Source organism: Nocardia cyriacigeorgica, from assembly GCF_010858045.1.
Lineage (GTDB): Bacteria > Actinomycetota > Actinomycetes > Mycobacteriales > Mycobacteriaceae > Nocardia > Nocardia cyriacigeorgica_E.
In genome coordinates this window covers 179,056-344,727 of record NZ_JAAGVC010000002.1, presented here as the reverse complement: position 1 = coordinate 344,727, position 165,672 = coordinate 179,056, and the positions used below count along the sequence as shown (strand labels likewise).

The 165,672-nt window shown below is 68.1% G+C and carries 164 protein-coding genes and 1 pseudogene (1 of these 165 only partly in view); 85 read left to right on the top strand and 80 right to left on the bottom strand.

All coding sequences use genetic code 11. The features are described from left to right. Positions 1-78: 78 nt before the first annotated feature. Complete coding sequence (locus GV790_RS31840) at positions 79-258, top strand: bifunctional hydroxymethylpyrimidine kinase/phosphomethylpyrimidine kinase (protein WP_375139365.1); 180 nt, start codon at positions 79-81, stop codon at positions 256-258. Here GV790_RS31840 and GV790_RS03915 read toward each other — a convergent pair. The 3 genes and pseudogenes from GV790_RS03915 to GV790_RS03905 form a co-directional block, all read right to left on the bottom strand. After that, positions 182-473, bottom strand: a pseudogene (locus GV790_RS03915) (bifunctional hydroxymethylpyrimidine kinase/phosphomethylpyrimidine kinase); the annotation flags it as partial. The gene GV790_RS31840 and the pseudogene GV790_RS03915 overlap by 77 nt on opposite strands. A 120-nt stretch (positions 474-593) precedes the next feature. After that, positions 594-1,112 carry a nitroreductase/quinone reductase family protein gene (locus tag GV790_RS03910; protein ID WP_163810502.1) on the bottom strand — a complete coding sequence of 173 codons (519 nt, stop codon included), beginning with the start codon at positions 1,110-1,112 and terminating at the stop codon, positions 594-596. A 45-nt stretch (positions 1,113-1,157) separates the two neighbouring features. Further along, positions 1,158-1,715, bottom strand: a complete 558-nt coding sequence (locus GV790_RS03905; RefSeq protein WP_163810500.1) for a TetR/AcrR family transcriptional regulator — start codon at positions 1,713-1,715, stop codon at positions 1,158-1,160. A gap of 31 nt (positions 1,716-1,746) precedes the next feature. Here GV790_RS03905 and GV790_RS03900 point away from each other — a divergent pair, with 31 nt between their 5' ends. Together GV790_RS03900 and GV790_RS03895 are read left to right on the top strand one after the other, a co-directional pair. After that, entirely contained in the window at positions 1,747-2,997 is a 1,251-nt protein-coding gene (locus tag GV790_RS03900) for a KasA/KasB family beta-ketoacyl-ACP synthase (RefSeq protein WP_163810498.1), read from the top strand. A gap of 142 nt (positions 2,998-3,139) precedes the next feature. Continuing rightward, complete coding sequence (locus GV790_RS03895) at positions 3,140-3,763, top strand: NAD(P)-dependent oxidoreductase (RefSeq protein WP_163810495.1); 624 nt, start codon at positions 3,140-3,142, stop codon at positions 3,761-3,763. A gap of 3 nt (positions 3,764-3,766) precedes the next feature. On the opposite strand, the gene GV790_RS03890 is transcribed toward GV790_RS03895, so the two are convergent. Beyond that, positions 3,767-4,420: a TetR/AcrR family transcriptional regulator gene (locus GV790_RS03890; protein ID WP_163810493.1), complete on the bottom strand. Its 654-nt coding sequence runs from the start codon at positions 4,418-4,420 to the stop codon at positions 3,767-3,769. 90 nt (positions 4,421-4,510) lie between these two features. Here GV790_RS03890 and GV790_RS03885 point away from each other — a divergent pair, with 90 nt between their 5' ends. Then, positions 4,511-5,644, top strand: a complete 1,134-nt coding sequence (locus tag GV790_RS03885) for an epoxide hydrolase family protein (protein WP_163810491.1) — start codon at positions 4,511-4,513, stop codon at positions 5,642-5,644. A 63-nt stretch (positions 5,645-5,707) separates the two neighbouring features. Here the strand turns inward: GV790_RS03885 and GV790_RS03880 are convergent, their stop codons facing one another. Further along, a complete protein-coding gene (locus GV790_RS03880; RefSeq protein ID WP_163810488.1) occupies positions 5,708-6,844 on the bottom strand; it encodes a GTP-binding protein in 1,137 nt (378 codons plus the stop codon). Between the two features lie 359 nt (positions 6,845-7,203). Between GV790_RS03880 and GV790_RS03875 the strand changes: the two genes are divergently transcribed. Genes GV790_RS03875 through GV790_RS03865 form a run of 3 tightly spaced genes read left to right on the top strand, consistent with a single transcriptional unit; the run spans position 7,204 to position 9,771 of the window. Then, positions 7,204-8,022 carry an ABC transporter permease gene (locus GV790_RS03875; protein WP_228815173.1) on the top strand — a complete coding sequence of 273 codons (819 nt, stop codon included), beginning with the start codon at positions 7,204-7,206 and terminating at the stop codon, positions 8,020-8,022. After that, complete coding sequence (locus tag GV790_RS03870) at positions 8,019-8,750, top strand: ABC transporter ATP-binding protein (protein WP_163810486.1); 732 nt, start codon at positions 8,019-8,021, stop codon at positions 8,748-8,750. The genes GV790_RS03875 and GV790_RS03870 overlap by 4 nt, the downstream gene beginning before the upstream one ends. A 34-nt stretch (positions 8,751-8,784) precedes the next feature. Beyond that, complete coding sequence (locus GV790_RS03865) at positions 8,785-9,771, top strand: ABC transporter substrate-binding protein (protein ID WP_163810484.1); 987 nt, start codon at positions 8,785-8,787, stop codon at positions 9,769-9,771. A gap of 49 nt (positions 9,772-9,820) precedes the next feature. Here GV790_RS03865 and GV790_RS03860 read toward each other — a convergent pair whose 3' ends face one another. The 9 genes from GV790_RS03860 to GV790_RS03820 all read right to left on the bottom strand — a co-directional run bounded on the left by GV790_RS03860 (position 9,821) and on the right by GV790_RS03820 (position 18,865). Further along, entirely contained in the window at positions 9,821-10,546 is a 726-nt protein-coding gene (locus GV790_RS03860; RefSeq protein ID WP_163810482.1) for an HD domain-containing protein, read from the bottom strand. 244 nt (positions 10,547-10,790) lie between these two features. Continuing rightward, entirely contained in the window at positions 10,791-12,452 is a 1,662-nt protein-coding gene (thiC, locus tag GV790_RS03855) for a phosphomethylpyrimidine synthase ThiC (RefSeq protein ID WP_178127494.1), read from the bottom strand. Positions 12,453-12,668: 216 nt separating this feature from the next. Continuing rightward, on the bottom strand, positions 12,669-13,142 hold the full coding sequence (locus GV790_RS03850; protein WP_163810480.1) for a VOC family protein: 474 nt from the start codon (positions 13,140-13,142) through the stop codon (positions 12,669-12,671). A 148-nt stretch (positions 13,143-13,290) separates the two neighbouring features. Continuing rightward, positions 13,291-14,466: a fumarylacetoacetase gene (gene fahA, locus GV790_RS03845; RefSeq protein ID WP_163810477.1), complete on the bottom strand. Its 1,176-nt coding sequence runs from the start codon at positions 14,464-14,466 to the stop codon at positions 13,291-13,293. Beyond that, entirely contained in the window at positions 14,463-15,659 is a 1,197-nt protein-coding gene (locus GV790_RS03840; protein ID WP_163810475.1) for a homogentisate 1,2-dioxygenase, read from the bottom strand. The genes fahA and GV790_RS03840 overlap by 4 nt, the downstream gene beginning before the upstream one ends. Before the next feature lie 100 nt (positions 15,660-15,759). Next, complete coding sequence (locus GV790_RS03835) at positions 15,760-16,380, bottom strand: TetR/AcrR family transcriptional regulator (protein WP_163810473.1); 621 nt, start codon at positions 16,378-16,380, stop codon at positions 15,760-15,762. Between the two features lie 63 nt (positions 16,381-16,443). Further along, positions 16,444-17,259: an exodeoxyribonuclease III gene (locus tag GV790_RS03830; RefSeq protein WP_163810471.1), complete on the bottom strand. Its 816-nt coding sequence runs from the start codon at positions 17,257-17,259 to the stop codon at positions 16,444-16,446. A 45-nt stretch (positions 17,260-17,304) separates the two neighbouring features. Continuing rightward, entirely contained in the window at positions 17,305-18,285 is a 981-nt protein-coding gene (locus tag GV790_RS03825) for an N-acetylglutamate synthase, CG3035 family (protein ID WP_163810469.1), read from the bottom strand. Next, the gene (locus tag GV790_RS03820) at positions 18,278-18,865 is read right to left on the bottom strand and encodes a peptide deformylase (RefSeq protein WP_138449983.1); all 588 of its coding nucleotides are present in this window, start codon (positions 18,863-18,865) and stop codon (positions 18,278-18,280) included. The genes GV790_RS03825 and GV790_RS03820 overlap by 8 nt, the downstream gene beginning before the upstream one ends. 217 nt (positions 18,866-19,082) lie before the next feature. Here GV790_RS03820 and GV790_RS03815 point away from each other — a divergent pair, with 217 nt between their 5' ends. The 5 genes from GV790_RS03815 to GV790_RS03795 all read left to right on the top strand — a co-directional run bounded on the left by GV790_RS03815 (position 19,083) and on the right by GV790_RS03795 (position 23,427). After that, positions 19,083-19,424, top strand: coding sequence for a DUF3263 domain-containing protein (locus GV790_RS03815; protein WP_163810467.1), 342 nt, complete (start codon positions 19,083-19,085; stop codon positions 19,422-19,424). A gap of 18 nt (positions 19,425-19,442) precedes the next feature. Further along, on the top strand, positions 19,443-19,991 hold the full coding sequence (locus GV790_RS03810; RefSeq protein ID WP_175585792.1) for a LytR C-terminal domain-containing protein: 549 nt from the start codon (positions 19,443-19,445) through the stop codon (positions 19,989-19,991). 122 nt (positions 19,992-20,113) lie between these two features. Then, positions 20,114-20,827: a superoxide dismutase[Cu-Zn] gene (sodC, locus tag GV790_RS03805; RefSeq protein WP_163810465.1), complete on the top strand. Its 714-nt coding sequence runs from the start codon at positions 20,114-20,116 to the stop codon at positions 20,825-20,827. 12 nt (positions 20,828-20,839) lie between these two features. Continuing rightward, the gene (locus GV790_RS03800) at positions 20,840-21,985 is read left to right on the top strand and encodes a glutamate--cysteine ligase (protein ID WP_104360719.1); all 1,146 of its coding nucleotides are present in this window, start codon (positions 20,840-20,842) and stop codon (positions 21,983-21,985) included. A gap of 125 nt (positions 21,986-22,110) precedes the next feature. Then, positions 22,111-23,427, top strand: a complete 1,317-nt coding sequence (locus tag GV790_RS03795; protein ID WP_163810576.1) for a phosphatase PAP2 family protein — start codon at positions 22,111-22,113, stop codon at positions 23,425-23,427. An 81-nt stretch (positions 23,428-23,508) separates the two neighbouring features. On the opposite strand, the gene mnhG is transcribed toward GV790_RS03795, so the two are convergent. From mnhG to GV790_RS03740, 11 genes are all read right to left on the bottom strand, one after another. Next, positions 23,509-23,859 carry a monovalent cation/H(+) antiporter subunit G gene (gene mnhG, locus GV790_RS03790; RefSeq protein ID WP_163810463.1) on the bottom strand — a complete coding sequence of 117 codons (351 nt, stop codon included), beginning with the start codon at positions 23,857-23,859 and terminating at the stop codon, positions 23,509-23,511. Beyond that, a complete protein-coding gene (locus tag GV790_RS03785; protein WP_036540808.1) occupies positions 23,856-24,116 on the bottom strand; it encodes a monovalent cation/H+ antiporter complex subunit F in 261 nt (86 codons plus the stop codon). Before GV790_RS03785 ends, mnhG begins: the two co-directional genes overlap by 4 nt. Beyond that, positions 24,113-24,643, bottom strand: a complete 531-nt coding sequence (locus GV790_RS03780) for a Na+/H+ antiporter subunit E (RefSeq protein WP_163810461.1) — start codon at positions 24,641-24,643, stop codon at positions 24,113-24,115. Before GV790_RS03780 ends, GV790_RS03785 begins: the two co-directional genes overlap by 4 nt. Beyond that, a complete protein-coding gene (locus GV790_RS03775; RefSeq protein ID WP_163810459.1) occupies positions 24,640-26,235 on the bottom strand; it encodes a Na+/H+ antiporter subunit D in 1,596 nt (531 codons plus the stop codon). Before GV790_RS03775 ends, GV790_RS03780 begins: the two co-directional genes overlap by 4 nt. Continuing rightward, positions 26,232-26,615, bottom strand: a complete 384-nt coding sequence (locus tag GV790_RS03770) for a Na(+)/H(+) antiporter subunit C (protein WP_163810457.1) — start codon at positions 26,613-26,615, stop codon at positions 26,232-26,234. The genes GV790_RS03775 and GV790_RS03770 overlap by 4 nt, the downstream gene beginning before the upstream one ends. Before the next feature lie 150 nt (positions 26,616-26,765). Continuing rightward, on the bottom strand, positions 26,766-29,591 hold the full coding sequence (locus GV790_RS03765; protein ID WP_163810455.1) for a Na+/H+ antiporter subunit A: 2,826 nt from the start codon (positions 29,589-29,591) through the stop codon (positions 26,766-26,768). A 186-nt stretch (positions 29,592-29,777) separates the two neighbouring features. Then, positions 29,778-32,012 carry an AAA family ATPase gene (locus GV790_RS03760; RefSeq protein WP_163810453.1) on the bottom strand — a complete coding sequence of 745 codons (2,235 nt, stop codon included), beginning with the start codon at positions 32,010-32,012 and terminating at the stop codon, positions 29,778-29,780. A gap of 55 nt (positions 32,013-32,067) precedes the next feature. Further along, positions 32,068-32,496, bottom strand: a complete 429-nt coding sequence (locus GV790_RS03755) for a hypothetical protein (RefSeq protein ID WP_228806443.1) — start codon at positions 32,494-32,496, stop codon at positions 32,068-32,070. Between the two features lie 198 nt (positions 32,497-32,694). Then, a complete protein-coding gene (locus tag GV790_RS03750; RefSeq protein WP_163810451.1) occupies positions 32,695-33,051 on the bottom strand; it encodes a UBP-type zinc finger domain-containing protein in 357 nt (118 codons plus the stop codon). Next, the gene (locus GV790_RS03745) at positions 33,048-34,517 is read right to left on the bottom strand and encodes an ATP-binding protein (protein ID WP_163810449.1); all 1,470 of its coding nucleotides are present in this window, start codon (positions 34,515-34,517) and stop codon (positions 33,048-33,050) included. The genes GV790_RS03750 and GV790_RS03745 overlap by 4 nt, the downstream gene beginning before the upstream one ends. A gap of 9 nt (positions 34,518-34,526) precedes the next feature. Continuing rightward, entirely contained in the window at positions 34,527-36,194 is a 1,668-nt protein-coding gene (locus GV790_RS03740) for an FAD-dependent oxidoreductase (RefSeq protein WP_163810447.1), read from the bottom strand. Positions 36,195-36,582: 388 nt separating this feature from the next. Between GV790_RS03740 and GV790_RS03735 the strand changes: the two genes are divergently transcribed. Further along, complete coding sequence (locus GV790_RS03735; RefSeq protein WP_163810445.1) at positions 36,583-37,038, top strand: SRPBCC family protein; 456 nt, start codon at positions 36,583-36,585, stop codon at positions 37,036-37,038. Positions 37,039-37,062: 24 nt separating this feature from the next. On the opposite strand, the gene GV790_RS03730 is transcribed toward GV790_RS03735, so the two are convergent. Further along, complete coding sequence (locus GV790_RS03730; protein WP_163810442.1) at positions 37,063-38,094, bottom strand: beta-ketoacyl-ACP synthase III; 1,032 nt, start codon at positions 38,092-38,094, stop codon at positions 37,063-37,065. 240 nt (positions 38,095-38,334) lie between these two features. Here GV790_RS03730 and GV790_RS03725 point away from each other — a divergent pair, with 240 nt between their 5' ends. From GV790_RS03725 to GV790_RS03680, 10 genes are all read left to right on the top strand, one after another. Next, positions 38,335-38,607: a GlsB/YeaQ/YmgE family stress response membrane protein gene (locus GV790_RS03725; RefSeq protein WP_163810572.1), complete on the top strand. Its 273-nt coding sequence runs from the start codon at positions 38,335-38,337 to the stop codon at positions 38,605-38,607. 154 nt (positions 38,608-38,761) lie between these two features. Next, positions 38,762-39,487 (top strand): phosphatidylserine decarboxylase, encoded by a 726-nt coding sequence (locus tag GV790_RS03720; protein WP_163810440.1) that lies wholly within the window; start codon positions 38,762-38,764, stop codon positions 39,485-39,487. Continuing rightward, positions 39,484-40,395 (top strand): CDP-alcohol phosphatidyltransferase family protein, encoded by a 912-nt coding sequence (locus GV790_RS03715; protein ID WP_163810438.1) that lies wholly within the window; start codon positions 39,484-39,486, stop codon positions 40,393-40,395. The genes GV790_RS03720 and GV790_RS03715 overlap by 4 nt, the downstream gene beginning before the upstream one ends. A gap of 44 nt (positions 40,396-40,439) precedes the next feature. Next, positions 40,440-41,321, top strand: coding sequence for an RNA polymerase sigma-70 factor (locus GV790_RS03710; RefSeq protein WP_163810436.1), 882 nt, complete (start codon positions 40,440-40,442; stop codon positions 41,319-41,321). Positions 41,322-41,493: 172 nt separating this feature from the next. Beyond that, positions 41,494-42,582 carry an NAD(P)/FAD-dependent oxidoreductase gene (locus GV790_RS03705; RefSeq protein WP_163810434.1) on the top strand — a complete coding sequence of 363 codons (1,089 nt, stop codon included), beginning with the start codon at positions 41,494-41,496 and terminating at the stop codon, positions 42,580-42,582. Between the two features lie 52 nt (positions 42,583-42,634). Continuing rightward, positions 42,635-43,357 (top strand): Clp protease N-terminal domain-containing protein, encoded by a 723-nt coding sequence (locus GV790_RS03700; protein ID WP_163810432.1) that lies wholly within the window; start codon positions 42,635-42,637, stop codon positions 43,355-43,357. Positions 43,358-43,489: 132 nt separating this feature from the next. Further along, on the top strand, positions 43,490-43,789 hold the full coding sequence (locus GV790_RS03695) for a DUF222 domain-containing protein (RefSeq protein WP_104360706.1): 300 nt from the start codon (positions 43,490-43,492) through the stop codon (positions 43,787-43,789). A 211-nt stretch (positions 43,790-44,000) separates the two neighbouring features. Further along, positions 44,001-45,626, top strand: a complete 1,626-nt coding sequence (groL, locus tag GV790_RS03690) for a chaperonin GroEL (protein ID WP_163810430.1) — start codon at positions 44,001-44,003, stop codon at positions 45,624-45,626. Between the two features lie 153 nt (positions 45,627-45,779). After that, complete coding sequence (locus tag GV790_RS03685; RefSeq protein WP_163810429.1) at positions 45,780-46,376, top strand: Uma2 family endonuclease; 597 nt, start codon at positions 45,780-45,782, stop codon at positions 46,374-46,376. A gap of 256 nt (positions 46,377-46,632) precedes the next feature. Continuing rightward, the gene (locus GV790_RS03680; protein ID WP_163810426.1) at positions 46,633-46,980 is read left to right on the top strand and encodes a hypothetical protein; all 348 of its coding nucleotides are present in this window, start codon (positions 46,633-46,635) and stop codon (positions 46,978-46,980) included. 7 nt (positions 46,981-46,987) lie between these two features. On the opposite strand, the gene GV790_RS03675 is transcribed toward GV790_RS03680, so the two are convergent. Further along, a complete protein-coding gene (locus GV790_RS03675; protein WP_163810424.1) occupies positions 46,988-47,152 on the bottom strand; it encodes a hypothetical protein in 165 nt (54 codons plus the stop codon). Positions 47,153-47,424: 272 nt separating this feature from the next. Here GV790_RS03675 and GV790_RS03670 point away from each other — a divergent pair, with 272 nt between their 5' ends. Genes GV790_RS03670 through GV790_RS03660 form a run of 3 tightly spaced genes read left to right on the top strand, consistent with a single transcriptional unit; the run spans position 47,425 to position 49,182 of the window. Beyond that, positions 47,425-47,820, top strand: coding sequence for a hypothetical protein (locus tag GV790_RS03670; protein ID WP_280213594.1), 396 nt, complete (start codon positions 47,425-47,427; stop codon positions 47,818-47,820). Then, on the top strand, positions 47,801-48,334 hold the full coding sequence (locus tag GV790_RS03665; protein ID WP_163810422.1) for a DUF6879 family protein: 534 nt from the start codon (positions 47,801-47,803) through the stop codon (positions 48,332-48,334). Before GV790_RS03670 ends, GV790_RS03665 begins: the two co-directional genes overlap by 20 nt. Next, positions 48,277-49,182 (top strand): helix-turn-helix domain-containing protein, encoded by a 906-nt coding sequence (locus GV790_RS03660; RefSeq protein WP_280213592.1) that lies wholly within the window; start codon positions 48,277-48,279, stop codon positions 49,180-49,182. Before GV790_RS03665 ends, GV790_RS03660 begins: the two co-directional genes overlap by 58 nt. Before the next feature lie 255 nt (positions 49,183-49,437). Here the strand turns inward: GV790_RS03660 and GV790_RS03655 are convergent, their stop codons facing one another. Together GV790_RS03655 and GV790_RS03650 are read right to left on the bottom strand one after the other, a co-directional pair. Continuing rightward, on the bottom strand, positions 49,438-49,794 hold the full coding sequence (locus GV790_RS03655) for a DUF4288 domain-containing protein (protein WP_163810420.1): 357 nt from the start codon (positions 49,792-49,794) through the stop codon (positions 49,438-49,440). After that, positions 49,791-50,204 (bottom strand): hypothetical protein, encoded by a 414-nt coding sequence (locus tag GV790_RS03650; protein WP_163810418.1) that lies wholly within the window; start codon positions 50,202-50,204, stop codon positions 49,791-49,793. Before GV790_RS03650 ends, GV790_RS03655 begins: the two co-directional genes overlap by 4 nt. A 1,287-nt stretch (positions 50,205-51,491) precedes the next feature. Here GV790_RS03650 and GV790_RS30950 point away from each other — a divergent pair. Beyond that, a complete protein-coding gene (locus GV790_RS30950; protein ID WP_256672986.1) occupies positions 51,492-51,635 on the top strand; it encodes a hypothetical protein in 144 nt (47 codons plus the stop codon). A 56-nt stretch (positions 51,636-51,691) separates the two neighbouring features. On the opposite strand, the gene GV790_RS03640 is transcribed toward GV790_RS30950, so the two are convergent. Further along, positions 51,692-52,552, bottom strand: coding sequence for an alpha/beta fold hydrolase (locus tag GV790_RS03640; protein ID WP_163810415.1), 861 nt, complete (start codon positions 52,550-52,552; stop codon positions 51,692-51,694). Positions 52,553-52,584: 32 nt separating this feature from the next. After that, complete coding sequence (locus GV790_RS03635; protein ID WP_228783132.1) at positions 52,585-53,217, bottom strand: TetR/AcrR family transcriptional regulator; 633 nt, start codon at positions 53,215-53,217, stop codon at positions 52,585-52,587. A gap of 391 nt (positions 53,218-53,608) precedes the next feature. Between GV790_RS03635 and GV790_RS03630 the strand changes: the two genes are divergently transcribed. Then, positions 53,609-54,295, top strand: coding sequence for a ZIP family metal transporter (locus GV790_RS03630; protein ID WP_163810413.1), 687 nt, complete (start codon positions 53,609-53,611; stop codon positions 54,293-54,295). A 143-nt stretch (positions 54,296-54,438) separates the two neighbouring features. Here the strand turns inward: GV790_RS03630 and GV790_RS03625 are convergent, their stop codons facing one another. Together GV790_RS03625 and GV790_RS03620 are read right to left on the bottom strand one after the other, a co-directional pair. Then, the gene (locus GV790_RS03625; protein WP_163810411.1) at positions 54,439-55,227 is read right to left on the bottom strand and encodes an HAD-IIA family hydrolase; all 789 of its coding nucleotides are present in this window, start codon (positions 55,225-55,227) and stop codon (positions 54,439-54,441) included. Between the two features lie 217 nt (positions 55,228-55,444). Continuing rightward, positions 55,445-55,912 (bottom strand): MarR family winged helix-turn-helix transcriptional regulator, encoded by a 468-nt coding sequence (locus GV790_RS03620; RefSeq protein WP_256672983.1) that lies wholly within the window; start codon positions 55,910-55,912, stop codon positions 55,445-55,447. Positions 55,913-56,033: 121 nt separating this feature from the next. Between GV790_RS03620 and GV790_RS03615 the strand changes: the two genes are divergently transcribed. Both GV790_RS03615 and GV790_RS03610 read left to right on the top strand, forming a co-directional pair. Then, on the top strand, positions 56,034-57,044 hold the full coding sequence (locus GV790_RS03615) for an SMP-30/gluconolactonase/LRE family protein (RefSeq protein ID WP_178127493.1): 1,011 nt from the start codon (positions 56,034-56,036) through the stop codon (positions 57,042-57,044). Positions 57,045-57,226: 182 nt separating this feature from the next. Beyond that, positions 57,227-58,579 (top strand): aminotransferase class I/II-fold pyridoxal phosphate-dependent enzyme, encoded by a 1,353-nt coding sequence (locus GV790_RS03610; RefSeq protein WP_163810409.1) that lies wholly within the window; start codon positions 57,227-57,229, stop codon positions 58,577-58,579. A gap of 259 nt (positions 58,580-58,838) precedes the next feature. Here the strand turns inward: GV790_RS03610 and GV790_RS03605 are convergent, their stop codons facing one another. Genes GV790_RS03605 through GV790_RS03595 form a run of 3 tightly spaced genes read right to left on the bottom strand, consistent with a single transcriptional unit; the run spans position 58,839 to position 61,983 of the window. Further along, positions 58,839-59,807: an LLM class flavin-dependent oxidoreductase gene (locus GV790_RS03605; protein ID WP_163810407.1), complete on the bottom strand. Its 969-nt coding sequence runs from the start codon at positions 59,805-59,807 to the stop codon at positions 58,839-58,841. Then, the gene (locus tag GV790_RS03600) at positions 59,804-61,108 is read right to left on the bottom strand and encodes an NtaA/DmoA family FMN-dependent monooxygenase (protein WP_163810405.1); all 1,305 of its coding nucleotides are present in this window, start codon (positions 61,106-61,108) and stop codon (positions 59,804-59,806) included. The genes GV790_RS03605 and GV790_RS03600 overlap by 4 nt, the downstream gene beginning before the upstream one ends. A 23-nt stretch (positions 61,109-61,131) precedes the next feature. Then, the gene (locus tag GV790_RS03595) at positions 61,132-61,983 is read right to left on the bottom strand and encodes a sulfurtransferase (protein ID WP_163810403.1); all 852 of its coding nucleotides are present in this window, start codon (positions 61,981-61,983) and stop codon (positions 61,132-61,134) included. A 184-nt stretch (positions 61,984-62,167) separates the two neighbouring features. On the opposite strand from GV790_RS03595, the gene GV790_RS31605 reads away from it, so the two are divergent. From GV790_RS31605 to GV790_RS03560, 7 genes are read left to right on the top strand one after another with little or no spacing between them, the layout of a single operon-like run. Next, complete coding sequence (locus tag GV790_RS31605; RefSeq protein ID WP_163810401.1) at positions 62,168-63,103, top strand: sulfurtransferase; 936 nt, start codon at positions 62,168-62,170, stop codon at positions 63,101-63,103. 3 nt (positions 63,104-63,106) lie between these two features. Continuing rightward, entirely contained in the window at positions 63,107-64,054 is a 948-nt protein-coding gene (locus GV790_RS03585; RefSeq protein WP_163810399.1) for an ABC transporter permease, read from the top strand. Continuing rightward, positions 64,051-64,902, top strand: coding sequence for an ABC transporter permease (locus GV790_RS03580; protein WP_163810397.1), 852 nt, complete (start codon positions 64,051-64,053; stop codon positions 64,900-64,902). The genes GV790_RS03585 and GV790_RS03580 overlap by 4 nt, the downstream gene beginning before the upstream one ends. After that, the gene (locus tag GV790_RS03575) at positions 64,899-66,512 is read left to right on the top strand and encodes an ATP-binding cassette domain-containing protein (protein ID WP_163810395.1); all 1,614 of its coding nucleotides are present in this window, start codon (positions 64,899-64,901) and stop codon (positions 66,510-66,512) included. The genes GV790_RS03580 and GV790_RS03575 overlap by 4 nt, the downstream gene beginning before the upstream one ends. Further along, positions 66,505-68,208 (top strand): ABC transporter substrate-binding protein, encoded by a 1,704-nt coding sequence (locus tag GV790_RS03570; protein WP_163810393.1) that lies wholly within the window; start codon positions 66,505-66,507, stop codon positions 68,206-68,208. Before GV790_RS03575 ends, GV790_RS03570 begins: the two co-directional genes overlap by 8 nt. Positions 68,209-68,244: 36 nt before the next feature. Then, positions 68,245-69,246 (top strand): AfsA-related hotdog domain-containing protein, encoded by a 1,002-nt coding sequence (locus GV790_RS03565; RefSeq protein WP_163810391.1) that lies wholly within the window; start codon positions 68,245-68,247, stop codon positions 69,244-69,246. Beyond that, complete coding sequence (locus GV790_RS03560) at positions 69,243-69,908, top strand: HAD family hydrolase (protein WP_280210741.1); 666 nt, start codon at positions 69,243-69,245, stop codon at positions 69,906-69,908. The genes GV790_RS03565 and GV790_RS03560 overlap by 4 nt, the downstream gene beginning before the upstream one ends. 8 nt (positions 69,909-69,916) lie before the next feature. Here GV790_RS03560 and GV790_RS03555 read toward each other — a convergent pair whose 3' ends face one another. After that, positions 69,917-71,338 carry an FAD-dependent monooxygenase gene (locus tag GV790_RS03555; protein WP_163810389.1) on the bottom strand — a complete coding sequence of 474 codons (1,422 nt, stop codon included), beginning with the start codon at positions 71,336-71,338 and terminating at the stop codon, positions 69,917-69,919. 144 nt (positions 71,339-71,482) lie between these two features. Between GV790_RS03555 and GV790_RS03550 the strand changes: the two genes are divergently transcribed. Further along, on the top strand, positions 71,483-72,811 hold the full coding sequence (locus GV790_RS03550) for an MFS transporter (RefSeq protein WP_163810387.1): 1,329 nt from the start codon (positions 71,483-71,485) through the stop codon (positions 72,809-72,811). Beyond that, a complete protein-coding gene (locus GV790_RS03545) occupies positions 72,808-74,019 on the top strand; it encodes a cytochrome P450 (RefSeq protein ID WP_256672982.1) in 1,212 nt (403 codons plus the stop codon). Before GV790_RS03550 ends, GV790_RS03545 begins: the two co-directional genes overlap by 4 nt. Here GV790_RS03545 and GV790_RS03540 read toward each other — a convergent pair. After that, positions 74,009-74,353 (bottom strand): ArsR/SmtB family transcription factor, encoded by a 345-nt coding sequence (locus GV790_RS03540; RefSeq protein ID WP_163810385.1) that lies wholly within the window; start codon positions 74,351-74,353, stop codon positions 74,009-74,011. The genes GV790_RS03545 and GV790_RS03540 overlap by 11 nt on opposite strands. Positions 74,354-74,385: 32 nt before the next feature. Next, positions 74,386-75,090 carry a sigma factor-like helix-turn-helix DNA-binding protein gene (locus tag GV790_RS03535; RefSeq protein ID WP_256672981.1) on the bottom strand — a complete coding sequence of 235 codons (705 nt, stop codon included), beginning with the start codon at positions 75,088-75,090 and terminating at the stop codon, positions 74,386-74,388. A gap of 12 nt (positions 75,091-75,102) precedes the next feature. Between GV790_RS03535 and GV790_RS03530 the strand changes: the two genes are divergently transcribed. Continuing rightward, a complete protein-coding gene (locus GV790_RS03530) occupies positions 75,103-75,360 on the top strand; it encodes an SRPBCC family protein (RefSeq protein ID WP_163810381.1) in 258 nt (85 codons plus the stop codon). Positions 75,361-75,377: 17 nt separating this feature from the next. Here GV790_RS03530 and GV790_RS03525 read toward each other — a convergent pair whose 3' ends face one another. Continuing rightward, entirely contained in the window at positions 75,378-77,435 is a 2,058-nt protein-coding gene (locus GV790_RS03525; RefSeq protein WP_163810379.1) for a prolyl oligopeptidase family serine peptidase, read from the bottom strand. A gap of 107 nt (positions 77,436-77,542) precedes the next feature. Here GV790_RS03525 and GV790_RS03520 point away from each other — a divergent pair, with 107 nt between their 5' ends. Further along, on the top strand, positions 77,543-78,517 hold the full coding sequence (locus GV790_RS03520; RefSeq protein WP_163810377.1) for a dipeptidase: 975 nt from the start codon (positions 77,543-77,545) through the stop codon (positions 78,515-78,517). 95 nt (positions 78,518-78,612) lie between these two features. Here the strand turns inward: GV790_RS03520 and GV790_RS03515 are convergent, their stop codons facing one another. Both GV790_RS03515 and GV790_RS03510 read right to left on the bottom strand, forming a co-directional pair. Next, positions 78,613-79,671, bottom strand: a complete 1,059-nt coding sequence (locus tag GV790_RS03515) for an NADP-dependent oxidoreductase (RefSeq protein WP_163810375.1) — start codon at positions 79,669-79,671, stop codon at positions 78,613-78,615. Positions 79,672-79,990: 319 nt separating this feature from the next. Beyond that, positions 79,991-81,241 carry an AraC family transcriptional regulator gene (locus tag GV790_RS03510; RefSeq protein ID WP_280210348.1) on the bottom strand — a complete coding sequence of 417 codons (1,251 nt, stop codon included), beginning with the start codon at positions 81,239-81,241 and terminating at the stop codon, positions 79,991-79,993. 117 nt (positions 81,242-81,358) lie between these two features. Between GV790_RS03510 and lpdA the strand changes: the two genes are divergently transcribed. The 4 genes from lpdA (at position 81,359) to GV790_RS03490 (ending at position 85,408) form a co-directional block, all read left to right on the top strand. Then, on the top strand, positions 81,359-82,762 hold the full coding sequence (gene lpdA / locus GV790_RS03505; RefSeq protein WP_163810373.1) for a dihydrolipoyl dehydrogenase: 1,404 nt from the start codon (positions 81,359-81,361) through the stop codon (positions 82,760-82,762). Between the two features lie 205 nt (positions 82,763-82,967). Beyond that, positions 82,968-83,807, top strand: a complete 840-nt coding sequence (locus tag GV790_RS03500; RefSeq protein ID WP_163810371.1) for a patatin-like phospholipase family protein — start codon at positions 82,968-82,970, stop codon at positions 83,805-83,807. A 10-nt stretch (positions 83,808-83,817) separates the two neighbouring features. Further along, a complete protein-coding gene (locus GV790_RS03495) occupies positions 83,818-84,522 on the top strand; it encodes a polysaccharide deacetylase family protein (protein WP_163810369.1) in 705 nt (234 codons plus the stop codon). A 334-nt stretch (positions 84,523-84,856) separates the two neighbouring features. Continuing rightward, positions 84,857-85,408 carry a carboxymuconolactone decarboxylase family protein gene (locus tag GV790_RS03490; RefSeq protein WP_163810367.1) on the top strand — a complete coding sequence of 184 codons (552 nt, stop codon included), beginning with the start codon at positions 84,857-84,859 and terminating at the stop codon, positions 85,406-85,408. 74 nt (positions 85,409-85,482) lie between these two features. Here the strand turns inward: GV790_RS03490 and GV790_RS03485 are convergent, their stop codons facing one another. Further along, positions 85,483-85,707 (bottom strand): hypothetical protein, encoded by a 225-nt coding sequence (locus GV790_RS03485; RefSeq protein WP_163810365.1) that lies wholly within the window; start codon positions 85,705-85,707, stop codon positions 85,483-85,485. A gap of 218 nt (positions 85,708-85,925) precedes the next feature. Next, positions 85,926-86,696, bottom strand: a complete 771-nt coding sequence (locus GV790_RS03480) for a TetR/AcrR family transcriptional regulator C-terminal domain-containing protein (RefSeq protein WP_163810362.1) — start codon at positions 86,694-86,696, stop codon at positions 85,926-85,928. A 104-nt stretch (positions 86,697-86,800) separates the two neighbouring features. Here GV790_RS03480 and GV790_RS03475 point away from each other — a divergent pair, with 104 nt between their 5' ends. Both GV790_RS03475 and GV790_RS03470 read left to right on the top strand, forming a co-directional pair. Beyond that, entirely contained in the window at positions 86,801-87,178 is a 378-nt protein-coding gene (locus GV790_RS03475) for a VOC family protein (protein WP_163810360.1), read from the top strand. Positions 87,179-87,380: 202 nt separating this feature from the next. Beyond that, a complete protein-coding gene (locus GV790_RS03470) occupies positions 87,381-88,319 on the top strand; it encodes a nuclease-related domain-containing protein (RefSeq protein WP_163810358.1) in 939 nt (312 codons plus the stop codon). Positions 88,320-88,368: 49 nt separating this feature from the next. On the opposite strand, the gene GV790_RS03465 is transcribed toward GV790_RS03470, so the two are convergent. The 6 genes from GV790_RS03465 to urtA form a co-directional block, all read right to left on the bottom strand. Next, the gene (locus GV790_RS03465; RefSeq protein ID WP_163810356.1) at positions 88,369-89,058 is read right to left on the bottom strand and encodes a GntR family transcriptional regulator; all 690 of its coding nucleotides are present in this window, start codon (positions 89,056-89,058) and stop codon (positions 88,369-88,371) included. Between the two features lie 6 nt (positions 89,059-89,064). Further along, positions 89,065-89,757: an urea ABC transporter ATP-binding subunit UrtE gene (gene urtE / locus GV790_RS03460; RefSeq protein ID WP_163810354.1), complete on the bottom strand. Its 693-nt coding sequence runs from the start codon at positions 89,755-89,757 to the stop codon at positions 89,065-89,067. Next, a complete protein-coding gene (gene urtD / locus GV790_RS03455; RefSeq protein ID WP_163810352.1) occupies positions 89,741-90,553 on the bottom strand; it encodes an urea ABC transporter ATP-binding protein UrtD in 813 nt (270 codons plus the stop codon). The genes urtE and urtD overlap by 17 nt, the downstream gene beginning before the upstream one ends. Beyond that, a complete protein-coding gene (gene urtC / locus GV790_RS03450; protein ID WP_163810350.1) occupies positions 90,550-91,698 on the bottom strand; it encodes an urea ABC transporter permease subunit UrtC in 1,149 nt (382 codons plus the stop codon). Before urtC ends, urtD begins: the two co-directional genes overlap by 4 nt. Further along, complete coding sequence (gene urtB, locus GV790_RS03445; protein ID WP_163810347.1) at positions 91,695-92,579, bottom strand: urea ABC transporter permease subunit UrtB; 885 nt, start codon at positions 92,577-92,579, stop codon at positions 91,695-91,697. Before urtB ends, urtC begins: the two co-directional genes overlap by 4 nt. Positions 92,580-92,856: 277 nt before the next feature. Beyond that, positions 92,857-94,149, bottom strand: coding sequence for an urea ABC transporter substrate-binding protein (gene urtA, locus GV790_RS03440; protein WP_163810345.1), 1,293 nt, complete (start codon positions 94,147-94,149; stop codon positions 92,857-92,859). A gap of 358 nt (positions 94,150-94,507) precedes the next feature. On the opposite strand from urtA, the gene GV790_RS03435 reads away from it, so the two are divergent. Then, a complete protein-coding gene (locus tag GV790_RS03435) occupies positions 94,508-96,334 on the top strand; it encodes an acyl-CoA dehydrogenase (RefSeq protein WP_163810343.1) in 1,827 nt (608 codons plus the stop codon). 103 nt (positions 96,335-96,437) lie between these two features. Here GV790_RS03435 and GV790_RS03430 read toward each other — a convergent pair whose 3' ends face one another. After that, positions 96,438-97,400 (bottom strand): TetR/AcrR family transcriptional regulator, encoded by a 963-nt coding sequence (locus tag GV790_RS03430; RefSeq protein ID WP_256672980.1) that lies wholly within the window; start codon positions 97,398-97,400, stop codon positions 96,438-96,440. A gap of 75 nt (positions 97,401-97,475) precedes the next feature. Between GV790_RS03430 and GV790_RS03425 the strand changes: the two genes are divergently transcribed. The 5 genes from GV790_RS03425 to GV790_RS30935 all read left to right on the top strand — a co-directional run bounded on the left by GV790_RS03425 (position 97,476) and on the right by GV790_RS30935 (position 101,068). Next, complete coding sequence (locus GV790_RS03425) at positions 97,476-98,684, top strand: MFS transporter (protein ID WP_163810339.1); 1,209 nt, start codon at positions 97,476-97,478, stop codon at positions 98,682-98,684. Between the two features lie 208 nt (positions 98,685-98,892). Beyond that, on the top strand, positions 98,893-100,137 hold the full coding sequence (locus GV790_RS03420; RefSeq protein WP_280212090.1) for an inorganic phosphate transporter: 1,245 nt from the start codon (positions 98,893-98,895) through the stop codon (positions 100,135-100,137). A gap of 9 nt (positions 100,138-100,146) precedes the next feature. Further along, complete coding sequence (locus tag GV790_RS03415) at positions 100,147-100,428, top strand: hypothetical protein (RefSeq protein ID WP_163810337.1); 282 nt, start codon at positions 100,147-100,149, stop codon at positions 100,426-100,428. Between the two features lie 10 nt (positions 100,429-100,438). Continuing rightward, positions 100,439-100,783, top strand: coding sequence for a DUF3349 domain-containing protein (locus GV790_RS30940; protein WP_280212087.1), 345 nt, complete (start codon positions 100,439-100,441; stop codon positions 100,781-100,783). Between the two features lie 6 nt (positions 100,784-100,789). Continuing rightward, complete coding sequence (locus GV790_RS30935) at positions 100,790-101,068, top strand: DUF3349 domain-containing protein (protein ID WP_036540677.1); 279 nt, start codon at positions 100,790-100,792, stop codon at positions 101,066-101,068. A 136-nt stretch (positions 101,069-101,204) separates the two neighbouring features. Here GV790_RS30935 and GV790_RS30930 read toward each other — a convergent pair whose 3' ends face one another. Then, positions 101,205-102,977 carry an ATP-dependent DNA ligase gene (locus tag GV790_RS30930; protein WP_309138975.1) on the bottom strand — a complete coding sequence of 591 codons (1,773 nt, stop codon included), beginning with the start codon at positions 102,975-102,977 and terminating at the stop codon, positions 101,205-101,207. Between the two features lie 94 nt (positions 102,978-103,071). Between GV790_RS30930 and ramB the strand changes: the two genes are divergently transcribed. Next, positions 103,072-104,478: an acetate metabolism transcriptional regulator RamB gene (gene ramB / locus GV790_RS03395; protein WP_163810335.1), complete on the top strand. Its 1,407-nt coding sequence runs from the start codon at positions 103,072-103,074 to the stop codon at positions 104,476-104,478. Positions 104,479-104,482: 4 nt separating this feature from the next. Here ramB and GV790_RS03390 read toward each other — a convergent pair whose 3' ends face one another. The 5 genes from GV790_RS03390 to GV790_RS03370 all read right to left on the bottom strand — a co-directional run bounded on the left by GV790_RS03390 (position 104,483) and on the right by GV790_RS03370 (position 111,440). Continuing rightward, entirely contained in the window at positions 104,483-105,457 is a 975-nt protein-coding gene (locus GV790_RS03390; protein WP_163810333.1) for a hexose kinase, read from the bottom strand. 185 nt (positions 105,458-105,642) lie between these two features. After that, positions 105,643-106,338 (bottom strand): nicotinamide mononucleotide transporter family protein, encoded by a 696-nt coding sequence (locus tag GV790_RS03385; protein ID WP_163810331.1) that lies wholly within the window; start codon positions 106,336-106,338, stop codon positions 105,643-105,645. 79 nt (positions 106,339-106,417) lie between these two features. Continuing rightward, the gene (locus GV790_RS03380; RefSeq protein WP_163810329.1) at positions 106,418-107,440 is read right to left on the bottom strand and encodes an XdhC family protein; all 1,023 of its coding nucleotides are present in this window, start codon (positions 107,438-107,440) and stop codon (positions 106,418-106,420) included. A gap of 410 nt (positions 107,441-107,850) precedes the next feature. Further along, positions 107,851-110,145 carry an esterase-like activity of phytase family protein gene (locus GV790_RS03375; RefSeq protein WP_256672979.1) on the bottom strand — a complete coding sequence of 765 codons (2,295 nt, stop codon included), beginning with the start codon at positions 110,143-110,145 and terminating at the stop codon, positions 107,851-107,853. A 155-nt stretch (positions 110,146-110,300) separates the two neighbouring features. After that, a complete protein-coding gene (locus tag GV790_RS03370; protein WP_163810325.1) occupies positions 110,301-111,440 on the bottom strand; it encodes an alpha/beta hydrolase family protein in 1,140 nt (379 codons plus the stop codon). A 718-nt stretch (positions 111,441-112,158) separates the two neighbouring features. On the opposite strand from GV790_RS03370, the gene aceA reads away from it, so the two are divergent. The 3 genes from aceA to metE all read left to right on the top strand — a co-directional run bounded on the left by aceA (position 112,159) and on the right by metE (position 117,309). After that, complete coding sequence (gene aceA / locus GV790_RS03365) at positions 112,159-113,448, top strand: isocitrate lyase (protein ID WP_163810323.1); 1,290 nt, start codon at positions 112,159-112,161, stop codon at positions 113,446-113,448. Between the two features lie 200 nt (positions 113,449-113,648). Then, complete coding sequence (locus tag GV790_RS03360; protein WP_163810321.1) at positions 113,649-114,521, top strand: 3-hydroxybutyryl-CoA dehydrogenase; 873 nt, start codon at positions 113,649-113,651, stop codon at positions 114,519-114,521. A 448-nt stretch (positions 114,522-114,969) separates the two neighbouring features. Further along, positions 114,970-117,309 carry a 5-methyltetrahydropteroyltriglutamate--homocysteine S-methyltransferase gene (metE, locus tag GV790_RS03355; protein WP_163810319.1) on the top strand — a complete coding sequence of 780 codons (2,340 nt, stop codon included), beginning with the start codon at positions 114,970-114,972 and terminating at the stop codon, positions 117,307-117,309. Positions 117,310-117,368: 59 nt separating this feature from the next. Here the strand turns inward: metE and GV790_RS03350 are convergent, their stop codons facing one another. Beyond that, on the bottom strand, positions 117,369-117,935 hold the full coding sequence (locus GV790_RS03350; RefSeq protein ID WP_175585791.1) for a TetR/AcrR family transcriptional regulator: 567 nt from the start codon (positions 117,933-117,935) through the stop codon (positions 117,369-117,371). Between the two features lie 130 nt (positions 117,936-118,065). On the opposite strand from GV790_RS03350, the gene GV790_RS03345 reads away from it, so the two are divergent. From GV790_RS03345 to GV790_RS03325, 5 genes are all read left to right on the top strand, one after another. Continuing rightward, complete coding sequence (locus GV790_RS03345; RefSeq protein WP_163810315.1) at positions 118,066-119,376, top strand: phthiocerol/phthiodiolone dimycocerosyl transferase family protein; 1,311 nt, start codon at positions 118,066-118,068, stop codon at positions 119,374-119,376. 426 nt (positions 119,377-119,802) lie between these two features. After that, positions 119,803-121,437: a DEAD/DEAH box helicase gene (locus GV790_RS03340; RefSeq protein ID WP_163810313.1), complete on the top strand. Its 1,635-nt coding sequence runs from the start codon at positions 119,803-119,805 to the stop codon at positions 121,435-121,437. A 133-nt stretch (positions 121,438-121,570) separates the two neighbouring features. Further along, positions 121,571-122,623 (top strand): NAD(P)-dependent alcohol dehydrogenase, encoded by a 1,053-nt coding sequence (locus GV790_RS03335; RefSeq protein ID WP_163810311.1) that lies wholly within the window; start codon positions 121,571-121,573, stop codon positions 122,621-122,623. A 44-nt stretch (positions 122,624-122,667) separates the two neighbouring features. Further along, entirely contained in the window at positions 122,668-123,846 is a 1,179-nt protein-coding gene (locus GV790_RS03330; protein WP_163810309.1) for an AI-2E family transporter, read from the top strand. A gap of 107 nt (positions 123,847-123,953) precedes the next feature. Beyond that, the gene (locus tag GV790_RS03325; protein ID WP_163810307.1) at positions 123,954-125,102 is read left to right on the top strand and encodes a S1C family serine protease; all 1,149 of its coding nucleotides are present in this window, start codon (positions 123,954-123,956) and stop codon (positions 125,100-125,102) included. 7 nt (positions 125,103-125,109) lie between these two features. On the opposite strand, the gene GV790_RS03320 is transcribed toward GV790_RS03325, so the two are convergent. From GV790_RS03320 to GV790_RS03310, 3 genes are all read right to left on the bottom strand, one after another. Next, positions 125,110-125,676: a vitamin K epoxide reductase family protein gene (locus tag GV790_RS03320; RefSeq protein ID WP_163810304.1), complete on the bottom strand. Its 567-nt coding sequence runs from the start codon at positions 125,674-125,676 to the stop codon at positions 125,110-125,112. After that, on the bottom strand, positions 125,673-126,464 hold the full coding sequence (locus GV790_RS03315; protein WP_163810302.1) for a DsbA family protein: 792 nt from the start codon (positions 126,462-126,464) through the stop codon (positions 125,673-125,675). Before GV790_RS03315 ends, GV790_RS03320 begins: the two co-directional genes overlap by 4 nt. 166 nt (positions 126,465-126,630) lie before the next feature. Then, positions 126,631-127,215 (bottom strand): TetR/AcrR family transcriptional regulator, encoded by a 585-nt coding sequence (locus tag GV790_RS03310; protein ID WP_163810300.1) that lies wholly within the window; start codon positions 127,213-127,215, stop codon positions 126,631-126,633. Between the two features lie 95 nt (positions 127,216-127,310). Here GV790_RS03310 and GV790_RS03305 point away from each other — a divergent pair, with 95 nt between their 5' ends. From GV790_RS03305 to GV790_RS03285, 5 genes are all read left to right on the top strand, one after another. Then, positions 127,311-128,594 carry a carboxylesterase family protein gene (locus tag GV790_RS03305; RefSeq protein WP_163810298.1) on the top strand — a complete coding sequence of 428 codons (1,284 nt, stop codon included), beginning with the start codon at positions 127,311-127,313 and terminating at the stop codon, positions 128,592-128,594. 222 nt (positions 128,595-128,816) lie between these two features. Next, positions 128,817-129,962, top strand: coding sequence for an FAD-dependent oxidoreductase (locus GV790_RS03300; RefSeq protein ID WP_163810296.1), 1,146 nt, complete (start codon positions 128,817-128,819; stop codon positions 129,960-129,962). Positions 129,963-130,018: 56 nt separating this feature from the next. Next, positions 130,019-130,831 carry an alpha/beta fold hydrolase gene (locus GV790_RS03295; protein ID WP_280211771.1) on the top strand — a complete coding sequence of 271 codons (813 nt, stop codon included), beginning with the start codon at positions 130,019-130,021 and terminating at the stop codon, positions 130,829-130,831. Positions 130,832-131,065: 234 nt separating this feature from the next. After that, positions 131,066-132,127 (top strand): DUF6745 domain-containing protein, encoded by a 1,062-nt coding sequence (locus GV790_RS03290; RefSeq protein WP_163810292.1) that lies wholly within the window; start codon positions 131,066-131,068, stop codon positions 132,125-132,127. 10 nt (positions 132,128-132,137) lie between these two features. Further along, on the top strand, positions 132,138-132,542 hold the full coding sequence (locus GV790_RS03285) for a hypothetical protein (RefSeq protein ID WP_163810290.1): 405 nt from the start codon (positions 132,138-132,140) through the stop codon (positions 132,540-132,542). Between the two features lie 82 nt (positions 132,543-132,624). On the opposite strand, the gene GV790_RS03280 is transcribed toward GV790_RS03285, so the two are convergent. Both GV790_RS03280 and GV790_RS03275 read right to left on the bottom strand, forming a co-directional pair. Further along, positions 132,625-133,614 (bottom strand): AurF N-oxygenase family protein, encoded by a 990-nt coding sequence (locus tag GV790_RS03280; RefSeq protein WP_163810288.1) that lies wholly within the window; start codon positions 133,612-133,614, stop codon positions 132,625-132,627. A gap of 166 nt (positions 133,615-133,780) precedes the next feature. Then, positions 133,781-134,689: a LysR family transcriptional regulator gene (locus GV790_RS03275; protein ID WP_163810286.1), complete on the bottom strand. Its 909-nt coding sequence runs from the start codon at positions 134,687-134,689 to the stop codon at positions 133,781-133,783. Between the two features lie 87 nt (positions 134,690-134,776). On the opposite strand from GV790_RS03275, the gene GV790_RS03270 reads away from it, so the two are divergent. Together GV790_RS03270 and GV790_RS03265 are read left to right on the top strand one after the other, a co-directional pair. Further along, positions 134,777-135,208: a DoxX family protein gene (locus GV790_RS03270; RefSeq protein ID WP_163810284.1), complete on the top strand. Its 432-nt coding sequence runs from the start codon at positions 134,777-134,779 to the stop codon at positions 135,206-135,208. A 41-nt stretch (positions 135,209-135,249) separates the two neighbouring features. Next, positions 135,250-135,540, top strand: a complete 291-nt coding sequence (locus GV790_RS03265) for a hypothetical protein (protein ID WP_163810282.1) — start codon at positions 135,250-135,252, stop codon at positions 135,538-135,540. Positions 135,541-135,601: 61 nt separating this feature from the next. On the opposite strand, the gene GV790_RS03260 is transcribed toward GV790_RS03265, so the two are convergent. The 8 genes from GV790_RS03260 to GV790_RS03225 all read right to left on the bottom strand — a co-directional run bounded on the left by GV790_RS03260 (position 135,602) and on the right by GV790_RS03225 (position 142,754). Beyond that, entirely contained in the window at positions 135,602-136,447 is an 846-nt protein-coding gene (locus GV790_RS03260) for a polyphosphate kinase 2 family protein (protein WP_163810279.1), read from the bottom strand. Between the two features lie 30 nt (positions 136,448-136,477). Beyond that, positions 136,478-137,209, bottom strand: a complete 732-nt coding sequence (locus GV790_RS03255) for an ESX secretion-associated protein EspG (RefSeq protein WP_163810278.1) — start codon at positions 137,207-137,209, stop codon at positions 136,478-136,480. Beyond that, the gene (locus GV790_RS03250; protein WP_163810276.1) at positions 137,206-137,796 is read right to left on the bottom strand and encodes a hypothetical protein; all 591 of its coding nucleotides are present in this window, start codon (positions 137,794-137,796) and stop codon (positions 137,206-137,208) included. Before GV790_RS03250 ends, GV790_RS03255 begins: the two co-directional genes overlap by 4 nt. A 27-nt stretch (positions 137,797-137,823) precedes the next feature. Beyond that, positions 137,824-138,213, bottom strand: coding sequence for a hypothetical protein (locus tag GV790_RS03245; protein WP_163810274.1), 390 nt, complete (start codon positions 138,211-138,213; stop codon positions 137,824-137,826). Positions 138,214-138,574: 361 nt separating this feature from the next. Then, positions 138,575-139,207, bottom strand: a complete 633-nt coding sequence (locus GV790_RS03240) for a class I SAM-dependent methyltransferase (RefSeq protein WP_163810272.1) — start codon at positions 139,205-139,207, stop codon at positions 138,575-138,577. A 45-nt stretch (positions 139,208-139,252) separates the two neighbouring features. Continuing rightward, positions 139,253-140,503: a saccharopine dehydrogenase family protein gene (locus GV790_RS03235; RefSeq protein WP_163810270.1), complete on the bottom strand. Its 1,251-nt coding sequence runs from the start codon at positions 140,501-140,503 to the stop codon at positions 139,253-139,255. An 8-nt stretch (positions 140,504-140,511) separates the two neighbouring features. Continuing rightward, positions 140,512-141,927, bottom strand: coding sequence for an ABC1 kinase family protein (locus tag GV790_RS03230; protein ID WP_163810268.1), 1,416 nt, complete (start codon positions 141,925-141,927; stop codon positions 140,512-140,514). 128 nt (positions 141,928-142,055) lie between these two features. Beyond that, a complete protein-coding gene (locus GV790_RS03225) occupies positions 142,056-142,754 on the bottom strand; it encodes a TetR/AcrR family transcriptional regulator (protein ID WP_163810554.1) in 699 nt (232 codons plus the stop codon). A gap of 252 nt (positions 142,755-143,006) precedes the next feature. On the opposite strand from GV790_RS03225, the gene GV790_RS03220 reads away from it, so the two are divergent. The 5 genes from GV790_RS03220 to GV790_RS03200 all read left to right on the top strand — a co-directional run bounded on the left by GV790_RS03220 (position 143,007) and on the right by GV790_RS03200 (position 147,337). Then, positions 143,007-144,356, top strand: a complete 1,350-nt coding sequence (locus GV790_RS03220; protein ID WP_375139364.1) for a DUF445 domain-containing protein — start codon at positions 143,007-143,009, stop codon at positions 144,354-144,356. A gap of 104 nt (positions 144,357-144,460) precedes the next feature. Beyond that, complete coding sequence (locus tag GV790_RS03215; protein WP_163810266.1) at positions 144,461-144,961, top strand: helix-turn-helix domain-containing protein; 501 nt, start codon at positions 144,461-144,463, stop codon at positions 144,959-144,961. Further along, positions 144,958-145,638 carry a heparin-binding hemagglutinin gene (locus tag GV790_RS03210; protein ID WP_163810264.1) on the top strand — a complete coding sequence of 227 codons (681 nt, stop codon included), beginning with the start codon at positions 144,958-144,960 and terminating at the stop codon, positions 145,636-145,638. Before GV790_RS03215 ends, GV790_RS03210 begins: the two co-directional genes overlap by 4 nt. A 144-nt stretch (positions 145,639-145,782) precedes the next feature. Continuing rightward, positions 145,783-146,079, top strand: a complete 297-nt coding sequence (locus GV790_RS03205) for a DUF2516 family protein (protein ID WP_104360649.1) — start codon at positions 145,783-145,785, stop codon at positions 146,077-146,079. A gap of 217 nt (positions 146,080-146,296) precedes the next feature. Beyond that, on the top strand, positions 146,297-147,337 hold the full coding sequence (locus tag GV790_RS03200; RefSeq protein ID WP_163810262.1) for an alpha/beta fold hydrolase: 1,041 nt from the start codon (positions 146,297-146,299) through the stop codon (positions 147,335-147,337). 51 nt (positions 147,338-147,388) lie between these two features. On the opposite strand, the gene GV790_RS03195 is transcribed toward GV790_RS03200, so the two are convergent. Continuing rightward, complete coding sequence (locus GV790_RS03195) at positions 147,389-148,030, bottom strand: hypothetical protein (RefSeq protein WP_178127492.1); 642 nt, start codon at positions 148,028-148,030, stop codon at positions 147,389-147,391. Positions 148,031-148,148: 118 nt separating this feature from the next. Between GV790_RS03195 and GV790_RS03190 the strand changes: the two genes are divergently transcribed. Then, positions 148,149-148,874: an LmeA family phospholipid-binding protein gene (locus tag GV790_RS03190; RefSeq protein ID WP_163810260.1), complete on the top strand. Its 726-nt coding sequence runs from the start codon at positions 148,149-148,151 to the stop codon at positions 148,872-148,874. A gap of 38 nt (positions 148,875-148,912) precedes the next feature. On the opposite strand, the gene deoC is transcribed toward GV790_RS03190, so the two are convergent. Next, positions 148,913-149,581 (bottom strand): deoxyribose-phosphate aldolase, encoded by a 669-nt coding sequence (gene deoC, locus GV790_RS03185; protein ID WP_163810258.1) that lies wholly within the window; start codon positions 149,579-149,581, stop codon positions 148,913-148,915. A 110-nt stretch (positions 149,582-149,691) separates the two neighbouring features. Here deoC and GV790_RS03180 point away from each other — a divergent pair, with 110 nt between their 5' ends. Next, entirely contained in the window at positions 149,692-150,213 is a 522-nt protein-coding gene (locus GV790_RS03180; protein WP_163810256.1) for a GNAT family N-acetyltransferase, read from the top strand. Positions 150,214-150,274: 61 nt separating this feature from the next. After that, the gene (gene purU, locus GV790_RS03175; RefSeq protein ID WP_163810253.1) at positions 150,275-151,165 is read left to right on the top strand and encodes a formyltetrahydrofolate deformylase; all 891 of its coding nucleotides are present in this window, start codon (positions 150,275-150,277) and stop codon (positions 151,163-151,165) included. A 63-nt stretch (positions 151,166-151,228) separates the two neighbouring features. On the opposite strand, the gene GV790_RS03170 is transcribed toward purU, so the two are convergent. The 3 genes from GV790_RS03170 to GV790_RS03160 all read right to left on the bottom strand — a co-directional run bounded on the left by GV790_RS03170 (position 151,229) and on the right by GV790_RS03160 (position 153,161). Continuing rightward, the gene (locus GV790_RS03170; protein ID WP_280212586.1) at positions 151,229-152,086 is read right to left on the bottom strand and encodes a class I SAM-dependent methyltransferase; all 858 of its coding nucleotides are present in this window, start codon (positions 152,084-152,086) and stop codon (positions 151,229-151,231) included. After that, positions 152,056-152,571, bottom strand: a complete 516-nt coding sequence (locus GV790_RS03165) for a DUF2505 domain-containing protein (protein WP_163810251.1) — start codon at positions 152,569-152,571, stop codon at positions 152,056-152,058. The genes GV790_RS03170 and GV790_RS03165 overlap by 31 nt, the downstream gene beginning before the upstream one ends. A gap of 104 nt (positions 152,572-152,675) precedes the next feature. After that, positions 152,676-153,161, bottom strand: coding sequence for a DUF2505 domain-containing protein (locus GV790_RS03160; protein WP_163810249.1), 486 nt, complete (start codon positions 153,159-153,161; stop codon positions 152,676-152,678). Positions 153,162-153,200: 39 nt separating this feature from the next. Here GV790_RS03160 and GV790_RS03155 point away from each other — a divergent pair, with 39 nt between their 5' ends. Together GV790_RS03155 and GV790_RS03150 are read left to right on the top strand one after the other, a co-directional pair. Continuing rightward, on the top strand, positions 153,201-154,292 hold the full coding sequence (locus GV790_RS03155) for a UDP-N-acetylmuramate dehydrogenase (RefSeq protein WP_163810549.1): 1,092 nt from the start codon (positions 153,201-153,203) through the stop codon (positions 154,290-154,292). 155 nt (positions 154,293-154,447) lie between these two features. Beyond that, positions 154,448-155,689: a L,D-transpeptidase gene (locus GV790_RS03150; protein WP_280212584.1), complete on the top strand. Its 1,242-nt coding sequence runs from the start codon at positions 154,448-154,450 to the stop codon at positions 155,687-155,689. Positions 155,690-155,756: 67 nt separating this feature from the next. On the opposite strand, the gene GV790_RS03145 is transcribed toward GV790_RS03150, so the two are convergent. The 3 genes from GV790_RS03145 to GV790_RS03135 form a co-directional block, all read right to left on the bottom strand. Further along, on the bottom strand, positions 155,757-156,272 hold the full coding sequence (locus GV790_RS03145) for a type III secretion system chaperone family protein (RefSeq protein ID WP_014353195.1): 516 nt from the start codon (positions 156,270-156,272) through the stop codon (positions 155,757-155,759). Beyond that, a complete protein-coding gene (gene mshA / locus GV790_RS03140) occupies positions 156,269-157,639 on the bottom strand; it encodes a D-inositol-3-phosphate glycosyltransferase (RefSeq protein WP_163810247.1) in 1,371 nt (456 codons plus the stop codon). The genes GV790_RS03145 and mshA overlap by 4 nt, the downstream gene beginning before the upstream one ends. Before the next feature lie 137 nt (positions 157,640-157,776). After that, positions 157,777-158,598 (bottom strand): alpha/beta fold hydrolase, encoded by an 822-nt coding sequence (locus tag GV790_RS03135; RefSeq protein WP_163810245.1) that lies wholly within the window; start codon positions 158,596-158,598, stop codon positions 157,777-157,779. A 120-nt stretch (positions 158,599-158,718) separates the two neighbouring features. On the opposite strand from GV790_RS03135, the gene GV790_RS03130 reads away from it, so the two are divergent. The 3 genes from GV790_RS03130 to GV790_RS03120 all read left to right on the top strand — a co-directional run bounded on the left by GV790_RS03130 (position 158,719) and on the right by GV790_RS03120 (position 161,146). Continuing rightward, positions 158,719-159,492, top strand: coding sequence for an SDR family NAD(P)-dependent oxidoreductase (locus tag GV790_RS03130; protein ID WP_163810243.1), 774 nt, complete (start codon positions 158,719-158,721; stop codon positions 159,490-159,492). Between the two features lie 106 nt (positions 159,493-159,598). Beyond that, a complete protein-coding gene (locus tag GV790_RS03125; RefSeq protein WP_228805876.1) occupies positions 159,599-160,357 on the top strand; it encodes an SDR family oxidoreductase in 759 nt (252 codons plus the stop codon). A gap of 168 nt (positions 160,358-160,525) precedes the next feature. After that, positions 160,526-161,146: an antibiotic biosynthesis monooxygenase gene (locus GV790_RS03120; RefSeq protein ID WP_194989268.1), complete on the top strand. Its 621-nt coding sequence runs from the start codon at positions 160,526-160,528 to the stop codon at positions 161,144-161,146. Between the two features lie 107 nt (positions 161,147-161,253). Here the strand turns inward: GV790_RS03120 and GV790_RS03115 are convergent, their stop codons facing one another. Further along, positions 161,254-161,589 carry an antibiotic biosynthesis monooxygenase family protein gene (locus tag GV790_RS03115; protein ID WP_280213300.1) on the bottom strand — a complete coding sequence of 112 codons (336 nt, stop codon included), beginning with the start codon at positions 161,587-161,589 and terminating at the stop codon, positions 161,254-161,256. 169 nt (positions 161,590-161,758) lie between these two features. On the opposite strand from GV790_RS03115, the gene GV790_RS03110 reads away from it, so the two are divergent. From GV790_RS03110 to GV790_RS03100, 3 genes are all read left to right on the top strand, one after another. Then, positions 161,759-162,655, top strand: a complete 897-nt coding sequence (locus GV790_RS03110; RefSeq protein ID WP_163810242.1) for an ROK family protein — start codon at positions 161,759-161,761, stop codon at positions 162,653-162,655. Positions 162,656-162,736: 81 nt separating this feature from the next. After that, positions 162,737-163,474 carry a phosphoglyceromutase gene (locus tag GV790_RS03105; RefSeq protein ID WP_163810240.1) on the top strand — a complete coding sequence of 246 codons (738 nt, stop codon included), beginning with the start codon at positions 162,737-162,739 and terminating at the stop codon, positions 163,472-163,474. Positions 163,475-163,714: 240 nt separating this feature from the next. Beyond that, positions 163,715-165,672: the 5' portion of a CocE/NonD family hydrolase gene (locus GV790_RS03100; protein ID WP_163810238.1), read on the top strand. 94 nt of this gene lie beyond the right edge of the window; the window shows 1,958 of its 2,052 coding nt (coding positions 1-1,958); the start codon lies at positions 163,715-163,717; its stop codon lies beyond the right edge, outside the window.

Below are 165,672 nucleotides of genomic sequence, written 5' to 3'. Positions count from 1 at the left end.
GTGGCGGGGGTCTGCCGGGAGGTCGGTATCGGGCGGGACGGGGAGATTCCGCTGGTGGTTGACCCGGTGGCGGCCTCGATGCACGGTGATCCGCTGCTGCACGAAGAGGCGCTGGACGCGGTGCGCAACACGCTGTTCCCGATTGCCACCATCGTCACGCCGAACCTCGACGAAGTGCGCCTGATCAGCGGCGTCGACGCCAGCATTCCGGTCTTCGCCGCGCCCACTCCGATATCCCCGACCACCGACCGCACCTGATCGGCGACGATCTGCGGCGGAATCTCGTGGAACCCGCTCACCCCCACCGAGTTCTGCACCGTCACCGCTGCCACCGCCACACATGCGTGCACCCCGCACATCGCCATGGTCCGCGAATCCGCCTGAATCCCGGCCCCACCACCCGAGTCCGTTCCGGCGATAGTGAGCGCCCGAACCGGCGTCCGACCACTGGGTACCAAGGGCAGCAATTCCACCCGCCCACCTTATCGGGGTGCCGGTCGGCGGTTTCGCACGTCACCCCGAGCCGGACGGGCGGTGCAGTCGGCGTCGTCGTCGAGCCATCAGGGAGGACTGCGACCAGACCTCGAGCCCGGCTATTCGGACTTGCCCGCCTCGATCGGCTCAACCAGCGTCAGCACCACCAGCGGTAGCGGCTTCGACACCTTCGATTGGTAGTCGGCCAACAGTGGGTTCTCGCGGAGCGCCCAGGCTGCGAATTCGTCGTAGCGTTCGCCGGTGAGCGCTTCGGCGGTGGCTCGGTAGGTGGTGGGGCCGAGTTCGACTGTTACCTCGGGGTTCGCCCGGACATTGTGATACCAGGCGGGGTAGCGGTCTTCGATGAAGGAGCTGACATAGAGGGTGTCGTCGCGGTAGAGGGCGCCGAGGACGACGGTGTGGGGGCGGCCGGATTTGGCGCCGGTGGTGGTGAGGATGAGCAGGGTGGAGCCGGCGTAATCGCCGCCGACCGCGCCGCCGTTCTCCCGGAACTCGCGGATGATGTCGTCGTTCCAGGTGGCGACCTCCTCGGGCGAATACTCCCGATTCCAGGGGGCGTCGGGATCGTCGTAGGAAATGGTCTTGCTGGTATCTGGGGTGCTACCGGATTCAGCCATGCCGGCAGTATGGCAGTGGGTACCGACAGAAACGGCGGACCGGAATCAGCGCACGGTGTGCTCGATCAGGCGGCGGGCCGCGCGGTCGGTGCGGTCGGCATCGCCGGTGATGAGCCGGTCCTGCAGGATGCCGCGCAGCCCGGAAATCAGCAGGGTGGCAACGACTTCCGGGTCGTCGATGGTGTCGACGCGGCGCAGGCCCGCGGACAGGCTCTGCACGAAGACGCCGATGGCCTCCTCGGCGTAACCGGCGTACGGACCGTGGGGTGCGCACGCCGCGCCGAGCACCTGCATCATCACCTTGACGCTGGTGACGCCCTCGCCCGCGCTGTTCGCGACCCAGAAATCCCACAGCCGCTCCCGCAGTGCGGCCGCATCGGTGATGCCGGCGAACAGGGCGGCGATATCGGGTCGTTGTGTCGCCAGCGCCTGGACCAGCAGATTCTCCTTGGTCTCGAAGTAGTAGATGAGCATCCGTGAACTGGTGCCCAGCTCGGCGGCGAGCGGGCGAAGTGACAGGTCGGCGAGGCCGTGCTCGGCGATATACCGCACCACGGCGGCCAGGAGCTCGGTGCGTTTGGCGTGGTCGAGAGGGCGGGCCATGGGTTGACTGTAGCGATTGGTACAGGTATCCATGTCAATCGTGAATGTAACAGTCGCTTCAGAAACTCCGGTGACGACGGACGGCGTGGTCATGACGGCGTACGCGGCCACCACCTCGCTGGCCGCCGATATGGACGCGACCTGGTCGAAGCTGCTGCGCGGCCGCACCGGCATCGGCCCGCTGGACGACGACTTCGCCGAAGGCCTTCCGGTCCGGATCGGCGGCAAACTGGCCGAGAATCCGGCGGGCGAGCTGACCAGGGTCGAGCAGCGCAGGCATTCGTATGTGGAACAGCTGGCGCTGGTACTCGGCCGCCGGGTGTGGCGGGCGGCCGGCGCGCCGGAGGTGGACGGCGAGCGGCTCGCGGTCGTCATCGGTACCGGCCTCGGTGGTGGTGACGCCCTGATCGACGCGGTCGACGCGATGCGCGCGGGCGGTTATCGGAAGGTGGCGCCGATGACCGTCCCGATGGTCATGCCGAACGGTCCGGCCGCCGCGGTGAGTCTCGAAATCGGCGCCAGGGCAGGGGTTTACGCTCCGGTCTCAGCATGTTCGTCGGGGTCGGAGGCGATCGCGCATGCCTGGCGGCTGATCCGTACCGGCGAGGCCGACGTGGTCGTCGCGGGCGGCGTCGAAGGCCATATCCATGCGGTGCCGATCGCGAGTTTCGCCATGATGCGGGCCATGAGCACCCGCAACGACGAGCCCGAACGCGCGTCGCGGCCGTTCGACCGGGATCGTGACGGTTTCGTCTTCGGTGAGGCGGGAGCGCTGGTCGTGCTCGAATCCGAGCGCCACGCCCGGGCCAGAGGTGCGCGCCCGCACGCCAGGGTGCTCGGTGCGGGCATCACCTCCGACGCCTACCACATCGTCGCCTCCGAACCGGAGGGCAACGGTGCCGCACGCGCGATGCGGAAGGCGATCAGCACCGCGGGACTGACGGATTCGGATATCCAGCATGTCAACGCGCACGCCACGTCGACGTCGATCGGCGACGCCTCCGAGGCCAATGCCATCACCGCGGTCACGCCGACGGCGTCGATCTACGCTCCGAAATCGGCCCTCGGGCACTCCATCGGCGCGGTCGGTGCGTTGGAAACCATCATCACCGCCCTGACGCTGCGCGAACAGGTCGTGCCGCCGACGCTCAATCTGGAGAATCCGGACGTCGACCTCGATATCGTCGCCGGCGCGGCGCGTCCGCAGCGGATCGACTACGCGCTGACCAATTCGTTCGGTTTCGGCGGGCACAATGTCGCGCTCGCGCTCGGCCGGGCCTGAGGTTCTGAAGCCCAGCGATCATGAGCGGGAGTGAGACGCCCGCTTATGTTTGCGAGATCGCAGACCATGGAACGTCTCGATCGCTGCGGGTGTACTGGATTCACCAACGAAACAACAGCTTTCGAGAATTCAGGAGAACACCATGCGAATCGCGATCTTCGGAGCCACCGGTACCCTCGGCCGCCACGTCCTCGAACGGGCCTTGCGGCAGGGCCACGAGGTCACCGTCCTCACGCGCGACGCGAGCCGGGTGAGCACCACCCACGACAACCTGCGGGTGCTCGAGGGCGACGTGCTGGACCCGGCCGCCGTCGAGGGCGCCGTCGCGGGTCAGGACGCGGTGCTGATCTCCCTCGGCAACGGCCGCAAGGGGGTGGTGCGGGCCGAGGGGACGCGCACCGTCATCGAGGCGATGCGCCGCAACGGCGTCAAGCGGTTGATCTGCCAGTCCACCCTCGGTGTCGGCGACAGCAGGCCCAACCTGAACTTCCTGTGGAAGTACATCCTGTTCGGCCTGGTGCTGCGGCCGGCCTACAACGACCACGTCCGCCAGGAGGAGTATGTGCGCGCCAGCGATCTCGACTGGACGATCGTGCGCCCGAGTGCGTTCACCGATGGGCCCGCGACCGGCACCTATCGGCAGGGCTTCGCTGGCGACGAAGCCGGGCTGTCGCTGAAGATCTCACGCGCCGACATTGCCGATTTCATGCTGGATCAGCTCACCGACCGCACCTATCTGCATCGGGCGGTCGGCATCTCGAACTGATGCTCACCGGCCGGTGCGCGGTTGCCAGCGCCAGGCGAACTCTCCCGGCTGCGGTGCGGGACCGGGTAGTTCGCCTGCGGCGGCCATGCCCTCGACCAGCAGGGCGAGTACTCGTCGACGCAATTGTCTGGTGCGTTCGGGTTCGGGGGTGCCGACGGCAGCGCAGGCGTCGAGCACCAATCCCAGGTCGAGGTCGGTCACCTCGGGGCGAAGCCGGCCGGTGGCGTGGGCCCGCCGGACCAGTTCCGACGTCAGCTCACCGGAGCGCTGCACGTCGGGCACGATCGAATCGTCCGGCGTGAACGTTCCCGCCAGACGCACGGTGAGGGAGTGGACATCGGCGTCCACCACTCGCTCCAGGAAACCGACGAGACCGCGCCAGCCATCCGAATCCTCCAGTGCCGCTTCGGCTTCGGTGTTGTAACGGCGCAGGCCGTCGTAACAGAGGGTGCGCAGCAGCACGTCCTTGCTCGGATAGCGGCGATAGAGCGCGCTGATGCCGACGCCGGCGCGTTCGGCGACGGCCGAGATCGGCGCGGCGGCATCGGCGAGGAACACCGCCCGGGCCGCGTCGAGGATGATGCTGTCATTGCGGGCGGCCTGGGCCTTGCGGCCGGGCAATCCCTTCTGAGCTGGTGCGTCGGATGTTTTCGGCATGGCTTCAGGCTAGCACTTGAAACGGAATGATCCGTTCTGTTACGGTGTGAACAGAACGAAACATTCCGTTCCAATACCGAGGAGCTCGCCATGACCGTCCGTCCCTTCACCGTCGACATCCCGCAGGCCCGCCTCGACGACCTGACCGAGCGGTTGCAGCGCGCCCTGTGGCCGGACGAGCTGCCCGGCGTCGGCGATTCCTATGGCGTGCCGGGCGATCGGGTGCGCGGGCTCGCCGAATACTGGCTCGACGAGTTCGACTGGCGGGCGGTGGAGGCGCGGCTCAATGCCTACCCTCAGTTCATCGCCGACATCGACGGTGAGAGCATCCACTTCCTGCACGTCCGGTCCGAGCGCGAGGACGCGCTGCCGGTGATCCTCACCCATGGCTGGCCGGGTTCGGTGCTGGAATACCTCGACGTCATCGAGCTGCTGACCGCGCCGGAATCGCCCGACGCACCCGCCTTCCACGTGGTGATCCCATCGCTGCCCGGGTTCGGTTTCTCCGGCCCGACCCGCAGCACCGGATGGAACGTGCAGCGCACGGCCAAGGCGTGGGTGGAGCTGATGACCCAGCTGGGCTATGAGCGGTTCGGGGCGATCGGCAACGATGGCGGCTCGATGATCTCGCCGGAGATCGGCCGGATCGCGCCAGATCGGGTGGTCGGCGTGCACGTCACCCAGCTGTTCTCGTTCCCGTCGGGCGATCCGGCCGAGTTCGAGGGCATTTCCGCTGACGACCTGGCGGCGCTCGAACATCTGAAGTGGTTCCAGGACAACAAGATGGGATTCAACGTCTTCTGCAGCCAGCAGCCGCAGACCCTGGCGTACGCGCTGGCGGATTCCCTGCTCGGGCTGCTCGGATGGAATGCGCAGCTGTTCGGCGAGAGCCTGGACAAGGAGTTCGTGATCGCGAACATCGCGCTGTACTGGCTGACCGGCACCGGCCCCACCTCGATTCGCTTCTACTACGAGCAGGCCCACGCGAGCGAGCAGCCCGCGGAGCCGACCACGACGCCGACCGCGCTGGCCATGTTCACGGGCGATTTCCAGTCGATGCGGCGATTCGCCGAACGCGACCACAGCAATATCGTCAGCTGGAATTCCTACGATGTCGTTTCGGTCGTCGGCGGACCCAATGACGCCGCAGGGCATTTCGCCGCACACGAGGCGCCGGCGGTCTTGACCGGCGATATCCGGCAGTTCTTCGAGAAGCTGAGCTGACATCCTCGCGCACCGGCCCAGGTCCCGCCGCCGGACCTGGGCCGTCGCCGTGCGGGAGGCGGCTCAGGCGTGTTCGTGGAGTTCGCCCCAGGCGGGGAACGGGTCGGGGTAGCTCGCCCAGGCCTGCGGGCCCGCATCCATTTCGGCGTCGGTGAGCAGCGCGCGGTCGAGTAGGGCTCGAATATGGTCGCGATTGAGCTTTATGCCGATGAAGACGATCTCCTGCCCGGCCGGGATCTCGAGCGAGGACCACCACGCGGCCGGTTCGAATACCAGATTCGGCCCGGCTTGCGACCAGATGGCGGCAAGGTCGGATCGACTCGCGATCCAGCAGAAACCCTTGCTGCGCAGCAGGCCGCGCAGTTGTTCCAGCGCCTCGGACAACCGCTGCGGATGGAATGGGCGTTCGGCGGTGTAGGTGAGGCTGCTGATGCCGTATTCCTCGGTCTCCGGGACGTGACCGCCGGCCAGCTCCTCCGCCCAGCCTTCGGTGGAGGCTGCTGCGACGGGGTCGTAGCGGCCGGTGTTCAATACTTCGCTCAGCTCGACCACGCCGTGGCGGGTTCGTAAGACCTTGGCGCGCGGGTTCATTCGCCGCACCGCCGCCTCCACGGCTCCGGCCGCGCTCTCGCTCACCAGGTCGGTCTTGTTAATCAGCAGCACATCCGCGAACTCCACCTGATCGGCCAGCAGATCGGCGATTCCGCGTTCATCGCCCTCACCCGCTTGCATATTCCGTTCGGCCAGCGCCTGCCCGCGGGCGATCTCGGCGAGGAAGGTCGAGGCGTCGACCACCGTGACCATGGTGTCGAGCCGGGCGACGGATCCGAGACTGAACCCGTCCTCGAACTCCCAGTCGAAGGTGGCAGCGACCGGCATCGGTTCGGAAATGCCCGTCGACTCGATGACGAGTTGATCGAACCGCCCCTCCCCGGCCAGCCGGGCCACCGCCTCGATGAGATCTTCGCGCAGGGTGCAGCAGATGCAGCCATTGGTCAGCTCGACCAGCTTCTCCTCGGTGCGATCGAGATGCCCCTGCCCGGCGACCAGCGCGGCGTCGATATTCACCTCGCTCATGTCATTGACGATCACCGCGACCCGGCGACCCTCCCGGTTGGCCAGGATGTGGTTGAGCAGGGTGGTCTTGCCCGCGCCGAGGAATCCGGACAGGACGGTGACGGGTAGTTGCGCTGTGGTCATCCGCTAATGATAACCATTGTCATTAACGAGCGGTCACGCGCTATCCGCGCAGGGTGTCGAAGACGTGCTGGATCTGGGGGCCGACGACCGCGTCGACGTCGGCTCGGGCGGCAGCTGCGGCGGACCGTACGGTTGCGGCGGGTACTGATACTGCGCCGGCGCGGGACCGAACCCGGGGTGCGGTGAGTTCGCGGGCGGTGGATTTCCAGCGGGCCCCTCGGACGGCGGATTCTTCTGCGGCGGATAGTAAGTCATCGGAGCGTGACTCTACGGGGACGAAACGGCCGACCGGCCGCGCGATCGATTCACCCTGAGTACAACCCTGTCGGCGGGCCCGCGCCGGCCCGCATCATGCACGAATGCTTATGGAGAGGCGCACCGAGCGGGCCGAGCAGCGGGTTCCGCTGTATCGACGTCCGGGGTTCCTGCGTGCACTGGCTCCGATCGCGCTGCTGGTGATCTGGCAGATCGCCAGTAGCAGTGGGTGGGTGTCGGCGAAGAAACTGCCCGCGCCTTCGGTGGTGCTCGACGCCGGGCTGGAGCTGTATCGGTCCGGGCAACTGGGCGAGGCGCTGCTGGTGTCGGGCGAGCGGGCGCTGTACGGATTCCTGCTCGGCGCGGTGCTCGCGCTGGTGCTCGGCATCCTCGCGGGAATCAGCACGACCGGTGAATACGTGCTGGATCCGCCATTGCAGATGGTGCGAACCATCCCGCTGTTCGGGCTGATCCCGCTGTTCATCATCTGGTTCGGGATCGGCGAGGAACCGAAGATCTACCTGATCGCCCTCGGTGTGTTCTGCCCGCTGTACCTGAATACCTTCGCCGGTATTCGTCAGCTGGATCCGAAGCTGCTGGAGCTGAGCCGCACCCTGCAGCTGTCGCTGTCCGAACGCCTGCGGTTGCTCATCGTGCCCGGTGCGTTGCCGCAGATCCTGGTCGGTGCGCGGCAGAGCCTCGGCATCGCCTGGCTGTCGCTGATCGTGGCCGAGCAGATCAACGCGAGCGCCGGCCTCGGCTTCGTGATCAACAATGCCCGCGAATTCCTGCGCACCGACATCGTGATCTTCGGGCTGCTCATCTACAGCCTGCTCGGGCTCGCCACCGATGCGATCGTGCGCGCGCTCGAACAACGTGCGCTGCGCTGGCGTCCGTCCGTCGACCGAGGGGTTCAACCATGACCGTCACCCAGCAAGTGGCCGCGCGTGCGGCGGCTCGAATCAGTGGCCTGGACAAGAGCTTCGGCGGGCGCAGCGTGCTCGATGGCGTCGACGTCGAGATCGCCGCCGGTGAGATCGTCGCGTTGGTCGGGCGCAGCGGCTCCGGGAAGTCGACGCTGCTGCGGATCATCGGCGGCCTCGAACAGGCCGATCGCGGAACAGTGACGGTGCAGGCGCAGCCGACGATCGTCTTCCAAGAGGCGCGGCTCATTCCGTGGCTTCCGGTCGTGCGCAATGTCGCGCTCGGGCGGCCGAGCCCGCGTAATCGCCGGGCCGACGAGAAGATCGCCCGGCAGCTGCTCGAGCAGGTGAATCTGCGCGAGCGCGCCGAGGCCTGGCCGCTCACCCTCTCCGGCGGTGAGGCCCAGCGCGTCGCCCTGGCCAGGGCATTGGTCGCGCACCCGACATTGCTGCTGCTCGACGAACCGTTCGGCGCCCTTGACGCGCTGACCCGCCTGGCCATGCACGATCTACTGCTGCGGTTGCAGGCCGAACGCGGATTCGGGGTGCTGCTGGTCACCCACGATGTCGCGGAGGCGGTCGCACTGGCCGATCGTGTGCTGGTGCTAGAGCACGGCCGCATCGCCGATGAGGTCCGCATCGATCTCGCCCGTCCGCGCCCGCATTCGTCGCCGGAGGCCGCCGAGCACGTCGCCCGGTTGCTGCGGCTACTCGGCGTCGACGCCTGATCCACCCGCTCCACTACGCAGGAAAGCAGTTCTCGTGAAACGACTCTCGATATTCCGGCTCGCAGGTGCGGCCATGGTGGCCGCCGCTGTCTTCGCCACCTCCGCATGCGGTGAGGAGGCCGCGCCCGCGCCGAGCGGCCCGGTGGACCTCAGTGCGGTGACCTTGAAAGTCGGGGATCAGAAGGCCATTTCGATCGAGGTGCTCTTGCGGGCCTCCGGCCAGCTGGAGAATTTGCCGTACAAGATCGAGTTCTCCACCTTCACCGCCGGCCCGCCGCTGATCGAGGCGGCCGGAGCCGGGGGCATCGATCTGGCGCAGACCGGCAATACCCCGGTGATCTTCGGTGCCGCCGCGAATGCCGATATCAAGATCGTCGGCGCGCTGGCGGCCACCGGTAAGGGCGATGCGATTCTCGTCGGCAAGGACTCGAAGGTCGCCTCGGTGGCCGATCTGAAGGGCAAGAAGGTCGCCGTCACCAAGGGCAGCTCGGCGAACGCGAACCTGCTGCTGCAACTCCAGAAAGCGGGCCTGAGCCTGGACGATGTGGAACCGGTCTACCTGGCGCCCGCCGATGGCTACGCCTCGCTGACCCGCGGCGACGTCGACGCCTGGGCGGTCTGGGATCCCTACACCGCCATCGCGGAAAAGGAGGTCGGCGCCAAGTCCATCGCCTCCGCCGATCAGGCCGCCAACGGCTACAACTTCTGGGTCGCCTCGAACAAGGCCGTCGACGACCCAGGAAAGTCGGCTGCCATCCGCGACTTCTTCACCCGCTACGCCGCGGCCACCAAGTGGTCGTCGGACAACCTCGAGCTGTGGTCCACCAAGTACGCCGAACTGACCGCCATCCCCGTCGACGCCTCCCGCACCACCTGGACCCGCTCGATCAAAGAGCCGATCCCGCTGACCGACGAGGTGGTCGCCTCCGAACAGGAAATCGCCGACGCCTTCACCGAGGCAGGCGCCATCCCCGGCAAGGTCGCATTCGCCGACTTCGTGGATCAGCGCTTCGAACAGTAGAAGCCGCCGTCGCGTGCCGCCATACGGAGCTCATGCCGCTCGGTGTATGTCAACTGGACAGGGACTTGTTCAGTGGATTCAACTGCACCGGAATTCGCATGCCCAGCTTCCACATCACCGCCGCTCGAGAATCCGGTCGCTCGTGCGCCTCCCGTCGCATGGCGACGAGGAAGGAGTCGGTGAACCGGTCGCGGGGGTGGATCCGCACGATGTCGGCCAGAAGTGCACGTGGCAGATCGCCGATCCGGCTGCCGGCGACATCGAGGTGCGCGGCGGCGTGCAACAGGTGCGCCTCCACCCCCTGCGCGGGATCCACTCTGACGTCCATGTGCAGGTCGATGGCCTCCTCGACGAGGTCGGCGAATTCAGCCGCGGCTCCCCACGTCAGCAGTTGCGCTCGCGCCACCGTCCCGCCGTGTGCGGCGAAACATGGTGACTGCTCCGGCGTGGGCCGATACGGATCGGTCAGCGCGATGTCGTGCAGCAGCGTTGCGACGAAGAGCAACTCTGGGTCGAAGCGGTGTCCGGCCATCTGTGCGAACGCTGTGCCGAAGTACCAGCAGCGCAGGCAGTGCTGCTGTAGTTCACCGCAGTAGACGGATTCGGCCAGCTCGAAGGCACGCCGGGTGAGTCTGCTGTCCGGTGGCGCCTCGGGCAGCTCCACCGCTGTCGAGCGGCCGCCGACGCCCAGCGTCGTCTTGATGACACCGGGCAGCCCGGCTAGTTGCGCGGTAGCGGCGCGTCGTGCGAAACCGATCTTCTGCTTGCGGTCCATCGCACCGCGCGGTCGAGACGGTCGTTCAGGCGCCTCCGATGCCGAACCACGCCGCGGTGCAGCGGGTTCTGTTCGGGGGAGATTCGCCTGGCGTATTTCCTGGCCGTCCATACCCACACCTATCCGCGTCTGATCGAGTCATTGCCGATTGTCGGTATGGTAATGGACCGCGGGTCCGGCCAGCTGACAAACAAACGCACACCCTCGGCCGAATCCGGCCGGGGGCGTGCGTTTCTCGGTGCTGCTAGGAAACGACCGGCAGGTAGACCTTCTTGCCTGCGTCGGCGAACTCCGCGGACTTCTCCGCCATGCCCGCCTCGATGGCCTCCACATCGGTGAGGCCCTGCTTCTCGGCGTATTCGCGCACGTCGGCGGAGATGCGCATGGAGCAGAACTTCGGGCCGCACATGGAGCAGAAGTGCGCGGTCTTGGCCGGCTCGGCGGGCATGGTCTCGTCGTGGTATTCGCGGGCGGTGTCCGGATCCAGCGACAGGTTGAACTGGTCGACCCAGCGGAATTCGAAACGGGCCTTGGACAATTCGTCGTCACGCTGCTGGGCGCGGGGATGACCCTTGGCGAGGTCGGCGGCGTGCGCGGCGATCTTGTAGGTGATCACGCCGACCTTGACGTCATCGCGGTTGGGCAGGCCCAGATGCTCCTTGGGCGTGACGTAGCACAGCATCGCGGTGCCGGCCTGGGCGATGATCGCGGCGCCGATGGCCGAGGTGATGTGGTCGTAGGCCGGGGCGATATCGGTGGCCAGCGGGCCGAGAGTGTAGAACGGCGCCTCCTCGCACAGCTCCTCCTCCAGCCGCACGTTCTCCACGATCTTGTGCATCGGCACGTGGCCGGGGCCTTCGATCATCACCTGCACACCATGCGATTTCGCGATCTTGGTGAGCTCGCCGAGAGTGCGCAGCTCGGCGAACTGGGCCTCGTCGTTGGCGTCGGCGATGGAACCGGGGCGCAGGCCGTCACCGAGGGAGAAGGTGACGTCGTAGCGGGCCAGGATCTCGCACAGTTCCTCGAAGTGGGTGTAGAGGAACGACTCCTTGTGGTGGGCCAGACACCAGGCCGCCATGATCGAGCCGCCGCGCGAGACGATGCCGGTGACGCGCTTGGCCGTCAGCGGCACATACCGCAGCAGCACGCCCGCGTGCACCGTCATGTAGTCGACGCCCTGCTCGCACTGCTCGATGACGGTATCGCGGTAGATTTCCCAGGTCAGCTTGGTGGGATCGCCGTTGACCTTCTCCAGCGCCTGGTAGATCGGCACCGTACCCACCGGGACCGGCGAGTTGCGCATGATCCACTCGCGGGTCTCGTGGATGTTCTTGCCGGTGGACAGGTCCATGATGGTGTCGGCGCCCCAGCGGGTGGCCCACACCATCTTCTCCACCTCCTCGGCGATGGAGGAGGAGACGGCGGAGTTGCCGATATTGGCGTTGATCTTCACCGCGAACTTCTTGCCGATGATCATCGGCTCGCATTCGGGATGGCGGTGGTTGGCGGGGATCACCGCGCGGCCCGCGGCGACCTCGTCGCGCACCAGTTCCGGTGAAACCCCTTCGCGCGCGGCGATATAGCGCATTTCTGCGGTGATGATGCCCGCCCGCGCCCAGGCCAGCTGGGTGCGCGGGCCGTCGATCTGCGGCTTGGGCCATTCGTCGCGCAGCTTGGGCAGGCCGGCTTCGAGGTCGATGGTCGCGGTGTCGTCGGTGTACGGGCCCGAGGTGTCGTAGACGTCGAAGTGCGCGCCGGTGGTCAGATTGATCCGGCGCACCGGGATGCGCAAGGTCAGCCCGTCGGCCTCGACCTCTTCGTAGTGCTTGACGCTGCCCTCGATCGGGCCGGTGGTCACCGTGTCGACCCCTGCGGTGGTCGCGGAACGGCCGGTGGAACCCATATTTTTCCTCCCTACGCCGGCATTACCCGGTCAGGTTCATACGGTCGACGGCCCTGATCCGCCCGGCATCGGGCTAGCCGTCCTCTCAGCCCGCTGGTGCGAGCCCCCGTTGGCGTGATTCGTACCCGCCCGACCATACCCGCCCCGCTGCGCGCCCGGAGCAGACCTGGGCGCGGCATCCGAACTCACCGCCGGATACCGCACCGGGTGAGCAGATCAGGCGTTCTCGTAGGCGGCGCGCATCGCCCGCAGGTCGATCTTCTTCATCTTCAGCATCGCCGCGGTCGCGCGGTCGACCGCGGCCGGATCGCCGGTGAGCAATTCATCGGCTTCGGTGGGCCACACCTGCCACGGGACTCCGTACTTGTCGTAGAGCCAGCCGCATTCGATCTCCTTGCCGCCGCCGGCGAGCAGGGCGTCCCAGAGCCGATCGACCTCGTCCTGGCTGTCGCAATTGATCAGCAGCGACATCGCGTGGGTGTACTGGAACTCGCCGCCGCCGTTGATGGCGGTGAAGCGCTGACCGGCGAGTTCGAAGTCGACGGTCATGACCGCTCCCGGTTCACCCATCCCGCTGTCGCTGAACCGCAGCACCCGGATGATCGTGGAGTCCGGGAACAGCGAACAGTAGAATTCGGCGGCTTCCTCGGCGTTGCCGTCGTACCAGAGGTTGGTGACGATCTTCTGCATGATCGGTGTCCTCCCGCTCGATGAACTGGCCTTATCGATTCAGACTGCGCGCTCGCGCGGAATTCATCGCGGTTTCCGCTGAACGGCGCAGCGGCGGCCGGCTGATCGGGCAGATCGAGACAGGAGGCCCGCCACCGTGCCGGCGGAGTCATTCGTGCGCGGGCAGGATCCGTCCGGTGACTTCGCCGAGTCCGAGACGGGTACCGTCGGCCGCCGGTGCGGTGGCGGTGATGGTGACCTCGTCACCGTCGAGCAGGAAGGTGCGTTCGGCGCCGTCCAGGCTGATCGGCTCGGTGCCGCCCCAGGACAGTTCCATGAACGAACCACGTTCCCCGACGGCGGGGCCGGAGATGGTGCCGGACGCGTAGAGATCGCCGGGGCGGGTGGCGGCGCCGTTGACGGTGAGATGCGCCAGCATTTGGGCCGGTGACCAGTACATCCGGGCATACGGCGGATGCGACACCGGAACGCCGTTCCAATGCACGGCCAGCTCGATATCGAGGCCCCATGGTTCGGTTTCGCGCAGGTAGGGCAGGGGCGCCGGATCCTGCGGCGGTGGCGATATCCGGGCCGATTCCAGGGCCGCGAGCGGGGTGATCCACGCGCTCATCGACGTCGCGAAGGATTTCCCGAGGAAGGGCCCGAGTGGCTGATATTCCCAGGCCTGGATATCGCGGGCGGACCAGTCGTTGATCAGCGCGACGCCGAAGACATGCTCGGCGAAGGCGGCGGTACTGATCGAGCTGCCGAGTGGGGAACCGACGCCGACCACGAACCCGAGCTCGGCCTCGATATCCAGCCGCCGCGAAGGCCCGAAATCCGGTGTGCCCGAATCCGTTCGCCGTTGCCCGCGCGGACGCGCGATATCGGTGCCGGATACCACGACCGTTCCGGCCCTGCCGTGATACCCGACCGGCAGGTGCCGCCAATTCGGTAGTAGCGGTTCGGATCCCGGGCGCAGCAGCTTTCCCAGATTCGTGGCGTGGTCGATGCTGGCGTAGAAATCGACGTAGTCGCCGATCCGCACCGGAAGCGCCAGCCGCGCCGCGGCCAGCGGGCAGACCGCATCGGCGGAGAGTTCGCCCTCGACCAGTCCGCGCACCCGCTCCCGCACCTGCGCCCACCGCTGCGGGCCCTGCGCCAGAAAGGCATTGAGATCGGGCCGGGCGAAGACGGGATCGTCCAGGGCGAGGGCCAGATCGATGACGTGATCGCCCACCCGCACCCCCACGCGGTATTCGTCGCCCCCCGGCGCGAACACCCCGTACGGCAGATGCTCGGGTCCGAACGGTGCATCCGGCGCGACCTCGATGCGCGTCTTCACCGCGGGCCCCGCCCGGACCAGGTCCACGCGTAACCGGGATCTTCGCAGGCCAGCGCGCCCTCACCGAGTTCGAGCGGGCGGAAGGTGTCGACCATCACGGCCAGCTCGTCGAAGAATTCCACTCCGATGCTCGCCTCGTACGCACCGGGCTGCGGACCGTGCGCGTAGCCGCCCGGATGCACCGAGATCGAGCCCTGCCCGATGCCCGAGCCGCGCCTGGCCTCGTAGTTCCCGCCGCAGTAGAACATGATCTCGTCGGAATCGACATTGGAATGGTAGTAGGGCACCGGGATCGACAGCGGGTGATAGTCGACCTTGCGCGGCACGAAATTGCAGACCACGAAGTTGGTGCCCTCGAAGGCTTGATGCACCGGCGGCGGCTGATGCACCCGTCCGGTGATCGGTTCGAAATCGCTGATATTGAAGGTGAACGGATACAGGCAGCCATCCCAGCCCACCACATCGAACGGGTGAGTCGCGTACACCATCCTGGTGCCGGCGATCTGTGCACCCGGCCGGTGCTTGACCAGCACTTCGATGTCGGTGCCGACGGCGAGCAGCGGTTCGGCCGGGCCGTGTAGATCGCGTTCGCAGTACGGCGAATTCTCCAGCAGCTGACCGTATTTCGACAGATAGCGCTTCGGAGGCGCGATGTGACTCGACGCCTCGATCACATAGGTGCGCAACGGGTCGGGCCCGATCGGCAGCCACCGGTGGGTGGTGGCCCGCGGGATCAGCACCTGATCGCCCTGCCGGGCGGGCAGCGCGCCGAACACCGTCTCCACCACGGCGGCGCCGGATTCCACATAGACCAGCTCGTCGCCGATGGCATTGCGGTACAGCGGAGAGGCGGTGCCCGCGACGACGTAGGACAGGCGGACGTCGGCATTGGCGAGCAGCAATCGGCGCCCGGTGACCACGTCGACCTCGGCCCAGCTGTCGCTGGGGAACAGCTCGTGCAGCCGCAGATGCCGGTGGTGCAGCGGATGATTGGGGGTCGTCGACTGATCGGGCAGCTCCCATACCGCCGTCTCGACGATCGCCGGCGGCAGCCCGCGGTGATACAGCAGCGAGGAGTCGCCGGAGAAGCCCTCCTCACCCATGAGCTCCTCATAGAACAGGCGCCCCTGATCGTCGCGATGCTGGGTATGCCGCTTCGGCGGCACCGACCCCACCTGCCGATAGAAAGCCATGACCACACCTCCCGCCGAACGGACGGACAGCCGGTTCCATCGTATGCCGCGACCACTGGTGTCAGGGGCGGCTCGCGATGGGAGGTGCTCGCGACCCGGCTCAGGCGTTGCGCAGCGCCCGGTAGACCGCGGCGCCGACGAACGCGCCCAGTTCCTCGGGCGTCCACTGCCCGTCATCGGCGAGCAGGCTGCGCACCGCGCCCTCACCGGCCGAGATCCACTGCTCGACCAGGACCGGAAGCTTACGGTCGGCGTCCTCGATGCCCCAGGCCCGCAGCGTCGGGCGCAGCAGCCGGGTGCAGCGCTGCACGACGAGCGCGCGGCCACGGCCGAACGAACCAGCGACGGCCGGGTCCGGGTTGCCGTAGAGCAGCAGCCACGATTCCGGCCGGGCCGCGACCACCTCGAGCAGGGCGCGGAAGCCCTCGACGAAGACGGGTTCGCCGGCGTCGACGTCCCGTTCGCGCAATGCGCCGAACACCCCGTCGGCGACGTAGCCCTCCTCGCGCCGGATCAACTCCTCGATCAGCGCCACCCGATCGGGAAAGCACGCGTACACCACCGGACGGGTGACGTTCATCCGCTCGGCGACCGCGGCGATGGTGACGGCCGCGATGCCCTGTTCGATGGCGATGGCCAAGGCGGCGTCGAGCACCTGCGGCCTGCGCCGTTGTGGCCCGAGATGCTGCGCACGCGGCCGCACCGCGGATTCGGTACTCATGCGCCAACGGTATCAGTGCCGCGACCGGTCGCCGCAGCCTCGGACTGCGCGCTACCGGCGTGCTCAGCCGGTGAACTCGGCGATCACCGGCGCGTGGTCGCTGGCGCCCTTGCCCTTGCGCTCCTCACGATCGACCACCGCGTCGGTGGCGGTGGCCGCGAGCGCGGGGGAGGCGAGGACGAAATCGATGCGCATGCCCTCTTTGCGTGGGAAACGCAGCTGGGTGTAGTCCCAGTAGGTGTAGACGCCTGGGCCGGGCGCGAAGGGGCGCATGACGTCGGCGAAGCCGGTGTCGAGGACGGCGGCGAACGCGTCGCGTTCGGGCTGGGAGGTGTGGGTCTTGCCCGCGAAGAACTCCGGAGACCAGACGTCGTCGTCGGTGGGGGCGATATTCCAGTCGCCGACCAGCGCGATCTTGGCCTGCGGGTCCTCGGCGAGCCAGCGGGCGGCGTTATCGCGCAGGGTGGCCAGCCATTCCAGCTTGTAGGCGTAGTGCGGGTCGTCGAGTGCGCGGCCGTTGGGCACGTACAAGCTCCACACCCGCACTCCGCCGCAGGTGGCGCCGATGGCGCGCGATTCCACCACCGGGGTGGCGATCAGCGATTCGCCCGCGTTCTTGTCGAAGCCGGGCTGGTCGGGAAACGCCAACTCCACATCGGCCAGCCCGACTCTGGACGCGATGGCCACCCCGTTCCACTGATTGATGCCCAGATGCGCCACCTCGTAGCCGAGCTCGTCGAAGCGGTCGTAGGGGAACTGGTCATCGCGGCATTTGGTTTCCTGGATGGCCAGCACGTCGATGTCCTGGCGGTCGAGGAAGGCCGCGACTCGGTCGATCCGGGAGCGGATCGAGTTGACGTTCCAGGTCGCGAGGCGCACGGGGTTCCTTGTCGAAGAGAGGTGAATGAACGGCCTGATCCCGTTCTACCGGACCACCGGGATGCGGGGGCCGGGGGCGGCGTAGCGGTAGTGATGGTGGTCGAGGAAGCCGAGCTCCCGGTACAGCGCGAGCGCGCCCGCGTTGTCGGCCTCCACCTGCACGTAGGCGTGGGTGGCGCCGCGGTCGCGACCCCAGCGGATCAGCTCGGCGCACACCAGCGAGGCCAAGCCGTGCCTGCGATGCTGAGCCGCCGTCGCCACGCAGGTCAGCCCGATCCAATGCCTGCCGTCCGGGGCGATGGTGAGCGCGCCACGGCCGATCGCGATGGGCTGGGGCAGTCCGAGCGAGGCGAAGCCGACCTCACCCGCCCGAACCGAGGTGAGTACATCGAGATCGGGCAGCGGTGCGGCAGGATCGCCGGGTTCCTCCCCGCGGCGGCGATGCAGGTCAAGCCACGCCGCATCGGGGGCGGGGGCGATGCGCACCATCGACGGACCACGCGGCAGCACGAAGTTGTCCAGATCGATCCCGAGCACCGCCGTCTCGCCCCAGGTGTGCCAGCCCGACGGCGGCGGCGCCAGCCGGTCGGGCAGCTGCAGCCGCAACGGCAGGCCACGCTCGGCCATCCAGGCACCGATCCGCTGCAGCGCGTCGGCCGAAACCAGCGGTGGTCCATCGGAATTGCCCAGGGGGACAGCGGAGTTCGCGCGGTCGGTGTAGCCGTTACCGGCGCGCACCAGCCAGCCGTCGATCCAGGCGTGCTCGGCGCCGGGCCAGCCGTCGGCCGCCGCGGCCTCCAGCGCGCGGATCTCGCCGGTACGGATCGGCCTGGGGCCCAGCGCTTTCAACGCGACGACGCGATCGGTCGACACCGACACCACCTGGCCGTCGGCGCCGCGCACCGTCGGCGGGTCGAGTGAGACCAACTCGCCGATCACATCCGTCATCGGCTGCGGGTAGCCCTCCGGCAGCAGATACCGCATGACCACCCGGCGACCGAGCGGAATACCTGCGGAATCAGTCATGCCCGAACGGATCCGGCACGGTGCCGGGTAGCCAGCTCAAACCCGGTGTGCCCCAGCCATTGCGCTTGATCGCCTTCTTGGCGGCGCGAGCATTGCGGCCGATCAGCACGTCGACGTAGAGGAAGCCGTCGAGATGGCCGACCTCGTGCTGCAACATCCGGGCGAAGAAACCCTTGCCCTCGATCTCCACCGGCTGGCCGTGCTCGTCGATGCCGGTGACCTTGGCCCACTCGGCCCGGCCGGTCGGGAACTGCTCGCCGGGCACCGACAGGCAGCCCTCTTCGTCGTCATCGGGATCGGGCATGGTCTCGGGGATCTCGGAGGTCTCCAGCACCGGGTTGATCACCGCGCCGCGACGCCGGGTGACGGTGCCGTCGGCGGCCTGATCCGGGCAGTCGTAGACGAACAGCCGCAGCGGCTTCCCCACCTGGTTGGCGGCCAGACCTACGCCATTGGCCGCGTCGAGCGTCTCGTACATGTCCGCGATCAGCCCGGCCAGCTCCTCCGGCGACTGAGTCACCCGCTCGGTCGGGTTGTGCAGAACGGGATCGCCGACGATGACGATAGGGAGGATTGCCATGCGCCCAATTTTGCCGCCTCGCCCTCGCGCGGTGCGCGCCGCCCCTCGGCGGGTCCGTTCGGAAGCCGGGAAACGCGCGCGGCCCGCCGTCGCGACGCGTAACCGCTGGTACCGGACACGCCGTCGGACAGACCGCACGATCGGCTATCCCCATGGTTGAATGATCGGCGACGTACAAGCATCATTTCGTCCGACGGTGACTCGGCGAGGGAGCAAGATGGACGGCGCAGCAGCGCGGGACCTTTCCGCAATCCAGGACAGCCCTTCTACGAGCGACGAGGTCACGGCCACTCAGCAGGCCGATGACGACGGCCTGAGCCGTCGCGAACACGACATCCTGGCCTTCGAACGCCAATGGTGGAAATACGCGGGTGCCAAGGAAGAAGCCATCCGCGAGCTGTTCTCGATGTCGCCCACCCGGTACTACCAGGTGCTCAACGCGCTCGTGGACCGCCCGGAGGCGCTGGCCGCCGACCCGATGCTGGTCAAACGGCTGCGCAGGCTTCGGGCCAGCAGGCGCAAAGCTCGTGACGCGCGCAAGCTCGGATTCCAGGTGTGACGGACTAGGCTCGAACAGGTGAGTTACCCGAAACCCACTTCCGGCGGGATCCCGCTGCGAGCGCTGGCGATGGTGCTGATCGCACTGGCCATCGTCTTCGCCGGTCTGGGCGCGATGTCGTTGTCGAGCGCGGACTCCGAGACCGAGACGGCCGCCGAGACCAGCGCGCCGGCAACGACCACCTCGGTCGCGGTGGCTCCGCAGGCCACCTCCGCGCGCACCACCACCGCGAAACCGACCACGACGACGGCGGCCCCGACCACCACCACCTCCACCACCCCGGTGCTGGATCAGTCGACGCCGATCCGGGTGCTCAACAACAGTCTGGTCGCCGGATTGGCCTCCCGGACGGTGAACCAGCTGAAGGCCAACGGCTGGACCAACGCGTCCGCCGGCAACTACGCGGGCTCCACGATCCCCGCGACCACCGTCTATTACGGCAACGCCGCCGGCGACAAGGCGGCAGCCGACGCCGTCGCGGCGATTCTGGGCGCCGGTGTGGCACCGATGATTCCTGGATTGGGCGGCGGTTCCGCCGGCGTGGTCGTCGTGGTGACGGGTAACTGATCAAGAGTCCGACACGGCCCGAGGATCGAGCGACACGGCGGGCGTGGCATCATCTTGACCGATAAAACAACGTGTCCACCCAGCTTTACTCGTAAACTCGGTACTCGTAAAGGAGTTCCCCGATGGCACCGTCCACAACTCGTCGCCCGTCCTGGCGGACCGTGACCCCGGTGCTGGCGATCGCCGTCTTCGGCCTCACCGCCTGCACGAACAGCCAGGAATCGAGTGACGTCCAGGGAACCACCCCGCCGGTGTGGACGAGTTCACCCGCTCCGGCCGGTGCCGAGAGCGGTCACGGCGGTGGCCACGGCAGCACCGGCGCCGGCGGGCACGGTGAAACCCCGGCCGCCGGCGGTACCAAGGTCGAGCTGAAGGACGCCGCGGGCACCACCGTCGGCACCGCCGACATCGCCGAGGCGGGCAGCTTCCTGAAGATCAGCATCGAGGCGCACGGCCTGCGCCCCGGTTTCCACGGCCTGCACATCCACCAGGTCGGCAAGTGTGAGCCCAATTCGGTGGCACCCACCGGTGGTTCGGCGGGCGACTTCCTCTCCGCCGGTGGCCACCTGCAGGTCGGCGCCGCCAACGCGCATCCGGCCAGCGGCGACCTGACCTCGCTGCAGGTGCGTGAGGACGGCAACGCCACCCTGGTCACCACCACCGACAAGGTGAGCATGTCCGATATCCGCGGTAAGGCGCTGATCATCCACGCCGATTCGGACAACTTCGCCAATATCCCCAGCCGCTACAGCCATCCCGGCGGGACCGGCCCGGATCAGGCGACCCTCGCGACCGGCGACGCGGGCGGCCGGGTCGCCTGCGGCGTGATCCAGTAGGAGCGTGCCGGCATGGGTGGGGCTGGGATCGAGAGGGTTGTCTTCCACGGTTCGCCCCGCCCGACCATCGGCGTCGAATGGGAGATCGCGCTCGTCGACAAGGTGACGCGCGATCTGTCCAATACCGCTGCGGCGGTCTTCGATTCGGTCGGTGATCTGCGCGCCCACGACGGCACCCCGCAGGTCACCAAGGAGCTGCTGCGCAACACCGTCGAACTCGTCACCGGCGTGCACAACAGCGTCGGCGAGGCGATGGACGACCTGAGCGCGACCATGAACACGGTGCGCCGTGCCGCGGATCCGCTCGGCGTCGACCTGTTCTGCGCCGGCACCCATCCGTTCGCGCAGTGGTCGGCCCAGCAGCTCACCCGCTCACCGCACTACGACGAGCTGATCGAGCGCACCCAATGGTGGGGCAGGCAGATGCTCATCTGGGGCGTGCATGTGCACGTCGGAGTGTCGCACCAGGACAAGGTCTTTCCGATCCTGAACTCGCTGCTGCTGTCGTATCCGCATCTGCTCGCGCTGTCGGCGTCCTCGCCGATGTGGTCGGGATCCGACACCGGCTATGCCAGCAATCGCGCCCTCATGTTCCAGCAGCTGCCCACCGCGGGGCTGCCGTTCCAGTTCGAGAACTGGACCCAGTTCGAGTATTTCGTGCACGACCAGTTCAAAACCGGTGTGTTCGAACAGCTCGGCGGCATGCACTGGGATATCCGGCCTGCACCCAAATGGGGCACCATCGAGGTGCGCGTCTGCGATGGCATCTCCACCCGTGCAGAGCTGGCCGCGATGGCGGCGTTCATCCACTGCCTCATCGTCGACCTGGACCGGCGGGTGGACAACGGCGAACAACTGCCGACCCTGCCGCCGTGGCATGTGCAGGAGAACAAATGGCGGGCCGCGCGCTACGGGCTCGACGCCATCGTCATCGTGGATGCCGACAGTAATGAGCGACTCGTCACAGATGACCTCGATGAGCTATTGAACCGTTTGGAGCCGACGGCCAAACTGCTCGGCTGTGCCGACGAGCTCGCCTCGGTGGCCGAAATCCCCGTCCGTGGCGCCTCCTACCAGCGTCAGCGCAAGGTGGCGGCGGCCGCGCAGGGCGATCTTGTCGCGGTGGTCGACGCGCTGGTCAAGGAACTCGACCAGTAACGGCGCGGGCCGTGGTCGCCTGACGTTCCCTCGGCCAGGGGGATGACGTTCACCTGCCGTTTAACATGGTCGATGTGCTAGTCGAAGATCCGAACTCCAGAGTTGGCGCCGCGGCCCGATTGTCCATGCCGCGTACTCGGATTCGGGTCCTCGCACTCGGCACCGCGATCGCCGCCGTGCCCGTCTTGTTGATCGCCCTCCAGGTGGTGGCGTCCACGCAGGGGTTCGAAGGTCCGCTGGAGAGTCTGTGGCGTGATTACGCGGGCACGCCGAAGTCGATGACGGTGCCGTGGGCCGGCCTGGTGCTGGCGCTGGTCGGGTTGCCGGCGCGGCGGCGGATCATCGCGCTGGGCGCGGCGGTCGGCATCGACGTCGTCTGTGCGGGTGCGCGCATGCTGGCCGGTGAGCCGTTCACGGTGGGCAATGGCCCGGTGATCGTGCTGACCGCGATCGCGGTGCTGGCCCTGGTGCGCTGGGACGGCGTCGAACGGCGCAATGCCCTGCACGCGGCGGCCCTCGGCGCGCTGCTGATCCTGGCCACCAAGGTCGGTGACGTCTGGCTGCACGTCACGATCCTCACCCAGCCGCAGGTGCTCGACGAATACGTGATGCTCGCCGATCACGCGCTCGGCGACCCGTCCTGGGTGATGGGGCGGGTGCTGGAGACCCTCGGCCCCTCGGTCGAGGCGGTGCTGCACTGGGTGTACATCGAACTGCCCGCCGCGGCGATCGTGGTGGCGGTGTGGCAGCTGCGCGGGGTGGTGTCGACCGGACGCTGGCCCGGCCACTACCTGGTGCGGACGTTCTTGGTGCTCGGCCTGGTCGGCCCGCTGATCTATGTGCTGTTCCCGGTGGTGGGCCCGATGTTCGCCTTCGGCGCCGACGGCGCCGGATTCCAGCTCGGCAACTATTGGCCGCAGGTGGTGCCGCCGATCGACCGCAATCCCTCGGCGCTGGATTTCGACTCGGTGACCCCGCGCAACTGCATGCCGTCGATGCACACCGCATGGGCGCTCGCGGTGTTCCTGCACACCCGTCGGGCTGCCGACGGCAGCCTGGCCCCGCGCTGGCTGCGCTGGGGCGGCATGTTCTGGCTGCTGTGCACGCTGGCCGCGACGCTCGGCTTCGGCTACCACTACGGCGTCGACCTGGTGGCGGGCGCGGTGCTGTGCCTGACCGTGGAGTCGGCGCTGCGCGAGCCCGAGCGGGGGTGGGGTTGGTTCCGCATCCGGCTGGTCGCAGGCGGTGCGCTCGTGCTGGCCGCGCTGCTGATCTCCTACCGCTACCTGGCCGTGCCGATGGCGGAGTATCCGGTGCTCGCGGGCACCATCGTGCTGGCGCTGCTGGCGGCGGTGGCGGCGGCGTTCCACGGGACGTGGTTCGCCCGTCGGCAGAAGGCGCGGGCCGAGGACCTGGAATCGGTCGGAGCCTCGGCCGAGTAGGCGCGGCACGGGTTCGTTCCCACCCGGTCGAGCGCTGTTCGACGGCGCGGAGCGCGATGAGCCGAGTAGCCGGCCCGCCGCTCAGTTCCCCGGCCGCTGGTCCAACTCGTTGCCCAGTTCGTTGACGGCGAGCAACCCGTCGCGGTGCCGTTGCTCGCGGTAGGCCGTGCGGCCGATCAGATGCGCGATCACCGGTGCGGTGAGCAGGGTGAACAGTCCGACGAGCACGAGCATCCAGGCGTCCGGGCTGTCGTAGACCCGGATGATGGTGCCGGCCAGCACCAGGTTCAGGCCGATGACCTGCGGTTTGGTGGCCGCGTGCATGCGCATCAGGGTGTCGGGGAACCGGACGATGCCGATGGCCGCGGTGAAGGCCAGGCCCGCGCCGAGCACGATCAGGATGCCGGAGATCCAGTCCAGGATGGCGATCATCGGTCGTCCCGCACGCGGAATCGGGAGACGGCGGCCGAGCCGAGGAACCCGACCAGCGCCAGCGCCACGATGGCGGGCACCACGGTGGTGTCGCGGCTGTAGGCGGCCCACACCGCGAGCCCGCAGATGGCCATCGCCACCAGCGAGTCGATGCCGACCACCCGGTCAAGGGTGCTCGGCCCGGCCAGGGTGCGGTAGGCGGTGATCACCGCGGCCGCCACCAACAGGATCGCGGCCGTCACGGCGACGACGATCATGCGCTCACCTCCGGTACCGAACGGGCCGCCGGACGCTGGAAGCTGGCGATCAGCAGCCGCTCCAACCGGCGGGTGGTGCTGTAGAACTTGTCCACCGCCTTATCGCTGCCCACATCCATAACGTGCACGTACACCACGCAGCGTTCGCGATCGAGTTCCAGCACCATGGTGCCGGGAATGAGATTGAGCAGATTGGTACACAGCACGAGCACCAGATCCGATTTGAAGCTGAAGTACACCCGCAGCACGCCCGAGATCGGCGGCGGCGCCGGCCGCACCGCGAACCAGGCCACTTGCACACTCGATTCGAGTGCGTAATAGATGCTCACCGCGATCAGCTGGATCAGCGGTACCGGGCGCACCCAGCCGGTGACGGGTACCCGCGGCAGCGGCAGCGTCACCATGATCAGCGCGCCGACCGCCAGCCCGGCCAGCACATTGGCCACGCTGAGCCGGCCCCACAGCGCCACCCACACGGCGGCCAGCCAGCACAGGACGGCGATCCGGATCACGGTTTCCCGGCTCATCGCGGCTCCGATCCGAGCACGGCGGTGATGTAGACGCCGCGGTCGCGTAGGTCGTCGGCGGCCCGGTCGGCGATGTTCAGGATCGGCCCGGCCCAGACCGTGAGCGCGATCCCCACCCCGACCAGGGCGGCGGTCGAGGTCACCATCAGGGCGGGCATCCGGCCGGGATCGGCGCGCTCGTCGTAGAGCATGTCGGTGGAATCCTCCACCAGGGTCGGCAGCGTGGCGGCGGCCAGATGGCCTTCGGTGGCCTCGGCGCGCGGCCGCCAGAACGCCTTGCTCCACACCCGCGCCACCACATACAGGGTGAGCAGGCTGGTGACCACCGAACCGGCGACCAGCGTCCAGGCCAGCACGCTGCCGTTCTGCGCGCCCGCCTGGAGCAGGGCGACCTTGCCGACGAAGCCGGAGAACGGCGGAATCCCACCGAGATTCAGCGCGGGGACCAGGAACAAGATCGCCAGCAGCGGACTCGCCGCGGCCAGCCCGCCGAGCCTGCGCAGCGACGCCGAGCCTGCCTGCCGTTCGATCAGGCCGACCACCAGGAACAACGCCGTCTGCACCAGAATGTGGTGGGCGATGTAGTACACCGCGCCCGACAGGCCCATCCGGCTGGCCAAGCCGACCCCGAAGACCATGTAGCCGATGTGGCTGACCAGCGTGAACGACAGCAGTCGTCGGATATCGCTCTGCGCGATCGCACCGAGAATGCCGACGAGCATGGTCAGCAGGCCCGCGATGAGCAGCACATTGTCGAAGCCGCCGTCGGGGAAGATCAGCGTGTAGGTGCGGATGATCGAGTACACGCCGACCTTGGTGAGCAGGCCGGCGAAGACCGCGGTCACCGGCGCGGGCGCGGTCGGATAGGAGTCGGGCAACCAGCTCGACAGCGGGAACACCGCCGCCTTGATGCCGAAGGCCACCAGCAGCACCGCGTACACCGCATTGCGGATGCCGACCGGCACCTCGTCCATCCGCAGCGCCAGCTGGGCCATGTTCAACGTGCCGGTGGCGCCGTAGGTCAAGGCGATGCCGGTCAGGAAGATCAGCGACGACAGCATCGAGACCATCACATAGGACACGCCCGCACGGATGCGTTCCTCGGTGGCGCCGAGGGTGAGCAGCACGAACGAGGCGACCAGCAGGATCTCGAAACCGACGAACAGGTTGAACAGATCGCCTGCCAGGAACGTCATCGACACGCCGGCGCTCAGCACCAGATACGTGGGCCAGAAGATCGAGGTGGGTTGCTCGGAATCGGCATCGCGAATGTTCTGGCCCGCGCCGTAGATGGCGACCGCGAGCAACACGATCGACGACACCAGCTCCATGGCGGCCGCGAGCCGGTCCACCACCAGGGTGATGCCGATCGGCGTCTCCCAGGCGCCGACCTGCAAGGCGGTGGTGCCGTCCCGGTCGGCCAGGAACAGCAGCAGGCCGCAGACCACCACCGCCGCCGACAGCGCGATCAGCGCGACCAGGCGCTGGGTGCGCGGACGCCGGCCGAACACCAGCGTCGTCGCGGCTGCGAGCATCGGGATCAGCACCGGCAGCGGCGTCAGCACCGGCAGCAGGTCGGACGACAGCATCATTCCTCGGGATCCTCCTGCTCGCGCGTGGCCGCGATCCCGACATCCTCCGGGTCGTTCTCGACATCATCGGTGGTGGTCAGGGTGTAGGAGCGGTAGGCGAGGGCGAGCACGAAGGCGGCAAGGCCCATGGTGATCACGATCGCCGTCAGCACCATGGCCTGGGCCAGCGGGTCGGCCATCTCCTCATGGGCGTCATCGGTGGCGCCGCTGATCGGCGGTTTCCCGTCCCCGCCCGCCATGGTGAGCACCAGCAGGTTCACCGCATTGCCGAACAGGATCATGCCGAGCAGCATCTTCGACACCGCCCGCTCGAGGATCAGATACACCCCGCAGGCCACCAGCACGCCGACGACGATCAGCAGCGTCAGGTTCACACTCACGCTGTGCCCTCCTGCGCATGCCCGGGGCGCCCTCCGTGGTTACGCAAGCTGCCTCCTCCGGGCGCTGACCCGGTCATGCGGTGCCCTCCTGCGCATGCCCGGGGCGCCCTCCGTGGTTACCCAAGCTGCCTCCTCCGGGCGCTGACCCGGTCATGCGGTCGCCTCCCGCACCTCGGCCGGTTCCGGCGATTCGGACAGCTCGCGGTCCAGCCGCGCGCCGAGGCTGCGCAGCACGTCGAGCACCAGTCCGACCACGATGAGATACACGCCGAGATCGAAGAACAGCGAGGTCACCAGCTTGACGTGGCCGAGCAGCGGCAGTGTGACCTCCAGAATCGCCGACGACAACGGTGGTGCGCCGAAGATCAGCGAGGTGGTCGCGGTGCCCGCCGCCAGCGCCAGCCCGGCACCGAGCAGATGCCCCGCTTCCACCGGCAGCGCCTCACCGAGTTCGTAGGGTCCACCGGCCAGGTACCGCAGCACCAGTGCGAGTCCGGCGGTGAGACCGCCGGCGAACCCGCCGCCGGGGGCATTGTGGCCGGAGAAGATGAAGTAGACCGACAGCACCATCATGGTCGGGAAGACCAGGCGGGTGGTGATCTGCATGACCATCGAGCGCTCGCGGCGGTCGACCAGCCGGCCCGCGGGCAGCCAGCTCACCAGCCCCGGCCGGTAGTTGGGCGCGTCCACCGCGCGCGGCGCACTGCCGAAACGCCTGCTGCGGAAGACCAGCGAGGCCACACCGGTGGCCGCCACGACCAGCACCGAGATCTCGCCGAGGGTGTCCCAGGCGCGGATGTCGACCAGCAGCACGTTCACCGCGTTCTTGCCGCCGCCGAATTCGTAGGCCGCGCCGGGAATGCGATGCCAGATCGGTTCGGCGCTGCGGGCCGCGACGGCGAACGCGCCGAGCACGGTGACGGTGGCGCCGACGCAGGCCGCGAGCACCGCCCGCCGGACGTTGAATCCGGCGGTGCGCGAGCCGGAGATCTCGGCCGGGAAGGCGCGCAGCACCAGCACGAACACCACCAGGGTCAGCGTTTCCACCAGGAACTGGGTGAGCGCGAGATCGGGCGCGCCGTGCAGCGCGAAGATCACCCCGCACCCGTAGCCGGTGACGCCGACGACCAGCACGCTGGCCAGCCTGTTGCGCAGCACCGTCGCGCCGAGCGCCATCGCCACCATGATCGCGCCGATGGCCAGCTGCAACGGTGAATCCCACAGCCGCAGCTGCACCCCGGTGCGGGTGCCCATGGCCAGCACTACCGACGGCAGGATGATCAGCGTGCCGAGGATGATCGCCTGGCTGACCGGCAGCGAACCGCGCTGCACCGAGCCCGTCATCCGCAGCGAGAGCTTGTCCATACCGCGCAGGGTGGCGTCGTAGGCGCGGTCGGCGTTGCCGAGCAGCGGTCGTGGAGATTCCCCGATCCGGCCGCGGAAAGTGAAGATCACCAGGCCCGCCGCGACGATCACGATGGTCAGCGCGAGGACGTCGGTGAAGCCGTGCCACAGCAGCAGATGCGTGCCGAGCACCCCGGGGATCGAGTGCGCGTACGGGCTGATCAGCTTGTCCAGGCCGGGTGCGGCCAGGCCCGCGGCCAGGCTGCCCGCGGCCAGTACGGCCGGCGCGCCGAGCAGCAGGACGCCGGGGCGATGCCAGTCCGGTTCGGTGACGCCGGGCTTGTCGCCGAACGCGCCCCAGAGGAAGCGGGCGCTGTAGGCGACCGTCAGCATCGAGCCGAGCGTCACCACCACGGTCAACAGGATGCGGGCCGGATCAGTGAGGATGTCGGCGTGCAAGGTGGCATCGAGGGCGCTCTCCTTGGCCACGAACCCGACCATCAGCGGGATGCCCGCCATGCTCAGCGCGGCCGCCACCGCCACCGCGTACAGCACCGGTGCACGTCGCCCGAGGCCGGTGAGCGCACGCAGATCACGGGTGCCCGCCCCGTGATCGACGATGCCGACCACCATGAACAGGCAGGCCTTGAACAGCGCGTGCGCCACGATCAGCGCGAGCCCGGCCAGCGCGGCATCGGGCGTGCCGATGCCGACCATCAGGATGAGGAACCCGAGCTGGCTGACGGTGCCGAACGCCAGCACCAATTTCAGGTCGCTGACCTGCAACGCGCGCACCCCGGCGAGCAGCATCGAGGCGCCGCCGAGCACCAGCACGATCGGATGCCAGACCGGGTTGGTCGCGAACACCGGCGCCAGCCGCGCCACCAGATACACACCGGCCTTCACCATGGCGGCGGCATGGAGATAGGCGCTGACCGGGGTGGGCGCGGCCATGGCGCCGGGCAACCAGAAATGCAGCGGAACGATGGCCGACTTGCTGAGCGCCCCGACCAGGATCAGCATCACCGCGACGTTCACCGCGAGACCACTTGGCGGCTGTTCGGCGGCGAGCAGATCCGACAGCAGATAACTGCCGGTGCGCTGCCCGAGGATGATGATGCCGACCAGCATCGCCAGCCCGCCCGCCGCCGTCACCAGCAGCGCCTGGATCGCCGCGCGCCGGCTCTGCGCCTGTTCGGAGTTGTGGCCGACCAACAGGAACGACAGGACGGTCGTGGTCTCCCAGAAGACGAACAGCAACACCATATTGTCGCTGGTGACCAGACCGAACATGGCGCCGGCGAAGCCGACCATCTGCGCGGCGAAAATGCCGAGCTTCGGTTCGGAGTCGTCGAAGTAGCGTCCGCAATAGAAAAGGATCAGCGACCCGATCCCGAGCACCAGCGCACACATGACCGCCGCCAGCGAATCGAAGCGCAGATCGATGTTCATCTCGATGCTCGGCGCCCAGCTGACCCGCGACCGCACCGTCTCGTTCCAGTTCGCGGCGACCCAGCCGAGGCTGCCGAGCGGAACGAGGGCGAGCAGATAGAACGCATTGCGACCGATCGCCCGAACGCACAGCGGCGCCACCAGAGCGGCCAGGGCATGGGCGAGCAGAATTCCGAGCAAACTTCACTCCGTCGGGTCGGTGCGGCGGGGTGCTGCGCTCCCATCCTACGTGGGTGGATAGTAGGACTTGTGTCCAGGTGGCTATGTGCTCCGCCATATTCGGCCGAACCGGCTATACCTCCGCAAATCTTTCGGCCGTGGTGAGGAGAGCCGGAAAACCGGTCGGACCCGGGTGCGGCACCGCCCTCAGCGGTCGCCCGCCCTGGCGTCGGCGTAGCGGCGCAACGATTCGACCTGGTCGGGGTCGAGCGAGGGCCGCACCACCGAACGCGCCGCGGCCAGATCGGCGGCGGTGACGTCGGCCGCGGCCACATCGCGGCGCATCGCGGCCAGCGCCGCTTCACGCAGCAGCGCGGCGCAGTCGGCGGCCGAATACCCGTCAAGGTCCTCGGCCAGCGCCGCCAGATCGACGTCGGCGGCCAGCGGCACCGACCGTCCCGCCGTCGTCAGGATCGCCAGCCGCGCCTGCGCGTCCGGCGGCGGAACGAACACCAGCCGCTCCAAGCGGCCGGGCCGCAGCAGCGCGGGATCGATCAGCTCGGGCCGGTTCGTCGCCCCGAGCACCACCACCTCACGCAGCGGTTCGACGCCGTCGAGCTCGGTGAGCAGCGCCGCGACCACCCGGTCGCCGACGCCGGAGTCCGAGCTCTGCCCGCGGCGCGGCGCCAGCGCGTCGACCTCGTCGAGGAAGATCAGCGACGGCGCCGAATCCCGCGCCCGCTGGAACAGCTCACGCACCGCGCGTTCGGACGAGCCGACCCACTTGTCCATCAGCTCCGCACCCTTGACCGCGTGCACGCTGAGCTGGCCCGTCCCGGCGAGCGCACGGACCAGGTAGGTCTTGCCGCAGCCGGGCGGACCGTAGAGCAGCACCCCGCGCGGCGGTTCGATACCGAGGCGGGCGAAGGAATCCGGATGCCGCAGCGGCCACAGCACGGTCTCGGTGAGGGCCTGTTTGGTCTCGGCCATATCGCCGACGTCGTCGAGGCCGAGGCTGCCGATGGCCAGTTCCTCCATCCCGGAACGCGACAGCGGCCGGATCACCTCGAGCGCCCCGACCAGGTCTTGCTGGCACAGCTGCGGTTCGGCCTGATCGCGATTGGCCCGCGAGGCCGCGCGCAGCGCCGCCTCCCGGCACAGCGCGGCCAGATCCGACACCACGAAACCGGGTGTTTTCGCGGCGATCTCGTCGAGTTTCAGATCACCCGTCGGGACCTTGCGCAGTAGTTGTTCCAGCAGCGACCGGCGCACCGCGGCGGTCGGCAGCGTCAGCGCGATCTCGCGATCGCACAGGTCGGGGGCGCGCAGCCGGGGATCGAGCGCGGACGGATGCGCGGTGGTGGCCAGGAAAGCGACGCACGGTTCGGCGATGGCCGCGCGCAGTTGATCCAGGATCAGCGTGGCCACCGGGTCGGCGGTCGCGGGCAGCAGCGCATCGATATCGGTGATGAGCAGGATGCCGCCCTGCCCGGAACTCACCTCGGCCACCGCCTGCGCCACCTCACGCAGCCGTGCCCCGCTCTCGGCGGCGCCGACGGCGGGGCCGTCCAGTTCGATGATGCGCCGCGGTGCGGTGACCGCTCTGGCCAGCGTCGCCTTGCCGACGCCCGCCGGACCGGTGATCAGCACACCCAGATGTGGGGATGCGCCAAGGGTTTTCAGCAGTTCGGGCTCATCGAGGGCCAGCGTCAGCCATTCGGTGAGCTTGGCCGCCTGGGTGTGTGCGCCCACCAGATCCTCGACCGGGATCGGGGCGGAGCGGGCGGCGGCGACGGTGCCGGTCGGATCGGCGGTCATGCTCGCGGAGGAGTCCTCCCGGGCAGAGCCGGTGGCGGGCCTGCCGTTACCGCCCACCGGTGCGATGGCTCCAGGCCCCCAGTCCACGGCGGTATTGGGTTGCACGCTCACCGGGCCCGGCGAGGGATCGGTGGCGGTGACGGTGAGCAGTTCGGTGGTCCAGGCGATGCCGAAGGTGCGCGAGAGCGCCTGACTCGCGGCCGAGGCGGGCAGATCCGGGCCGAGATCACGCGGCAGCAACGAGACCGTATCGCCGACGGTGACGATCTTGCCGAGCAGCGCCTGCCGCAGCGTCGCCGCCGGAATCGACCCGGTGGCGTGCGCCGAGCCGCTCACCGAGATCCGCCGACCGCCGTGCACGGTCGCGGGTGAGACCACCACGGTCGCGCTGTCCCGCAGGCCGGCATTGGACAACGTGACGTCGTCGAGCAGGGCCACCCCGGCGGGCGTGCCCGCGGGCGCGAGACCGGCCACCGCGGCCGTGCGCCGGGAACCGACCAGCGTGATCCCATCCCATTCCCGCAGCCCGAGGGCGGTGAGCACCTCGGCATGCAACCGCACGACGCCGCGGCGGGCATCGGCGGCAGAGGGATTCAGACGCGCGGTAAGAGCCAAATCAGCCATCGCTGACCATTCTGCATCTGATTCGCGCCGCCTGCGGCGTCGCGGACGGCGCTACTCAGGGTTCGACGATGCCCGCGGCTTCGGCGACCGGAGTGTTCGCCATCTCGTCGGACAGGCAGACCAGCTTGGCGGTGCCGAGGGCGACGTTGGGGCTGCCTGCGAACGGGCTTTCCGGGTGTTCGGCCAGGATCGCCTCGATCAGCGCCTTCTCCGCGGCGATGTCGAGCTGGCGGAATTCGGCGCAGGTGGTCTGCGAAGCGGTTCCGGACGTGCTGCCCCCGGTGCGCGTCGTGGTGGGCGCCGAGGAGGTCTCGCTGGACTCCGAGGTGGTGGTCGCGCGGGCCGAGGTGGTGGTCGATGCGCTCGAGGTATCGGTTGTGCCCTTGCGCAGCCCGCTCGCCTCGGTGGACTCGTCCGGACCGCAGCCGGCCAGGACCAACGCCAAGGCGCCGATGGACAGAATCGTCGCAGGAATTCGCTTCATATCGTGGGTTCCCCGGTGATCAGCGGCGCCGGAGCCTCCGGCGCGTCCGATGCAGCGTACCGGGTAGGGACGGTTCTTCGACATGGGTGCCTCACAGGATCGAGCGCCCGCCGGGCGCGCGGACAGGTGCGTGGCCCACTGTCGGCGATGGGCCTTGCCGCCGCCTTATCGATCGCTGAACGCTCCCGTCGCCGCAGCTCAGCGGTGGATCAGCGATTGCCAGTCGGCGGGCACTCGCGCCCGCGGGCCCGGCGCACCCTGATCCTCTGGATGATGATGCGGCGGCGCCAGCTCCGGCCCGCCGCTGAACATCTCCTCGGTGCGGAAATCCCAGTACCAGTCCTCGCCCGGCTCATAGCTCTGGATGAACGGGTGGCCGGTCGCCGCGGCATGCTTGCTCGCGTGTTGTTGCGGTGAACTGTCGCAGCAGCCGATATGTCCGCACTGCGCGCAGCGGCGCAGATGCACCCACCAGCCCGCGGCGGCCTCGCATTCCACGCAGCCGGGCCCGCTCGGCGGAACGGTCGGATCAATGCCCTCGGGTAGCTCGGTCATGCCGGATCTCCTGTCGATTCCAGATTCGCCGGTTCGTCCTCTTTCCGGTGCAGCGGCAGCCAGACGGTGAATGTGGTGTCACCCGGGCGGGATTCGAGCCGGATGTCGCCGTGATGTTTGTTGACCACGATCCGGAACGAGATGTCGAGGCCGAGCCCGGTGCCCTCACCGACCGGCTTGGTGGTGAAGAACGGCTCGAAGATGCGGTCGCGGACCTCGGTGGGCACCCCGGGTCCGGTGTCGTTGATCTGGACGACGGCGCAGTCGTTGTCGTGGCGGGTGCGGATGGTCAGCGTGCCTGCCCCGTCCATCGCGTACACGGCATTGTCGATCAGATTGGTCCAGACCTGATTCAGCTCGGCGGCGTAGCAGGGCACCGGCGGTAGCGCACGGTCGTAATCCTTGACCACCTGGATCGAATCGCCGATCTTGCGGTTGAGCATCACCAGCGTGCTGTCGAGCAGTTCGTGCAGATCGACCACCTGGAACGGGGCCCGATCCATCTGCGAATACTGCTTGGCCGCGCCGACCAGGGTGGAGATGCGCGCGGTGGAGTCGGCGATCTCGTTCATCAGCAGTTCGGTCTCGATGGTGTAGTTCAGCCAGCGGATGGCGCCTTCGAGCACCTGCGGGGTGCAGTCCTCGAGCGTCGCGGCCACCCGGTCCAGCCAGTCGGCGTCGAAACCGGCCTGCACGAAGTTCGGCGCGAGATCCCAGCCGTCGGCGATGCCGTGCTCGTCGAGCCATTCGCCGAGCACGTCCTCGCGGTCGGCGGCCTCGAGCGGCGTCAGCTCGGGCGCCTTGGCGACCTGGGCCGCGGCCTCCTCCTGCAAGCGCACCAGTGATTCCAGCGAGGCGGTGTCGAACTTGCCCTGTGCCATCATGGCGAGCTTGTGCCGCATGCCGGCGATGCGCTCGCGCAGGCCGGAGGTGGCGCGCACCGCGGCGGCGGCCGGATTGTTCAGTTCGTGGGTCAGCCCGGCCGACAGCGAGCCGAGCGCAAGCAGGCGTTCCCGCTGGGCGATGCGGGCGTTGTTGTTGCGCTGGCCGAAGAACGCGCCCTCCAGCAGATGCACCGCCATCGGGAACCATTCGTGCATCATCCGCGCGAAGGTGGTGGCATCGAGCACGAAGAACCGCGACGGCCGGGTGACGTACATCGACCCGCCGTAGTGCTGATCGGCGCGCTCGCCCAGATAGGCCGCCCACGCCCCGGCGTAGGAGCCGCGATGGTCGGTGCGCACCATCTCGATCTCCTGGCCGCCCGACAGCTTGGTCAACCGCACCTCGCCGTCCATCAGCACGTAGAAACAGGTCGCCGGTTCACCTTCGCGATAGACCGGTCCCGGCTCGATGCGTTCGATCCGGCCGTCGGCGCACAACCACGCCAGCTGCTCGTCGTTCAGTTTCTCGAACAGGAACAGCGTCCGCAGTTCCGTGGGGTCGCAGATCATTTCGGAGCCCATGGCCGCCTCCTACGCCAGGTACCGGTGGACGAGCATGACCGCCATCGCGCCCTCACCGACGGCGGAGGCGACCCGCTTGGCCGATTCGGCGTGGACGTCGCCGGCCACGAACACCCCTGGCACGCTGGTCTCGAGGTGATGCGGCGGCCTCGGCAGTTCCCAGCCGGCCGGGCGCGAGCCTTCGACCAGCAGATCGGGGCCCGCGAGTACGTAGCCGTCGTCGTCGCGCGCCACCACGCCGTCGAGCCAGTCGGTCTGCGGTGCCGCGCCGATGAACAGGAAAAGCCGCTCGGTGGCGGCCTTCTCCTCGGCCCCGGTCTCGTTGTCGCGCAAGACGATCGTGTGCAGGTGATCGTCGCCGTCCACGCCGACCACCTCGGTGCGGGTGTGCACGCGGATATTGGGCGTCTGCGCGATCTGCTGGATCAGGTAGTAGGACATGGACTTCTCCAGCGAATCCGCCCGCACCACCAGATGCACCGTGCGCGCGTTGCGGGACAGGAACATCGCGGCCTGACCCGCCGAGTTCGCACCGCCGACGATGTAGACGTCGTGTTCGGCGCATTCGGCCGCTTCGGTCATCGCCGAGCCGTAATACACACCGCGCCCGGTGAATTCGTCCACCCCGGGCGCCGGATGGCGCCGATAGTCCACTCCGGTCGCGATGATGACGGTGTGCCCGCACAGCCGTCCGCCGTCGGCGAAGCGCACGGTGCGCGCCGACCCGTTGACCTCGAGTCCGACCACTTCGCGGGTGGTGATCACCTCGGCGCCGAACTTGGCGGCCTGCCGTCGCGCGCGGTCGGCCAGTTGCGCACCGGACAGGCCGTCCGGGAAGCCGAGGTAGTTCTCGATCCGGGAACTCTGCCCGGCCTGCCCGCCGGTGGCGGTGCGTTCCACCAGCACCGTGCGCAAACCCTCGGACGCGCCGTAGACGGCCGCGCCGAGTCCGGCCGGTCCGCCGCCGACGACGATCAGATCGTAGAAATCGCCGACCGGTTCGGTGCTGAGCCCGACGCTGCCCGCCAGTTCACTGTCGCTGGGTTGCAGCAGCGCCCGCCCGTCGGCGGTGATCACCACCGGACATCGCTGCGGATCGGCGCCGGCGGCCTCGAGCAGCCGCGCTCCCTCGGGTTCGTCGGCCAGGTACCAGCGGTAGGGCAGCTGGTTGCGGGCCAGGAATTCGCGCACCTGTGAGGAGCGCGGCGACCATCGATTGCCGATCACCTTGGTCCCGGTCACCGGTTTCTGGTCGCTGCCGCGCCATGCCTCCAGCAAGGCGTCCAGCACCGGGTAGAGCTTCTCTTCCGGCGGATCCCACGGCTTGAGCAGATAGTGATCGAGATCGATGACGTTGATCGCGTCGATCGCGGCATTGGTGTCGGCGTAGGCGGTGAGCAGCACCCGCCGCGCGTACGGGTGCAGGTCCATGGCCTGTTCGAGGAATTCGATGCCGTCCATGCCCGGCATGCGGTAGTCGGCGATCAGCACCGCAACCGGCTGGTCGCGCAGTTTCAATTCACGCAGCGCCTCTAGGGCCGCCGGGCCCGATTCCGCGCGCAGAATGCGGTAGTCGGCGCCGTAGCGGCGGCGCAGATCGCGCACGACGGCCCGGGAGACTCCCGGGTCGTCGTCGACGCTGAGAATGGCCGGCTTGGGTGCAGCGGGGGAACTCACCTCATGAGTATGCGCTGCTGTCGTAGCGGCGGAGCGTGCGCTCACACGCGGTGACGCAGTACCAGTTCGAGTTCGCTTGGGGTGAGCAGTCTTTCGAGACGTTCCTCGACGCGCGGGGTGGATTCACCGTCGGGTTCGATCAGCGGCAATTGCGGAAGGTTCGATGCCGCCGACCTCGATTGCGGCGGATGACGATGTAGGAGGGAGCGCAGTTTCACGGCCGATCACCTCACTGTTGCGGGCGGTTCGCTGGTGGCTGTGTTCTCTCGTCTATCCCCATTGTGCGCCGCTCGTTACATTCGGGCCCGCAGACATGCGAAAATGTGACCTGGCCATCATTACGATTAGGATGCGCGTCACTCGTAGTCGCACATAACCGGAGGCAGTGTTGCCGAACAATCTCGAAGCCGCCATCGACATCGCCGCGCCGCCGGAGAAGGTCTGGAAGGTCGTCTCCGACCTGAAGCGGATGCCGGAGTTCAGTCCGCAGTGCGTCAAAATGGTCCCGCTGGGCACGCCGAAGGCCGGCACCTGGACGATCAATCTGAACAAAGACGGGTTCAAGCGCTGGCCGACCACCTCGCGCATCGTGCGGTACGAGCCCAACCAGGCCTTCGCCTTCCGGATGAACGAGAACCGCACTGTCTGGAGCTACACCCTCGAGCCCAGCGCCACCGGTACCCGCCTGATCGAGCGCCGGGACGTGCCCAACGGCGTCACCTGGCTCGTGCGCAAGGCCATCGACGGGGTGCTCGGCGGTGAACAGGCCTTCGAGGACGCGCTGACCAAGGGCATGAACGAAACCCTGGCCAAGATCAAGGTAGCGGTCGAGGCGGGCGCGTAGTCCGCACCCGCCTCGCCTGCGCCGTCAGGACTGCCAGTTCGGCAGCGATACCACCTGCGCGGCCCAGGACAGGCCCGCGCCGAAGGCGATGAGCAGGGCGGTATCGCCCGGCTTGGACTGCCCGGTGCGCAGCAGCTGCTCCATCGCCAGCGGAATCGAGGCGGCCGAGGTGTTACCGGTCTCCTCGATATCGTTCGCGAGCGCGCAATGCTCGGGCAGCTCCAGCACCCGCGCCATGATCTCGATGATCCGGCCGTTCGCCTGATGCGGAATCATCGCGTCGAGATCGCCGGTGGACAGGCCTGCCCTGTCGATGGCCTCCCGGCACACCTTCTCCAGCGAGTGCGCCGCCCAGCGGAACACCGCCGTGCCCTCCATCGCCAGATACGGCCGGACGGCGTCGAGGCCCTTCTCGTCGATCTCGGCGAAGAACTCCATCCAGTCCTTGTCCTGGCGGATGGCGTGATGCTGGGTGCCGTCCGAACCCCACACCGTGGGGGCGATGCCCTGCTCCTCGGACGGGCCGACCACGACCGCGCCCGCGCCGTCGGCGAACAGGAACGCGGTGGAGCGGTCGGTCGGATTGATCGTGTTCGTGAGCTTTTCCACCCCGACAACCAGCACGTTCTTCGATGTGCCCGCGCGGACCAGATCCGAGGCGAGGGCCAGCCCATGGCAGAAGCCGGCGCATCCGGCGGAGATGTCGAAGGCGGCCGCACCGTTCATGCCGAGCTCGGTGGCGATCTGCGGCGCCGCGGCCGGGGTGAGCAGCAGATGGGTCGAGGTGGCGACGATGACGCAATCGACCTGGTCGGCGGCGACTCCCGCCGATTCCAGCGCCCCGCGCGCGGCCGCGACGCTCATGCTCTGGATGGTTTCGGAATCGTCGGCGAAGCGCCGGGTGCGAATGCCGGACCTGGTCCGGATCCATTCGTCGCTCGAGTCGATCGGGCCCGCTACCTCGTCGTTCGTGACCACACGGGCGGGGCGATAGACGCCGAGCCCGAGGATCGCCGTGTGCTCTGCGCCAGTGGTCTGGGCGAAACGAGCAGCCATGGTGCGTCTCCTATGTACCTGCGGCGTCGGCGCCGCCGGGGTGTTCCCGAATATCGATGTGGATCCTCACTGGTCGATAGCTACGAATCAGCTGGTACTACGCGAACTCGTAGACATGAGGCTCCCTCATATTAGCGCTACCCGGGGTACACGCGAGTGCGTATTCTCACAATGACCCGGGTATATCCCAGGCACACGCCGCAAACCGGCGGCGTGCCCAACCACAGATTCGAGGACACCATGCTCGGAATCGGGATCATCGCGTGGATCATCATCGGGGGGCTCGCGGGCTGGATCGCCAGCAAAATCATGAAAACCGATGCTCAACAGGGCATTCTGCTCAATATCGTGGTGGGCGTGATCGGCGGCCTGCTCGGCGGATTCGTCCTGGCACTGTTCGGGGTCGATGTGGAGAGCGCCGGCTGGTTCTTCAGCTTCTTCACCTGCCTCGCCGGTGCGGTCATCCTGCTCTACCTGGTGAAACTGTTCACCGGGCGCCGCTCAGCGCACTGACACCGGGTGCCACGGGCGCGGTTCCCGTAAGGTGTGAACGCTTGCGCCGAACCTGTTCGACGACCGCTTTCATCCGTCGACGGGCATCGAGACCGTCGCCGTGACGGGCCTCGAACGGCGCGTTCGTCTTGCACCGAGCACGAAAGAGGAGCCTGTGGCACGCCGTCCCACCCCGCCCGGCACGCCCGAACGCACCGGCCTCGGCCACGTCGCCGACCTGGTGCGCCATGCGATCCCGCCGTTGCACCCGGCCGGTCTGCCGTTCGTCGCGGCGCCACTGGCCGTCGCGGTGCTCGGCGGCAAACGTCGCTGGGTGCGCCGCGGCGGGCTGGCGGCGGCCGCGGCCTGCGCCACGTTCTTCCGGCATCCGCACCGGGTGCCGCCCAACCGGGCCGGCGCCGTCGTCGCACCGGCCGACGGCGAGATCGCGCTGGTCGACACCGCGGTGCCGCCCGCCGAGCTCGGCCTCGGTGATCAGCCGCTGCCCCGCGTCAGCATCTTCCTGTCCGTTCTCGATGTCCACGTGCAGCGGGTGCCCGTCTCCGGGACCGTGCGCACCGTGCTGCATCAGGCCGGCCAGTTCCGCTCGGCCGACCTGCCCGAGGCCAGCTCGGTGAACGAGCGCAACAGCATGGTCATCGACACCCCGTCCGGCGCCCAGATCGTGGTCGTGCAGATCGCGGGCCTGCTGGCTCGCCGCATCGTCTGCGATGCCAAGCCCGGTGACGTGCTCACCATCGGCGACACCTACGGCCTGATCCGTTTCGGTTCCCGGGTCGACACCTACTTCCCGGCGGGCACCGAACTGCTCGTCGACGTCGGTCAGCGCACCATCGGTGCCGAGACCGTGCTGGCCGTATTGCCGACCGCAGGGTCATGATGGAGCCGGGCACTGCCGGACGGCGGCGCCGGTCGATCCGGCTGCTGCCGAGCATGGTCACCATCATGGCGCTGTGTTCCGGACTGTCCGCGGTGAAGTTCGCGCTCGACGGTGAATTCGGGGTCTCGCTCGCCATGATCGGCGCGGCGGCCGTCCTGGACACCCTCGACGGGCGGCTCGCGCGGATGCTGGCCGCCACCACCAAGATCGGCGCCGAGCTGGATTCGCTCTCCGACGCCATCTCCTTCGGTGTCGCACCCGCTCTCGTGCTCTACATCGGGCTGCTCAGCGACAACAGCACCGGCTGGATCATCGCCCTGCTGTTCGCGGTGAGCATCGTGCTGCGGCTGGCCCGGTTCAACACGCTGATGGACGACGACACCCGCCCGGACTGGGCGCGCGAGTATTTCGTCGGCGTCCCGGCCCCCGCCGCCGCGCTCATCGCCCTGGCCCCGGTCGCGCTGTATGTGCAGTTCGGCGACGGCTGGTGGGTCGGCTTCGGCATGGTCTCGGCGTGGGTCGTGTTCGCCGCCCTGCTTGCGGTGAGCACCATCCCGACCCTGGCGATGAAGTCGGTGTCGGTGGCGCCGCAGGCCGCCGCCGGGCTGCTGGTGCTGGTGGCGGCGGCCGCGGCCGCGCTGGTCACCTATCCGATCGTGCTGCTGCTGGTGCTGATCGTGCTGTACCTGGGGCATATCCCGTTCGCCTGGTATTCGCAGCGCTGGGTCGCGGCCCGGCCGGAGACCTGGGAGCACAAGCCGGCCGAACGGCGGGCGCAGCGGCGGGCACAGCGGCGGCGTCCGGCGATCCGGCGGCCCGCCATCCGTCGTCCGGCGATGCGCGGTTCGTCGCGGCTGCGGCTGCGCCGTCCGGGTGGTAAGCGCGAACACAACGGCGTCGAGAGCTGAGCGGCCGCGGGTATCGTCACCGCTGACGGCGCGGGAGGTGGCGGATGGACGCACAGGGGCTGGCTGATTTCGAAGCCGAGCGTCCGCGCTTGTTCTCGCTGGCCTACCGGATGCTCGGCTCGGCGGCCGAAGCCGAGGACGCCGTGCAGGAGACCTACCTGCGCTGGGAAGCCGCCGATCGTGGCGAGATCCGTTCGGCGCAGGCCTGGTTGACCACGGTCGTGGTGAATCTGTGTCGCAGCTGGCTGGATTCGGCGCGGGCACGGCGGGAGAGGTATGTCGGGCCGTGGCTGCCCGAGCCGGTGCCGACCGGTGCGGGGGAGCTCGGCCCGCTGGAATCGGCGCAGGAACGCGAGCTGGTGTCGTTGGCGCTGCTCACCGCGCTGGAACGGCTCACTCCGGTCGAACGCGCGGTGTTCGTGCTGCGCGAGGCCTTCGGATATTCGCATCGTGAGATCGCCGGAATGCTCGAGCTCACCGAAACCAATGCGCAGCAGATCTTCCATCGCGCGGGCCGACGAGTGCGGGATGGCAAGGCGCGCTTCGATATTCCGGCCGAGCAGGCGCGTGCGCTGATGGAGCGGTTCTTCGCCGCCGCCCGCAACGGCGAAATCGCCGCACTGGAGCAGATGCTCGCCGCCGACGTGGTCTCGGTGGCCGACGGTAACGGCATGGTGGGTGTGGCCCGGCGGCCGGTGGTCGGTGCGTCGAAGGTCGCGGTGTACCTCACCAAGCTCTTCGGCTGGGTGGTGCCGGGTGTGACGATCGAGATCGTCGAGGTGAACGGGCTGCCCGCGGTCTGCGCCTGGGCCGACGGCGCGCCCCTCGCGGTCTGTACCGCCGATTCCGACGGCGAGGTGGTGACGGCGCTGCGACTGGTGGTCGCACCGGGCAAGCTCGCCTACTTCGGCCGCACCGCCGCCTGAACCGGTCGAGGGCCGGAGGCGGTAGCGGAGCGTCACCACGTAGGCCCTCCGGGTCAGGCTGATTCGGCACCGCCTGAGCGGTGTGACCGGCCTCACCTCGTGGAGTTGTCAGGGATCGGCGGGCCATCCGGTCTGAGTGGTGTCACCGTCCCCATTCCCTGAGGAGCCCACCATGAGCGCACAGCATCGGATCGTTGTCCTCGGCGCCGGATACGCGGGCTTGGCGGCTGCGCGCCGGTTCGCGAAGAAGACGCCCGGCGCCGACGTCACCGTGGTCGATGCCCGAACACATTTCGTCGAGCGCGTGCGGCTGCACCAGCGCTTCGCCGGCCAGCAGACCCGGGCGTGGGAACTGCGAGAACTCTTGGAACCCAAGGGTATCGGCTTCGTGCACGCCCGGGTGACCGAGCTCGACGCCGAGCGCGCGCTGCTGCGATGCGCCGATCGCGAACCGCTCGGCTACGACACCCTGGTCTACGCGCTCGGCAGCGTCGCCGACGACGCCGGGGTGCCGGGCGTGGCCGAATACGCCTATTCGGTGGCGACGCCGGAAGCGGCGGCCCGCATCCCCGCGGACGGCCCGATCGTCGTGGTCGGCGCCGGCGCGACCGGCATCGAAGTGGCCGCCGAACTCGCCGAATCCCGCAGTGACGTCCGCGTGGAGCTGGTCAGCGCAACGGAACCGGGTGCGTGGTTGTCACCGCGGGCGCAGACGCATATCCGCCGGGTGCTGGAAGGGCTCGGTGTCCGGATTCACGCGGCGGCGAAGGTCATCGAGGTGTGCGCGGACGCGGTGCGGCTGGCCGATGGGACCTCGCTGCAATCCCGTGCCACCGTGTGGACTACCGGTTTCGGTGTGCCGCAGCTGGCCGCGCGGGCAGGTCTCGCGGTGGACGCGCACGGCCGGATCCGCACCGACGCCACCTTGCGTTCGGTCTCGCATCCGAACATCTACGCCGCCGGCGACAGCGCTGTGGTCGCCGGTCCCGGTGATCGTGAGCTGCGGATGGCCTGCGCGACCGCGCTGCCGACCGGCTCCTACGCCGCCGCGGCGATCACCGCTCGCCTGCGCGGCCGGGAACCGGGCGAGCTGAAGTTCCGCTACTACCTCCAGTGCCTGAGCCTCGGGCGTCATGACGGCGTCATCCAGTTCGTGCGCGCCGACGACGCACCCGGACGAATGGTGCTGACCGGGCGCACCGCGGCGCGGGTCAAGGAGACGATCGTGCGCTTCGCGGCCGCCGGGGCAGGCGCGAAGTAGCAATCGTCAACCAATGGTTGACGACGCTGGGTCGTCAACCTATGGTTGACGCATGACTTCTTCGCTCAAGCTCGACGACCTCATCGAAGGCATCAAAAGGGCCCGCCCCGACAACGTCCTCGATCAATTGGCCGATGCCATGGTCGCCGCCGGACACCTCGGCGAACTGGCCGATCACCTGATCGGCCACTTCGTCGACCAGGCCCGCCGCTCCGGCGCCTCGTGGACCGATATCGGCGCGAGCATGGGCGTCACCAAACAGGCGGCGCAGAAGCGGTTCGTGCCCAAAGCGCCCGGTGACGCGGGTGCCATGGACCCCGAAGCCGGCTTCGCTCGCTTCACGCCACGTGCCAGGAATGTGGTCATGGCGGCTCAGGAGGCGGCCCGCACGGCCGGTAACACGCAGATCGCGCCACCGCATCTGGTGCTCGCGCTGCTGTCCGAACCCGACGGCCTCGCGGCCAAGGAATTGCTCACCCAGGGCGCCACGGTCGAGTCGGTGCGTGAGGCTGCCACGGCTGCCCTGCCGCCAGGTGGCGGTGAGGTGCCACCGCTGGTGCCGTTCGATCCCGAGGCGAAAAAGGTGCTCGAACTGACCTTCCGCGAGGCGCTGCGGCTCGGCCACAACTACATCGGCACCGAACATCTCCTGCTCGCCCTGCTCGAGCAGGAGAACGGTACCGGCGTGCTGTCCGGCATCGGCATCGACAAATCGACTGCGGAGGCGCATCTGGTCGAACTGCTCGCCGGTCTCATCGAGAACAACAAATCCTGAATCCCGGCCGCGCTCGCCTCGCCGCGGCCGATCGGCGAGCCGGCATCACCGGATGATTGCCGGAAGGTCGCGGCGGGGTGGCAGCTGGACGTGCGGCCGCCCCGCCGCCGGCACTGCCGGTAACCTATAGCAATGGCGGATGATGAGAACTCCGACCTGATCGCGGGGGAACGGCGCGACGATCTGTTGCGCGCGCTGTCGTATGTCTCGACCGAATCCCTCGATGACGGCAGTTACATCGTCAACGGCGACCTGCCGCCCGAGGTGGCGCCACCGTTCATCCGGGCCATCATGCGGGTGGAGGCCGAACTGCTGATCAACGACGCCGAACTCGTCACCGTGGACGAGGGTGAGCCGCGCTCGCCGGAGGAGCGGCGCGCCGATGCGTTCCTCGCGCTGGCGTTGCGAGTGACCGATCGTTTGCAGGGCTAGCCCGGGCCCGACCTTGCACTCGTCACGGGCGAGTGCTAAAAAGGGCTTGGCACTCTCTACCCGTGAGTGCCAGGTCGGGACGGTGAGATCGGGTATCCAAGACACCCCTGGTCGTCCGTCGCGGGCACCGAGCCTGGCCAGCGTAAATAGGGTGGCCCGACAATGCGGTCATCCTGTGTGTCAGCCTCATTACTTGGAGGATCTCACCGCAATGGCCAAGACAATTGCGTACGACGAAGAGGCCCGTCGCGGCCTCGAGCGGGGCCTGAACAGCCTCGCCGACGCGGTCAAGGTGACGCTGGGCCCGAAGGGTCGCAACGTCGTGCTGGAGAAGAAGTGGGGCGCCCCCACGATCACCAACGATGGTGTGTCCATCGCCAAGGAGATCGAGCTGGAGGACCCGTACGAGAAGATCGGCGCCGAGCTGGTCAAGGAAGTCGCCAAGAAGACCGACGACGTCGCGGGCGACGGCACCACCACCGCCACCGTGCTGGCCCAGGCGCTGGTGCGCGAGGGCCTGCGCAACGTCGCGGCCGGCGCGAACCCGCTGGGTCTCAAGCGCGGCATCGAGAAGGCCGTCGAGGCCGTCACCGCCAAGCTGCTCGACACCGCCAAGGAGGTCGAGACCAAGGAGCAGATCGCCGCTACCGCCGGTATCTCGGCCGGCGACCCGTCCATCGGTGAGCTGATCGCCGAGGCCATGGACAAGGTCGGCAAGGAAGGCGTCATCACCGTCGAGGAGAGCAACACCTTCGGCCTCCAGCTGGAGCTCACCGAGGGTATGCGCTTCGACAAGGGCTACATCTCGGGTTACTTCGTCACCGACCCGGAGCGTCAGGAAGCGGTCCTCGAGGATCCGTACATCCTGCTGGTCGGCTCGAAGGTTTCCACCGTCAAGGACCTGCTGCCGCTGCTGGAGAAGGTCATCCAGGCCGGCAAGCCGCTGCTGATCATCGCCGAGGACGTCGAGGGCGAGGCCCTGTCGACCCTGGTCGTGAACAAGATCCGCGGCACCTTCAAGTCCGTTGCCGTCAAGGCTCCGGGCTTCGGTGACCGCCGCAAGGCCCAGCTCGCCGACATCGCCATCCTCACCGGTGGCGAGGTCATCAGCGAAGAGGTCGGCCTCTCGCTGGAGACCGCCGGCATCGAGCTGCTCGGCCAGGCGCGCAAGGTCGTCGTCACCAAGGACGAGACCACCATCGTCGAGGGCGCGGGCGACGCCGAGGCCATCAAGGGCCGCGTCGCGCAGATCCGCACCGAGATCGAGAACTCGGATTCGGACTACGACCGCGAGAAGCTGCAGGAGCGCCTGGCCAAGCTGGCCGGCGGTGTTGCGGTCATCAAGGCCGGTGCCGCGACCGAGGTCGAGCTCAAGGAGCGCAAGCACCGCATCGAGGACGCCGTCCGCAACGCGAAGGCTGCCGTCGAAGAGGGCATCGTCGCCGGTGGTGGCGTGGCCCTGCTGCAGTCGGCTCCGGCTCTGGACGATCTGAAGCTCGAGGGTGACGAGGCGACCGGCGCGAACATCGTGCGTGTCGCGCTGTCGGCTCCGCTGAAGCAGATCGCCTTCAACGCCGGCCTCGAGCCCGGCGTGGTCGCCGAGAAGGTTTCCAACCTGCCCGCCGGTCAGGGCCTCAACGCCCAGACCAACGAGTACGAGGACCTGCTGGCCGCCGGCGTCGCCGATCCGGTCAAGGTCACCCGCTCGGCCCTGCAGAACGCGGCCTCCATCGCGGCCCTGTTCCTGACCACCGAGGCCGTCGTCGCCGACAAGCCGGAGAAGGCCTCGGCCGCTCCCGCCGATCCCACCGGCGGCATGGGCGGCATGGACTTCTGAGTCCTGCCAATCGGCACCATATTTCGAACCGAAGGCCGGTCCACCAGCAGGTGGGCCGGCCTTCGGCGTTCCGTACGTCGGAGTCCGTCATCCCTTACGTAGCGGACCGACAACATAGGATGGGCTCATCGCAACCCTGGAGAATGAGGTTTCATGAGCACGCTGCCCGCCTGGGTGACCGACCCGCAGATGCTCCTCATCACCGAGGAAGGTTACGAGGCGCTTCCCGACGAAGTGCAGCGGCAGATCGAAGTGGTCGACGGCCACGTGATCTTCTGCCGGAGCGGGAGCGCGGAACACAACATCGTCGCGCGACGGCTGGCCAATGGGTTCGATGCCGCGCGTCCGGATGAGCCGTGCATCCGGGTAGTCACGGATTTCGAGATGCACTACCAGAGAACGCGGCCGAAGACGCCCGGCTTCTCATTCCGCAGGCCCGATGTCGTGGTGCACCGCTGCATTCCGCGGGGCGAGAAGCTCTCATCTGAGAATGTGCTGCTGGTGGTCGAGGTGGTATCGCCCGGCTCCGAGTACGTCGATACCGTTGACAAGCGCGCGGAGTACGCGGCCGAAGGCATCCCGGTCTACTTGGTGGTGCACCTCGACGACGACCTTCGGATCAAGATTATTCAGGAGTACCGGCTGGACTGGGCGAGCGGCGCATACCGCCGTGCCGAACCGCACCAGGAGGTGCTGGTGCTGAGCGAGCCGTACCCGGTGAAGATTCCCTTCAGCGAACTCGACGCTTGAGCGCCTCTCCCTCGGGTAACCCGCCGATGGACCCCGTTTGTTCCGGGGCCGAGTGAAGGTATCGGCGGTCCGGCGTCCGCATAACGAATAATCAGCTGAGCCGGCTGTATTCGATCCATCGGTGTGTTCCACGATGCTCCGGCATCGTCGGCGGCTGAATGCGACTCGGGCCAGGCGGTCATGGCGAGATCGGCGACCCGGCTCAGGAAGTGCCGTGGGCGTCGTCATGCCGAGTGCAGGTCGGTACATTGCTGGAATGGCCGGACGCATGTGGAAAACGTTGCGGGAGAACGCGTGGGGTTATCTGACGTGGTTCCTGCTGACCGGCGCGCTGATCGCGTGGGGAGTGTCGGGGTGGCTCGATCCGGAAGTGGTGTGCCGGAGGTGGAGCTTCACCGAGATCAGCGGCTACGTGATAGCGCCCGACCAACTGTGTAATCCGGATGAGACAGGCCGGTGGGGGACCAGTTACGCCCGAACGAAACAAGCCAACGATGCCCTCGACGGTGCCAAGGTCGTCATCGGTGCGGCGCTCTTGGGGCTGGTGATCTATGGCCTCGTCCTGAAGGCGCGTGAACGGACCGACGATCCGGTGCCCGAGTAGCGAAAACCTACCCGCCGCTGGTCATATCGTCCTGTCGCAGGGCATCCATCTCATCCGCGCTGCCGAGCGCCCTGCCCACGGTCAGGTCCAGGTGGATCTGTTCCGGCGCGAAACCGGTCATCCGCGCCAACAGCATCCGCGCCGTCGGCTCGATCTCCTTCTTGTTGGACACATAGCTCTGCGTGCCGATACACGGAATGCACACCATCCACCCGGCACCGCAGCAATGCGATCGAACCACGTAGTGCGGCACGATGTTCCATCCTTTCGCGGAGTGAGCTCGAACCGGCTCGAGAGTTCGCAGGCACCCGACGCCGGGGAACAGCGGGGCGGAGCTCGGACCTCACCCGGCGTCGCGTGCCGAGTGGAACGCTACGAACGGTCCGGCGCAGGGTCCACGTGCTTGCTAGAACTTGCGAAAGTTTCGGGATCTCTGGGTATATCGTGGGTTTCGAGCGCATCATGGTCTTGCCCATGCAAGTTGAAACAATTGACGAAGGGGGTAGGGTGATGCGCTTGCGGTTTCTCGGAAAGGGTGGATCCGACAAGACGGGGTGTCCGTCGCTGTACGCCACCGACTCCGGCAGCTATCTCGTTCAGGGCTGGCAAACCGGCCGACCCGACACGATCGAGATCCCCCATTTGCTGACCGGATTCGCCGAGGCTGGAACCTACATAGGGGCGATGATGACCGACACCGGTCGCGGTACGTTCAGGTTGGTGGGTGAGCCGGTGACGGACGGCGAGACGCTGGGGCAACTGACCTTGGAAGGCAATGAAGCGGCCATCCTGGTGCCGAAGGCCGAAAGGACTTACTACGGTGGAGTACCGATCGAATGACTGTTGGCTGGACCTATTCGAGCGGGCCCGGACATCACTGTTCCATCTCGAGGTCCGCGACTCGTACGCTGAACCCGAAGAGTCCGAGCCACTACGGCGCTTCATCGAAGGCGAGCCGGACCCGAACGACGGCTACGACAAGTCGGATTGGCTCGATCTCATCACCCGGCTGGCGGCTCGCGGTGTGACGATGAGCCGCGTGCGGGTTGTTTCGGTACCGCACTCCGACTATCAACGCTGGTTGTTCTCGGTCACCGGAAGCAGCGTCGATGCCGGTGAAGACATTCGATACATACCACGGCATACCGTCGACGACGTCCCAGCCGACGATTGGTGGCTCATTGATGATGAGTTGGTGGCGTTCAATCTGATCGATTCCGCAGGCCGACCGGCCGGCGCGGCATTGACCGGCGATTCCGGCGTCGTCGATTACTGCCGGCTAGTGAAGCAACGACTGTGGAGCGCGGCAATTCCGTACGCCGAGTACCTCGCGGAGGTCCACGGCCAGCGGTGACGAGCTCAGTTCAAGAAGCACGGGAGGCTCTCGGCAAGCGGCTCCGCGAGATCAGACGTGATGCGGGTGTGACGGGCCGAGAGCTTGCCGCGCGTGCGGGCTGGCACGAATCCAAGGTTTCGCGGATCGAACACGGCAAGTGCAAGCCGTCGAGCCAGGATATCCGCGCGTACTGCCGTCACTGTGCTGCCGACGACCAGTTGGCTGATCTGCTTGCCAGCCTGCACAACGTCGATGCCGCGTACCTCGAATACCGCCGGATGCTGGGCGCGGGTGTCAAGCGCGGCCAGCAGCTGTACGCCAAACTGGAATCCGGCGCCACGGTGATCCGCAACTACGATCCACAGATCGTTCCCGGGCTGTTGCAGACCGCCGACTATGCGGAAGCCAAGCTCCGTAGTGTGATCGAGTTCTACCGGCTACCCGATGACCTCGACGCCGGAGTCGCCAAGCGGATGGAACGCCAACAGGTGCTGTACCGTCGCGGCCGCCGGTTCCATTTCTTGATCAGCGAGCGATCGCTCTACACCACGATCGGCAGCGATGCGGTGATGCTCGGGCAACTGGATCGCTTGCATTCGATCATCGGAATGCCGAGGGTGACTCTCGGCATCGTGCCCATGACGGCCGAGGGCAAGGTGATCGTCGAGAACTTCATGATGTTCGACAACCGTATGGTCCGGGTCGAGGGGCATACCGCCGAGTTGACCATCACCCAGCCGCGCGAGGTCGCACTCTACGGCCGTGCTTTCGATGTGCTCGCGGCGCAGTCGGTGACGGGCGATGGCGCCCGGACACTCATCCGGAGGGCGATCGACGGGCGTGCCACGGGCATCTCCGAACCCTGAATCACCGATCCCGCAACCACTTCTCGATGTTCGCGTTCTGCTATAGACCTAGAGTAGGTGGCCCCGCTGGCGTCGGTTCACGTCGGATACTGATCGAACCAGAGCTAAGAGCCCCGGCGGCAGACAACTTTAGGTCGTCCGCCGGGGCGTCGTGCCCCCAGGGCCGGGCCGTCTTTGAATGAACTTCTATATCATTCCAGGGAACGTTGGTTCGTCATCCCGAGCTCCCCGGTTCGAGCGACGTAGGCCGATCATTTACGCTAGTGGATCCTTTCCGCCAAGGAACATCTCGAATGATTTGTAGTCGTCGATGCTTGCAAAATGCCGCGAATATAGATCGACCGTGCGGGCCGAATCCAGTGAATCCACAACTTCGTTAACATCGATTACGGAATAGAGTCTGACGTAGCTGCCGTCTGCGGACTCGGTCACCTCGTTGCTGACATGGCGGTCGACTAGTGCCAGCGCCTCTTCCCGGTCTTCGGCCCACACCAGCACGAAATCTTCGCGATAATACACGCCCTGCCCACCTACTTTGCCCATTTCATATACGATCAGGCCAACGTAGGGATTGTGCTCTCGTGAGGGCTTGTTCATCGCTGAATCTGTCATTTTCTGAACCGTCCGTCCGTGAGTAGTTTCTTCGCTTTCTTGGCATCGTCGTCGCTCGATGCTTTGCTCTTGATCTCCGCGAGCGTGCTGTTCAGGTACTGGCTTGGAAACTCGGCCTTCGCTGAACCTTTGACGCAACGGCTCATGAACGATTGCGCTGTTTCACCAAGGTTGGAGTTGTAGTCACAGTTCTTCTGTTTCTTGGGAGGCTTCTGCTGGAAGATGCCGTGCGACAAGTGGAGCTCTCCCGGCATTGACGCTCGGCCCTCTGTCAGGCCAGAGGCACGGTACTCCATGAGTACTCTGGTCGAGTGCGCCGATGTGCTGGTTGCTGTGGCAACTGTCGCACTACCGACGGTTGCGGCCGTGGCTGCAAGAGCAATGAATGTCATTCGTACTGCAAGGTTCATGGTTCCCCCACTGAAGAGATTACGCTGGAATCAAGGTCTCGCGGCTGAACTCAACCCTCGCAATACTAATGCGCCGGCCGTTGGAGTTCGCCAAGCTTTCCCGCTATTCGGTCTTTACTGCCGCCTCTGTGTCGGGATCGCCGGTATACGGTTTACTTGCCACCTTAATCTATTTCCGTTCTCGCGCTGCTGTCGGATCCAATTTGATCATGGTCCGATTCGGGATGCAACACTGCTCCAGCAGGGCGTTAAGTTTGTCGCAAGCATCTCGTTAGGGGAAGGGTCGATCGCCACCTTCGGATACATTGCATGGCGAGGTAGGCCGCTGCCCTCGCGTCGACCTCCATCGCTCTTGCGATCCGCTGACCCAGGTGGCGAGCCACGATTGCGCGAAGATTGCGAGCAACACTTGGCGTGCGTTCTGATTGCACACCGACAATCGCCTCGAGTGTTGAGCTCTATGTGACACAAGCCTGTTCGAGGCCGCCGTTCTGAGCTTGTACGGCGCCCAGCCGGTCGAGGGTTACTGCAAATGCATGTATGAACGCCTTCGCTGTTCGCTTCCGAACGCTGAGTTCGAACTGGTCGGTAGCGCCGCCCGATCGCCCGCATAATGCAGACCGCAAGCTGTTGCGTGCGCGAGGCAGGCCGCCGCTAGTGACATACCGGCGGCCTCTAGTGTCGCTCGAAGTTGCGCACCGATGATTGCGGCATCACGGTCCATGCCCACAACATAGCCGCTGTGTTGACATTCTATGAACGCAAATGCCTATGCCGCAACAGCTTCCAGCGGTCGTCTGGGGCGACCCGAACACCGAGCGATCGGACGGGAGACTGAAGGTAGTTGGGGTTCAACTGGTGGCAGGAAGCCGGTCGCGACGCCATGTCCGTGCACGACACCATCGACTGAGTACAGGGGAATGGCGCGCCCAACACAGACGAGACGCGAAGAGAGAGGATCGCTGCGAGGACGATCTCTGGCCTGCGGGTTGGCCGCATGAGGCGCGCCCGATCATCTGCTCAGAATCACCGAAGCTCATCAAACGATGCAACGGTACCGAACGTGCACTACCGACGAGTGCCCCGTAAGGCGGCAGCCCTGCGAACGCATGTCGAGACCAGGCCGCATCAGGCCAGATTCTTCTCGAGAACGTTGGTGAGCAGACGCGCATGATCAGCCACGAGCTATGGGGTGGATCGATCTGCACGTGAGTAACGAGTATCCGGCGGAGGTTGCGCAGATCAGGAAGCTGGCACGGCGTCTCGGCTACCAACTGGTCTGGCCGGATGCTGGTTCGAGCCAGCCACCACTGGGATCAAGTGCGCGCGGCAGACGTCGATGCAGTCATCAACCCGGCGCCCACCCGCTTGGACTCGCTGACCCTGCACGCCCTGATGGAACTCGGTGACGTGGAAACGGTGTGGCCGTGATTGTCGTTCGCCAGTGATCCGCCATCGGGGACCGCGGATGATGCGGCGCGCTGGAATCACCGATCCCGCAACCACTTCTCGATCCGATCAATGGTGCTGTCCGGATCGGTGATCCACCCGTTGTGCCCGAGCGGTCGGGTCTCGTGCCAGGTGGTGATGTCGGCGTTGGGCAACTTCTCCAGCAGGTGGCGGGCGGAGGGTTCGGGGGTGAGGTCGTCGCCGGTCATGGTGATGGACAGGACCGGGAGTTTGAGGCGGGCGATGCGTTCCTCGTAGTCGATGTCGGCGCCGACGGGGACGAAGCGGCCGGTGCGGGCCAGGCGCGCCCAGTCGGAGATCAGGACTTTGGATTGGCGGCCGAAGCCGTTGGGGCCGAAGCGGTCACCGGGCCAGAAGCCGGCCAGGTTGGCCGTCAGCGAGACGGCGGCGGTGCCGACCAGCATGCCGGGCCCGGTGAGCCCACGGTAGCCGCGGTAGTAGGGGGTGCCGGAGGCGATCAGGATGAGGCCGCCGAGGCGGCCGCGGATGCGGGCCGCGTACATGACGCCGAGCTGGCCGCCCATGCTGTGGCCGAGCAGGTAGGGCGTGCTGTCCGGGAAGCGGTCGCGCACCACCTCGAACATGGCGGGGAAATCCACCGAGACCAGTTCGTGGTAGCCGTAAGTGCTCGACGAGTCGGGTTTGGGGGTGCTGGCGCCGTTGCCGCGTAGCTCGGTGATCGCCACGTCGAAGCCGCGCTCGGACAGCAGCCGGGCGAAGTAGCCGTAGTACTCGCCGGGGACGCCGAGGCCCGGCACCAGCACCACGACCGGGCGCGGCACGTCCGGCGTCACCGGATGACGATGGGAACCCGAGGCCGACAGCAGCCGCACCGGGACGGTGCTGCCGTCGGGCATCTGGATCGGTACGGTCTCCACGCGCCAAGGCTACGCGGAGTACCCGGCCTCGATCACGCTCCGACGGCACCCATGATGACCCGGCTGAGCACGCGGATCACGTCGTCGAGGGGGCGGCGCGGTTCCGAGCCGCTCCATTCGTCGACCACATAGTTGACCGCGCCGATGATGGCCAGCATCCGCATCTCGTAGTCGCCGGGCGGGATCTCGCCGTGCATGGCCGCGTCCTCGGCCGCGCCCGCGAGCAGCGAACCCCACATGCGGCGCAGCTCGAGCCGCAGCTTCTCCACCTTCGGCCCGGCGCCGACCACCTCGACCAGTGCCACTCTGGCCTTGCGCGGATCGGTGCCGATGGATTCCACGTACGCGCGGACCGCGGCGTCGATGCTCTCCACCGCGCTCGCTTCGGACCGCTCCGCCAGCGCCGCCTCGACCGCGGCGCGCGATTCCCGATGGATCTGCTCGTACAGCTCGATCAGCAAGGATTCGCGGCCGGTGAACTCCTCGTAGAACTGCCGCGACGACAGCCCCGCATCCTTGCAAATGGCGCCGACCGAACTGTTGGCGTATCCGTCGCGCGCGAAAACGGTCAGACCGGATTCCAGAAAACGCGCACGCCGTTGGCGCTGCCGGTCCTCTACGGGTTGCCCGGCATACATTCGTCCCGTATTCGCATCCTGTGACATTGGGGCAGACAATACCGAAGGGCCCGATCCCCTCGTCATGGATCGGGCCCTTCGCCGCAACTGGCGGCCGACCGCGCGTCGGCCGAGTTGGCAAGTCTGCGTCGGCTCGTTATTCGCTCGTGGCGCCGGGGCAGGCGAGATGTTCGACACTCACCGGCCTTCCCCATCGCCGACGGCATGCGAGCGACTATCCGAGCACGTCGGATGGAACACCTGTCAAACACGAACTCCGATCTGGGATTACCTGGCCAGTGTCACTGGCTGTTTGCCGAATCGGACGATACCGAGAGCTACGGCGGCACGGGCGATTTTGAAGGGAATTTCTAGAATTATTTAGAAGGCTTCGGCGCGGAAACAGAGGCGGTACCGCCCATTGACCTACCGTGGCCGAATGGGGACCGCACTGCTCTACGGATTGGGCACGGCAGTGCCGTTGGTACTCGGCGCCGTTATCGGTCTGCGGTGGTCGTTGCCGAAGCCGTTGCTCGCCTCGCTGATGGCCTTCGGCGCGGGCACCATGATCGCCGCGGTGACCAATGAACTGTTCGAGCCCGCGTTCGTCGAAGCGGGTGCGTGGATCGCCGGTATCGCACTGTTCGCGGGCGCGACGGTCTACGTGGTCGCGAACCGTTTCATCGAACAGCGGCTCGGCCCCACCGCGATCGGCTGGGCGTTGATGCTCGGCACGGTGCTCGACGGCGTTCCGGAGAACACCGCGCTCGGCGTCTCGCTGTCCGGCGGCGGGGGCGTGGTGCTGCTGGTCGCGGTGGCGGTGGGGAATGTGCCCGAGGCGATCGGCGGTTCGGCGCTGATGCGCGACCGGCACGGCTTCGCGCCCGGGCGCGCACTGGCATTGTGGACCATCACCGGCGTGGTGCTGGTCGTGGTCACTGTGCTGGGAAACGTGCTCTCCGACAACCTTTCCGGGACGCAGATCAGCACTGTGCAAGCGTTCGCGGGCGGTGCGACGATCGCCGTCCTCGCGGATTCGCTCATGCCAGAGGCGTACCGCGAAGGTGGATGGTGGGTCGGGATCGCCACGGCCGCAGGTTTCCTCGTAGCTTTCGTCCTCGGCTAGCGCCCGCCGAAGGCGGCGGCCTTACGCAAAGTTCCGACTACCTCACGCAGCTTTCACCCGTACCGAAGTGCCACAGCCTACGCTGCGAGCCCGATGACGACCTCGCGCTCAGCGGATGACAGCTCGAATCGAGAGCCGGCGGGTCAGTTCGGGGTCGCGAGGAGGGCGGGTAGGTCTGCTATCGAATCGATGACGTGATCCGGTTGGCGTGGCGACGCTTCCAGTACGGCGGTGCGGAACTTGCCGGTGCGCACCAGGACTCCGGTCATGCCGACATCTTGGGCGGCCAGCACGTCCGAGTGCAGGTCGTCGCCGATCATCACGACCTGCTCAGGTGTCAGGTCCATGGTCGCGGCGCAGGTGCGGAATCCGGTGGCCGACGGCTTCCCGATGACGGTGACGGTGGCGTTGCCCGCGGCTTCGAGGCCGGGCAGGTAGGTGCCGGTGTCGATGCGCAGGCCGTCGTCGGTGGCCCAGGTCATGCCGCCCTGCATGGCGACGACCGGTACCCCGTCGAGCATCAATTCGACGACGCGACTGAGCGCGCGGTGGCTGAATTCGGGGCCTGCGCCACCGAGGACGACGACCTCGGGGTCAGTGTCGTCGAGTCGCAGGCCGGCCAGGTCGGCGTCGATATCGCCGTGATTGAGCACCCAGGTGCGGGCGCCGGGGTGGTTGCGGCGCAGGTACTCGACGGTCATGCGGGCCGCGGTGACGATCTCGTCGGCGGAGACCTCGATGCCCGCCGCGCACAGCCGTTCGGCGATCTCGGCCTGGGTGCGCGAGGTGGTGTTGGTCAGGAACGCGCGGCGCAGACCCTGCTCGGCCAGGCGCCGCACGGCATCGGGTGCACCGGGCAGGGCGCGCCAGGAAGTCACCAGCACGCCGTCGATGTCGTAGAGCACGCCGGCTGTCCGATTCGGCTCGGCCATAGCGTCACTGTAGACCGGCCGCCGGGGCGCGCGGGGGCGTGTCGGCAGCATCATCGGGTCGAAAGATGCGGGAGCGGACGGGGTTCGAGCGCGCCCGCCCGGCTGTCGCCCGATCGACCGTCGCCCGCCCGGCTCGGCGATCCGCACGGCCTGCACGGCAAGATCGTCGCGCCGGTCCAGAGCAGCTCGACGACGGCATCGGCCGCACCTGTTAGGGCTAGTGCCGCTCTTGTGCGGCGGGCGCCTCGCCCCGGGTGGCGTCGAAGAGGCCCGCGCAACGGGTGAGCAGATCGATCAGGGTCTGGCGTTCCCCGGCGGTGAATCCGGCCGCGACGGCCCGCTCCACGGCGACGGCGCGGACGTCCGCGTCGCGCATGACCGCCTCACCCGCCTCGGTGAGCCGGGTTTCGAGGACGTTCTTGTGCCAGGCGTGCGGGGTGCGTTCGATCAGGCCGCGGTCGACGAGGTTGGTGAGCACCGTGTTCATCGTCGGCGGCGTCACACCGCACAGCCGGGCCAGTGCGGCGGCGGAGATGCCGGGGTTCTCGGCCAGGTAGAGCAGGGCCGCGTACTGCGCAACGGTGACGCCCGCCGGCTTCAGCGCGGCGTTCTTGGCCGCGTTCAACGCCTGCTCGGCGCGTTTGACATACGAACCGATGCGTTCGTCGGCGGGCATGGACGTCATACCGGCATCGTAACCAGCCTTCCCATCATTAGAGTCTTGACGAGCATTAGAACCCTAATCTACATTCGTGCACGCCGATCGGTTTGGCTACGAATAAGCTGTCTGCAAAGGGGTCCACACCATGTCTCACGCATCGCCTCGCCGCTGGTCGGCGGCGGTATTCGCGGCAACCGCCACCCTCACCCTCGCCGGATGCGGCGGTACCGCGGAATCGGCGGAACCCGCACCGCGTATCGAGACCGCCTTCGAACTGCCCGGCGATCGCGTCTACCCGGAGGGCATCGCGGTCGACGAGCGCAACGGCGACATCTACGTCGGCTCCTTCGCCGACGGCACGATCTACCGCGCCGCGGCCGGGGCCGAACGGGCCGACGTCTTCCTGCCCAGCGGCACCGACGGCCGCGTCACCGCGAACGGGCTGCGCGTGGACTCGGCCGGGCGGCTCTGGGTGACCGACTCGACGGCCGGGGTGAGCGTGTACGACATCGCCTCGCGCGCCCTGCTCGCCCGGCTCGACGTGCCCGGCAGCGGCGAGCGCTTCGTCAACGACATCGCGATCACCGCCGACGGCACCGCCTACCTGACCGACAGCAAACGCGCCGTCCTCTACCGCGTCAGCCCGGCGGACCTGAACCGCGTCATCGCTGGTGGCGGCCGGGGTGAACTGACCGTTGGCTTCGACCTGAACCCGGTGATCGAACCGCACGGTCCCGAGGCCTACACCCTCAACGGCATCACCGCCGATGCCGCGGGCAGCTTGCTGCTCGTCGTCGATTCGGCCGGTGGCGATCTCTACCGGGTGGACCTCGGCGGCGACGCCGGAGGTGCTATCGGCAAAGTCGATCTGAACGGCGGTGAGGTGTCGATGGGCGACGGCCTCGAGTTGGATGGCACGACGCTGCGGGTAGCCCAGAACATGAAGAACACCGTCGTCCGCTGGACCATCACCGCGGACGGCACCGGCGCGAAACGCGAGGCCGAACTGTCCGATCCGACCCTCGCGGTCCCGACGACGCTGGTGCATATCGACGACCGAACCCTCGTCGTCGCATCGCAATTCGACAAGGGCGGCCCGCTCGGTCCCGGTACTCCTGCTACCCCGTTCCGCATTCTGTCGGTAACCGGGATCTGAGCTCGCACCGCCGGACGCGTCGCGTCCGTTCGGGCGGATCCGCGGCTCGGCGTCACCAGTCCCATCCGACGGTGGCCGCGCGATCCGTGCACCGTGCACATATATCCATCAGCCGGGAACAAAAATCGCCAACTGAACACATATATTCGTCATACTGTTGTCATGCGACGAGTGGAGTACCGGTGACGGATTCGGGGTCGGCGCTGCTGGTGCGGGCGTTGGAGGCCAATGCGTCGCATACCTCGGAGTCGGTGCGGGCGGTCACCGCCCGGTTGATCCGGGACGGCTCGCTCGAGGCGGGGATGCGGTTGCCCACCATCCGGGAGCTCGCGCAGCATTGCGGATTGAGCACGCGCACGGTCGTGGCCGCGTGGGGTGAGCTGCGCAAGGAAGGTCTCATCGCCACCAATCGGCGCGGCGGGACGGTGGTGGCCGCGGTGGATCGGGCGCCGGCCGGGCGCACGCTCGCCGATCGTGACCTGCTCACCGGCAGCCCCGATTACGACCTGCAACCGGATCTGGCGCCCGCGATGCTGGCCGGGCTGCACACCGAGCGGCTCAACCGGCCGGGGCGCGAGTACATCACCGATCGGCTGCGTGACGCGGTGATCGACGGCTGGCCCTTCCCCGCCGAAGCATTCGTCGCCGCGGGCGGGGGTTCGGAGGGGCTTTTCCTCGCTGTTCATGCCGCCGCGCCCACGGGTTCGCTGGTCGCGGTGGAGGAGCCGGTGATGCCGGGCTTCCTCGACACCCTGGCCGACGTCGGCTACGAAGTGGCCGGCATCGAATCCGATGAATTCGGCGCCCTGCCGGACGCATTGGCTGCGGTGCTGCGCCGGTCGCCGTCGGTGGTGGTGCTGCAACCGGAGGGCGCCTATGCCGCGCGCGGAGCGCTGTCGGAGGCCCGCGCCGCCGAACTGGCCGAGGTGTTGCGCGCCGCCGAAACGGTGCCGTGGATCGTGGAGGACGATGCGGTCGGGCCGCTGGCCTACGCGCAGGCTCCGTCGCTCGGCGGCTTCTTCCCCGAGCGCAGTGTCCGGGTGCGCAGCTACTGCAAGGCGTACGGGATGGATATCCGCACCTGCGTCATCGGTGGTAGTGCGGAACTTGTCGAACGAGCCATCCGCGGCCGGGTGCACGGTATCGCGGCCAACAGCCGGATCTTGCAGGATGCCTTGGCGCATCTGATCGCCGACCGGTCCACCGCCGCACTGATCGAGACCGCCCGCGATCGGTATGCGGCGCGGCGCTCCGGGCTGCTCGCGGCCCTGCGGGAGCGTGGCGTCACCGCACGATCCGGAGTGAACAGCCTGGTCGTGTGGGTCGAGGTGGCCGATGAACAGAGCGCACTGCTGGGCCTGGCCAGGCACGGGGTGATCGTGGGTTCGGGCGCGAAATCCCATGTGGCGCCTCAGCGGCCGGGGACGGTCCGGGTCGCGGTGCCCCAGCTTCCCGATGATCCAGCCGCCCTTGCCGAACTCGCCGGTCTGCTGGCCGATGCGGCGGGCGCAACCCTGCGCGAGTTCTTGGACTGAACGGAATCGCTCTCTCGGGTGGAGGGTGCGCCGTCCGCCGCCCACCACGCGCAACGCCCTCCGCGCCGCCCGTTGCCGCTGGCCGCACCGCACGCCGCGCCGCTGGCGCGCAATGGACCGTGCGGCACAAGCCCGGTGCTGGGCCACTGTGAACGCTTCATGGGGCCGAATTCGCTGGGGCAAAACGTGTGTGCGGCCAATGATGCCGGGCGAGCGGGCGCGACCGGATGTCGCAGCGCGTCGCCGAGGGGTTTTCGTACTATCGGATCGGCAACGTGGTCAGTCGCGGCGCGATCTCGGTGCTGATCCGGTGCAGGCATTCCCCGTACCGAGGGTGGCCCACCGCGAGCGGAACATAGAACAGCACCTCGGTCGCGGCTGCCCGGTCCGGATCGGCGCGCAACTCGTCCACGATCTGCGCGGCGGATCCGATGTGGATCCGGTTGTCCGCCAGGTACCGGCGCCGTTCGGATTCGCCGGACAATTCGGGATAGAAGGCGGGACTCAGCGCGATATCGGTGTCGAGCAGGTCCAGCGAATCGTGTTCGCTCGCGCCCGGCAGTACCGCGACGCTCGAACCGATACGCGGGGTGCCGCGGCACTGCTCCAGGTAGGCGTCGACCAGTTCGGTGACGCTGCCGCCCGCCCGCGCCTGGGAATTGCCGTGCGGCAGCAGGCCGTCACCGGCGGCACCGGCGCGGCGCGCGGTGTCGATATTCCCGGTGGACTGCCACATGCGCGATCGCAGTGTTCCCGGCGGCGGATACAGCGCGACCTCGTCGGTGACCAGGCCGTCGTCCAGGATGCGGTGCACAGCGGTGAGCCGCTCGGCGTAGATCGACTCCCGTTCGCTGTCGGGGACGCCGAATCCGGCCCAGCTGCTGGCCGAAAGCCCGAACCCGAGCCCCTTGCCGACGCCGAGCTCGAGCCGTCCGCCGCTGAGCGCATCGGTGACCACGGCATCCTCCGCCAGCCGGACCGGATGCTCGAACGGGATGCTGACGACGCCGGCACCGAGCCGGATCGTCGCGGTGTGCTGGGCCACGGCGGTGAGAAACGGGAACACCGAGGGCAGCGCCGCGTGATGGGCCCGGAAATGGCGGGTGGCGAACCAGATGGTGCGATATCCGAGCTGCTCGGCGCGCACCGCGATATCGATGGTGTGCCGATACACCTCGGCGGCGGGCGGGCCACTGCGCAGCTGGACGAACAATGACGGCGCGCTCACAGCCCGTAATGCCCTCTCAGGGTGGTGGTCGCGTACTCGGTGCGGAAGATGCCTCGCCGTTGCAGTAGCGGGACCACATGGTCGACGAAATCGGCCAGCCCACCGGGCAATTCATCGATCATCACATTGAAACCGTCGCAGGCGCCGCCGCGGAACCAGTCGGTGATGAAGTCGGCCACCTGCTCCGGCCCGCCGACCACCTTCGCGTGCACGCTGCCCGACGCCAGCAGCCGAGCGGCGCCGCGGGTGTCGGCTCCGCTGGCGCGGACGTATTCGAGCAGCACAGCGCGCTGGCCACGGGAACCGGCGTCGGTGTGCTCAGCGGGGATCTTGTCCCACGGGAACGGCGCGTCCAGATCGAGGTCGGTGGGTGCGATGCCGAGCCGGTCGGCCAGGTTGACCAGCTGGACCTCGTCGGGGATGAGGTCGATCAGTTCGCGTTCCCGCTGCCGGGCGGCGGCCTCCGAATCGGCGAGCACCACGATCAGACCGGGCAGCAGCTTCACGCTGTCGGGATCGCGTCCGGCATGCGCGGCCAGCCGCCGCAGTTCGGTGCGGCGGGCAGCGGCCGAGGCCGGATCGACGTGCGCGGAGTACACCGCGTCGGCGGTCGTCGCCCCCAGCTCCACGCCATGTGTGGAGGCGCCGGCCTGGATCAGCACCGGACGGCCGTGGGTCAGCGGCGGCGCCTTCAACGGGCCGGCCACCTGGAAGAACTTGCCATCGTGGCCGATCGGGCGCACCACCGCAGGATCGAGATAGCGCCCGGTCGCCTTGTCGCCCGCGATGGCATCGGCGGGCACCGAATCCCAGAGTGCGAGCACCACATCGAGGAACTCGGCGGCGCGCGCGTACCGCTCGGATTTCGGCAGCGCCTGATCCAGCGAGTAGTTGCGGGCCGCCGCATCGCCGCCGGTGACGACGAAATTCCAGCCCACCCGGCCGCCGGAGACCGCCGACAGCGCGGCGAAGGCGCGGGCCAGGTTGTAGGGGTCGTTGTAGGAGGTGGTCGCGGTGATGATCTGGCCGATGCGCTCGGTGCGCGCGGCGATCACCGATTGCGCGATGAACGGGTCGAGCAGCCGGCTCGGCGCGGTCCAGTCCTTGGCCTGGATATCGGGGGAGTCGGCGAGGAAGACGGCGTCGAGCAGGCCGCGTTCGGCGGTGCGCGCGACGTCCAGGTAATGCTCGATGCCGACGAAATGCGCCGCGGGTTCCTCGGCCCGCCGCCATGGGCTGCCGATGGTGCCACCCGGAATCAGATTGGCGTTCAGGATGACGTGACGGGGCTGGTCTGCCATGGAATCTCCTGGCTGGTAGCGGATCAGAGGGCGGGAACCGGGTCCGGCGTGACGACCGCGCTGCCGACGACCAGACGGGCGGGATCAGCGGTCCACTGCGATAGCGATCCCGGGTACAGGGCGATCTCGTGGCCGAGGGTGGCGAGCACGAAAACCTGGAGCGCGGCGGCCATCGCGCTACCGCAATAGGACGCGGCCGCGGTCGCATCGGTGAGTCCGAGCGAGCGATAGCGGGCCCGCAGCGTCTGCTCGTCGCGGAGCAGTCCGTGCTGATCGAAATCGTCGAACACCGGCGCGCTGACGGCTCCGGGGATATGGCCGCCGAATTCGCCGGAGCCGCGATAGTGCGACTGCGGGCGGGCATCGAGCAGCACTCCGCGTTCCGGCAGCGTGGCGACAGCGGCGGTTTCGATGACGGGCAGCCCACCGGGCTGCGCTGTGGCCGTGCCCTTTTCGCGTGGCTCCGAGCCCTCGCCCGACACGACGGGACCGCCCGCGGCGAGCCAGGCCGGTAACCCACCGTCGAGCACGCGCACATCCGGCAGCCCCGCCCACCGCAGCACCCACCAGGCCCGGGCAGCTGGTATCGAACCGGCATCGTCGTAGACCACCACCGTGCTGTCGGCGTGAATGCCCCAGCGCTGCAACGCCGCGGTGAGATCCGCCGGTTCCGGGAGCGGACGGGCACCGGAGTACGGGGTCGCGCTGCCCGCGAGATCGGCGTCGACGTCGACGAATCGCGCGCCAGGCAGATGGCGTCGCGCGCAGCCGGGGCCGCCCGCACCCGCCCGGACGTCGAGCAGCACCAGCCGCTTCGGCGGATCGGTACGCAGCCGACCTGCGGAAATGAGGTGGGCAGCACGGTGGCCGGACATCGGGCCCCTTTCGGCGATCGGGAGGCAACGCGCTGCCGAGGATATGTATCCCGAATCAGGGAACACATAATTGGAGTCTGCCTGACTTTTTGTGTTCCCGGCAGCGTGGCGGGCCTCTTATGTTTTCGCCACCGAGCTCAACGGAGCCGGTGGTACGAGCGGGAGGTCTGCGGTGGGAAGTGTCGTGACGAGCCGTGTCGTCGACGCGGAATGGTTGCGCTCCCGGCTGACCGATCCGGGCGTCGTCGTCATCGAGGTGACCAATACACCCGGTGCGGCACCGGGCGGCACCCTCGGCGAAGCACGTGGTGCGCCGAGCGTTCCCGGTGCGCGCACGGTGTATTGGAAAGACCTGCTGTGGCACCGCACGCGCCGCGAGTTCGCCGCACCGCACGAACTGGCCGCCCGGCTGCACGCCCTCGGCGCGGATGCGGAATCCACGGTGATCTTCGCCGGCGAACCCACCCAATTCGCCGCCTACGCCCTCTGGGTGGCGGCGGCCGTCGGCGTCGGCGGAGACCTGCGCTACCTCGACGGAGGACTGCCGGCCTGGCGCGGAGACGGTCGTGCGCCGGTACCTTCGCGACCGTCTGCGGCTGAACCGCCTGAGGCCATACCGCCTGCGGCTGAACCGTCCGCGCCCGTGTCACCTGCGGACCCATCGCGCGCCCCCTCGGCACCGCCACTTCCCTTGGTGGTTCCGCGTACTGACGAACTCGTCGCCGGCCGTGAGGACGTCCTCGCCGCGATCGCTTCGCCGACCGCGATCGTGGATCTGCGCTCGCCGGAAGAATATTCGGGCGCGCGGGTGGCGCCCGTGACCGAGCCGATCGATCACGGGGCCGAGCGTGGTGGGCATATTCCGGGTGCGTCGAGTCTTCCGGTGCAGGATCTGCTCGATGAGCAGGGGTTGTTGCGGCCGGTGGCCGAGATCCGGGCGCGGGTCGCCGCACTGGGCATCGACGCGGCCACCGAGATCATCGCCTACTGCAGGCTCTCGCATCGGGCCGCGCTCGGGTGGTTGATCTTCGAGGAGCTGCTCGGTGATCGGCGGGTGCGCGTGTACGACGGGTCCTGGACCGAATGGGGCAGCCTGGTCGGCGCGCCCATCGAGGTCTGAGCGATGACTGCGCATCGTCACGTCGTGCTCGGCCGCATCGTCGGCGTCGTGCTGTCCGCGGTCGCGATGATGTGGGCCGCGGTCACCCTGGCCTTCCTCGCCGTGCACATCGCACCGGGTGATCCGGTCACCGCGATCATGGGTGAGTCGAGCGATCCCACCCAGCGGGCGCGGATCGAACAGGACTGGGGTCTGGATCAACCGATCGGCGTGCAGTACGTGCGGCATCTGGACCGGCTGCTGCACGGTGACCTCGGCTACTCCTATGTGCGCGGCGAACCGGTGACCGACATCCTGTTCGGCGAACAGCTCGGCACCAGCGCGCAGCTCGCCGGATTCGCCCTGCTCATCGCGGTGGTGCTGGCGCCGCTGCTGGCCGTGCTGACCGCCGGACGGCGCGATGTGTTCAGCCGCGCACTCGGCACAGCGGAGGTCGTGCTCGCCTCGGCGCCGCCGTTCTGGATGGGGCTCATCCTGATCTGGATTTTCGCCTTCACCCTGAAGGTGCTGCCGGTGACGGCGGGAAACGAGTTCCAGCGGCTGATCCTGCCCGCTGTCACGCTGGCGCTGCCGATCGCCGCGGTGCTCGCACAGGTGATGCGCGAGGGGATCGAGCGCGCGCTGGAGCAGCCGTTCGCGCTCACCGCACGCTCGCGCGGGATCAGCACCACCCGGCTGCGATTGCGGCACGGGCTACGGCATTCGCTGATTCCCGCGGCGACGCTGGCCGGCTGGGCGGTCAGTGGGCTGCTCACCGGGACGGTCGTGATCGAGGAAGTCTTCGGCCGCGCGGGCATCGGCCGCGCGACCGTGGAGGCGGTCACCTACTCCGATGTCCCGGTGGTGCTCGGTGTCGCGCTGCTGACCGCGGCGATCTACCTGACCGTGACGGTGCTTGTCGACATCGCCTACCTCTGGATCGATCCGCGACTGCGGGAGGCCACGCCATGACCACGAAAGTCGCAGCACGCCTGCGCTTTCCCGCGCTGCCCGCGCATCCGGCAGCCGTATGGGCAGCGGCAGCGGTGCTGGCGCTCGCGGCGCTGGCCGCGCTCGCGCCCGGCGTGCTCGGGCCGGGAGACCCCCTGCAGACCGATCTGCTCGCCGCGCACCAACCGCCATCGGCCGCCCATCTGTTCGGCACCGATCAGCTCGGCCGCGACGTGTTCACCCGGGTGGTGCACGGGGCCAGGCTGTCGCTGACGATCGGCGTATCGGCGACCGCGCTCGCGGTACTGATCGGGGTGACGCTCGGCCTGATCGCCGGGATCGGCAACCGCATCGTCGACGCGATCGCCTCGCGCACCTTCGATCTGCTCGGCGCCTTCCCGGAGATCCTGCTCGCCCTGGTGCTCATCACCTTCACCGGTACCGGCACGCCGAATCTCATTCTCGCCATCGGTATCGCGGCCGCACCGCGCTTCGCGCGGGTGATGCGGGCGGAGACGCGGGCCGTGCGCGGCAGCGAATACGTCGCACAGGCGGGCCTGTTCACCCGGTCGCGCACCCGGATTGTGGTGCGCCACATCCTGCCCAACGCCCTGCGTTCGCTTCCGGTGGTGGTCACGCTCGGGCTCGGCACCAGCATTCTCGGCGCGGCGGCCCTGAGCTTCCTCGGCTTCGGGCCGCAACCACCGGAACCGGAATGGGGCTCGATGCTCGCCGAGGGCCACGGCGATCTGCGGATCGCCTGGTGGTCGGTGGCCTTCCCCGGCGCCGCCGTCACGGTGGTCGTGCTGGCGACCACCGTGCTCGGCCGCTACGCCGGTCACCGCTTCGAACGGAGGGCACACCCATGACGCTCACGGCCACCGCCGAACCATCCGCGGACACCGAGGCCGAGACCGTGCTGCGGGTGCGGAATCTGCGCATCGGATTCGCGGGCCGCGCCGGCGATGTCGTCGACGGAATCGACTTCGAGCTGCGGCGCGGGGAGATCCTGGCCATCGTCGGCGAATCGGGCTCCGGCAAATCGGTGACCACCCGCAGCCTGGTCGGCCTGGCGGGCGACGGCGCGCGGGTGCGGGCCGACCGGTTCGACCTGTTCGGCACCTCCGCGCAGGAGCTGACCGAGCGGCAGTGGCGCCGGATCCGCGGCACCCGGATCGGCCTGATCCTCCAGGACGCCCTCGTCGCCCTCGACCCGCTCCGCACGATCGCCGCCGAGATCGGTGAATCCCTACCGGCACTACCGCGTGCCGAACGCGACCGTCGCATCGAGGAACTGCTGACCTCGGTCGGCATCGCCGATCCCGCGATTCGCAAGCGGCAGCATTCCTTTCAGCTGTCGGGTGGGCAGCGTCAGCGCGCACTGATCGCCGCGGCGCTGGCCGGCGATCCGGATATCCTCATCGCCGACGAACCGACCACCGCGCTCGATGTGACGGTGCAGGCGCAGGTGCTCGACCTGCTGGTCCGCCAGGTCGCGGGCGGCCGGTCGATGATCCTGGTCAGCCATGATCTGGCGGTCGTCGCCGCGGTGGCGGACCGGATCCTGGTGATGAAAGCGGGCCGGATCGTGGAGTCCGGCCCGGCCCGGCAGGTGATCGAAGCGCCCGCGCACGCGTACACCAGGCAGCTGCTGGCCGCGGTGCCGCAGGGCAGCGCGGGCGCGCCGCCGCCGGCCGGGCCGTCGATCTTCCAAGCGCACGGGCTCGGCAAGTCGTATCGGGTGCGTGGGCGTTCGGTCCCGGCCGCCACCGGCATCTCATTCGAGGTGCAGGCAGGCGAGGTGCTCGGGGTGGTCGGCGAATCCGGTTCCGGGAAATCCACGGTGGCGAAGATGATCACCGGTCTCGTCGAGCCCGACAGCGGTGCGATGCGTTTCGGTGACGCGCCGTTGACCAGGGCCACCCGCCGTCCCGGCGATATCGGGCTGGTGGCCCAGGATTCGGTGGGCTCGTTCGACCCGCGCTACCGGGTCGGCGACATCATCGCCGAAAGCGTCGCCGTGCGGTTCGGTCGTGGCGAACGCGCCGCGGCCGAGGTGCGGCGGCTGCTGGACGCGGTGCGTCTGCCCGCCGAGGTGATCGATCGCCATCCCCGCGAGCTGTCCGGTGGACAACGGCAGCGGGTCAATATCGCCAGGGCGCTCGGCGCGCAGCCGCGGCTGGTGGTGTGCGACGAACCGGTGTCGGCGCTCGATATCTCGGTCCAGGCCCAGATCCTCGCGCTGATCGCCGAGCTCGCGCGCGAAAACCACGTCGCCGTCGTCTTCATCTCCCACGATCTGGCCGTCGTCCGGCAGATCTGTCATCGCGTGCTGGTCCTGCACGACGGGGAGATCGTCGAATCCGGCTCGGCCGACGACGTTTTCACCGCACCGTCGGCGCCCTACACCCGTGCCCTGCTCGAATCCGTTCCGCGCCTGCCCGCGCGGGCCACCACAGAAAGCTATTCGCGTGCGTAACCGCATTACTCGACCCTTCCTGCTACTGCTCGCCACCCTGGCCTTGGCGGTGGCCGGCTGCGCCTCCGACCCGGAACCGGGCAGCGGCGGTGGCGGCCCGACCTCCCCGCCGCAGGCAGGCGGCACCTTCACCATCGCCCTGCCGAACTATCCCGAACGCGGCCTCAACCCGCACTTCGGTGCGGCGTTCGACGCCTCGCAGGTGCTGCGCAACAGCTACGACAGCCTGATCGCCGAGGACCGCGAAGAACAGTTCCATCCCTGGCTGGCCACCGAATGGACCATCTCACCCGACGGCACCGTCTACGAGTTCACCCTGCGCCAGGACGTGACCTTCCACAACGGCGAGAAGTTCGACGCGAATGCGGTCAAGGCGAATATCGATCTGCTGCGCGATCCGCAGTCGCCGTCGTGGACGGTGCTCGGGCTGTTGCAGTATTCGAGCGTCAGCGCCGTCGATGTGCTCGACCCCTACAAGGTGCGGATCACGCTGAGCACGCCGCGAGCGGATTTCCTGTCCACCCTGGCCGGACTCAGCGGCGCCATTGTCGCGCCGAGCACGCTCACCGGCGATAAGCAGGCCCTCACCAGCGGCGCCGGTCTCGTCGGATCCGGGCCGTTCATCTTGGACAAGGCGGTGCAGGGCCAGGAGATCAGGTTCCGGAAGAACCCCGACTACCGCTGGGGCCCGGCCACCGCCACGCATCAGGGCGCCGCCTACCTGGACGAGCTGGTGGTCAAGTACATCCCGGAGGCGTCCACCAGGGCCGGTCTGCTGCGCAGCGGTGAGGTCGACGCGATCGGCACCGTCAAGGCCACCGATATCGGGCTCTTCGACGGCATCGACGGGTTCCAGTACGAGCAGATCGGCTCGGCGGCCTCGCCCACGGTCATCATGCTCAATCTCACCAATGGGCCGACCACCGATGTGCGGGTTCGCCGGGCCATCGCCAAGGGCGTCGATATCGCCGCGGTGGTCGACAGTCTCACCAAGGGCTCCCAGCGCCGGGCCTGGAGCCTGATCTCGCCGGACAGCGCCTACTACGACGCCAAGTACGAAAACCGCGGCACCGCAGATCTTCCCGCCGCGCGCGCCCTGCTCGACGAAGCCGGCTGGACCGGCAGCGACGCCGACGGCTATCGCACCGACAGCACCGGCCGACAGCTGGTCATCCGGCTGCTCGCGACCGTGCCGACCTATCCCGAAGACGATTTCCTGAAGGCCTGGCAGGCCGAACTGCGCCAGAACCTCGGCATCCGGGTCGACTTGCAGTTCGTGGAGAACGCGCAGGTCTACGACCTGCTCGCGCGCAACCAGTACGAGGCCTTCCCACGCCAGGTGGGCGGGCTGGATCTGTCGCTGCAATTCAACCGCGCCTACGGATCCACCTCGCCGGACCTGAAATACGGCCAGATCGACGGCATCACCATCGGCTCCATCGTCGCCGGCTCCAAACTCGCTGATCCGCAGGTGGACCGCTGGCTCATCGACGCAACCAAGGCCACCGACCGGCAGCAGCGCAAGCAGCTGTTCGATCAGATCACCGCCCACCTGCTCGACAACGCCGTCGCGATCCCGCTCTACACCGACCGCAACAGCGTCGCCGCCACCTCCGCCGTGCACAACGTGACCTCGCTGTTCGACCCGCCTCGTAACAGCGTCAACGCCTGGGCATACGACATCGCCGTCCGCTGACCAGACCGCCGCCACTCCCTCCTGGAAGGCTCGATCATGACCGCAGCAACGCAGACCCCGACCCTGACCTTCGACCGCAATATCCCGCGCGGCATCGTGCACCGGGAATCCATCGCCGAGGTGTTCCTCACCGACGCCCAGCCGGTGCCGGGCGGAGCCGTCTTCGCCGCCCAATTACCCCGCAACCACTCGTATTTCAGCGATCACCGCGGCACCTCCACCACCTACGATCCGCTGCTGCTGATCGAGGTGTTCCGGCAGGTCGCCATCTACTACGCGCACACCTTTCTCGGGGTGGATCGTTCGGAGAAGTTCATCTTCGGCTCCGCCGATTTCGCCATCGCCGATCCGGACACCCTGCGCATCGGCAACTGCCCCGGACATTGCGTCATCGAGGCGCGGGTGGTCGGCGAGAAGCGCCGGGACGATCAGATCATCGGCCTGTCGCTGGAGATGGTCGCCGAGATCGAGGGCCACGAAGCCGCCAGGGAGGTGATGGTCTATCAGTGGATGCCCGCGCCGGTGTGGAATCGGATCCGGGTGCGCGGGCGCGAATCGCTCGGCCTGCCGCCGCAGCACACGATTCCGGAGCAGCTGCCGGTCGCGCGGATGCGGCCGGGCTCGGTGGGCAGGCACAATCCGCGCAATGCCATCCTCGCCAACCCGGTGCTGGCCGGGCTGGAGCTGTCGGCGCTGACGATCATCGACACCAACCACCCCTCGCTGTTCGATCACGCCCTCGATCATGTGCCCGGCATGTTGCAGTTCGAGGCCGCCCGCCAGATCGCGATGGCCGCCGCGAACGCCGTGCTCGGATTGGACACCAGCCGCATGGTGATGCATCGGCTGGATATCGAGTTCACCAAATTCGGTGAGTTCGAACGCGATACGGTCGCCAAGGCCACCGTAGCCGCGGTGCCCGGTGACGCCGGCGGTGCGCGGGCTCAGGTGAGTCTGGTCCAGGGCGATGACGTGATCGCCGCCGGTGCGGTGGAACTGCGCTTCCGCCCGGCCGACGTCTGGACCATGGTCCAGTGAGCGGGCCGATCGCGTCGGGGCCGTTCGTCTGGTTCGATTTCGGTGGCGTGCTCTCCCCACCGCTGGATGAGCTGTTCCTACGGTACGAGCAGGTGACGGGCATTCCGGTGGACCTGTTCAAGTACGCGATCGCCGAAGTCGGCGCCCAATACGGGCTGCCGCCGCTGGCGCCGATCGAATTGGCCCTGCTCGACGAGCGGGCCTGGGTGCGCAAGCTGCATGCCGCGATCCGGGCCAAGGAACCCGATCTCGACCTCTCGCGCAGCGAAGCGGATTTCGGCCGGCAGTGGTTCGCCGGGCACCAGGTGAACCCGGCGGTGCGCGATTTCGTCATCGAACTGGCCGAAGGCGGAACTCCGGTGGGAGTGCTGAGCAACAACGTTGTCGAATGGGAACCGCACTGGCGCAGCATGATCGATCTCGATGACGTGCTCAGTGCGCTCGTCGATTCCTGCAGGGTGGGGTTCCGCAAACCCGATGCGCAGATCTTCGCCATCGCGGCGGAGGCCGCGGGCGTCGCACCAGAGCAATGCGTCCTGATCGACGATCTGGCCGAGAATTGTGCCGCCGCACGGGCGTCGGGCTGGACGGCGGTGCGGTTCCGTGATGCCGGGCAGGCCATCGCCGAGGTGCGTGAGGTCCTCGACCGATGGCCCGGCTGACCATTGCCTCACAAGGTGGCGGCGAGGTAGCCGTCGGGCCGGATCAGGGCCGAGGTCCACGTCTGGTCCGGGGTTACCTTGCCGGTCACCACCAGGGCATCGGCCGGTGCGTCCGGCACCGGTGTGTGCTCGTCGGGCCGGATCGCCACGAATCGGCCCGCGCGCAGCAACTCCACCAGGGTGCGCTCGCGGCCATCGGCCTCGGTCAGCACCAGATCGTGCTGGAAACCGGACTGGAACTGCCCGCTGATGAGCTGGGCGACGGCATCATGGATCACCGGAACCGCGAGCATGGCCAGCACGGCATCGCGCAGTTGCGGGGAGTGCGGGTTCATCATCCGCGATTGCAGCACGGTATTGCCCACCACCGCCGAGGCGACGGCCACGCGTTCGCGCGAGTAGTCGTCCAGGATCGTGGGCGGGTCGCCTCCGGTGATGACCCTGGCCAGCCGCCAGCCCAGCGCGAACGCGTCCTGCATGCCGGTATTGAGGCCCTGGCCGCCCAGCGGATAGTGACTGTGCGCGGCATCGCCTGCCAGCAGCAGGCGTCCGTCGCGCAGGCGGGTGCGGAAGCGGCCGTGGTCGCTGAACCGGGTCAGGTGGCTGATCTCGGCCAGTTCCGGTGGAGTGCCGAGCACGTGACCGAGACGGTCGCGGTACTCCTCGATGGTCGGTTCCGGGCGGTGCTCGAGTGGACCGCTGAAATCCATCGCGATGATTCGGGCCTGGCCGTACGGGTTCGGGTTGTGCATGGTCCAGCCGGTGGACGTCGGATTCCAGCCGGGCGGAATCTGTTCCGGCGCTGCGGCGACGGCAAGCCCGGCAATGGCATTCATGCTCGCCGGGTACGTCGTGGCGGGAAAATTGCCGGTACGCGCGACGAGGCTGCGGGCACCGTCGGCGCCGACGGCATAGGCCGCGCGAATCCGCAGGGTGCGGTCGCCGGCGAGGTCGAGAACATCGGCGCGCACCGCTTCGGCGGTTTCCGTCAGCCCGGTGACGGTGTGGCCGCGCAGAATTCGCGCACCGAGTTCCCTGGCGCGTTCCTCGAACGCGGCCTCCAGCCGAGCCTGCGGGATCCCCGCGATCGGCGCCGGTTCCACACTCGGCGCGCTGAGGGCGAGCACCGGCTGGGCGGCGAATTGGAATCGCGTCCGGCGCACGCCGTGCGGATCGCGGCGGATGTCCTCGGGCCGGACACCGGGGAGATAACCGCGACGGGCCAGCAGCGACAGCGACCGCGCGTGCACCGTACCCGCGCGCGGGCGCACATCGAGTTCGGTGCGGGTTTCCACGACGACGGTCCGGATCTGCTGCAAGGCCAGTTCTGCGGCGACCAGCATGCCCACCGGGCCGCCGCCGACCACCAGGACATCGGTGTCGATGAGGGCATCGGTGCTGCTGTGGTCGGGCCGGGGCGCCGTGGTCATCACATTCTCCTGGGGCGGGGTGGTCGCGGGCCGGTGCGCGGTTGCGGTTGTACTAGAAGGATCGTAGCTACTAGGATCATAGTACCTATCGGCCGGGTAGTCGCCGACTCCGCGTCCAGTCCATCCACCGCCCCAGGGGTATTCATGTCGACAGTCACCACCGAATCCGAAGTACCGAGCGCGACACCGAGCCGGGCGACGCTGCCCGTGGTGCTCGCCGCTCAGTTCGTCACACCGATGGCGATCGCGGGCACCGCGATCGCACTGCCACTCATCTCCGAAGATCTGGGCTCGAATCCCACTGCGCTGCAATGGGTTGTCAACGGATTCAATATCGCGTTCGCGCTCACCACGCTGCTGTGGGGAGCGGTCAGCGACCGCATCGGGCATCGCCGCACCTTCGGCCTCGGTGCCGCGCTGGTGGTCGCGGGCAGCGTCGGCAGCGTCGCCGCGCCGAATCTGCTGGTGCTCGACCTGGCCCGGGTGCTCGCCGGTGTCGGAGCCGCGGCCATCCTCACCGGTTCCACCGCCCTGCTGTCCGCCGCATACGAGGGCCCGGCCCGGACCAAGGCCTTCGCCGTCTTCGGCACGGTGAACGGCCTCGGCCTCGCCCTCGGCCCGACCATCTCCGGCCTGCTGATCTCACTGGTGGACTGGCGCGGTGTGTTCGTGGTGCACGCGCTGATCCTGGCCGCCGCCGGAATCGGCACGCGGCTGCTGCCCGCGGCGAAACCCGCTGCCGCCGAACACGGTCCGATCCTCGATCTCGGCCTGCTGCGCAATCGGGAGTTCCTGGCGATGTGCCTGGTGCCGGTGGCCGGTTCGATCGGTTTCGTCACCCTGCTCACCTATCTGCCCTCGGCCCTGAGCGGTATCACCGACCTGTCGGCCGGCACCTCCGGGCTGCTCATGCTGGCGATGACCATCCCGGTTTTCGTCGCCCCGGTGGCCGTCGGGCAGCTGATCACCCGCTTCCCGGCGCTGACCATCGGCAAGGTCGTCTACCTCAGCCTCGGCGCGCTGATCCTCGGCAACGCCGGTGTGCTCGCGCTGTCCCAGGACCGCTCGGTCGCGTGGATCATCGTCCCGATGGTGCTGCTCGGCCTCGGCTTCGGTCTGCCGATCGGCCTGGTCGACGGACACGCGTTGTCGGTGGTTCCCGCCGAACGCGGTGGTACCGCGGCCGGGCTGCTGAACTTCTTCCGCATCGGCAGCGAGGCGGTCTTCGTGGCCGGCTACGCCATCGTGCTGGCCGCGGTCGTCGGCACGCAGCTCAGCGGAGCGGCCGCCCATGACACCGCGGCGGGCCAGTTCGGCCACCCCGACGTCTACCGGACGGCCTTCACCACCACAGTCGGCGTTCTCATCGCCCTGCTCGTCGTGCTCACCCTCCTCATCGTCGCGGTGCGCGGTCGTGCACGAACCACCGAGAACCGGGAATTCGGTTCCAGCCCAGAAGGAGTCACCTCATGACCCACGCACTCGACGCGGTCCGGGTCGATCTCGACGGTCTCGCCGGTATCGCCCCGCCCACCATGATCGAACCGCTGCCCGAGCGTTCGCGCGGTGGACTACCGCAGGTCACGCTGCCCAGCGGGCATACCGCCGCGCACCTCACCTCCTATCGCGACGTGCACGCGGTGCTGACCGATGTCAGCTTCGCGCGGGCGGAAACCAATGTGGACGACGGTCCCACCTTCCTGCCGACGATCATGCCCACTGAGATGTTGCTCAATCTGGACCATCCCGGCCACGGGCGGCTCAAGGGCTTCGTGGCCTCGGCCTACAGTGCGGCCACCATGGCCCGGCGGGTGCCCGCCGTGCACCGGGTGCTCGACGATGCGCTCGCCGAGCTGCGGGCCCAGCGTGAACGCGGTTCGGCCGACCTCGTGGGTGCGCTGCTCGATCCGGTGACCATCGGCGTCAATGTGGACTACCTCGGCATCCCCGCCGCCGATATCGCCCACTTCCGGCATCTGTCGCGGGAGATGCAGCTGGCCCACGACACCGATGTGGACAAGCTGCTCGCCGATTTCTGGACGCTCTACCACTACATCGAGGACCTGGTGGCGCGGCGCCGCGACCTGCGGCCCGGCCTGATCCTCGACCTGCTCGCCGCACGCGATTCGGTATCGCCGCCGGTTACCGATGCCGAATACGCGGCGATTCTGCTCGGCTCGGTGGTCGGCGGGGATCAGAACATCCTGTCGGTGATCACCAAGATCGCCTATGTGGCCCTGGCGCGACCGGAGTTGTGGCGGTACCTGGTGGATCATCCCAACGACATCCCCACCGCCGTGGAGGAGTTCCTGCGACTGCTACCGCTCGGTCGGATCTCGACGTTTCCCCGGGTGAGCACGCGCGAGATCCAGCTCGGCGCGGGCGTGCTGTACCCCGGTGACATCGTCTACGCCGACGCGCATGCCGCCAACCGTGACCCGGATGTGTATCCCGATCCGGCAGTGATCGATCCCGCACGTAATGGCAAGCGCCACCTACAGTTCGGCTACGGTATGCATCACTGCATGGGTGCGGCGATGGCGCGGATGGAGATCACCGAAGTGCTGCGCCGCCTGGTCGCCGAACTGCCCACCCTGGAACTCGCGGTGCCGGAGAACACCATTCAGTGGGAAACCGGGGTGCTCGTGCACCGGCCGGTCTCCCTGCCCGTCACCTGGTAGCCGGCGCGGCCGGATGACGACGCCGGTCGGCGGCGAGAATCGCCTCGAGCAGCCCGGGGAACACTCGCTCCATATCGTCACGCCGCAACTTCGTCATCCGGCCGTTGCCCACATCCCGCTGCCAGATCAACCCGGCCTTGCGCAGCACCCGGAAATGGTGGGTCCGCGTCGACGGCGCCCACGGCATCCCGAACACACTGCAGAACTGCTCGGTCCCCTCCGGCTCGGCATACAACTGCGCGATCACGCTGCGCCGATTGTCATCCGCCAGCGCGGCAAGCACCGCGGACAGATCGAACTCCTCGAGATCAGGATGCCCATCCGCATCGGCCACGATCCACTCCTTCGATGGGTGCCATAGCTATGTCAGCCATAGTACCTTTGGTCGTGGGTGCCGGATGCCCGCTCGTCGCCGAAAAATGCCGGGTCCAGGCGGCTCAGGCGTTCACGGTCGGCGAAAATGTCCAGCTCGGCGATCGTGCCTCCGGCGACGGTGAAGGCCAGTACGGCGAGCGGCTGACCGTGACTCGCCGCGACCAGACCGGCAGCACCGTTGACGAGTGCCGGGCGGGCGTTCTCCGCGCGCGACGCGAACGCGATTGCCTGCTCGGCGATTTCCGATGCGCCACGGAGGTCCCTGACCACACCGCCGCCGATTTCGGCACGCACGACGACATCGGGGTCCAGAGTCGCGACAAGGGCGTCCAGGTCACCGGCTCTCGCCGCGGCGAGGAAGGCGTCGACCACCCGGCGCTGTCGACCGAGGGCGGGATCGGGCATCGGTGCGGCCCGGACTCGTCGACGGGCACGACTGGCAAGCTGTCTCGCCGCCACCTCGGTTCGGCCGACGATCGGGGCGATCTCGTCGAACGGCATCTGGAACATGTCGTGTAGCACGAACGCGACCCGCTCGGCCGGCGCGAGCGTATCGAGGACGATGAGCATCGCGAGCCCCACCGCATCCGCGAGCACCGCCTCCTGCTCCGGGTCTACGCCCGCCCGGGTGATGACCGGTTCGGGTAGGCGCTGGTCGAATGGCTCCTCTCGGCGCGAGGTCCGGGTGCGCAGCATGTCCAAGCAGATATGGCCGACCACAGTGGTCAGCCATCCACTTTCTGGGCCGCGCATGGGGTCGACGGTGCGATCCGCCCGGCCGCGACGATTACCGTCGAGCCGCGCGGTGACCACGGCTGCCGGGTGACCTTCACCCTCGACTTCGACGGCCGCGGGGCGGCCACCGCCCTGGTGCCAATGGTTCGGCGCGTGGCGGCCAAGGGCGCACCGGCCAGCCATCAGCGGTTGAAAGAACTGCTCGAGCGTGGTGAAGGCCCCTCGGCGTAGGCCGAGGGATCGAACTCCTACCCCCGCTTCTCCACCAGCATCTGGGTGAAGAATTCGTAGATCAGCGCCGCTTGGAACGCGGATTGTTTGTTGTCGGCGGCTCCGCCGTGTCCGCCTTCGATGTTTTCGTGGTACCAGACCTTGTGGCCCAGTTGTTCGAGCAGCGCCGCCATTTTGCGGGCGTGGCCGGGGTGGACGCGGTCGTCGCGGGTGGAGGTGGTGAGCAGGATGGGTGGGTACTGCTTGTCGGCGCGGACGTTCTGGTAGGGGGAGTACTTGCTGATGTACTCCCATTCCTCGGGGTTGTCGGGGTCGCCGTATTCGGCCATCCAGGAGGCGCCGGCCAGCAGGCGGTGGTAGCGCTTCATGTCCAGCAGCGGGACCTGGCAGACGATGCCGCCGAACAGTTCCGGGTAGCGGGTGAGCATGACGCCCATGAGCAGGCCGCCGTTCGAGCCGCCGACGGCGCCGAGCTGTTCATGGGTGGTGATGCCGCGGGCCACCAGGTCGCGGGCGATGGACGAGAAGTCCTCGTACACCTTGTGCCGGTTGGCTTTCTGCACCGAGGTGTGCCATTCGGGGCCGTATTCGCCGCCGCCGCGGATATTGGTCATCACCCAGGTGCCGCCGCGTTCGAGCCAGCCCATGCCGGAGGCGCCGCTGTAGGCGGGGGTGCGGGATACCTCGAAGCCGCCGTACCCGGACATCACCGTCGGCTGTGGCGAGTCCTTGTGGTCACGGTGGCGGATGACGAAGTACGGCACCATGGTTCCGTCATCGGAGCGGGCGAAGAATTGTTCGGTCTCGATGCCGTCGGTGTCGAAGAAGCCGGGTTCCTGTTTGAGGCGGGTGGTCTCGCCGCCGACGGAACCGGCGAGCAGCGTGGCGGGGGTGGTGAATCCGCTTGTGGTGAGCATGAATTCGTCACCACCCTCGAGCGGGTCGAGGTTCAGCACGCCGGTGGTCGACATCGGCGGAGTGTCGGCGAGCGGTTCGCGGCGCCAGCCGTCCGCGCCGGGAGTGAGGACGTACAGCTTGGTCTGCACATCCTCGAGTGTGACCAGCAGTAGATGGTTCTCGGTCCAGCCGTAGCCGTGCAAGGCGGTGTGGGCGTCGGGTTCGAAGAGGACCTCGAAATCGCGTCCACCGGAAAGGAAATCGTCGAAGTTCGTGACGAGCAGCGCGCCGGCGGGGTAGGTGGTCGACCCGACCTCCCATGGCGATTTCAACCGCACCAGCAACCAATCCTTGTACCAGGATTCACTGGCATCCAGCGGTGTCTCCAGTTGACGCCAGGTGCCGTCGGCCTCGAGCAGGTACACCTCTTCGTTGAAGAAGTCGATGGCGCGCCCGATGTAGTGACGCTCGTAGCCGGGCGTCCGGTCGTAGCCTGCGGACACCGCCACATCGGCGGCCTCGCCCTCGAACACCGTCTCCGCCGCCGCGAGCGGGGTGCCGCGACGCCAGCGCTTGGCGATGCGCGGATACCCGGAATCGGTGAGCGAACCGGGCTCGAAATCGGTGCCGACGTACACCGCATCGATGTCGATCCAGCTGATCTGCGATTTCGCCTCGGGCAGGAAGAACCCGCCATCCTCCGGAGCGATGAACTTCCTGGTCTCCAGATCGAATTCGCGTACCACCTTCGCATCGGCGCCGCCGCGGGAGAGCGAGATGAGCGCGCGGCTCTGCGAAGGTCGCAGCACGCCCGCACCGCCCCACACCCAGTTCTCGTCCTCCTCGGCGGCGACGGCGTCGAGGTCGATCAGCACATCCCAGTCCGGGTTGTCGGTGGCGTACTCGTCGAAGGTGGTGCGCCGCCACAGTCCGCGCGGATGTTCGGCGTCGCGCCAGTAGTTGTACAGCCACTGCCCGCGACGGCCCGGGTAGGCGATCTTGGTGTCGGTGTCGAGCATGTCCAGGATGCGGCGCTGCAACTCGGTGAACCGGTCGGCGGAGGCGAAGCGCTCGACCACGACGTCGTTATGCGAGCGGGCGAAGTCGAGGGCGGCCTCGCCGGTCACCTCTTCGAGCCAGAGATACGGATCAGTCACTTCCTCGTCAACGCCGCTCATCCTCACATTGTTGCCCAGCGGTGACGACCGCCACGCGGCTACCCTCGGCCGCCGGCGGCGAGACATAGGATGAGCTGCTCGGATACTGAACTATCCAGGAGGTTGCCGTGCCGCCGTTTCTGTGGGAGCAGCACAGCTGCCTGCCGCTGCTACCGACCGCCGACGTCAGCGAGCTGGCGCGCTACCCGCTGGGGTCGTACCTGTCGGTGAACGTCGGCTATTCGCCGCAGTCGAGCGCCGACACCCTCGCCCTACTGCAGAAATTTCGCGCCGACGCCCACGCCGACGGGCGGTTCCGGCTGGTCACGAAGGTTTCCGAGATCGGCGACCCGAACACCATCGCGCTCGCCTTCGACCTCGAGGACGCGGCCCCGCTCGACGGCGACCTGGACAACGTCGCCCGCTTCCGCGATCTGGGCGTCCGCTCGCTGCTGCCCACCTACAACCACGCGAACGCCGCAGGCTGCGGCTGCCTCGATGCCGAGGACACCGGGCTCACCGGCTACGGCCGCGACCTGGTGCGCGCGTTGAACGAGGCGGGCGTGTTCGTCGACGGTGCGCACTGCTCCCGCCGCACCGGCTTGGACCTGGCCGAACTCACCGAGGCCCCGATGATCTACAGCCACGCCAACTTCGACGCGGTCTGGGAGCATCCGCGCAATATCACCGACGATCAGGCCAGGGCCTGCGCGGCCACCGGCGGCGTGATCGGGATCAACGGCGTCGGCATCTTCCTCGGCCGCAATGGCGAGCACGAACGTGCCGAACGGGTGCTGGCGATGGCCGACCACATCGAATACGGCGCGGAACTGGTCGGCATCGACCACATCGGCATCGGTTCCGACTACTCGTTCGACGCCGAGGACTTCAACCACGAGATCCGCACCAATCCCGGCGCCTTCTCCGATGCGTACACCAAGTGGGGCCCCCTGCAATGGACCCCACCCGAAGACCTGCTCGGCCTCGCCGAGGTGCCAGGACTGGACAACGTGCTCGCCGAGCGCGGATTCAGCGAAGCCGACCGAGCCGCGGTGTTCGGCGGGAACTTCCGCCGGGTCGCCGAGCAGGTCTGGGTCGACTGACGGTCGACGCATCGACCACGCTCGCCGGCGGCGCTGCGGGCGGCCAGGGGCGGGGCGATGACGAGCCCCGTCCCTGACGGCGAGCAGTCCGCGTCTCATCCGAGGCGGACCAGCATCTTGCCCGAGTTCGCGCCGGTGAGGACACCGAGGAAGGCGGCGGGGGCCTGGTCGAGACCTTCGTACACGGTGTGCCGGGTGCGCAGGGTGCCGTCGGCGAGCCATCCGGCGGCCTTGGCGATGTATTCGCCGAAGATCGGGAAGTAGCTGTTCACCAGCATGCCGCGCAGGGTGATTTCCCTGGTGGCGGCCAGGAACAGGTCCGGTCCCCGCTGGGTGGAGTCGCCGTTGTAGCCGCTGATGGCGCCGACCAGGGCGATCCGGCCGTGTGGACGCATCGCTTCGACGGCGACGCGGAGGTGTTCGCCGCCGACGCTGTCGAGGTAGACGTCGATGCCCTCGGGCGCGGCCTGCGCCAATTGGCCGGCGAGGTCGCCGGCGCGGTGGTCGATGGCGGCGTCGAAGCCGAATTCCGTTGTCAGCAATTCGGTTTTGGCCGGGCCACCCGCCGAACCGATCACCCGGCTCGCGCCGAGCTCGCGCGCGATCTGCCCGGCCACGCTGCCGACCGCTCCCGCCGCCGCCGAGATGAACACCGTGTCGCCCGGGCGGACCGGGGCCACATCGGTCAGCGCCGCGTAGGCGGTGAGGCCGGTGGTGCCGAGGGCGCCGAGATAGTGGTGTGGTTCGGCGAGGGACGGGTCGATGACGGTGGCGGTGTCGCCGTCGATCACCGCGTGCTCGCGCCAGCCCGCGAAGTGGGTGACGGTGGCGCCGACCGGAATTCCGGCGAACCGGGACGCGATCACCTCACCCAGCGCCGAACCCTCCAGCGCCGCACCCACCTGGAACGGCGGAATGTAGGAAGGCTTGTCGTCCATGCGGCCGCGCATGTACGGGTCGACCGACATCCAGGTGTTGCGGACCAGGACCTGGCCGTCGGCCAGGGCGGGGATCGGCGTGGTGACGAGATCGAAGTCGGCGGCGGTCGGCGCACCGGAAGGGCGTGCGGCCAAACGGATTTCGCGGGTGGTGGTGGGGGCGGGCGAGTGAGCTTGCTCGTTGGCCGCAATCTGCTGTCCGGTGGTGATCTGCATCGTTGTGCCTCTCTCGCTTCGCGGACTGTCCGTCCGGATACGACGAAGGTATGGCGGTTCCGGGACGCATCCCAGGTCCGCGCATGCCACGAACCGGTCCGGACGCGCCGCCCGCCGACGAAGCCAGTCGCAGCCCAGCCGCAGTGGGACTCGTCGCCGCCGGACGCGGCGCTACCGGCGGGCAGAGTGCGGCACGGCAGTACCGAACACGCCGGTCCGGTCGTCGCGGTGAGTGCCTGCCCGGGCGCCCCGATGCCCGCCGCCGGCCCCGTCGGCAGCCGACTGGTCGGGCTCCGGTGCCGGCTGCGCGGGCTGAATCTCAGCGGCGCCGAACAGTTCCTGGCGCGGCTCCGCTCCAGCGCCGAAACGCTTTGCGCAGTGCGCGATCGTCGGTGAAGCCGAGGCGGGCAGCCACGGTGGCGGTCGTCGATCCGGCGCTCAGGAGCTCCTCGGCGCGGCGATATCGCACCCGATCGAGCTCATGACGCCAGGTGGTGCCGTGGTCGGCCAGCCGTCGTTGCAGGCTGCGCGGGCTCATCGTCAATCGGGCCGCGACCTCCGCGAGGGTGGGAGCGCCCGCGTCGATGGCAGCGGCGAGGGCGTTACGGAATTCGTCCAGCGGTCCCGCGACCGGACGCGCGGCGGCGAGCACCAGATCCGCGTGACTGCGCAGCAGCTCCGCGAGAGCGGGGTCGGCGCGGACCAGCGGGGCGAGGGCGTCGGCTTCGGCGAAGGTGATGGTGTCGGCGGGCGCGTCGAACTCGATGCGGCTGGTGCCGAACGCTTCGGTGAGCATCCGGTGCTCGCGCGGAGCCGGATGGCTGAAGGTGATCCGGGCCGGGACGACGTTCCTGCCGAGACCTTCGCGGGCCCGCCGCAGGTAGTAGCCGAGCACGTACTCGTTGACGACCGAGGCCACCGCCGGATCGCCCGCCCCGGTGCGGTAGCCGATGGTCAGCTCACCAGCATGGTGCAGATCGAAACCTTCGGTCGCGGCGGTGACGAGCTGGTGGTACGGCTGGGCCGCGGTGAGCGAATCGGCGAGAGTCGCGCCAGTGGTGATCAGATAGTCCCAGGTGCTGAGCCGGCCCAGCGGTGCGTCCTCGACGACGGCGAGCCCGGCACCCGGCCCGGCGCTAGCGAGCAGCTCCCACAGCTGGATCAGCGAGCGCATCGGTACCCGGTCGAGTTCGCCGCGCAGTGCGTCGTCCGAGGTGCCATGAATCGCCGCGAGGCGTTCGGGGGCGATGCCTGCCCGCAGCGCGGTGTCGCGGACCAGGCGGATCAGCTGGGTGGAAGCGGTTCCGCCCAGCGTGTCGGCGGCCGCCGCGCCCCCGTGCACTCGCGCGTCGACGTGGTCCGCCTCGGCGCTCCGGGCGACATACGAGCCCACTCGCTCGTCTGACCGGCCGAGGCGCCCGGTATCCGGCGAGGTGCTGAACCGATCCGATCGGCCCGGTTCGGCGCGGGCGGTGCTCGCGGCCCGCGGTCTCGTTCGCGCCCGCGATTCGGCCCCGCCGGACATCGTCGCGGCACTGAGACCGGCACTGCCGTATCGCCCGGTAACCACGGGACCACCGTAACCACCCGCGACAGCTGGAATAACTACTCACGAGTAGCCGTCGACTCCTCACCATTGCGGGGGATAGGCGAGTGAACTTCCAGCAACAGCGTTAGGCTCGAAGCCGTGACTTCCCACTACGATGTCGTCGTTCTCGGTGCTGGTCCCGGCGGTTACGTCGCCGCGATTCGTGCCGCTCAACTCGGCCTGCGAACAGCGATTGTCGAGCAGAAATACTGGGGTGGCGTGTGCCTGAACGTGGGCTGCATCCCATCCAAGGCGCTGCTGCGCAACGCGGAGCTGGCTCATATCTTCACCAAGGAAGCGAAGACCTTCGGTATCTCCGGTGAGGCGTCCTTCGATTTCGGTGCGGCGTTCGACCGCAGCCGCAAGGTCGCCGACGGCCGGGTCAAGGGCGTCCACTTCCTGATGAAGAAGAACAAGATCACCGAATACGACGGTCTCGGTACCTTCACCGACCCGAACACCCTCTCGGTGGCGTTGAGCAACGGCGGCACCGACACCGTCACCTTCGACAACGTGATCATCGCGACGGGCACCGTCACCAAGCTGCTGCCCGGCACCTCGCTGAGCGCCAACGTCGTCACCTACGAGGAGCAGATCCTCACCCGCGACCTGCCCGGATCCATCCTGATCGTCGGCGCGGGCGCGATCGGCATGGAGTTCGGCTACGTGCTGAAGAACTACGGGGTCGACGTGCGCATCGTCGAGTTCCTCGATCGCGCGCTGCCCAATGAGGACGCCGACGTCTCCAAGGAGATCACCAAGGCGTACAAGAAGCTCGGCATCACCATCACCACCGGTGCGGCCGTGCAGTCCATCGAGGACGACGGCTCCAAGGTCACCGTCAGCATCAAGGACAACAAGTCCGGCTCGGTGGAGACCGTCACCGTCGACAAGGTGTTGCAGGCCGTCGGCTTCGCGCCGCGGGTGGAGGGCTACGGCCTGGAGAACACCGGCGTGGCGCTCACCGATCGCGGCGCCATCGCGATCGACGACTACATGCGCACCAATGTGCCGCACATCTACGCCATCGGCGACGTCACCGCCAAGCTGCAGCTTGCGCATGTCGCGGAGGCGCAGGGTGTGGTCGCGGCCGAGACCATCGGCGGTGCGGAGACCATGCCCCTCGGCGATTACCGGATGATGCCGCGCGCCACCTTCTGTCAGCCGCAGGTCGCCAGCTTCGGTCTCACCGAACAGCAGGCCCGCGACGAGGGCTACGACGTGAAGGTCGCGACCTTCCCGTTCACCGCCAACGGCAAGGCGCACGGCCTCGGCGATCCCACCGGTTTCGTCAAGCTCATCTCCGACACCACGCACGGTGAACTGCTCGGCGGCCACCTCATCGGCCCCGACGTCTCCGAGTTGCTGCCGGAGCTGACCCTGGCCCAGAAGTGGGACCTCACGGTCAACGAGCTCGCCCGCAACGTGCACACCCACCCGACGTTGAGCGAGGCCCTGCAAGAAGCCATCCACGGCCTCGCGGGACACATGATCAACTTCTGATCGCGAACCGATCGGTCCCTGCCGACCCGGCGCCGGTGCCACCCGCACCGCGCCGGGTCGCTTGCGTTCATGGGCCTGATCAATGCGCTGCGGCTCACCGCGCGGTCGTCGGTCGATGCGTCGATGCTGCCGACCTCATTCGGTGATCGGCCGCCTCGGTGGAAGTTCCACAGCGGATCACGCGCGTGTTCGTTAGCCTGCCTACATGTCTGATGTGGCGGCGGAACAGGACCGGATCGCGCTGGTGCTCGGCGGGGGCGGGCCGGTAGGGATCTGCTGGCTGGTCGGTCTCGGGGTCGGGTTGCGGGAGGCGGGAATCGATCTGACGCGAGCGGATCGGTTTGTCGGGACCTCCGCGGGCGCTGTGGTCGGCTCGGTGCTGGCGGGCGACGGCGAGCTGTCGCGGCTGATGGCCGCCGAACGGTCGGATTCGGCTCCCGTGCAATACGATTCGACGGTCATGATGGAGATCACCGGCCTCATCGGCCGGCAGGGGCAGGATCCGCGGCAGATGCGCAGGCGGATCGGCGAGCTGGCTCTGGCCGCCAGGACCGGTGAGCCGGCCGAGCATATCGAGCGGATCGGCGCGCTGGTCGGCTTCGCGGACTGGCCGGATGCGGACCTGGTGATCACCGCCATCGACGCGGGCACCGGTGAACTGCGGCCGTGGACCCGCGACGACGTCGCCACTCTCCCGCAAGCGCTGGCCGCCAGCACGGCCGTGCCCGGTGTCTTCCCGCCCATCCCGATCGACGGCAGCCACTACTACGACGGTGGCTACCGCTCCAGCATCAACGCCGATCTGGCCGCCGGGGCCGACGTCGTGGTGATCATGGAGCCATTGGCACACGTGTATCCGCGCAGCCGCGCCGACCGTGAGCACGGCTGCGGACGGGAGATCTCGATCGTGCCCGACGCAGGCGCCATCGAAGCGTTCGGAGTGGACCTGTTCAGCACCGCCGCGCTGCAACCCGCGTACGAGGCCGGGGTACGCCAGGCCGCCGAGGCGGCCGCGCGACTGAAAGAAGTGTGGCCGAACCGATGACGGGCCGACGATGAAGCGCCGGGTCTTGATCGGCGCGGCGGTGACGTTGGTGGTGGTCGTTGTGCTGGCCGTCGGCGGCTACTCCTTGATGAACTCGCGGACCTTCCAGTTGGCCGGCCGGATCGTCGATCGAGTCGACACCGACGAGAAGGTGGTCGCACTGACGCTGGACGACGGACCGACCACCAAAACTCCCGAGGTACTGAAGGTGCTGGCCGAGGCCGAGGTGCCCGCCACGTTCTACCTCAACGGGCGTGATCTGGCCGCGCACCCGGAGTTCGGCGCGGCGATCGCGGCGGCCGGTCACGAGATCGGCAACCACACCTACAACCACCGGCGCATGGTGTTCGTGACGCCAGGCACCGTCGCCGACGAGGTGGGCCGTACCGACACCGAGATCCGCAGGACCGGATACCAGGGCCCGATCACCTTCCGCCCGCCCTACGGCAAAAAGTTGTGGACGCTGCCGAAGTATCTCTCCGACCACGACACGACCACGGTGATGTGGGATGTGGAGCCCGACTCCGGGAGCGCGCCGAGCGCCGAGCGGATCGTCGAGCAGACCGTGGCAGAGGTGCGGCCCGGCTCGATCATCCTGCTGCACGTCATGTTCGGGAACCGGGCGAATTCCCTGGCCGCGATCCCGGGCATCGCTGCCGCGTTGAAGGCGGACGGGTATCGGTTCGTCGTCGTTTCGGACCTGCTCGGGCGATAGCAGGCCCTTGTCCGCAGGGCAGGTCCGGCTCTGCATGTCGGGGCCGGACCCGGAGCCGAGGAGGGGCCCGATCGTCTCGGCAGCTCGGCAGCTCGGCAGCTCGGCAGCTCGGCAGCTCGGCAGCTCGGCAGCTCGGCAGCTCGGCAGCTCGGCAGCTCGGAAACTCGGGAACTCGGGAACTTGGTGGGCGCGGGCTGTCGCGCACCGCGGACGCTGGTGGGTGGTCTCCGGGGGCCCCACCCGCAGCCGAGGCGCGGGTAGGCTCGGGCAGGGCCTGCGCGTCCGGTCGTCGCACGGCCGGGTGCACCGAGTTTCGTGAAAGAGGCGAGCGCAGATGGTTTCGACGTCGCAACCACGTGTGTCCCCGGGGCGATTGCGTCAGCTGGGACCGATCAATTGGGTGGTCTGGCAGGTGCTCTCGCGGGCCGCGGGTACCGCGGACGCGCATCTGTTCAGCACCCTCGGCCGTACCGGCGGATTGTTCCGCGGCTGGCTGCACTACTCCGGCAAGCTCATGCCCGGCGGCAAGCTGACCAGGCACGAATCCGAACTCGTCATCCTGCGGGTCGCGCATCTGCGCTCCTGCGACTACGAGATGGACCATCACATCAAGCTCGGCAAGCGCGCCGGCGTCACCCCCGAGATCCTGGACCGGGTGCGCACCGGCCCGGACGCCACCGGCTGGTCCGAAAAGCATCGGGCCCTGCTCACCGCCGTCGACCAATTGGTCACCACCCGTGACATCGACGACGCCGCCTGGGAGCAGCTGGCGACTTACTACGACGACCGCCATCTCATCGAAATCGTCCTGCTGACAAACCAGTACGAGGGTCTGGCCTCGACGATCACCGCGCTGCGCATTCAACGCGACGAGATGAAGCACTAGCACCGACCGGGACGCGGCGTCTGCTGTGCGAACGTCACGGGCATCGAACCGTGGCTGGTCGCCGAGCGGTGACGTCAGCACGCGGGCTGGAACGGATAGCACGGGGGCGGCGGCGGTTTCGCAGCCGTCGGCGGCGCGGGAACGGGCACCGGCGGCGGCTGCCGTTCGGCATCGACTCCGCTCGACCCGACAGTGCTCACCACCAGCGCGACCAGCCCAGCGATCAGGCCGAAGAACACACACATGATGCCGATGCCCAAGATGCTGTCGATATCGGTGTCGCGTTCGGTGGCGGCCACGGGCCGGGTGCCGTACGGGGAGCCGAAGCTCCGCGATGATCGCCTGACGCGGTAGTGGTGGTAACGCGGTGATCGGTATCTGCGTCCTGACGGGCGACGGTAATGGGCGCGGACCGGACGCCCGTTCCTGATATGAGCACGTACGTCGGGCATATTCACATTGTCGCAGCCGGTGCGCGCAATGTGCACCGATCTTGCTGTGGCACAAGGCTTGTCGATCAGTTGCCGGCGCGGCCGATCAATCTTTCCAGTCCGTCGAGCACCCGGGCGAGCCCGAACTCGTAGGCGTGATCGGCGCTGTAGGCGGCATCGTGGGCCGCGCCTGCGGCGGCGCCTACGCGGGTGGCGAGCGGGTATCGGTCTGGGGAGATGAGGGATTCGAGCAGCGGCGCGGCGCGTTCCCACCATTCGGTGTCGGACATCGAGGTGGTGGCGGCGGCGACGGCGGTGTCCTTCGCGATGCGCGCGACGGAGGTGACGAAGCCGAGCAGGTAGGTCAGGGCGGCGTCCATCTGGACGTCGTCGAGGCCGAGGCCGTCGAAGGCGTGCAATTCGTGGTCGTATTTGGCGGTTTGGCCCGGGCCGAGCGGCGGGCGGGTGGTCGGGATGTAGGCCACCCATGGGTGCTCGGTCAGCATCGCGCGGTTCTCCGCGGCGACGGTCGCGACCCGTTCGCGCCACGGCAGGCCGGTGAGGTCGGCGCGCGGCATGGCGAGGTAGACGGCGTCGAGCATGAGATCGATCAGCTCGGCCTTGCCGGGGACGTAGGTGTAGGTCGCCATTGGGGTGAGCCCGAGGTGGGCGGCCACCGCGCGCATCGTCACGGCGCCGATGCCCTCGGCATCGGCGATCTCGATGGCCGCGGCGACCACCTCGTCGACACTGCTGCGCTGCTTGGGCCCGCGCCCGGACGAGCTGGGCACCCGCCACAGCAACTCGAGGGTCCGTACGGGGTCTCCCGCGCTACTGCGTTCCTTCGGCCCGGCCATCCCACCTCCATAGAGTGATTCACATCACAATGCGGCGTATCAGAAATTTCTCTACAAAGTATAACGTACTTAGTAAAGAGAACCGCCATCAGAAGGAGCCCGGTATGCGCATCACCGAATCCGCCATCTCGCTCAACGTCGCCGACCCGCAGGCCTCGGCGAAGTTCGTCACCGATCATCTCGGGTTCACCGAGAAGATGTCGGCCGACGGGTTCGTCTCGCTCGCCCGGGACGACGCGGGCATGAGCCTCATCTACCTGCGCACCGGCCTGAAGAGCTTCAAGCCGGCCAGTGCCGCGGGCAGCGCGGGCGACGGGCTGCTCGTGGTGTTCGTCGTCGACGACATCGATACCGAATACGCGCGCCTGCGATCCGAAGGCGTCCCGATCGTCACACCGATCGAAACCGAGGAATGGGGCGAACGCTACTTCCAGATGGCCGACCCCAATGGCATTCTCTACCAGCTGGTCCAGTGGGTTTGACCGAATGGCACCCGGCCGCGGTGAACTGCGGGTACGCCGCGCGCCGAGGTGCCGCCCCGCGCCCGTCGTCGCCATTCGGGTGGATTTCCCTCGTGCGGGGCGTCATCATCTAGCGGAACGGCTCGGGCGGCGGCCCTGCGTGTGCGTGGCCCGGCGCCGGGAGCGAAGGCTGGATCGGGACGCACGTCAGGGGTAGTGCACGATGCTGGTGAAGATCGAGTCGGACGCGGAACTGTCCGCGCCCGAACGGGAATTCGTCGAATGCCTGCGCAGGCTCCCGACCACCGGTCTGGCCCTCATCGATCTACAGGTGGGCCCCGAACGCGGAAAACGCCAGGTCGACGCCGTCGTCTGGACGCCGCGCGGGGTCACCGTGCTGGAGGCGCGCGGGTTCCGGCGCAGGCAGAGCGGGATTCTCGAGGTGAGCGGCGGCGGGCCGTGGACCATCAGCTCCCAGCCCGCCGACCTCGAACAACCCGAGGGCGTCAGCGTTTCCGACCAACTCGAGCACGCGGTGCACGAGGTGAAGGCGGCGCTGGAGCGTTCGCTGCAAGACCCAGGCCATCTCTGCGGCGCCGTTGTGCTGTTGCCGTGGCGTGGGGCAGTGGTCCGGCCCGCCCGCACCACCCTGCGCCCCGGCTTGGACGTGGTGGTCGCCAATGCCGCCGACACCACCGAATTCCGGATCTACCTGGAGAATTTCGCCGCAGGCCCGCGCGCCTGGACCGCCGATCGCGTGCTGGCCGCGGCCTCGGCGCTCATCCGATCCTGCGGCAGCGACATCCAGCTGACCCGCGATGATCTGCTCACCGAAGGGTTCGACGCCGCCGCGCCGAAACCGAAACCGGTACCCGCCCGCCCCGCGCCGAGCCGCGAACCGAAACCCGAGAACAGCGGCAGGCAGACCGCCGCGGCGTGGGTGGTGTTCACCGCGGGCGTGCTCGGCACGCTCGTGGTGCTCGGCGTGATCGTGCGGGCCGTGCTCACCGACGGACCCGACGTCGAACCGACCGCCACCACGACGACCGGTGCCACCGCGACACCGCAGAGCCGGGCGACGATGCCAGCGGTGCCCGCGGGCGGTGACATCGCATCGCCGCGAGCGCCGGTGGACTGCTGGCCGTTTCAGGCCGGTTGCTGATCACCGCGGGCCGGTACTGCGCGGCCGCGGCGACCTCGCGAGCCGCCCATCAATCCCGCACGACCTGCGCCAGCCTGGTCAGATGCAGCGCCGCCTTCGCCCGCGCGATCACATGCGACCGCGACGAATCGATATGCGTGGTCAGCGTTTCCAGCGCGGCGGCGGGATCGCCCGCCAGTAGCTGTTCGGCGATGGTGATGTGCTCGGCCGTCATGGTGGCGATGCGGTCAGGGGTTGGCATATCCATGGTCCGCACCGGACGCACCCGCACCTGCACCGAGGCCAGGGCGTCGGCGAGCGCCGCATTGCCCGCCGAACGCAGCAGCACGATGTGAAACTGGTCGTCGGCGGCGATGAGCGCCGGCCCGGGTTCGGGCGGTTGTGCTGCCAGCCGACGCCAGTGCTCGAGTTCGGCGCGGACCAGCTCGAGGTCGTGCGTCGGTTCGCCGAGCGCGCGCTGGATTCCCCTGGATTCCAGCACATTACGCAGCTCGTAGAGCTGGTCGAGTTCGTCCAGGCGCGGCCGGAACGGGTACAGCCCGTCGGCGCGGCGCTCCACCAGTCCATCGGCGAGCAGCCGGGCGAGCGCCTCGCGCACGGGTGTGCGCGACACCCCGTAACTATCTGCGAGCCGTTCCTCGCCCAGCCGCTCGGTCGAGGCCAGCGCGCCGGCCGCCAGATCGCGGCGCACCGCCTCGTACACCTGCGCGCTCAGCGGGATCCGCCCCCGTCGCGTCACGGCGGCTCAGATCGCCATCGCCGAACGGACCACGGACTCCGCGCCCGCACCGCCTTCGCCGGACGACGTGATCCGGCCCGATTCCAGCACGTAATAGCGCTGGGCCGCCTGCAAGGCGAAGCCGATGTGCTGTTCCACCAGCAGCACACTCAGCCCGCCGCGCCGGGTGAGATCGATGATGGTGCGTTCGATCTCCGCGACCACCGACGGCTGGATGCCCTCGGTCGGCTCATCCAGGATGAGCAGTTTCGGTTCGGTGATCAACGCCCTGGCAATGGCGAGCTGCTGACGTTGGCCGCCCGACAGCAGCCCGGCCTTGCGGGTGAGCAGTTCGCGCAGCGCGGGGAACAGGTCGAGCGATTCGTCGATCAGCGCCTTGCCGCGCTTGCGGCCGTCGGCCACCACCTGAAGGTTCTCCGCTGTGGTCAGCTGTGGAAAACTCTGCTGCCCCTGCGGAACGTAGGCGATCCCGCGGCGCACCCGGCGCGAGGGCGAAAGTGACGTGATCACCTCACCATTGAACGTGATGCTGCCGGATTTGCAGGTCAGCAGGCCGACGGCGGTGCGGAGCAGGGTGGTCTTGCCCGCGCCGTTGTGCCCCATGACGGCGACGACGCTGTCGTCGGGCACGGTCAGGGAGACGCCGTGGATCACTTCGGTCCGGCCGTAACCGGAATGGATATCAGCCAATTCGAGCATCGGCGCTCTCCTCGTCGTTCGATTCGGCGGCGGTGCCAAGGTAGACCTGCTGCACCTTGGGGTCGGCCTGCACCTGTTCGACGGTGCCCTCGCTCAGCACCCGGCCACCGGCGAGCACCGTCACCGAGGTGGCGAAGGCGCGCATGAAATCCATGTCGTGCTCGACCACGACCACGACGCGCTCACCGCCGATGCGCCGCAACAGGTTTCCGGTCTCCTCACGCTCCTCGGCGCTCATGCCCGCGACCGGCTCGTCCAGCAGCAGCACCGACGCGTTCTGCACCAGCAGCATGCCGATCTCGAGCCACTGCTTCTGGCCGTGCGCGAGCACACCGGCGGGCTGATCGCGCAGCGCGCCGAGGCCGGTGATCTCGAGCGCCTCCTCGATGCTGGGCAGCACCGATTTGCGCCGCCGCAGCAGGGTGAGCGCGGAACGTCCGGCACCCGCGGCGATATCGAGATTCTGCACGACACTCAGCTGCTCGAAAACGCTCGCGGTCTGGAAGGTGCGCCCGACGCCGAGCCGCGCGATCTGATGCACCTTCTTGCCGAGCAGCTCCACGCCCGATTTCTGCGCCGAGCCGGTGGCCGGGGTGAGGCCGGTGATGGCGTCGATCAGGGTGGTCTTGCCCGCGCCGTTGGGTCCGATGAGGAAACGCAGATCGCCCTGCAACACCGTCAGATCGACCTCGGTGACGGCCTTGAAGCCGTCGAAACTCACCGACAGGCCGCGAACTTCGAGGTATTCGCTCGACATGCCCGCGTTGCCACCGAGCTTGGGTTCGTGATCGATCATCGCGTGTGCACCTTCTCTTCGGTCCGCACCGGCAAGGGTTCGGCGGCCGGCTGCGCCGGTGGTGCGCTGTCGCGGGGCTTCGGTCTGCGTTCGGCGATCACGCGGCGCAGCGTCGGCCACAGTCCGGCCAGCCCGGCCGGCACGAACCCGACCACCACGATGAACAGCACGCCTTGCAGGTAGGTCCAGCCGGACGGGAACTGCTCCGACAGCGCCGTCTGCGCCCACGCCACCCCGATCGCGCCGAGCACCGGGCCGAGCAAGGTGGTGCGGCCGCCGATGGCGACGCCGATCAAGAACGCGATCGACGGCACGACCCCGATATCGGCCGGTGAGATGATGCCGACGATCGGCGTGAACAGCGCGCCCGCGATCCCGGCGAAGAACGCCGCGACCACATACGCGACGATCTTCACGTTGGCCGGGTCGTATCCGAGGAAACGCACCCGCTCCTCCTGATCGCGCACCGCCACCAGCAGCTCCCCGTATCGGCTGTGCATGAGCTGACGCACCACCGCGACCACCGCGAGCAAGGTGCCCGCCGCGATGAAGAACAGCATCTGCCGGTTGACCGGATCGGTGAGCTTGAAACCGAAGAAGGCCCGGAAATCCGAGAGCCCGGTGAATCCGCCGATGGTCTGCTGACCGGTGAGCAGAATCGCCAGCGCCGCCGCCAGCGCCTGACTCAGAATGGCGAAGTACGCGCCCTTGACCCGGCGCTTGAACACGCCGTAACCGAGCGCCGCGGCGACCAGGGCGGGCAGTACGAGAATGGCGATGATCGCCACCGGCGCCGACGCGAACGGCTGCCAATACGCGGGCAGCTCCCGGATCCCGGAGATCTCCATGAAATCCGGCACATCGTTGCCGAGCCGCGCCGCATCCGCCATCTGCAGATGCATCGCCATGATGTAGGCGCCGAGACCGAAGAACACCCCCTGGCCGAGGGTGAGCATTCCGCCACGCCCCCAGGCCAATCCGATGCCTGCGGCCACGATGGCGAAGCACAGGAATTTCGCGAGCAGATTCAACCGGAAATCGCTGAGCACGGCGGGCGCCACTGCGAACAACAAGATCGCGGCCAGGGCGAATCCGCCCCACACGCGGACCGAGGGATTCGCGAACCAGCGCGCTGCGGTGGTCATGCCAGGCTCCTTGTCCGTACCGTGAACAGGCCCTGCGGGCGGACCTGCAAAAAGATCACGATGATCACGAAGACGATCACCTTGGCGATCGAGGCGGTCGTCGAATACTCGATGAACGAATTGAGCAGCCCGAGCGCGAACGCGGCGATCACCGTGCCCTTGATCTGGCCGAGCCCGCCGATCACCACCACCAGGAACGCATCGATCAGATAGCTCTGACCGATGGTGGGGCTTGTGGAACCGATCAACGTGAGCGCCACACCAGCGACCCCGGCCAGCCCGGAACCGATGAAGAAGGTGCTGATATCGGTGAAACGTGAAGAAACACCGCTGGTTTCGGCGAGATCGCGGTTCTGCACCACCGCCCGGATCCGCCGGCCCAGCGGCGTCGTCTTCAACACGATCGCCAGCGCCGTCACCGCGACCACGGCGAGCACCAGGATGAAGATCCTGGTCTTGGGCACCACGGCATCCAGGATCGTGACACCACCGCTCAACCACTCCGGGACCAGCACATTCTTGGCCGGCGCCCCGAAGATGTCGCGAGCCAGCTGCTGCAACACCAGGCCGACACCGAAGGTGACCAGCAGCGTGTCCAGCGGACGGTGATACATCCAGCGGATCAATCCCATCTCCAGCGCCGCCCCCAACGCGCCGCCGACCAGGAATCCGACCAGCAACGACACCAGTAGCGACACCCCGGCCGACGACACCACCTGCTGGACAACGTAGGTGGTGTAACAACCGGCCATGATGAACTCGCCGTGCGCCATATTGATCACGCCCATCTGACCGAAGGTCAGCGCGAGCCCGAGCGCGGCGAGCAACAGGATCGACCCGAGGCTCAACCCCGTGAAGAGCTGGCCTACAACGACTTCCATCCAAACTCCGTATCTACTTGCCGCTGGCGCGGCGTGTTCGCGGCCCACGGGCCGCGAACCGGGCTCCTCCGGGTCGCCCGTAGCGTGGCCGGCCCTGTGGTCCTGTTCTCGGCGGGGCATCTGATGCTGGTCGGGTGGTTCGCGGCCCCCTCATGGGTCTGGCAACCCGTGGCGGGGATGCTTCGTCGCATCCGGCTCGTGAGCTGCCGGACCAGGCCGCGAACCGCGGTCGTCCAGAACCTGCCGCGGCGGTCGGCATCCGCCGCGGCAGCCGGGTCTACTTCAGTCCCTCGGCCCAGGGGTAGGTGTCGAGGTAGGGGTCGGGTGCGATGGGCTGCCCGGAATCCCAGACCGTGTAGATGAGGCCGTCCGCGCGGATTTCGCCGATCCGTGCGGTCTTGGTGATGTGGTGGTTGCTGCCGTCGATGGTCACCAGGCCCTCGGGTGCTTCGAAACTCACGCCGTCGGCGGCGGCCTGAATATCGGCCACCGCGAAGGAATTCGCCTTTTCCACCGTGTTCTTCCACAGGTACACCGAGGCGTAGGCCGCTTCCATCGGATCGGAGGTGGGCTTGTCGGCGCCGAAGGCGGCCTTGTAGGCGTCGACGAAGGCCTTGTTCTGCGGGGTGTCCACGGTCTGGTAGTAATTCCAGGCGGTGAGCTGGCCCGCGATGTGCTGCGCGCCGATACCGGCCACCTCCTCCTCGGCGATCGACACCGACACCACCGGCATATCGGCGGCGGTCAGGCCCGCGTTGGTGTACTCGCGGAAGAAGGCGACATTGGAATCACCATTGAGGGTGTTGAACACCGCGTCGGCATCGGCGCTGCGCACCTTGTTGATGATCGTGGAGAAATCGGTGGAGCCGAGCGGGGTGTAATCCTCACCCTTGATCTCGATACCGTTGGCCGATGCGTACGCCTTGATCTCACGGTTGGCGGTCTGCGGGAACACGTAGTCGCTGCCGACCAGGTACAGCGATTTCACGCCCTTCTGCTTCAGATAGTCCAGGGCGGGCACGATCTGCTGATTGGTGGTCGCGCCGGTGTAGAAGATGTTCTTGCTGTCCTCCAGACCCTCGTACTGAACGGGGTAGTACAGCAGCGAATTCAGGCTTTCGAACTTGGGTTTCATCGCCTTACGGCTCGACGAGGTCCAACCGCCGAATACCGCGGCCACACAGTCGGAGCTGATGAGCTTTTCCGCCTTCTCGGCGAAGGTCTTCGGGTCCGAAGCACCGTCTTCGAGGACCAGCTCGATCCGCTTACCCAGCACACCGCCCGCGGCATTGATCTGGTCGACGGCCAGCTTGGTCGAATTGGCAACGGTCACCTCGCTGATGGCCATCGTGCCCGACAGCGAATGCAGCGAACCGATCTTGATCGTGTCCTTGGAGGTGTCGACACAGGAGACGGCGTTCGAGCCGTCCGCGGCGGCGTCGTCCCTGGCGCCGCAGGCGGTCAGCAGCACGCCGGCCAGCGCGAGCGCGGTCGGTACCGCGAGGGCCTTGACCGAACGCCGGGATCGGACGCTGCCGCGATGTCGGCGGAATCGGGAGGAATCGGACATGGGCGAACCCTTCTCACTCATCAGTTGTGGTGGCGGCACCGCATGGGTTCCGCACCGAATACCTGCGCGTTCGCCCCGGTCACGGCTGTCGACCGGGTTGTATACAGAGCCTGTATTCGTGCTGCGAAACGTTAGACAGAAGTTGTTGCGCCGGAATATCTCTCGATGACGAGTCGGTTTCCTGCGTTGCCGTGAGGTGAAACCTTGCGCACAAGCGTCCAGTACGGGGCGGTGAGGTTGGCGCGTGCTTACGGTTGCGTAGCTCGTGAGCGGTGCGGCACGCTTCGGTTCGTAGTAGTCACAAGCCGGAAGACCCTCACGGTCGGCTGACCGCGGGCGGTGAGTCGAGGAGGACGCGGTGGGGCATTACAAGGCGAACCTGCGCGATATCGAGTTCAACCTGTTCGAGGTGCTCGGACTGGACAAACTGCTCGACACCGGCGCCTACGGCGACCTGGATTCCGACACCGTCCGCGAGATCCTGGCCGAGGTCAAACGCCTCGCCGAGGGCCCGGTAGCGGAATCCTTCGCCGCCGCCGACCGCGACCCGGTGCGGTTCGTCCCCGCCGAGCACACCGTCACCGTGCCCGACGCGCTGCGCCGGACCCTGACCACGGTGCGCGAAGCCGACTGGAGCAGGCTCGGTCTGCCCGAGGGCATGGGCGGCACGCCCGCACCGTCGGCGCTGGTGTGGGCGGTCAACGAGATGATCACCTGCGCGAACCCGTCGGCCTCGTTCTTCAATATGGGCCCGGTGATGGCGGCGGTGCTCTACAACATCGGCACCGAACAGCAGCAACACTGGGCGACTCGCGGCTACGAGAAGGGCTGGCAGGGCACCATGGTGCTCACCGAACCCGATGCGGGCTCCGATGTGGGCGCCGGGCGGACCAAAGCCATCGCACAGCCGGACGGCACCTGGCATATCGAGGGCGTGAAGCGGTTCATCTCCGGCGGCGACGTCGGCGATACCGCGGAGAACGTCTTCCATCTGGTGCTGGCGCGGCCCGAAGGCGCCGGGCCGGGCACCAAGGGCCTGTCGCTGTTCTACGTGCCCAAATTCCTGTTCGACCCGGAGACGCTGGAACTCGGCGAGCGCAACGGCGTGTTCGTCACCAATCTCGAACACAAGATGGGCCTGAAATCCTCGCCCACCTGCGAACTCACCTTCGGCGGCGAGGTGCCCGCCGTCGGCTGGCTGGTCGGCGAGGTGCACGACGGTATCGCGCAGATGTTCCAGGTGATCGAGAACGCGCGCATGATGGTGGGCGTCAAATCCAGTGGCACATTGTCGACCGGGTACCTGAACGCCCTCGACTTCGCCAAGGAGCGGGTGCAGGGTGCGGACCTGACCCAGATGACGGACAAGACCGCGCCGCGCGTCACCATCACCCACCACCCGGACGTGCGTCGCTCGCTGGCCATGCAGAAGGCCTACGCCGAGGGCCTGCGCGCGGTGTACCTCTACACCGCCGCACACCAGAACGCGGATGTGGCGCAGCTGGTCTCCGGGGCCGATGAGGAACTGGCGCACCGCGTCGACGATCTGCTGCTGCCGATCGTCAAGGGCGTCGGTTCCGAGCGCGCCTACCAGTACCTCACCGAATCGCTGCAGACCCTGGGCGGATCGGGCTATTTGCAGGATTACCCGATCGAGCAGTACATCCGCGACGCGAAGATCGACTCGCTCTACGAGGGCACCACCGCCATCCAGGCGCAGGACTTCTTCTTCCGCAAGATCGTGCGCGACAAGGGCGTGGCGATCGGCCATGTGACCGGCCAGATCAACGCCTTTCTCGACGCGAAGAGCGGCCGCTTCGAACCCGAACGCGAACGGCTGCGCACGGCCTTGGCCGATGTGCAGACCATGGCGGCCACGCTCACCGGCTACCTGATGGCTTCGCAGCAGGAGCCGAGTGAGATCTACAAGGTCGGGCTCGGTTCGGTGCGGTTCCTGCTGGCCGTCGGCGATCTACTCATCGGCTGGCGCCTGCTGGTCCAGGCCGAGATCGCCGCCGCAGCCCTCGCCGGTGAGGTGAGCGAGAAGGACCGCGCGTTCTACGCCGGAAAGGTCGGCGTGGCGACGTTCTTCGCCAGGAACGTGCTGCCCACGCTGACCTCGGTCAAGAACGTGATCGCGGCGCTGGATACCGACATCATGGCGCTGGACGAGGCTGCGTTCTGAGCGGGGGCGGGCGTCCGGATCTCCAGTGCCCGAAGTAGCCGGGTGTCCGAGTAGCCGGAAGGTCCGTACAGCGGGCGTTCGAACCGGCGGTGGATGCCGCCCGCTAGTCCGCCAGGAGTTTGAGGACGACGGGCCGCGATAGCGTCCCCGAGACCTGGCGGGCCAGCTGGTTGGCGCTGGTACCCGCGGCGTGGGCGTCGCGCAGGGCCGACGCCAGCTCGGCGCGCGCGGCTTCGACGGTGGCTTGGGCGGCGCGTAGGCGTTCGGCTGCCGCGTCGACGGGATCGGAACCGGAAACCTCGGGACCAGCGGTCGCCTGTTGTGTGCGGTCCGCTGCGCGGGAGCTCGCGCCGGGCGTATTCGCGGTGCAGTCCACGCGTCCGGATTCGGTTGCGGCTGATTCAGGGGCGGAGGGCGGCCGGGAATCGTTGGCGGTACCGGCCTGCGCCCCCTCTCTCGGGCTGGTCAAGACATTGACCGGCGAGCTCGGGTCATAGCGCAGCGCAGCGCGGGCGAAATCGGCCATGAACGCGCGGATGGTCGCGGTGTCGTCGGCGGCGTCGCCCAGTAGCAGCCGCGCGGTCTGCGGAAGAGTGTTGGCCCAGTTCGCCACTCCGCACAGGGCGATGAGCAGCAGGCCCGCGCGCTGCTGATCGACGCCGAATTGCTGTTGGGCGCGGTCGAATTTGCGTTCGTAGAAGTCGGCGCGCCAACCGTCGATATCGTGCGCGTCGGCGCCGCGGTGCAGTGCCTCCCACAGCATCAGGCGCAACAGCTTCGGGTTGTCGTGGTGGTAGTCGAACAGCTTGGCGACGTAATCGCCGACCTCGGTGTCGGCCAGCGGCTGCACGGTCTGCATGAACTCGCGCAGGCTGTCGATCAGGATGACGTCGAAGAGCTTGTCCTTGCTGCCGAACAGCCCGTAGATGCGTTCCTTGTTGACGCCCGCCGCCTCGGCGATGCGGTCGACCCTTGCGCCGGCCAGCCCGTATTCGGCGAACTCGTCGCGGGCCGCGCGCAACAGAGCCTGCCTGGTGGCGTCGCTGCGTTTGGTGTTGGGCGTCATGGGCAAGACTTTACCATTTCATTAAACCAACTATTTGGTTGACGTATGGTCGATCGCGGACGTACGCTTCCTCGCATGGCATCGCCGACAGCCCCTCTCGCACTTCCCGATTCGATCCCGGCGCCCACCGCGCACGCTTCGACCGCCAAGACCCTCCCGGTCTTCGTCCTCTCCGCCCTGCTCGCCACGGGCCAGATGTATGTACCGATTCCCCTGTTCAGCGCCATGAAATCCGATTGGCACGTCGGAGCGGGTGCGATGACCTGGATCATCAGCGCGTTCGCGTTCGGCTACGCGGGCGGGTTCGTGCTCTTCGGGCCGCTGTCGGATCGGTTCGGCCATCGCCGGGTGCTGTTCACCGGCATGCTCACCGCCGCAGTGGTCACCCTCTTGACCGGTTTGGCCTTCAGTGCGTCGGTGGAGATCCCGCTTCGGGTTGTGCAGGGTTTGGTCGTCGGGTCGATTCCACCCGCGCTCATGGCCTATGTCGCCACCCGGATAGCACCCGGGCACCGGGCGGTGGTGACCATGTCGATGGCCACCTCGTTCCTCGCCGCGACCGTATTGGCACAGATCGTGTCGCAGGCGGTGGTCGGCTGGTTCCCGTGGCGCACCGTGTTCCTCGGCTCCGCCGCCGCGTTCGCCGTGCTCGCCTTCGCGCTGCGTTCGGTCATGCTCGACGACGCTCCCGCCGCCGCGAATCTGCCCCTGCGCCACAGCTACGCGGCCATCCCCGCGGTGCTGCGCATCCGGGCGCTGCTTCCGATGCTGATCGCGGGCGCCCTGAGCATGGCGGTCATGGTCGGGGTGTACACCGGCATCGAAATCGCGGGCTTGGTCCACGGATCCGGAGAACTGCTTGCCCTGCGGGCCGGCGCCCTCCCGGTCATGCTGGCCCTGCCGTTGCTGGCGATTCCGCTTGCCCGGCTCTCCCGGCACGCCCAGATCGTGCTCGGCGTACTGGTCGCCGCGGCTGCCATGATCGCCGCGGCCCTGGCCGGCACCGGCGTAGCCCTGCTGACGGTGCTGCTGGCCGTGCTCGTCGGCGGTCTCGGCGTCATCGCCCCCGCCGTCCTGCAATCGGCGGGCGAACTCGGCGGCGACGCCCGAGCGGCTGCCTCCTCGGTGGCCATGTTCAGCTTCTACGTGGGCGCCACCACCGGCCCCCTGGTCGCCGCCGCGGCCGCGCCGCACGGGTTCGCCGCACTGTCCTGGACCCTCGCTGCCCTACTGCTGCTCGCCTTGATCATGATCCTCATGGCCCCCCGTCCATCCTCCGATTGATCCGGTTCGCCGCCAGAGTCACATGAGCCAGCGGTCTACTCGCGCCTCGCCTCGGCCCGTGTGACTCTCGGTCAACCGATAAAAGGGGGAGGCCATACGGTGGGCTCCGGCCATTACCCGAAGTGCCGGAATCTTAGATGAACACGACACGGACGCGATTTGGCATCCGTATGAAAATCGTCAAAACGGATACCGCACACTGGACGGCGTGACCGTTGAATTGCTGGTTCTGCTCATCGTCATCGTCACGGCACTCGTATTCGATTTCACCAACGGCTTCCACGACACCGCCAACGCGATGGCCACCTCGATCGCCACCGGGGCGCTGCGCCCACGGGTCGCGGTCGCGTTGTCGGCGCTGCTGAACCTGATCGGTGCGTTCCTGTCGGTGGCGGTCGCGGCGACAGTGGCCAAGGGAATCGTGCAACTCGACGCGGTGTCCGGGCACGACCTGCTGATCATCGTGTTCGCCGGACTGGTCGGCGGCATCCTGTGGAATCTGCTCACCTGGCTGTTCGGCCTGCCGTCGAGTTCCTCGCACGCCCTGTTCGGCGGTCTCATCGGCGCCACCCTGGCCGCGCTCGGCTGGAGCGGGGTCATCTGGGCCGACGGATCCAGCGGCGTGCTCGCCAAGATCGTCATCCCGGCGGTGCTCGCGCCGGTCATCGCGGCCCTGGTCTCCGCGGTGGGCACCTGGCTGGTGTACCGGATCACCCGCGGCGCCGAAGAAGGCAAGGTCAACGAGGGATTCCGCTGGGGTCAGGTGGGTTCGGCGTCGCTGGTCTCGCTGGCGCACGGCACCAACGACGCGCAGAAGACGATGGGCGTCATCTTCCTGGCGCTGGTCGCGCACGGCAGCCTCACCAAAGACGACGAGATGCCGCTGTGGGTGATGGCCGCCTGTGCCGTCGCGATCGCGGCCGGCACCTACCTCGGCGGCTGGCGCATCATCCGCACCCTCGGCAAGGGGCTGGTGGAAATCGACTCGCCGCAGGGCCTTGCGGCCGAATCGTCCTCGGCTGCGATCATCCTGACCTCGGCGCACTTCGGCCTGCCGCTGTCGACCACGCAGACCGCCACCGGCTCCATCCTCGGCACCGGACTCGGCAAGGGCGCCGAGGTGCGCTGGAGTGTGATGGGTCGCATGGTGGTGGCCTGGCTGCTGACGCTGCCCGCCGCCGGAATCATGGGCGCCATCTGCTGGGCCATCGCGCACTTCATCGGCGGCCTGCCCGGCGTGCTCGTGGTCTTCGCCCTGCTGATCGGCCTGGCCGGGCTGATCTACCTGCGGTCGCGGCGCAACCCCGTCGACACCACCAACGTCAACGAATGGCCGGGTGACGGCCCAGCGGCCGGCGGCGACGGATCCGTGGACACCGGCATCATCGAGGATGTGCGGCACGGCCCGGCGCCTGGCCCCGACACCGGCCACAATCGTTCGGCCCAGGTTTAGGAGCTCTCTGTGCACACGCTTGTCACGAATCTGAACTCGCTGTGGAAGGTCGTCGCGGCCGGTCTGGTGTTCGGCGCGGGGCTGCCGATGATTTTCGCGTTCGGGGTGCGGTTCTGGTCGGCCTCGGAGACCCGCGCCGAAGGCGGGGTGATCCGGCGCAACTATCCGGCGCTCGCCGGGGCTCTGGTATGTCTGGGGTTGGTGATCGCCGCGGTGGTGGCGGGTGTGCTCTATACGGCCAAAGCGTTTCTCGCCGCCAGGTTCGGCATCCATCTGTTCGGCGAGTCCTGAAGGGCGTGCAGTGACCGATTCGACCCACCCCATCCAGTCCGAGCCGGAGCGGCCGAAGCTGCTCGGCCGGATCATCGGCTGGCTGCGCGCCGGCTACCCGCAGGGCGTGCCGCGCTCGGATTACGTCGCCCTGTTCGCCGTGCTGCACCGCCACCTCACCGACTACGAGGTGGCCGCCGTCGCGGAGGAGCTGGCGCGGGAGAACCCGGAGCGCGAGATCACCCTCGCCGATATCGAGGACGCGATCGCCCGCATCGCCAAGGAACAGCCCGCCCCGGACGACATCTCGCGAGTGGCCTCGCACCTGGCGGCCGGCGGCTGGCCGCTGGCCGAACCGCTCACCGAGCCCGATTGATGCCCCATGCCGCCCTTCCTGAACGCCATCATCGACTGGCTGCGCGCCGGTTACCCCGAGGGTGTGCCCGAATCGGACTACATCCCGCTGCTGGCGCTGCTGCGCCGCCGCCTCTCCGACGACGAGGTGCGCCAGATCGCCACCGAACTGCTGCGGTCCGGCGAGAACCCGGACCGCATCGACATCCAGGTGCTCATCACCAAGATCACCAACGAGATGCCGTCGGACACCGATGTGGAGCGCATCCAATCGCGGCTCGACCCGCCGACCTGGCCGGAACCCTGAACGCGCCCCTGGCAGCCCGGACGGTCGCCACCGCGCGCCGACTCGGCCGGCCCTGCCGCTCGCCTGCCGCCGGGCGGCGTCGACGTCGACGAACACCGAGCATGTCCCGCGCGGAAAGGGGGCGCCGCCGGTCCGCTCACGGCAGCAACGCGCGCACGGTATCGATCGTGTCGGCCTGCTCGGGCGTCTTGTCCGGCCGGTAGCGGACGACCCGGGCGAAGCGCAGGGCGACGCCGCCGGGGTAGCGGGTGCTGGTCTGCACGCCGTCGAGGGCGATCTCCACCACCAGCTCCGGCCAGAGATACACGGTGTGCTGGTCGCGGGTGCGTTCATGGCGCGGGAATTCGGCGGTCTGCCAGTGCAGCAGGGCGTCGGTGAGGCCCTTGAAGGTCTTGCCGACCATCACCGGTTCGCCGGACTCCGGGTCGCGGGCACCGAGATGCAGATTCGACAGGTAGCCGGTGCGCCGGCCGTAGCCCCATTCCGCGCCGAGAACCAGCAGGTCGAGGGTGTGCGTCGGCTTGATCTTCAGCCATGACCGGCCGCGCCGCCCCGCTGCGTACGGCGCGTCGAGGGATTTGATCATGACGCCTTCGTGGCCCGAGGCCAGCGCCCCGTCGAAGTACTCCGCCGCCGCCTCCGCATCGGGCCGGATGAGGGCGGGAATGCTGTGTTCCCCCGCCACTTTCGTGAGCGCCGCGCGCCGTTCGAGCAGCGGCTCGTCCAGCAGGTCGCGGCCATCGAGATGCAGGCAATCGAAGAAGTAGGGATGCAGCAGCAGCTCGCGGGTGGAAGTCGGCATCGGCCGTAGCTCCGTCGGGACAGTCGGCTCCGAGCCGGCCGGGTCGACCGAGCCACCCGAGCCGCCCGAGTCGGCGGGGTCGCCTGAACCGCCTGAGCTCCCTGAGCCGCCGGGGCTGCCTTCGCCGCCCGCGTCGCCGGGGCTGCCGGTACCGCCCGGGCTGCCCGAGCCGCCGGGGTCACGGGAACCGCCGGGCACGCCGGAGTCGCCGAACGCGCTGGATGGCGGCGGGACGGCGACGCCCTGCCCTGGATCAGCGGACGCGAACCGCGCCATCGTCTCCTGGAAGGGGCGCGGACGCCCGGTGTCGGTGAGGGCCAGCGTTTCACCGTCCAGGACCACGCTGGTGCAGTTCAGTCCCGCGACCAACTCGACCAGCTCGGGCACGTTGGCGGTGATATCGCGCAGGGTGCGGGTGAAGACCCACACGTGGTGGCCGTCGCGGTGTACCTGGATGCGGGCGCCGTCGAGTTTGTGTTCCACGCTGACGGCGCCGTCGAATTCGGCGAGGGCGTCGTCGAGCGCGGCGCCGGGGGAGGCGAGCATGGGCTGGATCGGGCGACCCACCTCCAAGCGGAACTCGCGCAGCGCCGCTTCGCCGCCGGTCAGCGCGGCGATGGCGGTGACCGGCAGCTTCCCGGACAACATGTAGGCCCGGCGAACGAGCTCGAGCGGGACGTCGGCGGCGCGGGCCACCGCTTCGGTGACCACGGCGGTGAGTGCGCCCTGCCGCAGCTCACCGGTCAGCAGACGCAGCAGGAAGGCCTGCTCATCGGCGGTCGCGGTGCGCCACAGCTCGCTCAGCAGTTGTTTGCGCCGATTCGCCGAGCCGGGGCCGGAGGTGGCGGCCAGTTCGCCGAACAACTCGTCCACCCGGGCCGCGGTGAGGGTGGGAGTATCGGCGGCAGTCTCGCCGAGCCCGGTGAGGGTGCGCCAGCCGGTGCCGATGCGGCCCTGCCGCAATTCTCCCGACACCCAGGCGACGACGGCGGCGAGCTCGTCGGCCTGCGCCGCGCGCAGCAACTCGGCCAGCGCGGCGATCTTCGTTTTCCGCGAGCGGGTGGCGCGGACGGTCTCCGACGCTCGCACGACATCGGTGAACAGCACCAGACGACGGTAACCCGCCGCTGTGACATATTGCTCGAACCCACTGCTAATTCTGCTATTGGCAGGTTTGCGAAATCAGCCATAAGCTGGACGCATGGCCAAGACTTACGTCGGGGCGCGGCTTCGTCAGCTGCGGACCGAACGCGGGCTCAGCCAGGTCTCGCTCGCTCAACAACTGGAGATCTCGGCGAGCTATCTGAATCAGATCGAACACGACGTGCGTCCGCTCACCGTCCCGGTGCTGCTGCGGATCAACGAGGTGTTCGGCGTCGATGCCACCTTTTTCTCGTCGCAGGACGACACGCGGCTCATCGCCGAACTACAAGAAGTGGTGATGGACGCCGAGCTCGGTATCGAGGCCGACGCCAAGGAGATCGCCGAAATCGTCTCCGCGCATCCGAGTATGGCGCGCGCGCTGGTGAACATGCACAGCCGCTATCGGAATACCAGCGCTCAGCTGGCGGCCGCCACCGAGGATCGTTTCGCCGACGGCTCGGGTAGCGCGACGATCAGCAAACCGCACGAGGAAGTGCGCGACTATTTCTATCAGCGGCAGAACTACATCCACGAATTGGACACCGCCGCAGAGGAACTCGCCAATCGGATCCGGTTCCACGGCGGCGACGTGAACAGCGAGATCGCACGCATGCTGCGCGCGCACGGTGTACGTATCATCGAGCGGATCGACCTCGGTGAGGGCGTGCTGCACCGCTACGATCCGGACAGTCTCCGGCTCGAGATCGCACCGCACCTGTCCGGCGGCCAGCGCACCTTCAAACTCGCCGCCGAACTGGCCTATTTCGAATGCGGGCCACTGCTGGAAAGGCTCGTCGACGAGGGAAGTTTCGCCTCCGAGGACGCCAGGAAGCTGGCCATGCTCGGGTTGGCGAACTATTTCGCCGCGGCGACGGTGTTGCCGTACACGCATTTCCACGAAATCGCCGAGGATTTCCGCTACGACATCGAACGGCTGTCGGCGTTCTTCACCCAGAGCTACGAGACGATCTGTCACCGGCTCTCCACTTTGCAACGACCGGAATTGCGCGGCGTGCCGTTCTCGTTCGTCCGGGTGGACCGGGCCGGAAATATGTCGAAACGCCAGTCCGCCACCGGGTTTCACTTCTCCTCCAGCGGCGGCACCTGTCCGCTGTGGAATGTGTACGAGACCTTCGCCTATCCGGGCAAGATCATGACCCAGATCGCGCAGATGCCCGACGGCCGCAAGTACCTGTGGGTGGCGCGCACCGTCGAACGCCGTGCCACGGCTTACGGGCAGCCGAGCAAGACCTTCGCGATCGGGCTCGGCTGCGAGCTCCGCCATGCCGGACGGGTGGTCTACGCCGACGGCATCGATCTCGGCGAAGCCAAGGCCACCCCCATCGGCGCCGGCTGTCGCGTCTGCGAACGTGCCAACTGCCCGCAGCGCGCGTTTCCCCCGCTGGGCAAGGTGCTCGACATCAGCGAGCACCGCAGCTCGGTATCCCCGTACGTGCTCAAGTAGGCGTTCAGGCCCGCGGCTGTACGGCCTCGGCGATCTCGCGGCCGTCCGGATCGGCGGAGATCTGCTCGACCCGCACGGTGGGTGCGAGATGGCTGCGCAGCCGGCGGTCGATTTCGCCCGCGACCGGGATGACAACGGCCGCGGCCGAGGTGGCGACGGCGTCGGTGAGGATCGCAGGCCAGTCCGGCGCCTTCCTGGTCGACAGCGCCGCGATGACGGCGGCGGTGGCCGAATCGCCCGCCCCGGTCGGATTGCCCGCGAGCGGTTCGGGCAGCGCGGCCGTCCACGCGCCTTCGGCGGTGACCGCGACCATGCCCTCGGCGCCCCGCTTGGCCAGCACCGCGAGCACGCCGCCCGCGATCAGCGGCCGCACCGATTCGACGACCTCGGCGGGTGTCCGCGGATCGGAATCGGTGAGCCGTCGTAGCTCACCGCGGTTGGGGGTGAGTACCACCCCGGGTAGCCGCGCGGCCAGTCGCATCGCCTCACCGTCCAGATCGCAGATGGTCGGCACGCCGTGCTCCAGGGCGCTGCGCGCGATCTGGGCGGGTAGTTCCGGATCGATGCCGCCGGGTAGCGAACCGGCGATCACCAGCCCGGAGATATCGGGCAGCAGACCGGCCACGCGCACCGCGAGTTGTTCGGCCGCATGCGGATTGGTGATCCTCGCACCCGGCTCCCAGAGCGCGGTGGCCGTTCCGGAACCGGATTCGCTGATCACCACGGTTCTGCGCACCCAGGGCAGCGCGTGTACGAAATCGACCGGCAGTTCCAGTTCGGCCGCGGCGGCGAAGGCGTGGTCGGCGAAACCGGTGGCGCGGGCGTATTTGCCGAGCTGGTTGAGCACCCTGGTGACATTGATTCCCTTGCCCCCTATGCGCTGCTCGACCGATCGCACCCGATGCGCCCGACCCCGTTCGAGTTCTTCGACTCGGTAGGTCATGTCGTAGGCGGGATTCATTGTCACGGTGAGGATCACGACCTCAACTGTCCACGCCTACGCGGTGCGCGCAACCGCTGGGGTGCGATCGGTGCGGGTTTATCAGCCGTCCCGAAGTTTCGCGGCGGGCATTTGTGCGATCGCCTGAAATCGGCGGCAGCGGGTGGCCGCGCCCGCCGGCGCGGGTAGTGTCCGCCGCCGGGTAGACGGCGAACCGATCCGGCCTAGGGTGTGAGCGCGGGCGACGGTTGCTCATCGGCCCGATCCGACGCCGCGCGGCGCAGGGTGCGCACCCAGACCGTGAAGCCCCACGCCACGAATCCCGCGTACACCAGATACAGCACCGCCGACGGGTAGTACCCGGCTCGTACGAGCAGCGGGATGCCGACGATATCGACGCCGATCCAGATCAGCCAGAACTCCGCCCATCCGCGCGCCATCCCGTAGGTGGCCAGCACCGAGCCGGTGAAGATCCACGCCTCCGCCCAGGGGCCGTAGGAACCGATCCAGGCGAAGACCTGGGCGAAGCCGAGCGTGCCGACCGCCATGGCCGCGACCAGCAGCCAGCGTTCCCGTGCGCTCGCCCAGCGCGGATCGACCCCGCGGTGCTCGAGCCCGGTCTCGGCGCGCGCATAGCGATACCAACTCCACCAGCCGTAGGCGCTGACCGCGACGAACATCAGCTGACGGCCCGCCTGTCCGGCCATGTTCAACTGCTGCGGGGTATTGAACACCCCGCCGACGAACACCGTGAACAGCAGCGCATTGCCCGCGATGCCGATCGGCCACGCCCACACCCGCCGCCGCATACCGCCGAGCGCCGAGGCCATGCCGAAGCCGTTGCCGACGATCTCGCGCCACAGAATCTCCGAGCCGGCGATGTGGAGTTCGGCGTCGAGCAGGGCGAGGAACGGATTCACCCTGGGTGTAACCGGGCGCGGCCGTCATCTCATCCAACCGGGGGTGGTTCGGCTCGGGGTGAGCCGAACTCATCGTGGCTCAGATCGCGCGCTGGGCGAGTGTGCCGACCGATTGCCTGCGTTCGCCGGTGCGCCCGGCCGCGCGTCCGGCCCGAGCGGCCAGCAGTTCGGCGGCGATGGCGACGGCGGTTTCGGCCGGGGTGCGGGCGCCGATGCTCAGGCCGGCGGGGGAGTGCAGGCGCGCGAGCAGTGCGTCGTCGAAACCGCCCGCGCGCAGATCGTCCACGCGGCGGGCGTGCACCGAGGGTGAACCGAGTGCGGCCAGGTACCCGACCTCGGGCAGCCGCAACGCGACGGTGAGCAGTGGGATCTCGAATTTCGGATCCTGGGCAACCACGATGATGCCGGTGTCGGCGTCGATCTCACCGGCGGCCGAGAGCGTATTGAGGTATCGGTGCGGCCAGTCCACCACCACTTCGGCGCCGGGAAAAGATTCCGGGGTAGCGAAATTGGGCCGGGTATCGCAGATGGTGATTCGATAACCGAGCAGTTGCCCTTGGGTCGACAATGCCGCGGCGAAGGAATTGGCGCCGAAGATGATCAGCCGCGGCGGCGGGGCGAACGAGGAGACGAAGATATCGGACTGCGGCAGCGAGACCAGTTCGGTGTTGTGCCGTTTGTCGGTGATCAGGTGCTGGCCGATCACCTCCGGCTCCGGATTCCACACCACGGTGAAAACGGTGACCCGGCGATGCGCGGCGATTTCGGCGGCGACCGTCGGGAACTCCGGGAAGTGATCGCGCGAGAACGGCTCGGTGAATACGTCGATCACGCCGTCGTCGCGGCCGGGGTCGAGCGAATTGGTGACGCTGAGCCGGTGCATGCCGCGCTGTCCGGTGCGGGCCGAGGTCGCGGTGGCCTCATAGGCGGCCTCTTCGATGCCGCCGGCGGTGATCGAGCCGAAGACACCGCCGTCGGGGTCGACCAGCATGGCCGCGCCCACGGGTAGATCGGTCGCACCATTGGTGCGCACAATGGTCGCCAATCCGCCCGTCCGGCCCGAGTGCCACACCCGCAACAGGTCGTCGACGATGTCCCGCATCACACAACTCCGATCCACCCGTGCACCGGTCGCGCGGGCGTTCACCGGACGACGCCCGTCGCCGAATCCGGCGCACGTGACGCACACCATATCGTCCCGGGAGTACAAATAGGTGTGCCTGCCGCAATCTTGGGTAGCGCTCGTGTGAACGTCACGCCAAGGCTTGTGGCCGGTCACCAAGAAATGTCGCGCGGGCTGTGAAATGCGAGACATATCAACGGGTCAGCCGCCTGGTCACAGCGTTTTCAGACCATGCAAAGCGTTACGGTGCGCCCGATGAATTCAAGCCTGAATGAATGATCGGCCGAGAGTGGTATTCGCCACACTGCGACCATCAGCGGGAAGTGGTTCGCGCCACAGTGCGGCGGGCGGCACCGGAAACGAATCGACGCCGCCCGCCGGTGCGGATCTCAGGAAAGCTCGACCCGGATCAAGACGGTCTCACCCGTGGCGTCATCGACGCCGTCGTTATCGGTGACGACATACAGCGCGCCGTTCCCGGCGATCGCCATCCCCTCCACCTTCTCCTGCACCCAGCCGTTGGTGGCCGACAGCTCCGGCAGCAGATCGTGCGCGCGGGTCTTGGGCAGCACCGTGGGCGCCGCGGCGCCCACGACACCCGGCGCACCGGGAATCGCGACCCGGTAGACGGCCTTCACCGCGGCGGCGGGACCGCTGAGCTTGTCCCGTTCGAGCAGCAGCAGCGAATCGCCGTCGACCGCGATCTCCGAGACGCCGATCCAATCGCCGTCGGTCGAGGTGGTGTCGAGTTGGTAGCCGTACCACTGCCATTCGCCCGACGCCGGTGCGTACCTGCCGATCCGCGTCAGGCCCTTCGGATCGGACTTCAGTTCGCGTTGCAACACCACCCAGACGGTTTCCTCGGCGCCCGAGCCCTGGACGGCCACGCCCTCCAGCCCGTACTTGCCGAGTCCTGCGCTGATCTGGCCGGGCAGAGCGATACGCCGTTCGACGACCCCGTCCCCGGTCACCTGAACCAGGGCGTTGCCCGGCCCGTCCGCGCCCTCCACCGCGAGATAGAAGCCACCGTCGGCGCGCGCGGCGAGGCCTTCGATATCCAGGCTCACCGGGGCGCCGTTCTCGGTGATCGGCAGCTCGGTATCGAGGACGGCGGGTTCGGTCGATACGTCGAGGCCGAGGATCCGGGACGGGCCGTACGCCGAGTCGGTGGCGGTGTAGAGGCGGTCGGCGGCGGCCGGATCGGCACTCAGCGCACCGAGCGCGCCCCAGCCGATCGGTGCGCCGTTCGCGCCGTCGGCGGAGACGACGGACGGGAACTGCGGCACACCCCTGCCGGCGAATTCGCCGCCGTAGCCGAAGATCGTCACCGCGCCGCGCAGGCCCTTGTCCGCATCGTCTTCCTCCGACGACACCGCGAGCAGATTGCGCGACGGGATCGGCAGGATCCCCTCCGGCCCCACATTCGTCGCGAGGATCTGCCGGAATCGTGGCGCGGCCGGGTCGGCGACGTCGTAGACCGCGACGAAGTTGCTGCGCTCGGAACCGACCAGCACGACCGGCTTTCCGTCCAGTTCGGTGACGGCGAGGCCCTCCGGTTCCGGTCCCTTCTTCTCCGCGCGGCCCTCGGCGTGCAGCCCGGTGCGCACGGTCAACTGCTCGAAGGTATTGCCCGCATCCCACACCACCTTGCCGGTGGCGGCGTCGAAGACGGTCCAGCCACGGCTGCCGCCCTTCCAATCACCTTCGTTGGCCACCGCGATGTGGCCGTCGCCGATCCAGCCGACGGCGTCGGGCTCGCGCGCGACATCGGTGATCGATCCGGACTGGTCGATGGCGCCGTCCTCGGTGGTGTCGATGCCCTCGACGCCGACCTTGCCCGCCGAGAACACCTTCCGGACGGTCGCGCTCGCGGCGTCGATGATGGCGATGCCGTTGTTCTCCTGCAGCGTCACCGCCACTTCGCCGCGCGAGTTCATGCTCACGTACTCGGGCTCCAGGTCCTGCGGTGTATCCAGACCGGCGTCGCGGGCGGCGTTCTCGTCGATGCGCACCGGCCGCGCCGACCACTGGTTCGGCTCGCCGGCCAGGTCGAGGATCTGCACGAAACCGGTGGGCGGCTGGGGAAGATCACCTTCCTCGCCGCCCTCGGGGGTGAACTTCTCGTCGCGCTGGTTCTCGATGGCGATGGCCGCGCGGGTGCCGTCTTTGCTCACCGCGATGGAGTCGGGCTGGCCGCCGAGATCGATGCTGTGCACCTTGGTGCGGTCGCTGATCCGGACGATATCCACCCGGCCCGAGGGATGCGCGAAATCGCCTCCGCTGCTGTCGATCACGACCAGCACGTAATCGCCTGCCACCGCCACCGAGGTGGGCTGATCGTCGGCATGGCCGAGCTGTTCGAGCGAGATCGAGCCCGCCCCTGCGGGCGCGGCCGGATCGCTGAGGTCGAGGAAGCCGATGCGCTTGCCCGGCGCGTCGGTGTAGATCAGCGTCTCGCCGTCCTCGGTGACCGCCGAGATCTCCGCGACGGTGCTGGCATCCGGCGCGGTGCCCGCGGGCAGATTGCGGAAGACCGGATAGGTGGCCAGCCGGTGGTAACTGGTCGCGGCGTCGCGTTGCCAGCCGTCTGCTGCGGGCGGGCCCGCGTCACCGTCATCGGTTCCGCAGGCGAGAACCGCCACCGAAACCGTTGCCACCGTGGCGATCAACCACGGCCGTCTCATCCTGGCCACCATCGGCCCCTTCCTGCTCGACACGCCTTCTCGCCGCGGCGAGAATTCCGGCGATCGTTACCCAGCCGAATGACGTCGTGGTGACCGGAGGATGAATGCTGCGCGGAGTTAGCCGGGCCGTGGATCCGGCCGGGTTCCGCGCCGCGTCAGGCGAACAGGTCGCGCACGAACGGCAGCGAGTCGGGCAGCGAATCGTTGACGGCGCCGTCGTGGCCGGTCGGATAGGTGTGCAGGGTGACCGGCTCGCCCGCGGCGGCAAGGGTCGCGGCGAAGTGCAGCGTCTGCGGGGTGATGACGTCGGTGTCGCGCAGGCCCTGGCCGAGGAACAGCGGCTTGTCGTAGCCGGATTCGGGCAGGCCCATGTAGCCGCGCAGCAGGCCGTGCAGGTTCGGAATCTGGTTGAGCGGGCGGGCGAACAGATCACCGACGACGACATTGTTCGCGCTCAGTTCGTCGCCGAAGGCCACGATGCAGGCCTGCCGGGCGCGCGCGAGCCAGGCGCGACCGGCATCGGTCAGGAAGGACTCGATGTCGAGCTCGGGATAGGTCGTGCGCAGGCCGTTGAGGATGTAGAGCACGTACGCGGTGGTGTGCGAGCTCAGCTCGATCGGCGGCATGCCCGGGCCGAGGGGCAGCAGGATGTCCTCGATGTAGGCGGGCACGCCGGTGCCGACCGCGCCGCGATAATCCAGTTCCCCGCCACCGAACTCGGTGGCGTAGCGCGCGGTGAACACCGCGGCGCCGCCGCCCTGTGACTGCCCGACCACCACCCACTTGTTCGACAGCGTGTCGAATCGGCGCGTCGCCGCCTTCACCGCGTCGACCACATTGTGGGCCTCGACCACGCCGTTCAGATACGGATGCTCACCGGGCCCGCCCAGACCTGCGTAGTCGGCGGCGACGATGGCGTAGCCCTGATCCAGCCAGGTACCCAGATAGGCCCAGTCCCGTTCCACCGCACCGGGCCCGGCGATGCTGTAGGCGCAGTCGTCACCGAGGCCGACGGTGCCGTGCGCCCACGCGATCACCGGCCAGCCGCCCTCGGGTGCCTGCCCCGGCGGGAAGTAGACCGCGGCGCTGGTCTGCGTGGGGATATCGCCCGCGCCGGTGGACGAGTAGGTGATGCGGACCGAGTTCACCGAGCCGGGCAGGGTCGCCGCCGGCGCGAGCGGCTGGATCGAATCGACCACCCCGGTCTCGGCGGGCGCCGCGTGCGCGCTGGGCAGCAACAGTGCCGCGGCGGCGCAGCTGGTCACGATGGCGGCGGTGATGCTGGTGGTCCGCATGGTGCTCCTGTCTGACGCACTGCGACTGTGCCTGCCGCACTGCGACTCGTCGCGTGAGCCGTCGATGTAACTGGACGCTCGTCCGGGAGACGACTGGTGTCGAGTCTGCCCGATCGGTCGCTCGCAATCCTGCCCGGCCCGCGTCGGTGCAGGTAGCGATTGGGCCGGTTCGGTCGCTCGGCGTCGCCGATCGCCCGCGGTCATCGGCGCAGGTTCCGGTTCGGGTGTGGTTCGGCGTGCCGTGCCGTCGTGTCGCGGATGCGGCCGGATGATTCCGGCGAGTGGGACGAGTGGTCGCTCGGTAACCGGTCCGGGCGGCTTCGCGTGTCCGCGCGTGACGGGTCGCACAATGGCTCGGCCGCGAGCTCTGTGAGTGTGCTCACAACCCGGCGCGTCGGCCGCGCGGGGTGCCGCACCACCCTCTGATCCCAAACAGTACGAGCGTTACGCTAAAACCGCATGTCAGCGCTACCCGCGAGTAGATTTCACGCTTGCAATTAGCCCGCAAATTTCGCAGAGTTAGCAAACGGCGGGTGAAACCTAGCTGAGATTCACAGTACCAACAGGTAGACGGCTATTTCTGGATGTGCCATCGTGTGGAAGTACACCCCTTGGGCCTAGCAAGCCTGCAAATTGCCGCTCCAGCAGTTCGAGCGAAACCTCCCTCAGCGGAGCACGAACGGTGCGGCACCGACCGAACGAGGAAGTGGAGTCACAGATGTCGACTGTCGGCACCCCGAAGACCGCTGCCGAAATCCAGCAGGATTGGGACACCAACCCCCGCTGGAAGGGCATCACCCGCAACTACACGGCCGAGCAGGTCGTCAAGCTGCAGGGCACCGTCGTCGAGGAGCACACGCTCGCTCGCCGCGGCTCGGAGATCCTCTGGGATCTCGTCAACAACGAGGACTACATCAACTCGCTCGGCGCCCTCACCGGTAACCAGGCCGTGCAGCAGGTCCGCGCCGGCCTGAAGGCCATCTACCTGTCCGGTTGGCAGGTCGCCGGTGACGCGAACCTGTCCGGCCACACCTACCCGGACCAGTCGCTGTACCCGGCCAACTCGGTGCCCCAGGTCGTGCGCCGCATCAACAACGCGCTGCTGCGCGCCGACGAGATCGCCAAGGTCGAGGGCGACACCTCGGTCGAGAACTGGCTGGCCCCGATCGTCGCCGACGGTGAGGCCGGTTTCGGTGGCGCGCTCAACGTCTACGAGCTGCAGAAGGCCATGATCGCGGCCGGCGTCGCCGGTTCGCACTGGGAAGACCAGCTCGCCTCGGAGAAGAAGTGCGGCCACCTCGGTGGCAAGGTGCTGATCCCGACCCAGCAGCACATCCGCACCCTGACCTCGGCCCGCCTGGCCGCCGACGTCGCCGGCGTGCCCACCGTGATCATCGCCCGCACCGACGCCGAGGCGGCCACCCTGATCACCTCCGACGTCGACGAGCGCGACCGTGAGTTCCTGGACGGCACCCGCACCTCCGAGGGCTTCTTCGGTGTGAAGAACGGCATCGAGCCCTGCATCGCGCGTGCCAAGGCCTACGCCCCGTACTCCGACCTGATCTGGATGGAGACCGGCGTGCCGGACCTCGAGGTCGCGAAGAAGTTCGCCGAGGCCGTCAAGGCGGAGTTCCCGGACCAGCTGCTGGCCTACAACTGCTCCCCGTCCTTCAACTGGAAGGCGCACCTGGACGACGCGACCATCGCGAAGTTCCAGAAGGAGCTCGGCGCGATGGGCTTCAAGTTCCAGTTCATCACCCTGGCCGGCTTCCACTCGCTCAACTACGGCATGTTCGACCTGGCCCACGGCTACGCTCGCGAGGGCATGACCGCCTTCGTCGACCTGCAGGAGCGCGAGTTCAAGGCTGCCGCCGAGCGTGGCTTCACCGCCATCAAGCACCAGCGTGAGGTCGGTGCCGGCTACTTCGACAGCATCGCCACCACCGTCGACCCCAACACCTCGACGGCCGCCCTGAAGGGCTCCACCGAAGAGGGTCAGTTCCACTGATCGGCGTCTGACGGCGTCACCCCGGGTGGCGCCGTGAGGCCAACTCCATAGCGAGTCCTCTACCCCGGTAGGGGTGTACCGCCCTCCCGCCCGAACAGCCCCGGGCGGGAGGGCATCCCTATAACTTGATCAACTGAAGGTGCCGGTCACCACCGGGCGCCGACAACCCCGACAGCCAAGACCTACCCCAGGAGCTGGACGTGAGCAGCGAAAAGATTCAACGTGTCGGTGTCATCGGCGCCGGACAGATGGGTGCCGGAATCGCGGAGGTGTGTGCACGCGCGCACGTCGACGTGCTGGTCTACGAGCAGACCCGGGAGCTGGCCGCCGCCGGTCGCGCGCGCATCCTGCGCTCGCTGGATCGCGGCGTGAGCAGCGGCAAGATCACCGAACGCGAGCGCGAGCAGGCCGCCTGGCGCCTGCGTTTCACCTCCGACCTGGGCGATTTCGCCGATCGCCAGCTGGTCGTCGAGGCCGTGCTCGAGGACGAGAAGGTCAAGACCGCCATCTTCTCCGAGCTGGACAAGGTTGTCACCGATCCCGCCGCGGTGCTGGCCTCCAACACCTCCTCCATCCCGATCATGAAGATCGCCGTCGCCACCAACAACCCCGAGCGGGTCGTCGGCATGCACTTCTTCAACCCGGTGCCGGTGCTGCCGCTGGTCGAGCTGGTCACCACGCTGAAGACCAGCGATTCGGTGTCCGCGCGCGCCGAGGCCTTCGCCGGTGAGGTGCTGGGCAAGCAGGTCGTGCGTTCGGCCGACCGCTCCGGTTTCGTGGTCAACGCGCTGCTGGTGCCGTACCTGCTCTCGGCCATCCGCATGGTCGAGTCCGGCTTCGCCACCAAGGAAGACGTCGACAAGGCCATGGTGCTCGGCTGCGCCCACCCGATGGGCCCGCTGGCGCTGACCGACCTCGTCGGCCTCGACACCGTCAAGTCCATCGCCGACTCGATGTACGCCGAATTCAAGGAGCCGCTGTACTCGGCGCCGCCGCTGCTGATGCGCATGGTGGAGGCCGGACTGCTCGGCAAGAAGACCGGCGCGGGGTTCTACCAATACAACAGCAAGTAGCTGGCAGTTCCGCCTCGCAGTTCCGCCTCTCCGCGTATTTTGCGGGCGGCGGAGTGCCGTTGGGGGTTGGGCACCCGTGCCGGCGGTGGGTGCTGTTCCGCCTCCCCGGGATTTCTTCGGGCGGCGGTGTGCCGATGGGGTTTGGGCATCCGTGCCGGCGGTTGGGTGCCGAACCAATTTTGGGCGTACCCGGCGAGTTACCCGGCCCGCACGAGATCAGTTGTCTCGTTGGGTCGGGTTCGTCGGATCGCCTGGCATGACGCCACCGGCGGCGAGCGTAGTGGCCCGATAGACGTACTTCGCCGGGTATCCGGTAGCTGCCGCCGCTGCCGGGCATAAGCTGCTCAACAGTCGGCCGTTGGATCGGTCGGCGCCGAGCGCAGCGTTCTGCGGCACCCATCTCCGCTGGTGGATGTCGCGCAGGTGATCGAAAGGGAGTGTCCCCGTCATGGTCAACGTCACCGATGGTTTCGGGTCGAGCGTCCTCGGATATCCGCGGATCGGGCCGCACCGGGAACTCAAGCGCGCGCTCGAGGCGTACTGGCACGGCGGCATCACCCGCGATGAGCTGCTCGAGGTCGGGCGCGATATCCAGGAGCGCCAGTTCGACGAGCTGGCCGCCACCGGGTTGACCCAGGTGCCGGGCAATACCTTCTCCTTCTACGACCACATCCTCGACAACGCGCTGCTGTTCGGTGCAGTGCCCGCCCGGTTCCGGGACTTGCAGGAGGGGATGGATCCGCTCGACTTCTACTTCCTGATGGCGCGTGGCCGCCCGGATCTGCCGCCGCTGGAACTGGTGCGGTTCTTCGGCACCAACTATCACTACCGTCAGCCCGAGCTGGACGAGACCACCGAGTTCTCCCTGCACCCCGAGGCGCTGCTGGACGAATGGGATCGCGCCATGGCCCGCGGCATCGAGCTGCGGCCGGTGGTGCTCGGCCCGTTGTCGCTGCTGCTGCTGTCGAAGGCCGGGCACATCCCCGGCGAGTCCGGCGGTTTCGATACCCTGTCGCTGCTGGACAAGCTGCTGCCGGTGTACGAGCAGCTGTTCGAGATCCTGGCCAAGCGCGGCTCCACCTGCGTGCAGCTGGACGAGCCGTGCTTCACCAGCGAACGGTCCGAGGCCGAGCTGGCCGCCTTCGAGCGGGCCTATGAGCGGCTGACCAAGGCGCCGCTGCGTCCGCGCATCCTGGTCACCGGTCAGTACGGCGATTTCGGTGAGGCGCTGACCATTCTGGCGCGCACCAATGTCGAGGCCATCGGACTGGATCTGGCTTCTTACCGGATGCGTCCGGAGGATCTGGCCAAGATTCCCGGCATCCGCCGCAAGCGCCTCTACGCGGGCGTGATCAGCGGCCAGAACGTCTGGCGCGCGGATCGTTACGTCACCCTGGAATACCTCAACGAGCTGGCCAAGGTCTGCCCCGACCTGGTGGTCTCCACCGGAACCACCCTGCTGCACGTGCCCTACGACGTGCTCGCCGAATACGACATCGAGGGCAATGTCGCCGATCGGCTCGCCTTCGCGAAACAGAAGGTGGGCGAAGTCGTTTCGCTGGCCAAGGCGCTCACCGAGGGCCCGTCGGACAAATGGCGCAAGCGCCCGACCGAGGTGCACTTCAAACAGAAGCACGCCGTGCGCCAGCGGGTCTACGCGATCACCCCGGAGATGCGCGAACGTGAGCCGTATGCCGAGCGCCGCGCCGCCCAGCAGGCGAAGCTGAACCTGCCGCTGGTGCCCGCGACCACGCTCGGATCCTTCCCGCAGACCGCCAAGATCCGCCAGGCCCGCTACGACCTGGGCGAAGGCCGGCTGTCCTACGACGAATACCGCAAGCGGATCGAAGCCGAGATCGAGGCGACCATCCGGTTGCAGGAAGATATCGGCCTCGATGTGCTCGTGCACGGTGAGCACGAGCGCAACGACATGATCCAGTACTTCGCCGAACTGCTCGACGGCTTCGCCACCACGCATTTCGGCTGGGTGCAGGTCTACGGCTCGCGGTGTGTGCGGCCGCCGATCATCTACGGCGACGTCTCCCGCCCGAAGCCGATGTCGGTGGAGTGGATCAGCTACGCGCAGTCGCTGACCGACAAACCGGTCAAAGGCATGGTCACCGGCCCGGTCACCATGATCGCGCGCTCGTTCGTGCGTCAGGACCAGCCGCTGTACGAGACCGCCGACCAGGTGGCTCTGGCGATCCGCGATGAGGTGGTGGATCTGGAGAAGGCGGGTATCTCGATCATCCAGGTCGACGAGCCCGCCATCCGGGAACTGCTGCCGCCGCGACCGGAGGGGCGTAAGGAGTACCTGCGCTGGGCGGTCGGTGCGTTCCGGCTGGCCACCTCGGGCGTCAAACCGGAAACCCAGATCCACACGCACATCGGCTATTCCGGGCGCGCCGAGGTGGTGGAGGCGATCGAACAGCTCGACGCCGACGTCACCGCGATCGTGGCCACCCGTTCCATCGAATGGGTGCTCAACGCGCTCAAGGAGGATTGCGCCTCCGGCCAGGGCCTCAGCCACGGCGTCGGCCCCGGTGTGTACGAAAGTCGTTCGGCGCGCATCCCCGATATCGATGAGCTGGATGAATTGCTCACCGCCGCAGCCGAAGCCGTCACGCCGCAGCGGCTGTGGGCGAACCCGGACGGCGGATTGAAGACCAGGCACTACTGGCAGTTGGAGCCGTCGCTGCGGAACATGGTCGCGGCGGCGCGCCGGGTGCGGCGGCGTGCGGAAGCGGCCGCCGCGGCGGAAGCCGAAGCCGGCGCGCCAGCCGAATAGCTCGAATCCACAAGGGCCGCTTTCCCGTTCGCGGGGAGGCGGCTCTTGTCGTCGGTGGACTATTCGGGCGTGGCGGTGGGGGAGAGCCGGTCGGTGAGGGCGCGCAGGCCTGCGCTGAGCTGCTCGGGGCCGGGCGTGTGAGCGGGGTCGATCACCCACTGCACCAGCAGGCCGCTGATCAGGGTGTGCAGGACGGCGCCGACGGCATCGTCGCCGCCGGGGCCGCCGAACTGTGCCAGTCCACGTCGCGCCTCGTCCTGTGCGGCGCCGATCTCGGCGCGCAGCTCGGGCGCGTGCATGGCCTGTGCCAGTCCTTCCATGCTGGCCGACCAGAGGCCGGGATTCGCGCCGAACGAGTCGATCAGCCGGCGCAGGAAGGTCTCGAGCCTGCCTGCCGGGTCGCTGGGTTCGTCGACGGCCAGCGAGTCGAGGATCTGCTGGACCGCCGCACCGCTGGATTCCCGCATCGCCTGATGCAGCAGCGCGTCGCGGGTGCCGAAGTGGTAGTTGATGGCGGCCAGGTTGGTGCCGGATGCGGCGACGATATCGCGCACCGTCGTGCGCGCGTAGCCACGTTCGGCCAGGCACGCCTTGGCCGCGTCGAGTAGATCCTCGCGAGTTCCCACCTCGGCACCATAGCAAGCCGGCTGACGCCTGTTCGTGACGGATGTTTCAAACATACGTCTGTGACAAATGTTTGAAACGCCTGTATGTTCGGCGGTGCAGGCCGAACCGACGCAGGGAAACGAGAGTCCGATGACCGAGCACCGTCCGCTATCGCCCTTCGAGAGCGCCTACTTCACCCCCGACGCCCGCGTCGGCAGCGTCCGCACCGCAGGCATGCCGCTCTATATCGGCTCCACCGTGCGCGGCCGAGTGGACGAGGAACTACTGCGGCTGGCGCTGGATGAGGTCGTCGCCGCGCATCCGCTGCTGCGCAGCCAGGTGGTCCTCGACGCGGCAGGCGTCCAGCACTTCGTGGTCGACGACGATTGGCGGCCTCGGCTCGAGGTGCGCGCCGGAGCCGAGGCCGAATACTTCCGGCTGGTCAACGTTCCGGTGGACTGGTCGAGCGGGCTGTTGCGGGCCCAGCTCCTGCGCGACGGCGACCGGGTCCAGCTCGTGCTCGGCATCCATCACGGAATCGCCGACGGCAGATCGGCTTTCGCGCTGCTGGATCAGCTGTGGCGGCACTATACCGCGCACGTGACGGGCGCGCCGATCCCGAGCGCGGCGACCGACCAGCGGATTCCGCAGGCGCTCGACCATCGCATGGCCGAGCTGGTGGGCGAGGCCGCCGTGTCGGAGTGGGTGGCGCAGGTCCGGGCGCAGGTCGCGGCCGCCCTGCCGGGCTCGGCGCCTGCCGCGTTTCCGTACGACGGAAATGCCGACCCCGGTGGCCGATTCGCTATGGTGCGCATCGAATCGACACCGGACGAGACCGCCGCGCTCATCGCGGCCGCCCGCGCGCACGGTGTTTCGGTCAACAGTCTGTTCACCGGCGCCGCGCTGGTCGCGGTGCGCGAGCAGTTCGATGCGCCGGGGCCGCTGCTGCTGAACTGCGGGCACGCGGCCGATATGCGTTCCCGGGTGAGTCCACCGTTGCCCGACACCGTGCTGGTCAACTTCGCCTCCGGCATCGGGACGCCGGTATTCGTGGACGACGATGCCAGTCCGGTCGAGCTGAGCCGCCGGGTCGACGCCGGTGTCCGTGACGCCCTCGAACGACGGGAAGCGGCCATGGTGCTGCTGGCCGCGCGGCGGGTCGGAGACGATCCGGTCATGGCGGCCGTGCTGTCGACCCCGCCGAGCTTCACCATCTCCAATATCGGTCGCTTGCCTGCGCATTCGCTGCCGAACGGGCTCGTCTTGGTCCGCGATGACATCTTCGCCATGGCGCCGGACATATCGCCGAAGCTGACCGTCTTCACCGTCGGCGACCGGATGACCGTGCAGGTCGAATTCGATACCGCGCGCTACAGCCGCACGCGTCAGCGAAGGGTGCGCGATGCCCTGGAGGCGACGCTGCGCGGAATCACCGTCGCGGTGCGAGCCGGTCTGGGATGACGTCCGGCGCGGTGCCCGGCCCACTGGCTTCGGCGTCGGCGATCACCGGACGAGGTGCGTACGTGAGTGGGGCGAGCCGATCGAGGCGCGCCCCGGACGACAGATGATGGCCGACAGGCCGCAGCGGCAGGTGTGACGTAGCTCCCAGTCGGGGCGAGGCCGCCGAGATCACGGCTGTGACCAGTGATCTGGCGGCCGCGTCGATGAGCGGTCCGGCCGGGCGGCGTCGGCCGCCAACGGAGACGGTGCGGATGCGGTAGGGTTGCGGAGGTTCCGTGCGCTGATCTTTCGCGCAGGTTCCCAACTCCGTCGTGGATGTTCAGCTTTCGCGCCGGTCATCGCGGCGCTGCCACCATCGGGTGAGGATTCGAGTCCTGCGCGACGCTGCGGTCTCGCTCCGATGCCGGAAAGGCACCTGTTATCTCCATGTCCGACAAAGCTTCTGCCGCCGTGTCCACGGCTGCCCCCGTCGCGCCCTTCACCGAATTCGGTGTGCGCGCCGCACTGATCGATGCGATGAACGCCGCGGGCATCACCGGCGCGTTCCCGATCCAAGCCGCCACCCTGCCCGACACCATGGCCGGGCGCGATGTGCTCGCCCGCGGTAAAACCGGCAGCGGCAAGACCCTCGCCTTCAGCATCCCCATGGTCGAGCGGCTCGCCGGCGCGACCAGCAGGCCCGGTCATCCCGCCGGGCTGATCCTCGCACCCACCCGCGAGCTCGCCACTCAGATCGCGGCCACCGTCGAGATGCTGGCCCGGCCCTGCGGGTTGCGCGTGGTCACCATCTTCGGTGGCGTGCCGGTGAACCGGCAGACCCGTGACCTGCGTGCGGGCGCCGATATCGTCGTCGCCTGCCCCGGCCGGCTCGAGGACCTGATGCGCCAGGGTGTCGTCTCGCTCGACGCCGTGCGGATCAGCATCCTCGACGAGGCCGATCACATGGCCGACCTCGGCTTCCTGCCCGCCGTCACCCGCATCCTCACCGCCACCCCGGCCGGCGGCCAGCGCCTGCTGTTCTCGGCCACCCTCGACAACGAGGTGGACCGGCTGGTCAAGCGGTTCCTGCGGGAGCCGGTGACGCATTCGGTCGACACCGCCGCGAGCCCGGTGCCCACCATGACCCACCACGTGTTCGAGGTGGCGGGCGCCGACGCCAAGAAGGATCTGGTGCGCGCGCTGGCCTCCGGCACCGGCCGCCGGATCCTGTTCATGCGGACCAAGCATCATGCCCGCAGGCTCGCCAAGCAGCTCACCGACTCCGGCATTCCGGCCGCCGACCTGCACGGCAACCTCTCCCAAGCGGCCCGCGACCGCAATCTCAGCGCCTTTGCCGACGGCACGACGCGGGTCCTGGTCGCCACCGATATCGCGGCGCGCGGCGTGCACGTCGACGACGTCGAGCTGGTCGTGCACGTCGACCCGCCGGCCGAACACAAGGCCTACCTGCACCGTTCCGGGCGCACCGCGCGTGCGGGCGGTTCCGGTGACGTGGTCACCGTGGTGCTGCCCGAGCAGCGCAAGGATGTCGCGGTGCTGCTGCGCAAGGCCGGTCTCACCGTCACTCCGCAGCGTGCCAGCGCGACCTCGCCGGCCGTGACCGCCCTGATCGGCGCGGTGGCCGCGCCCGAGCATCGCGCGGCGAGCCCGCGCCAGGACGACCGTGGTACGCGCGGCTTCCGCCGTAACGCCGAGCCGGGGGCCGCGCAGTCCGCCGGTCGCGGCGGTTCGCGGCGCAATCGCCCGGCCGCGGGCCGGGCTGCCACCGAACACCGGGTCGGCGGCCGCCGCGGTGGCCCGCAGGGTGATCGCAACGAACGTCAGGGCGAGCGCCGCGGTACCGGTGCCTCGGAGGCCCGCCACGCCGACGGCCAGGGCCGCACCAGGCAGCCCGCCCGTCGCGGCGAGCAGGCCGGCCGCTCCGATCGGTCCGGCGCTCCGCACGGCTCGAACGCGCGCGGCCACAACGCCGACAATCCGCGCCGGTTCGAGGACTCCGCGCCCACCGGTGCCGGTGCCCGGCATCGTCGCCCGCGCCGGGCCACCCGCGCGGCGGGCTGAGTCGAGCGCGGGCGAGCCGCAGCGTCGGCACGCCCGTAACCGGCATCGTGCACCCGTCCGCCGGCCTGCTGGTAACCCGGCGGATCCAGCCGACAGTTGGCAAACACCCGCATGCGGCGGTAGGCATGAACGCATGAGTACTGCTACCGCTTACGCCATGGCCGGACCGGACGCGCCGTTCGAGAAGGTCGCCATCGAACGTCGTGAGCTGGGGCCACACGATGTGCTGATCGACATCAAGTACGCGGGCATCTGCCACTCCGACATTCACACCGCCCGCAACGAATGGGGCGGCGCGAATTACCCGTGTGTGCCCGGGCACGAGATCGCGGGCATCGTCGCGGCCGTCGGCTCCGCGGTGACCAGGCACAAGGTCGGCGACCGGGTGGGCGTCGGCTGCATGGTCGATTCCTGTGGCGTCTGCCGGGCGTGCCTGGCCGGTGAGGAGCAGTACTGCACCGGCGGGTCCACGATGACCTACAACACGCCCGTCCCCGACGCCGTGCAACCGGGCGGCTACACCATGGGCGGCTACTCCACCCAGGTCGTGGTGACCGAGAACTTCGTGCTGTCCATCCCCGACGGCATCGAGCTCGATGTGGCCGCACCGCTGCTGTGCGCGGGCATCACCCTGTTCTCGCCGCTGCGGCACTGGCAGGCCGGCCCGGGCAAGAAGGTCGCCATCATCGGCATGGGCGGGCTCGGCCACGTCGGGGTGAAGATCGCCGCGGCCCTCGGCGCGGAGGTCACCGTGCTCAGCCACTCGCTGAGCAAACAGGAGGACGGCAAGCGCTTCGGCGCCCACCACTACTACGCCACCAGCGACAAGCAGACCTTCCGTGAACTGCGCGGGCAGTTCGACCTGATCATCAACACCGTCTCGGCCGACCTGCCGATCGACTCGTACATGAAGCTGCTCGCCCTCGACGGCACCCTGGTCATCCTCGGCCTGCCGGAGCAGCCGCTGTCGGTGCGCCCGATGACGCTGGCCGGCTACCGCCGCTCACTGTCGGGTTCGATGATCGGTGGTATCGCGCAAACCCAGGAGATGCTGAACTTCTGCGCCGAGCACGGCATCGGCGCCGAGATCGAGGTGATCGCCGCCGACGAACTGGACGGAGCGTATGACCGCGTGGTCGCCAGCGACGTGCGATACCGGTTCGTCATCGACGTGGCGACCATGTGAGGCGTCGAACGGTAGCCACCCGCGCGCCTGGGTAACTTGACGGGGTGGCTGCCGAGGACGATCAGAGACCAGCAGACCGGCCCGGTTCCGCGGGCCAACTGAATCCGCCACCGTGGCTGTTGCGGGCGTTCCTGCTCGCCGCGGCGACGGTGGCGGGTTTCGTCGCGGCGTTCTGGCTACTGCAGCAATTGCAGGGGTTGCTGACGGTGCTGATGGTGTCGCTGTTCCTCGCCTTCGCCATCGAACCGTCGGTGAACTGGCTGGCCCGGCACGGCTGGCGGCGCGGCCCGGCCACCGGCGTGGTGTTCCTGACGCTGCTGCTGGTGGTGGTCGCATTCGTGTGGACGCTCGGCTCGCTGCTGGTGGAGCAGGTCACCACGCTGGTGGAGAACGCGCCACGCTATGCCGACGAGGCCGTCGACCTGATCAACAAGACCTTCCACACCGAGATGTCGGGCGACGACATCGAGAAGTACGCCACCGAGTGGAGTTCCAGCCTGGAGGGCCCGGCGATGGGCCTGGCGGGCAATGTGTGGGGCATCGGCACGACTGCCGTGTCTGCGCTGTTCCAGGCGCTCGGGGTGCTGTTGTTCACCTACTATTTCGCCGCCGACGGTCCGCGCTTCCGCAACGCGGTCTGCTCGCTGTTGCCGCCGAGGAAGCAGCGGCATGTGTTGCGCGCCTGGGATATCGCGGTGGAGAAGACCGGCGGCTACATCTACTCGCGTGGCCTGCTCGCGCTGGTGTCGACGCTGGCGCACTACATCATGCTGCGGGTGTTCGATGTGCCCTCGGCGTTCGCGCTGGCGTTGTGGGTGGGTGTGGTCTCGCAGTTCATCCCGACCGTCGGCACGTATCTGGCCGGTGCGCTGCCGGTGGTGGTTGCGGTGGTGAACAATCCACCCGACGGGCTGTGGGTGCTCGGATTCATCATCCTCTACCAGCAGTTCGAGAACTATGTGCTGCAACCGAGGATCACCGCCACCACTCTCGACATGCATCCGGCGGTCGCGTTCGGCGCGGTGCTCGCGGGCGCGGCGATACTAGGGCCGACCGGGGCCTTGCTCGCCATCCCGGTGACGGCCACCTTGCAGGCGTTCGCGGGCGCGTATATCCGCCGCTACGACGTGGAAGTGCCCACCGAGAACGCGCCACCACCACTGCCCAAACCCGAACGGCCGCACCATCGATTGATCCGCCTCCGGCGCCGAAAATCAGACTGATTCGGGCGTAGAAGCCCAGCTCACCGCCCTGCGACAGGAAATCGCGAGCCTCCAGCCGAGTGCTCGGGAGACAATGGGTGATCGGCTGCGGGTGAAGTGGGAGGCGCATGGACGGCGACCGGCACGATTCGCGCGATGACCTGCGGGACGACCACCCCCGTCGACGGGGTGGCGCCGGCCGGTTGGGTGCGGCCGTCGTCGCCACGGTCCTTGCCGTCGCGGCCTTCCTCGGATACCGCGGTGAGCTGCCCGGCTGGCCGTCGCTGGAACGGATCCCCGCGGCCGCGCCCGCCGTCGTCGCGCCGCGTCCGCCGCTGGATCCGGTGGCCGTGGCGGCCGGAATCGAGCCGGTGCTGGTGAACATCAACGTCGCCACCAAGCCGTTCGGGGTGGGCGCGGCCGGATCGGGAATCGTGCTGACCGCCGACGGCCAGGTGCTCACCAGTCATCACGTGGTCAAGGGCGCCGAGTCGGTGAAGGTCACCCGGGTCTCGGACGGCCTGGTCTACGACGCGCAGGTGCTCGGCTATGACTCGAGCACCGATATCGCCCTGCTCGGACTGGTCGGCGCCACCGGGCTGACGACGGCCAGGCTCGGCAGCTCGTCGGGTCTGCGAGTGCGTGACGAGGTGCTCGCCATCGGCAATGCGGGCGGCACCGGGGAGCCCACAGCGGTGGCCGGGCGCATCTCCGACCTGGACAGCACCATCCTGGCGTTGAATTCCGCGGATCTGTCCCGTAAGGCACTGTCCGGGATGGTCGAGGTGAGCGCCGAGGTGAGTTCCGGCCAATCCGGTGGCGCGCTGGCCGATCACTCGGGCGCGGTGGTGGGAGTGATCGCGGCGGCGTCCGGTGATCAGGAGGACGACGAGCCTGGTGTGCGGGCGCAACGTCCGCCCGTGGGTTACGCGGTGCCCATCGACACCGCTATGCGGGTGGTGCGCCAGATCCGTTCCGGAACGCCGACCGAGACCGTGCACGTCGGCCCCACCGCCACCCTCGGGGTGTTGATCTCCGACGCCAAGCCGAGTGGCGCCCGGGTCGACGTCGCCATCTACGGATTGCCCGCGCACAATGCCGGACTGGCCGACGGCGAGGTCATCACCTCGATCGACGGCAAGATCGTCACCAGCGCTCGCGCCCTGCGCGCCGCGATCAACAAGCACAGACCGCACGACATCGTCGAACTGGGCGTCAGCGGGCCGGGCGGGCAACGCACCGTCCGCGTCGTCCTCGCGCCGGGGACGCCGAACTAGCCCGCGCTCAGACCAGTGACAGCCAATAGTCCTGGAAGCGCAGGAAGATCAGCAGCAGCACCACCGCGTAGAACAGCGCGACGATCGTCCACCGCCATTCCGCGACCACCCGCATCGGCCCGCGCGAGCCACCCCACAGCGTTTGGGTGAGGACCGCGAGCAGCGGCGTGATGATCGCCCACACCACCATGCAGTACGGGCACAGCGCGCCGATCCGGTACAGACTCTGGAAGATCAGCCAGCAGATGAACACCGTGCCCGCGATGGTGCCGAGCCACAGCCCCACCCAGATCCAGCGCGGCAGGGCCACCCCGGCCACCGCGAGCACGGCCAGCGTGACGACCACCGCGAATCCGGCGACGCCGATGATCGGGTTGGGGAACCCGAACAGCGCCGCCTGATCGGTGGTCATCACCGAGCCGCAGGACAGGATCGGGTTGAGGCTGCACGAGGGCTGGTAGGCAGGGTCGACGAACAGCTTGAACCGTTCGACGGTGAGGGTGAACGAGGCGATCCAGCCGGCCAGACCACCGATCAGCAGAACCCAGGCGGATCTGGGGGCGGCCGCGATCACTGCCCCGCGGCCTGCGCGATCAGCGGCGCCAGCCCACCCGGCTGGAACAGCGCCTCACGGGTCTGGACCTGCTCACCGTTGACGAAGACGGTCGGCGTGCCCTTGATGCCCTCATCCAGCAGCTTCTTCGACTTGGCCTGGACGAACTTGTCGTAGGTGCGATCGTTGATGCACTGCGCGACCTTCGGATCGGTGTAGCCGGCCGACTTGGCGATCTCGATCAGCTGCTCATCCGACAGGCCGTTGCCACCCTCGGGCGGCTGCTGCGCGAACATGGCCTGCAACCAGGCCTGGAACTTGTCGACGCCGGTATCGGTAACGCAGTAGGCGGCGTTCGCGCCGCGCGAGGAGAACTCGGTGGTCGACATCTGGTCGAGGAACGACGCGATGTTGTATTCGACCTTCACGGTGCCGTCGGCGACGCCATCGGCGAGCACCTGCCCGTTGGCTTCCTCGAACAACTTGCAGATCGGGCATTGCAGGTCGGCGACGACGCGCACGGTCACCTTCGCGTCCGGATTGCCGACGATGATGGCGCCGTTGGAGGCCGCCGGATCCGGGGCTTCCGCGGCCGGGGTCGTGCCCGGATTCGCCGGGGCGCCCGCGATCACGCTGGGGATCGGGCCGAGGTCCTCGGAGTCGGAGCCGCGCATGGCGATCCCGATGCCGATCGCGGCGACGAGGCCGACGAGCACCGCCGCGACACCCACCTGGATCGCGATCTTGCGGTTGCGGTCGGCGCGCTCGGCCGCCGCCAGCGGATTCTTCCGACCCGGGTTGTTGCTCACCGTGCGTTCACCACGCCTTTCGCTCGCTTTCGCGTTGCCTGCTGCCCTGATGGTAGAGCCGGACGCGGTGTTCCGGCGTCAGCGGGCACGCGCACATCATGGTCGGTGAACCTGAGAGTTTCCGAAATACGCGGCGTGTTCTCGCGCGCATTGGGTACAGACCTGGTCAGCGCGGTGTGAGGCCGGCCATCAGCAGGTCGACCGCGGTCTCGGGGAGGTCGTCGGGGATCGTGCCGTCGAGCTGGGTGATGTAGATGTGCACGAGCCCGCCGAGAGTCAGCATGGCGAGCCGCGGATCCACCGTCGCGGCGATCTCCCCGCGCTCGATGCCGCGGCGCACGATCTGCTGTGAGGCCGCCAGCCGCACCGCCCAGAATTCGCGCCGGACCGCGTCGGCCTCGGCGTCGGTGTCGGTGATGCTCGTGGAGCGGATGAGGGCGGCACCGGAGGGGCTGCGCGCGAAGCCCACCAGCATCGTCATGAATTCCAGCAGGTCGGTGCGCACCGATCCGGTGTCCGGGATCGGGATCTGGGTTTCCATCCGGGAGAGCAGCGCGTCCAGCAGCAGCCTCGGCAGGGTTTTCCAGCGCCGGTAGATCGAGGTCTCGTGCACGCCCGCGGCGGCGGCGATATCGGCCACGCGCACCTCGTCGATGCCGACGGCCTCGATACGCGCGAGTGTCGCGTCCAGGACCGCGCGCCGCAGTCGAGCGCCGCGCAACTGCGGAGTGTGATTCGCCTCATCGGCCATGTGCCCATTATCGCAAGTGCTCTTGCGTTATCTCGGTCGGGGGCCTAGCGTGGCGGTAACGCAAGTCAACTTGCGATATTCGTAGGAGGAGCGACATGAACGACAGTGACGTCGTGGTGTCCCGAGGGATCCCGTATGCCAGGGCCGCAAGGTTCGGCGCACCGGAGCCGATCGTGTACGAGGGGCCGCACCAGCACCGCTCGCCGGTTACCGCGCCGCAGCTGCCGGGCCGGCTGGAACCGGTGATGGGCGCGCCCGTCCGGTTGCCGCAATCCGAGGATTGCCTCGAGCTCACCGTCACCGCGCCCGCCGCCGCCGAACCGGGCAGTAGGCCGGTCATGGTGTGGATCCACGGCGGGGCCTACCTCGCGGGCGGTGGTGCGTGGAATCTGTACGACGCCACCGAGTTGGTTCGCGAGACCGGCATCGTCGTCGTGTCGATCAACTACCGGCTCGGGGTGCTCGGCTATCTGCGGATGCCCGGCGTCGCGCCGGGCAATCTCGGATTGCTCGACCAGATCGCCGCGCTGGAGTGGGTGCGCGAGCACATCGCCGGATTCGGCGGTGATCCCGGCCTGGTCACGGTGGCCGGGCAGTCGGCGGGGGCGCATTCCATCGTCGCGATGCTCGGCATCGAATCGACGCGCGGACTGTTCCGGCGCGCGATCGTGCAGAGTTCACCGTTCGGAATCGGTTTCCAGAGCGCCGCGAAAGCGCAGCGGGCGGCGCAGGCGTTTCTCACCGCGCTCGGCGGTGATCCACAGGACGCACCGCTGACGCAGATCCTGGCCGCGCAGGCCGCGGCGGCGAAGAAGCTCGCCGGTCCGGGCGGGCTCAATTCGGCACCGCCCTTTCTGCCGGTCGCCGGGGCCGATCCGCTGCCGGACCGGGCGCGCTGGGAACGCGAGGTGCGCGGGCGTGCGGCGGGGACGCAGCTCGTGATCGGCACGACAGCCGAGGAAATGCGGGCGTTCTACGACGGTCCGCATCCGGTGTTCTCGAGGATCCGCTCGGTGCCGTTGGCGGGCGCACGATTGGTGTCTGCCGTGCAGAACCTGGTCGGGCGCAAAGCCTTCGACGACGGCACCAGCGCGTTCGCCGATCTGTTCGCCGCGCATGGCGCCGAGGTCTACCGCTACCGGGTGCACACCCTGCATCCGGACAACCCGTTCGGCGCCTGCCATTGCCTGGAACTGCCCCTGCTCTTCGGTGACGATTCCGCCTGGCACGACTCGGCCATGCTGCGCCCGCTCACGCCCGCCGAGGTTCGCATGCTCGGTGCGCCGACGCGGAAGCAGTGGGGCGCCTTCGTCCATACCGGTGATCCCGGGTGGACCCGGCATGCGCCCGGTTCTTCTGCCGCTCAACCCATTCCGTGACCGACGAACCCCGATCCCGGTACTGCCGGATTCGTACACAGGGCGCATCCCGCCGCGTACCCAGCTGTCGCCCTGACAGATGGCGAGACCGGGCGACTGCCGGCTCGACCCAGATCCTGCCCCGTCCGGACGAGCCGATCGCGTCGCGTGGCCCGGCACTGTCACATCCCGATCCGCGACCAACGCTGTCGCCCCCAGTTCCACCAGAGAGGACCGCGTTCCATGGCTGACCGGCACGCTGAAGTAATCGGCGGCGGCATCGGCGGGCTGACCGCCGCGACCGCCTTGGCCCGCAAGGGCTGGACCGTGCGACTGCACGAACGGCAGTCCGCGATCCGGGCGATCGGCGCCGGAATCTATATATGGGACAACGGGTTATCCGCGCTCGCGGAGATCGGTGCGTTCGCCGACGCCACGCGTGGCGCGCATATCGGCCCGGCGATCGAAGCCCGGTCGCGCACCGGGCGCACCCTGTACCGGATCGATATCAACGCCGAGGGCGGACCGCGCTGCTACACACTGCTACGTGACCGGCTGATCGACGCGCTGGTGCAGGCGGCCACCCGGGCCGGCGTCGACCTCGTCACCGACTCGGCTGCTGTGGCGGCCGACCCGGACGGACGGGTCGAGTTCAAGGACGGCCGGACCGCAAGGGCGGATCTGGTCGTCGTCGCCAATGGTGTGCATTCGCGGTTGCGTGACCGGCTCGGTCTCACCACCCGCCGCATCCGGATGCGGGAGGGCGCGGCCCGGCTCATGGTGCCCGCGTCCACCGGCTACCTTCCCGCCGCGGACAGCGTCAAACATCTCGAGCACTTCCAAGGCCGGCGCAGGCTGCTGTACACCCCGTGCACCCCCGAACACGTCTACCTCGCCTTGGTCGCCGATGCCGATGACGCCGCCACCCGCGGCGACCACATCGACGTCGACTCCTGGGTGCGCAGCTTCCCTTATCTGGAATCACTGCTGCGCACCACGCCGGACGTGCAGATCCGCTGGGACAACTTCGAATTCATCCGGCTGGCGGCCTGGTCACGCGGCCGGGTGGCCTTCCTCGGCGATGCCGCGCACGCGCAACCGCCGTATCTGGGGCAAGGCGGAGGCACGGCCATGATCAACGCGGTCTCGCTGGCCGCCGCCGTCAGCGCCGACCTGCCGATGTCCGAGGCGCTGCTCCGCTGGGAGCGCGAGCAACGGCCGGGCATCGAACGCACCCAGCAGACGTCCTACCGCATGCGCCTGCTCAACAGCCTGCCCGACGCCGTGCGTGATCCGCTGCTGATGGTGGCCGGTCGCCTGCCCGGTCTCACCGATTCCCAGCTGGCTGCCACCCGGCTGCGGCCGACCACCAGTGATCAGGCCGCCTGAACCGGCGAATCGTCCGTGCCCGCACTGCCGCGGCTCGGGAGAAGGAGAGAAACATGATCAATACGATGAAGATCAACGGCGTCGAGATCGCCTTCGACGACCAGGGCTACGCACCCGATACGCCGGCGATCGTGCTGCTCAACGGCTGGGCCCACGACCACCGCGCCTGGAACCCGCTGCTGCCGTACTTGCGGGACAAGCATCGCGTCATCCGGGTGTGCTGGCGTGGCCACGGACCGGATCGCACACTGGTTGGTGATTTCGGTGTGGCCGAACAGGTTTCCGACACCATCGGGCTGCTCGACGCGCTCGAGGTCGAGTCGTTCGTGCCGCTGTCGCATGCGCACGGCGGCTGGGTCGGCCTGGACATGGCCGACCAGCTCGGTACCGAGCGGGTGCCTGCGGTCCTGTTGCTCGATCTCATCATGACCCCGCCGCCCCCGGAGTTCGCCGCCGGTGTCGCCGCCTTGCAGAACCCGGCCACCTGGAAGGCCGCGCGCGATGAACTGCTGCGATCCTGGCTCGACGGCAGCACCGACGAGACCGTGCTCAACCACGTCCGATTCGAGGCAGGCGGGCACGGCTACGACATGTGGGCCCGCTCGGGGCGCGAGGTCGAAAAGGCTTATCGCACATGGGGTTCCCCGATGGGTCGAATGGAGAAGATGAGCACACCGCGGCCGATCCGGCACGTCTTCTCCCATCCGAAGGCCCCCGAATACGACGCGCTGCACGCCGAATTCGCCGCCGAGAACCCGTGGTTCAGCTACTCCCGGCTCAATGGCGAAACCCACTTCCCGGGTCTCGAGCTGCCCGAGCATGTGGCGGGTGAACTGTTCGACCTGCTCGGGTCGATTCGCGTCGGCTGAATCACGGTGACGACCGGCGCCCTGACGTGCGCCGGTCGAACTCACCTGACGTTCGGATGCGAGCCCCTGAGCACCCGGCATCGCTGCACGTACTGCGCCTTCGGATGACGCGCACCGATCCGCCCATGCCAGGCGGTTCCGGGACGCTGCGCAGGAGGAGTGCTTGCCGATCTTGTCCCGATCTGTCACTGTTGATCGCATGATCGTTGGAAAGGACGACACCACCGCCATCCGGTGAGTGTTCTCGGGCAGCGGGAAGCTGCGAACATCCGCAAGAAATGGCTCGGCCGGATGCTGTGCACCGAACCGGCCGATCGTCGCGCCGCTGAGGCGGCCATCTCCGAAATCTACGAACTCGCCGGTCTCGGCCCACCACGCTTTCGATGGGTCTCCTCGCCGCTGATCGCCCGTGCGACCGGTGAGCCGGGAGCCAAGCGCGGGCCGCGACCGATAACATCGCCCGAACCTGCTGTCGTGCAGTTACTTTCGCGAATTCACAGCCGCATGCGGGTGACCATCGGTATGTCGCGACGCGAGTACGACCGATGGGCGTGCGCGTTGGAGCCCTTCGAGCAGAACATCGCCGGTCCGTTGACGTCTTCATGGGCGGGCACTATCGGCCGCATCATCATGGCAGCCGGTGGCGGGCCGAGTTCGATCCGGAACAACGCGCACTGCGGGTCGGGCTCGGTCGTGTGGTCGGATTTCCCGCCCAATCGGGCAGGTGAACATGCCCGCGCGTGGGAGCTGTGGGCGGCGGTAGCGGCGGCCTGTGGCCCGTGGTGGCCGGACGAGGATCTGTGCGTCGTTTCCGAGCGTCCCGAAATATTGGCCGCGGAGGACGCGGGGGACCGGGGCCGGTTGCGCCTGCACTGCGCCGACGGCCCCGCCATCCGCTACTCCGACGGCTGGGAACTGTTCTTCTGGCACGGGACACAGGTGCCCGGCTGGGTGATCACCGACCCCACGGCCGAAGCCATCGACCGGGAAACCAATGTCGAGGTGCGGCGTTGCGCCATCGAACGACTCGGCTGGCCCGCCTATGTCGAGGAAGCCGGCATGGAACTGCTGGCCTGCGCGCCCGATCCCGGCAATCACGGCTACGAACTGATGCTCTACGAGCTACCGGACGACCAGCGAGTGCTGGTGGCGGTGAACGGTTCCGTCGAACGCGACGGCACCCGCCGCCGCTATGGCCTGACCGTTCCCCGATATCTCACCGATCCCGTCGACGCCGCGGCCTGGACCTATGGCCTGACCGGCACGCAATACTCCCAGCTCCTACACCGCACCTGAGGTGATGACCATGACCGAATCCCTTGTCCTGGAACAACTCGACGCGTCCCTTCGCATCCCGGTGATCCGCGGCATGCACGCCCAGGGCGACCTGATCGTCATCCCGCTGTACCTGCTCGACGCGGTCACGCCGAGCCCGGGCGCGGCCTGGTGGCCCGTCCCGCCCGACGGCATCGAGGTGCTGCGCGGCGCCGCGGGCGGGAATCCGCACGCGCTGGTCGCCGAACCCGGTACCTGCCGGTGGACGACCGACGTCGCCGACCCGTCCGGGCTCGCGCTCGGCATCTTCGCCGCGGAATCCGTTGCCTACCTGATGCATCCCGAACACGGCGCCACCGGCAGCGTGCCGGGGACGTATGTTGTCCGGCGGCAGCGCGAACACTCGCACATGCGGACGCGGCTCGTCGCCGACTGACGGCGGTGTCCCGCCGCCGGGCCGATGCCTCGGCGGCGGGACACATCTGGCTCCCGCCCCGGGGAGCGAACGTCCCCGGAGATCAGGCGACCGCGCGACGAACCGGTTCGCTCCGGTACCGCGACGGCTTCCCGTCGATGCCCAGCACCTTCCACACCAGCTTCGACACCGGGTTGATCAGACCGCTCTGTTCGGCCAATGCGCGCACGTCGGCGAAGATATCGCGCAGGGCATTGCTGGATTCCTCACTGCGCCAGTACATGTCCTTCACCACCGACTGCGGGATCTCGAACTTCTCGATGAACTCCTTCGGCGGGGTCGCGATCATTTCGCACATGATGCGCATGGCGGTGGGGAACAGCAGCGACAGCGCGAAGCGGGTCGCGGGGTGCATCTTCGGCACGTTGCGGCGCAGATATTCGTGCGCGAAGGAGATGTGCCGCGCTTCCTCCGCCACGTGAATCTGCATGACCCGCTGCACCATCGGATGCATCTGGTCGCCGCCGCGCAGAATCGACTTCTGCAAATGGTCGATGGGTTCCTCACCACCGAGCACCATGGTGAAGAAGAACTCGGGGAAGTACTTCACCGCGGGCCAGATGATCATCGTCAGCTTGCGGTCGATGGAGCCCATGCCGATGACGTCCTCGCCGATGCGATTGATCATCTCCTGGAACATGAGCGTGTGGTTGCACTCTTCGGCGGCTTCATGGGTGATGAAGCGGAATTCCGGATCGCCGTTCGGCAGCGACACCACGTACTGCATGAGCCCACGGATCAGCAGTTGCTCGAAGTCGAGTCCCACCTTGGCGATCCCGGCCTGCCGCCACATACCCATCGCGATCTGCTTCTCGACGGGCAGCGACTTGTACCAGGGATGGCGGCCCAGCGGATCGGCCTCGGGCAGGATCCAGCGCCGATCGGCGCGGTCGACGCCGTAGTCGGGGGAGTCCCAGTCGATGTCGACATACGGGTCGAAGTGCTTGTTGACCGACCCCTCTGACAGCCCCTGGAGTACCTCGCGGTAGGTCTGATCAGCGGATGCGGCCTCACGTGCCACAGACAGCGTCATCGGTGTCTCCCTCGTGCCAGCTCCGGGGGAAATTATCTGGGACCCGGAGTCTCATTAAATGATAGACGTCGCCCCAGTTCCATACAAGGGTGTATGGAACGGCGGAGCCGCCGCGCGCCATGTCGGTGCCGGGAGGAAACGTTCGAACGTACCTGCCACTCGCCGCTCAGGCAGTCAGGCCTTCGAGCACTATGTCGACGAAGGCTTGTATCCGGGCGGCAGGGCCGTCGGCATGCCAGACCAGGCCGAACTCGATCGGTGGAGCATCGGCGAAGGGGATGAAGCTCAGTCCGGGGCGCGGGTAGAAGTCGGCGGCGCGAACAGAGCAGGGGCAGGCACCTTTGCCCGCGCTGATGAGCGTGAGAACCTCGGGCCACGTGGCCGCCGCCGGGCCGCGCGGGATCGGTGCGCCGGAGGGGGTGTGGGTCGGGAAATGGAAGCTGTTGATCGCCTGCGACGGGCCGATGCCGTCGATCAGCTGGATACCGGCCAGATCCTCCATGGTCAGTGACTTCTGCTGTGCCACAGGATGATTCGATGAGATGACCAGCGCCCTCGGTTCGGCGAAGACGACCGGGCCGGTGATGAGATCCGGTTCCTCGATCGGGAACTCACTCATTTGCAGCTCGATCTCCCTGGCGCGCAACTGCCGGTAGTCGCCCACCTGTACCTCGCGGATCTGCACTTCGCCACCCGGATAACGTGCGGTGAACCGGTCCGCCGCCGCGATCAGCGTGGTACCGCACCAGGCGGCGGTGTATCCGACCCGCAGCAGCCCGCCGATGCCGCGACCGGTGGCCGTCGCGAAATCGATCGCGCCCTGGATGGTGCGGTAGCCCACCGAGAGCTCCTCGCGCAGCCGTTCGCCCAGCGGGGTGAGTTCCACACGGCGGCTGGTCCGTTCGAACAGCTTCGCCCCCAACCGGCGTTCCTGGATGCGGATTGCCTGGCTCACCCGTGCGGTGGATATGTGCAGGCGTTCGGCGGTGCGCCCGAAGTGCAGTTCCTCGGCGAGGGTCAGGAATATCTCGATGTCACGTAGCTCCACTGCCGATCCGATCGTGAACACAGGCATTAACGATCGTTGCAGGATACGCCGTTGTTCGCGGCCCTGGCACGGCGGAATCTGGTTACCGCATTCGTCGAAAGGAGCCACACGCCCATGACCAGACCGAACTCCCTCGCGCGCTCGCGTGCGCTGAGACTCGCGCGCTGGGTCCCGATCACCGCTGTCTTGGCCGAAACGGCGGTCGGTTCCTATTGGGACCTCGCCCGCATTCGCTATGTCCGAGAGGTTTTCGACCACCTCGGCTATCCCATGTACTTCGCGACGATCCTCGGCACTGCCAAAGTGGCCGCGCTCGCCGCGATCCTGACCCCTGGTCACCCGCGCACCAAGGAGTGGGCCTACGCCGGACTGGTGTTCGTCTACGGCGGCGCCGCTGCCTCGCACATCGCCGCCGGAGACGGCGTCGACAAGTGGGGTGGGCCGATGGCATTCGCCGCCGCCACCTTGGCCACCCGGGCGTGGCTGCCCACGGGCGGCGCCGGATTCGCCGCGCCCGTGCTCGGCAATCGTCCGCAGCCGGCCTGACCAGGTCCCGTGAAATCACACCCGAGAAAGAAGGAATCCTCATGTCCGCAGTTCGTGTGCACCACTACTCCGTCGATCCGGCCGAGCTCGAGCAGATGCTGGCCCAGCGCGCCCAGGTGATCGCAGGCATCCGCTCCGGCTTCGACGGCTTGGTCGAGACTCGGCTCATCCGCCTCGACGACGGCACCTACCAGGACGTATGGCGCTGGGAAACGGCCGAGCAGCTGGCGGCCGCGCTCGACGCCTCGGCCGCCTTCCCGCCCGTCACCGCCACCCTGGCGCTCACCACGGACGGCACCGTGCAGAACGGTGAAATCGTCGACGAGCGTTAGTCGATCGCCATCGCCTGCGGCCGCCCGGCCGTAGGCGATGGCGGGCCGTCCGGCTGACTGATCAGGCCTCGTCGAGGCGGGCGAGTTGCTCGGCGACGTCGAAGTGCGCCGGCGGCCAATCGAGGTCCAGGTCCTGTAAGGCCGCGATGAGCAGTTCGGTGACGGCGAGCCTGGAATACCACTTGTGGTCGGCGGGCAGGACGTACCAGGGCGCCCGCTCGGTACTCGTGCGGTCGAGTATGGCCTGATAGGCCTCCTGATAGGAGGGCCAGTAGGCGCGTTCGTCGATATCGGAGGGGTTGAATTTCCAGTACTTGTCGGGGCGTTCGAGACGTTGGCGCAGGCGCTTCTTCTGTTCGTCGAGAGAAACGAACATGGCGACCTTCACCAGGGTGATCCCCTCATCGGTGAGTTCGCGTTCGAAGGCGTTGATCTCGTCGTAGCGCTCACCCCAGACGGTGGCGGGAACGAGATTGTGCACCCGCACCACCAGCACGTCTTCATAGTGCGAGCGGTCGAACACGCCGATCTGGCCGCCGCGCGGCAACTCCTTGCGGATGCGCCACAGGTAGTGGTGGCGCTTCTCCTCCTCGGTGGGCACCCCGAAGGCGGCGTGGTCGACGCCCTGCGGATCCACCGACCCGATCACATGCCGCACGATGCCGCCCTTGCCCGCGGTGTCCATACCCTGTAGCACCAGCAGCACGCTGCGTGAATCACCGGATCGGCCGTTGGCGTACAGCTTTTCCTGAAGATCCGACAGCACCTTTCCGCGTTCGGTCAGCAGGGCCTCACCGAGCTTCCTGTCGCCGTCGAAACCGGGACGGGCGGAGGTGTCCAGATCGGCGATACGCACGCCGTCGGCCTGCAATGCTTCCCGGACCGGAACCGACCAGTGCTTCACCATCCGTCAGACCTACCACATTCGCAGGCGCGATCAGCGAATCTGGGCGAGTTTGAGCAGCTGATGGGCGAAATCGGCATCGGACACCGGTGTCAGGGTGAGCTCATCGGCGGTGGTGAGCAGATACCGTCCGTCGCCGCTGACGTCGAGCCAGGTGCGATGCCGGGTCGGCGGCGACATCGGATTGTCCGGTTCCACCGTGACGGTGATGAAGCCGCGCCCGTCGACCGGTTTGCGCAGAGCGCGACGGAAGCGGGCGGCGCCGCGCTCACCGTTGGTGGAGAAGGTCTGGCCATTGCCCGCGTGGTCGGTGGCGCCGAGCACCGCATCCTGCGGTTCGCGTAGCGTGCCTGCCCGGCCCGGGCGCGCCGGCCCGATCACCTCGACCAGCAGCTCGCCGAGGGCGCGGGCATGACTCATCTGCACCGTCACGGTGGTGGGCGCGGCCACCAGGATCGCGGCGTGCTGGTGCACCACGGCGGCGAAGGCCAAGATGCGGTCGGGGCAGTCTCCGTTACCTGAGGCGGTGCGTTCGCCGGACACGGTGACGGTGGTGGCGTCGGCGCGAGCGCACAGCATGAGCGCGGCAGCCAGATCGGGGTCGGCCTGTCTGGCGAACCGCTGCGGTAATCGCAGGCGCAGGTGTTCGCTCTCGGTGCGCACGGTGGCGGCGGGCGCCATGTTGACCGGATAGGGGCGGCGATCCAGATCGGTTTCGTTCTGCCAGACGTAGCTGAATTCGTCCGGGGTGAGTACCCATTTCACAGTGGCAGGCTCCCGCCGCCGGTGGAATCGGTGCGGGGTACCGCGAAGCGGGGCACCCGGTCTCCCGAAGCGGGGATGGCGGGGGAGTAGACGTGTGTCATGAGGTCCTGGATGTCGGCGGTGACGGCCGCCGCCGCGATGTCGTGATCCATTCTTCGTTGCCCGCCGTGCACGGCCTCGGCGGCGGGATCGTCGAGCGGACGATACGGCTGCGGCGGCGGGATCGCAGCCCGAACCGTTTGCGCCGCGTCGCGATCCAGTTCGAACAGCGCGGCGATCGCGGCGCACACCTCGTGAGCATCGGTGCCAACGCGAATGAAATCACGGGTGGCCTGTGCGGCCGCGTCGGCGGTCTGTCCCGACCACCGCGCGAACTCGCGAGCGGTGGCATCGCCGAATACGCGGAACGCCTCGGCCAGCGCGGTGGCATTGGCCTGCCAGACCGCCGCCGCGCGGTCGAGCGCGGCCGGATCCATCACCTCGTGCACGCGGTCCCAGATCTCCTGATGGGTGTAGCCGATGAAATGTTCACGCTCCGGTGCGTATGGGGGATCGGTATCACCGGTGGGTACGGCGTCGTCAGCCATGGTGCGTTCCTCCCTCGACGGCCCGCCTCACCGCGGCGCCAGATGCGCGGCGACGAGGTCGATCGCGGCCTTGTTGGCGGCCTCGGCGTCGGCGAACTTCTTGCCCGCCGCCAGATAAGCCGCTTTGTAGAGCAGCGCGGTCTCTTGGAGGGCGGTCAACGTGTCGAGATATTCGCGACCCTTCATGCCGAATCCGCGGGCCAGCGCATGGCCGGTGGGTAGGTCGGGGAACCCGGAAACCTCGGTGATCACATGTGATCCGGCTCTGGCCCGATCCAGATCGTCGACCAGGATGTCGCAGGCCGCGGCCAGATTCGTGGCCACGTCCTCGTCGAGTTCGAACGGCGTTGCACCGCCGTCCACGGCCGCGACGTACAGCTGCCGAGCCCGGCTCTGCCCCGTTTCCGGTACCGCCATCCTGGGCTCCCCCTTCCGCTCGGTCCATCACATCCCCGCCGCGTCGATTCGGACTCTACCGGTCGGAAATGCGCGGTGTCGCCGCCTTCGGAAGCCGGCACCGGAACCGGGCTGTGATGTCGCGCACGATAGTGGTGGTGGCTCGCGGACCCGATCCGACCACCGGAACCTGCGTGAAAACCGCACCGCCACATCGGCTCCCGACTTGAACATCCGCGCTGCGACGGCGTCACCGGTCTCCCGGCGCAGCACGGTGCACCGCTGGCCGAAGCTGATGTGGTCGGCTTCGTATTCGGCAGCGGAGGTAGCGAATTAGATCTCGCCCTGAACGCGCGATCGGCCCGGCCGGCGACGCGAGATCTCAGCCCGGACGGGTCGCCGACACGTATTGCAGCAGCCGATGGATCTCCTGATCGATCTCGACCAACCCGTGCTCGGCGAACAAGGCCGGGAACGTCTCGGTGTCGAACACCCGCAGACCCGACCAGCCGCCGACGATCCGGCTCGCATGCCCGAACGCCGAATCATCGCGATGGCTGGTGGTGATCGCGATCCGGCCGCCCGGCGCCAGCACCCGGATCATCTCCCGCGCCGCCGCCAACGGGTCCGGAATCAGATACAGCGCACCGAAACAGCACACCGCGTCGAAGGATCCGTCGGCGAACGGCAGGAACCGGGCATCGCCGCGCAGGTAACCCACCCGCGGCCCCGCGTTGTCTGCCACGGCCCTGGCAAGCATCGGCGGCGAGTAATCCACCCCGACCGCGTAACCGTCATCGGGCAGCCGCTCACTCAGATATCGCGTGAAATTGCCTGGACCGCAGGCGATATCGAGCACCCGATGCGCCTTGTGCAGCCGCAGCGAATCGGCCGCGTAACGCCGATCCGCCGCGGTGGTGCGGCCGCTGGCCAGATAGAACAGCGTAGGACGCCAGGCCCGTTCGTACACCGCGGCCAGCGCCGGGTTGTTCATCGTGCGCCGAGCGAGATTCATCGAGCCGACTCCATTGTCCGCGAGAGATTCATAGCCGTGCCGGGTTCAGGCGCGCTCGACCTCGATGGTCATCCCGGCCGCCCGCAGCCGTTCGGTGAGCGCATCGCCCATCGCCGCGGCCGGCGTGAGCACACCCGCGAGTTCCGGCAGCTTCGCCCCGTCGAAGGCCAGGCACAGCCCGCTCTCGCCGAGCAGCACCGCCGTCGCCTGATAGCCGGGATCGCCCTGCCCGGCGAAGGTCGCGACGTATTCCGCGCCCGAGGTGGTGTGCGCGTAGGTCTTCATGGTGAACCAGCCGCTGGTACGCGCCTGCTCGCTGGGGCCGGTGCCCGGCTTGGGCAGCACCCGATCCAGCAGCTTGCGGCCGGCGCTCACCCGCGAGAGCAGCGCGCCCGCCGCCATCGTGGCCACGATCCCGCCCGACATACCGGCCGCCACCAGTGGCGCCACCGGCGATTTACCCGCGCTCATCACCTCGCGGTAGCGGAAGTTCTTGCCGTACACCCAGCCGAGCAGCCCGTTGGAGCGGCGCACGATCTTGGTGTTGTGCATGGCCATCACGAAGGTGCCCACCCAGCCGTCCAGGCTCGGGTCGATGGAGCTCGCCTTCTGCAACGCCTGATCGGACTGCCTGCCCACATCCGGGTCCATCGACTTGTCCGGGCTCAGCGAATACGGGTGGCTGAGCACCGACTGCTTGGCCGGATCGGCGGCCACCGCCTCCATCATCGCGCGCCCGGAATCGATGGTGCCGCCGCTGACCCCGCCCTTGAGCGAGGCGATCAACGTGGTGTCGGTGAGTTCGCCGGTATTGTCCTCGACGGTTCGCCGGTACAGCTGATACACGCTCAGATCCGACGGAACCGAGTCGTAGCCACAGGAATTGACGATCTTGGCCCCGGTGCCGACGGCCTGCTCGTGATACTGGTCGATCGCCTCGCGGATGAACAACGGCTCGCCGGTGAGATCGGCGTAATGGGTGCCCGCCTCGGCGCAGGCGGCGACCAACGGCAGCCCGTAACGCAGGTACGGCCCCACCGTGGTCACCACGACGGTGGTGCGGGCGGCGAGCGCATCAAGGGCGGGCTGATCGGCCGCGTCCGCGACCACCAGCTCCCACTTCGCGGCCGCGGGGCCGAGTTCATCGCGGACCCTGGTCAGCTTGTCCACCGAGCGTCCGGCCAATGCGATCTTGGCGTCCGCCGGCGCGGCGCCCAGCAGATACTGCGCGGTGAGCTTCCCGACGAAACCCGTCGCGCCGAAGAGGATCAGATCGAATTCGCGGCTGTCCGCCATATGTTCCCTCATGCCTTGTGTCGAGTCTTGCCGGATCGTGCAGTGTCGTCGCCGGTGCGTTCGGCCAGCCAGCGGTGATGCTGCTGACCGAGTTCGGTCACCGGCGGCTCGCCGTAGAGCCATTCACGGGAGATGCGATGCCAGTTGGCCGTCGCCTCGAGCTGGCCGAGCATGCCGAAGGTGAGGAAGTCCGCGCGCCGGGAGAACAGATGCTCCGGCGGCAGGTTCTGCTGCTTCATCCCGGTGAATTCGCTGGCCCGCGGGTCGACGGCGAGCAGGAAGGCGCCGCTGGCCAGTTCCGGAGTGATGGTCAACTCCTCATCGATGAGACACCATTCGGAGGCGGCGAGCACATACTCGAGGCATTCCTCCGGGCCGATCTCCTCGGGCGAGTCGATCACCCCCCGCTGGATCATCAACTGCCGCAGGTCTTCTGCGCGGTCCTCGGCGGCCGCGCGCAGACACGCCGCCTCGAACTGGACGTGCTCGGGATCCATCCGATTGAACAGGCCGAAATCGAGAAACCCGACCCGCCCGTCTTCGGTGAGCATGACATTGCCGGGATGCGGATCGCCGCAGAACTCGTTGAACACGAACAGCGAACCCACATAGAAGCGGTAGATGATCTCACCGATCCGGTCCCGTTCGGCCTGCGGCATCTCCTTGATCTCTTCGAAACCGCTGCCCACCAGGTATTCGCTGACCAGCACCCGCCGGGTACTCAGCTCCGGCACCGGCCTGGGCACCACGATGAACGGATGCCCGGCGTAGAGCTCGGAGATCTGCCGCTGGGTCTCGGCTTCGGCGTGGTAATCGAGTTCGGCCTCCATATTCAGCCGAAGTTCGTCCAGCACCGCCGGCGTCACCCACGGCATTGCCGATTGCAGCACCCGGCGAAACATCGCCAGGTTCTTCAGATCCGCGCGCACCGCGATATCGATGCCCGGATACTGCACCTTCACCGCGACCTTGCGCCCGTCGTGCAGCCGCCCGCGGTAGACCTGGCCGATCGAGGCCGCCGCCACCGGTTCGGATTCGAACTCGGCGAACACCTCGTCGAGCGGGCGGCCGAAATCTTCCTCGATCACCGCGCGCATGGCCTCGAACGACACCGTCGGCGCGGCATTGCGCAGCACCGCGAGGCGCTTCTGGAAACGTTCGCGATGATCGGGCGGCACCAGATCCAGATCCAGCACCGACATCATCTGGCCGAGCTTCATGGCCACGCCCTTCATGGTGCCAAGCACCATGACCACCTGTTCGGTGGTGCGGATCATGGATTCCTCGGCCATCTTCGCGCGCACCGCTTCCGAGCGGCCGCGCATGGACAGCCGCGCGCGCTGATTGCGCAGCACGGATCCGGCCGCGACCGCGCCGAGCTTCGTCCCGCGAGCCAGCCGGGATGTCGGCACTTGTTTCGCCATCGAGGTACCTCCGTTGGTGCCGACGCGCGAACGGAGACGCAACCCCTCTGTAGCGCCCCGCTGGCGTTCAGACTAACCAACCGCGCCGCGATGTCGAGTCCCGCGTCACATCCGGGGCCACGACTGGCTCAGACGGTGCCTTCGGCGATCTCGGGGGTGTCCACGGGCTTCGGCAGCACATGCGGCATGGCGTTGAACTTGGTGCGCGAGCCGCCCGCGCGCGCCATGCCCTCGATCGCGCTCCAGGCCATCATCGATAGGTAATCGATGACTTCCTCCCGCGACATGGTCTTGTCCGTGGTCCACCAGTGCGTCGCCAGCTGGATGCCGCCGACCAGCACATACGACCACAGCAGCGCGCCCTCGGTCTCGATCCCGAGATCGTCGGCCCTGCTGATGATGGCGGCGGCGACCACCTCGGCGAACAGCTTCTCGAATTCGGCCAGCGAGGACTGGTCGGCCGAGCCGTTGCCCATGATGAACCGATAGACCTCGGGGTCCTCGTCGACCGCGCCGACGTACTCACCGAGCGCGGTGCGCACCAGCTGGTACTCGTCGGCATCCAGGCTGATCGCGCCGTAGACGCGCGGCATCAGCGTGATCTCGATGAACCGCTGCATGGTGGCGTGGACCAGATCGTTCTTGTCCGCGAAATAGCGGTAGAGCACCGTCTTGGAGACGCCGATCTCGGCGGCGATCTCGTCCATTCCGGCGCTGCTGCCGCGGGCGCGTACGGCGGCCAGGGTGCCGTCGACCAGCTCTTCGCGGCGGTCGATCTTGTGCTGTCGCCACCGGCGTTTGCGGCCATCGGTGTTGCCGGTGCGCACCGCCGCCGGTCGGTCGGCGCGCTCACCGACGTCGACAAGGTCTTCGGTGGACAGGGTGGGCTCCCTCGTTCGAAACGGATCCGTGTCACCCAGCTTAGGTCCCATTACTCCCCAGCAGGACCTTTTGGGGTGCCGATCACCGCATTCGGGGGGTGGATGCGAGCGGAGTCACACCGATGAGGCCACTCTCGGCGACCCTCCGGTTGCGCACGGCGACGCTGCCGGAGCGCAAAGGCCAGCAGAATGGAGGACATGCACAACGCTCCCGGCGATACCGCGGTCCTCGGCGACCGCAGCTCCGAGGCCGCCGGCGCGCAGCCGACGATGCCGAGCAGCTTCACCTCCTTCACCGATGACGCGAGCAAACGTCGTGATCTGTGGAAGATGAAGTCGCTGGCCACCGGACTGCTGGCGCTGGCGACCGCGATCTATCTCGGCTGCCGCTGGCTCGAGTCGCGCGGCGGCGGCGGCGATTGGGTCGGTTACGTGCGGGCCGCGTCCGAGGCGGGCATGGTCGGCGCACTGGCCGACTGGTTCGCGGTGACGGCGCTGTTCCGGCATCCACTCGGTCTGCCCATCCCGCACACCGCCATCATCAAGCGCAAAAAGGATCAGCTCGGTGCCAGCCTCGGCAGCTTCGTCGGCACCAATTTCCTCTCGCCCGAGGTGGTGACCGCGAAGGTCAACTCGGCGCAGGTGTCGTGGCGGGTCGGCCGTTGGATGGCCGAGCCGGCCAATGCCGCGCGCGTGGCGCAGGAGAGTTCGACCATTCTGCGCGCCGTGGTCGGAGTACTGCGTGACGAGGACGTCGAGCAGGTCATCGACAACACCATCGTCAAGCGGATCGCCGAACCGCAGTGGGGTCCGCCGATCGGGCGGGTGCTGGCCGAGTTGCTCGCCGACAATCGTCAGCTGCCGCTGCTGGATCTGCTGGCCGAGCGCGCCCATCAATGGGCGCTCGGCAGTCAGGAGACCATCGACCGGGTGGTGCTGCGCGACGCTCCGCAGTGGGCGCCGAAGTTCGTCAACATCATGTTGTCGGAGAAGATCTACCGCGAGGTCGTCGAATTCACCTGGAAGGTGCGCTCGACGCCCGATCACGAGGTGCGCCTGGCCGCCAACCGCTTCCTCGAGCAGTTCGCCGACGACCTCCAGCACGACGAGGCGATGATCGCCAAGGCCGAACGGATCAAGTCCCAGATCATGGGCCGCGAGGAGATCACCGGTATGGCGGAGGCGACCTGGCGCGCGGCCAAACGGCTGATCCTGGAATCCGCCGACGACCCCAACAGCACGCTGCGCCGCAAGGTTGCCGAAAACGTGCAAGCGCTCGGCGAGCAACTGCGCGATGATGAGATCACGCGCGGCAAAGTGGACGGCTGGATCGAGCGCGGCGCACGGTATCTGGCGGCCAACTACGCCGACGAGATCGCGACCATCGTCAGCGATACCGTTGCCAGGTGGGATGCGGAAGAAGCGAGTAAGAAGATCGAATTGCAGGTCGGGCGTGACCTGCAATTCATCCGGATCAACGGCACGGTGGTCGGTTCGCTTGCCGGACTTGCCATCTACACGGTGTCGCACCTGATGTTCGGCGGCTGAGACAGCGCTGCCGGATATTTGCCCGAAGGGTGCTAACACAAGTGCTTGCAATAGCTAGCACCCTGTCCTACCATTGGTTACGTACTACCGCCAGAAGGTGAGTGATGGCAGACCAGCCCGAGGTTTCCGCCCAGCACGCCGAGGAGCCGGACGATGGTTCCGGTCTCGGGGAACGGGGGGGTCGCGTCTCCAACGCGGCGCACGACATCGGAGGTTTCATCAGGGCGCAACGTGAGGCCGCCCAGGTCTCGCTGCGTCAGCTCGCACAGCTGGCGGGGGTGAGCAACCCGTATCTCAGTCAGATCGAGCGCGGATTGCGCAACCCCTCCGCCGAGGTGCTCGCGCAGATCGCCAAGGCACTGCGAGTGTCCTCGGAGGTGTTGTACGTACGGGCCGGCTATCTCGAACAACGGCCGCACAGCCCGGTCCGGGACGCCCTGCTCGCCGACACGACGATCAGTGAACGGCAAAAGCAGGTCTTGCTGGATATTTACGAATCGTTTCGCCGGGAAAACGGAGGGAACGAATCAGGGGGGGATGACTGGGACAGCGCCGTTCCGCATATTACGACCGACACTCCGCCACGCCAGGAGAACGAAACATGACCGACAACGCCACCACCAAGCCGCTCTACGCGACCGTGGGCGCCGGTGACGCCGTCTACACCGCGGTCCTCGACGCCGTGACCCAGGTGCGCGAGCGCGCCCAGTCCGCCGATGTCACCGGCCGCGTCGACGAGGCCCGCGAGCGCATCGCCAACCTCCCCGCCGACGTCCAGGGCCAGTTCGACTCGCTGCGCGAGCGCCTCTCCGGCCTGCCGTCGGAGCTGCCGGAGGATCTCGCCGAGCTGCGCGAGAAGTTCACCCCCGAGGAGCTGCGCAAGCTGGCCGAGCAGTACTACCGCCAGGTTCTCGACCTGTACTCCGACCTCGCCGTGCGCGGTGAGGAGACCGTGGAGCGGCTGCGCGCCAACCACCTGGTCGAGGAGCAGGTCGGCCGGGTCGAGTCGCTGTACAAGGACGCGGCCGAGCGGGCCGAGGACGTGCTGGGCCGGGTCAACGACCTGATCGGCCGTTCCGCCAAGGTCGTCGAGGAAGAGGCCGAGGCTGCTGCCGACGCCGTCGTCGACGCCGAGGTCGTCGAGGTCACCACCGAGACCGCGCCCGCCCCCGCCAAGAAGGCGCCCGCCGCCAAGAGGGCTCCGGCCAAGGCTCCCGCCGCCAAGGCCGAGACCCCCGCGAAGAAGGCCCCGGCGCGCAAGACCGCCGCGAAGAAGGCTTGATTCGCCTGCCGCACGCCCGGTGACGGGCCTGCGGTCGCGCTACTCGACGACCCCGCGTACCGATCCGGTGCGCGGGGTCGTCGCTTTTCGTTTCCTCGCCCTCGGTAGCCGGTGGGCCGCGGTGGTTGCTCCTATCATGGTGGAGTGGAAATTGCGCAGGGTGTGACCGGCCTTATCGTGCTCGTGCTGTGGCTGCTGGCTTTCGGCGCGACCATATTCGCGCTGATTCATGCCCTACGTCAGCGTCCGGACGCGTTTACAGCGGTAGACAAGCTGACCAAGCCGATCTGGCTGGCGATCCTCGGCGTGGCGGTGCTGCTTCTGCTGCTGTCGTTCGCGGGGCTGGGGTTGTTCGCCTTCATCGCCATCATCGCGACGGGCATCTATCTCGCCGATGTGCGGCCGAAGGTGGACGAGATCCAGCGCGGTCCGCGCTGGTAAGACGCGACTCTGCCCTGGTCACGGGCCTGGGGCAGCAGCGTGGGTGGTTGTTGAGCAGCCAGGGTTGGCCCTTCGGAACAGCGGCCGTACCCGAAAAAAATTTTCGTTGCCGTCTGCGCTGGTGACGCGCGGTTCTCCGGAATTTCCTGACTGCTAGCACTAGCTAGCACGCGCTCCAGTGGTTACTGTATCTATCAGTAACACAAAGGAGTGTCCGATGCGTGCAATGTTGCCGACGGCGTTGGCGAGCCTCCCGACCCAGCTTCGGGGCCTGCTGGACGTGCACCGTGCGAATCTGCGGTCACGTACCTACCAGAACGCCGCACTGAACCCGCCGACCGTTCCGCACGACGTCATTCCGGTGACCACCCCGGACGGCGTCAAGCTGCGCGTCCACGCGTACGGACCGGCCGACGGCAACGTCATCGTGCTGGTGCACGGCTGGACCTGCGCCATCGAATACTGGTATCCGCAGATCAACGCCTTCGCCGGCGAATACCGCGTCATCGCCTACGATCAGCGCGGCCACGGTGAGAGCGAACTGGGCTCCAGCCCCCTCGACTGCGATCTGCTCGCCGACGATCTCTGCGCGGTCCTCGACACCGCCCTGCGTCCCGGCCAGCGCGCCGTCCTCGTCGGCCACAGCCTCGGCGGCATGACCCTGCAGGCCTGGGCGGGCAAGCATCCCGACCGGGTCCGCGCGCAGGCCGAAGCCGTGTTGCTCAGCAACACCGGGCCGCATTCGCTGATCGCCGAGACCACCGTGGTGCCGCCGTTCAACAAGCCGCTGTCCTGGCTCGGCGGCCGCATCATCCCGCTGCCGTTCTGGTTCGGTCGCCTCGGCCTCGGCACCCCCATCGTCTTCCCGCCGATCGCCCCCGTCCGCTGGGCCTTCGCCCGGCAGATCATGACCCTGGACGCCCCGCGCGAGCTGGTCGATTTCAGCATGGCCGTCGTCCGCTCCTGTCCGGCCTCGGTCCGCGCGAAGTTCGGCTTCCTCCTCGCCGATATGCACCTCGGCGAATCCGCACGGAATCTGGTCGTCCCCACCACATTGCTGGCCGGAGCGTTCGACGATATGACGCCCCCGGTGCACTCCGAGCAGCTCGCCGAAATCCTCGCGGAGGTGGGCAGTCTGGTTCGCTATGAGGTGCTGCCGACCGGGCACCTCGGGAACGTGGAAGCCTACGAACGCTTCAACGAGGAACTGGGGCGCGTGCTCGACTCGGTGTACCAGCCGGTCGAAGCCGTCGGCTGAGCCGATCGCTGATCTCCCCTGGCCGGGAACCGGCCGCCATGGCAGCGAGTCTCAACCCGCGGCCAGCGCCCGGCGCACGCGCACCGACGCCCAGGTACCTAAAGTCTCGCCCGCGGCACGGATTTCGGTGGCGTCGCAGCGGTGGATGGCCAGCGCGTCGGCGACCACCTCGTCGAGGGCGGATTGGGCGATATCGGATTCGGCGAGGTCGAGCACCGTACGGACGGGGGTGGTGACGAGGAAGGGGCCCGCCGATTCGAGATCGGCGCTCGGTAATCGCCTGCGCTGTACCACCACCCGCTGGGTGACCGGTGGTCGTCCGGCGGCTGCGGACAGGTGCAGATAGGTCGGGTGCAGCCGACCGATTCCGTGCAGGTCGGCGGCACTCTGATGGGAGACGGCCACCGCGCCGTCGAACCAGGCCGCCCACATGGCGCATTCGTCGAGCGGGCCGTCCGGCCAGTTGGCCATCCGCAGCATTCCGACGCCGGTTCTGGTCACCGAACCGTTGCCGAGGCAGGCGCGAATCCGATCGGCGCAACCGGTGCGCAACACCTGACGGGTGGTGAAGAAGCCGGCGTGACGGCCGGCCAGCCGGCACAGCACCCGCCAACCCCGCCCGGAATCGGCACTCGAGGGCGCGAGAGGATCGGGAAGGAAACCCGGGCTGAACCGCGCCGCTTCACCGGCCATGGGAACCAGAGTACGTGGCAAACCTGTGGCTCATGTCACAATCGGTGCGGCTCGGCTACGAGACATCCCTCACCGCACCCTCAGAGCCGACACAGAAACGTCGGGAAGAATCTGGTCCATGCCCACGAAGATCCGCTCCACCCTGACGGTCAGTCGCCGCACCCTGGTGATCGCCCTCGTCGCGGTGGCCGTGCTGCTGGCGACCGTGCTGGTCGGCGGCGAGGCCTACGCGCGGCACGCGGTCTCGAGCTGCGTGAGCAGCCAGTTCGAGAAAGAGATGGGCTCAAAGATCGACGTCGGATTCGGTGCCAAGCCGATGCTGGTCACCTGGGTCGACGGCAAGTTGCCCGAGGTGAACGTCAACAGCGACGACGTGAAGTTCGGCCCGGCGGTCGGCATGCAGGTGCAGGCGACCTTCCGTGACATCGAGGTCACCGACAACGGTCGCGGGGGCGCCGCGATCGGCCGCTCCACCGCCGACGTCACCTGGAGCAACGACGGCATCGCCAAGACTCTCGGCGGGTTGGTGAGCAATGTCAGCTCTTCGGCGGCCGAGGGCAAGCTGACCATGGAGGTCCTCGGCGGCCTCGCTCAGGTGCAGGTCCAGCCGCAGGTGATCAACGGCGCCGTGCAGGTCGACGTCGAATCCGCGCACGTGCTCGGCATCGGACTGCCGACCGATCTGGTGCAGGGCATCGCCGATCTGCTGTCGGAGAGCTTGCAGATGTACCCGTTCGAGATGAAGCCGACGGGCTTGCAGGTCACCGATGACGGCATCCACGTGCAGCTGGCCGGCGGCCGCACCGAGCTGCCGGCGAGCAGCGAAGGCAGCTCCTCCTGCTGAGCGCCCGGCGTGCCCGACGACACCGTACCGGCCCGAGTTCAGGCCGCGAATCCCTCCAGTACCGCACGGGATTTGGACAATCCGAGCCGGGTGGCGCCTGCCGCGATGAGCGCGGCGGCGGCCTCGGCGGTGCGGATGCCACCGCTGGCCTTGATCCCGAGCCTGCCGCCGACGGTCTCGGCCATCAGCTCGACCGCGTGCACGTCGGCGCCGCCCGCGGGATGAAATCCGGTGGAGGTCTTCACGAAATCGGCGCCCGCCTGCTCGGCCGCCCGGCAGACCTGCACGATCGCCTCGTCCGGCAGCGCGGCCGATTCGATGATGACCTTCAGCAGCGCCCGGTCGCCGATCGCCTCTCGGACGGTCACGATATCGGCGAGCACCGCGCTGTAGTCGCCGGCGACGGCGGCGCCGACGTCGATGACCATATCCACCTCGGCCGCGCCCTGATCGACGGCGAGCCGCGCTTCCGCCCCCTTGACCAGCGAATGATGTTTGCCGGACGGGAATCCGGCCACCGTGGCCACCACCAGCCCCGGCGCGCGCACCGGCAGCATCGACGGCGACACGCAGATGGCGTACACGCCGAGTTCGCGGGCCTCGCGTACCAGTTCTTCCACCTGCTCGGCGGTCGCCTCCGGCGCCAGCAGGGTGTGGTCGATCATGTCGGCCACTTCGGCCCGGGTCAGCGACGCGGAATCTGCCATGGGGACAAAGTCTGGCATATCGCCTGCACACCGTTCGGCCCGGCGGAATCCCGATTGCGCGACGCGGGCGCTTCACGCACACTGCTGTTGGTCGGGAAGAGAGGACAACCGTGCTGATCCGACGCGAACGCGCCGGCGACACCGACGCCATCGCCGCAGTCCACCGCAGCGCCTTCGGCCCGCAGTACACCGGCCAGGAGGCCATCGAGCCCCCCGAGGTCGATCTGGTCGAACGGCTACGCAGCGATCCCGGCTGGATCCCGACGCTGTCCATGGTCGCGGTGGAGCACGATGCCGTCATCGGGCATGTCTGCCTCACCCGTGCCGCCGTCGGCCCGTTCCCGGTGCTCGCGCTCGGACCGATCGGAGTGCAGGCGGGCCATCAGGGTGACGGTGTGGGCGCGGCCCTCATGCATGCCGTCATCGGGGCGGCCGACGCTCTCGACGAACCCTTGATCGGGCTGGTCGGCCACCTGGATTACTACCCGCGCTTCGGCTTCGTCCCCGGCGCCCGCCTCGGCATCGCACCGGATGAATCGAGCTGGGCGAGTCACTTCCAGGTCCGTGCGCTCACGGCCTACGACGCCCAGATCGTCGGCGAGTTCCGTTACGCGGAGCCCTTCTACGGCTGATCGCGGTGGCCCGCGGCGCACTCGGTGCGAGCGGGCCTTGCTCACCTGCGAGGATGGGCGCATGAGTGCTGCTCCCTCCGTCTCCGACGATCGTCGTTACGTGCTGACCCTCGGCTGCCCGGACCGTCCGGGCATCATCGCCGAGATCACCTCGTTCATCGCGGGCTTCGGCGGATCGATCGTGGAGGCCGGTTACCACTCCGATGTGGAGACCGGCTGGTTCTTCACCCGGCAGGCCATCAAGGCTTCCACGGTGCCGTTCGATCTCGGTGAGCTGCGCACCCGCTTCGCCGACGTGGCGGCGAGCCTCGGCTCCGAAACCGACTGGCAACTGCTCGATTCGGGCGCGCGGCGCCGGGCGGTGCTGCTGGTCAGCAAGGATGGCCACTGCCTGCACGACCTGCTCGGCCGGGCGGCCTCCGGTGAGCTGCCCGCCACCATCGAGGCGGTGATCGGCAACCATCTCGATCTGGCCGAGATGGCCGAAGCGCACGGGGTGAAGTTCCATCATGTGCCGTTCCCGAAGGACCCGGCCGAGCGCGGCCCCGCCTTCGAGCAGGTCCGCGCCCTGGTCGACCAGCACGACCCGCACGCGGTGGTGCTGGCCCGCTTCATGCAGGTGTTGCCCGCGGAACTGTGCGAGCACTGGGCGGGCAAGGCGATCAACATCCACCACAGCTTCCTGCCCTCGTTCGTCGGCGCCCGGCCGTACCACCAGGCCTTCGCGCGCGGGGTCAAACTCATCGGCGCGACCTGTCACTACGTGACCCCAGAGCTGGACGCGGGGCCGATCATCGAACAGGACGTCATCCGCATCGACCACGCCGACGAAGTCCGCGACATGGTGCGCCAAGGCCGCGACATCGAGCGGGTCGTCCTCGCCCGCGGATTGCGGTGGCATCTGGAGGGCCGGGTCCTCGTGCACGGCCGCCGGACCGTCGTCTTCTCCTGACCGGCCGTGTGTCCTCGCACCGGATGCGGTGCCTTCGCACGGGTTATGACCTGTGCGAACCCGCTAGGGGGTGTGCGAGGCCTGTGATGCTGTGCCTCGGTGGGCTCGGTCGGGCAGCGGGGGTGGGGTCAGCGGCGCCACCACGTCCCACGGCACCGACAACACGTTGTCGCGCATTCTCCTGCGGTACTCCCGCACCGGGAAACCCTGGTCGCGCAACAGGTTTGCCGTTGCGCGCCAGCGCACACGTGGACCGAACGGCGCCAGCGGCGCCGCGTGGGACCAGGCCCGGTCGGCGGCGGCGAGGAGTGCGTGTACGCCTTCACCGGGGATGTTGCGGTGGATCAGCGCCTTCGGGAGACGTTCGGCGATATCGGAGGGGCGGTCGACGGTGAACGGGTCCCAGGCCAGTGTCAGCGATAGCGGTCCGGTGTGGTCGAGCAGGACCCAGGCGCTGCGGCGGCCGAGTTCGTCGCAGGTGCCGTCGATGAGCAGGCCGCCGGGGGCAAGGCCGGACAGGATGGTCGACCAGGCGTCGGGGACGGCCGCTTCCGGGTATTGGCGCAGCACGTTGAACGCGCGCACGAGGACCGGGCGCAGGCCGGCAAGCTCGAAACCACCGCGCGCGAAGCTGACGCCGTCGCGGCCCGGCACCACCCGATCCGGGTCGATTTCCAGCCCGACCACGCGCACGTCCGGGCGCACCGTGCGTAGCCGGGCGGCCAGTTCGAAGGTGGTCCACGGGCTCGCGCCGTAGCCGAGGTCGACCACCAGCGGATCGGCGGCGGCGTGCAGGCGGGTGGTGACCAGATCGTCGTTGATCAGCCAGCGGTCGCTGCGACGTAACCGGTTGACGCCGGTGGTGCCGCGAGTGATCGTGCCTATCGGATTCAGCTGGTGGGGTTTTGTTCTTCCAGCCACTGCTGGGTCACCTCGGCCTCGGCACGGAACAGGTCGACGAGGTTCACCAGCATCAGCTGCTCCAGGCGCGGACCGACCATCGGGATGAACACCTTCGCCTCGGAGGAGATGCGCATGGTGCAGCCGATCTCGGTGGGGAACAGCCGCATCGTTCCGGTGAGGCTGCCGGGGCCCGCCGGGATGGACGCGGAGTATTTGCCCTCCACCTCGGGACCGAACGGGCCGTAGCTCTCCTTACGGGTGATCACCATGTCCTTGCGGATCACCGTCTGCGCGATCTCGGGCAGGGTGTCGCGCGGCAGGATGTGGTGCAGCACCACCTCGATGCCGTCGTCGTTGGACTCGAGGCTGATCACTTCGTTGGGGGAGTACTTGCGCATCTCCTCCATCCGGGCCTCCCAGTAATCCCGGTTCGACAGCGCCGCGTACAGCTCTTTGGTGGTGTGCAGCGGGTAGCGGGCGGAGTAGTCCAGTCGGCGAGCCATGGGCGGTTACGTTACCGGGACCGGTTGTCACGGCATCGCCGGGCAGCGGAAGAAGTGACCGGGCACAAACCGGTCCCCGGCGACGCCGTCGGCGTCACAACGCGTCAGCTCTCGGAGATCCAGGCGTTGGTGAACTCGGTCTCCTCGGCCAGCAGCTCGGTGAGGCGTTCGGCGATGGCTGCCTCGATCTTGCCGCCGAACAGCGGAACCTTCACCTCGATGCTGCCGTCGATCACGGCGGTGGAGCCCGCGCCGGCATCGCTGAGGGTGATGGTGCCGCGGACCTCGGCCGGCGCGCCCTCGACGCGGGCCTCGAAGGTGGCGGAGTTGCCGGTCCAGCTCTCGATCCGGGGAATGATCAGGTCACCCGGGCGCACGGCGGTGATGGCGGAGGGCAGCAGTTCGGCGGCGATGGCCTGCACCATCTCGACGCGCACCTGATCGCCCTCGACGGTGACCGACTCCAGCCGGGCGTTCGGCCCGCCGACGGCCGCGATCCGGTCCGTCCAGTACTGCTTGTCGGCGACGGCGGCGCGCACGGCGGCAGCCGGATGGGTGTAGCTGGCCGTATACGCCAGGGGTGTAGCCATGGACGGACACGCTACCGTCTGGCTGTGCGAACTTCACGGTTGGTGTCCTCGGAACACGTGCGTGACCTGCTGTCGGGGACCGGTGCGACGGTCCGCGACGAGGTGCGGCTGGCGGAACTGACGACGCTGCGGGTGGGCGGGCCGGCCATCGTCGCCGAATGCGCGAGCACCGACGCCCTGGTCGCGACGGTCCGTGCCCTCGACGGCGCGGGTATCCCGTTGCTGCTGCTCGCCGGTGGCTCCAACCTGCTCATCGGCGATGCCGGCTTCGACGGTGTGGTGGTGCGGGTGGGCAATACCGCTGTCACCTTCGGCGCCGACGGTGTGCTCGCGGAGGCGGGCGCGAACTGGGACGCGGTGGTCGCGGCCACCGTCGACGCCGGGTTCGGCGGTCTGGAATGCCTGTCCGGAATCCCGGGGTCGGCCGGGGCGACGCCGGTGCAGAACGTGGGCGCCTACGGCGTCGAGGTCGATCGGCTGCTGCGCCGGGTCCGGCTGCTCGACCGCGGCACCGGCGATATCCGCTGGGCCGAACCGGCCGAACTCGGGTTCGGATATCGCACCAGCGTGCTCAAGCACAGTGACCGGGCGGTGGTGCTCGCGGTCGAGTTCGCGCTCGATCCGAGCGGGCACAGCGCCCCGCTGCGGTACGGCGAACTCGCCCGCGTTCTCGGCGCCGGCGACGGCGAAACACGGCCCGCCGGGCAGGTCAGGGAGGCCGTGCTGAAGCTGCGCGCGGGCAAGGGGATGGTGCTCGACCCGGCCGATCACGACACCTGGAGCGCGGGGTCGTTCTTCACCAATCCGGTGGTGCCGCAGGAGCGGGCCGAGCAGGTGCTGGCCGCGATCCGCGCGAATGTCGGCGACGTCGCGATTCCGACCTATCCCGCACCGGACGGGGTGAAGCTGTCGGCGGGTTGGCTGATCGAGCGGGCAGGCTTCGGGAAGGGGTTCCCGGGGCCGGAGGCCGCCGCCCGGCTGTCGACCAAGCACACGCTGGCATTGACCAATCGCGGCCGGGCGACGGCGGCCGATCTGGCCGCGCTGGCGCGCACGGTCAGGGACGGGGTTGCCGATCGGTTCGGCATCGGGCTGGTTCCCGAGCCGGTCACCGTGGGGATCACGCTGTAGAACTCACCCCGATCGAGTTGCTGCGCGATTGCTGTGGCCAGGCGATGCGCTGTCGGCAAACATCGCCCCCGACGTGGTCGAACACACACCGCTACGCGCCCGATTCGACCAGAGGATGGGCCGACCACCGATTAGCCGGGCGTAGATTCGATGGGGTGAGCAACCGACCAGACACGTTCCGGCCGGCTGCCGCTGTGGCGGGTGTGCTGCTCGCGGTGGTGGCGCTGATCGCCGGATGCACCATCGACCGGGGCGAAGGCTCCGGCCCGGCGCCGGACGAACCGATCGCCTCGGTCACCATCACGCCCGGCGACGACGCCGCCGACGTCAACCCGACCGCACCGGTCTCGGTGACCGTCGAGAACGGCACCATCAACCAGATCGCGCTGACCAACGCCAACGGCAGGCAGGTCACCGGCGAGATGTCGCCGGACAAGCGCAGCTACCGCACCACCGAGCCGCTCGGCTACGACTCCTCCTACACCTGGACCGGCACCGCCATCGGCACCGACGGCAAGCCAGTCCCGATCGACGGCACTTTCAGCACGCTCGCGCCGAAGGCCACCGTGCCGGCCACCCTGAATATCGGCGACGGTCAGGAAGTCGGCATCGCCGCCCCGATCATCGTCCAGTTCAAGGCGCCGGTGCAGAACAAGGCCGCGGTGGAGAAGGCGCTCACCGTCACCACGAATCCGCCCACCGAGGGCGCGTGGGCCTGGTTCCCCGACGACAACGGCGGCTCGCGGCTGCACTGGCGGCCCAAGGAGTACTGGACCCCCGGCACCAGCGTGCACGTGGCGGCCATGCTCTACGGGCTCGACCTCGGCAACGGCAATTACGGCGACTCCGATATCACCTCCGATTTCACCATCGGCCGCGCCCAGATCGTCAAGGCGAACGCGCCGAGCCACCGCATGCAGGTGGTGCGCGACGGTGCGGTCATCTTCGATTTCCCGGTGAGCTACGGCGAGGGCAATGAGGCGCGCAACGTCACCCGCTCGGGCATTCATGTGGTGACCGAGAAGTACGAAGACTTCATGATGTCGAATCCGCCGTACTACGAGAATGTGCGCGAACGGTGGGCGGTGCGGATCTCCAACAACGGCGAGTTCATCCACGCCAATCCGGAATCGCTATCGGCGCAGGGCGCGGCGAATGTCACCAACGGGTGCATCAATCTCTCGCCCGCCGACGCCGAGGCCTATTTCGCGACGGCGTTGTACGGCGATCCGGTCGAGGTCACCGGCACCAGGATCGAACTGTCGGCGGCCGACGGCGATCTCTACGACTGGACCATCGACTGGGAAACGTGGACATCGATGTCGGCGTTGAACGGCAAGCCGGCGACCACTATCTCCGCGACTCCGGTCCCGCCGCAGCCGGCGGGTGGACGCTGAGCCCGGTATCGACCGACGCGCCGAGATTCCGAGCACCGTCGACGCCGAGATCGCGAATCTGCGAATCCTAAGGCGTGTCGGAGGATTCGTCGATCAGATGCTCGAACGCGCGCAGATTCTTCAACGATTCGCCCCGCGATACCCGCCACTTCCATTCCTTGCGGATGGATTCGGCGAACCCCAGTTCGAGCAGGGTGTTGAAATCGAAGTCGACGGCCTCGAGCACCTGGCCGAAGATGCGGTCGAGTTCGTCGGGGTCGACCGCATGGTTGGAGATCCGGCCCACCAGGTAGATGTCGCCCACCCGGTCCAGGGTGTAGGCCACGCCGTAGAGCTTGCGGTTGCGGCGCAACAGGTACTTGTAGACGCCTTCGAAGTTCTCGTCGGGTTTGCGGCAGACGAACGATTCGATGCGCACACCGTGCTTGCCGACGGTGAGCATGAGCGTGGTCTTCAGCTTGCGCTCGCCGGGCAGCACCACGACGAAGGTGTCTTCGGCGGGACGGGTGTATTCGATCTCGCGGTCGGCCAGCGTCGCGTCGATCACGTCGGCGACGGCGGCCGCTTCGGGTACCTGGCTCATCGGCGTGCTCCTGTCCGGCGCCGCCACAGCGCCCGCGATCTGGCCTGACTGTCGCCGAGGATAGTCGTGCGGGCCGAGAGAGCGGCGAGGCCGGCGCGGTCGTCGGCGTAGCGGGACAGCGCCGCCGAATAGCTCGCCAGCAGCCCGTCGGCGGTGTGCGCCCAGGAGAAACCCGCGGCGTGCTCGACCGCGCGGGCGCCCATCAGTTCCAGCCGGGCCGGCGCATCGAGCAAGGTGGTCAGGGCATCGGCCCAATCGTCGGTGCGATGTCCGGGCACCAGCCGGCCGGTGCGCCCGTCGTCTACGGCGGTGCCGAGCCCGCCCACATCGGCGGCCAGCACCGGAGTTCCGCTGGCCTGCGCTTCCAGCGCGACCAGGCCGAAGGATTCGTTGTAGCTGGGCACGGCGACCAGATCGGCGGCGCGGTAGATCTGTACCAGCCGGTCCGAGGATTGCGGCGGCAAGAACGTCACCCGATCGGCGATGCCGAGTTCGGCGGCCAGTTCGATGAGCGCGTCCGGGCGTTTCAGGCCGCTGCCCGACGGGCCGCCGACGATCAGCACCCGCAGCTTGCGATGCGGTTCGCGGCGCAATACCTCGGCCGCGGCTCGCACCAGCACATCGGGCGCCTTCAACGGCTGGATCCGGCCGATGAACGCGACCACCTGCTCGTCGCGGGGCAGGCCGAACTCCGCGCGCGCGGCGGCCTTGTCGCCGGGCCGGTAGCGGCTCAGATCCGCGCCGGGCGGCACCACGTCGATCCGGGCGGGGTCGGCGCCGTACAGCTCGACCAGCTGGCGCGCCTCCTCGCCGGTATTGGCCACCATCCGGTCGGCCTCCGCGATCACCTGCTTCTCGCCGATCTCGCGGGTCGCCGGCTCCGGGCAGTCGCCTTCGGCCAGCGCTGCGTTCTTCACCGCGGCGAGGGTGTGCGCGGTGTGGATCAGCGGCACCCGCCAGCGGTCTCTGGCCAGCCAGCCGACCTGGCCGGACAGCCAGTAATGCGAATGCACCAGGTCGTAATGGCCGGGCAGATGCCTGGCCTCCTGGCGCAGCACCTCGGCGGTGAACGGGCAGAGTTGCGTGGGCAGATCGTGTTTGTCCAGGCCCTCGAAGGGGCCCGCCACCACATTGCGCACCAGCACACCCGGCGCGGCTTCCTGCACCGGGGGAACATTCGAGGAGGTGGCCCGGGTGAAGATCTCCACCTCGGTGCCACGCCGGGCCAGCTCGATGGCGGTCTGCAGCACGTAGACGTTCATGCCGCCGGCATCGCCGGTGCCCGGTTGCGCGAGTGGTGAGGTATGCACCGACAACACGGCGATCCGACGGGGCCGTGGTTCCGGGCGTTGACTCACACTGTCCATACTGCATCGTGTAACGCCGCGTTCAGGTGCCCGCTTCCCGTCGAGTGACAGCCATCACAGGCCGACTGTGAGCCTGCTCACGGCCGCGTTTCGGGGCGCCCCGCTCAGGTGCCGCGTGTCCGTTCGAGCGTGCCGGTTCACAGCTCGTCGATGAACTCGCTGACCTCGGTGACGAAGCGTTCGCGGTCCTCGATGAACAGCCCGTGCTGGGCGTCCGCCCAGAACGAGGTGCGCGATTTCGGGGCCAGCTCGGCGATATAGCGGCCGTTGTCGATCGGGACAACGGGATCGGCGGTGCCGTGCAGCACCAGCACCGGAATGTCGAGGTTGCGCAGGGTCTCGGAGTTGTCCACGGTGCGGTAGAACAGCGCCTTGCGCACGAACGGCGGAGTCGAGAGGCTGGCGCCGAACAGGCGCTGTGCGTCGACGCCCTTGTCGGCGCCCGGTCCGGTATTGGAGTTGCCGAACGCCGCGAAACCTCGCATGGCCCGGCCCGCGCTTTCCTCGAACACCGATGGAATCGCGGTCTGCATGGCCGGGCCGACCGCCGCACCCGGGACGTCGGGGCCGATATTGGCCAGCGAGCCGCTGAAGATCACGCCGGCGATCGCGCCGGTGCCGTAGGCGGTCAGGTAGTCGCTGATGGCGATGCCGCCGTAGGACCAGCCGAGCAGCACCGCGCCGGACTCGATGGATTCGGCGGACAGCACCGCGGCCAGGTCGGCGGCCCAGTTCTTCGGGTCGTCGTAGCCGGCCCGCGGTGCCCCCGAATAGCCGTGCCCGCGCAGGTCGACCGCGATGACGCGGTACCGCTCGGCGAGATCGTCGGCGGCCCGGCCCCAGCACCGCAGGTTCGCCGACCATCCGTGCAGCAGCACCAGCGGTGTGCCCTCGGCTGGCCCGCTGACCCGGTAGACGATGCTGGTTCCGTCCGCGCTGACGACTTCCCGAATACCCATGGCGTCAGGCTAGCGGCTCGCCGGACGCGGCGGCTCCGCCGAGCGCGCGATCGGAGTCCGGTGGTGTGATCCGTACCGGGCGCGCGGCGATGCCGGTGGGGGCACCTTAGGCTCGGAGTCATGAGTGAGCGCAGCGAGGGAACAGTCGACGCAGCCACGAGCACACGTACCGCCGTCGTCACCGGAGCGAGTTCGGGAATCGGTGCGGCCACCGCTCGCGAGCTCGCGAAGCAGGGCTACCACGTGTACGTCGGGGCCCGCAGGCTCGACCGACTGCAGCGGCTGGCCGAGGAGATCGGCGGAACGGCCCTCGAACTCGACGTGACCTCCGACGACTCGGTGCGGGCGTTCACCGACGCGATCGACCGGGTGGACGTGCTGGTCAACAACGCGGGCGGGGCCAAGGGCCTGGCGACGGTCGCCGAGGCCGACCTCGACGACTGGCGTTGGATGTGGGAGACCAATGTGCTCGGCACCCTGCGGCTGACCAAGGCGCTGCTGCCCAAGCTCATCGACTCCGGCGACGGGCTCATCGTCACCATCACCTCCGTGGCCGCCTTCCACGCCTACGACAACGGCTCCGGCTACACCTCGGCCAAGCACGCCCAGGCCGTGCTGCACCGCACTCTGCGCGGCGAACTGCTCGGCAAACCGGTCCGCCTCACCGAAATCGCCCCGGGCGCAGTGGAAACCGAATTCTCCCTGGTCCGCTTCTCCGGTGACGAGGAGCGCGCCGCCAAGGTCTACGAAGGCATCGATCCACTGGTCGCCCAGGACATCGCCGAAATCGTCGCCTTCACCGCCTCCCGGCCGCCGCACGTCAACCTCGATCAGATCATCGTCAAGCCGCGCGATCAGGCCGACCCCGGCCGCTTCGCCCGCCGCACCTCCTGAGCCGGCCGCGCGGAAGCCTCGGCCGAATAGCTCTCGGCGGCGCTTTGTCACACTCGCGGGAACCACCTCGTCGGTGTGATGACAACGCCGGATGCAGGAGGTAGTGATGCGAGTTGCGGTGCTCGGTGCGAGCGGACGGATCGGCCGTGAGGTCGTGGATGTTCTGCAGAATCAGGGCCATGAGGTGGCCGAACTGACGCGGGCGGCGGGCGTGGACGCCTTGTCCGGCGCGGGACTGGCTCCGGCGCTGGCCGGAGCGGACGTGGTGGTGGACGCGACCAACGCGTCGACCACGGAAACCGCTGCGGTACAGGACTTCTTCGCCACCATCGCCCGGAACGTCCAGGAGGCGGCCTCGGCGGCGGGGGTGCGGCGGATCGTCCTGGTGTCGATCATCGGCATCGATGCGTTCCCGGCCGGCCACTACGCCGGCAAGCTCGCCCATGAGCGTGCATATCGGGAAGGCCCGGTGCCGGTGCGGATTCTGCGGGCCGCGCAGTTCCACGAATTCACCGAGATGATGCTGGAGTGGACCACCCGCGGTGACACCGCCTACGTCCCGGCGACTCGAACTCGACTCGTCGCCGCGCGCACAGTCGCGGAGCAGATGGTGACGCTGGTGCTGGCCGACTCCGCCCTGGAGATGACCGAGATCGCCGGTCCGGAGGAACTGAACCTGGCCGCGGCCACCGCGCGGCTGGCCGCACGGCGCGGTAGCCCGGCGCGGGTCGAGGAGATCGTCGACGACGACGATCCGAACCGGGATCTCCTCGCCGCGGGTGCACTGCTGCCCGGTCCGGGTGCGATCATCGCGGGCCCGACCTTCGAACAGTGGCTCGATCAGCACTATCCGCAGCACGGCTAGCCCGATGTCGTGCGCCGGTCGGCGGAATGGCCCGGCCGGCCGGCCCGGTGCATCCCGCAGCCGGGGACGATCAGTGCGGACCCTTGCCTAACGCGTCGGCAGGGGAGCATCGTGAAGAGCACCGGTGGCGCCACCGGGCGCTGCCCCGAAGCAGAGAGGGGGTGGATCGTGTACGCGCGATCTACCACGATTTTGGCGCAACCCTCCGCTATCGACGCCGGGATTGCGCATATGCGTGATGTCGTGCTGCCAGAACTCCAAGAGATACCTGGGTGCGTCGGATTGTCCCTGATGGTCGACCGGACCAGTGGCCGCTGCATCGCCACCAGCTCCTGGGAGACCGAGGAAGCCATGCATGCGAGCACGGAGCGGGTGGGCCCGATCCGTGAACGCGCGATCGCCTTGTTCGGCGGGAGCGCGCACGTCGAAGAATGGGAAATCGCCGGCTTGCACCGGGCCCACCGCACCCACGAGGGCGCCTGCGTGCGCGCGACCTGGGTGAAGACCGATGCCAGCCGCATCGACGCGGCCGTCGAGGTCTACAAGGCCAGCACCCTGCCCGCGATGGAGGAACTCGACGGGTTCTGTAGCGCGAGCCTGATGGTCAACCGCAAGTCCGGCCGGGCCGTGTCCTGCACCACCTATGACGACGCCGAGGCCATGCGGCGCAGCCGCGAACAGTCGGCGGCCCTGCGCGTGGACGCCGCCAGGCAGACCGGGGTCGAAGCGCTCGACGTGCGCGAGTTCGAACTGGCGATCGCGCACCTGCGGGTGCCGGAAATGGCATGAGGTTTCCGGCAGCGGGCTGACACGCGAAGGAACCGGCGGGTCGCGAGCAGGCGTCCCGCCGGTTCGGCGTGCCGCCTCCGCTGAGCACCGGTGCGGATGGCCCGGTACTAGACCTCGCCCGATGCCCGCCGGAAACTGTGGTGCCGCCGCTGTTCGCAGACGGTGACGGAGTACTCGCTGTAGAAATCGGTGCGACCGAGACGCTGGGCGTTGCGGTGCTCGGCGTCGTTGCGCCACGCGTCGTGATGGGCGCGGTTGTCGAAGACGACGATAGAGACCCGTTCCCCGTCGGCGGCGGTGTAGGACTTGATCTCGACGAAACCGGGCATGGCCCGAGCGCGTTCCTCCATCCGTTCGGCCATGGCGGCGTAGCCGTTGGCCTCGGCGTCCGGGCGTAGGCGCGAGCGGAAGATGGTCACGATCTGCGGGTCGTCATCGGTCACGTGCTGAGCATGCGTGGATTCGAGGGCCGAATGCCAGCGAATTCTCGACACCGGCATTGCCTGCGGGCGACGGAGCTGTACGGCCCGGATCACCGGGCCTGCTGTGTCGCCCACCGAGCCCGTCCGCTGTGGGCGACAATCGCCCCGGCACATCGATCAGGGAGGCTGCGTGGCGATTCTGGCGCTCGATATCGGGGCGACGAAGTTCGCGGCCGGGGTCGTCGACGATGCGGGCCGGGTGAGCGCGGTGCGGCGGGTCGCGGTTCCGGAGTCGGGGGTGTGGGCGGCGTGCCGGTCGCTGCTGCTCGCGGTGGCCGCGGGGGAACCGGTGCGCGCGGTCGGGATCGGATCGGCGGGGCCCGTGGATGTGCCTGCGGGAGTCACCGGCCCACTCAATATCCCGGAGTGGCGCGACGGTTTCGCGATCGGGGCCGCGGTCGGCGAGCTGTTTCCCGGTGCCGCAGTGCGATTCGCCATCGACGGTGCGTGTCTCGCACTGGCCGAACAACATTCGGGCGCGCTGCGCGGTGTATCGAACGCGCTGGCGATGACGGTCTCGTCCGGGATCGGCGGCGGACTGCTGGTGGACGGCCGCGTCGCCGTCGGGCGTACCGGCAATGCGGGCCACATCGGCCACATCGTCGTGCCCGGCTGGGATGTGCCGTGCGCCTGCGGCGGATACGGCTGCGTCGAGGCCATCGCGAGCGGGATGTCGTCGGCGCGGTGGGCCAGAGAGCAGGGCTGGCCGGGTGCGGACGGGGCCGAGTTGGCGCGGGCCGCCGCGGCCGGTGATCCGATCGCCGTCGCCGCGCTCGAACGGGCGGGCACCGCGCTCGGGCAGGCCATCAGTTCGGCCGCGGCGTTGCTCGATATCGACACCGTCGTCATCGGCGGCGGCTTCGCGCACTCGGGGGAACCGCTGTGGGCGCCGATGCGCGCGGCGATCACCCGGCACGCCGGGCTGAACTTCATCCGCGAGCTCCGGGTGGAACTGTCCGCCCTCGCCGACGGAGCGACCCTGGTCGGCGCCGCCATCCTCGCAGCGGACCTGCCCGCGCCCGGCTGATTCCGGTCGACCTCCTGACCGGCGCGTCCACCGCTCGAGGTGCACGCACGCCGCCGATCCGGCCATGGCAGGATGGCCCGCATGACGTACACCCTCGTGTTGCTGCGCCACGGCGAGAGCGAATGGAATGCCCTCAATCTGTTCACCGGCTGGGTGGACGTCCATCTGACGGACAAGGGCATCGCCGAGGGCAAGCGGGCCGGTGAACTGCTGGCCGAGCACGGCATCCTGCCCGACATCGTCTACACCTCGCTGCTGCGCCGCGCGATCAGCACCGCCAATATCGCGCTGGACGCCGCCGACCGGCACTGGATTCCGGTGGTGCGCGACTGGCGTCTGAACGAGCGTCACTACGGCGAGTTGCAGGGCAAGAACAAGGCCCAGATCCGCGACAAGTACGGCGATGAGCAGTTCATGCTGTGGCGTCGCAGCTACGACACCCCGCCGCCGCCGATCGAGGCCGACAACGAGTACAGCCAGACCGGCGATCCGCGGTACGACGGCATCGAGGTGCCGCGCACCGAATGCCTGCTCGACGTGGTGAACCGGATGGTGCCCTACTGGGAGTCGACCATCTCCAAGGAGCTGCTCTCGGGCAAGACCGTGCTGGTCGCCGCGCACGGCAACTCGCTGCGCGCCCTGGTCAAGCACCTGGACCAGATCTCCGATGACGATATCGCCGGCCTCAACATCCCCACCGGCATCCCGCTGCGCTACGAGCTCGACGAGAACCTGCGCCCGGTGCGCCCGCGCGAATACCTCGACCCGGAGGCCGCCGCCGCGGGTGCCGCCGCCGTCGCGAGCCAGGGCGGTAAGTAAGCACCTCCCGCACCCTCTGTCAGCGCGCCGCGTCTCGTCTCGAGACGGGGCGCGCTGGCGTTTCGGCGGTATCCGCTCCATCCGTCTGGGTCGGTCACCGCTGCGGGCTGCCTGTCGAACCGGCAAAACCCTCTCTCGACCGGCCGCCGAGCACATTAAGTGACTGACGATTATTACTCCACGGTAAGGGCTGTGTAGGCTGCTGATCGTCTGACCAGTGCGAGAGGTGGGTCACGTCCGATGAAGTACGTCTTACGGGCCGTTGTGATGATGGTGGCGGCGGTGCTGCTCGTTCCCCTGCTGGGACAGAGCGCGCTCGCGACGCCGGCGGCGGCCGGTCCGGACGGTGGTGCGGCGGGCGCAAGCTGGGCTGCTTCCCACGACGGCCCCCAGCCATACCCGAAGATTCATATCGAATGGGACGTGCCGATCACGATGAGCGACGGCACGGTGCTCAAGGGCAACGTCTACCGTCCCGCCGACGAGTCCGGGCGTCCGGTCGATACCAAGACGCCGACCATCGTCAACATGACCCCCTACACCAAGTTGGTGTCGAATCTGGCCGATCACGCCGGATCCATCCCCGGCCTGTCGGACGCGCTGTTGCAGGCGCTGCGCGATGTCGATCTCAGCGGCACCCCGCTGTCCGGCGTCACCGACCTCACCAAGGCCTTCGCCGGTGGTGAACTGCGCAATTTCGCCGTCGACCGCCAGCTCGTCAAGAGCGGGTACTCGCAGGTCGTCGTCGACGTGCGGGGCACCGGGTTCTCCCAGGGCGAGTGGGACATGCTGCGCGATCGCGAACAGCAGGACACCGTCGAGGTGATCGACTGGGCCTCGCGCCAGCCGTGGTCGACCGGCAAGATCGGCATGAACGGCATCTCCTACTCCGGCATCAACCAGGTGCAGGCCGCGGAAAAGCAGCCGGCCGCGCTGAAGGCGATCTTCCCGGTGGTGCCCGGCAGCGACCTGGTCAACGATGTGCTCGCACCTGGTGGCGGGTTCGGCTTCAACTTCATCCCGCTGTGGTTGACCGCGATCAACGGCCTGAAATGGGTGCCGGATGTCTCGTCGCTGGTCGTCGGCAATTTCGATCAGCAGTGGCTGGCCGACCGGATGGCCTCGCCGTTCACCTACCTCGACATCTTCCTCAACGCCTATACCAAGGTCAAGATGGAGGAGCTCGATCCGCGAGTGCGCGGCATGCTCAACCGCAACAGCTCCGAACGCCAGTCCTGGCTCGGTGATCCGAGCACGATCAGCACACCGACCTTCGTGGTCGGCGGCTGGCACGATCTGTTCACCTACTCCGAATCCAAGATCTACAACAAGATCCCGCTGCCGCCCGGCCAGAAGCAGCTGCTGATGGGCAACACCTATCACCTGAATTCCGGCAACGAGTACGGCAAGCCGGGCCTGCCGCCGCGCCTGGATGTGTTGCAGCGCGCGTGGTTCGACAAGTGGCTCAAGGGCATCGATAACGGCATCGATAGCTACGGTCCGGTGACCCTGCGCCAGCAGGGCGGCGGCTGGGTCACCCGCAACGGATTCGGTGAGTCGGCGCCGGCCGGCGAGCGCGCCGAACACCGCCGGATGTATCTGTCCGCCGCGGCGAGCGGCACCGCGCGCAGCCTGCACGACGGCTCGCTGACCGCGGGCCCCACCAGTGATACCGCCCGGCTGACCGTGGCGCCCGGCCTGACCAGCCTGTGCTCCAACGACGCCGCCCAGGGCACCGCCGGTGTGCTGTCGATCATCGACGGCTGCGCCAAGGACTCCCGCATCCAGGAACTCAACGGGCTGACCTTCACCAGCGCGCCGGTCGCCGAGGCGACCACCGTTTCCGGCCCGATCGCGGTGCGGCTCAACACCGTTCAGGACGGCGCCGACGGCTACTGGGTGGTGACCGTCAACGATGTGGCGCCCGACGGTCAGTCCACGGTGTTGTCCTCCGGGCAGCTGATGGCTTCGTTGCGCGAGATCGACGAGGCCAACAGCACCCGCTCGGCCAACGGCGATTACACCGATCCGCGCCCGTACACCTCGCTCGACAAGCGCAAGCCGACCATCCCGGGTGAGGCCACCACCCTCGACATCACCCTCCCGGCGACCGAGGCGCTGCTGAAGCCGGGCCATCGGCTGCGGGTCGACGTGTACGCGGGCAACTTCCCGAAGGGTCTGCCGATCCTGCCGATGCT

Excerpts from the sequence above, each read along its gene's own strand:
- GV790_RS03160 (WP_163810249.1), bottom strand. The coding sequence starts at position 153,161 with ATGGCTACACCCCTGGCGTATACGGCCAGCTACACCCATCCGGCTGCC.
- GV790_RS03825 (WP_163810469.1), bottom strand. The coding sequence starts at position 18,285 with ATGACTGATTCCGCAGGTATTCCGCTCGGTCGCCGGGTGGTCATGCGG.
- GV790_RS03600 (WP_163810405.1), bottom strand. The coding sequence starts at position 61,108 with ATGGCAGACCAGCCCCGTCACGTCATCCTGAACGCCAATCTGATTCCG.
- GV790_RS03125 (WP_228805876.1), top strand. The coding sequence starts at position 159,599 with ATGCGAGTTGCGGTGCTCGGTGCGAGCGGACGGATCGGCCGTGAGGTC.
- GV790_RS03730 (WP_163810442.1), bottom strand. The coding sequence starts at position 38,094 with ATGGCTGCTCGTTTCGCCCAGACCACTGGCGCAGAGCACACGGCGATC.
- GV790_RS03105 (WP_163810240.1), top strand. The coding sequence starts at position 162,737 with ATGACGTACACCCTCGTGTTGCTGCGCCACGGCGAGAGCGAATGGAAT.
- GV790_RS03555 (WP_163810389.1), bottom strand. The coding sequence starts at position 71,338 with ATGACCACGGCGCCCCGGCCCGACCACAGCAGCACCGATGCCCTCATC.
- GV790_RS03220 (WP_375139364.1), top strand. The coding sequence starts at position 143,007 with ATGCACAACGCTCCCGGCGATACCGCGGTCCTCGGCGACCGCAGCTCC.
- GV790_RS03130 (WP_163810243.1), top strand. The coding sequence starts at position 158,719 with ATGAGTGAGCGCAGCGAGGGAACAGTCGACGCAGCCACGAGCACACGT.
- GV790_RS03345 (WP_163810315.1), top strand. The coding sequence starts at position 118,066 with ATGACCGAGCACCGTCCGCTATCGCCCTTCGAGAGCGCCTACTTCACC.
- GV790_RS03430 (WP_256672980.1), bottom strand. The coding sequence starts at position 97,400 with ATGACGCCCAACACCAAACGCAGCGACGCCACCAGGCAGGCTCTGTTG.
- GV790_RS03165 (WP_163810251.1), bottom strand. The coding sequence starts at position 152,571 with ATGGCTCGCCGACTGGACTACTCCGCCCGCTACCCGCTGCACACCACC.
- GV790_RS03780 (WP_163810461.1), bottom strand. The coding sequence starts at position 24,643 with ATGAGCCGGGAAACCGTGATCCGGATCGCCGTCCTGTGCTGGCTGGCC.
- GV790_RS03275 (WP_163810286.1), bottom strand. The coding sequence starts at position 134,689 with ATGCCTGTGTTCACGATCGGATCGGCAGTGGAGCTACGTGACATCGAG.
- GV790_RS03245 (WP_163810274.1), bottom strand. The coding sequence starts at position 138,213 with ATGGCGGTACCGGAAACGGGGCAGAGCCGGGCTCGGCAGCTGTACGTC.
- GV790_RS03745 (WP_163810449.1), bottom strand. The coding sequence starts at position 34,517 with ATGGGCTCCGAAATGATCTGCGACCCCACGGAACTGCGGACGCTGTTC.
- GV790_RS31840 (WP_375139365.1), top strand. The coding sequence starts at position 79 with ATGCACGGTGATCCGCTGCTGCACGAAGAGGCGCTGGACGCGGTGCGC.
- GV790_RS03300 (WP_163810296.1), top strand. The coding sequence starts at position 128,817 with ATGGCTGACCGGCACGCTGAAGTAATCGGCGGCGGCATCGGCGGGCTG.
- GV790_RS03265 (WP_163810282.1), top strand. The coding sequence starts at position 135,250 with ATGTCCGCAGTTCGTGTGCACCACTACTCCGTCGATCCGGCCGAGCTC.
- mshA (WP_163810247.1), bottom strand. The coding sequence starts at position 157,639 with ATGGACAGTGTGAGTCAACGCCCGGAACCACGGCCCCGTCGGATCGCC.
- GV790_RS03695 (WP_104360706.1), top strand. The coding sequence starts at position 43,490 with ATGGCGGATGATGAGAACTCCGACCTGATCGCGGGGGAACGGCGCGAC.
- GV790_RS03685 (WP_163810429.1), top strand. The coding sequence starts at position 45,780 with ATGAGCACGCTGCCCGCCTGGGTGACCGACCCGCAGATGCTCCTCATC.
- GV790_RS03835 (WP_163810473.1), bottom strand. The coding sequence starts at position 16,380 with ATGAGTACCGAATCCGCGGTGCGGCCGCGTGCGCAGCATCTCGGGCCA.
- GV790_RS03135 (WP_163810245.1), bottom strand. The coding sequence starts at position 158,598 with ATGGGTATTCGGGAAGTCGTCAGCGCGGACGGAACCAGCATCGTCTAC.
- GV790_RS03890 (WP_163810493.1), bottom strand. The coding sequence starts at position 4,420 with ATGCCGAAAACATCCGACGCACCAGCTCAGAAGGGATTGCCCGGCCGC.
- GV790_RS03860 (WP_163810482.1), bottom strand. The coding sequence starts at position 10,546 with ATGGACCGCAAGCAGAAGATCGGTTTCGCACGACGCGCCGCTACCGCG.
- GV790_RS03515 (WP_163810375.1), bottom strand. The coding sequence starts at position 79,671 with ATGCAGATCACCACCGGACAGCAGATTGCGGCCAACGAGCAAGCTCAC.
- GV790_RS03575 (WP_163810395.1), top strand. The coding sequence starts at position 64,899 with ATGACGCTCACGGCCACCGCCGAACCATCCGCGGACACCGAGGCCGAG.
- GV790_RS03585 (WP_163810399.1), top strand. The coding sequence starts at position 63,107 with ATGACTGCGCATCGTCACGTCGTGCTCGGCCGCATCGTCGGCGTCGTG.
- GV790_RS03620 (WP_256672983.1), bottom strand. The coding sequence starts at position 55,912 with ATGACGTCCATGCCCGCCGACGAACGCATCGGTTCGTATGTCAAACGC.
- GV790_RS30935 (WP_036540677.1), top strand. The coding sequence starts at position 100,790 with ATGCCGCCCTTCCTGAACGCCATCATCGACTGGCTGCGCGCCGGTTAC.
- aceA (WP_163810323.1), top strand. The coding sequence starts at position 112,159 with ATGTCGACTGTCGGCACCCCGAAGACCGCTGCCGAAATCCAGCAGGAT.
- GV790_RS03800 (WP_104360719.1), top strand. The coding sequence starts at position 20,840 with ATGGGTGGGGCTGGGATCGAGAGGGTTGTCTTCCACGGTTCGCCCCGC.
- GV790_RS03190 (WP_163810260.1), top strand. The coding sequence starts at position 148,149 with ATGCCCACGAAGATCCGCTCCACCCTGACGGTCAGTCGCCGCACCCTG.
- GV790_RS03775 (WP_163810459.1), bottom strand. The coding sequence starts at position 26,235 with ATGATGCTGTCGTCCGACCTGCTGCCGGTGCTGACGCCGCTGCCGGTG.
- sodC (WP_163810465.1), top strand. The coding sequence starts at position 20,114 with ATGGCACCGTCCACAACTCGTCGCCCGTCCTGGCGGACCGTGACCCCG.
- GV790_RS03895 (WP_163810495.1), top strand. The coding sequence starts at position 3,140 with ATGCGAATCGCGATCTTCGGAGCCACCGGTACCCTCGGCCGCCACGTC.
- GV790_RS03475 (WP_163810360.1), top strand. The coding sequence starts at position 86,801 with ATGCGCATCACCGAATCCGCCATCTCGCTCAACGTCGCCGACCCGCAG.
- GV790_RS03305 (WP_163810298.1), top strand. The coding sequence starts at position 127,311 with ATGAACGACAGTGACGTCGTGGTGTCCCGAGGGATCCCGTATGCCAGG.
- GV790_RS03615 (WP_178127493.1), top strand. The coding sequence starts at position 56,034 with ATGTCTCACGCATCGCCTCGCCGCTGGTCGGCGGCGGTATTCGCGGCA.
- urtE (WP_163810354.1), bottom strand. The coding sequence starts at position 89,757 with ATGCTCGAATTGGCTGATATCCATTCCGGTTACGGCCGGACCGAAGTG.
- GV790_RS03200 (WP_163810262.1), top strand. The coding sequence starts at position 146,297 with ATGCGTGCAATGTTGCCGACGGCGTTGGCGAGCCTCCCGACCCAGCTT.
- GV790_RS03900 (WP_163810498.1), top strand. The coding sequence starts at position 1,747 with ATGTCAATCGTGAATGTAACAGTCGCTTCAGAAACTCCGGTGACGACG.
- GV790_RS03905 (WP_163810500.1), bottom strand. The coding sequence starts at position 1,715 with ATGGCCCGCCCTCTCGACCACGCCAAACGCACCGAGCTCCTGGCCGCC.
- GV790_RS03425 (WP_163810339.1), top strand. The coding sequence starts at position 97,476 with ATGGCATCGCCGACAGCCCCTCTCGCACTTCCCGATTCGATCCCGGCG.
- GV790_RS03310 (WP_163810300.1), bottom strand. The coding sequence starts at position 127,215 with ATGGCCGATGAGGCGAATCACACTCCGCAGTTGCGCGGCGCTCGACTG.
- GV790_RS03285 (WP_163810290.1), top strand. The coding sequence starts at position 132,138 with ATGACCGAATCCCTTGTCCTGGAACAACTCGACGCGTCCCTTCGCATC.
- GV790_RS03530 (WP_163810381.1), top strand. The coding sequence starts at position 75,103 with ATGGCCGACCACAGTGGTCAGCCATCCACTTTCTGGGCCGCGCATGGG.
- GV790_RS03750 (WP_163810451.1), bottom strand. The coding sequence starts at position 33,051 with ATGACCGAGCTACCCGAGGGCATTGATCCGACCGTTCCGCCGAGCGGG.
- GV790_RS03650 (WP_163810418.1), bottom strand. The coding sequence starts at position 50,204 with ATGAACCTTGCAGTACGAATGACATTCATTGCTCTTGCAGCCACGGCC.
- groL (WP_163810430.1), top strand. The coding sequence starts at position 44,001 with ATGGCCAAGACAATTGCGTACGACGAAGAGGCCCGTCGCGGCCTCGAG.
- GV790_RS03480 (WP_163810362.1), bottom strand. The coding sequence starts at position 86,696 with ATGGCCGGGCCGAAGGAACGCAGTAGCGCGGGAGACCCCGTACGGACC.
- GV790_RS03785 (WP_036540808.1), bottom strand. The coding sequence starts at position 24,116 with ATGATCGTCGTCGCCGTGACGGCCGCGATCCTGTTGGTGGCGGCCGCG.
- GV790_RS03230 (WP_163810268.1), bottom strand. The coding sequence starts at position 141,927 with ATGGCGAAACAAGTGCCGACATCCCGGCTGGCTCGCGGGACGAAGCTC.
- GV790_RS03655 (WP_163810420.1), bottom strand. The coding sequence starts at position 49,794 with ATGACAGATTCAGCGATGAACAAGCCCTCACGAGAGCACAATCCCTAC.
- GV790_RS03260 (WP_163810279.1), bottom strand. The coding sequence starts at position 136,447 with ATGGTGAAGCACTGGTCGGTTCCGGTCCGGGAAGCATTGCAGGCCGAC.
- GV790_RS03535 (WP_256672981.1), bottom strand. The coding sequence starts at position 75,090 with ATGCTGCGCACCCGGACCTCGCGCCGAGAGGAGCCATTCGACCAGCGC.
- GV790_RS03370 (WP_163810325.1), bottom strand. The coding sequence starts at position 111,440 with ATGCGGACCACCAGCATCACCGCCGCCATCGTGACCAGCTGCGCCGCC.
- GV790_RS03250 (WP_163810276.1), bottom strand. The coding sequence starts at position 137,796 with ATGGCTGACGACGCCGTACCCACCGGTGATACCGATCCCCCATACGCA.
- GV790_RS03495 (WP_163810369.1), top strand. The coding sequence starts at position 83,818 with ATGAAGCGCCGGGTCTTGATCGGCGCGGCGGTGACGTTGGTGGTGGTC.
- urtB (WP_163810347.1), bottom strand. The coding sequence starts at position 92,579 with ATGGAAGTCGTTGTAGGCCAGCTCTTCACGGGGTTGAGCCTCGGGTCG.
- GV790_RS03235 (WP_163810270.1), bottom strand. The coding sequence starts at position 140,503 with ATGGCGGACAGCCGCGAATTCGATCTGATCCTCTTCGGCGCGACGGGT.
- GV790_RS03705 (WP_163810434.1), top strand. The coding sequence starts at position 41,494 with ATGAGCGCACAGCATCGGATCGTTGTCCTCGGCGCCGGATACGCGGGC.
- GV790_RS03545 (WP_256672982.1), top strand. The coding sequence starts at position 72,808 with ATGACCCACGCACTCGACGCGGTCCGGGTCGATCTCGACGGTCTCGCC.
- urtA (WP_163810345.1), bottom strand. The coding sequence starts at position 94,149 with ATGTCCGATTCCTCCCGATTCCGCCGACATCGCGGCAGCGTCCGATCC.
- mnhG (WP_163810463.1), bottom strand. The coding sequence starts at position 23,859 with ATGATCGCCATCCTGGACTGGATCTCCGGCATCCTGATCGTGCTCGGC.
- urtD (WP_163810352.1), bottom strand. The coding sequence starts at position 90,553 with ATGATCGATCACGAACCCAAGCTCGGTGGCAACGCGGGCATGTCGAGC.
- GV790_RS03595 (WP_163810403.1), bottom strand. The coding sequence starts at position 61,983 with ATGTCCGGCCACCGTGCTGCCCACCTCATTTCCGCAGGTCGGCTGCGT.
- GV790_RS03700 (WP_163810432.1), top strand. The coding sequence starts at position 42,635 with ATGACTTCTTCGCTCAAGCTCGACGACCTCATCGAAGGCATCAAAAGG.
- urtC (WP_163810350.1), bottom strand. The coding sequence starts at position 91,698 with ATGACCACCGCAGCGCGCTGGTTCGCGAATCCCTCGGTCCGCGTGTGG.
- GV790_RS03550 (WP_163810387.1), top strand. The coding sequence starts at position 71,483 with ATGTCGACAGTCACCACCGAATCCGAAGTACCGAGCGCGACACCGAGC.
- GV790_RS03525 (WP_163810379.1), bottom strand. The coding sequence starts at position 77,435 with ATGAGCGGCGTTGACGAGGAAGTGACTGATCCGTATCTCTGGCTCGAA.
- GV790_RS03680 (WP_163810426.1), top strand. The coding sequence starts at position 46,633 with ATGGCCGGACGCATGTGGAAAACGTTGCGGGAGAACGCGTGGGGTTAT.
- GV790_RS03820 (WP_138449983.1), bottom strand. The coding sequence starts at position 18,865 with ATGGCAATCCTCCCTATCGTCATCGTCGGCGATCCCGTTCTGCACAAC.
- GV790_RS03335 (WP_163810311.1), top strand. The coding sequence starts at position 121,571 with ATGAGTACTGCTACCGCTTACGCCATGGCCGGACCGGACGCGCCGTTC.
- GV790_RS03195 (WP_178127492.1), bottom strand. The coding sequence starts at position 148,030 with ATGGCCGGTGAAGCGGCGCGGTTCAGCCCGGGTTTCCTTCCCGATCCT.
- GV790_RS03850 (WP_163810480.1), bottom strand. The coding sequence starts at position 13,142 with ATGCAGAAGATCGTCACCAACCTCTGGTACGACGGCAACGCCGAGGAA.
- GV790_RS03375 (WP_256672979.1), bottom strand. The coding sequence starts at position 110,145 with ATGAGACGGCCGTGGTTGATCGCCACGGTGGCAACGGTTTCGGTGGCG.
- GV790_RS03580 (WP_163810397.1), top strand. The coding sequence starts at position 64,051 with ATGACCACGAAAGTCGCAGCACGCCTGCGCTTTCCCGCGCTGCCCGCG.
- deoC (WP_163810258.1), bottom strand. The coding sequence starts at position 149,581 with ATGGCAGATTCCGCGTCGCTGACCCGGGCCGAAGTGGCCGACATGATC.
- GV790_RS03715 (WP_163810438.1), top strand. The coding sequence starts at position 39,484 with ATGATGGAGCCGGGCACTGCCGGACGGCGGCGCCGGTCGATCCGGCTG.
- GV790_RS03470 (WP_163810358.1), top strand. The coding sequence starts at position 87,381 with ATGCTGGTGAAGATCGAGTCGGACGCGGAACTGTCCGCGCCCGAACGG.
- metE (WP_163810319.1), top strand. The coding sequence starts at position 114,970 with ATGGTCAACGTCACCGATGGTTTCGGGTCGAGCGTCCTCGGATATCCG.
- GV790_RS03635 (WP_228783132.1), bottom strand. The coding sequence starts at position 53,217 with ATGTCACAGGATGCGAATACGGGACGAATGTATGCCGGGCAACCCGTA.
- GV790_RS03280 (WP_163810288.1), bottom strand. The coding sequence starts at position 133,614 with ATGACGCTGTCTGTGGCACGTGAGGCCGCATCCGCTGATCAGACCTAC.
- GV790_RS03380 (WP_163810329.1), bottom strand. The coding sequence starts at position 107,440 with ATGCGGGACATCGTCGACGACCTGTTGCGGGTGTGGCACTCGGGCCGG.
- GV790_RS03840 (WP_163810475.1), bottom strand. The coding sequence starts at position 15,659 with ATGGCTTTCTATCGGCAGGTGGGGTCGGTGCCGCCGAAGCGGCATACC.
- GV790_RS03325 (WP_163810307.1), top strand. The coding sequence starts at position 123,954 with ATGGACGGCGACCGGCACGATTCGCGCGATGACCTGCGGGACGACCAC.
- GV790_RS30950 (WP_256672986.1), top strand. The coding sequence starts at position 51,492 with ATGCTGGTTCGAGCCAGCCACCACTGGGATCAAGTGCGCGCGGCAGAC.
- GV790_RS03910 (WP_163810502.1), bottom strand. The coding sequence starts at position 1,112 with ATGGCTGAATCCGGTAGCACCCCAGATACCAGCAAGACCATTTCCTAC.
- GV790_RS03725 (WP_163810572.1), top strand. The coding sequence starts at position 38,335 with ATGCTCGGAATCGGGATCATCGCGTGGATCATCATCGGGGGGCTCGCG.
- GV790_RS03870 (WP_163810486.1), top strand. The coding sequence starts at position 8,019 with ATGACCGTCACCCAGCAAGTGGCCGCGCGTGCGGCGGCTCGAATCAGT.
- GV790_RS03710 (WP_163810436.1), top strand. The coding sequence starts at position 40,440 with ATGGACGCACAGGGGCTGGCTGATTTCGAAGCCGAGCGTCCGCGCTTG.
- GV790_RS03340 (WP_163810313.1), top strand. The coding sequence starts at position 119,803 with ATGTCCGACAAAGCTTCTGCCGCCGTGTCCACGGCTGCCCCCGTCGCG.
- GV790_RS03880 (WP_163810488.1), bottom strand. The coding sequence starts at position 6,844 with ATGACCACAGCGCAACTACCCGTCACCGTCCTGTCCGGATTCCTCGGC.
- GV790_RS03490 (WP_163810367.1), top strand. The coding sequence starts at position 84,857 with ATGGTTTCGACGTCGCAACCACGTGTGTCCCCGGGGCGATTGCGTCAG.
- GV790_RS03885 (WP_163810491.1), top strand. The coding sequence starts at position 4,511 with ATGACCGTCCGTCCCTTCACCGTCGACATCCCGCAGGCCCGCCTCGAC.
- GV790_RS03145 (WP_014353195.1), bottom strand. The coding sequence starts at position 156,272 with ATGAGCCAGGTACCCGAAGCGGCCGCCGTCGCCGACGTGATCGACGCG.
- GV790_RS03240 (WP_163810272.1), bottom strand. The coding sequence starts at position 139,207 with ATGAATCTCGCTCGGCGCACGATGAACAACCCGGCGCTGGCCGCGGTG.
- purU (WP_163810253.1), top strand. The coding sequence starts at position 150,275 with ATGAGTGCTGCTCCCTCCGTCTCCGACGATCGTCGTTACGTGCTGACC.
- GV790_RS03755 (WP_228806443.1), bottom strand. The coding sequence starts at position 32,496 with ATGAAGCGAATTCCTGCGACGATTCTGTCCATCGGCGCCTTGGCGTTG.
- GV790_RS03795 (WP_163810576.1), top strand. The coding sequence starts at position 22,111 with ATGCCGCGTACTCGGATTCGGGTCCTCGCACTCGGCACCGCGATCGCC.
- GV790_RS03270 (WP_163810284.1), top strand. The coding sequence starts at position 134,777 with ATGACCAGACCGAACTCCCTCGCGCGCTCGCGTGCGCTGAGACTCGCG.
- GV790_RS03815 (WP_163810467.1), top strand. The coding sequence starts at position 19,083 with ATGGACGGCGCAGCAGCGCGGGACCTTTCCGCAATCCAGGACAGCCCT.
- GV790_RS03210 (WP_163810264.1), top strand. The coding sequence starts at position 144,958 with ATGACCGACAACGCCACCACCAAGCCGCTCTACGCGACCGTGGGCGCC.
- ramB (WP_163810335.1), top strand. The coding sequence starts at position 103,072 with ATGGCCAAGACTTACGTCGGGGCGCGGCTTCGTCAGCTGCGGACCGAA.
- GV790_RS03760 (WP_163810453.1), bottom strand. The coding sequence starts at position 32,012 with ATGGCTGATTTGGCTCTTACCGCGCGTCTGAATCCCTCTGCCGCCGAT.
- GV790_RS03500 (WP_163810371.1), top strand. The coding sequence starts at position 82,968 with ATGTCTGATGTGGCGGCGGAACAGGACCGGATCGCGCTGGTGCTCGGC.
- GV790_RS03215 (WP_163810266.1), top strand. The coding sequence starts at position 144,461 with ATGGCAGACCAGCCCGAGGTTTCCGCCCAGCACGCCGAGGAGCCGGAC.
- thiC (WP_178127494.1), bottom strand. The coding sequence starts at position 12,452 with ATGGGTTCCACCGGCCGTTCCGCGACCACCGCAGGGGTCGACACGGTG.
- GV790_RS03565 (WP_163810391.1), top strand. The coding sequence starts at position 68,245 with ATGACCGCAGCAACGCAGACCCCGACCCTGACCTTCGACCGCAATATC.
- GV790_RS03875 (WP_228815173.1), top strand. The coding sequence starts at position 7,204 with ATGCTTATGGAGAGGCGCACCGAGCGGGCCGAGCAGCGGGTTCCGCTG.
- GV790_RS03625 (WP_163810411.1), bottom strand. The coding sequence starts at position 55,227 with ATGGCCGAGCCGAATCGGACAGCCGGCGTGCTCTACGACATCGACGGC.
- GV790_RS03630 (WP_163810413.1), top strand. The coding sequence starts at position 53,609 with ATGGGGACCGCACTGCTCTACGGATTGGGCACGGCAGTGCCGTTGGTA.